The organism is Kribbella sp. CA-245084 (genome assembly GCF_050942355.1).
GTDB lineage: Bacteria > Actinomycetota > Actinomycetes > Propionibacteriales > Kribbellaceae > Kribbella.
The window spans coordinates 7568385-7790736 of the sequence record NZ_CP192053.1; the positions used below are offsets into that span (position 1 = coordinate 7568385).

Here is a 222352-nt window from a genome sequence, read left to right on the forward strand (position 1 = left end):
CGTAGTCGGCGGATGCCTTGTACCCCGGCCGGCCCGTGTACCGGTTACCGCCGTTGCTGGTGGCAATCGACTGCAGCTGGTCGAGATGGGCCTTGGTGTTGGTGACCGAAATGTCCGGAGACTCCGCCGCGGTAGCGACGTTGCCGTGGGCAATCAGCGCGCCGGCCGCCAGTGCGGTGCCCAGCGCGGCGACGAGGAGCTTGTTCATAGACCGATCTCCTTCGGCCAAAGGGATCCGGGGCACGGACCCGGGCGGTGGGCCCGCGCCCCGGACGTCGGGTCAGCTCGCGGTCAGCGAGGTGTCGTCGATGACGAAGCTCGTCTGCGCGGAGGAGTCCTCCTGGCCGACGAACTTCACCGTGACGGTCTTGCCCTTGTACGCCGAGAGGTTCAGCGTCTTCTGCACGTACGACGTGTTCTTGTTCAGGTTCGAGTACGTCGCCAGCGTGGTCGCGGTCGACCCGTCGACGACCTGAACCTTGGCGGTGTCGTACACCGTCGAGGTGGTGGTCTCGGCGGTGTCGATCCGGATCCAGAACGACAGGCTCGCGGTCGTCGCCGACGCCGGGATCGCGACCGACTGGCCGACGTTCTCGGTGGTGGCGCGGCCGTTGCCCTGCAGCCACAGCTTCCAGCTACCGGTGCGCGCCGGGCGGCCGGTGTTGTTGGTGACCGGGCCGGAGGAGCCGGTCCAGTTCACCGCGCCGGACTCGAAGCCCGGGTTCTGCAGCAGGTTGTCGCCGGTGGGCGGCGGCGTGGTGCCACCACCGCAGGCAGCGGAGCCGGCCGGGACCGCGATACCGCTGAACGCGGCCTCGATGCCCTTGCACTCCGCGGAGTCCGCGCCGTACAGCTCCTTGGCGGACGTGATCGCGCCTTCACGAGCGTCCTTGTAGGTGCTGCCCGAGCTGAGCTTGGTGCTCAGCGTGCGGTACCAGACCTTCGACGCGACGTCGCGGCCGACACCGGTGAAGGTCGCGCCGTTGCAGGCGGTGCTGTTGTAGGAGACACCGTTGATGACCTTGCTGCCGGTGCCCTCGGAGGCCAGGTAGAACCAGTGGTTCAGCGGGCCGGACGAGTAGTGCGGGTCGAGCCCACCGGTGCTGGTCGACCAGCAGTCCACGCTGGCACCGTCCTTCGACGGCTTGTCCATGTAGCGCAGCGGCGTACCGTCGCCGTTGATGTTGATCTTCTCGCCGATCAGGTAGTCACCCGGGTCGCTCGAGTTGTTCGCGTACCACTCGACCATGGTGCCGAAGATGTCGCTGGTCGCCTCGTTCAGGCCGCCCGCGTCACCGGAGTAGTTCAGGTTGGCGGTCGCCTCGGTGACACCGTGGCTCATCTCGTGGCCGGCCACGTCGATCGCGGTCAGCGGGTGGGTGTTGCTGATCCCGTCGCCGTACGTCATCTGGGTGCCGTCCCAGAACGCGTTCACGTACGCGCTGCCGTAGTGCACCCGCGAGCGGGCGCCCTGGCCGTTGTTGAAGATGCCGTTGCGACCGTGGACGTTCTTGTAGTAGTCCCAGGTCAGCTGGGCGCCGTAGTGCGCGTCCACGCCGGCGGTCTGGCGGTTCGACGCGGCGCCGGTCCCCCAGGTGTCGTCGGGGTCTGTGAACGTGGTGCCGTTGCCGGAGGTCGAACCGTTCAGGTCGGTGGTGTAGTTGCCACCGCGGTTCGGATCCGTCAGGGAGAAGCTGCCGGAGGATCCCGACGTACCGATGGTGACCGTGCCGGCGTACATCGAGTTGCCGGTTCCGGTCTTGACCTCGTCGTCCTGGTCGAGAACGGCACCGGTCTTGGCGTCGATGAACGAGTGCAGCACCGACGGGGTCTGGTCGGGCTTCACACCGGTGGTGACGACCTCGTAGGCGAGCACGGGCTTGGCCGGCGTCACGAAGACGACCAGCTGGCCCTTGTTGCCGGAGGCCTTGAACTTCGCGGCCTGCGCGCCCTTCGCGAGCGCCGCCGACTGGGACAGAGTCGGCTTGGTGGCGACCTCGACGGCCTTCGCGCCGCGGTTGTAGGTGACCTGACCGACCGACTCGCCCTTGCGCTTGACGATCAGGTCACCGCCGACGACCTTCAGGCCGTTGAACGTACGGTCGTAGCGGACATACTCGGTGCCGTCGGCATCTTTCACGACATCGCGGACCTTGAGCTGCTCGCCGCTGGCAAGGCCGAGGGCTGCGGCCGTCTTCGCGGCCAACCCCTGCTCGGCCTGGACAGCGGCGGGCTGGTTGAAGCCTGGCGCGGGATGCGGAGCCGCGGTTTGAGCAGCGATGGCGGATGGGCCGGTGACCACGACGGCAAGGCCCGCGGCCGCGACGGCGGCCACCGCCCCTGCTGATGTCAGTCGTCTCAAGACAACATCTCCTCACGGTGTGGTCGCTGTTTGGGCGCAGCGACCGAATTCAGTTGGGGACGCGCCGGATGCTGACCCAGCAGTGCCACTGCCTCATTTGTGACACTGTGTGTCGAATCATGCGATTTCTGTTACATCCGACTTGAGGACCGACTGTTGCGGTCCGGTCGCCGTGAGTCAAGGGATTTGACCGAAACGAAGGGGAAAACCTGCGTTCGGCGAGCTGTCAGTCCGTGGGGCGCAACTCGCGCCGAAGGTGTTCCGGCAACGCGACGGGCAGCCGGCAGGTGAATTTCTGACAGACGTACGCCGCGCGCCGGTCGCGACCCTCCATCAGTGGTACGGCGAGACCGGGCTCGCCGGCAACGATCGCCGTACCCCAGGGCGCGTCAGTGAACGCGGTCCTGATCAACTCTGGCTGCAGGCCGACGATGGCGATCTCAAGGGGGCCGCCGGCAATCGTCTCGGCGACCGCGAGCGTACGACCGGCGAACCTCGGCGCCCGCTCGGCGATCGCCGCTGACGCCTTCAATGCTTCAAGAGCGGCAGTCTCGTACCGGACCGATCCGGTCAGACTCGCCAGCGTGGTGAACGCCTCGGCGGCCAAGCTGACACCGGACGGCGTGGCGTTGTCCGTCGGATCCTGCGGCCGCCAGACCAACTCCTCCGCATCCGCCGCGGTGTCGAAATAGGAGCCATCAGCAACAAATTGCTCCAGAACCCTGTCCAGCAAGGACTCTGCGGTCTCGAACCACTCGACGTCACCCGTCGCACCCAGCAATGTCAAACAGGCTTGGGCAAACGCCGCATAGTCCTCGAGTACGCCGTCCGCACTCCCCCGCACACCATCGCGCGACGTCCGGTACAACCGCCCGTCGAGATGTACCTCCCGGATCAATCCAGCCGCCGCGACAGCAGCCTCGACGTACTGCGGTTTGTCGAGCACCACGCCCGCGCGGGTTAGGGCCGTGATCGCCAGACCGTTCCACGCGGCAACTACCTTGTCGTCGCGACCCGGGTAGGTGCGATTGCTCCGTGCCTGCTTCAGCACTTGCCGAATGCGCTGCCATCGCCCGGCGTCGTCGGGATCCTGCCGGAGCTGCAGAACCGACGTACCGTGCTCGAAGGTCCCGGTGACATCGCAGAGGTCGATGACCCAGTCGGCGTCTTCCGCGCTCAACACCTCGTGCAGTTGAGCCGGCGTCCAGGCGTAGTACTTGCCCTCTTCGCCGTCGGTGTCGGCGTCGAGCGCCGACGCGAACCCGCCCTCCGGCGTACGGAGCTCATCCAACAGGAAGTCCGCAGTCTCCAAGGCGATGCGCTTCGCGAGCGGATCCGCGGACTCGGTCCACCACTGCGTATAGACGTCGAGGAGGAGCGCGTTGTCGTACAGCATCTTCTCGAAGTGCGGCACGATCCACTGACGGTCGACGGAGTACCGCGCGAACCCGCCGGCCAGCTGGTCGTACATCCCGCCGCGCGCCATCCGGTCGCAGGTGTGCGCGACCATCGCGAGCGCGTCCTCGTCGCCGGTCCGCCGGTGGTGGCGGAGTAGGAAGTCGAGCACCATCGACGGCGGGAACTTCGGCACCTGCCCGAACCCGGCGTCGACCGGATCGAAGTCGGTCTTCAGCAGCTGCACCGCCCGGTCCAGGTCGAGCTCTCCCCCGGTCGGCTGCTGCTGCGCGCCGAGTTGCTCGACAACCCGCTTCCCGATCCCGTCGAGCTGCTCACGCCGGTTCGTCCATGCGTCGGTGATTGCCTCCAGCACTTGCCGGAACGACCCCATCCCACCGCGCGCATCCTTCGGGAAGTACGTCCCGCAGAAGAACGGCTCGCCCGCCGGCGTCAGGAACGCGGACATCGGCCAGCCGCCCTGCCCGGTCATCGCCACCGTCGCCGCCATGTAGATCGCGTCGACGTCCGGCCGCTCCTCCCGATCCACCTTCACACTCACGAAGTGCTCGCTCAGGTACGCCGCCGTCTCCGCGTCCTCGAACGACTCATGAGCCATCACATGACACCAGTGACAAGCGGAGTACCCGACCGACAGGAAGACCGGCACGTCCCGCTCCCGCGCCTCCGCGAACGCCCGGTCCGACCACTCCCGCCACTCGACGGGGTTCTCCGCGTGCTGCCGCAGGTACGGACTGGTCGATCGCCCGAGCTCGTTCGCCATGCCCCAACCGTACGGAATGGACCGCTCCGCGCAGCAGTTGGACTGGTGCATGCCCGTGCACCCGTTGCTCGCCAGCCGTTTCAGCCCGCTGTGGTTCGACTCCGACTGGACCGTCACCGACGACGACGTCGAACTGCTCCTCGACGCGGCCCGCTGGGCGCCGTCCGCGGGCAACTCCCAGCCCTGGGCGTACTTCGTGGCACGCCGCGGCGAGCGCGAGCACGATCGAGTCGTCAAGCACCTCGCCCGCAGCTCAGCCCGCTGGGCGCCGAGCGCGTCCCTGCTGATCGTGACGATCGCCCATCGGTACGTCGAAGACACCGACTGGGCCTACTCCGACTTCGCGGACTACGACCTCGGCCAATCGGTCGCCCACCTGACCCTGCAGGCCCACGCCATGGACCTCGCCTGCCGGCAGTTCCGAGCCTTCAACCTCGAGACCCTGACCGACGACCTGAAGCCAGGCGCCGGCTGGCACATCGTCTCGATGATCGCGATCGGCCGCGCTGCCGAGGACCGCCCGGCAGACCGCGAGCGCCGCAGTACCGAGGAACTCCGGACTGCGCCCTGGGACTAGATCGTCTGGGACAGGGCGATCGACAGGCCCAGGGCGAGGGCCATCACGAAGAGCTCGACGCCGACGATGCGCCAGAACGGCTGGCCGCCGTCGACGAGGTCGCCGTGGGCGCGGCTGCGGTGCAGGGCGGACAGGACGATGAGGAGCAGGAACGCGGCGATCTTGACGATCAGCAACGCGCCGTACGCGTCCCCGGTGAGCGGGTCGAGGATCGAGCCCCAGCCGCCGCCCTTCGCCGCCAGCCGTCCGGCGGCGCTGATCAGGCCGCTGAGCAGCACGGCGATCGACGAGATGTAGGCGACCTGCCCGTAGCGCTCCAGCACGATCGGCAGCCCGGTCCGGCTCGCCCGCCCGTACCGGACCAGCCCCGCGAGCCCGCCGACCCACGTGGTCGCCGCGATCACGTGGAGGACGAGCGCCGCGCCGGCCAGTACGACGTACGACTCGTTCCGTGGGTACGCCGTGACCGCGGTCGGGATCAACGCGGCGATCGCGACCAGTACGCCGAGCCCTGCCGCCGATGACGTCTGCACCCGGCGGATGCCGATGGCCAGCGCGAGCACCAGGATGCCCGTGATCAGCAGCGCCTTCACCTCGGGTACGCCGAGCGCGTCGTCGAACCGCATCCGCAGCAAACCGACCGGGGTGTCGAGCAGGATCGCCGCGGTGACGACCGCGTTGGCGAACGCGCAGACCGCCCAGATGATCGCCGAGTTGCTCGCGTCCCGGACCGCACGCCGGCCCTGTACGCCGAGAGGACCGCCCTCGATCCGGAGCAGCACGACCGCCGCGAGCAGCGCGCCGGCGCAGCCGACCGTTGCCAGCGTGGACATGAGCTTGAGCAGCGGCAGCAGCCAGGAGATGAAGAGGTCCGGACCGCCGACCCCGCCGAGGTCACGCGGCTGGCTGCCGGCCGCGAACAGCGCGACCACCAGAGCCACGGAGGCGATGACGACAGCACCGACCCCAGCCGCGACCAGACGTCCGGGCATGCGATGCCGGGCGGCGCGGGTAGCGCGAGTCGCGCTCACCGAGCGGACCGGGGAGGGGCACCATTCAGCACCCGGCTCACTATAGGGTCACGCAGAGGTGGGCTGCCCAGTCCGACACCATCTCGTGACCAGGGTGTATCCCAGCTCCCAGGAATCGGTTACCGCACTGTCATGGCGTCAGTGCTGAGAGTGTTCCTTCGACTCCTTCGAAGCCTCAGGCGCTGCGTCGGTCTCTGCATCAGTCGCCGGCGAGGTCTCCGTCGGAGTCTCCGTCGGTGTCAGGGCCGAAGTCGTAGGCGCTGCATCGCCATCCTGGGACGGCGAGCTGTCCGGACTCGCTGGGTCGCCGGACGGTGCTGGGTCGTCCGCACCAGCGCGGTCCACGTCGATGCGCTTCAGCTGTTTGCCCATGTTGCGCCACAGAAGCACCGTGGCGGCACCGAGAGCGAGCACGATCAACAGCGCGACCCAACCGGGTTTCACCGTATTCGGGTCGATCTCGGCCGTCAGAAGGGAGGTCGTCGCTGTCACGCCACCAGTCTCTCACTGTCCCAGCCGCCCGTCAGCGCAGCCCCGCGAACAGGTCATCTTCAGGCAGCTCCGATTCGACCAGACTCCGGGCAAGCTCGTAGTCCTCGGTCGGCCAGGCCGCCTGGTGAACTTCCAGCGGCACGGTGAACCAGCCGCCGTCCGGGTCGATCTGTGTGGCGTGGGCGAGCAGCGCCCGGTCCCGGACCGAGAAGTACTCCGCGCACTCGACCCGGGTGGTGATCCGGCGCTCGTTCTCCGGGTCCGGCTTCCAGTCCTTCAGGCGCTCGGCGTACGGCGACTCGAGGCCGCGCGCGACCATCGCGTCGTGCAGCGCCTTCATCCGCTCGTAGTGGAACGTGTGGTGGTAATACAGCTTCAGCGGCTGGAACGGCTCGCCGAGCTCCGGGTACGCGTCCTTGTCACCGGCCGCCTCGAAGGCCGCCACGGTGATCTGGTGGCACATGACGTGATCCGGGTGCGGATAGCCGCCGTTCTCGTCGTACGTCGTGACGACCTGCGGCCGGAACTCGCGGATCAGCTTCACCAGCGGCGCGGCGGCGTCCTCGACCTTCAGCGCGCCGAAGCAGCCCTCGGGCAGCGGCGGCAGCGGGTCACCCTCCGGGAAACCCGAGTCGACCCAGCCCAGCCACTCCTGCCGGATACCGAGGATCTCGCGGGCCGCGTCCATCTCCTTGCGGCGGATCTCGGTGATGTTCGCCAGCACCTCCGGGCGGTCCATCTTCGGATTCAGGATCGATCCGCGTTCGCCGCCGGTACAGGTGGCGACCATCACCTCGACGCCCTCGGCCACGTACCTGGCCGTCGACGCGGCTCCCTTGCTCGACTCGTCATCGGGGTGGGCGTGCACATGCAACAACCGAAGATCTCCACTCACAAGACACAATGGTCCTCCAACCTCCGTCAAAACCCACGACCGACCCCCTGGACTACCTGTGCCTGACCCATCTGCATCATCTGCCGCCACCCCGACGTCCGACCTGAACACGCGGTACGGCAGGCGCGGACGGTCCCGGCGGCCGCTCGTGATCGGCGGGCTGGGAGTCGTGATCCTGGCCGGTCTGGTGTGGCTGGTGTGGGCGGCCTGGGTGCAGTCGAATCCGCCGGTCACCTCGCAACTGAACGGTTTCGAGATCGTCTCGCCGACGAGCGCGAAGGCCACGATGCAGGTGGACCGGACCAAATCGGTGGAGGCCAGCTGCCGGCTGCAGGCGAAGGCGGCCGACTTCTCGATCGTCGGTGAGGTGACCGTGACGGTGAAGGCGGATTCACCCCGCCATCAGGTGCTCCCGGTCACGCTGACAACGCAACGCTCTGCAACCGCCGTCGTACTCGTCGGCTGTACGACGGCCGACCAGCACCGCCCGCACTGACCAGCGATCACGGCGGTCAACCTGACGCGGCAACCGATTACCGCGATTCTCGCCACAGGGCGGCGAAAACCTTCCGAGCAAACGTTTTCCAAGCGTTTGAGTCGCGCTGGAACCCCTGCGTGATCGGCGGTCTCTTGCTACGCTCGTTTGATTGGTCGCCGTCGACGACGGCGGCCAGCAGTATTTTCCTGCCCATTCCACCGACACAAGGAGCAGCCCGTGACGCAAAAGATCGCTGAGGACAGCGTTGTCTGGCTGACGCAGGACGGTTACGACCAGCTGAAGTCGGAGCTCGAGCACCTGAAGGGGCCGGCCCGCGCGGAGATCACGCAGCGGATCAGCGAGGCCAGGGACGAGGGCGACCTGAAGGAGAACGGCGGCTACCACGCCGCCAAGGACGAGCAGGGCAAGATCGAGGCCCGGATCCGGCAGCTCGAGGACATGCTCCGTCGCGCCCGGGTCGGCGAGACCCCGAAGGCCGGCGGCAAGATCGAGCCCGGCATGAAGGTGTCGATCACCTTCGCCGGTGACGACGACGTCGAGACGTTCCTGCTCGGCTCCCGCGAGTTGCTCGCGCTGGACGCGTCGGTCGACATCGACGTGTACTCGCCGCAGTCCCCCCTCGGAGCCGCGATCCTCGGCAAGAAGAAGGGTGACAAGGCCACCTACGAGGCGCCCAACGGCAAGCCCGTAACGGTCCAGATCGTCGCCGCGGAGCCGTTCACCGGCTGACCACCAAAGCTCGCAAGCGCCCCGGTGGACACCCCACCGGGGCGCTTGCTCTTTGCGGGTCAGTGGGCGGCCGGGGCGAAGAGTTCTAGCTGGATGTTGTCGTGGTCGCGGAAGACGAGGACCGAGGCGTAGGGCTCGTCGGCGATCGGGGACTGGGTCAGGGGCTTGTCGGCGACGTCGGCGCGGACGACGCCGTGGGCCTCGAGGTGGTCCTGCCAGGCTTCGAGGTCGACGCGGGTCGCAACCGTGAAGCCCGCGTGGTCGAGCCCGGTCACGGTCTCGGCGCAGAGGGCTCCGTTGTTGGTGTCGTGATGGTGCAGCGCGATCATCAGCTGCCGGTCCGCGTCGGCGAGGATGCGGCCGACACCGCCCTGGTGCGGTACGTCGAGGATCGGATGGACGTCGAACACGTCGCCGTACCACTGGACGCTCGCGTCGAGATCGGTCACGGTGAGAGCCAGGTGATGGAGCCTGGGCTGCGTGACTGTGGTCATGATTCCCCCTTGTGCTGCGTGGCGTCCCCGTACTGAGCGAGGAACATCCGGGTCACGTCCTCGATCAGGCCGGTCCACCGATCGCCGCCCGGGTCGTTGGAGATCTGCTGGCCGACCAGGCCGGTGGTGATCGCGGTCCAGATGTCGAGGTGCCGTGGATCGTGCACACCGTTGCGTGCGAGGAGGTCGCGGGCGAGCGCGAGTGCGCTGAGCGCGATCCCGTACGACTCGGGCGAGGGCGTGAAGCCGGGGACCGAGTGCTGGAACAACAATTGGTACCGCGGTACGTCGGACACGCAGAAGTCGCTGAACCGCCGAACCGCGGCGGCCATGTCCGCCACCGGATCGTCGCTCGCCGGCAACGAGCTCATGAACTCCACGAACGACTGCGCGGCCTGCGCGAACATCGCGTCCAGGATCGCGTTCTTGGACTCGAAGTACGCGTAGACCGTCGGCGTGGTGATCCCGGCGCGCTTGGCCAGCTCGCGCAACGACAGCGCGGCCAGCCCGTTCTCCCGCACCAGACCCCAGGCGGCGTCGAGCACCGCCGCCCGGGCATTCGCCCGACGGGCCGCACGCCAGTCTCCGTCCGAACTCTTTAACACAGTTCGGATTATTTGCACGGTGTCTAAATCTTGTCAATGCCCAGTGGCACCGACAATTTCACCCGGGAATTATATTGAGTCTCCTCGACTCAACTTTCTTGATACTTGAGTCGACAAGGCTCAACTCAGGCTCTACGGTCGCGGAATGGGCATCCTCCGTCACCCGTACTTCCGCCGGCTGTGGGCCGCCGACCTGCTCAGTCAGCTCGGTTCCCGCCTGAGCATGAGCGCGATCCCGCTGCTCGCCGTACTCACACTGAACGCATCGACGCTGCAGGTCTCGCTGCTGCGGACCTGCGAGACGGCGGCCTGGCTCGTCCTCGGCCTGTTCGCGGGCGCGTGGGCCGACCGGATCCGCTGCCGCCCGGTCCTCGTGTACGCCGACCTGCTCCGGGCGTTCCTCTATGCCTCGATCCCGATCGCCTGGTGGTTCGACGTACTCACACTGACGCAGGTGTACGCCGTACTCGTGCCGGCCGGGATCCTCACGGTGCTGTTCGACGTGGCGCACAACTCGTACCTGCCACGGCTGCTCGAGCGGGATCGCCTGCTGCCGGGCAATGCCAAACTGGCGGCCAACCACTCGATCGCCGCAGTGGTCGGCGCGGGTGCGAGCGGCATCCTCGTCCAGTGGCTCGGCGCGGCGCTAACGATCGGCCTCGACGCGCTCAGTTTCCTGTGGTCAGCGGTATGGCTGCGCTCGATCCGTACGCCGGAGCCCGAGCCGGTGAAGCCGGAACGGCCGGACCTGCGGCGCGAGATCGCGGAGGGCATGCGGCACGTGTTCCATCACCCGCTGCTGAGGCCGCTCGCGCTCAACACGATGGTGACGATGCTGTTCCAGGCGGCGGCCGGCGCGATCATGGTCGTCTACCTCGTCCGTGCGATTCATTTGCAGCCGGCAACTATCGGCGTCCTCAGCATGATCGGCCTCGGTGGCGCGATCGTCGCCTCCGTCGTCACCGAAAGACTCAGCACCCGGTACGGCGACGTACGCACGCTGCTGGTGTCGTCGACGGGGATCGGTGTCGCGTTCACCGTGCAGGCGATGACCGCGCCGGGCTGGCAGGTCAGCTGGTTCGTGGTCGGCACGCTGCTTGCCGGCTTCTGCATCATCGTCAGCTACATCCTGCAGGTCAGCGCACGGCAACGGCTGTGCCCACCCGAGCTGCAGGGCCGGGTGAGCGCCACCATGAGCTTCGTCAGCTGGGGCGCCGCACCCCTCGGCAGCCTGCTCGGCGGGGCACTGGGCACAGCGTTCGGCCTGCACACCACCCTCTGGATCGCAGGCCTAGGCACCCTCGCCGGAAACGCCGTCCTCTACTTCTCGCCCCTCCGCACACTCCGCGCGATCCCGGCGCCGGAGCGCCCCGCCCCTGCACGCTGACACAAGACGCGGTGGGTCTACGCAGGTCATTTCCTGTGTCGACCCACGGTTTCCTGTGTCAGGGTCGCTCAGTCGGAGGCGATCTGAGCGGTGCCGACGAGGACCTCTACGTCCAGGGCGGCGCGGCCACGGCCGATCTCGACGTCCTTGGACTGGCCGGAGACGGCGCCGGACCAGGTGACACGCCCGAGCTGGGCCTCGGTGTGGACATGTACGTCGGAGCCGCGGCGGAGCGCGACCTGCGCCGTACCCGACTCGACGCGGACCCGGGAGCGGCCCTTGGTGAGCTGGGCGTCCAGGTTGGCCGAGCCGGCCTGCACGAGTACGTCGATCGGGCCGTCGACGTCCGTGACCTTCGCCGTACCGGCGGTGACGCGGACGCGGGTCAGACCGGGCAGGCGCTCGGCGTTGACGCTGCCGCCGGTGACGTCGACCTCGACCTGCAGGCTCGGGTTGACGCGGATCGACAGCTCCTTGGCCAGACCGTTGACGTGCGCCTTCAGGTCGGTCGGGTTGCGCAGCATGCTGAACCCGTCGATGGAGACGCCCATGTCGCCTTCACTGCTGATCGCGAGCGTGTCGCCGTCACGCTTGATGATGTGCGGGCCGTCGACGGCGACGCCGTTCACGGCCGGCTCGCCGATCAACCGCACCCGGCGCCCGATCGCGCGCACCGTCACCCGCTGCACCCCCGCCGGAACCGGCACGTTGCTGTGCTCCTCTTCAACCGGCTCAGCCTCGTCTTCGGCATCCACGACATCCTGGACCGGCGACGGCTCGACGACCGGCTCAACAACTGGCTCAACCACTGGCTCGGCGACGGGCTCAGCCGTGGGTGAGTCGACTGCATCCGCCCAGACCGAAGTGGACGGCTCGTCGGCAACCGGAGCTTCTGCCGCCGGGGCTTCGGGCTCGGATGGGGCGGTCTTGATGGCGGCGATCAGGGTGGTGGCCTCCTCGGTGGAGAGGTGGCCCTTGGCGACCCGGTCGAGGATGTCCTTGACCTGCTGGTCGTAGCTCTGGTTGCTCATGTCCCCCAGTGCAGCACCCCGACGGGTCGAAACCAATCGGGGAATCCCCCGAAAAGCAGTGGTGCGGACCCCCAGAGAAGTCCGCACCACTCATCTATAACCTCACAGCCCCGCGCGGGAGCCGGTTGTTGTCACGCCGCCGGCGTCATCTCCTCCGACGCCAGCTCGTCCTGTACGGCGGTCAGCTCGGGCGCCTCCTCCTCTTCGACGGCCCGGCGAGCCTTCAGCCCGCGCAGACCGGTCAATGCGATCACCAGTCCGAGCGCCGCGATCCCCGTCACGACCGCCAGCCCGGCCTTGTACGCCGGCAGCACCCCGGCCGCCGTGGTGACACCGACCGACTGTCCGCTGATCACCGCGGTCACGATCGCGAGAACCACCGCGCCGCCGACCTGGTTCGAGGTGTTGAACAGCCCGGACGCGAGCCCCTGCTCGTGGTCCGGAACCCCGGACACCGCCTGGATGTTCAGCGACGGGAACCCGATCGCGAACCCGAGCCCGAGCAGCATGATCGTCGGGAACACGGTCGAGAAGTACGCCGACTCCGGGCCGATCCGCAGGCTCAGCGCGTACCCGGCGACGAACAGTCCCATCGCCAGGATGATCATCTTCTCGGTGCCGACCCGGTCCACGATCTTGCCGACGTTCGGCGAGAGCGTGGCGACCAGCAGGCCGGCCGGGAGGAAGCCCAGCGCGGTCTGGAAGGACGACCAGCCGAGCAGGTTCTGGAAGTACATGGTGCCGATCAGCTGGAAGGCGACGTACGAACCGAAGACGGTCAGGATGGCCAGGTTCGCCCGCCGCAGCGACGGGTTGCGCAGGATGCCGAGCCGGACCAGCGGGTGCTTGGTGCGCTGCTCGATCACGACGAAGCTCGTCAGCAGCACGATCGCGAGCGCGAACAGCCCGAAGGTCTGCACCGACACCCAGCCGGCGTGTTCGGCGCCGACGACGGCGTACACCAGGGAGAGCATTCCGCCGGTGACGGTGACCGCACCCGGTACGTCGTATCCGCCGGCGGCGTTGTCCCGCGGGCTGTTCGGGATCAGCTTGAGGCCGAACAGCAGCACGATCAGGGCGACCGGGCCGGGCATCAGGAAGGTCCAGCGCCAGCCGACCTCGGTCAGCGCGCCGCCGAGGATCAGGCCCATCGAGAAGCCGCTGGCGGCGCAGGTGGTGAAGATGCTGAGGGCGCGATTGCGATCCGGGCCCTCGTGGAAGGTCGTGGTGATGATCGAGAGCGCGGCCGGGGCGGTGAACGCCGCGGCAACACCCTTCACGAACCGCGCCGCGATGAGCAGTTCGGGGTTGCTCGCCAGTGAGCTCAGCATCGAGACGACGGCGAAGACGGCTAGCGCGATCAGGAAGACCCGACGCCGGCCGAGCAGATCGGCGGTCCGCCCGCCGAGGAGCAGCAGGCCGCCGTACCCGAGCACGTAGCCGGTCACGACCCACTGGAGAGACGAAAGGGAGACGCCCAGGTCGGCGCCGATGGACGGCAGTGACATGCCGACCATGGACACGTCCAGGCCGTCGAGGAAGATCACGCCGCAGACCACCAGAAGAGCGCCCCAGAGGCGCGCATCCCAGGTCATGCGGGCTGGTGATGTTGTGGTTTGCGTAGTCACGAGGAGAGACTATTCCATGCATGTGCATCTAATGTCTAGGCATTAAATGCGTTTGCATTGAATGCGCGTGCATGCTATGGTCACCGGCATGGCCGCTACGAAGGTCAGCGTTGGGACTGGTGAGACCAACGCCGATGCAAGTGCTGACGTCAGGGAATGGCGCGAGCTCCTGGCTCGCCACGCCGACCTGACCTGTGCCCTCGACCGGGCGCTGCAGGTGGGCCACTCGCTGGGCATGAGTGAATATGAGGTGCTCGAGCGGCTCGCGGAGCTGCCGGAGCGCTCTGCGAAGGTGGCGACGATCGCCAAGTCGGTGCATCTGAGCCAGAGCGCCCTGTCCCGGGTGATCGGCCGCCTCGAGGTCGCCGGCCTGGTCGAGCGCCACATGTGCCCGGAGGATCGCCGCGCGATCAACGTCCGGCTGACCGACGAAGGTCTGCAGCTTCAGGGCGAAGCGCAGCCGACGCAGCGTCGTGTTCTCGCCGAGCGCCTGCACGCACCTCTCGTGAAGAGCTGCGAGCCTCTACCCTCGACGGGTGACTGAGACCTTCGACGACGCCCGCGAGGTCATCGCGGACCTGCATCGCATCGTGACGCCGTCCGGCGTGCAGGAGAGCTACGAACTCACGGCCGGTGGCATCAGCCATTGGGTCTACGCCCGCGGCAACGATCGCTCGAACCCCGTCATCTTCTTCCTCCACGGCGGTCCCGCCTCGCCGCTCGCTCCGGCGGCCTGGCAGTTCCAGCGCCCGGTCGAGGAGTACTTCACCGTCGTCACCTACGACCAGCGCGCGGCAGGCCGGACGATGCGCCTGACCGACCCCGACACGATCGCCGACACGCTCACGGTCGCGCAGTACGCCACGGACGCGATCGAGCTCGCCGAGCAGATCAAGGAGCGGTACGGCGTCGAGAAGCTGATCCTCCTCGGCCACAGCTGGGGAAGCATCGTCGGGATGCAGGCCGCGCTGGACCGCCCCGACCTGTTCTACGCATACGTCGGGATCGGCCAGATCGTCGACGGCCACGCCAATGAGGGCCTGTGTTTCGAGTACGCGCTGCAGCAGGCCCGCGAGCACAATCACACCGAGGCGCTCGAGCAGCTCGCGTCGATCGCGCCGTACCCCGGTGACGAGCCGGTGACCCGCGAGCGGATCATCATCGCGCGGCAGTGGGCGCAGCACCGCGGCGGTCTGTCGGCGTACCGCGAGGATTCGCTGTACTACTTCCAGGCGCCGCTGCTATCGCCGGAGTACACGGTCGAGGAGGGCGAGACGATTGGCGAGGGCAACGAATTCACGTTGGGCCGCGTTCTCGACGAGATGCTCACGATCGACTACTCCGGGGTCAAGGAGTTCCCGATCCCGGTGCTGATGTTCTTCGGACGGCATGACTACACGACGCCGACGAAGCCGGTGGAGGACTGGCTCGAGGCCGTCGAAGCGCCTTATAAACAAGCGGTCTGGTTCGAACACTCGGCACATCTCGCGCCGTGGGAGGAGCCGGGCAAGTTCCTGATCAGCCTGGTCGACCACGTTCGTCAGTTGAGCGTGTAGCTGTAGCCGTTGGCACCGAGTCCGGCGAGGACGCGTTCGCGATGGTCCTCGCCGCGGAGCTCGAGCTGTAGTGCGACCTCGACCTCTTCCAGGCTCAGCGTCTCCGAGATCCGCTCGTGCAGGATCTCGATGATGTTCGCGTCCAGCGCGGCGAGCTGGTTCAGCAACGTGGCCAGTCCGCCGGGCGTGTCCGGGATCCGCACCCGCAGCGACAGGTACCGCCCGGCCGCCGCCATACCGTGCCGGATCACTCGCATCAACAGCAGCGGATCGATGTTGCCGCCGGACAGTACGACGACGACCGGCGGCTTGAACCGTTTCGGCTCATCGAGTACGGCGGCAACCCCGGCCGCGCCGGCCGGTTCGACCACGAGCTTCGCACGTTCGAGAACGAGTAAGAGGGCCTTGGACAACGAATCCTCGTCGACCGTCCGCACCTCGCCGACGTACGCCTGCACCGCCTCGAACGGCACCTTCCCCGGCAGTCCGACGGCGATCCCGTCCGCCATCGTCGCCATCTGCTCGAGCTGCACCGGCTCCCCCGCCTCGAGCGACGCCGGGTACGCCGCCGCGCCGGCCGCCTGTACGCCGACCACCTCGATCGGCATCCCGTCGCGCTGCATCGCGGCCGCGATCCCGGCCAGCAACCCGCCGCCACCGGTCGGTACGACGACGGTCCGCACCTGCGGGCACTGCTCGACGATCTCGAGCCCAGCGGTCGCCTGACCGGCGACGATGTCGGGGTGGTCGAACGGATGGATCAGCACCGCACCCGTCTCGGCCGCGAACGCGCGCGCCGCGATCAGGCAGTCGTCGATCGACGTACCGACGAAGCGGATCTCCGCGCCGTACGCCCGGGTCGCCTTCTCCTTCGGGATCGGCGCACCGTGTGGCATGAAGACGGTCGACTTGATGCCGAGCAGCTGCGCGGCGAGCGCGACGCCCTGCGCATGGTTGCCGGCGCTGGCCGCGACCACGCCCCGGCTGCGCTCGGCCTTGGACAGGCGGGCCATCCGCACGTACGCGCCGCGCAGCTTGAACGATCCGGTCCGCTGCAGGTTCTCGCACTTGAGGAATACGTCGCCGCCGACGAGTTCGCTCAACCACCGCGAGTACTCCAACGGCGTCGGCGCCACCACGTCGTGCAACAGATCGGCCGCCCGCGCAACATCCCTGGCATCGATCACAAAATCACTTTACGTTTCGCGGTGGGCACATACGCTGCAGCACATGAGAGTCACGGTCGTCGGCGTGTCAGACACCTCCGTCGAGATCCCGGACGGCACCTGGTTCCCCGATGTCGAGCCGACAATCCTCGCCTTGCGTGCCCAGGGCATAGAGACCGCCGTACTGACCTGCCTCTCCGAGGAGCCGCTCAGGTATGAGGTGCTCCCGGGCATCGGTAGCTCGGACCTACCCGCTTGGACGAAGCCGGAGTGGTACGACGAGGCGCTCCCGTGGATCGCTGAGCACGTAGAGCCAACGGGTCCGTGGACGCAGGTCCGCTCGTGGGGACTGTCGAACGTGCTGCGCATGCCAACCTCTGACGGCGACGTGTACTTCAAGGCAGTCGCCCACTCCACCACCATCGAGCCGACCCGCCCGGATGCGCTGCCATTCCTGTTCGCCCACGAGCCCCTCTTCCTGCTGAAGGCCTCGCAGGACCGACCGGGCGAGGTCCCCGCGCCTCTCGCGATCGACGAGAAGCGCGCCTGGATGCTGCTGCCGGACCTCGGGACTCCACTGGCCGACTCGCCCGACGTCGAGGTGTGGATCGACGCCGTACGTCGTCATGCCCGGCTGCAGCGTAGCTACGCGGATGCGCCTGAACGTCTCCTGGAGTACAGCTGCGTCGACCGCCGCCTCGCCGTACTCGACGCCGAACTCGACCGTCTGCTCGGACCCACGCCTGCATCCGACCGACTCGAACCGCACGAACGATCCGAACTCCCGAACCGCGCCAAACAGTTGCATGAGGCAATCACCGAGCTGGCGTCGATCGGCATCCCGGAGACGCTGCTGCACGGCGACCTGCACCCGCGGAACATGGCAGTGCGCGGCAGCCAGGTCCTGTCCTTCGACTGGACGGATGCGTCGTTGTCGCACCCGTTCCTGGACATGGTGACCTTCATCGAAGGGAACCGCTCACCGCTGTCGGCCGACCAGCGGGTGCTGGACGCGTATCTGGCCGAGTGGGAGGAGTACGCGTCACCGACGGACCTACGCCGCGCGCTGGACCTCGCCACAAAGCTCGGCGCTCTTCACCAGACGATGACCTACGCGCACCTTCCCGATCACCTGACCGGCCCCAGCAAGGAGTCGATGATCCGAGGCGGCACCTGGTGGCTCCGCCAACTCCTCACCAGCTCACCTACGGTGGAGGACAGCTAGTTGGTTGCGCATTCCTCGGCGTACGGGTGGGTCCAAGTGGCGGTCCCAGTCCGGGTGGCGTTCGCCGCGGAGTAGGGCGTAGTACGCAAGGGCCTCCGCGAGCGCGGCCTCGCGCAGGTACCCGCGCGCGACCGGCTGCTTGCCTCGCCCGTTCGGCCGGGGGCGACGTTCGTACGCCGCGTTCGCTGTGAAGATCCCGAGCCCGTAGAAGACGGTGATGAGGTCGGTGAGCGGCTCATGGTCGGGTCGGCGTGTGAGCGTGATCCGCTCGCCGCCGAGCAGCAGTTCGTGCCCGACCTCGTGCGCGTAGATCGCGATGAGCGCGACTGGATCGGCGGCCAGCGTGGGCGACAGTTCGATCTGGTTCTGGTCGGCACCCCGGCTCCAGCGGCCGTGCTGTTCCTTCACCACCGCGGTGGTCCCGCGGTTCGACGGGCGACGTACGCCATTCAGTTCGAAGCTGAGCCCACATTGACCAGGCCGCAGGTCCATCCGGCCGTCGACCCGACCGCACAGCTCAGTCGCCGCGGCCCGGCTCCCGTCGTACCCGTCGGGGATGACATCGGTCGGCAGCGCGATCGGCCGAAGCAGGACATCCCGGCCGAACTCCGCGACCAACCAGTCCATCGACGACCGGATCCAGCGGCGACTACCACCAGGCAACCGTTCCCGCGGCGCCTTCAGTTGGGACCGTACTTGCTGGCTTCGTCGCATCATCCCGATCGGATTCCTCACCCGCCGGATCATGCCTGCCCGGCGTCACGCCAAACCTTCCGGGGTCGTTCCGTCACCGTCGGTTGACATCAGACCAGCGGAGCACCCTCCTGGATCGACGCGATCTCGGCGTCCTTCACCATCGCCGCGAGCCGCGCGAACGTACGCATCCGCACCGACCGGTCGAGCTCCGTCGGCATCACCGGCAAGATCGACACCGGCCACAACTCATGTCGCCGCAAGCAGTACGCCGCCAGCGCCTCCGACGCCCCGCGCTCCCCCAGATAGCCGAGCGTCTGCAGCGCCGAACGCCGACCGGGCACCCGCTCGACCGCCTGGTTCGCGAGGAAGATCCCGAACCCGTGGAAGATCGCGAACAGATCGGTCACCGCCTCGGCATCGGGCCGCTGCCGGTCGATCAGGTGATAACCCCACAGCACCTCGTGCCCGAGCTCGTGAGCCGTCGCAGCCACCACCGCAGACGGATCCGCGCGTACGTCGGCCGACAGCATCACCGCAGTACCGTCGAGGTCGCCGCTGCGCAGGTCCAGCCAGCATGCGCGCGATCCGCTGCCCGGCGGCTTCGCCCAGACGGCCTCGGCGCGATCGCACAGTGCGGCCCGCCGATCGAGGTCGGTCTCCTGGACGATCGCCGTACTGCGGTTCAGCTCGGCCTGCAACTCCCGCTCGGCAAGCACCCCGATCTCCGGCGCAAAACCGGCGGCAGCGAGGGCGTCGACCTCGGCCGGCGTCATTGTTGCCCGCAGCCCCGATACCGCCACGATGTTCGCGCGCTGCTCCGCCCGAAGACGGTGAACGGCCGCGCTGCGGGCGGCGGCGCGGACCTCGTCCATCCGGAAGCTGAACCGGATCCGGTCGTCGGGCACCTCCATCCAGGCGCAGACCTTGAGGCAGAGGTCACGGGCCGCACGCTCCGAACCGTCGTACCCGCGGGGCACGAACTCGCTCGGCAGCACCGGCGGACGACGCAGCGGCTCGACCCCGAACCGTCCCGTCAACCAGTCCAACGTGTCTTCGATCCATTGTTCGGGTCCCCCAGGCAGCATGACCTTCGGCCCGTACAGCAGCCCCCGGTCCCGTTGCCGGCGCCGCCACGCACCGATCAGATTCATACCGAACTGACGCGACCCGACGGTTGCCCGTTCCATCGCGAATATTGCGGTTGGATCACCACCCGAGGACGGAGGGCGGACCTCCGATCAACTCGTCGAGCCGGGCCGTGAAGCGCGCCCGCGGCTCGGGATCGAGGGCCTGCTGCCAGGCCGGGACGAGTGGGCCGTCCCGCAGCAGCCGGTGCTGCCGGAAGCGATACGCCGCGAGCGCCTCCGCGACGGCCGTCTCGCCGAGGTATCCGAATGTCTCCACAGTCGGCGTCCCGAGCGTGGTCTCGTCGAGGGCTGCGTTGGCGTGTGCAATACCGAAGCCGTGCAGCACTGCGAACAGGTCAGTCAGCGGCTCCCGCAGTACGCCGGTCGCGCCTGGCACGTCAGACGGCATCAGAACCTGATGACCGAGCTCATGCGACGCAGCGGCCATCAGCACGGTCGGATCCGCGAGTACGTCGGAACCGAGCATCACCGCGGTGTATCCGGGCAGCAGCTCGACCCCGGGAAGGCAGTAGGTCAGATCGGTCCATCGGCCGGCCGACGACGATTCCAGTCCTGCTGCCTCGGGGTCCGGCCGATCCGGCCGCTGCAGTAGCTCGGCTCGTCGCACCGGGTCTGGCTCGGCCGCGATCTCCCGACAGCGAACCAGCTCGGTGAGGAAGTCAAGGAATGCAAACCGCTGGATCTCCGGCAGCAGCCCGACATCGACACCGTCAGGCTCCTGCGGCGCAGCGTCGCCGACACCGCACTCGAGCAGCAGCTCGCCGAGCCGGTCATTCGGCGCGGCGCCCAGGACGCGTGAGTACTTCCGGACGGCAGCGATGTCCACCGGGTCCGCACCGCGGAAGGCCGGCAGGCTCTGGGCGACGAAGGCGTCGGCGAGCGTTGCCCCCAGCAACTGACCTGCTTCGACCACCTTCTCCAACCGGAAGCTGAACCGGATCCGCCCCGACGGGATCCCCATCCGCTCAGCCACGGACAGGCACAACTCCCGAGCAGCCGCCTCCGAGCCGTCGAACCCAACCGGCCCGAACTCGCCCGGCACGACGGCGGGTAGACGCAGCGGGTCGGTCCCGAAGTGGTCGATCAGCAACCGCAACGAATCGTCGACCCACTGCCGCGCCCCACCCGGCAACTCGACCTTCGGCGCCCGCACGAGATCGCTGAAGGACATGTCCATGCCCTCTGCGACGTCGGCCAACAGCATTGCGGTTCCAGCTACTTGAGGAGGAGTTTGCCGAGGCGGCGGGATGCGACGTACATGCCGAGGGTCCCCATGACGGCCAGGTAGAGGGCGTGGACGACGAGGAACCAGCCGACGGTGCCGGTGGCGAAGGCACGCTCGAGCACGACGCCTTGGTAGAGCGGGGTGATCTCGACGAGCCAGCGGATCGCGTCCGGGTACGTCTCGACCGGATAGAACGTGGCCGAGAACAGGAACATCGGCATGATCGCGAGCTGCACGAACTCGAAGTCCTGCCAGCTGCGCATGAACGTGGTCAGCGCCATCCCCGCGCCGGCGAACGCGAACCCGATCAGCACCGAGGCCGGTAGCGCGAGCAGCGCCCACCACGACGAGATCAGACCCATGATCAGCATCACCAGGATGAACATCGCCGAGTAGATCGCGCCGCGCAGCAGCGCCCAGGTGATCTCGCCGGTCGCCACGTCCCACGGCCGCAACGGCGTCGCGAGCATCGAGTCGTACAGCTTGGCGTACTTCATCCGGAAGAAGATGTTGTACGTCGAGTCGAAGATCGCGCCGTTCATCGCCGAACTGGCCAGCATCGCCGGCGCGACGAAGGCGGCGTACGCGATCTTGGTGCCGTCGGACAGCGTGAAGTCGCCGACGAGGTGAGCGACGCCGATGCCGATCGAGAGCAGGTAGAACACCGGCTCGAAGAAGCCGGACAGGAACACGACCCACGATCGCCGGTAGAGCAGGAAGTTGCGCTCGACGATGTGCCGGCCGCCACCGAGCCGGACCGGAACCGGGACAACCCGGGCAGCGATAGTTGCCATCAGCGGATCAACTTTCGGGTGAAGCCGCGGACGGCGAGCCAGGTGCCGGCGATGAACCAGGCCAGCAGATAGACGACGTTGACGAGCGCCAGCCACGGGTTGACCGTGCCGAGGCTCAGGTTGCGGCACAGGTCGACCCCATGCCACAGCGGACTCACGTACGCGAGCCACTCGATCCAGTTCGGCAGCTGGGAGACCGGGAAGAACGCACCGGAGAACAGGAACGCCGGAACCACGCCGAAGCGGAAGACCATCGCGAAGCCCGCGTCGTTCTCCAAGGTCGTCGCGTACGCCGCGATCGGGCCGGCGACCGCCATCCCGACGAGCAGCGCGACCGGCAGACCGAGGATCCCGAGCGGCGACTTCAACCCGCCGAACAACGCGATGATCACCAGGAACACCGCACACGAGCTCAGCACCCGGAACGCGATGAACGCCAACTGCCCGTAGACCACATCCGCCGGCCGCAGCGGCGTCGCGATCATCGAGTGGAAGAACTTCTGCCACTTCAGGCCGGACATCACCGGGTACGTCGACTCGCCGACCGCGATCTGCAACGCCGTCGAGGCGAGCAACCCCGGCGCGATGAACTGCAGATAGCTGACCCCGCCGAGCGCGCCCGTCCCATTGCTGTCGACGAACGAGCCGAGCCCGATCCCCATCGCGGCCAGGTAGAGCATCGGCAGCAGGAAGCTGCTGATCATCGTGCCCTTCCAGGTCCGCTTGTAGACGGTCAGCCAGTAGTCGAACATCCGGCGACCGTTCTCGAGGGCGAGCGCCATCAGTCCACCAACGTCCGGCCGGTGAGGCGCAGGAACACGTCCTCCAGCGTCGAGCGGCGGACGAGAACAGCGGCCGGTTGCAGACCGCGCTCGTGCACCGCGGCGACCGCGCCCTCACCGTCGTCGGTGTAGAGCAACAGGCGATCAGGCAGCACTTCGATGCGTTGGGCAAGGTCCTCGACCTTGCCGGCCAGGGCGTCGTGGTCGGCCAGCATCACGTCCGGCCCGAACCGCAGCTCGGTCACCTCGCGCGTCGAATAGTCCCGGATCAGGTCGGACGGCGAACCCTCGGCCGCGATCAGACCGCCGTCCATCACCACGAGCCGGTCACACAACTGCTCGGCCTCGTCCATGTAGTGGGTGGTGATGATCAACGTGACGCCGGCCTGCTTGAGCCGGAACAGCTTGTCCCACAACAGGTGCCGCGCCTGCGGGTCGAGTCCGGTGGTCGGCTCGTCCAGGAGCAGCAGGTCGGGCTTGCTGACCAGGGAACGGGCGATCGTCAGCCGCCGCTTCATCCCGCCGGAGAGTTCGTCGACCTTGACCTTCGCCTTCTCGGTCAGGGCCACGAACTCGAGCAGCTCGTCGGCCCGCTCGCGGCACTCGGCCCGGCTGAGACCGAAGTACCGACCGTAGATCGTGAGGTTCTCCCGGACCGTCAGCTCGGTGTCGAGGGTGTCGTCCTGCGGGCAGACCCCCAGCCGCGCGCGGATCGCCGGGCCGTCGGTGGCCGGATCGAGGCCGAGGATGCGCAGGGTGCCGCCGCTGGTCGGGGAGACCGCGCCGATCATCCGCATCGTCGACGACTTGCCCGCGCCGTTCGGCCCGAGGAACCCGAAGGCCTCGCCGCGCCACACGTCCAGGTCGATCCCGCGAACCGCTTCGAAGTCGCCGTACGACTTCCGCAGCTCGCGGACATGGACCAAGGACTCCCGCTGCTCACTCACCTGCCCGACACTAGACGCACCTCCGGACAGTTTCTTCTCGTTTTGGGCAGGCGGGATGGCATTCACCGTTGACGATCTCCAGCGACTGAGCGATCTGACGGTCAACGCCTGGCAGGACGGTCTCGACCGGGACTGGTCGGCCCCGGCCGGCAGCCTGACCTGGACCTGTCTGCGGACGGCGGACCACACGGTCGACACTGTGCTCGCCCCAGCGATCTTCCTGGCATCGCGCAAGCTCGACGACTATCCGTCGTACGGAATCAGCACACCTGGTCCGGACGCCGCTCCCGCGGTGTTCGTCGAGGCGTTGCAGACCGCCACCAGGATCCTGATCGCGGTGGTCGGCGACGCCACCGCGGATGACCGAGCAGTGATCTGGCGGCGACCACGCGTCGAGACCCGGGGACCGGCCGACTTCCCACCGCGGGCCGGCCTGGAGCTGATCCTGCACGCGTACGACGTCTGCCAGGGCCTCGGCGTACCGTTCGCACCGCCCGCGGACCTCTGCGCCCGTCTACGGGACCACACCCGCGCCTGGCCGATGTGGACAACCCCCGGCTGGTCCCCACCGACGAACACCCCGGCCGCCTGGCCCGACCTCCTCCAAGCCTCCGGCCGCTAGGACCCCTCGAACCCGCCCGGCCTGATCAGCCGCGGCCGACGTACGGCATGCCGGCGGCCATCACGGTCAGGGTCGGTACGGCGACCGTGGTCGGGAGCTTTGCGATCTGTACGACGAAGTCCGCGACGATCTTCGGGTCGAACGTCGGCTCGACCGCGATCGAGCCGTCCGGCTGGAGCACGCCCTGCTCCATCCGTGCGGTCATCGCGGTCGAGGCGTTGCCGATGTCGATCTGGCAGGCGGTGATGCCGTGCGCGCGACCTTCCAGCTCGAGGCCTTTGGTCAGACCGCTGATGGCGTGCTTGCTCGCGGTGTACGCGATCCCCTGCGGCCGCGGTACATGCGCCGAGATCGACCCGTTGTTGATGATCCGCCCGCCTTTGGGATCCTGCCGCAACATCAGGTCGAACGCCGCCTGCGCACACAAGAACGACCCGGTCAGGTTGGTATCCACCACCCGCCGCCAGTCCTCCTCCCGCACATCCTGCACCCCAGCCGCCGGCGACCCGGTCCCCGCGTTGTTCACCAACACATCAACCCGCTCCAGCCCCCCGAAAAACCCCCGAACCGCACCCCCATCAGCCACATCCAGCACAGCCCCTTCCACCACACCCCACCCCGCGCCTCCGGCCACACCGTCGCGGCCTCCGGCGCTCCCCCCATTTCCCGCCGCCGCAGCCGCGTTAGCGGCTGCGGCGGCGGTTTCTTGGAGCTTCTCCTCAGTTCTGCCCGTCACCCACACGCGGTACCCAGCCGCCGCGAGTGCCAGCGCCATCTCCCGCCCCAGCCCGGATCCACCGCCGGTCACCACAGCCACCTGCGTCATCGCGCCACCCTTCTGCATGTTCTGACTGGCGTCCAGGATGGCAGCAACGCGGCAGCGACCGCCGTCATGACCAGCAACTCGACCCACACACCACCACCGAGCGGCGGCACCAGCTCCTCGGTCAGGTTCCACGCAGCATGCACGAGGATCGCCCCCGGCACCCCACCGCGCAGCTTCTCGCTCACGAACAACATGACGAACGTCAGCGGGAACAGCTCCAGGAAGAACGTCACCCCCGCCGCCGTGAACAGCCCGTCATCGTGCTGCCCCGTGCCGCTCAGGAAGTACAGCGGCACATGCCACAACCCCCACGCCGCCCCGAGCACCACAGTCGTCCCCAGCGGACCGAAGTACTCACGCAACCGAGGCTGCACGTACCCCCTCCACCCGAACTCCTCCGACACCGGCCCCGCCAAGAACGTGTACGCCGCCGCACCGAGCACCCCTCCGGCCCCCGCGACGACCGACGCGGCGTGGTCAGGCAGCTCAGGCAGCTGCCCGCCGATGATGCACGCCCCCAGCGGACCGATCGCTCCGAGTACGACGGCAACCACCGGCCACACCGGCGACCAGCGGACCACGCGCCGCCGCTCGCGGTACCGGAGCCACATCACCAACGCGGCCAACGACGGTCCCGAGGCGGCGAGCGAGAAGACGATCATGCCCGCGCCCTCGTCCAGATTCACCCCGAGTACGCCGAGCACCGCCCACGGCACCCACGTCAGAACAAGACAGATGACCCCGAACTCCACCAACCGCCGCTTGATCACCGACCCAGCCTCCCGGCGGGCGCAGCGCTCGAACCAGGGTGCTGGACCGACCTCCGAAGGGGATCCAGCACTACCTCGCGTCACAAAACACCCCCTTCCACCGTCGAAAGGGTGAAGGACCGACGTCCTTCGCTGCGGACAGTGACCATCCGGCGACCGAGAGCAAATAAGTGGCGACTCACTTGAACATCTTGGAAACTCATTTGCGTGTATCACGCAAGCATGTATATGCTTGCAGCATGCAAGTAAACGACGCGTACTCTCCGCAGACCCCCATCGAGGGCGTCATGCACGCGTTCACCCGGATCGGACGCCGGCTGAAAGCCAAGCAGCCCGGCGACACGATCGACCACAGCGCGCACGTCGTGCTGTTCGTACTGCGGTGCAACGGCGCACTGCGCCTGTCCGACCTCGCCGGGCGTCTCGAGCTCGACGCCTCGACCACCAGCCGGCACGTCCGGTCCCTGGAGCAGCTGGGCCTGGTCCGCCGCTCCCCCGACCCCGACGACGGCCGCGCCTTCCGGGTCGAGCTGACCGACGAGGGCATCGAGCAATGGGAAGCCAGCGCCCGTCACCGGATGGAGCTGCTGAGCGCCGCGATGGAGGGCTGGTCCGAGGAGGACGTGCAGACCTTCGAGCGGCTGATGACCCGCTTCGCGGACGGCGTCGCCGCCCGGACCGAAGTACCTGCCAGCGCCGCCTGGGCCGAGAAGGGGTGGGCCGCTGTGGCCCCGAGACCTTCGCCGCAGGCAGAGCGCAGTACAGACAAAGACTTCGCGGCCAGCGGCGACCCCGTAGACCGTGAGAACACCGACAAGAACCTGGAGAGCACCAAATGAGCACCACAGAGCCAGCCACCGCCGGCGGCGCTGCGCCTGATAGCGGTCCTAGCTACCTGTCCCACAAGCAGATCCTGGTGATTCTCGGCGGCCTGATGGCCGGGATGTTCCTGGCCGCGCTCGACCAGAGCATCGTGGGTACGGCGCTGCCGCGTATCGTCAGCGAGTTCAACAGCCTCGACAAGTTGTCCTGGGTGGTCACGGCGTACCTGCTGACCTCGACCGCCTCGACCCCCCTGTGGGGAAAGATCTCCGACCTCTACGGCCGCCGCCCGCTGTTCATCGCGGCGATCGTCACCTTCCTCGGCGGCTCGGTGCTGTCCGCGCTGTCGCAGAACATCGAGCAGCTGATCGGCTTCCGCGCCGTCCAGGGTCTGGGCGCCGGCGGTCTGATGTCCCTCGCGTTCGCCACCATCGGCGACGTGATCCCGCCGCGCGAGCGCGGTAAGTACATGGGGTACTTCGGTGCCGTCTTCGGCCTGTCCTCGGTGGCCGGCCCGCTGCTCGGCGGTCTGCTCACCGACGGTCCCGGCTGGCGCTGGATCTTCTGGATCAACGTGCCGATCGGTCTGGTTGCCCTGGGCATCGTTGCCGCCGTACTCCGGTTGCCGCACGTGAAGCGCTCGCACAAGATCGACTACCTGGGCGCCTCCACGATCGCCGCCGCGGTCACCTCGTTGCTGCTGGCAATCTCCTGGAGCGGTCCGACCAACGGCTGGGGCACCGCGACCACGCTGGCGCTGCTGATCGGCTCCGCCCTACTGGCCGTCGCCTTCGTCCTGATCGAGCTGCGGGTCGCCGAGCCGATCATCCCGATGGACCTGTTCAAGGGCCGGATCTTCTCCGGGTACGCCGGGTACGCGTTCCTGCTGGGCTTCGCGATGTTCGGTGCGCTGATCTTCCTGCCGCTGTACCTGCAGGCTGTCAAGGACCTGTCGCCGACCCGCTCCGGCCTGGCGTTGCTGCCGATGATCGTCGGTATCTTCTCCGCGTCGATCCCGAGCGGCCAGATGATGAGCAAGAGCGGGCGGTACAAGCACTTCCCGATCATCTCCGCGGTCCTGGTCAGCAGCGCGATGGTGCTGCTGTCCACGCTGAGCCTGACCACGCCGTACTGGCAGCTGGCGATCTACATGTTCGTGATGGGCGCCGGTCTGGGTCTGTCGATGCAGATCACCGTCACCGCCGCGCAGAACAGCGTGCCCCGGCTGCACATGGGCACGGCGACCTCGACGATGACCTTCTTCCGCTCGATGGGTGGCGCGATCGGTACGGCGGTCTACGGCGCCGTACTGACCACCCGACTGAAGACGCACCTGTCCGACATCGTTCCGAACGCCACGCAGTCGATGGTCGACGGACTGGCCAAGGCCGCCAACAGCGTCCAGGCACTGCACGGGCTGAAGGAGCCGCTGAAGGGCTTCGCACTGCACGGGCTCGTCGACGCGATGGACGACGTCTTCCTGGTCTCGCTGCCGTTCCTGGCGATCGCGCTGATCCTGGCGATCATCACCCCGGAGCAGCGGCTGGCCGGCCGTCACGACGGGCCGAAGGCAGAGGGCGAGACCGAGGACTCGCTGGAGTCCTCCGCAGCCGCCGCCATGCACTAACTCAGCACTGAGGTTTACCGCACTGAGACCAAACTCCGGTTGACCTACCCGACAGCCGTCCTGGGAAGCTTCCCAGGGCGGCTGTTCTTTGTGCTCTCGGTGAGAAGAACGGCCCGCCTGACCCCGCCGGGGTCTTAGTTTCGACAGCAGAGTGTGATGCACCGCGACGACAGGGACAGCCTCACGGATGAAGACTCTTGACCGGCCGTTGGACGACGACGACCGCGCGATGGCGGACCTCGCCGAGGTCCGCGACTGGCGACGCCTCGGCGGACCGCAGTCGGGCGGTACCGGGCCGGACCCGGTGCGCCGCCTGATCCGCAGGGTCAAGTCCGCGACGAACTGGAAGCCGTGGCCGATCACCCGCAGGACGGTGATCGACGACCAGCTGGACGGTTGGGGTTTCCTGACCCGCCGCAAGACCGAGCTCGCCGTGTACGACGACCAGGTGCTGCCGCACAGCCCGTTCAGCGGCTGGGTCGCGTTCGCGATCGAGCGCACCGACATCGACGCCGCGATCGCCGGGCTCGACGAACACTGGCCGGCGAAGTTCGACCTCGCCTGCCGACATTGGGGACAGCCGGCGTACGTCGGAATCGACAGCAAGACCGGATTCGTCGACGACTGGTCCCCGGGCGCCGGCGTCGACCGTCGCCACCTCGCCGTGTGGACGCCGCCCGGTGCAGAGATCCACCTGTACAGCAACAAGCCGACACCGCGCCCCTTGTCGGTATCGGTCGGAATCAACTACACGGTCTACCTCAACGAGGAGGGGACATGAGGACACCTGTTCACGCGACCCGGGAACGGCAACGCGACGACATGTTCGCGAACGTCGGGAACCCGCCGCCGACCGGAGCCGTCGACAGTAGCGTGTCGGAGACCTCGCTCACCGCTCTCGCGCAGGACCGCCTCGCGACCGCGGCCGGTCCGGCGGTCAGCCCGGCGGCGCTGGACCCGAGCCTGCGGGCCGGACTGCGGCCACCGGGCCAGACGCGCGCAGCCGGCAACGCGGGCGCGCGCCCCCAGACCGGCGGCCCGACGACCCGCGGCACCGACCGGAACGGCCCCGCCCGCTAGACCGGAACCCCTTTATTTCAGCACCTTCGATCACCTCTGACACCGCACCGACGGAAGGAACAAGTCCGGAATGAAAACGCTGGACAGACCACTCGACGAGGACGACCGGGCCTTCGCCGACTTCGCCGATATTCGCGACTGGTCGGCAATTGCCGGGCCGAACAACGACAAGAGCGGGCCGGAGGTCGTCCGAGCGATCGTGCAGCGGGTCACCTCCGCCACCGACTGGCAGCCCTGGCCGCTCGCCGCCGGTGAGGAGATCGACCCGGTGCTGGTCTCCTGGGGCTTCACCACCAAGCGCGGCAGCACGATCATCGTCTTCCCGGGCATGGCTTTCGCAGACGCCAAGAACAGCGGCTGGTGCGCTTACGGCATCGAGCCGGGCGACATCGCCGACGCCGAGGCCGGACTCGACGCCCACTGGCCGGACCACCTCGACCTGGCCCGCAAGTACTTCGGCGAGCCGGACTACATCGGCGACGACAGCCGTCCGGGCTTCCTCGACGAATGGGGTCCGGGCGCCGGATCCGACAAGCGTCACCTGGCCGCCTGGCTGCTGCCCGGCGCGCACCTCCGGCTGTTCAGCACCAAGCCGACCACCTCCCCGCTGACCACTGCGGTCGGCGTCAACTACGCGATCTACATCAACTAGGAGACGTAATGACCACCCCTTCCAACGAAGGTCCCGCGTGGCAGCAGGGCAACTGGATGGAATCCGGCGACTGGCTTCGCAATCTGAACGACAACGAGCAGCAGAACCTCCGGGCGTTCGTCGGCATGTCCCCGGAGCAGCGGTCGGCCACCCTCGAGTACGCGAACCTGGACTCGCGCCAGCAGGCGAACCTGATGCGGGCGGCGAACACCGACCCGCTGCGCGACCGGGTGAACGCCGCGGTCCGTGGCGTCGTCGCGCGGGTGCAGCTGACCTACGACAACACCCAGCACCGGCTGAGTGAGGCGGCCCAGACCCTGGCGACTCAGGCCCGCGAGTACCGCGACGCCGCAGTCGGCACCGCTACCCGCGCGTACGAGGGCACCCGGGACACGGTCGTCCAGGGTGCACGGGACGCCCAGGCCGCCGTCGTCCGCGGCGCGAACGCCGTCGGGGACCGGGCCGAGCAGGTCGGCCAGCAGGTCGCCGGCGCGTACAACCGCGGCGTGGACCGCGCGACCGCGGCGGGCCGGCAGGTCGCCGAGACCTACCAGGGTGCTCGCGACAGCGTCGTCACTGCGGCGCAGCGCGGACAGGTCGCCCTCGATCAGGCGTGGCAGAGCGGCGCCGATCGTCTGAGCGCGACCGGCCAGCAGATCGCCTCGGGCGCTCGGGATGCCCGCGACGCGGTGGTCGGTGGCGCCCGGGACGCCCGCGATGCGGTCGTCGGCGGCGCCCGGACTGCCCGGGACGCTGTCACTTCGGCGCCTGGCAAGGTGGGGCAGTGGTTCGAGGCCAAGTTCAACAGCACGATGCTGAAGGCCGAGAGCTCGCTGGCGACGTTCAACGCCGGGCGGAACAACCCGGAACTGCAGGCCGACATGTCGCAGGTCATGGACGACAAGAGCCGGCTCGCGCTGATCCAGCAGATGAGCCAGCAGCTGCGCGGTCCGATCTCGGTCGAGGCGAACGACGCCCTCCAGAACCTCGCCCAGCAGTCGCAGGCCCAGGTGGAAGCGCAGACCGCGGCCCGCGCCGGCCTCACCGGCGTAGCCCCGGCGGCCCAGGCTGTCGCCCAGGCGCAGCCCGAGCAGTCGGGTGAGACGGGTCAGCAGGGCAACCAGCCGGCCAACCTCACCAAGAACACCAACAAGGACGGCCTCAACCGCTGATCCCGATCACCCGAAGACGCCGCCGAGCCAGCCTCGGCGGCGTCTTCGCGTACGGCGGACCGGGCAGACTGACCATCGTGAACCCGCTGCAAACCAAGCTGGCCACCATCGGCCTGAAAGCCCTGACCGCCCACGGCTTCGTCCTCGCCGGCGGCTACGCCCTCCAGGCCCACGGCTACGGAACCCGCGAATCCGACGACATCGACCTGTTCACCAACGACCTTGACCCTGCTCACTTCGCCGAGTCCGTCGACCGGCTGGCCACCGCCTACCGAAGAGCCGGCCTGGAGGTCGAAGTCGCTCGCCAGGTGGCGACCTTCGCCCGGATCGTGGTCACCGATGCCGGCAACTCCGCCAAGGCGGACCTTGCTGTCGACCACCGGCTGTTGCCGCCGACGGCGAGCGCGGTCGGACCTGTGCTGTCGGAGGCCGACGCCATCGGCAGCAAGGTGGGCGCGCTGTACTCACGGCTCGAGCCACGTGACCTGATCGACGTACAGGCAGTGCTCGACAGCAATCGCTACGGCACCGAGGAGTTGCTCGCGCTCGCCGACCAGCGCGAGGTCACGCCGTTGGACCGGACGATGCTCGCCGGCCAACTGCGCGCCGGCAGCCGGCTGCCCGGCGCGGGATTCCAGGAATACGGTGCCACGCCCGAGCTGATCGCGCGGATCCGGGACACGGCGACGCAGTGGGCCGAGCGGTTGGACCGACCATCGGAGAAGATGGAGGAATGAACGAGCCGCGCCGGACCCAGCCCGGGGACTCCTACGCCTCCCGCATCCCCTACGTCGTACCGGACTCGCTGGACCAGCTGACCGGTCCACGGAGCGGGCTCGTAGAGCTCCCGGCATCTGTTGCCTGGGGCCCACAACGTGTCTACGACCTCGACAACCCCGTGGACCGTGAGTACTTGTACCAAAAGGTGCTCAGCGAAGCCTCGAACCTCGACCAGCTCACCCGGTTCGTGAACAAGGACCTGCTGATCGAGCTCTGGCCGCAGCTGCATCTGCCGCGGTACTGCGTCCGCCGCTGGCACACCGCGTTCCCGCAGCTCGCCGAGATCGGCGCGGGCGGTATCTGGCAGTGATGGACGCCGAACACGCTCAGGTCGCCCGCATCGGGTTGTCCGCGATCCGCGACGACGGCTACGCACTCGCCGGCGGCCAGGCCTACAAGGAGCACGGCATCGGCGTCCGGACGCCGGAGGACGTCGACCTGTTCACCGACCGGCAGGGTGACTTCGACCAGACGATGGGCCGGCTGCAGTCGGCGTACCGCGACGAGGGCTACCAGGTCGACGTACTCGAGCACTCCGGCGAGCACGCCAAGCTCAGCGTGAGCCGGGACGGCCGCAGTACCCAGGTCGATATCGGCCGCGACTTTCGCAGCCGGCCGCCGGTCGAGACCGAGGTCGGACCGATGCTCTCGGTCGAGGACTCGGTCGGTTCGAAGGTCGGAGCGGCCTACGACCGGGCGGAGGCGAAGCACTTCATCGATCTTGAGGCCGCGGTCCAGTCCGGCCGGTACTCTCGCGACGACCTGCTCGCGCTCGGGGACGAGCGCGAGTTGTCCGGCATCGACCGTGAAGGCTTCGCGTACCAGCTGGACCAGGCCGGGCGGATCCCGGACGCGAAGTACGCCGAACACGGGTTCAGCGCCGAACAGACCGCCGCCCTCAAGCATGATCTCGGCAACTGGGCCCAGCAGATCCGGACCCGCGCGTCGAACCCCGACGTGGACAACGCGATGCGCGTCACCGAGACCGGTCAGGCCAGGGCCGGATCAGGGGCTGCCAGTCAGACGCAGGGCGCGGCGGCACGGCGAGGGGCATCGCTGAACCAGGAGCGTACGAAGGGCGAGCGGGGTAGCTAGTCCTCGGCTGGGAGTGGGTGACGCCGGCCGGGGAGGGGGCGGCGTGGGGGGTCGGGGGGTGGGTCATTGCCGGCTAGGTGGTTGACGATGGCGTTGAGGACGGCGGCGGTGGGGACGGCTACCAGGGCGCCGACGATGCCGGCGATGATTACGCCGGTGGCGATCGAGAGGATGACGGCGAGCGGGTGGACGCTGACCGCGCGGCCGAGGAGGAACGGCTGCAGGACATGGGCCTCCAGCTGCTGTACGCCGATCACGACCGCGAGCATCACGATCGCGACAATGGGGCCCTTGGCAACCAACGCGACGAGGACGGCGACCACGCCGCTGACCAGCGCGCCGACGACCGGTACGAACGCGCCGACGAACACCAGGATGCCGATCGCACTCACCAGCGGCAGGCCGAGGATCGCGGCGCCGAGCGAGATGCCGATCGCGTCCACGGCGGCGACCACGATCGTCGCGCGGACGAACGCGGTCAGCGAGACCCAGGCCCTGCGCCCGGAGGAGTCCGCCTTGTCGCGGGCCCGGCGCGGGAACAGCCGGACCAGCCATGCCCAGATCTGATCGCCCTGGTACAGGAAGAAGAACAGGCAGAACAACGCGATGAACAGGCCGGCGACGACGTGCGTGGCCGTCGTACCGACCGCTGCTGCCTGCTGACCGATCGCGCCGCCCGAGGTGATCTGTTCGCGCAGGGTCTTGATCGCGTTGGTGACGTCCTGGTCAGTGAGGCCGAAGTTGATCCGGCCGAGCTCACGCAGCTTCTGCACACCTTCGCCGACCTGGGTCGACAGGCTGTCGAACTGACCTGCGATCTGCGTGCCGACCAACGTGAGGAGGCCGGCCACCACCACGACCGTCGCGATCACGGTGACCCCGGCCGCGGCGCCGCGCGGGAGGCGAAGCTTCTGCAGGCCGTTGGTGATGGGCACAAGCAAAGCAGTCAGGAGTACGCCGACAGTCACCGGTACGACGACCTCGGACAGGTACCGGATGCCATATCCGATCACGACCACGGCGGCCACGATCGCCAGGAACCGCCACGCCCAGGTGCTGGCGATGTACATCCCGCGCGTCACTCCGGCGTCATCCACCGGCGCCACATCATCGGCAAGCCTCTGCTCCTCCGACTCAGCGGTCTCCTCCAGGACCTCGTTGTCCGCCACCGGACTCTGATCCTCGGAGACCTCCGCGCCGTCCCGCCCCGCCTCGCTCATCACACCTCCGCAGCTCGTTGCTGCTGAGACTAGTGCCCGCGTACTCCGGTTCCATGAATGTGGGCGGCCAGCCCTTCCGCCGCCTTCGGCTCGTCATCTGCGAGCAGGCCGACGGCTGCGAGCACGTAGTCCGCGTCCACGCACACCTCCGCGCGCTCGGGGACGAGCCAGCCCTCCTCCCGCGCATTCGTCCCGATCGAGCCCAGGATCCGGGCGGCGACCTCCGGCGGGTTGTGCCGCAGCACTCCCCCGGAGCCGACGAGCAGATCCACCTCGCGCAGGTCCTTCCCGGATCGCTCGATCACCCGCCCGCCCGGACCGAACACGATCCGCTGCCGTCCGGCATGCCGCCTCAGCGCGACCGTCGCGGCAACGCTCGCCAGCGTCTCGTCGTACGACGCTTCCTGCTCGTCGTGCGGGAGGAATGACGGATCGTCATGCCGGCGTTCGGCAGCTGCTTGTACTTCGGCCACGTTCGCGATGAGCCCGGCCTCGGCGCCCGCGGCGACCACCGGTACGGCGCTCCAGCGCATCCCGAGATCGCCCTCGACCGTACGGGTGACCGGATGCGTGGCGACGACCTCGCGGCCGAGGTTCGCGTCCTCCGGGTCGAGCTCGATCACCGAGTGCACGTCGGTCGTCGCGCCGCCGATATCGACGACCGCCACATCGCCGTGCAGGCCGGCGAGCACCTCGACACCCCGCAGTACGACGTCCGGCGTCGCGGCGCGGATCATGCTCGCGAACGACGGATCGCGCGACAGGTTCTTCCCGCCGATCACATGCGCGAGGAACATCTCCCGGATCGCCGCCCGCGCGCTGTCCGGCGCGAACACGCCGATCTCCGGTACGACGTTGTCCGCGAGCACGTGCGGTACGGCGGCCTCGGTGAGGATGCCGCGGATCTCGGCCTGCGCGTCGATGTTGCCCGCGACAACGACCGGTTTCCGCCACTTGTACTTCGCGAGCGTCTCGGTCGCCTTCAGCAGCACCGCCGAGTTGCCGCCGTCGGTCCCGCCGAGCAACAGCACGACGTCCGGGCGATCCTTGCGGAGCTCCTTCTGACTGGTTGCCGTCAGCCCACCGTTGACGACGGCAACCACCCGGCCGCCGCTGGACAACGCGACCCGCTTCCCCGCCTCCGCGGTCACGAGCTCTTCGTTGCCCACGACACCGATCCGCAGCCCGCCGCCCGCACTCGAGCAGGCCAGCACCTCGGCCTTCTTCACGCCACGGTCGACGTCCTCGAGCGCGACCCGGCAGGCATGCCACCCGTCCATCACGTCGGTGTCGATCGTCGTACGGTGCTCGGCTCGGGCGACCAACTCGCCCGAGCCGATGTCCACGGCAACCGCCTTCGTGAACGTCGACCCGAAGTCGACGGCCACTACGAGGCTCATGCCATTGCGCGGTCGAGGTCGAGCAACAGGTCGTCGATGGTCTCGATGCCGACGCTCAGGCGGATCAGGTCGGCCGGCACCTCCAGCGGCGTACCGGCGACCGAGGCGTGCGTCATCTTGCCCGGGTGCTCGATCAGCGACTCGACGCCGCCGAGGGACTCGCCGAGCGTGAAGACCTCGGCCTTGTTGCAGATGTCCAGCGCATGCTTCTCGCCGCCGGTGACGCGGAAGCTCACGATCCCGCCGTACCGCTTCATCTGCTTTGCGGCAGTCTCGTGGCCCGGGTGGCCGTCGATGCCGGGGTAGAGCACCTGGCTGACGGAGTTGTGCCGCTGCAGGAACTCGACGACCTTCTCGGCGTTGTCGCTGTGCCGATCCATCCGGACGCCGAGCGTCTTGATGCCGCGCAGCACCAGCCACGAGTCGAACGGCCCGGCGACAGCGCCGATCGCGTTCTGGTGAAACGCGATCTTCTCGGCCAGCTCCGCGTCACGGACGATGAGCGCGCCGCCGACCACGTCGGAGTGGCCGCCCATGTACTTCGTGGTCGAGTGGACGACCACGTCCGCGCCGAGCTCCAGCGGCTGCTGCAGGTACGGCGAGGCGAACGTGTTGTCGACGACCAGCAGGGCGCCGGCATCGTGCGCGATCTGGGCGACGATGGCGATGTCCGCGACGTTCAGCAACGGGTTGGTGGGGGTCTCGAGCCAGACGACCTTGGTCTTCCCGGGCTGGATCGCGGCGCGGATCGCCTCCGGGTGGGTGACTGCGGCCGGCGTCATCTCGACGCCCCAGGTGCCGAGCACCTTGGAGAACAGCCGGAAGGTGCCGCCGTACGCGTCGTCGGGGAACACCACGTGGTCACCGGGCACGCACAGCGAGCGGATCAGGGTGTCCTCGGCCGCCAGCCCGCTGGCGAACGCGAACCCGCGGTTGCCCGCCTCGATCGCGGCCAGGCACTCCTCGAGCGCCGTCCGGGTCGGGTTCGCGGAGCGGGAGTACTCGTAGCCGTTGCGCAGCCCGCCGACACCGTCCTGCTTGTAGGTGCTGGTGGCGTAGATCGGCGGGACCACCGAGCCGGTGGTCGGATCAGGCTCGTTCCCGGCGTGGATGGCGAGCGTCTCGAAGCCGTAGCGGTGTTCCGTATTCACCGGACCAGCGTACGGCCTGGTCTGATCGGCGCATGCATGCCGTCTGTGGCTGAGACGATTGCCGGGAGCCAGGTTGTCCACAGGCGCGTCGTACTGGCTGGCGAATGACCCACTGCGCCGCCTACGGTTGCGGTCAGTGGTTACCGCCGGGGACCGAGAGGAAGGACGACGGGGCCGGATGAAGACGCAGGACAGGCCGCTCGACCAGGACGACCTGGCGATGGCGGATCTCGCCGAGATCCCGGACTGGGGCACGATCGCCGGTCCGGACGGCGACGAAGCCGGTCCGGAGGTTGTGCGCGCCCTGGTGAACCGGGTGATGGGTCAGACGACCTGGCAGCCGTGGCCGTTGGAGGCCGGCGAGGTCATCGGCGACGAGATGGTCTCCTGGGGTTTCACCACCCGGCGCGGGACGACGATGATCGTTTTCGACGGGCTCGCGTTCCCGGACTGCCCGGCCAGCGGCTGGTCGGCGTACGACATCGGTCCGGACGACATCGCCGCGGCCGAGGCCGGGCTGGACGCGCACTGGCCGGACCAACTCTCGCTCGCCACCAGGCACTGGGGGCAGCCCGACTACCTCGGTGATGAGAGCAGCGTCACGTTCGTCGACGAGTGGGAGCCAGGCGCCGGCACCGGCCGCCGGCACCTCGCCGTCTGGCTGCGCCCGGGCGCCCAGATCCACCTGTACAGCAACAAGCCCAGCAAGGACCCGCTGACGACGTCGGTCGGGGTCAACTACGCCGTGTACATCGACTAGGAGACCTGATGAGCGAGCCTTCTGCTGAGCCCCGTCAAGGGCGAATCTCCCGTTGGCGTGCGCGGTCACGCGGCACGAAGACGATGAAGGCCGGTTACGCACTGGCCGCGCGCGACGTGAAGAACTGGGACCGGGACGTCCTGGCCAGGATCGGCAGCTCCCGGATGACGCCTGCGCATCTGGCGCGGCTGGCCCAGGTAGGCGTCAACGGGCAGGTCCGGCCCGACCTGCATGCCGGCACCTCGCAGACGATGAGCCAGCGTGCGACCAACCGGATGCAGCGGACCCAACGGCAGCAGAACCCGACCAGGAACCCGTTCAGCCGGGTGGCGCAACGGTACTCCCGCTGGCAGGACGTCCGGCACGGAACCAAGATGGTCAAGGCCGCGATGGTCCTGGCCGGCAAAGAGGCGAAGAACGCCGATCCCAACGTCAGGCTGGCGATGGGCAACGACCCGACCATGACCAAGAGCCAGATCTCCAACATGGTCCAGGGCCAGATGGAGACAGCCTTCAAGCCCGAGGTCTATGCGCCACGTCCGGGCCAGGGTGCCGGCCAGCAGCAGGGTGTCGGTCAGCAGCAGGTTCAGGGCCAGGGGCAACAGGGTCAAGGTCAGCAGGTTCAAGGTCAGGGCCAGAGGCAACAGATCCAGGGCGGGCGGGTGCAGGCGCAACCACAGCGCGGAGCGGCGGTGATGCAGCAGCTCGTGGCTGCAGCCGGCAGCCAGGCGACTGGGGACACCGAGCAGGCGCTGGTCCAGGCCTTGGCCGAGTTCCAGCGGCTGCAGGGCGAGATCAAGCTGCTGATCGAGACCCGGATGGCCCAGATCCAGCAGGAGAACACCAACCTGACCGCCCTGCTGAACGAGGTCAACCGCCCGAGCCAGCAGGCCAACCAACAGGCCACCCAGCAGCCGGCCCAGCGCCCGGAGATCGATCCGAACCTCCACAACGTAGGCCAGCACCCGATCATCCAGACCGAAGATCCCGCCCAGCAGCCCGCCACCCAACAGCCCGAAGGCGAACAAACCACCGAAGGCCCGGAGGCCGGCGGCGAGGGCACCCAAGGCGCCAACGGCCAGCAAGTCGGCGACGGCGAGCAGATCGGCGACGGTCAGCAAGTGGCTGAGGGGCAACAGGTCGGCGACGGCCAGCAGATCGGCGATAGTCAGCAAGTTGCCGGAGGCCCGCAAGCGGCTGAGGGCCAGCAGGTTGAGGGTGGCGAGCAGGAGGCCGGTGAAGGGGCTCAGCAACCGGTCGCCGCGAGCGGCCAGCAGGTAGTCCAAGGCGGCCAGGAAGGCGCTCAGCAGCAGGCCGGCGACGGTCAGCAGGTCGGCGACGGTCAGCAAGTTGCCGGAGGCCCGCAAGCGGCTGAGGGCCAGCAGGTTGAGGGTGGCGAGCAGGAGGCCGGTGAGGGAGCTCAGCAGCCCGTCGCCGCCAGCAGTCAGCAGGTAGTCCAGGGCGGGCAGGAAGGCGCTCAGCAGCAGGCCGAGACCGCCGCACAGCCGGTCAGCAGGAGCGAAGACTGGACCAGGACGGCGGAGGCCCCCGAGGCCCACGCCGAACAGCCCGTCGGCCCTCCAACCCAGGGCCAGCCGCAGGTCCAGGGCCAACCGCAGGGACAGCCGCAGCTCCAGGGCCAACCCCAGGCACAGCCCCAGGTCCAGGGACAGCCGCAGGTCCAAGGGCAGCCGCAGGTTGCGGGGCAGTCGCAGGGCGAGAACTTCGCGCAGCTCCAGGGAGGGACCGACCCGAAGGAGATCAGGGCGAAGGAGGAAGCCGCACGGGCAGCCGCAGCGGCCGGAGATGTCGCGCCGGTGCGCAACTCGACCCAGGCGGCAGCCACCAAGACGGCGGAGTCCGCGAGACAAGACACCGGGACGCGAGCCGCCGGCCAGAACGCGAGCAGGAATCCGCAGCAGACCGGCCCCAGCAAGTGATCACCAACACGTGATCACCAGCACGCACTAACACCACGAACGCCGCCGGTCCCCGGCGGCGTTCGCCATACTCCGCCGGTCGGCGCTCGTGGCAACCCGCCGGCCCGGGAGTTCGTCGTACTTCGCCGGGTCGCGCGGCAGTGCTCGTCTCAACCCGCCCGCCGCGGGCGTTCGTCGTACTCCGTCTGTCGCGCGGCGACGCTCGTCGTACTCCGTCTGTCGCGCGGCGACGCTCGTGGTAACCCGCCGGCCCCGGGAGTTCGTCGTACTCCGCCAGTCGCGCGGCGGCGCTCGTCGTGATCCGCCGGCCCCGGGGGGGTCGTCGTACTCGGTTCTAGAAGTCGACGAGGTCTAGTTGTGCCTCGACCGGGGTGCCTTCGGTCAGGTGCTCGGCGAGCCGCACGGGCTTCTTCACCGGGAGTAGGTAGCTGCCGGACTTGCTTGGGAATAGCGATGTCTGCCAGGTGCTTGCGCCGACCGTCACGCTGACCCGCACCGAGCCGAACCCCCTGCGCCGGCCCGCGGTCAGATCCGCGATGTCGTCGCTGATCTCCTCCGGAACGGCGACGAAGTACCAACTGCCTTCGCCCGGGTACTGCCACAGCGGCGCCGAGAACCGATAAGTGCTCACACCTCAGGATTTCAGGCGGACGGTGAAGATCGGTAGCAGGAAGTGGACGAGCGGGCCGATCGCGAGCGCGTACACGACGGTTCCGACACCGATCGATCCGCCGAGGAGGACGCCGGTCGCGAGGACGGTGAGCTCGATCGACGTACGGACGAGCCGGACGCTCAGGCCGGTACGACGTACGAGCCCGGTCATCAGCCCGTCGCGCGGACCGGGGCCGAACTGCGCGCCGATGTAGAGCGCACCCGCGAGCGCGTTGACGACGACACCGGCCAGCATGAAGACGATCCGGAGCCAAAGCGCGTCCGGCCGGTCGACCGTGGCCAGGGTGAGGTCGGTGACCAGGCCGATCACGATGGCGTTGCTGATCGTGCCGAGACCGGGCCACTGCCGCAGCGGAATCCAGGCCACCAGTACGACGAAGCTGACCGCGATCACCACGGTGCCGAAGCTGAACGGGAAATGCTTCGTAATGCCGGAGTGGAAGACGTCCCACGGGTCCAGGCCGAGGTTGCCCTGGATCATGAGGCCCATCGAGGCGCCGTACAGCGTCAGCCCGACGTACAGCTGGACGAGGCGTCGCGGCAGGTGGCCCGCTTTCAGCTGCTGGATCGGGTTGATAGGCGCGAGCTGGCGCGGCGGGGCATCGGGAGTGGCGGTCACATCCTCCAGTGTCGGCAGTAAGTGGCCTGGTATTCGATAGCCAATTACGTCATAGTGGACTGCATGAAGGGGCAATATCTTCCGGCAAGCACCCTTGTCGGCCTGCTCGGCGGGTGGGCCGACGGCACCGGCCCGGCGTACTGGCTGCTGGCCGAGCGGCTGCGGTTGCTGATCGCGGACGGCCGGATCACGCCCGGTTCGCGGCTGCCGAGCGAGCGGGAGCTGACCGAGAGCCTCGGCGTGAGCAGGACGACGGTCGCGTCGGCGTACCGGGAGTTGCGCGACCGCGGGTACGTGATCAGCCGCCGCGGTTCGGGCAGTGTCACCGCTCTCCCGGGCCGGGTCCAGCCCTCCCTCAGCCGGCACCACGCGCCGACATTCGAGACCGACGGGCACTACGACTTCACCGCGGCCGCCCCCGCCGCCATCCCGGGGATCAGCGCGGCGGTCGCATCAGCCATGGACGACCTGCCGGCGCAGCTCGCCACCCCCGGCTATCACCCACAGGGCTTGCCGGAGCTGCGCGCGGAGGTCGCGGCCGTGTACGCCGAACGCGGGCTGCCGACTTCCCCCGACCAGATCATCATCACTGCCGGCGCCCTGGCCGCGACGTCGATCGCGATCCGTGCGATGACGCAGATCGGCGACCGGGTGCTGACCGAGAGCCCCACGCATCCCAACTCCGTCGACGCGATCCGGCACAGCGGATGCCGCATCGTCGCGACCCCGATGGGTCCGGACGGCTGGGACCTGCCGTTGCTGGAGGCAACCATCAGGCAGACCGCGCCGCGGGCCGCCTGGATGGTCGTGGATTTCCAGAACCCGACCGGGTGGTTGATGCCGGCGGCGGACCGCAAGCAGTTGGCGGCCGCGTTCGCGCGCAGCCGGACGACGGTCATCGTCGACGAGACGCTGTACGGGTTGTCGCTCGACGGACAGGATATGCCGCCGCCGTTCGCGTCGTACAACCCGGAAGGTGTGATCACGGTCGGCTCGGCGAGCAAGCTGTTCTGGGGCGGCCTGCGGATCGGCTGGATGCGGGTGCCAGAAGCGCTGGTCGCCCAGGTGCTCGACGCGCGCGCGTCGCTCGATCTTGGGGCACCTGTGCTTGAGCAACTAGTTACAGCGCAACTACTTCGGCAGCGGGAGTCGTTGTTGCCGGACCGCCGGCTGACGGTCGCCCGCCAGCGCGACGCCCTCGCCCAGGCCGTGTCCGAAGAGCTGCCGTCGTGGCGATTCCGGCTGCCGGGCGGCGGCCTGTCGTTGTGGTGCGAGCTGCCGGAGCCCGTCGGCTCGAGCCTGGTCGGACTGGCCGAGCGGAACGGCGTACTGCTGGTCGCCGGTGCGCGGTTCTCCCCGGACGGCGGCCTGGAGTCGTTCATCCGCTTGCCGTACACGCTCCCCGCGGACGCACTCCGTGACGGAGTACGCCGCCTTGCCGCGTCGTACGGCGCGCTCACCAGCGGTATGCCCCGCGCCCGGCGCTCGGCCGCGATGATCGCGTGACAGCGGATCCCCAGGCCATCACAATCGCGCCGCACACGCCGCCGCCCGCGGGGCCCCGGGGCGATCGCCAGATTGTGATGGCGTGGGGATCCGGCACGTCATCGCGCCGTAAGGGGTGCGGGGAAGGTTCGCCTTACAGCTGGCGTTAAGAGCGTATGAGAGTCACTCTGCGAGAGGCGTGAGAATGTCGTTCTTCACCCGCAACACCGCCATGGTCGAGCCGTCGGCCGCCCTGCCCGGGCGGGAGACCCCCGGGTTCGCCGTACCGGACGAGAACATCGTCCTGCACACGCCGCAGACCGCCGCCGCGCCCGAGGGGTTCGAGGAGGTCTGGTTCGGCACCGGATGCTTCTGGGGTACCGAGGAGATCTTCTGGCAGCAGCCCGGCGTGTACACGACGGCCGTCGGCTATGCGGGCGGTTACACCCCGAACCCGACGTACGAAGAGGTCTGCACCGGACGCACCGGCCAGACCGAGGCCATCCGTGTCGTCTACGACCCCACCAAGACCACCTTCACGGATCTGCTGAAGGTCTTCTGGGAGACCCACGACCCGACACAGGGCATGCGCCAGGGCAATGACCTCGGTTCGCAGTACCGCTCGGCCATCTACTACACCACCGACGCCCAGCGCGCCGAGGCCGAACGCACCCGCGACCTGTACGCCCCCGTCATCAAGCCCCTCGGCTACGGCGACATCACCACCGAAATCGCCCCCGCCACCACCTTCTACTACGCCGAGGGCTACCACCAGCAGTACCTGTTCAAGAACCCGAACGGCTACCGCTGCCACAGCAACACCGGGACCAAGTTCCCGGCTGAGGTCTGACAGATCGACCGTGATGCCCTTGGACTCTGCCGAGTTCAGGGGCATCAGGCGTATTTGCGCTCGACTTGTTCCTGAGCATCGGTCGGGCCGGGCGCAGTGTCCTGGGCGCGGCGGCGGGCGGCCACCAGGACGACGGCGCCGGGCAGTGTTGCGACCAGGGCGAGCATGCCGTAGACGACCGCGACGGTGACGCCCAGCGCGGCGCCTAGTCCGACCGAGCTGAACGCCCAGGCGGCTGCGCCCTCGCGTGGGCCCCAGCCGGCGATGTTCGTCGGCAGTGCCGAAGCTGTCAGCACGACCAGTGCCAGAGGCAACAGCCGAGCCGGCGACACGTCGGCTCCGGTCGCTCGGACTGCGATCAGGAACACGGACGCGTGGCCGAGCACGGCGACGGTGGAGGCGAGCAGGATGCCCGGCCAGGCTCGCGGCGCGAGAACGGCGTCGCGGAGATCGCTGGTGAAGGCGCGTCCGATCCGGGAGGAGAGTCGGCGTCCGTTCAGGTACAGGACTGCGGCGAGCAGCCCCAAACCTGCGAGGACCACAACCGCCACGGCGGCCGAGGGAACGGCGGCCGAGGGGGCGAAGGATGCGGCGGGCCAGGACAGCAGGAACAGCACGGCCGCCGTCAGGACGAGCTGCACCGCAAATCCTGACGCCCGCTCCCACGCGACGGCTCGCAGGCTACGGCCCAGGTCGCCGACCTCGCGCCCGTGGCGTACGGCGCGGTGTACGTCGCCCACCACCCCGCCGGGCAGCGTGGCGTTGAGGAACTGGGACCGGTAGTACGCCGCCACCGCCGTCCTCAGCGGCATCTCGACGCCAAGTCCGCCGGCGACGAGGCGCCACCGCCAGGCACAGCACAACGTGGTCAGCGAGGTGATTGCGAGCGCCGCGACGATCGGCCAACCGGTCGTCAGTCGGAGCCCGTCCACCAACGGGCCCGTGCCGACCCGCCACACGAGAACGGCGAGGATCGCGGCACCGCCCGTCACGCGGGCCCAGGTCCAGAGGCTTCGGCTGATGGCAGTTCCGATCTCTTAGTTGGGCTCGTACCAATAACACGGCTGTCACCCGCCGCTGGTTCAGCCAGCGCCCCCAGACAGTGCGGTCGACAGCACGGCCGACAGCTCGCGGGAAGTCTGCGCCCAGTCGGACAGTGTCAGTCGCCGCGATCTTGCCGCCACGCGCAGCCGGCCGCGCTCCACAGGGTCACCCAGCCATCGACGCAGCGCTTGCGCGAGAGCGTGTGGGTCGCCCGGCGCGACCAGCAGGCCCGGTCGGCTGCCGTCGGGGGCATGGCCGAGAGCCTCCGGTACGCCGCCGACCTCCGTAGCCACAACCGGCAGCCCGCGGGCGAGGGCCTCGGTGACGACCATGCCGTAGGTCTCGAACTGGGAGGCCAGCACTAAGGCGTCCGCCTCTGCGTAGGCACGCTCGAGTTCGGCGCCCGTGAGCGGGCCGGTGAAGGACACCCGGTCGGCGAGGCGCCGGTCCTTGGCCTGCCGGCGCATTCGGTCGACGTACTCTGTATCAACGTCCAATGAACCGACGAAGACGCATCGCCAGGCCGTATCGTCCACCGTGGTCAGCGCCTCGAGCAGGAGGTCGGGGCCTTTGGCCGGGGTGATCGCTCCGACACAGAGCAACCGCCCACCGGACACCGAGCCCGATGCCAGGTCGGCCTTGTCGACACCCGGCCGTACGACGTACATGCGATCCTCGGGCAGCGCGTAGTGGTCGAGCAGCCACCGCCGAGTCCAGTCGCTCGTGGCCACGATGGCGGATGCCGCCGACAGCGCGGCGGCCTCGCGCGCCTCGTCCCGCGGCATGTGCAGGAGTACGACGAGCCGCAGGCGGTCGGCCTCCGGCTCCAGCACCTCCGGGACCACGGACGCCAGCAAGCCATCGACCAGCACCAGTCCACCGTTCGGGACCCGGGCCAGCGCCGCGCCCGCGGCCGAGCGGGCCGCCGCGTCAGGGTGGACCCACTGGCCGGCCACGGCGTGCTCGTGGACCGACCAGCCGAGTGCCATGAGACCGTCACAGACCCGGCGGTCGTAGACATTGCCACCGCTCGGCCGCCGCGGGTCGTCGATCCCGTCCGGGATCAGGACGTGTACCCGCCTCACGACGACCGCTCGTAGCGCGCGCCGGGTTCGCCGATCCAGAACGCGCGTGCTTCGATCGGCACCGCAGCCTCCTCCCGCCCGGGTGAACCGGTGCGACGCTGTTCTCGTATGACTCTCGTACCCGTAGATACGGAGGCAGTGTGCGCCAGGTTCAGGGTCGAGTGCCCAGCCGCATCCTGACCGGCCCGCTCGTCGGCTTCGCTTGTCTGCTCGTGCTCCTCGGTGTGCTCGCAGCGGTCGTCGGCCTCGACGTCGCCGGCTGGGTGACCGGCGTCGCCTGCGGAGCCGGCCTTGCCGTGCTGCTCGCCCGCGCGATGGCGCATCACCGTCGTGACGGACTCGGACCCGCGGACAGAGTGACACTGACTCGCGGGGTCCTCGCCTGCGGGGTCGCGGCGCTCACCGCGGACTCGTTCGGCGGCCAGGCGCAGGTGGCGATCCTCGTGACGCTCTCGACGATCGGACTGATCCTCGACGGGGTCGACGGCAAGGTCGCTCGGCGTACCGGCACAGTTTCGGCGTTCGGCGCGCGTTTCGACATGGAGGTCGACGCGTTCCTGATCATGGTCCTGAGCGTGTACGTCGGCCGTACGGCGGGTTGGTGGGTGCTGGCGATCGGTGCGGCCCGCTATGCGTTCGTCGCCGCAAGCTGGGCGTTGCCGTGGCTGCGCGGTTCGCTCCCGCCTCGCTACTGGGCCAAGGTTGTCGCCGTGATCCAGGGCATCACCCTGACCGCCGCGGCGGCCGGTTTCCTGCCCGATGCCGTGACCACGGTGGTGCTGCTGATCGCCCTCGCGCTGCTGGCCGAGTCGTTCGGCCGTCAGATCTGGGGGCTGTGGCGCCAGGCCGGAAGCCCGGCCGGCACTCGGGCCGCCGTGACGTCGGCGCTCGCGGTGCTCCTGCTCTGGGCTGCGCTCCTCATGCCGGACCACACCGGCAACCTGTCGCCGGCCGCCTTCCTCCGGATCCCGCTCGAGGGCCTGGTGTTCGTCCTCCTCGTCTGCGTACTGCCGTCGAGACTCGCGCGGATCCTCGCACTGATCGGCGGTCTCGTCGTCGGGGTGCTGCTGATTGTGCGGCTGCTCGACAGAGGCTTCTACTTCGCCTTCGACCGCGCCTTCCACCCCGTGTACGACGCGGCGTACGTCGGCTCCGCGCTGGGCCTGCTGAGCGACTCGATCGGCCACGTCGGCGCCCTCGCAGTCTTCATCGGAGCCGGACTCCTCCTCGTGGCGCTGCTCGCCCTGCTGCCGCTGTCGGCAGTGCGGGTGACCCGGCTCGTGGCCAGACATCGGCGGCCGACGATCCAGGTCGTGGCCGTCCTGGCCGTGATCTCGATCGTGCCGGCGCTGACCGGCGCTTGGCCGGAGCCCGTACGACAGCCCGTCTCGACCGCCGCAGCCCGGCTCGCGATGCAGGTCCGTGACGACCTCCGCGACCAGCGGGAATTCGTGCAGGCGCTCAAGCAGGATCCCTTCCGCGACACCCCGGGCAACGAACTGCTGACCGGCCTGAAAGGCAAGGACGTGCTCCTGGTCTTCGTCGAGAGCTACGGACGCACGGCGCTCGACTCTCCGGTAGTCGGGTCGGCGCTCGAGGCCGGGGATCGGCGGCTGCAGCAGGCCGGCTTCTCCTCGCGCAGCGGCTTCCTCACCTCGCCGACCTTCGGCGGTATCAGCTGGCTGGCGCACTCCACGCTGCAGTCCGGGCTGTGGGTGAACAACCAGCAGCGGTACGACCACCTGGTCACGCTCGACCGGGTCACCCTCACCGACGCGTTCGGCCGGGCCGGCTGGCGGACGGTCGCCGACGTACCGTCCAACAACGAGGCCTGGTCGGTGGCGAAGACGTACTACCACTACGACATGGTCTACGACCGCCGGAACGTGGGGTACGCCGGTCCGTCCTTCAGCTATGCCTCGATGCCTGACCAGTACACCCTGGCCGCGCTCCAGCGGCTGGAGCTGGACAAGCCGAACCGCGCTCCCGTCATGGCTGAGGTCGACCTGGTCTCCAGCCACACGCCCTGGGCGCCGCTCCCCCGGATGGTCGACTGGAGCCAGGTGGGCGACGGCTCAGTCTTCGACCCGATGCCGGCCGAGGGCGACTCGCCGGAGGACGTATGGCGGCAGCCGGAACAGGTGAAGGCCGCATACGCACAGTCCATCGCCTACTCGCTCGACGCGCTGACCTCGTTCGTACAGGAGGTTCACGACCCCAACCTGGTGCTCGTCGTCCTCGGCGACCACCAGCCGGCCAGCATCGTGTCAGGCAACGGAGCGAGCCACGACGTACCGGTGAGCATCATCGCCGCTGACCCAGCCGTGACGGACCGTGCAGCGAACTGGGGCTGGCAGACCGGACTGCGACCGGCCGCCACCACACCGGCCTGGCCGATGGACACCTTCCGCGATCGCTTCCTCACCACCTACGCCCGCTAGTACCGGCCTTTCTGTTGCAGGTAGTGGCAATTGATGAGGGTTTCATCTGTCGGCGCCGCTATCGTCTGCGGTCGGGGATGACGATCTTGGAGGGGATGGACGAATGAGCGTACGACGTCTTGGGCTGGTGCTGGCGGGTGCTGGAGCGCTGGTGGCGGCTGCGTTGCCGGGACAGGCGAACGCGGGCGGCCGGGTGGCCACCGATGCGCTGACGTGCATCAACCGGTTCGTCTGGACCGACAGCGCGAACGCTGTGCAGGAGGCTGACGTCATGGCCGCGAAGCCGCCCCGACCCTTGACTGGCACCTACCAACTTGCGCAGTTCGTGCCGGTCCGGGCGATGACGACCTGGTACATGTCGATCACCCGTCAGGGCGAGCAGTACTCCTACGGTCTGCTGTTGCAGGGCGGAAACCTGTACCGCCACTCGACCATCACCCCTTCGGACAGCCGGGCCCGGGTGACCGCGACCAAGCTCGGGGGCGGATGGACGAGCTTCAAGTCGATCGCCACGTCGAACTACAACGACCCGGGGAGTGTCACGCACGCGTTCCTCTACGGACTCAACACCAACGGCAGCCTCTACCGGTATGCGGCGAGCGGCACCGGCTACCGAGCGTACGGCTCGTTCGCCGGGTTCAAGAGCTTCAAGGCGATGGCGATGATCAGCCAGCAGCCGACGTACGACACGCTGCTGATGACGACCACCGCGGGGGCGCTCTACACGATCCACATCCCGACCGCCGCCAAGACGAAGCCGGTCGTCAAGCTGATCCGCAAGTCCGGCTGGTCCTCGTTCGAGTCGCTGCTGATCGAGCACTGCGGCAACAACGACGGGTCCGTCGTGGTCGGCATCGACCACAACACCGACTCCGGCTACCAGTACGCGTTCAGCAAGGCGAAAGGCACGGCCACCGCGATCACGTCGTACGGCAAGATCCCCGTCACCTTCACCGGCACGGTCTACGCCTCCCGCACCAACGCCTGGCTGTACGGCGAGTAGCCGGGCGCTACTTGGAGGTGAGTTGCTGGGCCAGGTATTGCTGGAGGCCGATGCGTTCGATGGCGTCGAGCTGGCTTTCGAACCAGTCGACGTGGTTCTCTTCGTCGCGGACCATTTCCTCGAAGACTGCCGCGGAGCCGTGGTCGCCGAGGTCGTGGCACTCCTTCGCGGCGGCGTTGAACTGGGCGACTGCGGCGAGCTCGCCGTCGAGACCGAGGCGGAGCATCTCCTGGGCGTCCTCGCCGACGGCGATCGGTCCGAGCTTCTGGAGGTTGGGGTGGCCGTCGAACAACAGGATGCGGCTGATCAGCGCGTCGGCATCCTTCATCTCGTCGATGGACAGGTCGTAGAACGCCTTGCCCAGCCGGCCGAAGCCCCAGTTGTCGAGCATCCTGGCTTCCAGGAAGTACCCGTTGATGACCGTCAGTTCGAGCGTCAGCGCCTCGTTGAGCAGCACCACGACGCGTGGGTCAACCGGTTGCACTTGCCACCTCCGTGAGCAACGGTGCCGAGACAGACCTCCCATGCTGGCACAACAATCGCTTCACGGAGAAGACACAACTGCCGCAATTCCGCCCCGCCCCGGTCGCCCCGCACACCTGCGCAAGCGTCCGGGCGCCGTCGTCGATGCTCTGACGGACGTCCCGGTCACTGACGACCTCACAGTGGCAGACGATCACACAGGAAAGGCTACCCTAACCGCATAGGACTAAGCACGGTCGCGTCCGTCACATGTCAGCTAGCGGACACCGGTCCAGATCACTCGGTTGCTGAAGGTCCCGCGCTCACCGGCCTTGGTGGCGCGAGTTGTTTCGAGGGCTTCCTTGGAGGTTCCCAGGTCAGCCGCCAAGGCGTACACAACCTCAAGAACGTCCGCAAGCTCCTCGACGGCGGCCTCCCCGTCGGCAGCAAGAAACTCGTCAACCTCCTCCAGCAGCTTGTCCCGCAGCCGACTCCGGTACTCCGCACCCTCGGCCCGATAGCTGATCGGCTCAGCACCACTCGCCCGGATGATCTCCGGAATCCGATCCCTCACCAGCTTGCCGCCAGCATTCATCTGCTCCTCCATCACGCCCAGACCCTAGTTCAGTGCGGTCGGGAAGCCAGTCCAGCGGAGTTGCGCAGGCAGATGGCGCATGTCGTTGTAGATGAGGACGGAAGACGGGCGGCCGGGCGTGTATCGAAGTACGGTGAGCGCGGCGTTGCAGTGGTTCAGACTGAGCCACCGCCAACTCGGTGCGTCCATGGCATGTCGTACGAGCCAGCCGACCAAGAAGTTGTGAGTGACTACCAGCTGGTGCTGCTCGTTCTCGCCCCGCACTGGTCCGGTGAAGCGCTCAAGGGCCAGGCGGGCCAGCTCGGGTCCGCGCTCGAGCTCCTCGGTCGTGAACTGGTTGAGGAAGCTGAGCAGGTAGTCGGCCGACTCGGCTGGTAGCTCGTCCCTGACCGGCACGTGAGGGACGTAGTCGCCCGCGTCCTCCGACACCTCCAGCGGGACTTCCGTTCGGAGCTGCTTCTTGGTCAGGTACGCCGTTTGGGCTGCCCGGGGAAGCGGACCGTGGTGGACGCTCGAGAAGGGGACGTCGTGCAGCCGCCGGCCGAGCAGCACCGCCTGACGTTTGCCGCTCTCGGTCAACCCGCTCTCATCCGGCAACGCCTCGGCATGCCTGACGAGGTAGAGGTATCGGGTGGCGGTTCTCGTCATTCGGTACTCCGTCCCGCTGTCGACTCGCCCTGCCTTGTGGACGTCGGTGGCAGCACCCGAGTTCGCATCGGTCGTTTGCAGGAAGTGGCAATGAGGGTGGGGGCTGGGTTGTTGGGTGTGGGGGTTGTGCCTGGCGAGGCTGTGGCTGTGGGGAGGTCCGGGATCCCGTGTAGCAATCGGGTGGTGTGGACGGATTCTGCGAACGTTGCGACGGATGCCGAGGTAACGGCTCGGAAGCCGCCGGTGGTGACGGATCGGTCGTTTCTGGCGAACTTCGTTTCCGTTCGGGCGATGTCGACCTGGTACATGACGTTCAGCCGCAGCGGCGTGCAGTACTCCTATGGCCTGCTTCTGCAGGGTGGGAACCTGTACCGGCACTCGACCACCACTCCGGTCAGCGGCACGCACCGGGTGACGGCGACCAAGCTCGGGAGTGGGTGGACGAGCTTCAAGGCGATCGCCACGTCCAACTACGGTGCTCCCGCCAAGCCCACGCACGCGTTCCTGTACGGACTGAACAGCAACGGGAATCTCTACCGGTATGCGGCGAACGGCACCGGCTACAGGTCGTTCGGGTCGTTCGGCGGGTTCAAGAGCTTCAAGACAATGGCTGTGCTCAGCGAGACGCAGACGTACGACACGTTGCTGATGACGACCACCGCCGGCGCGCTGTACACGATCCACATTCCCGTCACGGCAACCGCGAAGCCCGTCGTGAAGATGATTCGGCCGAGCGGCTAGTCGTCGTTCGAGTTCCTGCTCGTCGAGCACTGCGGCACGAACGGCGCCTCAGTTCTGCTCGGGATCGATCACAACACCGACTCCGGGTACCAGTACGGCATGAGCAAGGCGAACGGTACGGCGACCGCGATCGTCTCGTACGGCAAGGCCCCGGTCCTCTTCAACGGCGGCGTCCACGCCTCGCGCACCAGCTCCAGCCCACTAAGTGGCGAATAGCTACGGGCGGACGGGTTCTGCTGCGAGGGCCAAGTAGAAGTAGTGGCGGTTGGTCGTCTTGGTGCCGGCCGTCTCGTCTAGGAGGGCGGCGGCCTGCAGGCGGTCGCCCTTGGCGTTCAATAAGCCGGCCAGGTTGGTGCGGGCGTGGGTGGCGAACCAGCCGGCGCCGGCTGAGTCGGCGGTCACTATGGCCTCGCGGAAGGCGCCCTCGGCGGTGGTGTGGTCGGTAGTGCGGCCCAGCTGGACCAGGGCGAAGGAGACGTAGTGGTTGAGTTGAGTACGTCGGGCCGCCACGACTGCGTGCTCAGCCTCTGCACGCGCGGTTGAGAGGTCGCCCCGGAGCTCAGCGACTCTGCTGCACAAGAGGTAGGCCCAGCAGCGGAAGGGCTCATAGCCGATCGCAGTAGACCGGCGGAGTACTTCGTGACTCGCCCTGTCGAGCTCGTCCACGTCGCCCGAGCGGAGTGCTCGGAGACAGGTGATGAGATCGTTCCCAGCGACGTACCAGTCCGAGCCGGCCGCAGCCAGCACAACCCTCGCCTCGGCGAGAAGCTCGGCGGCACGCTGGTGGTCTCCCGCAACTTCCAGCGCCAGTCCGAGCGCTTGCTTCGACCAAGCAGTCGTCCACGGGTCATCCGCCACGAGTACGACGGCCTGCTCGCCAGCAGCGACCGCAGCCTCCAGATCGAGCTGCTGGCCGGCCAGATAGCAAATGACGGTCAAGGCACGCCCACGCAGCAAGGGCCGCACCTGGCCACCCGACGCAAGCACAGCATCGACCCAGGAGCGGCCAACAGCATGGCGATCGCTGCTCGACCAGAACCACCACAACGCGCAGGCGATCCGCAGAGAGTCCTCGCTCGAGGTAGCGCCAAGCTGCGCCGCCCGGAGGTTGCCGTACTCCGACTCCACCCGCAGCTGCCACTGAAGGTAGTCCTTCGACCTCAGTCCGGACTCGGCGTCCTCGGCCAGCGCAACGAAGTACTGGCGATGCGCTCGTTCGGCCTCCCCAAGCAGACCACTCGCCTGCAGTCGCTCATGCCCGTACTCCCGAAGCGTTTCCAGCAGGTCATAGCGCCCGGCCGACACCGGAGTCACCAGTGACTTGTCGACGAGCAGGCTGAGCAGATCCAGTGCACTGCCCGGATCGATGCCGCCGACGCGGGCTAGCGCCATCGCGGCTTCGATCGAGCAGCCGCCCTCGAAGACCGAGAGCAGGTCGAACAAGGTCCGCTCCTGCTCGTCCAGCAGGTTGTAGCTCCAGTTGATCGTTGCGCGGAGCGACTGATGTCGCCCCGACGCTGCCCGGCCCGGTGTCACCAGCAGTGCGAAGCGGTCACTGAGCTGCGTGGCGATGTATTCCACCGGCAGCGCCTTCGTCCTGGCTGCCGCGAGCTCGATAGCGAGTGGGAGCCCGTCGAGGCGGCGGCACAGGTCAGCCACTGTGGTTGCGTTGTCGGCAGTGAGCTCGAAGCGACCCACACGCTGGGCCCGCTCCTCGAACAGCCGGACGGACTCCGTCGCGGCCAGCGTGGCAAGGTCGTCGACGTTCGCCTCCGGAACCGTCAGCGGTGGGACGAGCGAGTGGATCTCCCCCACGATGCCGAGCGGTTCGCGGCTGGTCGCCAACACCTGAAGCCGCGGGCACACGGACAACACCTGTTGGGCCCACTCGGTGATGCCCGGCAGTAGGTGCTCGCAGTTGTCCAGGACCAGCAGCAGTTGGCGGGGTCGCAGGTACTCAAGCAGACCGGCACCGGCCGAAGCGGGTCCGTCGTCCGCACTGGCCGACAGCCGCCCGGCGGCACCACCCGCCAACGCGGACGCAACGGCCTGCGGTACGGCGCTTGCCTCGGCGAGCGGCTCCAGCTCAACCATCCACACGCCGTCCGCGAAGTCGACCCGGAGCGCGGAGGCAGCCTCGATCGCGAGCCGCGTCTTGCCTGCACCAGCCGCACCGGTCAGTGTGACGAGGCGGTGCTCGCCGACGGCCCGCAGTACCTGCGTCAGCTCGGCCTCACGTCCCACGAAGCTCGTCAGCGGAGTCGGAAGACCACTGTGGTCGGTCAGAGCTGGCGAGCCACCGGGAGGCGACCACGTCAGCACCGGGTCATGCCGCAGTACCGCCGCCTCCAGGTCACGCAGCTCAGGCCCCGGCTCGATCCCCAGCTCTGCCGCCAGCAGCGATCTGGCCTGCTGGTACGCCGCCAGTGCATCCGCCTGCCGACCACACCGGTAGAGAGCCAGCACCAGGTGCCCCCACAGGGTCTCCCGGTACGGATGCTCGCGTACGGCGGACTCCAACTCGCCAACGACCTCCCGGTGCTGACCGAGCCGCAGATCGGCGTCGATCCGGTCCTCCAGCACGCCCAGCCGCAACTGGTCGAGCCGGACCGCGTCGGCGCGCGCCCAGTCCGCATCGAACTCCTCCAGAGCCGGACCACGCCAGAGCTGCTCGGCCCGGCGAAGCACGGTGACCGCGGCGTGGACGTCACCCGACCGCAGCTTGGCCCGGCCTTCGGCTGCGAGCCGCTCGAACCGGACGGCGTCCACGTCCTCCGGCGAGATGTCCAGCAGGTACGTCGGTCCCTGGCTGGTGATCTCCGTACGGCCGAGAGTCTTGCGGAGACGTGACACCTGGTGCTGGAGCGTGTTCGCGGTCGCGCCGGAACCCCAGACCGCTTCGACCAGCGTCTCGACCGGCACCGGGCGGGCCGCGTTCAGCGCCAGCATGACCAGTACCGCGCGCTGCTTGGCCCCGGCGACCGCAACGGCGTTCCCGTCAGCGTCCTCGACCTCGATCGGGCCGAGCAGCTTCACCCTCACGACATTTCACGCTGCTACGGACCCACTGCCGTCGTCAATGCCGGACATGGCAGCGCCATGGCAGCGCGGGACTCCAGGGCGCGAGTACGACGGCAGCGCGCCGGCGCACTCTGCCATCGGAATCGCTCAAACCCTGGAGGTACACAATGAGCACCACTACAACGCGTGAGACCAAGCTCGCGCACTTGTTCGGCCTCGAAGGCGACAATTGGATGCGCCACGCGAATCCGGCCAGCGTCTGGACCCGGTTCAGCGTCCTGCCGCTGCTGACGATCTCGATCTGGAGCCGGGACTGGATCGGCTGGTGGTCACTGATCCCGATCGCCCTGTCGCTGGTCTTCATGGTCGTCAACCCGGTCCTGTTCCCGACGCCGCGATCGACCCGGTACTGGGCGTCCAAGGCGGTCTTCGGCGAACGCATCTGGGCCGAACGGAACTCCGTGGAGATCCCCGAGCAGTTCCGGTCGCAGGTGCCCAACATCACCTACACGTTCCAGCTCGTCGGTATGGCGTTCTGGACGTACGGACTCGTCGTACTGGATCACGTCGGACTGGTCGCGGTCGTCGCAGGTCTGGTGATCGTGCAGTGTGCGAAGGCCTGGTGCCTGGACCGCATGGTGCTGCTCTTCGAGCAGCTGAAGAGCCAGTACGCCGGATGGGAGTACTGATCATGAACTTCCTCTTCGTCCACGGCGCATGGCACTCCTCGACACACTGGAACGACATCGTCGGGCGGTTGGTGGCGATGGGCCACCGCGCGTTCGCGATCGACCTTCCGGGCAGCGGGCGCAACGCCGAATACCCGCAGTCCTATCTCCGCAACGACTTCGCTGCGTTCGCGACCGAGCCATCGCCGATCGCGAGCATCGGCCTCGCGGACTACACGAACGCCGTCGTCGCTCAGGTGGAGAAGATGGCCGCGCACGGCAAGGTGACGCTGGTCGGTCACAGCATGGGTGGCCTCACGATCACCCGGGTCGCCGAGGCCGTTCCCGACCTGCTCGAGCGGCTGGTGTACCTGAGCGCATACGTGCCGGTCCGCCTCGCATCGGCCAACGACTACAGCCAACTCCCGGAGAACAAGCCGGGTATCTCGGGCGCACTCGTCGTCGCCGATCCGGTTGCCACCGGCGCGGTGCGGATCAATCCGCGCAACGGCGATCCGGAGTACGTCGAACACGGCCGGCTGGCGTTGTACAACGACGTGACCACCGAGGAGTACGTGAAGTACGCCGTCGCGTTCGACCCGGATCTCCCGGTCCGGGTCGGGGTCGAGGACGCGCGGGGCACCGTCGACCGCTGGGGCAAGGTTCCACGCGTCTACGTCCGGACGACCGAGGACCACACCGTCCCGCCGGCGTTGCAGGACCGGATGATCCTGGAGGCTGACGCGGCGACTCCGCACAACAAGTTCGTCGTACACACCCTGCCGTCCAGCCACTCGGCATTCGCCTCGATGCCCGACCGGCTCGTGAGCACCTTGCTCGAGGGCTGACCTGAGGGGTGCCTCCCGCGAGGCGCCCCTCACGCATCAGCCGGCGCGGTAGAGGGATCCGCCGCCGGAGATCGCGATGCTGGTGGCCTTACCGCCGACGTTGAGGTTGACGATGAACGTCGTACCGGACTGGCGGACGCTGTAAGTCACCGAGCCGGTGGAGCGGACCGGGACGACGAACGACAGGATCGACGCCGTCGTTCCAGAGCGGGCCATCATCAGCGTCGGAGCAGACTTGCGGACGAAGCTGCTCGGATACACCCAGCCTTGGATCGGGTTGGTCTGGGCCTGCTTGACCAGGATCGCGCCGGCCGGCAGCGCCTGCTTGAACGGGATCTGGAACAGGATCGTCTTCGTCGTGTCGCCGGGCGCAGCCGCGATCGCGGTGGTCCGCGAGTACACGGTCGCCCGCTGATCGGATGGCAGATGCCACAGCGTCTGGAATGCCTGAGCCGTCCTCGCCGACGCACGATCCCACGTCACCAGCAGATCCGGGTCCTTCAGCACCAGGACCGAACGCACGCGGCTGATCCCGCTCCCGGGTGCATCGCTGAACACATAGGCCTCGGCATTCGTCTTCACCGAGGACGCGGTCAGCCGAGTCGTCGGGTTCAGGTACGTCGACAGCGGTGTCGTCATGTCACTGTGCGCGCCAGGACTCACGACCCAGGTCCGATAAGCGCCGGCGTTGTACGCCGCATACCCGCCGTCGACGATGATGTCCCGCCCGCGCGCCGTGTACGTGATGCTCGTGTGGTCGAAGTGCCCGTGGAACGCCCGCGGCGGACCGAACCTGATGCTGTACGACGACTCACCCGTGAACCCGCGCGCCGCGTCGGTACCCCACCCGGTCCGCCCGAACACGTACCCGGCCGAGTAGATCCCGACCCGCCACGGCGGCACTGCACCCTTGGCGCCGAACGAGCCGGCGTACTCCAACGGCGTACCCACCCAGGGGTACGTCGACTGCACCTCGGTGTCGCCGAGCTGATGGAGTTTGCCGAGCGAATTCGTTGCCAAGGTCAAGAACTTCGCCAGCAACGCGCGCCGCGTCGAGATCGTCGTACCGGGATCGACGCCGCAGTTCTGCATCACCGCGATCGCGCGGCCCCAGAGCGAGTAGTTGAACGACGCATACCCCGTCGACTGTTCGTTGGTCGCACCCTGGGAATCGATCGAGGTCGTGATGCCGGCCGCGAACCGTTGCTGTGCAAGGTTCCGGTAGTCGGCGCGGCCCAGCGTGCAGCCGACGCCGAACAGTGCGATGCTCTCGTCCGTCCCGTGGTTCCACGCGCCGCTCCAGTAGTTCGTCAGGAACCTCGCGTGACTCAGCAGCGCCGTGTCCAGCCAGGCGTAGCGGGTCGGCAGTGTGGTGACCTTCAGCCCGGACAGGATCGCTTGGCGCAGGCAGATGAGCACGTTCGTCCGGTGCATGGTGGACTCCCACGCTCCGACGTTCGCCTTCCACGAGTACGGGTTGTCGCGGTACCAGTCGTAGGCGATCGTGTTGACCCGCGTCAGCGCGGTCAGGTCGCCCTGGCCGGCCGCGATGATGCCTTGCCCGAGCCAACGCAGTGAGTGGAACCACATGTACCAGCTGGCGTTCTTGTACGGGTTCGACGCCCAGTTGATGTTGCCGCCACCATTGCCCACCTTGTACGCCGCGTACGGTCCCCACTGGAACTTGTCGGCGTACAGGTTCGCCACCGGGTTGGTCTTCTCGATCCCGCTGAACCCCGAGCACGCGTAGAACGGCGCCGCGAGCGACTGGACCTTGTTGTTGTTGGCACCGATATCCGTCGCCGGCGGAGCAGTCGGCGGTACGACATTGGTTGCCCCCGGCACGAACTGCGCCTCGAGCGGATCCTCCGGCCCGGGCACGATCTGGATCCCCGGCGCAGCTCCCGGCGTACGTGTTTGCCCTGTTGCCGTTCCCGCTCCCAGCACGAGAACGACGATCCCCGCGGCCAATCCGGCCGCTCCCCTGAATCGCATGACGTTGCACCCCCACTGCTCGCACCACGGTCGGCACGCAGAATTAGCGGGGGCGGACAGCTCTCCGAGGTTCAGTTCTCCCTACCAACCTCGATGCAGCCGCAGCACCAAAGGTTGCGGCAGGGATGATGGTGCGGTGTCGATTGCCGCAAGCCATGAGTTGACTCCGCAGACCAACACCGGCCGCCCAGGGCGTTTGATCCTGCTGAACGGCACGTCGAGCTCCGGGAAGTCGAGCATCGCCGAGGAACTGCTGGCCACGTTGGACGGCGCGTGGTTCCATCTGGCGATCGACCGGTTCCATGGCGTTCGCGCCCGGCGCGACTGGACCGAGGAGACGTTCTTACCCGTCTTCCAGCGCACGGTCCTGGGCTTCCATCGGGCCGTCGCGGGGATGGCCGCCGCGGGCAACGACGTGGTCGTCGATCACATCCTCGGCGAACGCTGGCGGCTCGAGGACTGCCTGACGGTCTTCGACGGCCTGCCCGTCCTCTTCGTCGGCGTCCGTTGCTCCCTGCCCGAGTTGGAACGCCGCGAACGCGAGCGCGGGAACCGGACCATCGGCCGAGCCGCAGTCCAGTTCCCGCTCGTGCATCAGCATGACAAGTACGACGTGGAGGTCGACTCGGAACACAACACCCCCGCTGAGTGCGCCGCCCTCATCCGCGACCGTCTCGACCAAGGTCCCCCGGCGGCCTTCGACGAACTGCGCTCAGCCCATGGTTTTCTGGCCGTCGATTGATTCCCGGATGATGTCGGCGTGGCCGGCGTGCTGGGCGGTTTCGGCGGTGATGTGCAGGAAGACGCGGCGGACGGACCAGAAGACGCCCGGGGGCTGCCACGGAGCGGCGGGCAGTTCGTACGACGCGTCGAGGTCCAGCGTGCGCACCAAGTCGTCGGTGGCGGCGGCAATCTTCTCGTACTCCGCGAGTACGCCGGCCAGCGTCTCGCCCTCGACCAGCCGGAACTGGTTCTCCCAGGCCGCAATCACCTCAGGCGTGTACTCCGTCGGCGTCGCCGCGCTCTCCCCCTTGCCCTGAGCGAAGTCGGCCCAGTGCTGCTCGACCGACGCAACGTGCTTGATCAGCCCACCGACCGTCAGGGCGCTGACCGTACTGCGGGTGTTCGCCTGCTCGTCCGTCAGGCCCTGCGCGGTGCGCCGCAGGAAGTCCCGGTGCTTGGCCAGGAAGTCGAGGATGTCTTGCCGCTCACCGCTCTGGTTCGTCGTCATACCCCGACTCTAGGGACAGAAGCGGCCAGGTACTGACCTCTTCTCGACCAAAGAGGTCAGTACCTGCGGACGAGGTCAGGACCAGCTCTGGAACTTCCGGTTCGGGCTGGAGTTCGGGTAGCACGCGAGCGTGCGCAGGCCCTTGCCGCTGTCGTCGAGGCAGCGCTTGGTGGACTGGTTCTGCAGCCGGATCGTGCCATCGGAGTACGTCAGCTTGTACCAGCTCTGGAACTTCGAGTTCGGGTTCGAACTGGCCCAGCACGAGATGGTCCGCAAACCCAGGTGGCTGTCGTCGAGGCACTCACCGGTGCCGACGCTTCGGAGCTGACGCGTCTGGTCGCCCGGCCAGACGTGGATCTGCCACTTCTGTGTGATCTTGCCGTTGCATCCGAGCGTCCGCAGGCCCTTGCCGCTGTCGTCGAGACACCGGTTGGTCGCCTTGTTCTTCAGCGTCTGGACCGGATCGGCCGCGACGGCCATCTGGTTGCCGGTGATCAGTTCGCGGTCGACGGGCTTGGCGGAGGCCGAGCCGGCCGAGGTCCCGATCAGAGCAGCGCCGACAGCTAGGCCGAGCAGCGCGCCACGAAGGCTGTTCATTCTTCCTCCCGAGTTCGTTGTCGATTTCGGGATCCACCCTCGCAACGGACGCTGGCGGTGCGATGGCGCGACGATGGCGCGACTCAGCCGAGCTTGGCGCGAACCGCGGCAGCACTCGGGTGGTCGAGGTCCTCGAAGATTCCTGCGGCGCGACTCCAGTAGTCATGGGCGGTCGCGTGTTCACCGATCGCTTTGTGGATATCGCCGGTCGAGTCGTAGGCGTCGGCGAGCTGCAGACGCCGGCCGAGCTGCTCCTCCAGTTCGATCACGCGCCGGTAGCAGCGGAGCGCGTCGTCGTGTCGACCGAGCCGCGCATACGCGAAGGCGAGGCTGTCGAGGGTGTCGGCTTCGCCGTCGAGCTCGCCGATCTCGCGCAGCTCGGCGAGCGCCTGCCCGCAGCAGTGGATGGCACGCCCGTAGTCCCCCAGCGCGGCATGGTCCCAACCCTCGTTGTTCAGCGCCATCGCATGCCCTGGTAGGTGACCGACCTGGAGATACCGCCGCTGTGCCTCCGTCGACGCGACGATCGCTTCGGCCTTGCGACCATAGGCTGACAGCACCCGGCCGATGCCGATGTACGCATGTGCCTCGCCAGTCACGTCACCGAGCGACCGCGACAGGTCGAGCGCCTGCCGATGTTCGTCGAGCGCCTCGTCCAGCTGACGCAGCTTGAGGTGGATGCGGGCCAGATTACGATGCGCTCTGGCTTTCTCGGTCACATTACCGAGTCGGGTCACCGCGGCGAGTGCTCGCTCGTGGACGGCGATCAGCTCGTTCCAGTCGCCACGATGGTCCAGGAAGTCGTACAAGACCCACGCCAACCGCCAGACCTGCTCGTCGAAGCCGGCCAGGTACGTCAGACCGACCAGCGTGCGGCGTCTGGGAGCGAACCAGTCCATGGCGGCGGCACGTGTCGCCGGCGGGTCGACGTCCACCGCCGGGTCGGGAGGCAACAGACTCACCGGATCGCGGGTCGGACTCACGATCCGCGCCGCGGCATGACCGGTGCGCACCAGCAGGTCGAGCAACCGGCCGAGCGCGGCCCGGGCCTCGCCCGGCTCCGCGAGCTCGACCGCGTAGCTACGCAACAGGTCGTGCATCACGTACCACCCCGGGGCGGCCTCGGTGAGCTGGTGTGAGCCGCACAGCTCGTCCAGCAGCGGCTGCACTTGTCCAGCGGTCACACCGGCCAACGCCGCGGCTTCCGCGGTGTCGAACTCCGGACCGGGATGTACGCCGAGCAACCGGAACAGTCGCGCAGCGGACGGACTCAACGCTCGGTACGACCACGAGAACACCGCTCGCGCCTCCGTCGCCGGGTCACCGGCTGACAACGCGTCCAGGGCGTTGCGGCGAAGCTCGGCGGCGAGGCTCTCCAAGGACCAGTTCGGGTGCAGGTCGGCGAGCGCACCCACCAGCGCGAGCGCGAGCGGCAGCCCCGCACATCCGGACACCAGTTCGTCGAGAGCGGCCTGCTCCGTGGCGAACCGCTCCGGGCCAATCCTTGCCTCAAGCAACAGTTTGGCCGCGTTCGCACCGAACGGCCGCAGTGTCACGGCGGCCGCTTGCTCGACGACGACCAGGCCGGCCAGCCGATCGCGGCTCGTGATCAGGGTCAAGCAGCCAGGCCCGCCGGCCAGCAACGGCCGGACCTGCTCGGCGGACCGGGCGTTGTCCAGCACAAGGAGCACCTGCCTGTCCTCGAGCAGACTGCGTAGCGCGGCCGTGCGGGCCTCGATGTCCGCGGGCACCCGGTCCGGCGGCGTACCGAGGGCGGTGAGGAACAGGAACAACGCAGTACCCGGATCAGCCGTCCGGCCGGACAGGTCGAACCCGCGGAGATCGGCGTACAACTGACCGTCGGGGAACCGTTCGGCGATCTGCCGGGCCCAGTGAACGGCGAGGGTCGTCTTCCCGATGCCCGCCGGTCCGGTCACCACGCACAGGCCGGCTGCCGGGCGGTTCGCGATCCGGTCGACGTACTCGTCGAGCCGTTTGAGCGAGCGGCCGCGCCCGACGAACCCGGCCAGACCCGCCGGGAGCTGATGTGGCACCGACAACTGTTGGGCCTGGGAAGAGTCCGAGCTGAGGATCCGTGCCTGCAGTTCCTGGGCGGCGGCGGACGGCTGCACGCCGAGTTGCTCGTCCAGCACGCGCCACAGCCGCTGATAGGTGTCGAGCGCCTCCGCCCGACGGCCGGCACGAGATTGTGCCGTCATCAGCAGCTGCCATGGCAGTTCCCGCAGTGGATGCCGCGTGACCAGGGTCTGGAGCTCAGGTACGACGGCGCTGTGCCGTCCCAGCCCGACGTCAGCTTGCAGGCAGGTCTCGAGTACTTCGAGCCGAGCCTCCTCCAGCTCGCCGGCGCGCTCGCGGACCGCGGGCAGGTCGACGTCTGCGAGGAACTCCCCCGACCACAGCGCGAGCGCCTCGCGGAACCGCGCGACCGCATCCGGAGCCCGCTCCTCCGCCAGCGCGGTCCGGCCGGCCGCGACCAGCCGTTCGTACTCGGACAGGTCGGACTCCCCGGCCGGCACCTCCAGCACATAGCCGTCCGGTCGGCTCTCGATCCGCAGCGCCGAGCCCTCGAGCTGACGGCGGAGCCGGTACACGCAGGACTGCAACGTGGTGCGTGCGCTCGGCGGCGGCGTACCGCCCCAGAGCTGGTCGACCAGCCAGTCCCGCGGCGCCAGCGCGCCGGGACGCACGGCAAGCAGTGCCAGTACGCCGCGTTGGCGAGCCGCGTCGAGACCTGTCCGCTCGCCGTCGACCCACACCTCGAGCACGCCGAGCACCCTCAGCTGCATGCCGGTCAGCGTAACTCGCGACGGTGGCACGGGCGGGTCGTCGCGGGTATCGTGACCCGGGGCTGGCTGGGGGACAACCTTTGTACACAAGGGTTTTCGAGCTGAGGGGGTTCCGAACAGATGGGAACGATCACTACCAGCGACGGCACCGAGATCTTCTTCAAGGACTGGGGCGAGGGGCAGCCGATCGTCTTCAGTCACGGCTGGCCGTTGTCGGCCGACGACTGGGACAACCAGTTGCTGTTCTTTCTCTCGAAGGGCTACCGCGTCGTCGCACACGACCGCCGCGGGCACGGCCGGTCGACGCAGACCGGCGACGGGCACGACATGGACCACTACGCCGACGACCTGAAGGCTGTCGTCGACCACCTCGACCTGCGCGACTGCATCCACGTCGGTCACTCGACCGGCGGCGGCGAAGTCACCCACTACCTGGCCCGGCACGGCGAGGACCGGGCTTCCAAGGCAGCGCTGCTCTGCGCGGTCCCGCCGCTGATGGTGAAGACCGACGCGAACCCGGAGGGCCTGCCCAAGGAGGTCTTCGACGACCTGCAGAACCAGCTCGCCGCGAACCGTTCGCAGTTCTACCGCGCACTTCCCGAAGGGCCGTTCTACGGCTACAACCGGCCCGGCGCGGTACCGTCCGAGGCGGTCATCGCGAACTGGTGGCGGCAAGGAATGATGGGCGGCGCGAAGGCCCACTACGACGGCATCGTCGCGTTCTCCCAGACCGACTTCACCACCGACCTGCAGCAGATCACCATCCCGGTCCTCGTGGTCCACAGCGAGGACGACCAGATCGTCCCGTACGCCGACGCCGGTCCGAAGTCGGCCGCGCTGCTCAAGAACGGGGTCCTGAAGACGTACAAGGATCTCCCGCACGGTCTGCCCACGACGCACGCCGACGTGGTCAACGCCGACCTGCTCGAGTTCTTCCAGTCCTAGTCCTGCACTTCCGGGCACCACAGGCTTCGTCACGCTCCCGCGCGCCCTCCCGGCGACAGTCGCTTGACGAAAGGCTCATCCATGCATCTGCACCGCACGCGAGTGCTCGCCGTCCTGGGCGTAGTACTCGCCCTCGTGCTTGCCGCCGTGACACCGGCGGCGGCATCACATCCGAGCGGCCCCAAACCCACCATCGTCCTGGTCCACGGCGCGTGGGCCGACGGATCCAGTTGGCAGAAGGTCACCAACAAACTCCTCGACGACGGCTACACGGTCCGCGTCCCACCCAACCCACTCCGCAACCTCCAGACCGATGCCGAGACGATCCGGGACTTCCTGTCGACGCTGTCCGGTCCGATCGTGCTCGTCGGTCACTCGTACGGTGGCGCCGTCATCACGAACGCCGCGACCGGGAACGCGAACGTCAAGGCGCTCGTGTACGTCGACGCCTTTGCGCCCGCTGATGGCGACGTGATCTTCCCGCTGGCCGGGATGGACTCCGCGCTCGCCGTCCCCGACCCGTCGACGGTGTTCGACTTCGTCCCGTACCCCGGGGCGCCGACGGGTGACGTAGATCTGTACCTCAAGCACGACACGTTCGTGAAGTCGTTCGCTTCCGGCCTGTCCCGCAGCGCGGCCGAGAAGCTCTACCCGTCGCAGCGACCGCTCACCCTCAGCGCCGGCAACGGCACCTCCGGGCCGCCGGCCTGGGCCTCGATCAAGTCCTGGTACGTCCTCGGCACCAAGGACCTGATCATCACGCCGACCGCCCAGAACTTCATGGCCACCCGGGCGCACTCGATCATCACCCGGATCCCGGCCGGCCACCTCGGACTCATCTCCGACCCCGGCCCGATCACCAAGGTCATCGAAACCGCAGCCCGCGCAACCAGGTGACGAACCGCCGCGGGTCGTCCGCCGCCGACCGTCCCATACCGTTTGGTATGGCGATGCGGTAAGGCGGGATAATCCGGGCGACCCGCGGCTGTCCGCGGGGCTAGGCTGCGCGCTCATGGACGACGGGTTGGTGATTCGATCGTTGCAGCCGGACGATCCGCCGGTGATTGCGGCGGCGATGGCTGCGTTGGGGTGGGACAAGCCGGAGAGTCAGTACCAGCGGTACGTCGCCGAGCAGGCCGACGGGACGCGGGACGTGCTGGTCGCGACCGTCGACGGCGCGTACGTCGGCTATGTGACCGTTTACTGGATCTCGCCGTACTTCGGGACCGTTCCGGAGATCTCGGACTTCAACGTGCTGCCGTCGTACCGGCGGCGTGGGATCGGGTCGGCGCTGATGGACGCCGCCGAGGCCAAGGTGGCGGAGCGGTCCCCGGTGGTGGGGATCGGCGTCGGGCTGTACCCGGACTACGGACAGGCACAGCGGATGTACGTACGGCGCGGATACCTGCCGGACGGCCGCGGCCTGATCTACGACAACCGGCAGGTCGCGCCGATGGAGACGATCCGCAACGACGACAGCGCCTGCCTGATGTTCACCAAGCAACTGAGGTAGCGTCGGTGGCGTGCGTGCGATCGAGTACTCGCGAACCGGTGAACCTGACGTCCTGACGCTTGTGGATCGGGCCGTGACCGATCCTGGGCCGGGCGAAGTGCGCGTGCGGATCCACCGGTCGGGCGTCAACCCGACCGACTGGAAGTCGCGCCGCGGCAGCGAGGCCGGTACGCCGGTCGACCCGGCCCAGGTGCCGAACCAGGACGGCTCCGGCGAGGTCGACGCCGTCGGCCAGGGCGTCGACGCGGGGCTCGTCGGTCGCCGCGTCTGGATCTGGGAGGCCGCGTACCAGCGCCCGTCCGGAGGCACAGCCCAGGAGTACGCCGTGGTGCCGGTGCGTCACGTGGTGGAGCTGCCGGACGAGGCGTCGTACGACCTGGGCGCTTCTCTGGGTGTGCCGTTCATGACCGCGCATCGCTGCCTGACGGTGACAGAGGATGGTCCGGATCACCTGGGCCCGGGGAGGCTCGCCGGTCGGACTGTGCTGGTTGCCGGTGGCGCCGGCGCGGTCGGCAACGCGGCGATCCAGCTCGCGCGCTGGTCGGACGCGACCGTGATCACGACCGTGAGCAGCCCCGAGAAGGCCAACCTGGCCGCGCTCGCGGGCGCCGACCATGTCATCAACTACAAGCAGCAGGACGTGATCGAGGAGATCCGCGAGATCGTGCCGCACGGCGTGAACACGATCGTCGAGGTGTCCCCCGCGGCGAACGCGGCGATCGATGCCGCGATCATCGCGATGCACGGTTCGGTCGCGATCTACGCGACCGACGGCGGCAACACGTTCGAGTTGCCGGTGCGCCCGTCGATGGTGCCGAATGCTCGCTGGCAGTTCGTCCTGCTCTACAACGCGCCTGACTCGTGGCGCCCACGTGCGCTGGGCGATGTCGAGGCCGCGGTCCGGGCCGGCGCCGTCCGGGTAGGGCCCGAGGCCGGGCTCCCGTTGCATCACTATTCACTGGAGCAGGCCGCCGAGGCACACGCCGCCGTCGAGCAGAGCATCGTCGGCAAGGTCCTCATCGACGTACGCTGACCAGCTGCTGGAGGGCGGCTGCGCAGCGGCACTCTGGGTTGTCGGTGCAGAGCAGGGCGGTCGGGTCGGCCTGGATCAGTTGCTGGGCGGCCGCGAGTACGGCGTCCTTCGGGATCCGGCGTACGCGCGCCTGCCCGATGCGGAGCTCCTTCGTCGCGGGACGCAGTACCGGCTCTATGTCGTCGAAGTGGTGGCTCTCGCCGGGGATGTTCGGGAGCTCGATCCACAAGCCGTCGGCGTTCTTCGCGTAGCGGTAGAAGAGCGAGCGGCCGAGGTGCTGCTCGGCGAGGTGGATCGTGGTGTTGGAGGTGTGGGTGACGCCGAGCAGGAGTACGTCGCCGTCGAGCGCCTCGATCGGCCCGAGCGGCCAGTCGGGCCGCTGAGCCTCGAGCAGCCGCTCGGCCGCGGGGCCGGCAGCCTGGTAGGCGAACAGCGGATGCGAGGTCCGCACCGGCGAGCAGGTCTGCCGGAACACCTCCGGCACCCGCCCGAGCCAGCGATCCACCGGGAGGTCGTCGCTGAAACTGGTTGCCCCCGACAACTTCTCGTCGAACTCCGCCCAGTCGGCCGCATTCCAGTAAGCATTGTCAGGCCGCACCAGCCCCGGCGGCGCCGGGATCCCGGTCAGATCCCACGTCCCACCCGGCATCAACACAGTCCCACAAACCTCAGTCAACGCAGCACAAACCGCCTCCGCCCCACCGTCGACGTACCCGAACGAACTCAGCGACGAATGCACAATCACCTCAGATGAGCCGTCCAGCCCGAGCCGCCGCAGCCCGTCCACAATGTCCGCTCTGGTCACAACCATTCCCGCAAGCTATCGCGCTTGGAACAGCCCGGTCACCAGCAATGAGAGGGTAGGGGCCGTGGATTGGGTGAGGCGGCGTGCTGGATGGGTGCTCGGGCTGGGGCTGATCGGCGGGCTGGTGTGGACGGCAGTGGTCACCTTGTCGCAGCCGGGCTGGTACGACCCGACCCAGGACTGCTCGCGCAAGCTCGGCCCGGACTCGACCGGCGTCCACACCTCGTGGTTCCCGCCGACGGCAAGCTGCCTGTACGGCGACGAGTCCCGCGCCTACATGTCGACCCCGCGGACCGTCGTCCTCTCGATCATCGCCGTACCGCTGCTGCTCATCATCGTGACCGGCCTGATCCTGACCGTCCGGCGGCTCGGCGGCGAGCCCGGACCGATCCGGCCGGCCGGTGACCTCGACCTCCGCAAGCGGTGGATCAAGCACCTGACCTTCGGGGCAGCGGACCTGGCCATCGTGTTCGCGCCGCTGACCTTCCTCAACGCCGTCGCGATCGTCTTCGGCGCCATCCCCGGCGGCATCCTGTTCATCGTGACCTCGCTCGTCGGACTCAGCGCGATCTGCACCGCCCTCGACCGGCACCTGGGCCCGCTCCCGAGCAGCGCCCTGGACAGCCGCCGTCGCGGCACGATCGCCGGTGTCACGACGTACGCCGTGGTCTTCGCCGCCACCGCGATCACCGGCGGGCTCCCGTTCCTCCGGCTCTGGTCGGTTCCGCTCGGCGGCATCGCGTACGCCGTGATCGTCGCCGTGCAATGGCGTCGTGCTAACGCCAACCAGGTTCAATATTCTGGTTGAGGTGGAACACGTTCTCGGGGTCGTACTCACACTTCACCCGGGCCAGCCGGTCGTAGTTCCCCGCACCGAATCCGGCGATCACACGGTCCTGTCCTTCGTACCCGATGAAGTTCAGGTACACCTGCCCGGTCGACCACGGCTCCAGGTCCGCACACACGTCCCGCACCCACCGGATCGCCTGCGCGTCCGCACACGGATCCGCCCACGCCCCGAACGGGTGCGCCACCCACTCCGCGTCCCGGTACGCCTGCGGCCAGTCCCCGGCTGACCGTCGTACGGCGCCGCCCCACGGCAGGACGACCTGCTGCGACGGTGACGGCGTGATCATCTCCCGGGCGTGATCGCAGAACGCCAGTACGGCGGGATCCGGGAAGGCCCGCAGGTGCTCCGCGGAGCAGTAGTTCCGGAACCCGGCCGGACTGTCCAGCGCGGTCTGCAGGTCGACGTACGGCAGTCCCGCGATGAACTGCCCCTCCGGCGCCAACGCGTACATCGGCGCGAACACCTCGCGCGCCTCGTCCACCCCGCCGGCGTACGCCGCGACTGCGAGTACGGCGGGCTGCCCCCGCAGTCCCTCCGGCACATACGGAGCCCGAGGTGCGGTCAGGAACATCACCCCTCCGCCAAGCTCCTCCGGCGCACTGTCCAGCAGATCGCGGTACGCACGCAGCACCGAAGGCCCGGCCGCCATCGGCCAGATCAGCAGCGCGAGCGTCGTCGTCACCACCTGCGTGAGCCGGAACGTGAGTGAGGTCGCCACCCCGAAGTTCCCGCCGCCACCGTGCAGCGCCCAGAACAGCTCGGTGTTCTTGGTCTCGTCCGCGATCAGCAACCGCCCGTCCGCGGTCACGAGCTCGACCGAGATCAACGCATCCGACGACAACCCGAGCTTCCGTTCGAACCACCCCGAACCGCCGCCGAGCGTCACCCCGGCGACCCCGGCCGACGGCACCCGCGCACCGGTCGTCAGCAGGCAGTACCGCTGGCCCGCGCGATCCAGATCCCGCCAGGTCGCGCCGCCGCCGACCCGGGCGAGCCGCGAGAACGGATCGATCTGCACGCTGTTCATCCGCCGCAGATCCAGGACCAGACCGCTGTCCGAGACGCCGGCCCCCGTCACCGCATGACCGCCGGCGCGGACGGCCAGCTCGAGCTCGTTCTCGACGCCGTACCGGACGGCCGCCTGGACGTCCGCGGCCGACTCGCACTGCGCGATCATCGCCGGCTTCCGGTCGACCATCGCGTTGAACACCGTGCGGGCCGCGTCGTACTCCGTGTCCCCGGCCTGCAACAGAACGCCACCGAACCCCGTTGGTCTCATCCCCATTCCCCCACTCCCCCCGTGATCGTGCGCCGAGACCTTTGCCCCGGTCAACATCGGAGATGGGTAGGGTCGGAGGGTGACCAATGCGGCGGTGATCGGTGGTGCGGGCCAGGTCCTGACCGAGGACGAGGTGACGACGTTCGTCGGCGAGGCGCTGGCCGGAGCGGGGCTGGAGGGGCGCAGCGTCTGCGTGATCGTCCCGGACGCGACCCGCAGTTGCCCGCTGCCGCTGCTGCTCAGAGCGGTCACGGACGCCTTGAAGGGCAGCCAGGTCACGATCTTGGTTGCCCTTGGCACCCATGCGGAGATGAGCCCCGAGCAACTGCGCAAGCACCTCGGCGGTGACTACCCGAATGTGATCAACCACGAGTGGTGGAAGCCGGACACGTTCGTCGACCTCGGCTCGATCAGCTCCGAGCGGGTCGGCGAGATCTCCGACGAGATGCTCCGCGACGAGGTGCCGGTCCGGCTGAACCGCGCCGTCGTCGAGCACGACGTCGCACTGGTCGTCGGCCCGGTGTTCCCGCACGAGGTGGTCGGCTTCTCCGGCGGCAACAAGTACTTCTTCCCAGGCGTCGCCGGCCAGGAGGTGATCGACTTCTCACACTGGCTCGGCGCCCTGATCACCAGCGCGAACATCATCGGTACGCCGGGCATCACGCCCGTCCGCGCCCTGATCAACGAGGCCGCGGCGCTGATCCCGGCCGAGAAGCTCGCGCTGTCCGTGGTCGCACAATCGGGGACGGACGCCCTGCACGCCGTCGCGTTCGGCGACACCGAGTCGTCCTGGCAGGCGGCCGCCGAGATCTCCGCGCAGACCCACGTCCGCTACCTCGAGCATCCGGTCCAGCGGGTCGTGTCGGTGATGCCACCGAAGTACGCCGATATCTGGACCGCGGCCAAGGGGTTCTACAAGGTCGAGCCGATCGTCGCGGACGGCGGCGAGGTCATCCTCTATGCGCCGCACGTGACCAAGCTGGCGGCGATGCACCCGGAGATCGAGAAGATCGGGTACCACTGCCGCGACTACTTCGTCGGCCAGTGGGACCACTTCCGCGACCTGCACTGGGGCACCCTCGCGCACTCCACCCACCTCCGCGGCGCAGGCACCTGGGACCCGGCCAGCGGCGAGCACCTCCGGGTCCAGGTCACGCTCGCGACTGGCATCCCGGAGGACGTCGTACTCGCGGCCAACCTCGGCTACCTGGACCCTGCGGAGTTCGACCTCGCAGCGTACGAGGCCGACCCGGACACGTTCGTCGTACCGAATGCCGGAGAGACCCTCTACCGGCTTCAGTGACCCGCCGGTAACCTCAGGCGGTATGGCTGAGGTCGTCATCATTGGGTCCGGGTTCGCCGGGCTGTGCATGGGTATCAAGCTGAAGCAGGCCGGGTGTGAGGACTTCGTCATCCTCGAGAAGGCGGACGACCTCGGCGGCACCTGGCGGGACAACACGTATCCCGGCTGCGCCTGCGACATCCCGTCGTACCTGTACTCGTTCTCGTTCGAGCAGAACCCGCGCTGGACGCGGATGTTCGCGCCGTGGGACGAGATCCTCGCCTACCTGCGGCACTGCGCGGACAAGTACGGGATCGCCGACAGGATCCGGTACGGCGCGGAGGTCACCGAAGCCGCCTTCGACGAGGCGGCCGGCCGTTGGACCGTCACGGTGAACGGCGACGAGACCATCGAGACCCAGGCGCTCGTCACCGGCGTCGGCAGCCTGCACGAGCCGAAGCTGCCGGACCTCCCCGGCCTCGACTCCTTCGAGGGTACGACGTTCCACTCGGCCCAATGGGATCACTCGGCGGACCTGCGCGGGCGCAACGTCGCGGTGATCGGGACCGGCGCGTCGGCGATCCAGTTCGTACCGCAGCTCGCCGGCGAGGTCGCGCAACTCGACCTGTACCAGCGGACGCCGCCGTGGGTCACGCCGAAGCCGGACCGTGCCATCGGCAGCTGGGAACGCAAGCTGCACGAGCGCTTCCCGGCCGGGCAGCGGACGATCCGCAACCTCATCTACTGGGGTCTCGAAGGCCGCGGCGCCGGGTTCGCCGGCAACCCGAAGTTGATGAAAGGCCTTGAAATACAGGCGAAACGGCACCTGCGCAAGCAGATCACCGATCCCGAGCTACGCGCCAAGCTGACCCCGGACTACCAGATCGGCTGCAAGCGCGTGCTGATCTCGAACGACTACTACCCGGCCCTGACCCGGCCGAACGTCGACGTCGTCACCACCCCGATCGCCCGCGTCACCCCGACCGGCGTGGTCACCGCCGACGGGACCGAGCGAGCCTGCGACACGATCGTGCACGGCACCGGGTTCGCGGTCTCGGCCAACCTGACCCGGATGCCGATCCTCGGCAAGGACGGCGTCGACCTCGCCGACCACTGGAAGCGCAACGGCGTCGGCGCGCACCTCGGCATCACGGTCGCCGGCTACCCGAACCTGTTCCTGCTGGTCGGCCCGAACACGGTCCTCGGCCACTCCTCGATGGTGTTCATGATCGAGGCCCAGGTCCGCTACGTGATGCAGGCGCTCCACCTCCTCCGCCGGCGCAACGCGACGTACGTCGAGGTCCGCGAGGAGAGCCAGGAGCAGTTCGTCGACTCGATCCAGGGCGAACTCGGCGACACCGTCTGGGAGTCCGGCTGCACCAGCTGGTACATGGACGCGTCCGGGCGGAACTCGACGATCTGGCCGGAGTGGACGATGTCGTACTGGCGCCGCACCCGCCGGCTCGATCCGAGCGACTTCGCCGTCGTCCACTAGGGGATGACCCGGACTCCTCTAGTAGGAGACCGGGCGCCCACATCTACGACCTTGGGATGAAGGAAAGACCGATCCGGAGGCCGATGTTTCGCGGGCGTGGTTGAAGGACTCTTGAGACATGGAAATCCTTCAGATCGCAGGCGCGGCGGTGATCGTGATCGGCATCGTGATCACGGCACTGATTGCCATCGTCCCGTCAGTCGTAGACCGCTAACTCAATCGGCGGACAGATGGACCAGTAGGTCCTGCCGGGTCAGCACGCCCACCGGCTTGCCGTCGTCCAACACCATCAGGGCGTCCCGACCCTCGAGCAGCTCGACCGCCTTGGTCACCGGTTCGCCGGCGCCCAGGGAGGGCAGCGCCGGGTCCATGTGCAGCTCGACCATGTCGGCCAGGCGCGCCTTGCCGGAGTACAACGCGTCCATCAGCGTCCGCTCCGACACCGCGCCGGCCACCTCGGCCGCCATCACCGGCGGCTCGGCGCGGACGACGGGCATCTGCGAGACGCCGTACTCACGCAGGATGGCGACCGCCTCGGCGATCGTCTCGTGCGGGTGGGTGTGCACCAGCGGCGGCAGGCTGCCGTCCTTGCCGGCCAGCACGTCGCCGAGCGTCTTGCCCTGGCGGGCGTGCGCGAGGAAGCCGTACTGCGCCAGCCAGTCGTCGTTGAACACCTTGGTCAGGTAGCCGCGGCCGCCGTCGGGCAGCAGGACGACGATGACGGCTTCGGGGTCATCGAGCTCGTGTGCGAGCCGGATCGCGGCCGCGGCCGCCATCCCCGCGGAGCCGCCGACCAGCATGGCCTCTTCGCGAGCGAGCCGCCGGGTGAGCGCGAACGAATCCGCGTCAGACACCTCGATGACGCGGTCGCAGATGTCGCGGTCGTACGTCTCCGGCCAGAAGTCCTCGCCGACACCCTCGACCAGGTACGGCCGGCCGGTGCCGCCGGAGTACACCGAGCCCTCCGGGTCGGCGCCGATGATCTGGACGCGGCCGCCGGAGACCTCCTTGAGGTACTTGCCGGTGCCGGTGATCGTGCCACCGGTGCCGACGCCCGCGACGAAGTGGGTGATCTTGCCCTCGGTCTGCTCCCAGAGCTCGGGACCGGTGGTCTCGTAGTGCGAGCGCGGGTTGTTCTGGTTCGCGTACTGGTTCGGCTTCCAGGCGCCCTCGATCTCGCGGACGAGACGGTCGGAGACGTTGTAGTACGAATCGGGGTGCTCGGGCGCGACCGCGGTCGGGCAGACCACGACCTCGGCGCCATACGCCTTGAGCACGTTGCGCTTGTCCTCGCTGACCTTGTCCGGGCAGACGAAGACGCACTTGTAGCCCTTCTGCTGGGCAACCATCGCCAGCCCGACGCCGGTGTTGCCGGAGGTCGGCTCGACGATCGTGCCGCCGGGCTTCAGCTCGCCGGAGGCCTCCGCGGCCTCGATCATCCGGACCGCGATCCGGTCCTTCACCGAGCCGCCGGGGTTGAAGTACTCAACCTTGGCGAGCACGAGCGGCTTCGCGCCGTCTGTTGTCTTCGACAACCGCACCAGCGGAGTGTTGCCGACCAGGTCCAGGAGTGATTCTGCGTAGCGCACGATCTTTACTGTAGTGATACCAGCGCCTTTGCCCTATTTTCACTTGCGTCGTCGTAACGCCGTGTAATCCTTGTACTTATGAGTAGAGCCAGGGCAGCCAAGAAGCTGGCCCAGGCCGCAGCCTTCGGGGGCGGGGGACTCGGACTCATCGGTGCCACGTTCTACGGCGTACTGACCGCTGAGGCCGAGTATGCGAAGCGCGTGATCGGACCGACGAGGTACTACCCCACTCCGGGCGACGGTCTGTACGGCCGGTATCCAGGACATCCGATCACGTTCGCGATGATCGGCGACTCGAGTGCGGCCGGTTACGGCACCGAGTCGCCCGACGAGACTCCCGGGGTGCTACTCGCCTCCGGTCTGGCCGAGCTGGCCAAACGCCCGGTGCGGCTGGTCGACGTGTCGAAGACCGGCGCGAAGTCCAGCGATCTGGCCGGCCAGGTCGACGCCGCGCTGCAGGCCGGGCCGCATATCGCGGTCATCCTGATCGGCGTCAACGACGTGAAGGCCAAGATGCCGCCGTCGACCTCGGTCAGATTGCTCTCCACCGCTGTCCGCCGGCTGCGCGCCGCGGGCTGTGAGGTGGTGGTCGGCACCTGCCCAGACCTGGGTGTGGTCCGGACGATCATGCCGCCGCTGCGGCAGGTCGCCCGGTCCTGGAGCCATCGGCTGGCCGCCGCTCAGACCATCGCAGTGGTCGAAGCAGGCGGCCGGTCCGTGTCACTGGGCTCGCTGCTCGGTGAGGTGTTCCGGACCAACCCGTCGATGTGGGGCCGGGACAACTTCCACCCGTCCGCCACCGGGTACGCCGCCGCGTCGGCCGCGCTGCTGCCGTCGGTGGCGGCTGCGATGGGCGTCGGGCCGGAGTCGTTCGTGCACCCGGAGCCGTTCCGCGGCGAGGCGATCCTCCCGATCGCGGAGGCCGCCGTACAGGCTGCCCGGAAGGCGGGCACCGAGGTGGCTGCCACCGAGGTCGCCGGCCGGGAGCGCGGTCCGCGCGGTCGCTGGGCGGAGCTCCGGCATCGCCGCCGGCACCCGAAGGCCGACGTCGAGCGAGTGGACGAGGAAGCCGAAGAACAAGCCGAGACAGTGCCTGTCGGCCAATAGTTGTTGGGTTGTGCGTCCGCTGAGCGACACCTTTCATGTCGGGAGTCTTGCCTCCGGGCGGCCGAGTGGTGCACAGTCGATAACTACGCGGTACCCCGATGACGGGAGGCGAAGATGGGCTTGAACCACTCCGAGGAGACACACCAGCGTTTGGTGGAGGTCGTGCCCAGGTGCACCGGACGCCAGATGACCGAGTGGTTCCAGCTGATGAACGACGGACCGTCGTTCCTGCGCTTCGAGGACAGAGTGCGGTGGCTCTCCAGCGAGTATGAACTCGCGCACGGGCACGCAACCGCCATCGTTCACGAGTTCGACCTCGTCAAAGCGCACCGGCGAATGGGCTGAGCCGCAAAGGAGACAACGAAAAGACCTGCCCTTTCAGGTGGAGGGGCAGGTCTTTCACGTTCCCTGGCTTGTAGCAGCTTGTTCCAGCGGCTTGTTTCAGAGCAGAGGTGCGAGGGCCTTCGCGAGCGGTTCGAGCACGGCCGGGGTGTGCGGCGGCGGCAGGTACACGATCGCCAGGTCGAGCCCGACCTCGCCGAGAGCCGCCGCCTGCTCGGCGACCTTCGCGTAGTCGCCGTCAGGCCCCAGCCGGACGTGTGACGACAGCGTGATCTCGGTCGGAACGCGGCCGACGTCCTCGCAGTGGGCGTACAGCACGTCGCGCTTGTGGGCGAACTCCTCGGGCGTCCCGCCGACGAAATTCCAGTGCTGGGCGTACTTCGCCGCCGTGCGGAGCGTCCGCTTCTCGCCGCTGCCGCCGATACAGATCGGCGGATGCGGCTTCTGCAGGCCCTTCGGCTCGCAGCGCGCCTCCGTGAACTCGTAGTGCTCGCCCCGGAACGTCGTGGTCTCCTGCGTCAGCAGACCGACGAGCACCTCGCAGGCCTCCTCGAACCGGTCGCTGCGCTCCTTCAGCGAGCCGAGCCGCATGCCGTACGCACCCGACTCCTCCTCGTTCCAGCCGGCGCCGATACCGATCTCGAGCCGGCCGCCGGAGACGATGTCGAGGGTCGCGGCCATGTTCGCGAGCAACGCGGGGTGCCGGTAGTGGATCCCGCTGACGAGCGTGCCGACCCGGAGCCGCTTGGTCGCCTGCGCGAGCGCGGTCAGCGTCACCCACCCTTCCAGGCACGGGCCGCTCGAGTCGGAGAAGATCGGATAGAAGTGATCGAAGGTCCAGCCGGACTCGAACAGCTCGATGTCGTCCGCGGCCTGCCAGACGGCGAGCATGTCGGCCCATTCGGTGTTCTGGGGCGAGGTCTTGATCGCGAATCGCATGACCCTCATCGTATGTCGAGCTCGTTGCCCTCCGGGTCGCTGAGAAGGCACCGTTCTGAGGTCTGATCCAGCACCCGCCCACCGGCAGCCAACGCCGTCTCGATGCGAGCCTGCACCTGATCTTGCGGTACGACGAGCTGCAGGTGGATGCGATTGCGCTGCTTCGTCCGCTCGTCGTTCGGATCCAGCTGCTGGAAGAACAGGACCGGGTTCAGCCGGCGCGGATCGTAGATGTCGCCCACCTGCTCGCGCGGATCCGGCTGGTAGCCAAGGAGCGTCTGCCAGAACGTGCTGAGTACGTCGGCGTCGACCGCATCGATGCCGAACTGGACGAAGCGCAGCGGCGTCGGGTCCGCGGTCAGGCCCAGGTCGTGGGCGGCATCCTGGATGCGCCGGGCCAGCTCGACGAAGGCCGCGCCGCCGTTCGGCATGTCGTCCTCCCACTGGTCCTTGCTGCCGTCGATCGTCACGCCGGCAGGTCGCAGGTCGATCTGCAGGGGGATGCTCGCGTCGTCGGCCAGTTGCGCGACTGCGGAGGCCAGCTGGATCGCCTCCATGGGTGACGTCGTCGGGTAGAAGACCATCGCGGCGAAGTTGGCCCACCAGTCGGTGGCATCCGGTGAGAGCTCGTCTCCCGGGACCAGGTCGACCTCGTTACCCTCCGGGTCCGCGAGCGCGACGCCCCACGCGCCGAACGGCTCCTGACCGGTCGCGGTCCGGGCTGCGTCCACCGCGTAGGACGGCCGGACGACGTCGACGTGGATGCGGTTACGGAGCGGTCGGAGGTCTTTGAGCGGGTGTACTGCGAGGTCCGGGGCGCGCCGGAGCGGGTCGCGGTCGGCGTCGTAGCCGAGCGCCGTACGCCAGAAGTTCGTTACCGCGGCTGGGTCGGTCGCCTCGAAGGCGAGGTGGACCTCCTGCAGCACGCTCGGATCGGCGGTCAGGCCGAGGTCTTGCGCTGCTTTTGAGATCTCTCGGGCGGACTCTTCATCTCCGGCCCGCACTCGTAGACCGTTCGCGCGGAGGTCGACGTTGGTGCCGGCTGCTGCGAGACGCTCGACCAGCGCGGAACCGGCCGCGTGCGAGGGAGCGTCGTACCAGGTCGTCAAGGTGCCGTTGAGGAGCCGCCAGTCGCTGGTCATGGAGACCACGGTAGAGCCGGAACCGGACAGACTGCGTCCGGAAATGCCAGAAGGGCCGGTCCACCTGAACCGGCCCTTCCGAAGACATTACGGCTGTCGCGCCGCTGCGGTTCAGTCGCCGCCGCGGAGGATGGCGAGGATGCGCAGGATGTTCCAGTACAGCCAGACCAGGGTGACGGTCAGGCCGAACGCGGCGCGCCAGGCCTCGGTCTGCGGGGCGCCGTGGCGGACGCCCTGCTCGATCATGTCGAAGTCGAGGATCAGGTTGAACACCGCGAGCCCGGCGCCGAGCGCGGCGAAGATCAGGCCCATGGCGCCGAAGCCGCCGATCCCGGTCTGAACACCGAACAGGCTGAGCAGCAGGTTGATGACCACCACGCCGGCGAAGCCCATCGTCCCGATGATGACCATCCGGGTGAACTTCGGCGTCACCTTGATCGCGAAGTACTTGTACGTCGCCAGGGTCAGGCCGGCCGTCACCATCGTGGCCAGCACGGCCTGCACGATGATGCCGGGGTCACCGACCCAGTTGGCGATGAACTTGGAGCCGATCCCGAGGAACACGCCCTCGGCCGCGGCGTACACCATCAGCAGCACCGGGTTCACCTTGCGGGCGAACGACAGCACCAGGCCGATCGCGAGCGCCACCAGCATCCCGGCGAAGAACGCCGGGCCGACCACGGAGTCCGGGATCACCCTCCAGGCGATCACCGCGACCACGGTGACGACAGCCAGGGTGGCGGCGGTACGGACGATCACGTCGTCCATCGTCATGGGGCGGCTCGCGGCCGGAGCACCTTGGTACTGCGGCGGCATACCCGAGCCGCCGTAGCCCTGGAGTCCTGGCTGACCGTACGGAGCGGCCCCCGGATAGGCCTGGCCCTGGCCAGGCGCAAACGCACTCGACCGGTTCAGCACCGGGTTACTGCTCTGCATCATTTCCTCCTGATGACCCGCTTCCGGGGCCGTATCGAGATACTACGGCCCCATCCTGAACAACATCTGAGAATCAGGCTGCCGAAAACCCTGTATTTACAAGCGGTTGCGTAACTCAATCGGTTGTCGATGCACCTGCGGTTCAGACGTGGGGGTGGGTGGCTTCCTGGGTTGCCAGGGCGGCACCGACCTGGTCGGCGAGGGCCACCGCCACGATGCGTTGTTCGAGGTCGGGGCGGGCGATGCGGGTGGCGGCGGTGAGGAGGAAGCGGCCGCGGGTCTCGCCGGCGTGCTGGACGGGGAGCTCGATCTCGGCGTTCGTCGGCAGGCCGTCGCGTTCGACCTTCAGGACGTGGGATCCGCGGGTGACCGAACCGTCCGGGTTCAGCCGCGGCGCCGTTGTCTGCTTGCTACCGGCAACGAACTTCGCGCCGTCGATCCCCAGCAGGGCGGTCAGTTCGGCGCGGACCTGCTCGATCAGGTCGTCGGTGGAGCCGCCGGCGGCAACCGCTTGCGAAGTGGTAATCACGCCGTCCAGGTAACCCCGGCGCCGGGACGCGTTGGCTTGTTGCCTCCGGCCCCAGATCGCGATCTGGGTGACGGCGATCCCGATCACCAGCAGCAGCACGGCCTGTTCGACGTCGTTGCTGCTGTTGATCGTGAAGCTGTCGTACGGAACGGTCAGGAAGAAGTCGAACCAGACCGCGCTCGAGACAGCGGCGAGCACTCCTGCGAGCCGGATGCCGGACACCGCGACGGCGACGATGACGACGACCAGCAGCAGGGCGGCGTTCGCGTTGTCGAAATGCTCGCGGAAGGGGGTCAGCAACGCACAAACCGCCGGGGGCGCGAGCAGCGAAGCCGTCAGGACGGGTGTGCGGTAACTCTCCACCCCCCTATTCATGCGCACTTCACCTGTTCCGATCAACCCTTCTCGCGGAACTCTGTCGCGCCTACCGTTGGCGGATGCCCGAGATCACGCGTACCCGGCCGCCTGAGGACGCCGATGAACGCAGTACGTTCACCGGCCTGCTCGACTTCCTCCGCTCCACGGTCGAGCTCAAGCTGAGCGGCCTGACCGAGGAGCAAGCGTTCGCCCGGCCCGTCGACCCGTCCGCATTGACGCCCGCCGGCATCGTCAAGCACCTCACCGCGGTCGAGCGCTTCTGGTTCTCCATCGACTTCGCCGGCTTGGACCTCGAGTGGCCTTGGTCCGAGGACGATCCGCACGGCGGCTTCCCGATCGCACCCGATGACACGGTCGACGGAATCCTCACGGCGTACCGGGCCGAATGCGCCCGTTCCCGCGAGATCACCGCCGCCGCGCCGTTCGACGACGGAGCCCGCTCGGACGGCATGACGTTCAACCTCCGGTACGCCGTGGCGCACCTCATCGAGGAGACCGCGCGCCATCTCGGCCACCTGGACATCCTCCGCGAAGCAACCGACGGCGAGGTGGGCGAGTGACGACCGCGTCGTACCGCATCCGCCCGGCCGGGCCCGACGACGCCGCGTTCCTCGCCGACGTCACCCTCACCGCAACTCGCGCCCAGGGCCGGTTGCCCGCCGACTTCGACGAGGCCGACTGGCGCGGCGGCTTCGAGGAGTGGAGCCTCGAGTCGATCGACGACCCGGCAACCGACCTCAACGTCATCGAGCTCGACGGCCGACCCGTCGGCCGCCTCCGGATCAGCCGTACGCCGGGATCCGTCGAGCTGAACGGCATCCAGCTCCACCCCGACGCCCAGAACCGCGGCATCGGCACGGCGATCATCACCGAACTCCAGTCCGAGGCGGCGACGCGCGGCGTACCGCTCGAACTGCATGTCGAGCGCGACAACCCGAACGCCCGCCGCCTCTACGACCGCCTCGGCTTCACCAAGACCGGCGAGGACGGCGCAGAGGACGTCATGCAGTGGACGCAACTCTGGAACGCCGCGGTGGCCAAGCGGTACGACACTCCGGGGACGGGGATGTTCGCGCCCGAGGTTCTCGGGCCGACTGTGGATCGCCTGGCCGAGCTCGCGGACGGCGGACGAGCACTCGAGTTCGCAATCGGCACCGGGCGGGTCGCCGTACCCCTGTCGGAGCGTGGTGTGCCGGTCAGCGGGATCGAGCTGTCCAACGCGATGATCGCGGAACTCCGAACGAAGGTTGACGAGACGGCGATCCCGGTGGTCGTGGGTGACATGTCCATCGTCCGTGCGCCCGGCGAGTTCAGCCTCGTCTACCTGGTCTTCAACACGATCTCCAACCTGCTCACCCAGGAACAGCAGGTCGAGTGCTTCCGCAACGCCGCCCGGCACCTCTCGCCCGGCGGTCGCTTCGTCATCGAACTCTGGGTTCCCGAACTCCGTCGACTCCCACCCGGTACGCCGGCCACCGTCGGCGTCGCCGAACCCGGCTACATCCTGCTGGACACGTACGACGTACTGAACCAGCACGTCGTCTCGCACCACTTCCACTTCGGCGAAGGGACCCAGGCCGAGCTCGGCCGCACCCCGCACCGCTACATCTGGCCGGCCGAACTCGACCTGATGGCCCAACTCGCCGGCTTCACCCTGGAATCCCGCCACGCCGACTGGACCGGCTCACCGTTCACCGCCGACTCCCCCTCCCACATCTCCGTCTACCGCCTCTCCACGACGTAGAGGACGCTGGTATCCGTGGCTACCGATTCGCTGTTTACCCGTTTGGCTCCTGTTCTCAACGTGGCTGATCTTGCGGCTGAGCGTGCGTTCTACGAGAAGCTCGGGTTGCCGGTGATCTACGAGGGATCGGAGTACCCGGATTTCATCGCCTTCGGCACGGACACGATCCACTTCGGGATCCAGCAGGCGCCGGCGGAGAACGATCCGCCGAGCGTGCTCACCTGGCAGATCGCGGTCTCCGACGTGGACGCGGCGATCGCGCGCTGCAAGGAGGCCGGGCTCGACTTCGAACTCGAGCGGAACGAGCCTGCTCCGGGGTGGACCTACCGCCGCCTGCTGCTCCGCACTCCGAGTGGCTACCGGCTCGCTCTGGAGGGTGAGTCCGAGTAGCTGCTCGGTGGGTGAGATCACTCTCGGGAGGGTTTGTGAAATCTTTCACGAGCGCTTAGCGTTGAAGTTAACATGAAGTCGGAGAACCACTCAGGGAGAGTGAACCGCATGACAGCCCAGGTACCGCACATCCTCGTCGTCGGAGGCGGTTACGTCGGGATGTACACCGCGTTCGGCCTGCGCCGCGCCGCCCGCAAGGGCCGGATCCGCGTGACCGTGGTCGACCCGCGATCGGTGATGACCTACCAGCCGTTCCTGCCCGAGGCGGCGGCCGGCTCGGTGGAACCGCGGCATGTCGTCGTACCGCTGCGCAAAACCCTCAAGGGCTGCCGGGTGGTGACCGGCCGCGTGACCGGTATCGACCACGCGCACAAGGTCGCCAAGGTGATGCCCGAGGAGGGCCCGGAGTACGAGCTCGCCTACGACCAGATCGTGGTCGCGCTCGGCTCGATCGCCCGGACCCTGCCGATCCCCGGACTGGCCGACGAGGCCACCGGGTTCAAGAACGTCGAGGAAGCGATCGCGCTGCGCAACAAGGTCCTCGACCGCCTCGACGTCGCGTCCTCGCAGCCCGACCCGGTACTGCGGAAGTCCGCGCTCACGTTCGTCTTCATCGGCGGCGGGTACGCCGGTGTGGAGGCGTTCGCGGAGCTCGAGGACATGGCCCGCTACGCCACCCGCTACTACGACAACATCAAGCCCGAGGACATGCGCTGGGTCCTGGTCGAGGCCACCGGGCGGATCCTGCCCGAGGTCGGTGAGGATCTCGGCAAGTACACCGTGGACGAGCTCCGCAAGCGCAACATGGACATCAAGCTCGAGACCCGGCTGGAGTCGTGCGAGAAGGGCCACGTGATCCTCAGCGACGGCGAGGAATTCGACGCGGACACGATCGTCTGGACCGCCGGCGTGAAGGCGAACCCGGCGCTGGCCGCGACCGACTTCCCGCTGGACGAGAAGGGCCGGATCAAGACGCTGGCCAACCTGCGGATCGAGGGCGTCGACGACGCCTGGACCGCCGGCGACAACGCCGCCGTACCGGACCTGACCAGCGAGACCGGTGCGTTCTGCGCCCCGAACGCGCAGCACGCCGTCCGCCAGGCGCACCAGCTCGCCGCGAACATCCTCCGGGTGGTCGACGGCCAGCCGCCGCAGGACTACAAGCACAAGTACGTCGGCTCGGTCGCGAGCCTCGGCCTGCACAAGGGTGTCGCCCAGCTGTACGGCGTGAAGGTGAAGGGCTGGCTGGCCTGGTTCCTGCACCGGACGTACCACGTGTCCCGCGTCCCGACCTTCAACCGGAAGGCCCGCGTCATCCTCGACTGGACGCTGGCGCTGTTCTTCCGCCGCGAGGTCACCAGCCTCGGCAGCCTGCAGACCCCGAACGAGGAGTTCCGCAGGGCGACCCAGTCGTAACCACCTGATCGGCCGGCCCTCGACTCGCCGGGGGCCGGCCTTCTCTTGCTCAGGCTCAGTCGCGCAGCATGTCGGCGTCGTGGACCAGGAGGGCGATCTGGACGCGGTTGTTCAGGTCGAGCTTGGTGAGGATGCGGGACACGTGCGTCTTCACGGTCGGGACGCTGAGGTAGAGCGTCGCGCTGATCTCGGCGTTCGACTTCCCCTCCCCCACGGCGACGGCGATCTCGCGTTCGCGGTCGTTCAGGTCCTTCAATCTGGCGACGGCCTTGGCCTTGCGGCTGTCCGTCCCTGAGTCTGCGACGCGGGTGATGAGGCGTTTGGTGACGGCCGGGGACAGAACGGGCTGGCCGGCCGCGACCCGGCGTACCGACTCGACGATCTCGCCGGGCGGGGTGTCCTTCAGAACGAACCCGGCCGCGCCGGCGCGGAGCGCCCGGAGTACGTGCTCGTCGGCGTCGAAGGTGGTGAGGATGACGACCTCGGGTGCACCGGGACGTCGCCGTACCGTCTCGGTCGCGGTCAGGCCGTCGGTGCCGGGCATCCGGATGTCCATCAGGATCACGTCCGGCGCGAGGCGATCGATCAGCCCTTGTACGCCGGAGCCGTCGCCGGCCTCCCCGACCACGCGGATGTCCTGCGCACCGCCCAGCATCAACTTCAGCCCGGCCCGCAACAACGGATCGTCGTCGACGATCAGCACCCGAATGGTCATGCGGGCCACGGTAGCCAGGCATACAGGCGGAAGTCGCCTTCGGGGGTGCGGCCGTGTTCGATCCGGCCTTCGACCAGGGCGGCGCGTTCGCTGAGTCCCTTCAAACCTTGGCCGTCTCCGCGTCTGCGGTTCGGCGCGGGATTGCGCAGCTCGACCGCCAATCCGTTGCCGGGGGCACCGGTCACGCTGACCGTCACCGGTTCGCCGGGCGCGTGTTTGACCGCGTTCGTGAGACCTTCCTGCACGATCCGGTACGCCGTACGTCCGACGTGCTCGGGCATCGCGCCCGGCGCGTCGAGGGTCAGGTCGACGGGGATGCCCGCCTCGCGGGAGCCGTTGATGAGGGCCGGCAGATCGGAGAACGCCGGCTGCGGGAGCTCGCCGACGGGAGCCCGCAGTACGCCGATCACCTCGCGGAGATCCTGCAGCGCCTGGTGCGCGCTCGCCCGGATGATCTCGGCGGCGCCGGCGACCTCGTCCGCGGAAGCGTCCGGGCGGTATGCGAGCGCGCCGGCGTGCACGCTGAGCAAGGACAGCCGATGCCCGAGTACGTCGTGCATCTCGCGGGCGATCTCCTCGCGTGCGCGGAGCTGGCCCTGCTCGGCCTCGAGTTTCGCGACCGTCTCGGCGCGATCGGCGCGATCCCGAAGCGTCTGCAGGAGTTGGCGCCGGGATCGGACGTAGAGACCCCAGCCGGCCACCGCGAGGTACAAGGAGATCGCGGCGATCACGATGGCCGCGGGGTCGTCCGGCTTGTCCCGGATCCTGACGTAGACGGCGAGGCTGATCGCGTTCACTCCGAAGACCAGCACGGTCGTGCGCAGCGGCCGGTGGATCGCCACGGTGAGGACCAGGATCAGGGCGGCGATCCCGGCGGTGTCCGAGAACGTCGACACGGCGGCGCCGATGATCGCGAGCTGGAGCGGCCAGCGGCGGCGGAACCAGAGCGTGACGCACAGCGCCATCCCGACCCAGAAGTCGATCGCGAGCAGGCCCGGGCTGATCGGGTCCTTGCTGCCCTCGTCGTACAGCAGGAACCCCGCGAAGACCGCGACGACGAAGACAAGGCTGTCCACGATCCAGTCGCGAGTACTCCGGCGGAAGAGCTCCTTCATGGTTTGAATGTAGCGGTGCGTAAGCGTTCTCCGGGGCCGTTGGGGTTGTCCGGATACCGAAGTCGCTTTCTTGCGGTACTTAGGTCAACGGTAGGTTGCCGGGCATGAGTCAGCTCGCTGTCACCGTCATCGGCCCGGACCGCCCGGGCATCATCGCGGACGTCACCGGGGCCCTGGTCGGTACCGGGGTCAACCTCGAGGACACCACGATGACGCTGCTGCGCGGCCATTTCGCGATGATGATCGTCTGCGCCGGGCCGATCGACGAGGTGGAGTCGGCGCTGGAGCCGCTGCAGGGCGAGCTGGTCATCACGGTGCGGACGATGGGTCCCGAGCACGAGCACGCGCCGATCGGGGCGCCGTACATGCTGAGTGTGCACGGGGCCGACCGGCCCGGGATCGTCGCTGCGGTGACGCGGATGATCGCGGCCGCCGGCGGGACGATCACGGATCTCGCGACGCGGCTGAGCGGCGGGCTGTACGTGCTGACCGCAGAGGTCGAGCTGCCGCCGTCCGCGGAGCTGGACATGCTGGACCGGGCGCTCGAGATCACCGCCGAGGAGCTTGGGGTCGGCGTCACCCTGCGGCCGGCGGAGAGCGACGACCTGTGATCGCCTCTTGGTCCCCCAAGTTGCTGGACGTCGAGGGCAGTGTCCTGGACGTCGTACGGGCGCCGCATCCAGTGCTGGCGACGGAGGGCGCGTTGGTGGATCCACTCGACGCTTCGATGATCCAGCTCGCGGCCGACCTGGTCGCGACGATGCGGGTCTCCCCCGGGTGTGTCGGGCTGGCCGCGCCGCAGGTCGGGGTTGCGGCCCAGATGTTCTCGCTGGATGTGAGCGATCACCCGAAGACGCGTACTTGTCATGGGGTGTTCGTTCTCTGCAACGCCGTCGTACTCGAGGCGAGTCGTCAGGAGAAGGGCCGCGAGGGCTGCATGTCCGTCCCGGACTTCACCGGCGACGTCAAACGCGCGACCCGGTTGACCGTTCGCGGCGTACTGCCTGGCACCACTGACCCGCTCACCATCACCACCGACGCCTTCGAGGCCCGAGCCCTCCAGCACGAGATCGACCACTGCAACGGCAAACTCTTCCTGGACCGGGTCGCCGGCGCCCACGCCGTCTACCCCCGGAAGACCTACCAATAACGAGTACCCTCGTCCCGACGCCCGGGTGGCGGAACGGCAGACGCAGGGAGCTTAAACCTCCCAGCCGAAAGGCATACGGGTTCGAATCCCGTCCCGGGCACAAATCGTGTGCAGCCTGGGCCTCTTGTGTCCTATCGTCGAGTGTTTGTCTGACACGAGATGGGGCGACTTTCGTGAGACCGGTACGGATCGGTGTACAACTGGCGCCGCAGCGCGCCGATTATGTGGATATTCGGCGTGCGGCTGGTGAGGTCGAGGGGCTCGGGGCTGATGCGCTGTTCACCTGGGACCACTTCTTCCCGTTGGGGAAGAATGCTGAGGGCAAGCATTTCGAGGGATGGACGACGCTTGCCGCGCTGGCCGAGCAGACCTCGCGGGTGGAGCTCGGGGTACTGGTCAGCTGCAACAGTTACCGCAACCCGGACCTGCTGGCCGACATGGCCCGGACGGTCGACCACATCAGCGACGGGCGGGTGATTCTCGGTGTCGGAGCCGGGTTCAAGGAGCGCGAGTTCCTCGAGTACGGATACGAGTTCCCGTCGCCCGGGCGCCGCGTCGCCGAGCTGGCCGATGCACTGCCGAGGATCAAGAAGCGCCTGGCCGCGCTGAACCCGCCGCCGGTCGGCCGGATGCCGATCCTGATCGCCGGCGGTGGCGAGCAGAAGATGCTCCGGGTGGTCGCCGCGCACGCCGACATCTGGAACACCTTCGCCGAGGGCGACGACCTGATCCGCAAGCTGGGTCTGCTGCAGCAGTACTGCGCCGAGATCGGCCGCGACCCGTCGGAGATCGAGTACTCCGTCCACGTCGGCGGCGATCCCCGCCAGTCCGGACCGGCCTTGCGCGAGCTGGGCGTCAGCCTGTTCACGACGTCGACCAGCGGGCCGGACTACAACCTCGACACCGCCCGGCAGTGGATCGCCTGGCGCGACGAACAGAACGACTGACAGCGGCGGGCAGGACGGCGTCAGGTGTTGCTGGGTGAGATCTCCGGTTATCGGGCGATGTCGGCCTGGTAGCAGGTCAGCTGCCAGGCCGCCTGGCTCGCTTCGACGCCGCGCGGCCGGGTGCAGTGGCCGGAGGCGAAGGTGAGCGTGCGGTCGCCGGCTAGGTAGCACCAGGCTTCGTAGTCTTCGTCGGTGCCGTAGGCGTAGGAGAGGTAGTGCTTGACGGGTTGGCCTGCAAGGAACGGGGTTTGGAGGCGGTGTTGGGCTTCTAGGGGGAGGTTGCCTAGGAAGCCGCGCATTTCTTGGGTGAGGTTCAGTTGTGGGGGTGGGGCGGCGGCGGGCTGGGGAGTGCCGGCTCGGCCTGGGACGAGGTTGCGCAGGGCGCCTCGTGGTTTGGTGGGTTGTTGCTGTACGACGGCGTGCTTGAGGCTGGACGGGACGAACTGGTCCAGGCGCACGCTCTGGGTGCGCTGGCCTTGCTCATTTACGCGTGGAGTCGTCACGGCTAGACCGTTCGGGCCCAGGACGACGGCGTACGGGCGGTCGTGTTCGCGTTTGTGGCGGTCGGCCCACCAGTCGATTCTCGGGCCGACCTTGCGCTCGACGTACGCCTTGACGTCGTCGTGGAGCTCTTCCCAGAAGTGGAACCGGTCCGGGGAAGGGACGAAGTTGAAGTCCGTCGCGTCATGGGCGCCGGGCAGCTGCGGCGTGGCGGTCGAGCGCTCCACACCGCCCGCCTCGCGACGCGTGGCGGGGCGTCCGCGGGACTGCTCGGGCAGATTCCCACTCGTCATGTGAACACCCGCTTCGGAGGCATGCGGCGAGCTTCCAACACCTTCATCACTCGGGTCAACCTCACTTCTGCGGCTCTGTGGATGACCCGGCCAACGTCTTGGCTCTGGTGAGGACGGCGTCGAGCATGGGTTCGGTGAGCTTGCCGGTGAAAGTGTTCTGCTGGCTGGGGTGGAAGCAGCCGAGGACGGTGATATCGCCTTGTGGGGTTGGGATCTGGTGTTCCACGGCGTGGCCGAACTTGGGGCGCGGTCGTGGGATGGTTGCGCCTAAAGATGCGAGTCCGCTGAGCAGGGCGTCGTACCCGAACTTGCCCAAGCAGACGATTGCTCGGGTGGTGCGGAGCGACAGTTCGAGCTCGCGGCGGAACCACGGGGCGCAGTTGTCGCGTTCGTCGGGCGTGGGTTTGTTGGCGGGTGGCGCACAGCGGACGGCGGCGATCATGCGCGCGCCGCTCAGGTGCAGGCCGTCGCCAGCGTGTTCGCTGGTGGGCTGGTTGGCGAGACCGATGCGGTAGAGCGACGCGAACAGCCAGTCACCCGAGCGGTCGCCGGTGAAGACGCGGCCGGTGCGGTTGCCGCCGTTCGCCGCGGGGGCGAGTCCGGCGATAAGGATGCGCGGGGCCGGGTCTCCCCAGCCAGGGATCGGGCGGCCCCAGTAAGGCTGATCGGCGAAGGACTTTCGCTTGCCGACAGCAACATCTTCCCGCCATTCAACGAGCCGCGGACAGGCGCGACAGACGGAGACCCGCCCTTCCAGTTCGCGCAGGTCGTCGGTTGCCGCGAGCTTCACGACCTCGGCCGGGTCTTGTGCCACCGGTGTACGTCGTACTGCGGGATCCTCCGGCCATCCGGTCCCGGGCGGCACCGGGCTCTCGAACAACTGCCCCGTCAGCGGATGCGGAAGCTTCATCCCCTCAGACTAAAGACATGAGCATCATCGGAGTCGTCGCGTCCGCCACAGGCGGGGTCGAGCAACTACGGCAGGGGTTGGTTGTACCTCTCGTCGTCAGCGGCCACCAGGTCGCGATCACCCTCACACCCAGGGCAGCTGAGTGGCTCGCGCCGGCCGAGCGGTGGGAACTGGAGCGCATCACCGGTCTCCCCGTGCGCTCACACCCTCGGCGACCTGATGAGCCGCGGCCGCATCCGCCGATCGACGTTTTCGTTGCCGCGCCCGCCAGTGCGAACACCGTCGCCAAGCTGGCGCTCGGGATCGGGGACAACCAGGCGTTGTCCGTCCTGTCCGAGGGTCTCGGGAGTACGCCGATGGTGGTGTTCCCGCGCGTGAACGCGGCCCACGCGAGGCATCCCGCGTGGGCCGGTCATCTGGCGACGCTGCGCGCGGCAGGCGTCGTACTCATCGAATGGGAACTACGCGAGCCGCGAGAACCGGGCGGACGGGTGCTGCCGTGGGCCCGCATTCTCGCTGCCGTCGAGGGACTAGGCGGCTAGCTCCTCGACCGGCTGCGGTTCGGTTGCCTCGACGGGCCGCGTACGGCGAGGGCTCGGAATCGCCAGCGCCAGTACGACGGCTGCGGCAGCGAATGCGGCCAGCAGGAGGAACGTGTCGGTGAAGCCCGACTCGGCGGGAAGGCCGGATGGCTGGAGGTGGCCGGTGATGATCGAGCTGGCCAGCGCCGTACCGATGGAGCCGCCGATGGTGCGGATGTTGGTGTTCATGCCGGTGGCGGCACCGGTCTGCTCGCGCGGGACGTTCTGCACGATCAGGCTGGTCATGGACGCGTAGGCGAGCCCAAGCCCGATGCCGAACAGGGCCGTGGAGAGCGCCACCTGCCACTGCTGGTCGTGGAACTCCGCAAAGAGCAGCGCCGCGACCAGGCTGAGCGCGGAACCGGAGACGACCTGTGCCTTCACGTTGAACCGCGGTGCGAGCGGGCCGCTCATGGACCCGGTGACCGCCATCGTCACCAGCATCGGCAGCATCAGCAGGCCGGCCTGCGTCACGCTCGCCCCGAAGCCGAAACCAGCGGCCTTCGGGATCTGCAGGAACTGCGGCACGAACGCGTACACCGCGAACATCGCCGCGCCGAACAGCAGCGCCACGAGGTTCGTCGTCCACACCGCCGGGCGGCGCATCATCCGCATGTCGATCAGCGGGCTCCGCGAGCGGAGTTCGACGGTGATCCAGCCGACGAGCAGTACGACGGCCAGTGCGAACAGGCCGACCGTACGGACGGAGCCCCAGCCCCACGTGCGGCCGCTGCTCAGCGGGAGCAGCAGCGCGATCAGCCAGCCGGACAGGAAGGCTGCGGCGAGCCAGTCGATTCGGCCTGGCACGCGGTTCGGTGACTCCGGGACGTACCGGCGTACCAGCACGGCCGACACGCTGACGACCGCCATCGGGACCCAGAACAGCCAGCGCCAGCCGAGCCACTCCACGATCGGGCCGGCCAGTACGATTCCCAGCCCGCCGCCGGCGGCGATGATCGCGGAGACCACGCCGACCACGGACGGCACGCGCTCGGCCGGGAACTCGTCCCGGATGATCCCGAACGCCAGCGGGAAGACGGCGCCGCCGACGCCCTGGAAGACGCGGGCAGCGATCAGTACACCGATGTTCGGCGCGAGGGCCGCGATCAGACAGCCGACGGCGAGCGCGCCGAGGGCGATGAACAGCGTGCGCTCCTTGCCGACCATGTCGCCGATGCGGCCGAGGAGTGGTGTTGCGACCGAGACGGACAGCAGAAGCGCGGTGAAGACCCAGGTGACCGTGCTCGGGGTGGTGTGCAGGTCGTGCTGGATGACGGGCAGCGCCGGGCTCACCAGCGACTGCAGCATCGAGAACGATGCGACGACCGTGGCGAGGACCGCCAAGGTCAGTCGCGGGTTTCCAGACCTGATGACAGGCATGCAGAAGTCCTTCGAAAGGGTGTGATCACGCCGTAGGACGGCGTGGGAGTCCCCGGCCTGGTAAAGTCGAGGTGTGCCTCCACTATAGCGGAGGGATGCCTCCGGTAACAACTGGCTAAGGTGATCGAATGGACAGCGCGCAGAGCAGACCGGCTTTGCAGGTCGACGTACGGCGGCCGCAGCGGGCCGACGCGCGGCGGAATTTCGACGCGCTGCTCGCCGCTGCCCGGGACGCGTTCGCCTCCAAGGGCGTCGAGGCGTCGCTCGAGGACATCGCCCGCCAGGCCGGTGTCGGCATCGGCACGCTGTACCGCAACTTCCCGAACCGTCAGGACCTGCTCAACGCGGTGTACTTCGGCGAGATCGAGGAGCTGTGCATCGCGGCGGAGAAGGTCGCCGATCTACCGCCGTGGGACGCGCTGACGACGTGGCTGCACCGCTTCGTCGAGTACGCCGCGACCAAGCGCGCGATCTGGGAGTCCCTGAACCGCGAGACCGAGAACTTCAAGACGGCACGAGCGGCGATGTACGCGGCCGGCACACCGCTGTTCGAGCGAGCCCAAGAGGCCGGCGAGGCCCGCAAGGACGTCTCCTTCGACGACCTCCTCCGCATGGTCAGCGGCCTCACCGCCGCCGGCTTCGTAGACCAAGCCCAACGCGACCGAGTCCTCACCATCGCCCTGGACGGCGTCCGCATCAGGTGAACGAACGCCTCACCCGCGAGGACTGACGATCTCGAAGCCCGCGTCCCTGCCCGCCTCAGCCAGCCGGTCGTCGTATGTGGCCAAGCCGGTCAGATCCGCTCCGAGCACCCGGGCGGTCGCCAGATGAATCGCATCCAGAGACCGCAGCATACGATCCGGTTCGTTCATCGCGGCGTCCACGATGTCGTCGTCGATGCTGATGAAGTCGAAGGCAAGAAGTAGATCTCGCGCATCCGGGAGCACGGCAGGAAAGACCCGCGTCACCGCCCTCATGACCTCGATCCGCAGCAAGGCCGAACTCACCCATGCTGCGCCGACCGCCTGGTCGTAGAACTCTGCGAATGCCTTGGAGTGGCTCTCTTCCACCAGCAACTTGAGCGCTGCCGAGGTGTCGAGGTAGTACAGACTCACCAAGACTCCTCGTCGCGCAGTGCGGCGAGCGCATCACTCAGCCGATCGGTGCCGTCGCCGGCACGCATCCGCGGCCGGAACCCCGGCCGTACAGCTGCGCGCACCCTGCCTTGCTCCGTGAGCCGATCCAGCACCGGTGTCGCCGCCCGCTCGTCGACGGGCACGATCCGCGCGACCAGCCGACCATACTCGGTCACATCGATCGTCTCGCCATGCCGGACGCGGGCCAGCACCTCGCTGGTCCGGTGGCGCAGTTCCCGCAGCCCCACGGCATGTTCGTTCGGAGTAACCATGCCGCAAAGGTAGCACAATTTTGTGACACAATCTCGTGATCTAGGCGAGGGAGAGGGCGACGCCGTCGAGGATGTCGTGTTCGGAGATGAGCAGTTCGTTGAGGTCGAGGCGGTTGAAGAGGCGTTGGAGGATTACTGCGCCGGCGCCGATGACGTCTACTCGGCCGGGGTGGATGGAGGGGACGGCGGAGCGGGCGGTGCGGGTTGAGGTTGTGAGCCAGGTGGTTGCTTGGCGCAAGTGGTCCGCCGACAGGTGTGCGTGGTGGACGGCTGTGCGGTCGTACTGCGGGAGGCCCAGCGCGACGGCGGCGACGGTGGTGCAGGTGCCGGCTACGCCGATGAGGGCGCGGGCCTGAGCCAGCGCGACTGTGGTGCTGTCGAGGAGGGCGTCGACGTCGCGCGTGATGGCGGCCAGTTCGGCGGGGCTGGTTGGGTCGGTGGTTACGTGGCGCTCGGTGAGGCGCACTGAGCCGATGTCGAGGGACTGCGCTGCTATCAGGCCATCAGAGTTTCCCAGGACCAACTCGGTGGAGCCGCCGCCGATGTCGGCGACCAGGTACGGCGCGGGGAGGTCGAGCGAGGTGGTTGCGCCGCGGAAGCTCAGTTCGGCTTCTTCGCGGCCTGAGATGATCTCGGGCTGCACGCCGATGCGTTCTTGAACGCCGGTGAAGAAGGCGTCGCGGTTGCTGACGTCTCGGGCCGCGGAGGTCGCGACGAAGCGGATCCTGCTGACGGCCTTGGACTCTAGGACGGATGCGAAGTCCTCACAGGCCGCGAAGACGCGGGCGAGGGCTTCCGGGGCGAAGGTTCCGGTGGCGTCGACACCCTGACCGAGGCGGACGATCGTCATCCGCCGGTCGACCTCAACCAGCTGACCGTCGACAAGATCCGCAATCAGCAGCCGGATGGAGTTGGTTCCGCAGTCAACGGCAGCAACGCGCTCAGACACACGGCCCTCGGCGGCCCCAGTCGTCCAGGGCTTCAAGGGCCTCGTCTCCCAGCGGGTTCACGCCGGGACCGGCGGCCAACGAGTGGCCCACCAGCACGTGCAAACACTTCACGCGGGTCGGCATACCGCCGGCAGTGATACCGGCGATTTCCGGGACGTGTTCGATCGACTCGCGATGGGCGAGGTACGACTCGTGAGCGGCGCGGTAGCGGGCGGCCAGGTCCTCGTCTTCCGCCAGCCGGTCGGTCATTTCCTTCATCATGCCGGAGGCCTCGAGCGTCCCGATCGCCGACGCGAGCCGCGGGCACGTCACGTAGTACGTGGTGGGGAACGGCGTGCCGTCCGGCAGGCGCGGCTCGGTCTCGACCACGTCCGGGAGGCCGCAGGTGCAGCGGTGCGCGATCGAGCGGATGCCGCGCGCAGTACGGCCGAGCTGCTTGCTGACTGCTTCTTGGTCGGCGGGGCTGACGCTCACCTGGTTACCTTAGGTGACGGCGTGATGATCGGCTTCGGGGTGGGCTTGGCCGGCGTCGGCGTCGCGGCCACCGGCGGCTTGCCGGCGCCTTCGACGCTCCCCCACAGCTTCGTGTACCAGGTCGGCTTCTGCGTGTCCGTCGCACCGTCGGACGGCGTCGACGGCTCCGGCGGGGCGCCGACCGGCTTCCCGTCCGCGCCGATCACGCGGTACCCGACCTCGCCCGGCATCACCCAACCGAGCCGCTGCCGCGCCTGCGCCTTCACGTACGCGTCGTCGTTCCACCGGGCGATCTCGTCGTTCAGCTCGCCGACCCGCTTCTCCCGGTCGCGGATCTCCTGCTGCAGCGCGCTGACCTGCTGGTGCTGGTCGAACCACACTCGCAGACTCTGCGCGTACGACACGATCAACGCCCCGAGGACGAGCAGTACGACGGCCGCCCGCCCGGTCAGGTTGCGCGAACCCCTGGTCCGCGCCGGCTCCGGCTGGGTTCCCGCCGTACGGCGTTTGGGCTGGTCGCCCCGCCGGGCCGGTGGACGCGACTGGGTCCGGCTCGACGGACGCGAGCCTGGGCGTGCACCGGATTCCCGACGGGACGGCATACCTGGATCCTCCCTAAGAATTCAACGCAGCACGTCAGCCCTGGAAGCGCGGGAAGGCCGAGCGACCGGCGTACGTCGCCGCGTCGTCGAGCTCCTCCTCGATCCGGAGCAGCTGGTTGTACTTCGCGGTGCGGTCGGACCGGGCCGGAGCGCCGGACTTGATCTGGCCGCAGTTGGTCGCGACCGCGAGGTCGGCGATCGTGGTGTCCTCGGTCTCGCCGGAGCGGTGGCTCATCATGCAGGTGAAGCCGCTGCGGTGGGCCAGGTCGACGGCGTCCAGCGTCTCGCTCAGCGAGCCGATCTGGTTCACCTTGACCAGCAGGCTGTTCGCCGACTTCTCGGTGATACCGCGCTGCAGCCGCTCGACGTTGGTGACGAACAGGTCGTCGCCGACGATCTGGATCTTGTCGCCGAGCTGACCGGTCAGGCTCTTCCAGCCGTCCCAGTCCTCCTCGTTCAGCGGGTCCTCGATCGAGACGATCGGGTACGACGCGACCAGGTCGGCGTAGTAGGCGATCATCTCGTCCGCGGACTTCTTGCCGCCCTCGAACGCGTACACGCCGTCGGTGTGGAACTCGCTCGCCGCGACGTCCATCGCCAGCGCGATGTCCTTGCCGAGCTGCAGACCGGCCTTCTCGATCGCGACCGCGATCAGGTCGAGGGCCTCACGGTTGCTGGCCAGGTTCGGCGCGAAACCGCCCTCGTCGCCGAGGCCGGTGGACAGGCCGCGCTCCTTCAGTACTGCCTTCAGCGCGTGGTAGACGGTCGCGCCCTGCATCAGCGCCTCGCCGTACGTCGCGGCGCCGATCGGAGCGATCATGAACTCCTGGACGTCGACGTTGCTGTCCGCGTGCGCGCCGCCGTTCAGGATGTTCATCATCGGCACCGGCAGGACGTGCGCGTTCGGGCCGCCGACGTAGCGGAACAGCGGCAGGCCGGAGCTGTCCGCGGCCGCCTTGGCAACCGCGAGGCTGACGCCGAGGATGGCGTTGGCGCCGAGCTTGGCCTTGTTCGGGGTGCCGTCCAGGTCGAGGAGGGCCTGGTCGATCAGCCGCTGCTCGTGGACGTCGTACCCGACGATCTCCTTGTCGATGTCCTCCAGGATCGCGGTGATCGCCTTCTGGACACCCTTGCCGCCGTACCGCTCCTTGTCGCCGTCACGCAGCTCGACGGCCTCGAACTGGCCGGTGGACGCGCCCGACGGGACGGCCGCCCGGGCGACGGTGTCGTCGTCGAGTAGAACCTCGACCTCGACAGTGGGGTTGCCGCGCGAGTCGAGGATCTCGCGGGCGCCGACGGCCTCGATGGTGGCCACTATTGACTCCCAAGTTCTCGATGACGAATCGGTCCCGAGCCTAGCCTCCAGACCACCAGCCTCAGTGGACCGCGTCGGTCCTAACGATCGCATCCACAGGTACCTCCCGCGTCAGTAACACTCCGTTGGGCGCCCGAAAGACCGCAAGATCGCCGGAATCCACACCCAGCAAGACTTCTACGCGCGTGCGCCGCCCGACCTCGCTGTCCTTCGACGGCGCCAGATGCACGTGGGTACGCCGCCCCGGCCGCAAACCCTCCCGCTCGATCGCCGCCAGCGCGGTGCGATTCGTCCCGTGCCACAGCAGGTCTACGGGGTAGACCCGTTCCCAACTGTTCTCCAAGGCTTCACGCGTCACCGGCATCCCCGCCAGCGAGTGGCCCTGGCAGGCGCGGATCCGGTCGCCGTCGATCTGCAGCCGGCGTTTGTCGTTCTGCTCCACCGCCGCGTCGAGCGCCGCGCGATCGAGCCCGAGCAGGCGCAGTACGTCGGCGATCGCCACCCAGCCGTCCGCACTCATCGTGAGGCCGCGCTCACCTGCTGTATGCCGGAGCAGCTTGGAGATCGCGCGGCTGTCCTTGCTCACCCCAGCATCCCCCTCAGTTCGGACACCCGTTCGCTGCGGTCCGGGCGCGTGACGACGTAGTACCGCACCGGCGGCAGATCCTTGACCGGGATCTTGCGCACGGCTGCCGTCGTACGCACGGAGCCGTTGACGACGGCCGGTCCTATACCGAGACGGACGAAGTGGACCAGCAGTTCCCACCCTTCGGCCTCAACCGCGACGGACCACCGGATCCCCTGATCGAGCATGCTCCGCTCCAGCTGCTGCCGATGCGGCCGATCCTTCGGCGGTACGACGAGCGCCTCGTCCTGCAGATCCTTCAACCGCACGGTACGACGCTCCGCGAGCCGGTGGCCGGTCCGCGTGATCAGGGTCTGCGGGTATTGCGCCAGCAGCTCGCACTCGAGGTCGTCCGGCGGGACACCCAGCGCCGTGACGCCGATATCCGCCGTACCTTCACGCACGGCCGCGAGCGTCGCGCTGGCATCGCCGGTGCGAAGCTGTAGCTCTCGGCCCTTCGCGACAAACCGCCGGATGGGGTCTCCGAGCAGGTACAGATACGTGCCCGATCCCGCAATGAGAACCAGGGGCCGCGGCGGGAGTGCGTCCAGCGTGCCCAGGAACTCGGCCGCGCGATCCCGGCTGTCGTTCGCGAACGCCGCGAGCCGCTCGCCGGCGTCCGTCAGGTGCAGGAGCCGACCTTGCTTCACATACAGCGAGGTGTCGAGACGGTGCTCGAGCTTCCGGATGCGGGTATGCAGGGCCGGCTGACTGACGTGCAACTCCTCGGCGGCGCGCGTGAAGTTGCGGTGCCGCGCAAACACCGCGAACGCCTGCAGTACCAGGTGCTTTCGAGGCGATCGCGCGGTTGGTGCCGCTCTTCGACGAGACCTGGTTGGTGTCGAAGTGCGGACCGCGGATCCAGCAGCGGTCGCTGGAGTGGCTGGCACACCATCGCTTCTGGGAACTGACCGGGGTTGCTGAGGGCAACGTCCGGTTCTGTTTGCGGCGGCCGGAGAAGGCGGTTCACTGTGCCGAGCTCGGGATCACGCATTTCGTCGATGACAAACCGGACGTGATCAGGGCGATCACGCCGGTTGTCGCGAACCGGTACCTCTTCAAGGACTGGGCGAGCACCGAGGCGGCGGTTCGGCTAGCTCTCGAGTTGGCGGCGTACTAGGTCGCCCAGTTGTTGGAGGCCGTGGAGGAGGCGGTCGTCGGGGATGCCGGAGTAGCTGAGGCGGGCGTGGTTGGGCTCGTGGTGGACCGGGAAGAAGGTTGCTCCGGGGACGTAGGCGATCTTCGCCGGCAGGAGCGTCTCCTGCATGAACTTCGCGGCGTCGAAACCCTCAGGGAACGAAAGCCAGGTGAACAGCCCGCCGTCCGGCCGGGTGAACCGGACGGACGGCGGCAGCACCTCGTCGAGCGTCGCCAGCGCGAGATCGCGCTTGTGGCGGTAGACCGCGTTGCCGTCGGCGATGTGGCGGTCGATGTCGTAGCGGCCAAGGTACGCGGCTGCCGCAGCCATGTTGAGCGTGCTGCTCTGGGTGTCGGCGGCAAGCTTCAGCAGCCCGAGTTTCTCCAGCACATCGGGCGCTGCGACCGCCCATCCCAGCCGCACGCCGGGGGCAAGGATTTTCGAGAAGCTGCCGACATGGACCACCCGGCCCTCGGTGTCGAGACTCTTCAGCGTCGGCAGGTGGCTGCCCTCGTAGCGCAGATCGCGGTACGGCGTGTCCTCCAGGACCACGAGCTGATGCCGATTGGCCAGCTCGATCAGCCGCCGGCGACGCTCGAGGCTCAGCGTGACGCCGGTCGGGTTCTGGAAATCGGGCACGGTGTACAGCAGCTTGGCACCCGGGTTCCGCGCCAGGGTCTCCTCGAGATGGTCCACGTCCATCCCGTCGTCGTCGATGCGCACCGGCGCGTAGCGCGGTTCGTACGGCGCGAACGCGATCAGCGCGCCGAGGAACGTTGGGTTCTCGGTGATGACGACGTCGCCCGCGTCGAGCAGGAGCTTGGCGGTCAGATCGAGGCCCTGCTGACCGCCTTGGACGATCAGTACGTCGTCGGCGCCGCACACAGTCCCACCGCGCGTGAGCCGTTCCGCGATCAGCTTGCGCAGCTCCGGGAGCCCACGGGACTCGGTGTACTGCAGGGTGCCGGCGGTTGCCGTGGTGAGAAGCTCGTGGAAGATCTCGCTGAGCTCGCTCATCGGGAACAGCGCCGGGTCGGGGTAGCCGCCGCCGAACGAGATCAGCTCCGGGTCGTCGCCGAGCCGCAGAAGCTCGCGGATGGCGGACGGGCGGACCCCGTTGATCCGGCGCGCGTAGTGGATGGCCACGATCGTGCTCCTCTCAGTTCACAGCGAAGTTCACAGCCCGAAGTTCACAGCCCGAACGAACTGCGGGCGTGGGCGAGGCCGCGGGCGTTGTCCGCAGGGCCGGAGATGCCCGTGAGGACATTGTTCGCGATCCGCCAAGCGAAGTACCCCGCCTGGACCGCCCATCGGACGCGCAGGAACATGTCCAGGCCTCGGTCCACTTCGTCGGACAGCTCAGGGCGTTGGCGCAGGTACGCCGGTACGACCTGGTCACTGGTGTACATGACGGCAGACGCCACGTCGTACAGGATCGGACCCTCCATGGCGCTCCCCCAGTCGATCAGCGCAACCTCGCCGTCGGCCTGCCGCCGGAAAGCCTCGGCGGCCGGATCGCCGTGCAGCCAGGCCCACGAGAGCCGGCCTAGCGCGATCGCTTCGGTCACCGCGCCCTCGACCGCCGGCCGGATCCAGGGCTCGAGATCCAGACTCTCCTCGAACGGCAGCAGGAAACGCAGCCAGTCGGCTGTATCGCCGGGTTCCACCGCTGCGGCCGCATGCACCCGCCCGAGCAGGTCGCCGATCTCGGCCTGATCCGTCTCAACCAGCTCCGGCCCGTCGACGTACTCGAGAACCGCAACCTGCCGCCCGTCGACCCGCTCCACGAGCCGCCCGTGATTGCTGGGCGTTGGCCGGCCGGTGGTGAGCCCGGCATCATCCAGCCGCACTGCGAGCGCGAGGCCCGGCTCGAACGCGGTGTCATCCTCACCAACAGCCTTCAACACCAGCCGCCGGCCCTCATGCGAGACCAGGTACGCCGCGGAGTTCATCCCGCCCGTGAGCGGTTCGACGACGTCGGGCTTCAGGTTCCAGTGCTCCCGCAGTACCTCGGCGACGTCCATGCCTCCAGCTTGTCAGCCGACGGCCCGTCACGCCGGTGAATTAGCCGAGTCAGGCGCTCTCGGCGGCGCGGATCTGGTCGGCCAGTGAGGCGACTGCTGTCCGTAGTGCCTGCTCGGCGTCGACGCCGAGGCTGCGGGCTTCACGCACGATGGCGAGGAGCTCCGGGCCGATCTGGTCCGCGGACATCGCCCCAGAAGTGGCGTCCGATGGCAGGACCTTCGCCGAGCGACCCAGGACCTTGTCGGCCAGGGCTAGGGCCGGCAGGGCGAGGGGGATGCCTTCGAGGACCGAGGAGCGCTGCTTCTCGGCGGCCTTGATGGTTTCCCAGTTGGCCTCGACGGCGGCGGCGTCCGCGGCGTCGACGGTGCCGAAGACGTGGGGATGGCGGCGGATAAGTTTCTCGACGATGCCGGCCGAGACGTCGTCGATCGTGAAAGCCTCGTCGGGGTTGTCCTCGGCGATCCGCGAGTGGAACGCGACCTGCAGCAGCAGATCCCCCAGCTCCTCCTGCAGGTGCGAGAGGTCGCCGGTGTCGATTGCCTCGAGCGTCTCGTAGGTCTCTTCCAGGAGATAGCGAGCGAGGCTCTCGTGGGTCTGTTCCTGGTCCCACGGGCAGTTGCGGCGGAGGCGGTCCATCACGCGCACGAGGTCGATCAGCCGGGCGCCGGGTACGTCGTACGAGCCGTGAATGATCTCCACCTGGTACGACGGCTCGCGGACGAGCTCGTCGGACACGACCCGGAGGAGACCCGGCTCGCCGTCGTCCCCGGTGAGCCAGACGACCTGTCGGCCGGCGGCGGCCGCGGACGACAGCCAGCTCCAGGCGGCGGAGACGCCGGCCTCGACCTGGGTGACGACCAGTCCGGAGCCGATCACAGCCTGTACGTCGGGCCGGCCCGGACCGCCCGAGGCGCCGATCTCGTCGGCGGCCTCGAGGGCCTGCCAGGTCGCGCGGGTCAGCAGGCCCGGCGCGACCCGGGGACTGGTGAGTACGACCGTGATCGTCCCACCGCTACTCATGAACCGTCAGCCCTGGGGTTGGGCCTGCTGGGCCGCGTCGGCGGCGGCCTTGCGCTTGGCGGCCGTCTGGGGCGACTCGATAGAGAGGGAGCCGGAGACCGTCGTGTCGAGTTTGCCGTCGGTCCACTGGCCGAAGCGCGGCGCGACCGAGACGTTGATGTCCTTCGACGCGTCCTTCACCGCGAGCAGGCCTTGCTGCAGCTTGGCCTGGTCCTGCAGGTCCTTGCTGGTGCCGCCGCCGAGCTTGACGGTGACGACCGCGGACGTCGCGACGTCGTTGAGGAAGTCGCGCGCGACCGTGTCGCTCTGGAACTTCTCGTACGTCGCCTCGTCGTCGCCGACCGCGTTCTTGGCCGCTGCCGCGGTCTCCGCGGGCGTGACCGTGATCGACTTGTCCTGCTGGACCTGCCCGAGGATCGCGTTGTTCACCAGGTCGCTGAGCGCGGCGGCGGTGTTGTAGTTCTGCCCGAGTGCGGTGGTCACCGCCTGCGAGGTCTTGTCGACGTCGCCGATGCTGATCTCGGTCGTGCCGACAACGGCTGCCGCACCCGGGTGTGTGCCCGCCGCGCATCCACCGGTCAGCAGCACGATCGCCGCCACCGCACCGAGAGCCCGAAGCCGTGTACTCACCGAATCTCCTCGTATCCCACTCGTAAGTTTCACGCCGGCACCACAATAGGTTCGGCGATCACGTCGTCGATCAACCGGGTGCACCATTGCAGCAACTCCTGGTCGCGGAGCGGCTGACCGCCGACCGGCCTGGTGGCAGGTCTCGGCACCAGAATGGTATGCAGTTGCGGCTTCACCAGACTCTTCGGGTACAGCCTGTTGAGCCGGAGCACCTTCGAATCGGGTAGCTCGACCGGCCCGAACCGGATCATGTTCCCCTGCAGCGTGACGTCGTGCAGCCCCGCCCGGCGGGCGTGGTTGCGGAACTTCGCCACCTCGATCAGGTTCAGCACGGCCTGCGGAATGTCGCCGTACCGGTCGTGCAGTTCCTCGACCAGCTCGGCGATGCCGTCCTCGTCGCGGACCGCCGCCAGCCGCTGGTACATCTCGAGCCGCAGCCGCTGGGACGGGATGTAGTCGTGCGGCAGGTGCGCGTCGATCGGCACCTCGATCTTGACCTCGGGCTCCTCCGCCTGGGTGTCGCCGCGGTACTCCGCGACCGCCTCGCCGACCAGCCGGACGTACAGGTCGAACCCGACGTCCGCGATATGCCCGGACTGCTCGCCGCCGAGCAGGTTGCCCGCGCCGCGGATCTCGAGGTCCTTCATCGCGACCGCCATACCGCCGCCGAGATCGGCGTGCTGCGCGATCGTGGCCAGCCGGTCGTGCGCGGTCTCGGTGAGCGGCTTCTCCGGCGGGAAGAAGAAGTAGGCGTACGCGCGCTCGCGGCCACGGCCGACGCGACCGCGGAGCTGGTGCAGCTGCGACAGGCCGAGCAGGTCGGAGCGCTCGACGATCATCGTGTTCGCGTTCGAGATGTCGATCCCGGACTCGACGATCGTCGTACAGACGATCACGTCGGACTGCTTCTCCCAGAAGCCCTGGATCACGTTCTCGAGCGTGTGCTCGTTCATCTGGCCGTGCGCGACCGACACCCGCGCCTCGGGCACCAGCTGACGGATCCGGGCGGCGGCCTTCTCGATCGTGTTCACCCGGTTGTGGACGACGAAGACCTGACCCTCGCGCAGCAGCTCGCGCCGGATCGCCGCGGTCACCTGGTGCTCGTCGTACGCGCCGACGAAGGTCAGCACCGGGTGCCGCTCCTCGGGCGGGGTCGCGATCGTCGACATCTCGCGGATGCCGGTGATCGACATCTCCAGCGTCCGCGGGATCGGCGTCGCGGACATCGTCAGCACGTCGACGGCCGTGCGCAGCCGCTTCAGCTGCTCCTTGTGCTCGACGCCGAACCGCTGCTCCTCGTCGACGACGACCAGGCCGAGATCCTTGAACGCGACCTCACCGCTGAACAGCCGGTGCGTCCCGATCACCACGTCGACCGACCCGTCGGCGAGGCCGTCGATCGTTGCCTTCGCCTCCTTGTCGGTCTGGAACCGCGACAACGGCGCGACGTTCACCGGGAAGGCGGCGTACCGCTCGGCGAAGGTCGCGTAGTGCTGCTGCACGAGCAGGGTGGTCGGCACGAGTACGGCGACCTGCTTGCCGTCCTGCACTGCCTTGAACGCGGCCCGTACGGCGATCTCGGTCTTGCCGTAGCCGACGTCACCGCAGACGATCCGGTCCATCGGCATGACGCGTTCCATGTCGTGCTTGACGTCGTCGATCGTGGCGAGCTGGTCCGGCGTCTCCACGAACGGGAACGCGTCCTCGAGCTCGCGCTGCCACGGGGTGTCCTTGGCGAAGGCGTGCCCCTTGGTCGCCTGGCGTGCGGCGTACAGCTTGATCAGCTCGCCGGCGATCTGGCGGACGGCCTTGCGGGCGCGGCCCTTGCGCTTGGCCCAGTCGCCGCCGCCCATCTTGTCCAGCGTCGGCTGCTCGCCGCCGACGTACCGCGTGACCTGGTCGAGCTGGTCGGTCGGCACGTACAGCCGGTCGCCCGGTTGACCGCGCTTGCTCGGCGCGAACTCGATCACGACGTACTCGCGGGTGGCCTTCTGGGAGCCCGATCCGACCGTGCGCTGCATCATCTCGACGTACCGGCCGACGCCGTGCTGCTCGTGGACGACGTAGTCGCCGGGCTGCAGCTCCAGCGGGTCGATCGTCTTCTTCCGGCGCGACGGCATCCGTTGCTGGGAACGGCGTTCGGCCGCGGACCGCTGGCCGGCCAGGTCGTTCTCGGTGAGTACGGCGAACTTGATGCCCTCAGCAATGAACCCGTGGTCCAGCTGTCCCTGCGAGATCAGTACGACGCCGGGCTCCGGGATCTCCTCGATCCCTTCGACCACGCGCGCCGGCAGCTCGGCCTCGGAGAACACCTCGGCCAGGCGCTGCGCGGGACCGTGTCCTTCGGTGACGCAGACGACGCGCCAGCCGTCCCGCAGCCAGCCGCGGATGTCCTCGGCCGCGGCCGCCGTCTCACCGCGGTACGGATCGACTTCGTGGACCGCGAGGATCTTGCTCGTGACCGCCCCGGCCTCGGCATCGATGTCGAACGAGATCCGCTCGCCCATCGAGTCCCGAAGCTCAGGCAGGTCCGTCGGCGCCGCCGCGAACGGCGAGAGGCTCCACCAGGCCAGACCCTTGCCCAGGGCCTGCGACCGGACGTCACCGAGCGACATGTACGCCGCTGCGCCGAGGTCGATCGGGGCCTCGCCACCACCGGCGGCCGCGGCCCACGACGCCTCCAGGAACTCCTGGCTGGTCGCGACCAGATCGTGTGCCCGGGCTCGGACCCGCTCGGGGTCGCTGACGATGACGTGCGCACCGGCCGGCATCAGGTCGACCAGCAGCTCCATGTCGTCGACGAGGACCGGCGCCAGTGCCTCCATACCCTCGACGGCATGCCCCTCGGCGAGCTTCTCGAACAGCTCGGCCAGCTCGGGGTGTTCCTTCGCCAGTACGGCGGCGCGCGAGCGGACCTCGTCCGTCAGCAGCAGCTCACGGCAGGGTGGCGCCCAGAGCCCGTGCTCGGCGATGTCCAGCGAGCGCTGGTCGGCGACCGCGAAGTACCGGATCTCCTCGATGTCGTCGCCGAAGAAGTCGACCCGCAGCGGGTGTTCCTCGGTCGGCGGGAACACGTCGATGATGCCGCCGCGGACCGCGAACTCACCACGGCGCTCGACCAGATCGACCCGGTGGTACGCCGCTCCGGCGAGCCGCTCGACAACGTCCTCGAGCTCGACCGAGTCGCCGACGTGCAACTGCACCGGCTTCAGGTCGGCCAGGCCGGCCACCTGCGGCTGCAGCACCGACCGCACGGGCGCGACCAGGATCTTGATCGGTCCGGTGGTCTCGTCGGACGGATCCGGGTGCACGAGACGTCGCAGTACGGCGAGACGCCGGCCGACCGTGTCGGAACGCGGCGAGAGGCGCTCGTGCGGGAGGGTCTCCCACGCCGGGTAGTAGGCGACCGTGCTGGGCTCCTCGACGAGGCACTGCAGCTCCTCGGCGAGCTCCTCGGCCTCGCGGAAGGTGGCCGTGACCGCGAGGACCGGCCGGTCGGCGCCGTTCTGTGCTGCTGCGATCGCGGCGAGCAGGACCGGGCGCACCGGGCCGGGCGCGCTCAGGTCGAGGGTCGTGACACCGTCACTGCGGGCGTCACGGACGGCCTCGGACACCACCGGATCGGTGATCAGGGTGTCTACCAGGCCGGTCAGATTCACGAGTTGTCCATCGTCACGAGTTGTACCGCCCTTGGGTGGCGTCGAGGCCGTCGGTGAGCAGGGACTCGACGGCGTCCGCGGTCCGGTCGACGGCGAACGGAAGATCCTTGCGTTCGGTCGAGGAGAACTCGTTGAGGACGAAGTCGGCGGGCGCCTGCCGGCCCGGCGGACGACCCACACCGAACCGCACTCGATAGTACTCACCGGTGCCAAGCGATTTCCGCAGCGACTTGAGCCCGTTGTGGCCGTTGTCCCCGCCGCCGAACTTGCACCGCAGTACGCCGAAGTCGATGTCGAGCTCGTCGTGGACGACGAGCAGGTTGGCCGGGTCGAGCTTGAAGAACTTCAGCAGGCCGGAGATCGGGCCGCCGGACTCGTTCATGTACGCGCGGGGCTTGGCCAGCACCGTCCGCAGGCCGCTGATCCGGGTCTCGATCACCTCGGCCTTGACCTGCTTGCTCTGCTTCCACTTGCCGCCGGTCCGGGCCGCCAGCTCATCGGCCACCAGGTGACCGATGTTGTGCCGGGTGCGGGCATAGGAAGGGCCGGGATTCCCCAGTCCGACGACCAACCACACGTCGTCCGCCACGGATCCCGGCCCTCCTGAAGTTCGGCTGCTGATGCCGAGTGCAGACTACTCGGCTGCGGCGGCCACCGGCTCCGCGGCCGAGTCGGCGGCGGCGGCGGCCTCTTCGCCCTCGGTCTCGCCCTCGAGCTGCTCCGCGGTCGGCTGCGCGGTGATGTTCACGACCAGGGTGTCCGGCTCGATCGCCAGCGTCGTACCGGTCGGGAGCTTCAGGTCGGAGGCGTGGATCTGGGCGCCGACCTCCAGGCCCTCGATCGAGACGGTGACGCCGTCGGGGATGTGCGTCGCCTCGGCCTCGACCAGGATGCTCTGCGCCTCCAGGACGACCAGGGCGTCGCTGACGGCCTCGCCCTCGAGGTGGACGGCGATGTCGACCTGGACCTTCTCGCCACGGCGGACGATGACGAGGTCGACGTGCTCGATGAAGCCCTTGATCGGGTCGCGCTGGACCTGCTTCGGCAGCGCGAGGTGGGACTCTCCGCCCTCGACCTCGATCATCAGCAGGGCGTTGGCGGTCTTCAGGGCCAGCATGGTGTCGTGACCGGGCAGCGTGATGTGCACCGGGTCACTGCCGTGGCCGTAGAGGACAGCGGGAACCTTGTTGTCCCGGCGGATTCGGCGGGCAGCCCCCTTGCCGAACTCCGTACGCGATTCGGCTTGGATCTTGACCTCGGCCACGAGATGAACTCCTAAAAGCGTTGCGGTGATCAGTTGTCTGTATGGAACTCGGCTGCGGCCTCAGCGGGCGCCTGCTGACCCCGGAGAAGGCGTCAGGCAACGAACCACCGCGTCGATCACGGAGCCGCGCCCTGCACTTCTCGGGGGGCGTCCCTCGCCGAGGCAACCAAAACAGTCTACCCACCACTCCGCCCAGACGGGAAATCGTGCTTCCAAGGCACTTTGCTCCCCGCGCGGCGGCAGTTCCGGTGACCCGTTTCCGCCCGTACGTTGCCGCGGGTCAGGTGAGTTTGGTCCAGACCTCTCGGAGGGCGCGGGCGGCGTTGCCTTCGAGGCCGGCGTTGTCGAGGGTTTCGGCTAGTTCGTCGAACTCGGGGCCCCAGCGCCAGGCGACGCTGCGGAGCTGGTCGGGGAGCGTCGGGTCCTTGAGGGAACCGCCGTCGGCGCGGGTTTGCTGCGCGACGAGCGCCTCGGTCACGCCGTGCTTCTCGGCCAGCTGGAACGCCAGCACCGCCAGCGCTGCCTTGCCCTTGTTGTAGAGCGCGTACGACGACTTCGCCGCGCTCGCCGCACCCGGCTCCGTGCCGACCACCATCGGGGTGACCGCGGTCCCGTCCCACAGCGCAGCGACCTCGGCGGCCGCAATACCGGACAGCATCAGATGCGTCGGGCTCGGTCCACCGGTCGGCGGCGGCCCGACCACGCCGGCGTCGACGAAGGTCGCATCCGGTACGGCGGACTGGGCCTCGCGCAGCGACATCGGCGACAGCGGGTTCGCCTCGACGTACAGACCGTTGAAGCCCACGCTGCCGACCTGCTTGGCGATGTCCACGGCTCCCTGTGGAGCGCACGAGCACAAGACGACGTCAGCAAGCTCGACCGCCCGCGGGAACGGCGTACCGATCAGGCCGGCGTCTTCGGCGCGCTGCTGTGAAGCCTCGCTGCGTCCCTCGGGGACCCAATGCACCTCGTGACCGGCAGCGACCAGTTGCTTGGCGAGCTTCGAGCCCATGGCGCCGGGATGGAAGACGGCGATTCGCATGCCGCCAATCTAGTGCCCGCCGAGGTACGCGAGGACTGCCAGCACGCGGCGGTGCTGCTCGTCGTTGGTGAGCAGTCCGAGCTTCGCCAGGATGCTGCCGACGTGCGTCTCGACGGTCCGTTCGGTCAGGAACAGCCGCCGGCTGATGCCGACGTTCGTGCAGCCTTCGGCCATCAAGGCGAGTACCTCACGCTCGCGCGGCGTCAACGGCGCAAGGCGATCGTCGGCGCGCTGGCGCCCGATCAACCGTGCGACCACCTCGGGGTCGAGCGCGGACCCGCCGGCGGCGACACGGTCGAGCGCGTCGAGGAACTGGTCCACGGCGAGCACGCGATCCTTCAGCAGGTACCCGAACCGGCCGGTCGCGACGAGCTCGACCGAGTGCCGCGTCTCGACGTGCTGGGACAGCAGCACGATGCCGAGCTCTGGGTTCTGCATCCGCAGCCGGCGCGCCGCCCGGGCGCCGTCGTCGGTGTGGTCCGGCGGCATCCGGATGTCGATCAGCGCCAGATCCGGCGCCGTCTGGGCAACCGTCGTCATCAGGCTCGGAGTATCCACCGCCAGGCCCGCGATCTCGTGCCCTGCATCGGCCAGCAACCGCGCAAGCCCCTCCCGGAACAACGCCGAATCCTCCCCGATCACGATCCGCACGGCAGCACCACTTCCACCGTCGTACCGCGTCCGGCCGGGCTGCGGAGCTCCAGCGAACCGCCGACCGCCGCGACCCGGTCGAGCAACCCGCTCAGACCTGAGCCGGGCCGAGGCGATGCTCCCCCGCACCCGTCGTCCTCGATCCGCACCGTCACCTCGTCACCCGCCCGAGCAACTCGGACCGCGATCGCCGTCGCATTCGCGTACTTCGCCGCGTTGGTGACCGCCTCGGCCGCAACGAAGTACGCCGTGGTCGCCAGCTCCTCCGGCAGATCGGACGGAATCTGCAGCCGGACCGGAATCGGCAACGACTGCGTGATCGCACTCAGCGCAGCCTGCAATCCGTCGTCCAGGCTGGTCGGACGCAGCCCGTGCGCGATCTGGCGCAGTTCGGCGACCGCGGTGGCCAACTCCGCGACCCCCTGGTCCAGCAGCCCGTCGACGTCGACTGTCCCGTCGTCCAGGTGCCGCTGAGCCAACCGCATCGCCATCCCGAGCGACACCAGCCGCTGCTGAGCTCCGTCGTGCAGGTCCCGCTCCAGCCTCCGCCGTTCGGCATCACCCGCCTGGACGAGCCGCGTCCGGCTGGCCTCGACCTCACGCAGCGCACCAGCCAGCTCCGCGCGCAGCCGCGTCACCTCGACCAGACTGGCCGCCCCAGCCGCCACAGCCTTCAGTACTGCGGGATTCAGCCCGTCAGACGCCAGTACGCCGATCTGCGCACCGCCCAGCATCACCGGCACGAGCTGTGGCCGGCGGACCGGCGTACCAGCAGCGTCCACGAAGCCGGATGCTCCTGGGACGAGGAGCCCGACTCGTAGGCCGGGATCGCGCAACGCAGTACGCAGAGCGGCCTCCAACTCCTCCGGCTGCGCCTGCTCAGTGTGGATCCGCCGCTGCAGGTCCTCAATCGCCAGCAGGGCTGCACGCCGTGGCGGGTAGAGGCGCCTGTCGACCCAGCCCTGCAAGCGGGACCGCAGTGGAGACAGGAGCAGCGCACACACGGCCGTAGCTGCGGCAGCTACGACTGCTGAGTCACTGATGATCAGTCCGAGCGAGACGGCGGCAGCGGCGTACGTGCCGAGCAGGACGACTGTGACGATGCCGTAGGTGACGGTGTCGGCCAGCACGCGATCGACGTCGTACAACTCGTGGCGGAGCATCGCGATAGCGACCGACACGGGGAGGCTCACCAATGCGACCACGCCGAAGACAGTGGCGATGACGCCGGTGTGGCCGGTGATGATCAGCTCGGCCCCGCAGACGAACGGGTAGAGCACAGCGGCCAGACCGGCCAGCGAGAGCCATTTCACCTGCGCCCGCATCCTGCTGTCGGCTCGGCGGTACCGCAGGACCACTGAGACTGCGACCGCGATCAGCGCAACGAGCAGCGCACCGAAAGCGGCCCCGCTGAGGATCTTGAGCGGCAACGGCATCGGGGCATACGGCCTGGGCAGATCTTGTAGAGGCTCGAGGAACGGCGTCGAGTTGAAGGCGCCGAACACTTGCTGGGCAGCGCCGAGCAGCACCAGGACAGGTGGAAGCACGCGCCAGCGCGGACCGGGTAGCCGGCCGTTCGGGAAGTACAGCAGCAACAGACCGACCGCGACGAACAGCCACCAGCCGCTCTCGTCGAACCACGCGACCACCCGGCTGTCCAGCGGCAGTCTGCCCGGATCACTCACCACAGCGCTGAAGTAGACGTCACGCGAAGCCAGGAAGACCGCTGTCGCACCGACCCAGGTCAGAAGCGCCCCGACAGCGTTGCGCGGGACCCGCAGGCTGATCACGAGCCCCAGCACGGCGGTGGCCGTCGCGACACCGCCCAGGCCGATGTAGTTCCGCAGCGTGTGCGGACCGGTGCGGTAGGCGATCAGGAGCCAGCTACTCCCCACGACCATCGCCAGGACGAGCAGGGAGAGACCGAGCGCGACCCACCGTGGCCACCGCATGTCGTCAGGGTAAGGCCGCGATTCGCCTCCACGGCTCCGAGCCAGCACGGAGATCTGTCTCCGTGGCCGCTCCGATGTGTCACCCCGGTGCTGACCGGTTCCCTGAACTGTCAGAACTCATCAAGGGGGCCCACACCATGTCCACGGAAACCACCAGGCAGCCAGCCGTACCGACTGCCGATCCCATCACCCGCCGGCGCATCGGGATCGCCGGCCTGATCCTCGCGACCAGCGCCGTCCTCGCCCTGCCCGGTGGAGTCCTCTGGCCGGAGCCTTCCGGCGGCGGCGACACCTACGCGTACGGCGACATCCAGCCGCTCCGCGACCGCTGGTGGGGACTGCTCGTCTTCCTCAGCGCCAACCTGGTGCTCAACGTCCTGGCCCAGGCACTGCTCACCGTCTACCTCGTCCGCCGCCGCGGTGCAGCCTGGGCGACGGTCGGCGGCCTGATCATGTGGATCGGTACGGCGCTGTACGCCGTCGGCGTGGGCGGCTGGGCAGCGGCGTACTACTTCGCTACCGCTCCCGGCGTCGATCCGTCGGCGATGGACCGCATCGGCGACGACACCCTGCATCTGCTGGGCCCGCTGATGATCGGATCGCTGCTGGTCGCACTCGGCACGCTCGTCCAGGCGGTCGGGCTGTTCCGGTCGCACGCCGTACCGCGCTGGATCCCGGTGCTGTGGCTGACGATCGTGCTGACCTTCGTCATCCCCGGCAACGGCTGGGTCGGCCTGCTCACCGCCGTACCGATGTGCGCGGCGTCCATCGGTACGGCGTACTACGCCTGGCGTCGTAGCAGTGCTGTTTAGGCGCGGCCCTCGAACAGGCTGGTCACCGAGCCGTCCTCGAAGACCTCGCGGATGGCTCGGCTGATCAGCGGCGCGATCGACAGCTCGGTGAGCTTGTCGAAGCGGCGGTCCTCCGCGATCGGGAGCGTGTTGGTGACGATGACCTCGCTGGCCTGGCAGTTCTTCAGCCGGTCCACCGCCGGACCGGACAGGATCGCGTGGGTCGCGGCGATCACCACCCCGGCGGCGCCCTCGGCGTACAGGGCGTCGGCGGCCTTGGTGATCGTGCCGGCGGTGTCGATCATGTCGTCGACCAGGATGCAGACCCGGCCCTTGACCTCACCGACGACCCGGTTCGCGACCGTCTCGTTCGGGCGGTCGATGTCACGGGTCTTGTGGATGAATGCCAGCGGCGCACCGCCGAGGCGGGCCGACCACTGCTCGGCCACCTTGATCCGGCCGGCGTCCGGCGAGACCACGGCCAGCTGCTGGTCGCCGTACTTCTGCCCGACGTAGTCACTGAGGATCGGCAGCGCCATCAGGTGGTCCACCGGGCCGTCGAAGAAGCCCTGGATCTGCGAGGTGTGCAGGTCGACGCAGATCAGCCGGTTCGCGCCCGCGGTCTTGAACAGGTCGGCCATCAGCCGGGCCGAGATCGGTTCGCGGCCGCGGTGCTTCTTGTCCTGTCGCGCGTACCCGTAGAACGGGAGCACCACGGTGATCCGCTTGGCCGACGCCCGCTTCAGCGCGTCGACCATGATCAGCTGCTCCATGATCCACTCGTTGATCGGCGAGGTGTGGCTCTGGATCACGAACGCGTCGCTGCCCCGGACCGACTCCTCGAACCGGACGTAGATCTCGCCGTTGGCGAAGTCGTACGCCTGCGTCGGAACCAGGCCGCTGCCGAGCTCCTCGGAGACCTGCGCGGCCAACGCGGGATGCGCCCGGCCGGAGAAGACCATCAGGTTCTTCTCGGTGGTTCGTTTCATCCCGCTCATCGCCGCGCCTCCCGTTGTTCTGCTGGTCAGGACTGCTCGTCGCCGGCCTGTTCGGCCAACGCCGCTTCGGCCGCCTGAGCGGTCTTGGTGCCGGCCCGCTTACGCGCGACCCAGCCCTTGATGTTGCGCTGCCGCCCGCGTGCGACCGCGATCTCGCCCGGGCCGACGTCCTCGGTCAGCGCCGTACCGGCCGCCAGGTAGGCGCCGTCCGCGATCGTCCGCGGGGCGACGATGACCGAGTTGCTGCCGATGAACGAGTGCTTGCCGACGTGGGTCGGGTGCTTCGCGACGCCGTCGTAGTTCGCGAAGATCGTGCCGGCGCCGATGTTCGCGCCGTCGCCGATCGTCGCGTCCCCGGCGTACGTCAGGTGCGGGACCTTGGCGCCGTCGCCGATGGTGGAGTTCTTGGTCTCGACGAACGTGCCGATCTTGCCCTTCACGCCCAGCCTGGTGTTCGGGCGCAGGTACGCGAACGGGCCGACGGACGCGCCGTCGCCGATCACCGACAGCGAGCCGTGGGTGCGGATGATCGTGGCGTTCGCGCCGATCTCCATGTCCGTCAGCGTGGTGTCCGGGCCGATCGTCGTACCGCTGCCGACCGTGGTGGCGCCGTGCAGCTGGATGTTCGGCAGCAGGGTGACGTCGCGGGCCAGCTCGACGGTGGAGTCGATCCAGGTGGTGTTCGGGTCGACGATCGTGACGCCCTCGAGCATGTGCTTGAGGAGCGTACGGCGGTTCAGCTCCGCACCCAGCGTGGCGAGCTGGACACGGTTGTTGACGCCCTCGGTCTGCATCGCGTCGTCGGTGACATGCGCGCCGACGCGCTTGCCGTCGTTCCGGGCGATCGAGATGACGTCGGTCAGGTACAGCTCACCCTGGGCGTTGTCCGTGGTGAGGCGGCTGAGACCGTCACGCAGAGTGATCGCGTCGAAGACGTAGATACCGGCGTTGATCTCGTCGACCAGACGCTGCTCGGGAGAGGCGTCCTTGTGCTCGACGATCGCCTCGAAGGCACCGTCCGGGCCGGTGATGATCCGGCCGTAGCCGGTCGGGTCCGGAACGTGCGCGGTCAGCACGGTAACCGCGTTGCCCTGCTTGTCGTGGTCGGCGACCAGCCCGTGCAGGGTCTCCGCCTCCAGCAGCGGTACGTCGCCGGAGGTGACGATCACCGAGCCGTCGAAGTCCTGCGGTACAGCGCTCAGCCCGGCCCGCACGGCGTCCCCGGTACCCAACTGCTGCTCCTGGACGGCCGTCTTCACATCCGGGTCCAGCGCCTTGAGGTGGGCCTCGACCAGGTCGCGGCCGCTGCCGACCACGACAACGAGGTGCTCGGGCTCGAGCGCCCGGGAGGCGACCAGCACGTGCCCGACGAGACTGCGCCCGCCGATCTCGTGCAACATCTTCGGGATCGCCGATTTCATTCGGGTACCCATACCGGCGGCCATGATCACGACCGCCGCGGGGCGATGGGAAGTCACGCGGTCTTCTCCTCGAGTTCCCTGCGAGTTTCTTTCAACAAGTATCAGCATGGGCACCCGATGCAGTGCCCGCGCAAGCCTACTTGCTCAAGATCCGAACCCCACCCCGCCCTCCACGAGACCGATCTCACCCTCCGTCGCGCCCGGGACGCTCAGTGACCGATCAGGGGGTGTAGGCGGCCAAGGCGGCGAATGGGGACGCGGCGGAGGTTGCCGTCATGCCAACTGTCCAGATTCGGTCACTTGCGGCTGTGACACCGGTCAGGGTGCCGGTTGGGGCCTTCGGGGCGGGGGCTTGGGTGAACTTGGAGCCGGTGAGTTCGAGGACGTAGGGCTTGGCGGTTGAGTTGTCGGCTTCGAAGCGTTCGCCGACGGCGATGGGGTGGTTGTTGCGGAGTACGACGTCGTACAGCTGGGCCATGCCCGCGGGGACCGGGACCTGGGTCCAGTTCGTGCCGTTGTAGTGGAGGGCGAGCGGGGCGATCCCGGCGGCGTACTGGACGCCGACAAGCCAGATGTTCTTCGGGCCGGCGGCTGCGATGCCGGTCGGGATCTGGGAGCCGTCGACCGGTACGTCCTTCACCAGGGTCCAGCGCTTGCCGTCGAAGTGCGCGAGGCCCGCGTTCAGGCCGAGCCACGCGTCGTTCGCGGACAGTACGGCGAGGACGTTGGCGTTGATCGAGTTCTCGAGGCCGGTGTAGAGCGGGTGCCACTTCCCGCCGGCGTACCGGTAGACGACGGCTCGCTCGGTGCCGCCGACGTTCGCCCACCCGGCGACCCAGACCGACTCGTCCGGCGCGATCACGACATCGTCGAAGGATCCGGTCGGTACGGCGGGCGGCTTCACGACCTGCCATTTCGTACCGTTCCAGTGCATCGCGAGCGGTTTGGTCGCCTCGGGATCCGTCCGGTCCTCACCGACCGCCCAGACGTTGGCCGCAGTACCGACCGCGACGCTCTCCAGCGTCGCGTTCGTCGTCACCGGCTGCGCGGTCGCCTTCCAGGTCTTCCCGTCCCACCGCATCGCCAACGGGCGCTGGTCGGCGAAGTCGTCGACCTGATCGCCGCCGACGGCCCAGGTGCCGCCCGCTCCGCTCGCCACGTCGTTGAACGTCGCCGGCTGCCGATGCGTCGGAGTCGTTGCCCACTGCAACGGCCCTGCGGCGGCGGCTTGCGTTGCCAGTGCGGTCGCGATGATTCCGGTGATCGCGGTGACGATGCTTTTCTTCAGTCTCACAACGGTTCCCTCCGAGTCAGCGTCACGTACACCCCTTCCGACGCTGTCACCCGACCGCTGCGTTACACCCCAAACTCTGCGAGTCTGGGAACCATGGCCCTCACCCTCGGAGCAATCATCCTGAACGTCCCGAAAACCGGCCCTGCCGCCGAGTTCTGGAGTCAGGCTCTCGGTTTCACCACCGACGGCAACCCCGACTTCCTCATCCCGCCGCCGACCGCCCGGCCCACCCGCCTCCACCTCGACGAGACCGACCGCACCCATCTGGACCTGTGGTTCGATCACGAATCCTCAACCCTGGAAGCCGAAGTGGACCGCCTCATCTCCCTCGGCGCCGAACGGGTCGAAGACTGGCCCTACCCGCCGAACGCCGACTTCGTCGTCCTCAAGTCCCCCGACGGCACGGTCTTCTGCATCATCGATTGAACAAGCTTGCAGTCAGCGGCAGGTGGCTGGCCCGGTTGTACGGGTCGTTCTCATGCAGGTTGCTGATGGCGAGGGAATGGATACGGCGGTAGAGCAGGAGTTGCTCAGCGTCGTACCCGAGCTGCTCGACGAACGCCTGGTCGAACGCCGCCTCGACCTCGCGAACCCTGGGCGACCAGATCTCGTACAAGCCGGCAGCCGCGGCCGCATCGAAGACCGGGTCGCCGGGCATCGTCAGCAGGCCGAGATCGAGCAGCGCCACAGGCCAGAGGTCCTGGTCGACGAGGATGTTGCCCGCGGTCACGTCGCCGTGCACGAGCCGGGTCTCCGGCTCCTTCAGCTCGGCCAGCTGGTTCAGCAGCAGCTCGACCTTGGCGTCGAAGTCGTCGATGACGGCGCGGAGCTGATCGTCGAAGCGCTGTAGGCGTCGACGTACGAGCCCTGTCAACGCCTCGATCCACGACACTCCCTCGGGCCTGAACGGGTCGGCCTCGTCGAGCACCGTCATCCGACGCAGCACCTCAGGCGCCTCGATCTCCGCAAGCGCCGCGAGTACGTCGACAACGCAGTTCCGCGCCCGCTCCCACCCCGCCTCCCCGAACGCCGGGGCGACGGTATGCAGCGGTACGCCGGGTAGCTCGGCCTCGATCGTCACGCAGTACGGGCCCGGTCGAAGCAGCTCGAGCATCCGCGGCGTACGAAATGGCAACCGCCCTTCGATCGCACCGTACAACTCGCCCAGCCTCCGCAGCTCCTCCTCGCCGGCATCGAACCAGATCTTCGCGACCTTCTCCCCACCAAGCCGATAGACCGCCCCCTGCATCCCGATGTCGATCTGCTCCGCGTCGCCGTACCCACACAACTGCTCCCGCAGAAAACCGTCTGACAGCGGCATACACACCTCAGCTGAAGGATTGTTCGGCGAAGCTCAGTCCGCCGCGTTCGGTTTGGGTCAGGTACTGCGCTTTGGCGCTGTGGATCGGGGGTTTGCGGAGGTACTGCGTGTACGCCGACGCGCGCAGCCGGAGGTCGAAGTTCTGGCCGTCGACGTGCCATACCGGGTCCGGGTTGTGGTCGGGTGAGGCGAGACGGTAGAGGCCGGCGATCTCCAGTAGGTCATTCATCGGGTCGAGTTGGCCGGTGATGTCCCATACCTCGTCGAACACGAGCGTCGCCGGGGCGATCCAGAAGCTGAAGTGCCTTTCGCCGGGCGCCGGATCGACCCATTTCACGATGTAGTCGAGGTCGAGGAGCACCCGATTCCACGGGAAGTTGCCCTCCCGCACGCCGATGCTCACGGCATGCACACGGCAGTCGTGCCAGCCCATCACGTCGAAGTCGGCATCGGTCCACGTCGCCTTCTCCAGCTCCTCCTGCATCGGCCAAGTATGTCGGAGGGGCCTGGCATCCTCGCTGCATGCGTGATTCGTTGGTGGATGTCGGCGACGTGACACTGTTCGTGCGCGAGCTCGGGCAGCGGACCGACAAGCCTTCGCTGGTGGTGATCCACGGCGGCCCGGACGTCGGCCACGGGTATCTCCTGCCCGGATTCGAGCCGCTGGCCCGCGATCACCACGTCGTACTGTTCGACTTCCGCGGGTGCGGGCGGAGCAGCCGCGGCCTGCCCGACGACGAGCTCCAACCGGAGTACGTCGTACGCGATGCGCATCGCCTGATCGATCGACTCGATCTCGGGCAGGTCGACCTGCTCGGGTTCTCGACGGGCGGCCGCGCCGCGATGGGCTTCGTCGACAAACATCCCGAGCAGGTACGCCGGTTGGTGCTCGCCTCCACATCGGCGTACACGTCCGCAGACAACGCCGTCTACTTGGCCGACTGGCCCGAGTACCACCGCCGCCAACGCATCGAGGACGAAGCCGATGGGGCCCTGCGCAACTCGACGATCTTCGTCTGGGACCTCGACCTCGCACCGGCGTACCTCGACCTCCTCAACTCCCTAGGCACCGACCTAGGCGACTGGTCCGAAGAACGCGCAATCAAAGGCCTCATGCACCCGTGGTTCGAAGGCGACGCCGAACAAATCCTCCGCACCTTCAACAAACCAACCCTCATCCTCACGGCGAATACGACATGGGCTTCCCCGTCCAGCTAGCCCACCGCCTCCACACCGCCGTCCCCAGCAAGCTGATCGTCATCCCCAACACAGCCCACATGTGCCACTTCGAAAAACCCGACACCTGGGCAGGCCACATCCGCGACTTCCTTGCTAGCCGATGACCGCCCCAAGGCCGAACCCCCTGCTGCCGCAAGACCGTAGGGTCGAGCCGCGGAGCGACAGCGTGGTGAGGCTGGCGGTCAAGCTGATCCTGCTCGACCCCGACGATCGCGTACTCCTCATCCACGCCAAGGACCCGAAGTCACACGCCGAGTGCTGGTACCCGGTCGGCGGCGGCGTCGAGCCCGGCGAATCTCTGCAACTGGCGGCCGCACGCGAGACCTACGAAGAGACTGGTTTGGTTGATCTTCCGGCCGGTACGCCGGTCTGGCGCCGCGATCACCGCTACGAGTTCAACGGCCAGGCATTCGACGTACACGAAGAATGGCTCCTGCACCGCGTCGAACACTTCACCCCCGCACCGGCAAACCTGAGCCCCCACGAAGCCCGCACCATCCTCGGCTTCCGCTGGTGGCACGCCCAGGACCTCCTCACCACAACAGAAACCATCTTCCCCCCACAACTCGGCCAGTTGCTGACGAGGCTGTCGGTTGAGGTGCGGCATGAAGGGTGAGTTGTTGAAGGCGCTGCAAGGGAGTCGGGCTGTGATGGTGGCGAAGTTGGACGGGCTGTCGGAGTACGACCGGCGGCGTCCGCTGACTCCGAGCGGTACGAATCTGCTCGGGCTGTTGAAGCATCTGGCCGGCTTGGAGTACGGGTACCTCGGGGAGTCGCTCGGCCGCCCGCCGATCGAGCGCCCGTCGTGGTTCCGCGACGACCCGTCGACCGAGATCGACATGTGGGCCACGCCGGATGAGTCGAGCGAGTACGTCGTACGCACGTACCAGCAGGCTTGCGCTCACTCAGACACCACCGTCAACGAGCTCAACCTGAACAGCCCAGCCCACGTGGCGCATTGGGCCGAGGGCGGCCGGCACACGACCCTAGGCGTCCTGCTGATCCGAATGGTCAACGAAACAGCCCAGCACGCCGGCCACGCCGACATCATCCGCGAACTGATCGACGAACCATCCTGGTCCAGCGATCACTGCCCCCGCTGAAGTCCCTCAATCAAATCAGCCAACTCCCCCACCGGCTTCCGCCCATCCAACTCGACCGTCGCGCCGCTCCGGAGCAACGGCTCCACAGTCTCGACGTACGCCGCAATCTCGGCCTGCTGCTCCGCCGTCCTGCCATAAGGATTGTTGGTCCGCGTACTGACCCGCTCGATCAGCACCTCGACCGGCGCACGGATCAACACCACCTGCTCGAACCGATCGTAAAACCGCCCCTGATTCTCAACAGTCCCCGAAACAACCAGATCTGGCTCATCGGCCAGTAGCTGATCCATCCGGCGCTCATCCCAACGACCGTCCGCCCCGACCCACCCGTCGTAGTCGGTGTCGATCGCCAACCACCCCCGCCGGCGCAGCTCGTCAAGCACCGTCGTCTTCCCAGCCCCCGACATACCAGTCACCAAGACCCGCGCCATGCGACGGCACTCCTCTCAACGACGGCTGCCCCACTCGCGATGCCAGTACGGGGCGTCCTGGCTGCCAACCCTCAGGATCGCATCAGGTTCAGCCGGGGCGGGCCACAACTGCACGAGGTACGCGTCGACCAATCCGTCGGCGAACTCCCCGTCCCGCCCCTCGTCCCGACCACGCTCACTCACCCGAACCCGATAGCTGCCCGCCGCGATCCCGTCCAGCTCACCACCGGTCTCGCCTGCCCACGACGACCACCAGATCCTGGTCGCCGGTACGTCGACGGACACCTCGACAACGTCCTCCCACGACGCATCGGGATCGTCCGGAGCCGCGTCCATCACCACGATCCGCACCGGCGATCCGCCCGACCGCCGACCGAAATGCAGATAGACACCACCGCCATGCGCGGCCCCCACAAGCCCGTTCACCTGGCCGCCAAAGAACCGATCCGCCTCGCCGTCGAACCCAATGCCCTCCCAGCCAATGTCGAACTGCCCGTAATCGGTCCGAACCACCTCATCCATCAACACTCGCTCCACCCGCAGAACACTAGAACCAGACCGGGCTGACAGCCGACCGCGTAAAAGGGGGCGCGGCCAGTCGCGTTGCGGATGATGATGGTGCGATGCCTGAAAAGCACTCACGCGCCGTACCTGGTGGCCGAGCTTTCTACCTGACCGAACGCCTGTGGGAGTTGTCGGCCGGCCTTCCCGTCGAGTCGGTGCCGATCGACGCCATCGGCGAGTTCGACCAGAACTGCTGGTTCGGTGACGGCCCCGTCACCTGCAGGATGGTCGCCCGCCACGCCGGCCTCATCCAGAAAGCCGACCTCAACTACCCGGTGATCCTGTCGTCCGACGGACGCCTCATGGACGGCGGCCACAGAATCTCCAAAGCCTGGCTCAGCGGCGCCACCACCATCAACGCCGTCCGCTTCAAAGTCGACCCCGAACCGGACTACTACGAGTGGACCCCCACCGACTGACCCGCCCGGACCTCGCGAGTATCCCGTCCGCTGAGCCCCGCGAGCGCGACACCGTCATATCCCGCCACGAGCCAGTCAGCGGCCCACATCGGAACGGACTCGGCCCGAAGATCATCCAGAGCCAGCCACGCCGCCACCAACGTGGGTGACGGCGTCGCCCCATCAAGCATGAACTCTTGCGACACGCGCCCATCCAACCTCAGCGGGGCTGGAAGTACTTCCAGGTTTTGCCGCGGTTGGTGCTGGTGATGGCCTGGTTGCCGTTGTACTGCATGCCATAGACGAAGTTGCCCACCGCTGTCAGGTTGCCCAGGTCGCCCGGCGGCGTGAGCGACGTACCGGCGCCCGGCCGGAGGAGTTCGCGCTTCTTGCCCTGGTAGAGCGCGAGCCCCGTCCCGTTGTCGAAGGCAACGGGGGACTGCAGGTACGGCGCGTCCCGGGTGGCCACAGTCGTCCAGTGTTCGCCGCGGTCGGTGGACAACCGCAGCGGTACCAGTTCATCGTGATCCGGCCGGCCGGCCTTGACGCCCGGGATCGTCATGAGCGTCCGGCCGTCCGGGCTGACCCCTAGACTGCCGCCCATCCAGCCTGGGCTGATGACGGAGTGGCCCCAGGTCTTGCCGTGGTCGTCGGTCCAGTAGATGTTGCCGACGCCGCTGTTCCTGCCGGCGACCACCCACCACCGCCCGGTGCTGTCGCGCTTCGGCTGGGTGGCGTTGTCGATCCCGGGAATCTTCACCTCCCGCAGAACGCCGGTCTCCGGATTCAGCGCCCGGAGGGTGCCGTACGCCAGCAGCACGTCGCCGTCCCCGAACTCGGTGGTCGGCGGAGCCCAGCGGACCTTCTTCTCGATCCGGCCCTGATCCGTCAGGCGGACCATCACGGCCTGGGCCCAGGTCGGATCGCTGCCCTTCATGCTCGTCGGCATCGCCAGGGCCAGCACCTCGTCCCGGTCCTGCACCATGACGTAGTCGTTCTTGCGCACCGGCGCGGTCGCCCGCACCCCGTCGCGGCTCAGCACCGCGGCCGACTTCCAGGTAGATCCGGGCTGCACTATCGACCACACCGCGCCCCACCGCTTCGGTGTGGCGAACGCGACGCCGAACATGGCCGCCTTCTTGTCGTGGATCACCTGCTCGGCAGCCTGGTCGACCGGGATCGCTGCCTGCTTGGCGGCGGTCGACTTCTCGGTGCCGGTCAGGTTCCCGAGCGGCAGGAGAGCGGCCAGTACTGCGATCGTCACCGCCGCGACGACTCCGGCCCCGGCCATCGCCTGCCGACGGTGCCGGCGGCGTACGCCACGACGCTCCAGAGCCTCGAACGGCAACAGCTGCACGGTCTCCTGGACGTCCCAGGCCAGTTCCTTCAGCTCAGACATGGTTGACCTCCTCGGCGTCATCGGCGAACTCGTGGACCAGCGGGGCCAGGCGGGATCTACCACGGGCGAGGCGAGCCTTGACCGTCCCTTCGGGAACGCGCAGCTGTACGGCGATCTCACGCACCGGCAGGTCGACGATGTGGTGCAGCACGATCGCCTCGCGCTGCTCGAAGGGGAGTTGCCGCAGGGCCTCGACCAACGCGACCCGGTCCGCGGACATCCCGGTCACCGTGGTCTCGGGCACACCTGCACGCGAGAGCAACCCGTGGAACCGGGTCGCACGCCGGTACCTCCGGCGTACGGCGTTCAACGCGACCGCTCGCAGCCAGGCCTCCGGATTCTCGAGCTGCGCGAACCGCCGCGGTTTCTCGACCGCCCGGACGAACGCCTCCTGTACGGCGTCCTCGGCCTCACCCAGGTTCCCGCAGATCGCAAACAGCTGCCCGACCAGGCGCCGATAGCACCCCTCATACAGCTCGCGCACCATGTCGCCGTCAGCCATCACCACTCCCCAGATCGACCCCTTTGCCTCCATGAGTCCTGACAGAAGGATCCGGTTGCACGACGAGAGCACTATGCCCGAAGTTCTTCACCCGATTCCCGCCCACCACGGCCGCCCGGGGCAGAATGTGCGAGTCTGCGACCGCTGGAGGCGATCGAATGTTCAACCACGAGCCTGCGGGATACGACTGCCCGTTCTGCCTGGTGCTCGCGGGTGGCGAAGACAACTTAACCAGTCAGCAAGACGTCGTCCTGCGGACCGACCGGGCGATGGCATTCGTTGCCTCACGCTGGTGGCCGAACAACCTCGGACATGTCCTGGTCGTGCCGACGGGCCACCACGAGAACCTCTACGATCTGCCCTCTGTGGACGGGCACGCCGTACAAGATGCGGTGCGCGCAGTCGCGATAGCCATCCGACACACCTACGGCTGCGATGGGATCTCCACACGTCAACACAACGAGCCTGCCGGCTACCAGGACGCATGGCACTACCACGTGCACGTCTTCCCCCGCTACAAGGACGACAACCTCTACAACACGACACATCTCGCCCAGCCCGCAACGCGCGAAGAACGCGAACCCTACGCCCAGAGGCTCCGCTCGTACTTCGCAGATCGAGCCGTCATCCCGGAGTCATGAGGCCTCTCCGAAGTGCCAGACAATGAAGAGGCCGAGTAGGACCCTGTTAAGCGCCTAGAGCCAGGGTGGGTCGTAGCGGCGTACATAGGCGCGTGCGCGTTCTGTGGGATCTGCCCAGTACTGGTGCGGTTGTCGGTGCACGTGCTCTTCGCAGAACTCTCGAAGGTCACTGCTGATCGTCTCCACCTCACGTACGGGGAGACCCTCGAAGTCGCTGTTGACCTGCAGAAGTTCGGACTCGGGGTTCCAACCCGACGCATCGAACGCCCACGTGCCCCACCTCGCATACACGTGAAGCGGATGCTCGAAGTCACCCAAGTACAGAGCCGCCAAGGCGATCTCTTGATCGGGATAGAAATCCCTGCACGTCCAGGCCAGCACATGACATGCCCCACTCGAGAAGAAGTGGACCTGGCCCGTTTTGACGGACATCCGAGATCGGGAGCGGTTGCTCCGGAAGGATGTTCATTATGGAGTCCATGGGCAAGAAGAAGCCAAGGCCTCGTCGATCGTTCACACCCGAGTTCAAGGCCGAGATCGTGGAGTTGTGCCAGCGTGGTGAACGGACGGTTGGCCAGATCGCGAAGGACTTCGATCTGACCGAGACCGCGGTCCGGGCCTGGGTGAAGCAGGCCGAACTCGACGCGGGCACCCGCGATGACGGTATGACCACGACCGAGCGCGAGGAGCTCGCACAGTTACGCCGCGAGAACCGCCGATTGCGCGAGGATGTCGAGATCCTCAAGCGGGCCACGGTTTTCTTCGCGAAGGAGACCCGGTGAACGTCTATCCGTTCATCGAGGCGGAGAAAGCCGGCAACCGCAACGTCAAGAGGGCGTGCGAGTTGCTGAAGGTCTCTCGTTCCGCCTACTACACCGACCGGGCCGGCCGCCCGTCACACCGTCAGCAGCGTGACGCCGAGCTGACCGCGAAGATCGTCGAGATCCATGACGACTCCAGGCTGACCTACGGCTCCCCGCGGGTCCATCACGAACTGCATGCCCAAGGCGAGAAGTGTTCCCGGAAACGGGTCGTTCGGCTGATGCGAGCCGCCGACCGGTACGGGCGGATGCCGCGACGATGGAAGACGACCACCATCGCTGACCCGGCCGCCGCTCAGCGCCCGGACCTGATCAGCCGCGACTTCACCATCGACCCAGACCAGCCCGCGCCACTGGATACCCGCTGGTGCGGCGACATCACCTACATTCACACCTGGCAAGGCTGGCTCTACCTGGCCACCGTCATCGACCTGGCCTCACGTCGTGTCGTCGGCTGGGCCGTTGCCGACCACCTGCGCACCGACCTGATCGCCCAGGCCCTCGCCAACGCCGTGAACCGGCGCCGACCAGCACCCGGAGTGATCTTTCACTCCGACCGCGGCTGCCAGTACACATCGGCCCAGTACGCCAACCTGGCCAAGGATCTCGGCGTCATCTTGTCGGTCGGGCGACGTGGTCAATGCTGGGACAACGCCGTCGCGGAATCGTTCTTCGCGACCCTCAAAACCGAACTGATCCACCGCCACCCGTGGCCGACCCGCAAAGCCGCGACCAGCGCAATCTTCGACTACATCGAGACATCTCACCAACTCAACTTGTCAAGCCGCAGTTGATTGATCTTCGGTTGGCATCCGTGGTGGAAACGCAGTGGAGGCGTCGTAGACCTGACCGGTAGCCAGGCAATGGTGCAGCTTGCCGAGCATGAGGTTGAACAGGTTGCGCAGCGCGGCGGCGTGCCGGTCACCTGCGGCCCGGCGGGCCCGGTAGCGGGCCTCCCAGTCGGGGTCATGCCGGATGGCCGCGAGAGCCCAGACGTATCCGGTCGCGGCGATCCGGTCGTTCTTGGCTCGCCGAGCGTGTACGAAGCTGGACTTGCCCGACGCCCGCGTGACCGGCGCGGCGCCAGCGAATGCCTTCAGCCCCCGCGCATCAGCAAACCGAGTGCGGTCATCGCCGATCTCGGCCAGAAGCCGAGCACCGAGCGCGGTCCCCAGACCAGGAAAGCTGGCCACAACCTTGGCATCGGGATGCGCGCCGAACGCGAGATCGATCTGTTCCTCCAATTCGGCCAGGACCTGACAGACCGCGTCCAACTGCCGCACCAGACCCCGTAGTTGCATGCCCATGGCCTGTTCGACATTCTCCGGCTGACGAATCTGTTCGCTGCGCAACAACTCGCGGAGCAGCAGGGCCTCGGCGTCGATGCCGCGTTGCCGACCGGCACGCCTGAGCAGCGCCGCCAGCTGCCCTGTCGACAGTGCCCGGGCGGCCTGCGGTGTGCACGCCGCAGCCAGGATCACGCGGCAGGGAGCCGAATCCAGACGATGCCTACCACCACGCTCGAACGCTGCGATCGCGGCCGGGAAGAATGTCTTGAGCAGAGATCGGATCCGGTTGGTTAACGTGATCTTGTCCCAGATCACGTCCTGCTGCGCGCGGGTCAGTACCTGAAGTGCCTGCGCTCCAACGCTGTCGGTTGGCAAGGGCCGGTGCGCGTCGCGGTCGGTGCGCATGATGTTGGCCAACACCATGGCGTCGAAGGCATCCGATTTCCCTCGCGACGACCGGTAACGATCCCTATAGCGCGACACCGCCAAAGGGTTGATCGCAAATACCCGGCGGCCGGCCGCACGTAGCCCTGCGACGAGCAGACCTTTGCTGGTCTCGATCGCTACGGCCAGTGCGCCTTCGATCGGGTCGTGTTCGGTCAGAATCTCCAGCAACCGCGCCAATCCCGCAGCGTCATTGTTGATCCGCTCAGCCACGATGACCGCACCGTGTTGGTCCACGATCGCCACATCGTGGTGGGCTTCTGCCCAGTCGATCCCACATCCTGCTGCCGGCACCCGAATCTCCTCGTCGTTGGATCCCTAGCGGGGCACCGGCGCCCTAATGGACAGTGCTCTGGGCACGACATCTCACCAGCCGTCTCGCCCCGCAACCAGCAGCGCCCGAACTCGTTCGAGACTCGAGGTCTAATGAAGATGATGGCTGGTCCCTGCTGGTGTCAAGGATGCGATCATCCTCGCGGCAGGGGTGCTGCCACCGGCATCTTGCCCTGGTGATGCACGACGTCCGGGCTCAGCCCTGGTCACCGGGTTCCACGCCGGCAACAGCACTCCGTCCGCAAAGGCGCCGCTCTCGATGCCCTGACTCGGTGGCCACTGGCTGGTATAGGCGTCCCCGCGGTTGCCATTAAGGCTGGTACAACACCCGCCGCCGACACTCCACGCTCGGCTACCTCAGCCCCACCGCCTACGAAACCACCACCACCGAACAAGTAGCGTGAACCAGCCCCACATCAAACCTGTCCGTCAAAACGGGTCACAGCCAGAAGGCCTGATCCGTACGCTCCCACGAGACCCGTTGATCTGACCGCTCAATCGCGGTCCGCCGAAACACCCCAGAAGCCATCGCTGCCACGGACCGACTCTAGCGAAGCAGTCCCATGCACTGTGCGAGGCTCCAGGCAACCCGCGCCAGGTCAGCAGCCTTCGACGATCATGACCATCACGCGGTGGTCACCGTCGCGAAACTCTCCGATTTCGAATGAGGCCATGGGATCTGCATGGCCGTCCCAGTACCGCTCGACCTCGGCAGCCAAGCCGCTGCGATCTGCGCCCACGTGCTCATGGACGGCACCGTCGTACACATGCATCACCTTGACGGCTGCTCTGGCTAGCAGTCCGCTGGCCTGAGCCGGCGGCAGGGTGCCATGACCACGTCTCCGCCATACGACACCGTCGTCATCAGTCCACGTTCGATATCGAAGCGGTTGAGGTACGTCGAACACCTCGCCACTGGGTAGCTCGGGGACGGCACTCTCGCAGCACTCCCGATGCGAGCGACCAGACATTTCCGGAAGTATGCCGTCCCCTCCAGACGGTCGCAATGTCGTCGACACGGCTGCACCACGCACAAGGTCGGCGGACATGCATCGAAGGCAGTTGCCATGCCTAGGCGACACATGCTCATCGTTTGCTAGCAAATCCATCGCATCTGCGAAGACGGTGGGCATGGCTGCGCTCGGTGTGTTCGCCGGAGCCATGCAGGGTTGGCTTAGGTGGCCGACCAGTTTGGCGGCTCTCGCCTCACTCGTCTTTTGCAACTTCAGGTGGTCCGACGCTGCGGAATACCTAGCGAAGGCGAAGGGCATCTACGACCCGACGTACGGCGTCCTCGGGCCGCTCGGCCTTGTCCTGGTCGTGTTCACCAGGTCGACGTAAACGAGTTGATCGGGCGAGATCCACGGGATTGAGCCAAGGGTGATGTGCTCGCTGACCTCGGCATGGGACGCGCGTATCTTGTCGCCTCGCGGAGGCGAGCTGATACTCGGCCTATGACGGGCGCCGCAACGAATCGCCAGACCTGGGACGTCTTACGAGCATGAGGTCCATTCGGCGCAGTGCAGGGTGTCGTGCGTACGTGTGGCCGGCCGTCGTTCTCATCGCCTGTGCACTTGCGGCTTGTGGGAACGAGGCAGCGCCACCTTCTGGGGCAGGCAGTGCAAACCAGCCGACGTCGATCCCGTCAGCTTCTGTGCCTCAGGTGTTTCTCGACCGGGCGCAGGCTGTCGCGCGCGCCGTCCGGGCTGCGGGGATCCCGAAGACTCCGGCGGGGATCTTCCTGTATTCGTCGCGGACCCAGGACCTGGGCTTCGACACGACCGAGCAGAAGGTCGCGTGGGGAGCCGGGCACGTCACCTTCGCGCCGGGCGTCAAGCTCGGATCAGGTGGCACGACCCGGATCCACTTCGGGAACGGATCGAGCATCTCGGCGAGCGTCCTCGATCCCCGGCCTGCCCTGACTGAAGCAATCGGAACCACGTATGACAACTGCGGACACGTACACGTCCCGCCATCGAAGTGCAGACTCACGATCACCGGCGCTTCCTTGACAACCGCCAAGGTGGACACGAGCAGCGGACCCGCGACCGTTCCCGCCTGGTCCTTCACCGCGAAGGGTAAATCGCGACCGATGGTCGTCCTCGCAATCTCGGAGGATGTGCTCAAGCCTGTCGTACAGCCCGTCCCACCGCCCGGGCTCGCCAAGCCGGCTCCTGGCCTCGTCGGGAGCGAGCGGCTCACCCGGATCAAGGGCAGCACCCTCACTTTCAGCCTTTCCCACGGAGCCTGTGACACCGACCTGCGAGCCCATGTCGTCGAGTTCGAAGACATGGTGGTCATCGGCGGGACCCGCGGGCCGGCACCGACCGGCGTTGCCTGTCCCCTCATCCTCCTCAGCAAAACAATGACCGTCACCCTGTCTGCACCACTCAAAGACCGAGCAGTCATCAGCGCCGCCACAGGCGCCAGGCTCATACCTTGGTAATTCCAAACGCCAAGCCCAAGCCTCTATCGCCGCAGCCCAACTCGGTCAGGGGATCCGCGCCTGTGCTTCCCGAGCGGCGAGTCGAAGCGTCTCCGCGGCCGAGTGACCTAGCACTGTGAACTCGTTGTCCCGAATGTCGCCCTCGAATCGGACGTACCACCGTTCAGCCCCCTCCGCGACACCCGCCCAGTACCCCAGCTCGAACTCCGGCTTGAACTGGCCCGGAATGCCGTCCGCGATCTCCACCAACTCCCGCAGCGCAGCCGCCGTCTCGTCATCCACGCGGTCAAGATAGCCCGGACCGCGGTACGTCGACCGGCCTGTCCTGTCCCCTGGCAAAGGAGCGCCATGTACCCGCGGAGCCTGTGAATGGCATGCGCACCTCCGTCGACTGATGCGCGACACTCGTCCGCCAGGTGAGCTGCGACAGTGCGAAGGCACGGACCGGCAGATGGGTGCGCACTAGAACGGTGGCGGTCCAACGATCTCGATGCCGCCGTTCTCCTGGGCGCTCTGCGCGATTCGGGCAAAGTCCACGACGCATGCGGATCCCTCGAGGATCTCGCTGGCGCCGCGGTAGAAGGGTTCGCACTCGCACGTTGGCTGGATGCCGATCACCTTGGCCGTCGCGCTCTTGACGATGAAGGCGTGAGGCACGCCCGCGGGCACCATGACGAAGTCGCCGGCACCAAGCTCGTGTTCGTCGTCGTCGACGCGGTACTGAATCTGTCCGTCGAGCACCCACATCGACTCCGAGACCGGGTGGGTGTGGATCGGGGTCCACTTGCCCTCGACCATGTCGACCTCCCACAGGTGGATGTCCTCGTTGGCGCTGCTGAGCTTCCAGGTGAAGACTCCGCCGCCGAAGAACCATCGCTTTTCGCCCTCGCCCGCCCGTCGGATCACTGGCGCGAGCGTCGTCTTTTCAGTCATTTGACACTCCGATCATTCATAAGACTGAAGTCTTGTAATGAGATTGACGTATCATGAAGACCATGTCAAGCGACTACCTTGAGTCGGGTCGAGCGCGGCAAAAGCAACGTACTCGCGACCGACTGATCGCTGCGGCGCGCGAACTGATCACGGCGGGCGACACCCCACGTATCGAGGAGGTCGCCGAGGCGGCCGGGATCTCTCGCCCCACTGCCTACCGCTACTTCGCGTCACAGGCCGAACTGCTTGCCGCGGCATACCCGGAGACAGGAGCCACATCGGTCCTTCCCGAGCCGCCGCCGGCAGCCGTGGACGAACGCGTGGCCACTGTTGCGCGGTTCGTGATCGGCCGTGTCCAGGAGGCCGAGCGGCAGCAGCGCGCGATGCTGCGCCTCTCGCTGGGCGAGGTCCCGCACGAGCTGCCACTGCGCCAGGGCCGCGCCATTCCGTGGTTCGTCGAGGCGCTCGCACCCATGGCCGACTCGATCGGTGACGAGAACGTGCATCGGCTTGCGTTGGCACTCCGCGCCGCCTGCGGCATCGAGACCCGCGTCTGGCTGAGCGACGTCGCCGGCCTCGCGCCCGCACAAGTCAGTGCCCTCCAGCAATGGATGGTCGACGCCCTCGTCAAGCACGCGCTCGCGACACCGCCACCGACGTGACAGCCCCCGGCACCGATCTCGACACATCCGTGTTGGCCAGCTCCCTCAGCTGGTCGCCAGACGCCTAGCCTGTCGCACATCAACTGACGCAAATGTGTCGCGGATCTACTGGCGGATCACACCCGTCCGGGCGGACTGTTCTCCGTCGGCTCATGTGCGACGTTGGTCCGCCAGATGAGCGGTGACCGTCGGAAGCGCGGATCGCGGCGTGTGCGGATGTTGCGCTTCGGCCACGGTACGACCTGAGTCAGTCCGCATATGCGATGTTTTGGCAAGTGATCTCTTGTGGCGCGGAACGGCCATGCCGACGTCTCTGGCGGGTGAGCTTCGTATGCGCGTTTCTCGCCTTGGGCTCGGTGATGTCGCTTACGGGGTGCGAGACCGTCGACGGTGCCGGGTCAACCGGTATGAGTGTCGATGGGCAAGGACGCCCGGTTATCGTCTTTGCGCTCTGCAACGACCACATCGATGGGGCAACGATCTATCGTGATCGAACGGCGGCCGACCCAGCGGGCGACGACTCCACGGTTTCAGTTGCGGACTGGGATGCGGTTTCGCCGATCACGCCTGACAGCGCGATCAACGCAAGCTTGAACACCGTTGAGCCGTCTGGGTTGTGGGACCGGACTGGCCCGCCAGTGGAATTGAAGCCCGCTGTTCTTTACGTCGCGTACGGCTGGACCCGCGACAACACCTGGTACACGGGTCACGTTGAGTTCACGCTCGAGCGTCTGTCGAACCTGAAGCCCGGTCAGGTCCTCAGCCAGACCTACGTTGAAGCCAATGGCCGATTCGAGGACAGGGTGCAGCCGTATTCACAGTTCGCGGCAGAGAAGTGCGCCTAGGGGCCGGGAGACAGCCCAGAGGCAGCCACGCCGACGAAGTCGTCAAGCCCTTCACAACGTCCGCATATCAGCTGCGCAGTTTGTCAATGACGAGGAGGGACCGCTCTCGATGTGGGAGCCGGCGCCCATGCCCGCCCCCACGACCGCTTTCGCTCTCCGCGGCAGATGCGGACGTCACGCGGCGGGCTCAGCTTGGAGACGCAGGCTCGCGAGTGGTTCCCACAGCACTGGCACCCTTCGCATGATCAGGGCGTCGTCGAGTTCGGCGGTTCCGGCCGGGAAGATCCCGGCGTCGTCGAAGAACGACGAACGCGCATGAGTTACCGACGTGGGTTCAACCTTCCACGCGGAGGTCTTCAATCCCAGCCCGTCGAACCGGTTTGGCCGGCGTGAGGCGGAGTATCCGACCGAGCCCGTCTCGAAGAAGGCTGAGGCCTCCTCAAGGCCGGCAAAGAGGCTACTGTCGCCGAGCTCGTCGGTGATGTGCACCGAGACATCGACCCAGGCGGAGCCGTCCAGAGACGTGTAAGCCACCCGAACATCTTCGTCGGTCTCGTCCACTCGGAACCGCGCCCGGTGGTGCTCGCCGGGATAGACGCGGCCGCCGAGCATGACGTTGACCCACGAGTCGCTGTCGCGCCTAGGGATGTAGACGCCTGCCTGCGGGCCGTTCGGCGTGTCCCACTCGACCGCCACGCGGTGGGCAGCGTTCTCGCTGCGCAGCCCGACCCATCGCGGCGTGTGCCTCGGACGCATCTGGCCCAAGCGAATGAGGCAGATGCCGGCAACCGCGGCGCCACCGACCAGCCGCGGTCGGAACGGATGGGGAAGCACTCGAGCAATCACCTCGGCGTCTACCCGATAGTTCACCAGTAGCCGACGCTCGATTTGACCGCGGATCCTTGGAAGCACGTGTCTCCTCCGATCGCTGGCCTGCATTGCCCCCTCGGAACACCGACCGCCTGAGGCGGGAACCGGTCTGAAAGAGATTCTCGCACTAGCGCGGACAGCGGCAGTTGCGGACGTTCGCCACGCGTCACCGGGGCTGTGCGAGGTGAACGGCGCTGTACTCCCGCGCCTTCGAGTTGGTTGCGCATGTCGCGGCGTACCGCTCCGCGTCGTCAAGGGTTGCGTATCGATGGGCCTGTGACTGCCTGCCCCAGCCCTGGCCGCGACGCTCAGCCTCCTCCCCACACCAGAACAGCACCGTGCCATCGTTGAGCCGGACCGTCACTGCCCACGCGTTGGCACGGTCGGCACGCCGAGACTGGCGCTCTTTGGTCACGGAACCAGCATGGCATCTGGATGTTCCTCTGACGCCTGCAATAAGAAGCGCTGTACTTCGCTTCCGAGGCGTCGACAGACTTCGAGGCTGCAGGAGATCAGTTGGCGGACAGGTGTCGCGGATCTGTTGGCGGATCACAGCCGACCCGGCTGGCGCGGATGGCCTCAGCCGGTTCGGACCAAATCCACCTCACACACGGCGAACCGGTGCCACCACGATGCGGTAATGCGCGATAAGCGCCACGTTGGCGCGCTGAGCGCTGGGCGGGTGGGAGCGGCGCGCAGCACGGCGAGGAACGAGCCGCGCGTAGCACCGCGTGGGGCGAAACCCATCCACCTCACACACAGCGAACTGGCGCGACCACGATGCGGTCACGCGCGATAAGCGCTCACAGGGCGCGCTAAGCGCCGGGCGGGTGGGAGCGGCGCGCAGCACGGCGACGAACGAGCCGCGCGTAGCACCGCGTGGGGGCGTACTCACCACCCCAACCGCAGTACGTATAGAGCTCCCCCGCCAGGTTTCGATCCTGGTCTTCGAGATTCAAAGTCTCGCGGGCTGCCGATTACCCCACGGGGGATCGTGGTTGCCGGGACAGTTTGCCATGAGTGGGGTGGATCGCACGCTGAGGGGTTCCTTACCTACGGTGCCGTAGGTTACGGTGGCGTAGGTAAGGACCCCCGACCCGAGGGATGAAACAGCTATGACCCCACCCGTTGCCACGCCGGACGCGCCCACCCGTACCGCGCCCGTCGTCGAGGACGTGAACACCGGGACGCTCGGCGGCGAGCAGAAGAAGGCCTGGGAGCAGGTCGCGCTGGCGTTGTTCATCGGCATCCCGTTCCTGGCGGTGCTGGCGGCGGTGCCGATCGCGTGGGGCGGTTTCCTCGGCTGGCGGGACGTCGTCCTGGCGGTCGTGTTCTATACGGTCGCGGGGCACGGGATCTCGATCGGTTTCCACCGGCTGTTCACGCACAAGTCGTTCAAGCCGGGTCGGCCGATGAAGTACGCGCTGGCCATCGCCGGCTCGCTGGCGATCGAGGGGCCGGTGATCCGCTGGGTGGCCGATCACCGCAAGCACCACAAGTTCTCCGACCGCGACGGCGACCCGCACAGCCCGTGGAAGTACGGGAACAGCATCGGGGCCCTGACGAAGGGCTTCTTCCACGCCCACGTCGGCTGGCTGTTCGACACCGAGCAGACCCCGCAGCGCCAGTACGCACCGGACCTGCTGAAGGACAAGGACATCGTGAGGGTGTCCCGGATGTTCCCGCTGCTCGTGGCGGTGTCCCTCCTCGCGCCGGCGGTCATCGGCGGCCTTTGGTCCTGGTCGATCAGCGGCGCGCTGACCGCGTTCTTCTGGGCCAGCCTGGTCCGGATCGCGCTGCTGCACCACGTGACCTGGTCGATCAACTCGATCTGCCACACGATCGGCGACCGGCCGTTCAAGAGCCGGGACAAGTCCGGCAACGTGTGGTGGCTGGCGATCCTGAGCCAGGGCGAGTCGTGGCACAACCTGCACCACTCCGACCCGACCTGCGCGCGGCACGGCGTACTCAAGGGTCAGCTGGACACGTCGGCCCGCTGCATCTGGTTCTTCGAGAAGCGCGGCTGGGTCAGCGATGTCCGCTGGCCGGTCAAGGAACGGCTGGAGGCCCGCCGTGTGGACTCTTCGACCCGTACGCTCAAGGCAGCCTGAGAAACGCTCGAGGCGGCCAGAAACTCCCACCCGCAATACCCGAAGTGCGGCATGATGCTGACGTGATCACGACGTGACGGAACCCAAACCGCGGCGGTCCGGCCGGATCCGGATGACCAGTGCCGAACGTCGCGAACAGCTCATCACGATTGCCCGCGGCCTGTTCGCGCAGAAGGGGTACGAGGCGACCTCGGTCGAGGAGATCGCGCATCGCGCCGAGGTCTCCAAGCCGGTCGTCTACGAACACTTCGGCGGCAAGGAAGGCCTGTACGCCGTTGTCGTCGACCGCGAGGTCCGTTCGCTGCTCGACGGCGTCACCGGCGCGCTGACGGCCGGCCGCGCGCACGAGCTGGTCGAGCAGGCCGCGCTCGCGCTGCTCGACTACATCGAGAAGAACGCCGACGGTTTCCGGATCCTGGTCCGCGACTCGCCGGTCGGATCGTCGACCGGTTCGTTCATCTCGATCCTGAGCGATGTCGCGACCCGGGTCGAGCACATCCTCGCGGAGGAGTTCAAGCGCCGCGGCCTGGACCCGAAGAACGCGCCGATGTACGCCCAGATGCTGGTCGGCATGGTCGCGCTCACCGGTCAGTGGTGGCTGGACGCCCGCAAACCGAAGAAGCCCGACGTCGCCGCCCACCTCGTCAACCTCGCCTGGAACGGCCTCTCCGGCCTCGAGGCCAAGCCCACGCTCTCGACGAGACCGCACAAGTAACCGACCCCGGTCGTACGCCGACATCCGCCCGCAGGCTGACCCGTGCGAACACCCAGGCCCGTACCCTGGCGAACATGACGGGGATACTGACCGCGCGGCCGCTGCCTGCCCGGAGCAGGGCGTTCGATCTGCTCCTGGCCGGTGCCCTGTGCGTGACGGCCGGGTTCCTGTCGCTCGCGCAGGCGCACTTCGGCGGCATCCTCGCCTTCGGCATGCTGGTCCCGCTGATCTGGCGGCGTACCCATCCCGAGCTGGTCTTCTTCGCCGTCTGCTCCGTCGCAGCCCTGCAATGGCTGATCGGCGTCGACCTGCAGCCCGGCAACATCGGCCTGCTCGTGGCCCTCTACGCCATCTCCGTGTACGGCGACACGCGGCTGAGCCGGATCGCGCTCGGCATCGGCGGCCTCGGCGTGCTGATGGCGGTCTCGCGCTACTGGTCGAACTCGGACTGGAAGCAGCAGGTCACGATGATGGTCGCGCTCGGCGCGCTCGTCTTCGGCGTCTGGGCGTTCGGCGAGCGCCGTCGTACCCGCGGTCTGTACGTCAACCAGCTCGAGGAGCGCGCCGCCCAGCTCGAACGGGACCGCGACCGCGAGTCGAAGCTGGCCGTGAGCAACGAACGGACCCGGATCGCTCGCGAGATCCACGACGTGGTCGCGCACGGCCTGTCGATCATGATCGTCCAGGCCGACGGCGGGCTGTACGCCGCAGACCAGTCGCCCGAGGCCGCGAAGAAGGCGCTGGCGACCATCGGCGACACCGGCCGCGCGAGCCTGACCGAGATGCGCAAGATGCTCGGCCTGCTCAAACAGGACGAGCAGAACGAGCTCGACCCGAACCAGCCGCGCCCGCAGCCGGGCGTCTCCAGCCTGCCGGAGCTGATCGACAACGTCCGCGAGGCCGGGCTGAACGTCGCGTACGACGTGACCGGCGAGCCCCGCGATCTCCCCGCGCTGCTCGGGCTCACGGCGTACCGGATCGTGCAGGAGGGCCTGACCAACACGCTGAAACACGCCGGGCCGGGAGCGCGTACCTCCGTCTCGTTGGACTTCGGGCGCGAGATGCTGACCGTGGTGGTCACCGACGACGGTCGCGGTGCCGGCGTCGCGCCGAGCTCCGACCCGGGTCACGGCCTGGTCGGGATGCGGCAACGCGCGTCGGTCTCGGGCGGTACGGTGAGCGCCGGACCGAAGGCGGGCGGCGGTTACGAGGTGATCGCCAAACTGCCCTACAACTTGCCGAGCGGAGAGTAATGGACGACGACGTGATCCGGGTGTTCCTGGTGGATGATCAGGAGCTCGTCCGGGCCGGATTCACGATGCTCGTGGACTCCCAGGCCGACATGCGCGTGGTCGGGCAGGCCGGCGATGGCGGTGAGGCGGTCGAGAAGATTCAGGTCACCGCCTGCGACGTCGTACTGATGGACGTCCGGATGCCCCGCCTGGACGGCGTGGAGGCCACGAGAAGGCTCCAGTCGTTGCCGGAGGCACCGAAGGTGATCGTGCTGACCACGTTCGATCTGGACGAGTACGCGTTCGCCGCGATCAAGGCCGGCGCGGCCGGCTTCCTGCTCAAGAACACCCCGCCGGCCGACCTGCTGTCCGCGATCCGCCAGGTCCACTCCGGCGACGCCGTGGTCTCCCCCAGTACGACGAAGCGCCTGCTCGAGCACTTCGCCGGCGCACTACCCGACACCGAGACCGAGCGCCCCGACCTGGCCGAGCTGACCGCCCGCGAGCGAGAGGTCCTGGTCGAGGTGGCCCGCGGTCTCTCGAACACCGAGATCGCGAAGCTCTTCACGTTGTCCGAGGCAACGGTCAAGACGCATATCGGCCGCATCCTGGCCAAGACCGGCCTCCGTGACCGGGTCGCCCTCGTCGTCCTGGGGTACGAAACGGGTCTGGTCAGACCTACCAAGTAATACCCAGGTAGGACCCGCACTCCCCACTCTGGTCCGACGTAACCGAGCTCGGCGATCACTAACTTCTTGGTGAAACCTCAAGACCAAGGAGTGACATGAGCTTGCAGACCGGAGAGCTTGCGGCCGGGCGGTTGCCGCAGGACGGGGAACCGCGGACCGCGATCCGGGCGCACGAGCTGCGCAAGGTGTACGGACAAGGAGACACCGCGGTCGCCGCGCTCGACGGCGTCTCGGTCGACTTCGGCGTCGGCCAGTTCACCGCGATCATGGGCCCGTCCGGGTCCGGCAAGTCGACGCTGATGCACTGCCTGGCCGGCCTCGACACGCCGACCGGCGGTCAGGTCCTGCTCGGCGAGACCGAGCTGACCCAGCTGCCCGACGCCGAGCTGACCAAGATCCGGCGGGACCGGGTCGGCTTCGTGTTCCAGTCGTTCAACCTGCTCCCGATGCTGACGGCGAAGGACAACATCCTGCTGCCGCTCGAGCTCGGCAACCGCAAGCCCGATCAGCAGTGGCTCGACACGCTGATCGACGTACTCGGTCTCGAGGACCGGCTCACGCACCGGCCGTCGGAGCTGTCCGGCGGCCAGCAGCAGCGGGTCGCGGTCGCGCGGGCCCTCGTCGGGCGGCCCGAGGTCGTGTTCGCCGACGAGCCGACCGGCAACCTGGACTCGCGGTCCGGCGCCGAGGTGCTCGGCTTCCTGCGCCGCTCGGTCCGCGAGTTCGGCCAGACCGTCGTGATGGTCACGCACGACCCGCTGGCCGCGTCGTACGCCGACCGCGTCGTGATGCTTGCCGACGGCAAGCTTGCGGGCGAGCTGCGGCAGCCGACCCCGGAGAGCGTCCTCGACGCCCTGCGCCAGCTGGGAGCCTGACGTGCGACGTTCCATCCTCTCCTCGCTGCGCGCCCACGTGGGCCGCCTGGTCGCCGCCTGTCTGGCGATCGTTCTCGGGGTCGGTTTCGGTTCGCTGGCGATGATCGTGCACTCGTCCGCGTCGCACGGTGTCGACGAGACGATCGGCTCGCAGTACAAGGGTGTCGACGCCGTCGTCTACCCGGACCAGGCGACGATCTCCCCCGCCGACATCGCCAACGTGCAGAAGCTGCCGCAGGCGGCATCGGTCGTCACGCTGACGACGGCGTACATGGAGGTGTCGTACCCGGACCTGGTCCGGCCGACCACGCTCCCGATCGACGCGCTCTACGACACCACTCACATCGCCGGCCCCAGCACCTCCTCGGGACGGTTGCCGACCGCAACGAACGAGATTGCGCTGCCGGCCCGCGCCGCGGCCAAGCACAAGGTCACCGTCGGCCAGAGTTTGCGGATCAGCTCGTACGACGACAAGTCGTGGAACGCCACCGTCGTCGGTCTGCTCGACGACTCGAAGTCCGTCGGTATGTCGTCCGCGGTCGCGACCCCGGCCGCGGTGAAGATCTTCGAACCGGGCGCCTTCGTCCGCGGGATCGCGATCGCCGCCAAGCCCGGCGTCACGCAGCAGCAGCTGGCCGACGCTGCGGGACCCGTTGTTTCCAAGGGTTTGGAGACCTTCACCGGGGCGGGATTCATCGAACACGAGGTGAAGAGCTATACCAACGGCATCGACGTACTCGGCGGTGTGTTCGGGATGTTCGCCGTCATCGCCCTGTTCGTCGCGTGTCTCGTGATCAGCAACACCTTCACGATCGTGATCGCGCAGCGCACCCGCGAGATGGCGCTGCTGCGGTGCGTGGGCGCGTCCCGGCGGCAAGTGTTCTCCTCGGTGATCGCCGAGGCGAGCGTCGTCGGCGTGATCGCGTCCGCGGTCGGTGTGGTCTTCGGCGTCGCCCTCTCCGCCCTGGGGCTGGCGCTGTCCCGTGAATTCGACTGGGGCATCCCGCCGCTGCCGCTGCACCTGGACCCGTCGTCGGTGTTCCTGCCGCTGCTGCTCGGCACCGTGGCGACCCTGGTCGCTGCCGTCGTACCGGCTCGCCGGGCGACCAAGGTGGCGCCGCTCGCGGCGCTGCGTCCCGAGGCTGCTCCGGCGGCCGCGTCCAAGGCCGGCGTACTGCGTTTGATCCTTGGCTTCCTGCTCCTCCTCGGAGGTGGCCTACTGCTGGCGGCCGGCGCGGTATCGCACCAGGTCCTGGTCGGTGTCGCGGGCGGTGCGATCTCGTTCCTCGGCATCCTCGCGGTCGGCTCGCTGCTGGTGCCCGCGCTCATCCGGGTCATCGGCGCACTGCCCGCTCGCAGTGGCGGCGTACCTGCACGGATCGCGGTCGCGAACGCGGTCCGGAACCCGAAGCGTACGGCGGCCACGACGTCCGCGCTGCTCATCGGCGTCACGCTGATCAGCCTCACCTGCGTCGGGATCGCCTCGGTGCGGAAGACGTTCGACGTGTCGATGGACGGCCAGTACCCGGTCGACCTGATGGTGACGACGTACAAGGAGAAGATGCCGGCCAACGCCGAGCAGCAACTCCGCGACATCAAGGGCATCACGCAGGTCGTCCCGATCAGCCAGGTGCTGGTGAAGTCCGGCGGCCAAGAGGTTCAGGTGACGGGCATCGACCCGGCGAAGGCCGGTTCCGTCATCCACAACCCGGAGGCGGCCGCCAAGCTCAAGCCGGGTACGGCGTTGTTGGACCGGTCAACGATGATCATGCTGAAGCTCGAGAACGGATCGCCGCTGACGATCGTGTCCGGGCAGCACAAGCTGAGCGTCACGGCCCAGCAGGCGACCGGGCTCGATCCGATCACCGTGAGCTCGTCCGATCTCGCCAAGCTGGCGCCGACCGCGCCGGTGACCGGGTTCTGGCTGGCATCCGACCCGAAGGCCGACGGCTCGGACGTGATCGACGCCGTGGACCAGTCGATCCCGACCGTGAAGGACCTCTCCGTCACAGGCGGCCTGGCCGAGCGGACCAGCTACACGAAGGTCTTCGACGTACTGCTGATCGTCGGCGTCGGCCTGCTCGGGGTCTCGGTGCTGATCGCACTGGTCGGCGTGGGCAACACACTCAGCCTGTCGGTACTCGAGCGGACGCGGGAGAACGCACTGCTCCGCGCGATGGGCCTGTCCCGCCGCCAACTGCGCCGGATGCTCGCGGTCGAATCGTTGCTGATGGCATTGGTCGCGGCCGGCCTCGGCATCGTGCTCGGCCTCGTCTACGGCTGGACCGGGACGAGCGCGCTGATGGGCGGCCAGACCGTCGACGGCGGCGTCGAGTACGCCGTACCCGGGACGCTGCTGATCATCATCGCGGCCGTGGCTGCGGTCGCTGGTCTGCTCGCCTCGGTCCTGCCCGCCCGCCGGGCCGCGAAGGTCGCTCCGGCCGGCGCTCTGGCGACCGAATGAGCCAGCGGCTCGCCCGGCTTGAGGGGGCCGGGCGAGCCGCTCGTCAGACAATCTCGACGCGATTCCCGTGTCCGTCGGCGGTGTGGAACCGCCGGCGGCCCGGGATCGTGTCGTTGTCCCAAGTGACCGGATAGCCGAGGTTCGCGAGCTTCGCCGCCAATCCGTCCAGATCGTCAACTGCCAACGCCGGATGCGCCTTCTTCGCCGGAGTGAACCCCGCCTCCACCCCGACATGGATCTCCGCATCGCCGGCCTTGAACCAGCAACCGCCACGCGATTTGAGCAGCTCCGGCTTCTCCAGCTCGGTCATCCCGAGTGCCTCGCCGTAGAACGCCCGCGCCAGGTCCTCACCACCGGGCGGGCACGACACCTGCACATGATCGAGTCGCATACTCATCCCTTCTTCTGGGCAACAGCGAAGATGCGGCGGAACGGCAACAAAGTGCCGTACGGCTTCTGCGGATAAGCCTCCGCCAACCGTGCGCCGTACTCCGCCTCGAACTGCTTGCGCAGATCATCCGGCAACGACTGCAGCACCGGCCGCGCCCCGGTCCCCTTCACCCATTCCAGTACGGCGTTGTCGCCCGCCAGCACATGGACGTACGTCGTCTCCCACGCATCCACGACGCAACCCTCCGCGCTGAGCACGTCGACGTACTCCGCCGGCCCGGGCACGTCCGGCCGGAGCGACGCGTCCTTCGCGTACTCGGCGTACGGCCCTGACTCGGCGAGCTCACGCAGGATCGCGTGCGACGGCGCATTCCCGTTGCCCGGGATCTGGATCGCCAGCCACCCGCCCGGACGCAACGCCCGCACGAACCCGGGCAGCAGGTCGACCTGCTCCGGGATCCACTGCAGCGTGGCGTTCGTGACGATCACGTCGAGCGATTCCGGCTCGGCAGCCCATTCGCGAACGTCGCCCACCTCGAAGCTCAGGTGGTCGTCCGCGTACTCCGCCGCCGCCTCGAGCATCTGCGGCGAGCTGTCGATACCCCGGATCACGGCCTCCGGCCAGACGTCGCGCAGCGTCGCGGTCAGCGCGCCCGGACCACAGCCGAGATCGACGACAGTCCGTACGTCGGTCGCCTGCACCCGCTCGACCAGATCCCGGAACGGGCGGGCCCGCTCGTCGGCGTACGTGCCGTACTGCACGGGACTCCACACCGGTGACGTCCGCATCGGTCTGCACCTCTCTCCAGGATTTATCTTGACATCGAGATACTCTAGTCCTGTCACTTGTCTTGATGTCAAGAGTCTTGATGGGTAGTCTCGAACCATGGAGGACGAGGTCGATCGGCTGATCGAGGCCTGGCGCCGTGAGCGCCCCGACCTCGACGTGGCGCCGATGGAGGTGCTGTCCCGGGTCAGCCGGCTCGCGCGGCACCTGGATCGCGCCCGCAGTCAAGCGTTCGACACCCATGGCCTGGAGTCGTGGGAGTTCGACGTACTCGCGGCCTTGCGCCGGGCGGGCGCGCCGTACCAGCTCTCCCCCGGCAAGCTGCTCAAGGAAACCCTGGTCACCTCGGGCACGATGACGAACCGGGTCGACCGGCTCGCCGCGCGCGGCCTGGTCGAGCGCCTGCCGGATCCCTCGGATCGCCGCGGCGTGCTCGTCCAGCTGACCACCGCCGGACGCGACGCGGTCGATGCGGCGATGGCCGACCTGCTCACCCACGAGCGCGCGCTGCTCGGATCGCTCAGTGAGCGCGACCAGCAGAAGATCGCCCGCGTACTGCGCGAGCTGGTTCGTCCGTTCGATCTCGAAAAGCACTGACAATTGGCGCACAAACGCGCAGCGGAATTGTGCCGGAATAATCCGAAAAGACGACCCGTCACTTCTGCCCGGCCCCGGTCGTTGCTAGTTGCAACGAGATCGAGAGATTGCTGTAGCCGACGACTATCGACACTGAGTGAGCGCCCGCACTAGGGTCATCACCGTCGGTGGCTGACCGACTACAAAATGTCAGAACACGGTGACTTCGGCGGCAAGAGGTGGTCCGCCGAAAGTGGCCGCGCGGTGTCCGGGGCTCGGGGCCCGAACAACGCCGGCCGGCACGGGGGCCGCTCACCCAAGCTCGGCGCCCCCTCCGAATCACAGGGGATCGGAGGGGCGCCGCGGCTCAAACCGCATCTGCTCGGGTCTACTCCGCGAGTTCGGCCGCTTCGAACCAGGCCGTTTCCAGCTCGGCGCGTTCGTCGGCGAGCTTGCGTAGCTCGGTGTCCAGCTCGGCCAGCCGCTCGTAGTCGCTGGCACTCGCGGCCAGCTGGTCGTGCAGCTTGGCCTCGGTCTCGGTGAGTTTGGCGAGCTGCCGCTCGATCCGGTTCAGCTCTTTCTTCGCCGCTCGCGCCGCTGCCGGGTCACCAGACAAATTGCTGGACATCTCCGGCGTCGCTGTCAACGCATTTGACGGCGCCCGCCGCGGAATTCCGGCCTCGAGTTCGTCGAGATACTGATCGACCCCGCGCGGCAGATGCCGCACCTGGCCGTCACCCATGATCGCGTAAACCATGTCGCTCACGCGTTCGAGGAAGTACCGGTCGTGGGTGACCGTGACGACGACGCCCGGCCAGCTGTCGAGGAAATCCTCCAGCACGGTGAGCGTCTCGACGTCCAGGTCGTTGGTTGGCTCGTCGAGGATCAGCACGTTCGGCTCGTCGAGCAGGATGCGCAGCAGTTGCAGCCGGCGCAGCTCGCCGCCGGACAGGTCCGAGATCCGCGTCGTCAGCTTGTCCCCGGTGAACCCGAAGCGCTCGAGCAGCTGCGAGGACGTCAGCTCGCCGCCTCTCCCCGCAAGCGCCGCCGTACGACGGATTGCGGTGATGTGCTCGAGCACTGTCGACGCACCGTCGACCTCGTCGAGGGTCTGGGACAGGTTCGCGACGCGGACCGTCTTGCCCTGCTTGACTACGCCGCGGTCGGGGGCGAGCTGACCGGTGAGGACCTTGAGGAACGTCGTCTTGCCGGCGCCGTTCGGGCCGAGCAGCCCGATCCGGTCGGCCGGGCCGAGGCGGAACGTGACGTGGTTGAGCATCACCCGATCGCCGAAGCTCAGGCTGACGTCCTCGACATCGAACACGTCCTTGCCGAGCCGGGCGGTCGCCAGCTGCGACAGCGCGAGCTTGTCGCGTGGCGGCGGCTCGTTCTCGATCAGGGCGTTCGCGGCATCGATCCGGAACTTCGGCTTGGTCGATCGCGCCGGCGCACCGCGGCGCAGCCAGGCGAGCTCCTTCTTCAGGAGGTTCTGCCGCTTGGTCTCGGTGACCTGCGCAGAACGGGACCGCTCGGCCTTCGCCAGCACGTAGGCGGCGTACCCACCGTCGTACGACGAGACCTGGCCGCCCTGCACCTCCCACGTGACCGTGCAGACCGCATCCAGGAACCAGCGGTCGTGGGTGACGACGATGAGGGCGCCCGCGCGGTCGACCACGTGTTCGGCGAGCCAGCTGACGGCCTCGATATCGAGGTGGTTGGTGGGCTCGTCGAGGACGAGCAGATCGACCTCGGTCAGCAACAGCCTCGCGAGCGACGCCCGTCGGCGCTCGCCACCGCTCAGGCTGCCGACGAGCGCCTGATGGTCGACCTCGCCGAGCAAGTGCTCCATCACCGAGCGTGCGCGCGGATCGGCAGCCCAGGTGTAGGTCTCGACATCGCCGAGCACCGCGTGCAGCACGGTCTGCCTGGGGTCGAGGTCGTCGGTCTGTCCGAGGTACCCGAGCCGCAGGTCGCGGTTGTGCGTGATCCGGCCGCTGTCGGGCTCCTCACGCCTCGCCAGGACCTGTAGAAGCGTCGATTTGCCGTCGCCGTTCCGCCCGACCACGCCGGCCCGTTCTCCGCGCCCGATCCCGAGGGTGACCGAGTCGAGCAACGTCCGGGTGCCGAAGCCTTTGGAAACAGCTTCCATATTGACCAAGTTAGGTGCCGCCATAACGGGCCCAAGGGTATCCGACCGGGACAGCCGTGCCAGGATCGTCCAGGTGCTGACTCCCGCCTGGCTCGAGGGCCTGTCCCTGGGCGACCCGATCGCGGCCGATCCGCTGGAGGGCGGATACGCCAGCAAGACCTACCGCGTGCGTACGTCGCTGGGCCGGACGGTGGTCGTGAAGACCCAGGACGACCTGCCGTCCGACCTCTACCCGCTAGAAGCTGATGGCCTCGACGCACTGCGGCTTCCGGGCGGGTTCGCCGTACCGGAGGTGCTGCGGGTCACGTCGTCGTTCATCGTCCTGGCCGACCTCGGTACGGCGGCAGCGTCGCCGACGTACTGGGAGGACGCGGGGCGGGCGCTGGCGCTGCAGCATCAGCAGACGGCGGACAAGTTCGGGTATCACCAGGACAACTACCTGGGCACGCTTCCGCAGCGGAACCCGTGGACGACCGACGGGCATGCGTTCTTCGCCGAGCAGCGCCTACTCCGGTACCTCGAGGAGCCCAACTGCTCTGGACAGCTCCCGCCGGCGGACCGCCGTCGCCTCGAACGCATCGCCGACAGGCTGGTCGAGCTCGTGCCCGACCAACCGCCGTCACTCCTGCACGGCGACCTCTGGCACGGCAACCTTCTCCCCGGCCCTGACGGCAATCCCGGCATGATCGATCCCGCCGTCAACTGCGGCTGGCCCGAAGCCGACCTGGCCACCCTGCTCATCTACGGCCACCTGTCCGATCGGTTCTTCGATGCCTACGAGGAGCTGCATCCACTGGCTGAGGGGTGGCGTGCGCGCATGCCGCTTCTCCACCTGCGGGAACTCCTCTGCATCACCGCCCACTGGCCCGACCGCCCGCAAACCGTCGCCGAGATCCACACCATCCTCAAGAGCTTCGACTGAACGCGGACCTGTGCCACTGACCAACCTCCGCCGCTCGGCGGCCCTGGGGTGGGGCTGAGCGTAAGCGGCGAGGGTTGTGAGCGGTTGGTCAGTGTCGCGCGTCCGCCTACCGGTTGAGGTGCAAGAGGTACTGCTTCTCGTTGAGGGGGTTTCCGTCGGTGCGCAGGCGGGTGGGTGCGGGGCCGGGGACCGGTTGGTAGGTGTGGAAGGTGGTTGCCAGCAGGCCCTCGCCGTGTGTCAGGGACGGGAGCAAGCTCTCGAAAGGGTGTGTGGTGGCTGCGGGGATCGTGCCTTCGAGATGAGCCTGCGTTTCGGTGAGCGTGGTTCGGGAGACGACTCCGCGGTGTTCGGCGATGTGGGCGAGGACGCGGGAGACAGTATCGGCCGGGGCATCCAGCTCGAAGTGGTTGACCGGCTCCATGACCGTCGTGCCGGCTTCGGCGATCGCCTGCATGAGGACCAGTGGGACGAGACGGCGAAAGTCCGCGGCGACCGTGCCCACGCTGTCGTACGCCGTGTGGGTGAGGTCGACGCGGATGTTCGGGATCTCCCAACCGGACAGGCCTTGGTGAAGCGTCAGCCGGACTGTCTCCTCGATGGCGGTGTGGAACGCACGTGGCAGTCCGCCGAGCTCGACCACCAGGTTGTACTCGATGCCCTCGGCAACCGGTGAGACTCGGAAACCGACACCGGCCGCCCACAGATTCTCCGGCGCGCTGATCTCGCGGACCGCCGCGCCCACTCCGTCAAGGCGTTCGACATGGATCGGCGTGGTCTCGCTGAACGCGACGTCGACGCCGTACTCCGTTGCCAGCAAGGACGCGATCACCTCCTTCTGCACCTCCCCGTACAGGCTGACGGTGATGTCGTCGGCCTTGCGGACCCGGATCAGCGGGTCCTGTTCGGCGAGCTGCGTCAACGCCTGGAACAGCTTGACCCGGTCCCGCGCACTGACCACGGTCTCCAGCGTCGGCGGCGCGAACAACCGCCCGACCTGCTTGGTACGCACACCGAGCTGATCGCCGATCCGGATGCTCTTCAACCCGCGCAACGCCACGATCTGGCCGGCCTCGGCCCTGTCAACGGTATGACCCGCCACCTCGATCGCGCTCGGACGAGCCTGGTACTCCGCTCCGTCCACCGGCTGTACCTCGACGTACGAGCGTGCCGTCAAAGCGCCCGCGAACATCCGGGCCAACGCGATCTTCTGCCCCGCCGCACCGCGATCGACCTTGAAAACCCTTGCCTGCAAAGGATCTTCAGCCGATCCAGTGGCCCGAGGCAACCATGACCGGATACCCTCGATCACCTCGGGTACGCCGACGCCGGTCATAGCGGACCCGAAGTACACCGGATGCACCCACGCCGTCGCGACCTGCCGCCGGAGCTCGCCGGACACGTCCAGCGCGCCGCCGGACAGGTACCGCTCAAGGAAGTCGTCGTTGCGCTCAGCAAGCATCTCCGCGAGCGGCTCGTCGTCGACGGCAACCAGGTCGGCCGACCGCGTCCCGAGGTCCGTGACTCCGACCATCGGCACAGCGGCTGACGTCAGCAAGCGCTTGATATCGGCCAGCAGTTCGTCGTACCGCGCGCCGACGCGGTCGATCTTGTTCACGAACAGCAGCGTCGGGATGCGCAGCCGCGACAGCGTACGCATCAGCAACCGCGTCTGCGGCTGCACGCCCTCGACCGCGGAGATCACCAGCACCGCGCCGTCGAGGACCGACAGCGCCCGCTCGACCTCGGCGATGAAGTCGGAGTGTCCCGGCGTGTCGATCAGGTTGACCGGCAGGTCGCCGAGCGCGAACGACACCACCGCCGAGCGGATCGTGATGCCGCGTTTCCGCTCGAGGTCCATCGAGTCGGTCTGGGTGTTCCCGTCGTCGACCCGGCCGACCCGGTCGATGACCCCGGCGGCGTACAGCAGCCGCTCGGTCAGGCTGGTCTTACCGGCGTCGACATGCGCCACAATGCCCATCGTCAGAGAGTTCAAGAGTCCTCGCGAATGCGTCGAAACGATCAGAACCAATGAGGTCGATCGATCCGCGGCGCATCCCGGTCTCCTGTCTCTCCAATAAGGGGCAGTCGGACCGTAACACCACACCCAGGGTGTGGACGAGCGATTTTCTAGCGGCTGACGATGGCCGGGAGGATTCGGGCGCCGGGGACCGGGCCTTCGGCCTGGCGGACCATGCGGCAGAGGCCGGACTCGGCGAGTTCTACGGCGAGGTCGACTGCGCTGCGGCTGTCGGCGGCCAGGAACAGGCAGGTGGGGCCTGAGCCGGAGATCTGCGCGGCGAGCGCGCCCTGGTCGAGGCCGAACTGGAGCGTGTCGCCCAGCTCGGGCCGCAACGACAGCGCGGCCGCCTGCAGGTCGTTGCTGAGAGCAACAGCGAGGGCGCCGGGCTGGCCGGACAGCAGCGCGGACAGCAGTTCGGGGCGGACCTGGGGCGCCTCGACGCGGCGCAGCGGCCGCAGGCGGTCCAGTTCGCCGTACACCTTGGGGGTCGACAGGCCGCCGTCGGCGATCGCGAACACCCAGTGGAACGTCCCGCGGGACATCACCTCGGTGACCTGCTCGCCGCGGCCCTGACCGAGCGCCGTGTGCCCGACCAGGCAGAACGGCACGTCACTGCCGAGCTCCGCCGCGTGATGCTGCAGCTCGGTCTGCGTGAGCTGCAAGCCCCACAGCCGGTTGCACGCCACCAGGGTCGCTGCGGCGTCAGTCGATCCACCGGCCATCCCGCCGGCCACCGGGATCGTCTTGCGGATCGTCAGGTCGACACCCTCGTCGACGTCGTACTCCGCCTGCAGCAGCCGGGCCGCCTTCACCGCGAGGTTCGTCTCGTCGGCCGGTACGTCGTCCGCGAAGTCCCCCACGATCTCGACCGAGACCTCGCCGTCGTCGTCACGGACCTGCGCCGTGATGTCGTCGTACAGGGCAACGGCCTGGTACACCGTGGCGACGGGGTGGAACCCGTCCGGGCGCGGCGGACCGACCGACAGACCGAGGTTGATCTTGGCCGGTGCCCGCACCGTGACCTCAACAGAAGGTGGCACGTCGCACAGGCTAGTGCCTCAGCGAGTCTGACCTGCACCTGCGAGAGCCGCGAACTCTGTGATCCCGAGCATCTCGCCGCGTAGTTGCGGGTCGATACCCGTTGCCGCGAACACCTCGTCGAGCCGCGCCCGGTCCGGCATCCAGCGGGCCAGCGCGGAGCGGATCGTCTTACGCCGCTGCGAGAACGCGGCCTCGATCACCGCGAACACCTCCTCGCGGCTGGCCGGCGTCTCCGGCGGATCCCGTCGTTCGAACGCGACCAGCCCGGAGTCCACGTTCGGCGCCGGCCAGAAGACATTCCGTCCGATCGGCCCGGCGCGCCGCACGTCGGCGTACCAGGCGGCCTTGGCGGACGGTACGCCGTACGTGCGCGAACCGGGCGGAGCGGCCAGGCGGTCCGCGACCTCGGACTGCACCATCACGAGACCGTGGCGTAGCGAGTCGGACACTTTGAGCAGGTGGAGCAGCACGGGCACTGCGACGTTGTACGGGAGATTCGCCACGCAGGCGGTCGGCGCACCGATCTCCGCCGGGGTCACGTCCATCGCGTCGGCCTCGACCACGGTCAACTCCGACGCCTGCTCGGGCGCGTACGTCGCGATCGTGGACGGGAGCGCCTGCGCGAGCAGCGGGTCGATCTCGACCGCCGTGACCGGGTGCCCTGCGGCGAGCAGCGCCAGGGTCAGTGAGCCAAGCCCGGGGCCGACCTCCAGCACGGTCTCACCGGCAGACAGGTCGGCGGCGCGCACGATCCGGCGGACCGTGTTCGGGTCGATGACGAAGTTCTGGCCGCGCTGCTTGGTCGGACGAACGCCGAGGGATGCGGCCAGTGAACGCACATCCGCCGGACCGAGAAGCCTCGGTCCGGCGGATGTGGATGAATCAGACGAGCTCACGCCGTCAGTGTCTCAGCTTTACGCCTTCTTGCCGCACACCGGCCAGGCGCCGTACCCACCGCGGTCGGCCTTGACCTTCTCCGCGATCGAGATCTGCTGCGCCTTCGAGGCACCGTTGGCGTTGCTGGCATACGCCGTACCGCCGTAGGCCGCCCAGGTGCCGTGGTCGAACTGGAGACCGCCGTAGTACCCGTTGCCGGTGTTCGCGGCCCAGTTGCCCCCGGACTCACACGCGGCGATCCGGTCCCACGCTCCACCACTGCTGGTGGGGACCGACGGCTTCTCGTCCGTCGTCGTGGTCGTCGGCTCTGTCGGCTTCGGCTTGGTGCCGACCAGCACCTTCTCGTCGACCGGCGCCGTGACGACCTTCGACGTGACCACCTTCGTGGTAGCCAGCTTGCCGTCCAGGTAGGTGTACAGGTACGTGACGGAGGTCGAGCCGTCGGTGCCCTTGGCCGTGGTCTTCTTGGTGCCCTCGACCAGCGTTGCCGACTTGGTCTCGTCGGTGCCGTGCGCAACCGCCAGGGTCTTGGTGACCCGCTTCTGCAGGACCTGCACGTAACCGATCTTGTTGACGCCGAGCTTCAGCGGGGTCGCGGCGGCCGGGGTGATCCGGTCGTCGGCGTCCCAGCGGATCTTCGCCTCGGTCAGGGCCTCGCCGACCGTGCCGGCCAGCGACTTGATCGTCGCGATCTTGCCCAGGTGGACGATCTGCACGGTCTTCGGGGTCTTCACGACCAACTCCAGCCCCTGGCGCCCGAGCGGCGCGCTACGGCTGGTGGAGAGCTGGGCCCCGTCGTACCGCAGACCGAGGTCGGCGAGCGCTTCGTTCACGCTGTCGGCGGTGGTCCAGTAGGCCTTCTTGGTGCCGTCGGCGTTGACGGTCAGCTCGCGACCGTACTGGACCGCGATCTCCTGGCCGTCCTTGAGCTTGGAGTCCGGACCCGGCGCGACCACGTCGTGGGCACCGATCTGAACTTTCTCGGCCTTCAGGGCGTCTGCCACGGTGGAACCGAAGGTGTGAACCTTCCGCACCTGGCCGTCGACGGAGAGACTGACCGTCTTGCTCTTCGCGGCATACGCCACGGAGCCGCCCGCAACGGCGAACGCAGCCGTCGCACCGACGGCCACGATGATGGACTTACGCACTAACGCTCCCAGGTAGGGCTACCCGGGCACGGGGTGAGGCAGCACAGGCACCGACCGCCGACGCCGGACTGGCTGCCCGGAGCTTCTTGTCCCGCCGAGGGGTTGTACTGCCCGGAATCTTCCCCGATCCCGGCCAACATCACGGGACCATAACGAAGATATGCCGGAAGTGCCAATCCCCTGGTCGGCGAGTCGTAAAAGGGTGTAACGGGGCCGACATGTCTCGTTACACCAGGTGATTGCCCCACTGGCCCCGATGCACCACTTCTGCGGTCGTCCTGCGACCCCGTTTCAGCGACGGCGAGCGCTTGTCCGGGGCCCGGTACCCGACCGACAGAACCCCGACCAGATCGAACCCCTCGGGTACGCCGAACTCCTTCAGCAGCCGGCCCGCTTTGTCCGCAGGAGGCCCGAAAAAGCAGGCTCCCAGGCCTTCGTCGACGACCGTCTGCAGCATCAGCAGCACCGCCATCCCGGTGTCGACGTACCAGTACGGCGCCGTCCAGTGAGCCTCGTCGCGATCGGTCCAGCCCTTGTCCGGTTCGGTGTACCGATCGAGGTACGCGTCCTTGTGCGCGAACGCGAGAACGAGCAGCGGAGCGCGCCGCAGGCCTGTGATCCACTCCACATACTTCTCATCCGGATCCTCGGCCGCGATCCGCCAGTACCGCTCCCGCTCGTCACCCTCGAGCGTCAGGAACGCCCACCCCTGGCTGAACCCGCCTGAGGGCGCCCGGAGACCGTTCTCCAGGATCCGCTCCCGCACCTCGTCCGGAACCGCCCGACCCGGGTCGTAGTTCCGCACCATCCGCCGCCGCCGAACAACCTCACTGAACTCCATGAGGTGTGTCTACCAGGCGGGCTCATCCGACGTCGTCGCCGACCTCCAGGTGGCGCCAGAACTCGATCGACGGCTGCGTGGTCACGCCGGCCGACGCCATCATCTGCTGGATCTGCGGTCCGGAGTTCTCGAAGAACGCCTGGAACGACGCCTCGTCCGGCCACTCGTCGACGACGAGTACCTCGTTCTCGCTGCCGTAGAAGTGATGTGAGATCAGCCCGCGACTCGACGCGTCCGCAATCACACCTTCGAAGAGCGCGCCGTTATCGGCGCCCAGCTTCTCGATCGCCGTGGGGTCCCCAGTCACCCGCAGGGTCATCAGAACACTCATTGCCCCTCCCCCTTGCAGGCCGGCCCCGAACCGGGCCGACGCCCTCAGACTGCGCCCGCCAAACACGCCGCGCAACGGTCCGCCGGAACGTTGACGGTCGGCGTACAGGCGGTCACCCGATCAAGCGCGCCAGCAGGTACGCCTCGGTCCCGGCCAGCCCGACCGAGCAGAACAGCACGGTCCCACCCGTCACGTTGCCGCTCAATGCCGCGCCCAGGCCGATCAGGCGATCGTGTTGCGGGGTGCCGTCGAGGATGAACGGCGGGTCGTACGCCCGAGTCTGCGCGATCGAATCCGTCACCACAAGATCGGCGCGATCGATCAGCTCCGGCCCGAACTCGGCGCGACCCTGCTGCTTCGGTCCGAGCGTAGTAACGAAGGCGCCATCTTTGACCCATCGTGGGTCGATCACGGGCGTCGGACTGTTGGTCGCGAGCACGACAATATCCGCGCCCTCGACCGCTCCTTGCGCTGACTCGACCGCAGTCGCAGGCAGCCCAAGCTCCTCAGAAACCCTTCTAGCAAAGGCGATTCGGCGTCCCTGGTCCCGGCTGAACACTCGCACGCCCGATAACCGCCGTACCGCCGAAATCGCCCAGAGCTGAGTAAACGCCTGCGTGCCCGTCCCGATCAACGCGAGGGTCTCGGCGTTCGGCTTCGCCAACGCATCGACAGCCACACCACCGATCGCCCCCACCCGCCGCGGCCCCAACTCGTTGCCCACGGCAATCCCCGCACCACCCCAGTCCCCCAGTCGTGCAGCACGACAACCTGCTCCCCCGGATCCCCCGCGAACGAGTCATACGACCGATACCCGAACCACTCCCCCTCCAACGCCCCGGTCGTAAACACCAACCGCCCGTCCCCCATATCCGTACTAACCCGAGGCGGCGTCCGCAACCGCCCCTCATAAGCAGCAACAACCGCCTCCCGCATCCACCCAACAGCCTGCCCGGGCCGCAGCCGAGCCCGGATATCTGCGTCAGTGAGGACAGTTACCACGGCCCGATCTCCTTCAGTCGCGATGGGGGGAGTGCGGTTGCCTGGGACCACCGGGTTGCGACCGCGTCGTCTGTTGTCCGCGAGGCGCTTCACCCTGCTCCGACGGCGCATGGTCGGCGGCACCGACCGGTCGCTTGGTCGCGCCCCCAGCAGGCGCTTGTGGCGCAGTCAGAGCTCGCAGCCGTTTGAGATCCGGCGGGAGGTTGCCCCGGGCTTGGCGAGCAGCCTGGTTCAGCCGGGATCCCGGCCGCTGGGCTTCCTGCTGAGCACGCTGCGCTTTGTCGATCCGGTACTTGCGTTCGATCCGATTGAGTGCTTGGTCCAGACCGGCGATGGCGTTCTGAGCGGCCTGCCTGCCCTTCTCGGCCTTCTGGTCGCTCCCCAGCGAGTCGTCGGCTTCGACAGCAGCCAGCCCGTGGAGGGATTCGCGCAGTGGAACGACCAGTTGTCTGCGGACGTCGGCGCGGTGCGCCTCAGGCATGAGGCCGGTCTCGACAAGTCGCTCGTCGATCATCAGGTCGACCGCGACATTCCAGCGTTGGCTGTCGTCGGCACCCATCAGCTTCTGGGTGACCTCATCGCTGGTCAGACCGCTACGATCTGCCACCGCCTTGTCGAGATCCCGGACAGCAGGCGTGAAGGCGGCGTACGCGTCCACACCCGGCTGTGCCAGCACCGCGGCCTCGACCTTCTCCAGGCCCGCATCGGCGAAGACGTCGATGATGATCTTGTCGAGGTTTCGCTTCGTCCAGTGCTCGGTGCGGCCTTCATCGTAGGCACCTGCTGCAGCGTCGTACGGGTAAGCCTCCGGTGCCGACATGTCGCGGAGACGAGCCATCAGGTGAGCGGCTTCGTGCGTCAGCGTGTCCATCGCGTCGCGCAGCAGCCAGGCCTCGTCGTCGGTCAATGGGCGATCGAGATCCCGTGCCTCGCGCAACCGATCGAGGACCTGTTCGACGGAGACGGAGATGCTGCCGTCGCCGTGTGCGCTGCCAACATTCTCCGGATCGATTTCCTTGAGAACCCGCCCGTTCCACCGGGTTCGAGGACCACCTCCACCGCCACGGACCCGCTGCTCGACGGCGTACACCACGGCGGCGACCAGCCGGTACTCCCACGAGTGGGGTGAGATCTCGGCCGCGGCGTCGGTCACGATCCGCTGTCCAGGCCGTCGTCCCGAAGGCGCTCGATGAACCTCACCAGGCTGGAGTTCATCCGCAGGATCGTCATGGACTCGCGCCGTGGAGCCTGCCGGGACAACTCCGCGATCTCGGTTTTCGCACGTTCGGCGTGAGCGATCCGCTCGGCCGGCGAGCTCTCGTCGACAAGCACCTGCGCCACCAAGGCCGAGGCGCGCTGGTACTGCGGGCTGGTGCCTGGTCGGGGGCCGGTGATCAGTTCGGGGAGTTTTGCGGCTCTGATCAGGGCGTGGCCGCGGGAGCGTTCGTCGGTGATCTGTTCGGCGAGCGCTTTCATCCGCGCTACTTCCGCAGCCACCGTGGACTCGTCCGCGCCTTGTAGGGAGTCGGCGAGCTCGAGTAGCTGGGCGTCGAAGGCGTCGTAGTCCACGGAATCAGCGTAGTGGCCGGACAGTTACCACGAGCCACCGAAGGCGTTGTTGGCGTTGGTGTTGAGGGTGGAGCAGAGTTCGGGGACGGAGATGTTGAGGACGTCGGCCATTTTGCGGACGGTGTGGGGGATCAGGTAGGACGCGTTGGGCTTGCCTCGGTAGGGCGAGGGGGTGAGGTAGGGGGCGTCTGTCTCGACGAGGATGCGGTCGAGGGGGGTGACGGCCAGGGCGTCGCGGAGGGACTGGGCGTTCTTGAAGGTCACGACGCCGGCGAAGCTCAGGAACGCGCCGCGGTTCACGCACTCGCGGGCGAACTCGGTGTCGCCGGAGAAGCAGTGCATCACGACGCGGTCGGGGACGCCCTCGCGGTCGAGGATGCGCAGGATGTCCTCGTGGGCGTCCCGGTCGTGGATCATCAGCGTCTTGCCGAGTCGCTTCGCCAGTTCGATGTGCGCGGCAAACGACTCGTGCTGCGCCGTACGCCCGTTCTCGCCGGTGCGGAAGTAGTCGAGCCCGGTCTCGCCGATCACGCGGACCTTGTCCGAGCTCGACGCCAGCCGCTCGATCTCCGCGAGCGCGTTGTCCAGCTCGCCGGCTTCCTTCAGCTTCGGCGCCTCGTTCGGGTGCAGGGCGACGCCCGCGATCAGGTTCGGGTACTGCGTGGCCGCCTCGACCGCCCACACCGCGCCGGGCAGATCGCACCCGACCTGCACGATCCGTGTCACGCCGACCGACGACGCCAGCTTGATCGCCTCGGCCGGGCTCAACCACGCACCGTCCTCGCCGTCGGCGATATCGAGATGACAATGCGCGTCAACCACACTCATCGGCAACGGATCAGGCACCGCGGGCCGACTCCGATCCCGCGACCGCCCATCCTCACCGATAGCAGCCCGCTCCCGAGTCGGCCGCCCAACCTCCACACCATCAGACATGCGTCCTAGATTACTGACCGTCTCCGGGCCGCTGACGAGCTGTTTCGCCGCTGGCGGCATACAACCCGTCAGCGGCGACACAAACGGTGATCGACCGCCGTCCACAGGCCCGAAGGTCGGGTGTGGTGGACGGGCGGGTTCGCGGCATGTTGTGGGGTATGGGCGTGAGACTTGAGGTGGTGGCTGCGCGGCGGGGTGGGTGGTTCTCGCGACGGGATGCGATCGCAGCTGGGTACCCCGATGCCGACCTGCGGCGGGAGGTGGCATCGGGGCGGTGGGTGCATCTGACCAGAGGGGCGTACGCCGAGCCCGGACCTGCGGCTCTTCGGTGACGCTCGGTCCGAGTCGGTCGGCGAGTCGCGGCTGCGGGTGCTGCTGGCGGATCTCGGCCTGCCTTCGCCGTTGCCTCAGGCCGAGATCCGCGACAGCGGCGGCTCACTGGTCGCGCGAGTCGACTTCCTGTTCGCGCAGTACGGCGTGATCGCCCGCTCGCAGTCCGGCTCGATAGCGGGTTGTTTCACCGCTGGCGCGGAATAACATGACAGCCACCAAACAACCTGCCCTCAGGACTCAGCGGCTTCCTTCACCCTCGCGACGAGCATCTCCCACATGCCTTGGGAGTGCTTGGCCTCTTCTTCGCTGGCGTTGTTGTCCTGGGAGAGCTTCAGGTGCGTCTCGCCGGTCAGCTCGTATGTGAGGGTGTGGTAGTTCTCGGGTACGTCGGGTTGGCCTGTGAGCGGGCTGAAGTGGGTCAGCTTCAGGAGCCGGCCGGGCTCGATCGCGAGGATCTCGCCCTTGTCCTGGTACGGCTTGCCCTCCCATTCGCCGGTCCAGGTGATCGGGCTGCCGACCTGCCAGTCGGTCTCGACCTCGGCGCCGAACCACAGCTCCTTCAGCTTGTCCGGGCTGGTCAGCACCTCCCACACCCGCGCCGCCGGCGCATCGATGTCGATCTCGGCCACTGCCTCATATCCAGTCATCGTCAATCTCCTCTCTCCCCTGACCGTACGGTTCCCGGTCCCCATGCGCTTGTAGAAAAGCGTCAGCCGGATCGTGCAGGAAGTCAGCACCCACGGCCATGTTCCCGGCACTCGCAGCCCAGTAGTTTGCGTCTCGGTTCCGCCCGACCGACAGGAGCAGCCGATGCCCCGGATCAGCGCAGTTCTCGCCGCACTCAGCCTCGTCGTGGGAGCGCTACACACCGACACCGCCCCACCGATCCCCGTGCAGATTCTCAGCCTGACCGATCTGCACGGCTACCTCTCGGAGACCGAGAACCTGACCATCGCCGGGCCGTCCGGCACCCAGCAGGTCGGCGGCGCCGGCTACCTCAAAGCCCACCTCGACGAGCTGAGGAAGCCGAACAGCTTCCTGATCGGCTCGGGCGACCAGTTCAGCGGCTGGCCGGACTACACCCAGGCGTTCGCGAACGAGCCGACCATCGAGGTCCTGAACGCGTTCGGCATGGACTTCGACGTTGCCGGGAACCACGAGTTCGACCGCGAGTTCCCGTTCCTGCGCCGGATGCAGACCGGCGCCTGCTACGGCAAGCCCGGGTTCGACAGTTGCTTCAAGGACTCCACCGGCCGGAACTTCCACAGCACCGATTACGCGTACGACGCGGCGAATATCGTCGACCCGCGGACCAAGCGGCCGGTGCTTCCGCCGTACTGGATCGCGAAGGCGGGCTCGCAGCGGATCGGGTTCATCGGGCTGGGTTTCCCCGGTACGCCGACCGAGACGCTGTCGATCGAGGGATCCGGGTTCGAGTTCCAAGGCCTGGTCGACGCGGCGAACCGGGCCGCGGCCGAGCTCAAGGCCCAGGGCGTGAACGCGATCGTGGTCAGCATGCACGAGGGCGGTCAACAGGGCGGCTTGTACGACGAGTGCAAGAATCCGACCGGTCCGATCTTCGACGCGGCGCGGGCGATGTCGCCGGACATCGACGTGATCCTCGGCGGCCACTGGCACACCGCGTTCAACTGCATGATCCCGGACCCGAACGGCGTACCGCGTCCGGTGCTGGAGGCAAGCAACCACGGCCGGGTGCTCGGCGAGGTGAATCTGTCGCTCGATCCCGCGACCGGTGAGGTGATCCGGTCCGCGACGACCGCGACCAACCACGCGGTCACCAAGGACGTCACGCCCGATCCGAAGATCCAGAAGATCGTGAAGTGCTGGATGGACAAGTGGACGGCCCGCCAGGCGCAGCCGCTCGCGAAGCTCGACAGCGATCTCGACTTCGCCGCCACGACGGAGAGCCGGACCGGCAACCTGGTCGCCGACCTCTACAAAGCCGAAGCGGACGGTGACTTCGCGCTGGTGCCGGCGGACCTCGGCGTCGACGTGATCGCGGCCGGTCTCAAGGCCGGCACGGTGACGTACGGCGAAGCGTGGCCGGTCGCCGGGATCTCGCCGATCACCACGCTCTCGATGAAGGGCTCGACCGTCGAGGCGGTTCTCGAGCAGCAGTGGATCCCGCCCGCGTACGGCTGCAGCCGACTGTCCGCGCTCGCGACGTCGGCGAACTTCCGGTACAGCTACGACCTGGGCAGACCCGTCGGCGACCGGGTCGATCCGGCGAAGGTCCTGATCAACGGGAAGCCGCTGCAGCTCGACAAGACGTACCGCGTGACGACGAGCGCGGCAATGCCGTTGCACGGAGCGCAGTACGGCTATCCGGGCTTCCAGCAGTACACCAAGCTGACGCGGGCGCCGAAGATGGGACAGGAGGTCTTCCTCAACTTTCTGCGGACCCATCCGTTGCTTAAGGCACCCAGTCTGGGACGCGTCACCGCAATCCCCGGTACGCCGCCGCCCGTCGACGGCCCGTTCGGTCCGCTGAAGCTGCTGCCGCAAAGCGAGATGACTGCGACAGCCACCAGTCAGGGCTCGCCCGCCTACACCGCAGCATCAGCGATCGACGGCAACTGCACCACGATGTGGCACTCGAACTGGAGCCCGCACGCGCCGCTCCCGCAGTACATCACCCTCGACCTGAAGACACCGCGTGCGATCGAAGCGCTCGTCTACACCCCACGCCAGGACGCCGACGTGCCGAACGGCCGGATCTCGTCGTACGACGTCCAGACGAGCCTCGACGGCGTGACCTTCACGTCGTCGACGCAAGGGTCGTGGGACGGAACTGTCGACGCCAAGATCGCGCGATTCCCAGCCGCAACGACGGCCCGCTACGTGCGACTGATCGGACTGGCCGGCGGGGCGGACTATGCGGCAGCGACCGAGCTCAATATAGCTCTAGCTCCGGGTTCCTGACCTTGGCGCGATGGGCGGTCGGCGAGATCCCGAAGCGGCGGCCGAACTGGCGGCTGAGGTAGTGCGGTGAGTCGAAGCCGACCGCTGCGGCGATCTGCGCGACGGACATGTCGGTCGCGCCGAGAAGCTCGGCGGCGCGCTGCAGACGGAGCGCTAGTACGACGTTCATGATCGAATCGCCGACCTGCTCCTTGAACAGATGCGCGAGCCGGGAGACCGACACCTGGGCGAGGCCGGCGAGTGACGTCAGCGTGTGCGGCCGCGCCGGGTCCGCGGTGATTGCCTCAAGCACCAGATGCACGCGGGCGTCCAGGTGCTGCGTCTCCCGGCGCAGGCTCGCGACCGCGGTCAGCAGCACCTCCTCGATGCCGTTCATCGTCAGCTCGGTCGCGACGCTCTTCTCCAGCAGGTGCAGCTCGGTGTCGCCGGTCGGCGACAGCCCGGCCCGCTGCGCATCCCGGTGCAGCCGGTCGAACGCCGACACCACGCGGTCGGTCTCCGACGACCTGGTCAGCCGCACGTACGACAGCCCGGGCATTGCCTGTGGCAACGACAACCACGCATGCCACTCACGCCGCGGCTGGAAGTGCGCCCACCACGACTCCCAGTACGTGCCGACGGTCCCGTAGTCGTGCGGCGTACCCGGGCTGACGAGTACGACGTCCCCGTGGCGCAGGGTCAGCCTGTTCTCGCTGATGAGGTACCGGCCTGTCCCGGAGGCGGTGTACAGCAGGTACCAACTGCCCACGCCGTCCGGCCGGACGACGCGATAGTCGCCGCCGCTGTGGAAGTGGCCGGTCACCAGTTTGCTCGGCGGCGGGATCTCGCTGTACAGCTCGATCAGCACCTGAGTAGCAAGATCGTGCTCGAAGTCAGCAGGCTCCGTCATGGTGGATCCCCTCGTAAGGGCTCCAAGATTAGCAAGATCCTGCACCCCGACGAATCGAGTCATCCGTGCCTTTCGCCCCCGTCGCCGAGCTCGAGTACGACGCCTCCACGCTGGTCTTCGAGCATGGCTGGCAGTCCTGGAGCCCGAGCGGCTGGTACCGCCTCGACGCGTCGCCACCACGGCCGACCGCGCCGAACCATCACGTGATGGCGTACCGCCCGGGCGTCGAGGCCGGCCGGTTCCAGGGCGAAGGTCTGCTCGCGGTCGCGACCGGCAACCAGGTTGTCGTGGCAGCCGCGACCACGCCCGATACGGTCCCGTCGATCCGCGCCGAGGTCCAGGGCAACCGACTGGTGATCTCCGCCGACGGCGACGTACACCTCACGACCAGCACCCAAGCGAACCCCAACCAGGCCCTGGCCGACTGGGCCGACACCTTTGCCGCCGGCGCACCGCCCGTCCGGGTGTTCGGCCCGTCGTGGTGCAGCTGGTACGCGTACTGGGGCAAGGTCACCGAGCGCGACGTGATGGCCGAGGTCCGCCAGTTCGACCAGCACGACCTCAGCGTCGACATGGTCCTGCTCGACGAGGGGTACCAGGCAGCGATCGGAGATTGGCTGACGCCGCGTGACGATTTCGGATCGACCGTCCGGCTCGCCGCCGACATCCGCTCGAGCGGTCGCCGCGCCGGCATCTGGGTGGCGCCGTTCCTGGTCGGCAGCGGCAGCGAGACGGCCCGCAAACATCCGGAGTGGCTGGTCCCCGGCATCAGCGCCGGTACCAACTGGGGCCAGGAGCAACTGGTCCTCGACGTCACCCATCCCTGCGCGGCACAGCACATCCAGGACGTGTTCACCGAGCTGTGCCGGCAGGGGTACGACCACTTCAAGCTCGACTTCGTGTACGCCGGTGCGATCGACGGAGAACGCCACGAGCAGCTCGACGGCATCGCGGCGTACCGGCATGGGATGCGGCTGCTGCGCGAAGCCGTCGGACCCAACCGGATCCTGCACGGTTGCGGCGCTCCGATCCTGCCGAGCCTCGGGCTGGTCGACTGCATGCGGATCTCGCCCGACACCGATCCGTTGGTCGACCCACCATCCGGCGACATCAGCCAGCCGGGTCAGCGCGGCGCCCGGTCCACGTCGGTGGCGCGTGAGTTCCTGCACGGCCGGTGGTGGGCCAACGACTCCGACTGCTTGATCGTGCGGCCCGACATCCAGGAGCGGGAGATCTGGGCGGAGCACATCTCAGATGGTCCTGGCCTGCGGATGTCGAGCGATCCGATCTGCGAGCTCGATCGCTGGGGGCTCGATCGGACCCGCGAGCTGCTCGTTCCGAGTTCGCCGCGGCCGCATCCGCTGAAGGATCCCGATGCTTAGGCCCGCGCCCCGCCCTACACATCAGATCGGCCGGGGCAGGCAGACGGCCGCGGCGTACGCGCTGCTCGCGCCGAGCCTCGTCGGCGTACTCGGCTTCCTGCTCGCGCCGGTGGTGATCGTCCTCGTCCTCAGCCTCTTTGACTGGAAGTTGCTGTCGACACCCGAATTCATTGGACTCGCCAACTACCGCAAGCTGTTCACCGATTCCGACGTCTGGCACTCGCTCCTGGTGACGTTGTACTACGTCATCATCTGCGTGCCCGGTACGACGATCCTCTCGCTGCTCCTGGCGCTCCTGGTCGACCGCAAGCTCCGCGGGATGAAGTACTTCCGCGCGCTGCTGGTGATCCCGTGGATGGCGACACCCGTTGCCCTCGGCCTCGTCTGGACCTGGATCTTCGACCCGGGCCGCGGTGCGCTGAACCAATTCCTCGGACTGTTCGGCGTCGACGGTCCGGCGTGGTTGTCATCGCCGCTGCTGGCAATGCCGAGCGTCGCAGCGGTGCATATCTGGCAGTTCGCCGGGTACAACATGCTGTTCTTCCTGGCCGGCCTGCAGAACATCCCGCCGTCGTTGCGCGAAGCATCGTCCCTGGACGGCGCATCGCCGGTCGCACACTTCTTCTCGATCACGCTTCCACTGCTGCGGCCGACGATGCTGTTCGTGCTGATCACCAACGTGATCGGCTCGTTCCAGGCCTTCGACACGATCTTCGTGATGACCGAGGGCGGACCCGGTGACAGCACCGAGGTGACGACGTACCTGATCTACGACGAGGCGTTCAAGAAGTTCGACTTCGGCTACGCGTCGACGGTCTCGGTGCTGCTCTTCGCGGTGGTGCTGATCGCGACGATCTCCCAGTTCGTGTACTTCGAACGCCGTACGACCTACGAGGTGTCCGGATGAAACTGCGCATCTTCGTATACGCCGTCCTGGTGGCCGGCTGCGTCCTCGCGATCTTCCCGTACTTCCTGACCGTGCTCACCGCGTTCAAGGGCCCGGGGCAACTGTCGGAGACGATGCCGTGGGAGCCCGGCGTACCGCCCAGCACGGCCGCGTTCCACCGGTTGTTCGCATCCGGCTTCGGCGGCTACCTGGTGAACACGACCCTCGTCACGGCCGGGATCACCCTCGGCCAGGTCGTGTTCGCGGTGCTGGCGGCGTACGCCTTCGCGCGCCTGTCGTTCCCCGGCCGGGACGCGTTGTTCTGGGTCTATCTGTCGACATTGATGGTGCCGCCGGTGGTCACGATGATCCCGCTGTACCTGATGATGCAGAAGCTCGGCCTGGTCGACACCTGGGCGGGCCTGATGCTGCCGACGATGCTCGGTACGCCGTACGCGATCTTCCTGCTCCGCCAATTCTTCCGCGGCATTCCCGCGGATCTCGAGGACGCCGCCCGGATCGACGGCGCCGGGCGGCTCCGGACGCTGGTGTCGATCGTGCTGCCGTTGTCGAAACCGATCCTGGTCACCGTCACCACCCTCGCCGTGGTGGCCAACTGGAACAGCTTCCTCTGGCCGCTGATCATCACCAGCAGCGAGGACAAGCGGTTGCTGTCGGTCGGGATCGCCTTGTTCAAGGGGGAGATCGGCGTCGACTACAACGCCGTGATGGCCGGCAGCCTGATCGCGCTGGCGCCGCTGCTGGTCCTGTTCATCGTCTTCCAGCGCTTCATCGTCCGCTCGGTCGCAGTTACCGGGCTCAAGTAGTTCGGAGGCTCTCATGTCTTTGTCCAGGAGGACTTTTCTGATCGGCGCCGGAAGCGTGCTCGCTCTGGCGGGCTGCGGCTCGTCGAACGACAAAGCGAGCAGCGGTGGCGGCAAGGTCGAGCTCGTCTACCGCCTGTGGGACGAGCAGCAGGAGGTCGGCTACAAGGCGGTCTTCGCGGAGTTCACGAAGGAGAACCCGGACATCACGGTCCGGATGGAGGTGCTGCCCTGGGACCAGTACTGGACCAAGCTGACCACCGAGCTGGCCAGCGGCAAGGCGCCGGACGTGTTCTGGTTGACCGTCGACTACTTCCCCGACTTCGCCGGCAAGGGCGTACTCGCGCCGCTCGACGACCTGATCTCGAAGGCTGGGCTCAAGCTCGACGCGTACAACCCGAACGTCGTGCAGTCGTACAAGTTCGAGGACAAGCAACTGGGGATGCCGAAGGACATGGGCATCGTCGGACTGCTGTACAACAAGGACCTGTTCAAGAAGGCCGGCGTGACGATGCCGGCCGAGCTGACCTGGGCGCCGGACGGTTCGGGCAGCTTCCTCGAGGTCGCCCGCAAGCTGACCGTCGGCACCAAGCAGTGGGGCTTCTGCTCGTGGAACCACAACCAGACGCAGTGGCTGAACTGGATCGCGTCGAACGGCGGCCACGCGATGGACAAGCCGTACGGCACCTTCGATTTCGCCGGCCAGAAGTCGGTCGAGGCGCTGCAGTTCGCCCGTGACCTGATCTTCAAGTGGAAGGTGTCCCCGGACGGCACCCGGACCAACCCGCCGACCGGGCAGGCGACCGAGATGTTCTACCGGGGCGAGGTCGCGATGTTCCCGGCGAACAACGCACTGCTTCCGTTCGCGCTGCCCGAGGTGAAGTTCCCGATCGGGGTCGCCGCGATGCCGGCCGGACCGGCCGGACGCACGGTGGTGATCAACGGTCTCGCCGAGACGATGTTCGCGAAGACCAAGCACCCGGACGAGGCCGGCAAGCTGGTCGCCTTCCTCGGCACGGAGAAAGCACAGCGCCTGATGGGAGACGCGGGCTACATCATCCCCGCCCTCACCGACGCCGGCGCCGGCTACCAGGCCTTCTGGCAGAAGAAGGACATCGACGTCCAGCCCTTCCTCGACTCGGCCGCCGGCAGCACGGTCAACCTCCCGATCGCCGACGGCTGGACCTCGAAGTCCACCGAAATCAACAAGGCCGCCAACGACCTCTTCCTCGACAAGACCCCCGTCCAGGACATCGCCGCCGCCATGGACAAGATCGGAAACGACAGATGAAGGAACTGACCGACTCGTACGACGATCGGGCGGATGACGTCGTGCTGCGGAAGCGGCTCGGGAGCGATGGGTATTTGTTCTTTCGGGGGTTGTTACCGGTTGATGTGGTGACCGATGTGCATGCGCAGCTGGCGCGGATCTTGTATGACAGTGACTGGTTGGCTCAGGATGCTGATCCGCGAGAGTTGGTCGCGTCGGGGCGGGCGGTGGAGGAAGGATCGGCTGGATTCTTCGGGGCTTATACGGCGATTCAAAGCACGCAGGCGTTTCATGAGCTCGCCGTCCGGCCGGAGATGATCGGGCTGGCTTCGCAGTTGCTGGATGAGGAGGCGTTCGCGCATCCGGCGCATATCTGCCGGGTCGCGCCGCCGTCGCCGGGGGCGAATCCGACGCCGATCCACCAGGACTACCGGTTCATCCAGGGCAGCGTCGACACGCTGACCACCTGGCTCCCGTTGAGCGCGGCGCCGCCGGAGATCGGTGGGCTGCGGGTGTACGCCGGGTCGCCGCGCCTCGGCGTACTGCCGGTCAGGGCGTCGGACGGCCCGGGGATGATGCGGGCCGAGGCCGACGAGAACCACCCGGAATGGCGTACGACGTCGTACCAGCCGGGCGACGTACTGCTGTTCGGGAGCCTGACCGTGCACGGCGCAATGCCGAACCGGACCAAGCGGCTCCGGCTGTCGGCCGACTTCCGGTACCAGGCACGCAGCGCAGCGATGGCCCGCGACCAACTCGGCACCGGCAAGCCCCACTATCACCCGGACGTACCAGACTTCCCAACCCTCACCCGCGGCTGGACCTCAACAAACTCCGTCGAGGTCCCTACCGACGTGAACTTCGTCGACCGCTGGGACCCACGCGTCGACGACGTACCGACGCCGCACTCCCGGTTCGCCTATGTCTGACGGCCGGACCTGCACCACTGATCAACCGGCCCCCTGCCGCACGGCGCACGCTTGGCGTCCGGTGCCGAACCCTCGCGGGCGCAGGTTGGTCAGTGCTGCGAGTCCGCCTACGGGCGGATCACGATCTTGCCGTGGGCGTGGCCGGACTCGCTGAGGGCCTGGGCTTTGCTGGCGTCGGGCAAGGTGAAGCTGTCGGCGATTCGGATCGTTAGTTTGCCGTCGGCGGCTGCCTGGAGTTGGGTGTCGAGGGCGGCGCGGACCTGCTCGGGGGTGCCGGTGCCGCCTCCGGAGGTCTGGATGCCGAGCTTGCCTGCGGCGAAGTCGGCGATGGTGATGATCCGGTCGGTGCCGCCGCGGAGTTCGATCGACTCCTCGAGACCGCCCTTGCCGGCAGTGTCGAACACCGCGTCGACGCCCTGCGGCGCGGCCTCGCGCACCCGCTCGAGCAGGCCGTCACCGTAGAGCACCGGGACGGCGCCGATCGAGCGCAGATAGTCGTGGTTCACCGCGGACGCCGTGCCAATCACCGTCAGACCGGCCGCTACAGCGAGCTGTACGGCGACCGAGCCCACCGCACCAGCGGCGCCGTGGATCAAGATCGTCTCGCCCGACTTCACGCCGAGCAGGTCGAGGACCCGCTGCGAAGTCTCGCCGGCCACCGGTACGCCGACGGCCTGCTCCCAGCCGAGGTCCGCGGGCTTGCGCGTCACGTTGCCGCCGATCGCGTACTCGGCGTACGAACCGCCGACCGACCAGCCGACCACCTCGTCGCCGACCGCGAAGGCAGCTCCGTCACCGGCCTCGTCCACCACTCCGGCGACCTCGAGGCCCGGAATCGCGGGGAATTTCGCCGGCGCGAAGTCCTTCGTGAAGCCGCGGCGGATCTTCGTGTCGTACGGGTTCACGCCGGCCGCGTGCACCTTGATCCGCACCTGCCCGGGTCCGGCGTGCGGCTCCGGCACGTCCTGCACCTTGAGTACCTCAGGATCGCCGTACTCCTCGAACACCACAGCCCGCATGCCACAGCCTCCTCGAATTGGTTGTTGCTACAAGAAAAGGCTGCGCCGCCGCCGGGCATTCCCGGACGGCGGCGTCAGTTTGTTGCAATCAGGCCTCTTCGAGGCGCGGGAAGAGCGGGTCACCCTTGGTCAGTGTGGAGCCGGCCGGCAGTTGGCCCCAGGTGCCGGCGTCCTGCACGCGCTGGTCCTTCAGCGCGCCCAGCTTCTCCTCGGCGCCGAGCAGCTCCCACAGCTTCGCGGACGACTTCGGCATCGTCGGGTTGTGCAGTACGGCGACCGCGCGCAGCGTCTCGGCCGCGGAGTACAGGATCGTGGCGAGCCGGTCCTGCTTCGACTCGTCCTTCGCGACCTTCCACGGCTCCTGCTCGGTGACATACCCGTTGACCGCGCCGACGAGCTCGTTGATCGCGGCCAGCGCGTCCTGGAACGCCAGCGTGTCCAGAGCCTTGTCCGCGGTGGCCACGGTCTGCGCGAGCTTGTCCGCCAGCGCCTGCTCGGCCGGTCCGTGGTCGGTCGGCTCCGGCAGCACACCGTCGAAGTACTTGCCGACCATCGCCGCGATCCGGCTGGCCAGGTTGCCCAGGCCGTTCGCGAGCTCGGAGGTGTAGACCGCGCTCAGGTGCTCCCAGGAGAACGAACCGTCCGAACCGAACTGGATCGTGCGCAGGAAGTAGTACCGGAACGCGTCCGAGCCGAAGTGGTCGGTGATCTCGTGCGGCGCGATCGCGGTCAGCTTCGACTTGCTCATCTTCTCGCCGCCGACCAGCAGCCAGCCGTGCGCGAACACCTGGCGAGGCACGGCGACGCCGGCAGCCATCAGCATGGCCGGCCAGATCACCGCGTGGAACCGGAGGATGTCCTTACCGACCAGGTGTACGTCGACCGGCCACAGCTCCTCGAACCGCTTCGGGTCGGTGCCGTAGCCCGCGGCCGTCACGTAGTTGAGCAGCGCGTCGATCCAGACATACAGAACGTGGTCCTCGTCCCACGGCACCGGGATGCCCCAGTCGAAGGTCGAGCGGGTGATCGACAGGTCCTGCAGGCCCTGCTTGACGAACGCGATCACCTCGTTGCGGGCGCTCCCCGGCGCCACGAAGTCCGGCTGCTCGTCGTACAGCTCCAGCAGCTTGTCGGCGTACGCCGAGAGCCGGAAGAAGTAGTTGGTCTCCGAGACCAGCTCCAGCTCGGTGCCGTGGATCATGCACAGCTGGGTGCCGTCCTCGCCGGTGCGGATGTCCGCGGGGAGCTTGAACTCCTCGCAGCCCACGCAGTACAGGCCCTCGTACTCGCCCTTGTAGACGTCGCCCTTGTCGTACAGCGTCTGCCAGAACTCGCGGACCCGCTCGGTGTGGCGCTGCTCGGTGGTCCGGATGAAGTCGTCGTACGCGATGTCGACGTCCACCCAGGCCGGCTTCCAGGCCTCTTCGACCAGCTTGTCCGTCCACGCCTGCGGCGTCATGCCCTGCGCCTCGGCGCTGCGCATCACCTTCTCGCCGTGCTCGTCGGTACCCGTCAGGTACCACTTGCGCTCGCCGCGCTGCGCGTGCCAGCGCGTCAGGACGTCCCCGGCCACCGTCGTGTAGGCGCTGCCGATGTGCGGCGGAGCCGTGACGTAGTAGATCGGGGTGGTGACGTAATAGGCCTTCTCGGACATGTTCCAAGCGTAGTGGGACGCGCGAACGCTATTTACCAGGGTCTCTCGCGGCCAGTACTGCGTCGTACACGGTGCGTTTCGGGACGTTGAAGCGTTTCGCGACGTCAGCGATCGCTTGTTTGCGGTGCGTACCCGCTTCCTCGTCCTTCGCGACCTCTCGCGCCAGGTCCTCACCGGTCACGATCTTGTCCGGGTCGGCGCCGGCCACGACGATCGTGATCTCCCCGCGGACGCCGTCCTTCGACCAGGTCACGAGCTCGTCGAGCGGGCCGCGCTTCACCTCTTCGTACGTCTTGGTCAGCTCCCGGCACACCGCCGTACGCCGATCCGCGCCGAACGCCTCGGCCATCGCCTCCAGGGATGCGGTGATCCGGTGCGGCGCCTCGAAGAACACCATCGTCCGCGGCTCGTCCTTGAGATCGTCGAGCCGTCGCCCGCGCTCACCCGGCTTGCGCGGCAGGAACCCCTCGAACGTGAACCGATCCACCGGCAACCCGCTCAACGCCAACGCCGTCAGCACCGCCGAAGGCCCCGGCACGGCCGTCACGTCAACCTCGGCCTCGATCGCCGCCGCCACCAGCCGGTAGCCCGGATCCGACACGCTGGGCATCCCCGCGTCGGTCACCACGACCACGGTCAGCCCGTCGACCAACGCCTGCAGCAACTCCGGCGTCCGCTCCCGCTCGTTCCCCTCGAAGTAGCTGACCACCCGGCCACCGACCGCGATCCCCAGCTCCGAAGTCAACCGCCGCAATCGCCGCGTATCCTCCGCAGCCACCACATCCGCCCCCGCCAACACCCGCCCCAACCGCGCCGAAGCATCAGAAACATCCCCAATAGGAGTCCCCGCCAGCACCAATCGCCCGGTCATCGGGCCATCATCCCAGCCTGCCGGGCAGACTCCGGGAGGCGGTGGTACCGGGGCGTCCGTACGATGGCGGGCGTGGCTGCTGTGATCGAGGATGGGACTGCGCGGCGTAGCGACGTCGGCGAAGGGCTGGAGACGCTCGGGCGGGACGTGCTCGGGAGACGGCTGCCGCCGCTCAAGGAGCGCCTGTACCCGGCCATGCCGCGGGACTTCGACGGCGGGTGGATCGCCACGCTGGCGATCACGCTGATGGCGGGCATCCTGCGGTTCTGGCACCTCAGTACGCCGGTGAAGTTCGTCTTCGACGAGACGTACTACGCCAAGGACGCGTTCAGCCTGCTCAAGTTCGGGTACGCGCGCCAGTTCATCGACCAGCCCGAGGGCGCCGCCGACAAGGCGATCCTGAGCGGCAACCTGGACGTCTTCAAGCCGACCCCGAGCCTGACCGTGCACCCCGAGGTCGGCAAGTGGATGATCGCGGCCGGTGAGCAGCTGTTCGGCATGAACACGTTCGGCTGGCGCTTCATGCCGGCCCTGTTCGGCACCCTGACCGTGCTGCTGGTGATCCGGACGGTGCGCCGGATGACGCGCTCGACGCTGATCGGCTCGATCGCCGGCCTGCTGCTCGCGGTCGACGGCCTGCACTTCGTGATGTCCCGGGTCGCGCTGCTCGACATCTTCCTCGCGTTCTGGCTGGTGGCAGCGGTCTCCTGCCTGGTCGCTGACCGTGACTGGACACGCCGCCGGCACGCGGACACCCTCGACAAGCCGACCGCCGACGGCGAGCGTCGTACGATCGGCCGCTGGCTGCTCGTCCGCCCGTGGCGCATCGCCGCCGGCATCTGCTTCGGCCTCGCGCTCGGCACGAAATGGTCCGCCGTCTGGACGCTCGCTGCCTTCGGCGTACTCGCGTTCGCCTGGGACTTCGGCGCGCGACGGGCTCTCGGTGTACGGTTCGCGTTCGTGAAGTCGGCGCTGGTCGACGGCATACCGGCGTTCGTCAGCCTGGTGCTCGTAGCGGGCATCACCTACCTCGCGACCTGGACCGGTTGGCTGCTGCACGACAACGCCTACGACCACAACTGGGCTGCGACCAATCCGGCACACGGCGTGATGAAGGTCGTACCCGACGACTTCCGGTCACTGCTCGAGTACCACAAGGAAGTGCTCGCCTTCCACACCGGCGACTACATCAAGCACGCCACCCACCCGTACCAGTCGAACCCGGCCGGCTGGCCGATCATCGCCCGCCCGATCGGGTTCGACGCGGTCAACGACATCAAACCCGGTACGCCGGGCTGCAACGCCCCGGCCGGGACCAACTGCCTGCAGGTGATCTCTGCCCTCGGTACGCCGCTGCTGTGGTGGGGCGGCGCGCTCGCGCTGATCGCGGCGCTGGTCTTCTGGATCGGCTCACGCGACTGGCGGTACGGCGTACCGATCGTGGGCTTCGTGACGTGCTGGGTGCCGTGGTTCGCGTTCGACGACAGACCGATCTTCTTCTTCTACGCGGTCACGATGATCCCGTTCACCGTGATGGCGGTGGCGCTGATCCTCGGCAAGATCCTCGGACCGGCCCGCGCGGCCATCGGTTCGGCGGCGAATACGGCGGGTGCGGCGATGAGTACGGCGTCACCGCGCCGGCTGATCGGCAGCGCGGTGGTCGGCGCGTTCGTCGTCCTCGTCGTGCTGAACTTCGCCTACATCTGGCCGATCCTGACCGACAAGGTCCTCCCGCACCCGGACTGGCTCAACCGGATGTGGTTCAAGTCGTGGATCTGACCGCGTAGTCGACGTTCTCGAACGGCCAGTCCGCGGCGAGCCAGCCGCTGACGGCTTCGTACAACGGAACGTCCAACTCGGCCCGGTCCGCACTCACCCAGGAACGGACGTCGGTGACACCCGGGTTCTTGCGCGACGGATAGATGTAGACGCAGCCGATCACGTCGCCGTCGATCACGGTGAAGGTGAAACCGCGGCGCTGTACGAAGTCCTCCGCGTGCCGCTCGAGATCTCCGAGATTCGATTCCAGCGTCATCCCGTCGACCGGCGGCCAACTGCCGCCGAAGCCCGGCGTCGCGCGGATGTGCTCGATGCTGCTCGTCCACGCGGCATGATCCGGGACGTTGTGCTCCGGGCCGAGCGGTTCGAGCCGGAAGCGCGGCGTGATCAGTTCCCGGGGCACGTCGAAATCAGCTGGGACGAAGTCGCTCATGACGGCAGGCTATGAGGCCGCGCGCCCGACCGCACGCGCATTAGTGCAGCTCGTGGTGGCCTTTGCCCTTGTTCTTCTTGCCGTGTCGCTTGGCCGACGACTGACCGCCGACGCCGCCGAACAGCGCGAGGCCCTTCACCACGACGGTCGGTGCGTTCGGGTCCGGGTCGTCGCTGCCGCGGGCGCCGAAGCCCCCGAAGATGCCGACACCCTCGTTGCGCACCGTCACGCCCTCGGGCACGGTGATGTCGATCCCGCCGAACACCGCGAACGCGTAGATCGTCACCTCGCGGCCCTCGAAGACCGCGTTGGTCATGTCCAGATCGTGCCCGCCGAAGACCGCGAACGCGTTCGTACGCCGCTTCACCCGCCAGCGCCCGGTCCGCTCGCCGCCGCCGAAGATCGCCACCATCGTGTCGAAGCTCTGGCTCGGGTCGGCCGGCTCCTCGATCGGCACCGGGCTGTTGGAGACCGATGGCTGCGTCACGGGCAGCGGCACCGGCTGGGCCTGACCCGGTACGACGAGGTCGCGGGTGATCGGCTCGAGCTCGCCGAGCGTCCTGGCCTGCAACGCCTGCTCGAGGCGTTCGGCATGCTCGTCCTGCGACAACCGGCCCGACATCAGGGCATCCCGGAGTACGTCGACGACCTGGTCACGATCGGTGTCGGACGCCCGCAGGTGCGCGTGCGGGTGCGGGCGGTCGGGCAGATTCTCCATAAGACGGAACGATATATCGAGAAGGGCTCGGTGCGGACTCCGGAAAACCCCCGATCCTGACCCCTAGTCCCGGCGTTGGATTCCGAGGGTGCAGAGCATCGCGGCGCCGGTGAGCCCAGCGAAGGCGAGCGCCGTGCCGGCGTACCCGCCGAGGCCGAGGCCCAGGCCGCCGATCGCGGCGCCGAGGAACGTGCCGAGGCTCATACCCGCGGCGTTGACGCTCAGCGCCGAGCCGCGGAGGTCACCGCTCCGGCGGACCAGAAGCGTGGTGACGCAGGCCGCGACGGTTGCGTGGCTGGCGCCCATGAGCGCGGTGAGCAGGAGCGTGAGCGGCAGGGTCGGCGAGAAGTAGAACGCCGCGACTGCGACCAGGGCGACGGTGATACCGCCGAGCAGCAGCTTCTCGGGGCTGATCCAGGCGCGATCGGTGGCGAGATAACGTCCGGCGAAGAGATTGCCGAGGAAGAACGACGCGCCGCTCAGCGACCATACGAGCGCGAACCAGCCGGGAGCCAGGTCGAACTTGTCGTCGTAGAACGCGGCCAGATACGCGAGGTACCCCATGAACGCCGCGGTCCGGAGCATGGCGACGGCGAGCAGCGGGAGCGCACCGGGGACGCGGGCCAGCTCGCGGTACGTCGCGAGGTAGCTCACCCGCTCGTTCTTGCTGCGAGGTGACTTGCGCCCGCGGCCGCGCCAGAAGAAGGCCGCGGACAGCGCCAGTGAGATCACCGAGGCGGCGAGCAGGTTGCCGCGCCAACCCCAGACCAGTCCTGGTACGGCGAGCACCGGCGCGGCGAGCATCGCCATCGCCGAGGTCGTCGCGGACACGAGAGTCGCCGCCCGTCCCGCGGCCGCCGGCGAGCGGAACCGGTCAGCCGCTGCAGCCCCGATCGACGGAGCCAGGATCGACGTCGACGCACCGATCAACAGGCAGAACGCCGCCAAGGCGAACACGTTGCCCACAGCCCCTAAAGCTGCCGATATCCCGAGCAACGCGAGCCCACCCGCGGCGACCAACTCCCGCGCCACCCGATCCATCAACGGCGCCAGCGACACCCCGACCGCCAGAGCCGCCAGTCCGCCGAGACCGCGCAGTCCGCCGATCTCCGCGACGCTTCCACCCGCGGTCTGCGCAATCGGCACGAGATACATCCCGAACACCGTGAACGGAATCAGGCTCACCGTCGAGGCCAGCAGGAACGGCCACAACCGCCTGGCCATCCGGAGATCGCCAGGCACCTCGGTCGAGGGTGTGACTGTGGTCATCTGTCCGTCCTGTAGCGGTAGAGGCTGCTCGGGCGGGAGCTGAACTGGGAGAAGGGAAATGGTTCGGCCGACAACGCGGTGACGCCCTCGCCGAGGAACGCGCGCACTACTGCGCTGCCTGTCTGTGCGTAGACGGCGAGCGGCTTCGATTGCTCGCGGCAACGAGTGAGGAGTACGTCGAAGCTGCCGTTGGACAGCGTCATACCCGTGGCAACCACCGCGTCGGCAGCATCCACGACCTCGATCATGTCCCGCGAGACGGGCAGGCCGGAGGCGGTCTCGCGGAGGTTGAAGTCGCACGGGAGACAGATGCCGCCGCGCTCGGTGATCGCCTCGACGAGCGGGTTGACGACGCCGATCAACGCGACTTTGGTGCCATCAGCAACATCCAGCAGACCGGCAACGGCCGCATCACGCGCCCGCGCCCGGACGTCCGGCGTACCGGCCGGGAGGACGATCTCCTCGGCGTGCTCCGCCGTGTGATGAGGCTCGACCGCGGCCAGGTAGGCATCGAGCGCCGCGATCCGCACGGGGAGCGGATCGTCGGACGTGAGTACGTCGGCCAGCGTCCGCCCGGACGTATCCGCGCAGCACGACGGCTCCAACTCCCCCGACTCGAACGAACACGCCCCGAAGACCTCTCCCACCCGCAGCAGCACGTAGTAGTTCCGATAGGTGACGTCCGCCCCTGGCAACCGGGTCGTGTGATGCAACCAGAAAGCGCTGGTGACGTTGAAGTCCGCCGGCGAAGGAGAGCCAGCGAGCACAGCGGCGGTGAGATCAGCAACGGTCATGGCAACTCAGCCGGCCTTTCGGGGTTGTGATGCAGAGCGGACAACTCCGGGCGACCCAGTCACAGGCAACACACTAATGCGACGGGGTCGCAGATGGAAGTTTCTCGCGGTGGGCGAGTGCTGACTCGCGGCGGTCCCAGGACATGGCGGACCACGGGATCGAGAGGTCGTCGAGGGAGTCGATCTCGAGGGGGCGCATCGACGCCATCGGGCGGGCCTCGGCGTGGCGGGCGAAGGCGGATTCGACATACCGGGTCCCGGTGTCGGCGGCCAGGAAGACGTGCTTACGGCCGCGATCGCAGCTGTGTTCCCACAATGCCGACAGGTACGCCGCCCCGGCCGACAGCCCCGCGAATACCCCGGACGTCCGGAGCAGATCGACCGCCGCCGACATCGCGTAGTCGAACGAAACCCAGTGCAGCCGGTCGTACAACTCGTGCCGCACGTTGCGGAACTCGATCGAGCTCCCGATCCCCGCGATGATCATGTCCGGATCCTGCGTGTGGCCGGCCCCGAACGTGACGCTGCCGAACGGCTGCACGCCAACCAGGTTCACATCCCGTCCACGCTCCCGCAGGTACGCCGCGATCGCGCCGGTCGACGCGCCCGTACCCACTCCGCCGACCAGACAGAGCGGCCCGTCCGGCACCACCTCCGCGACGAGATCCGCGACCGCGCGATACCCGAGGTAGTGGATGTCGTCGTGGTACTGCTGCATCCAGTGGTACGTCGGGTTGTCGCGCAGGATCTCCCCGATCCGGCGGACCCGGAGGTTCTGGTCGAGCTGCAGGTTGCTCGACGACGGCACCTGCTCGACAGTCGCGCCGAGGATCTCGAGCTGGATCTTCAGCGTCCGGTCGACCGTGGTCGAGCCGACAATGTGGCAGTTCATCCCGTACCGGTGGCAGGCGAGCGCGAGCGCATGCGCGTAGATCCCGCTCGAGGAGTCGATCAGCGTGTCACCACGCCGTACCCGCCCGGTCTCGAGCAGGTGGCGGACGGCGCCGAGCGCGGAGTACACCTTCATGGTCTCGAACCGCAGGCAGATCAGATCATCCCCGACCCGGATCGGATCGGGATCTTTGATGGCCTCCGCCAGGTGGTCGTGCAGTCGCGTCATCGGCGCGGTTCGCTCCTTGGGTCAGATCCGGTGTCGAGGGTCAGCACGGGCGGAGCGTGCGGGTTGCCGATCCGGGCGGCTGCGACCAGCCGGCGGGTCAGTTCGTGGTGTGGTTCGGTGGTGAGGGTCGCCGGCGGGCCTTGCTCGACCACGCGGCCGGCGTCGAGGACCAGGACCTGATCCGCGACGGCTGCGACCAGGCCGAGGTCGTGGCCGATCCAGATCAGCGCCGTACCGCGGGTCTTCAGCTCGGTCAGCAGGTCGAGCACGAGCGCCGTACCGCGATCGTCGAGGGCCGTGGTGATCTCGTCGCAGATCAGTACGTCGGGGTTCGCGAGGACGGCTCGGGCGAGGGCGGCGCGTTGGAGCTCGCCGCCGGACAGCCGACTCGGCGGGCGGGCCGCGGTGATCGCTGCGACGCCGAGTCTCGCGAGCGTGGCCTGTGCTTCTTCTCGGGCCTGTTGCGCTGGGAGGCCGCGGAGGCGTTGCGCCGTACGGGCAACCTGCTGGTCGACGGGACGGCGTTCGTCGAAGGAGCCGCGGACCTCCTGCCAGACGTACTGGACGCGGCGGGTCTGCTCGCGGGTGCGATTGCGAAGGACCGGCAGCGGCTCACCGTCGAGGAGGATGCGGCCGGTGTGGCGCTCGTGCAGACCGGCGACGCAGCGGGCGAGGGTGGTCTTGCCGCTGCCGGAACGGCCGACGACACCGAGACAGGCGCCGGCGCGGACCTCGAGGGCGACATCACGCAGTACGACGTCGCGACCGCGCGGCCGCAGCGAAGCAGACAGGCTCATTGCCTCTAGCAACGGCTGCCCGCCGGTGGAGGTTCCCGTCAGCGGCAGGTCGGGCGACGCCGGCAGTACGTCGGCGACCACTCGGCCCGCGTCCAGCACCACGACCCGGGTTGCGAGCGCCCGTACGAGGTCAAGATCGTGACTGAGCAACAAGATCCCCAGCCCGGTCCCGGTCAGTTCACGCAGCTCCTGGACCAACTGCAGGCGGGTGATCGAGTCGAGTCCGGTACTTGGTTCGTCGAGGACCAGCACCCGCGGTCTGCACGTCAAGGCCTGTGCCAGCGCGACCCGCGGCCGCTCCCCGCCGGAAAACTGATGCGGAAACCTCTTCAGGGTCGCGCGGTCGCCCGGCAACTGCGCTACGCGGACAGCCTCCTCGACATCGCCGCCGTGAAGCTTCGCCAGCTCCCGCAACGTCGTACCGATCCTCCGGGCCGGGTTGAGTGCGCTGCCCGGATGTTGCGGCATATACGCAACGACCCGCCCACGTACGTCGGCCCGGGTCGGCCCGTTGCTGTCGACAACCACCTCGCCGCCGACCTCGACCCGTCCGTCGAGCCGGACGCCGTCACCGTGCTCGCCGAGCAACGCCAGCGCGGACGTCGTCTTGCCGGACCCGGACGCGCCGACCAGCGCAGTCACCTCACCCGCGACAACCTCGAACGACACTCCATCCACGAGAATCGCCGACCCCGCCGTAGCCCTCAGGTTGTCGACTCGCGCCACCGTCATACGGCCGCCAGCTGACGCGACCTGTACACGAGGCGGTCGGCCAGCAGGTTGAAGCCCAGCGTGAAGGAGACGAGGAGAAGCGCCGGCGCAAGCACCGACCACGGCTGGAGCAGCAGGCCTTCGCGGTTGCGGGACACGCTGACCGCCCAGTCCGGCGCGGTCGGGCTCAACCCCAGTCCGAGGAAGTTGACCGAGGCAACCAGGAAGACCGCGAGCGTGATCCGCGTACCGAGATCCGCAGCGACCGGCCCGAGCACCGAGCGCCCGACGTACCCGATCTGAATCGCGAACCACGACTCACGCTGCATCCGCAACGCCTCGACCACCGGCCCACTCGCCGCGTCCAACGCCGCCGCCCGAACGAGCCGCGCCGCCGTCGGCACGTTGACCATGGCCACCGCCAGCATGATCGCAAGCGCCGACGCCCGCCATCCGACGGCGACGACACTGATCACCAACAACGAAGGCAACGGCAAGAGCACATCCAGCGGCCGCATCAACCCCTCGTCCAACCACCGATGCCTCGTCGACGCAGCCACCAGCCCGATCGCCCCACCCAGGACATACGCCAGAACCACCGCGCCGACAGCCATCCCCAACGCAGTCCGCCCACCCACCAACAGCAGCCCGAACACGTCCCGCCCCAACCCGTCCGTCCCCAACAAACCCTCGGACGAGTAAGGCAGGCCCTTGCCCACGTCGTACGACACGAGAGGCCCGAGGACTGCAATGCCCAGGGGCACGGCAACCAACCCGACCGCGATCCAGCCACGCCGGTTCATCGGAGCAGGGCCGTTCGCGGGACCAGGCGGTTGCAGGCGAGGTCTGCCGCCAGGTTGATGAGCAGCGCGGCGACCGCCAGCACCAGCGTCAGACCTTGCACGGTGGGGATGTCTCGCGTTTCGACGCCGTCGACCAAGGCAGTCGCGAAGCCGGGGATGGCGAAGATGGCTTCGACTACGAGGACTCCGCCGAGGAGGGTGTCGCCGGTGCGGGCCAGTTCTTGGACGCCTGGTACGGCGGCGTTCGGGAGGACGTGACGGAGCAGGAGCTGCCGGCGGGGTACGCCGAGCCGCCGCGCCTGTACGACGTACTCGGCGTGAAGAGCGTTGATCGTGCCGGCCCGGACCTGGCGTGACAGCAGGCAGACGGTGCGTCCGAACAGGACCGCGACGGGCAGGACCAACAGCGCGGGTGATGCGAGCAGATCCCCGCCGACCCATGTCGCCGGCAGCCAACCAAGTCGCAGCGAGAAGACCGCAACCAGCACGACCGCGATGACGAAGTCCGGGATCGCCGACAGCGCCAGCGTCACCGACGTGATCGCCCGATCGATCCGCCCGTTCTCGTGCGTTCCCATCACGATGCCCAGGGCAACAGCCAGCGGTACGACGATCGCGAGCGTCGCCACTGTCAGCACGAGCGTCGCGCCGATCGAGGACCGCACGATGTCGATCACAGGTCCCCCGCTGATCAGCGACGCACCCAGGTCACCAGTCAGCACGTTGCCCAACCAGTGCACGAAGCGCTCCGGCGCCGGCTGGTCCAGCCCGAGCTCAGCCCGCAACCGAGCGACCTGCTCCGGCGTCAACGTCTCGGTGAACCGCAGCTCCGCCGCATCCCCCGGCAGCAACGACGTCAGCACGAACACAAGCACCGAGAGCACGGCCAGCTGCACAACCGCGAGCAGCGCCCGCTGAGCGGCGTACGACCGCATTCAGGCCAGCCACACCTTGTCGAACCGCCCCTGGTCCAGCGTGTTCGGCGGCACCGCCTGCACACCCTGCACCTTGGCCGACACGGCGATGAGATAGTCCGGCAGGCCCCATGCCAGGATCCCGCCCTCATCGCGCAACGTCTTCTGCAGCACCCCGTACTTCTCCGAACGCTCGCTGTCAGACGTGATCGCCCGCGCCGCAGCGAACCCGGCATCGAACTCCGGCCGCCGCCAATGCGTCACATTGAACGGCGAATGCGACAACAACCGATCGGTGAAGTACTGCGGGATCGGCATCGCCCCGGACCGATGGTTGCCGATAGCACCCTTCGTGAGCAGGTCCTTGGCGTACGTCTGCGGGCTCCCGGTCGTCACCTTCAACCGCACGCCCGCCTCCGCGACCTGCTCCGCGAACAACGTCGCCGCCTCGACGAATCCGGCCGACGCATCCGCGGTGAAGATCTCCACTTCCTTCCCCACCAGCCCGGCCTTCGTCAGCAACGCCTTCGCCCGATCCACATCACGCTCGCGGCCCGGCAGATCGCCGGGGTAGTACTGATATCCCTTACCGAAAAGGTCATTCCCGACCTCGCCGCGCCCCGCGAGGACGACGTCCACCAGCCGCTGCCGATCCGCGAGCAGCTTGAACGCGAGCCGAACGTCGGGGTTGTCGAACGGCGGCTGATCGACCTTCATCACGAAGGCCTGCATGGTGCTGGCCTTCGCGGCGACGACCCGCACCGCCTTGCCGGCCGTCCGCGCGAACGTCGCCGTGATGTCGTTCGCGTACTCCGCCTGGCCGCCCTGTACTGCGTTCGCCCGCGCCTCGGAGTCCGCGGACAGGATGTGCAGTTCCTCGATCCGTGCGGGGCCGTCCCAATACTCGTCGTACCGCGAAGCGACCATCGATCGCCCGGGCTCGAAGGAGGCGAAACGGAACGCACCGGTGCCGAGAGGCTTGGTCGGATCCTTGAACCCGTTGCGCACGATCTGTGTGCCGATGCCGGCAAGCAGCGCCGGGAACTCCGCATTCGGAGCGGTCAGCACCAGCTCGACCGTCGACGGCCCCAGAACCCTGCTGCGCTTGAGATCCAGCGTCGCGAGCGACGACTGCGCGACCCGCTCCGGCACGGCGGGGTCGGCGATCCGCGCGAGACTGAACAACACGTCCTCGGCGACCAGCTTCGCGCCGTCGTGGAAGCTCGCGTCCCGCAGGCTGAACCGCCAGGTCGTCGCCGTCCCGTCGTGCTCCCACGTCGACGCCAGCCGCGGCACCGGCTTCAGATCCGGCCCGAGCTCGACCAGCTTCTCGTAGATCGCCTTGTGCCGCGCGATGTCCACGAACAGGCTCTGCACGTGCGGGTCGAGCACCTCCTTCGCCCCACCACCGGCGTACACAGCGCGCAACCGCCCGCCCTGCTTGGGCTGCGCCGCCGCTTCACCGTCCGCCCCACATCCGGCCACCGCAGCCAGCCCGACGGCGCCGGCCACCCCCAGGAACCCACGCCTGCTCAACGCCTCGGACACGCGCCACATCCTCACGTTAGTGAAAACGATTGTCAAATCCAGCGCGCATCTGAACGAGACGCCCTCATTCTCCCGAGGCCCACCACCGATCGCTCTCCGTGACGGCGTGTCCAGGGTGGGAGACCCGCCTAGTCGTCGCAGTCCGGGGTGGGGCAGGTGTCCGGGAGGTCGGCGGCGATGCGGTCGAGGAGGGTGGTGAGCTGGGCCTGCTCGTCGGCGCTGAGGCGGTTGAAGAAGTAGACGCGGACGGCGGCGACGTGGTCGGGGGCGGCGGCGTCGATGGCTTTGCGGCCGAGTTCGGTGAGGCGGACCATCGAGCCGCGGGCGTCGGCGGCGCATTCCTCGCGGCAGACCAGGCCGCGTCTCTCCATCCGGCTGACCTGGTGGGACAAGCGGCTGCGCTCCCACCCGACGGACCGGCCGAGATCGCGAGTCCGGAGTACGCCGTCTTCCGCCTCCGACAGCGGATGGAGCAGGGCGTAGTCGGCGCCGGACAGGCCCGAATTGCCGATCATTCGCGCCTCGAGCGCGCGCATCAGCTCGCGGTGCGTGTCCCGGTACGACTGCCAGAGCCGCGCCTCACGCTGATCGAGCCACTGCGGTTCACCCATGAAGACAGTGTACGGATATCTGTTGACATGTCATCGAGTCCGCTACGGCGTGCGCGACAAGGCAACCGCGAGGCCGATCGTGCCGGCCATCACCAGCAGTTCGAGTACGGCGAGCCGCCGGAACGCGACCGGATCGCCCGCTTCCAACTGCGGCAATGTGCTCTGCCGGTGCAGCTGCCCGATGATGACCAGCGTCACGAACGCCAGGGTCTTGCCCAGCACCAAGGCGCCGTACCCGCTCGTCACCCACTGCGTGATCAGCCCCCAGCCGTCCTGCCGGCCACCGAGGTGGATCTCGGCTGTCAGCAGGCCCGTGATCCCGATCGTCACCGCGCACACCAAGGCGAGCGTGCTGAACACCTCGACAGCCTGGCGCGAACGCGAATACCGCAGTACAGCGGCCAATCCGCCGACCCACGCGGTGGCGGCGACAACGTGCACGACCAGCGAGGTCGTCGCCAGAACGGACCAGGCGCTCGTCCGATCGAGAGCACCGTGACCCGTCAGCAGCGGTCCGATCAGCGCGGCAACCGTGAGTACGGCGGCAAGCAGCGCACCGCGCATCGTCTTCACGCCACTCAACACAACAGCCAACACAGCGGTCAGTACGACGGCAGCCGCGAGGGCGCGCACCTGCGTGAGCTGACCAGCCGGCTCGGCATGCTCCGCAAGATGCGACAGCGGTATGCCGAGAATCACTGTCGCTGTGGCGATCAACCCGCCGATGCTTGCCACCGCCCAGATCCCCGCCGCCAACGCCGCGTCCTGGCAGGCCCGAATCGCCTTGCTGCCAAGCTTTCCGCCGTCCGCGGGCAGGAACAGCAGCACCGCCAGCACCGCCCCACCGGTGGCGACCGCGGCCGCGTCGGCGACGATCCGCAGTACCGGAACGGCCCAGGACACACCGAGCCCGGCGCCGAGCAACCCGTCCACCGCCCGCTGCGGCGCCCCACCTGCCGCAGACAACGCCGCCACCATGACAAAGAGGCCAACAGCAACCATCCCGAGGACGACCCAGATCAGCCGCCCGGCCGGGCGAGACGCCAGGTGTGTGGCCGGCGGGACCGGAACGGGGTCTTCCGCCTTGGGCGGCGGCACGGCCGGTTCGGGTTGGTGCGCCGGCTCGCTGGGTGGATGGTCGCTCATCAGCCTGCCGGGCGTCTGCGGACGATGACGATCGCGAGCGCCACGACCACCAGCATCACCAGGCACATCGCGACGATCGTGACCATGTTGCCGTTGCCGTCGGAGGCCGCCGGCGTGCCGGCCGGCTGCGTCGCGGGATGACCGGCGTGCGTGACGCTGAAGGACCCGGAGATCGTGATCGGGTGCCCGTCGGCCGATACGACCCGCGCCTCGACGGTGTACTTCCCGGCCTCGATCATCGCGCCGACCGGCTGGGTGACCGTGTTGTCGACCACCTCGGCGTCGCCGTTCGCCACGTTCGTGCCGCTGGGCGAATTGACCTCGACCTGCGTCCCGTTCGACCCGACCGGTTCGTTGAAGGTCAGGATCACCTTCGACGGCGGCGCGGCCATCGACGAACCGTCCGTCGGCGTCATCGACTCGAGCTTGGCGTGCGCCGCCGCCACGCCGGTGGAAACCACCAGCGTGAACAGCGACGCAACCAGGATTGCGATCAGTCGACGCACGGCTACTGCTTCTCCACAGGGGTCGGAGCCGAAGCCGGAGCCGTGGCGGTACGACGCGGCCTCAGCCCGAAGGCCAGGCCGAGCAGTCCGACAAGCAGACCGGCGCCGCCCAGCCAGCGCGCCAACGTGTCCGACGTACCCTCGGACGTCGTCGCCGCGACCGGCGTGATCGCGGCCGCCAGCTTCAGCGTCGGCGCCGGGTGTTCGGGCTCGTCCGCACCGTCCTTGGCGACGTCGGACCACTTCACCACCTCACCGTCGCTGTACGTCTGCACGGCGGGGAAGCTCAGCGAGTCGACCCCCTCCGGCAGCCTGCCGACCGACAACGCGAACTCGTCGAAGTCGTTCGCCGGGATGCCGCCCGCGGTCGCGGTCCAGGTGACCGTGGTGATCGCCTTGGTCAGCGTCACATCGCCGACCTTGACCTCGGCCGGCAGCTTCTCTTCCTTCTTCTCCACCTTCCAGCCGTCCTTCACCTGCGCACCGACGGACGCGAACGGATGGTCCTTGGGCAGGCTGACGACGAGCTTGGTGGTGCTGGTGTTGTCGGACTCCGTCGGCACGCGGAAGACCAGCTTCGCGTACCCGCCGGGCTTGGCGTCCGGCGAGGACACCGTGACGTGCGCGGACGCCGATCCCGCGGCGCCGATCACGACCAGCGCGGACGCCGCGACGATCGCGCCGGCGCGCAGGACGAATCTCTTGGGCATGAGAGAACCTTTCAAGGCATACGAGTAATCCGGCCCGTGAGCCGGTTCAGACAGCAGCGATCACTCGTACGCCGGGAGGTCCGCGGCGGGAAACGTTCGAGTCGAGCCACGACGCGGCGAGCCGCACCGGCGAGGACACCACCACGAACCTGCGGGTGCGTGCAGGCAGCGGATGCAGAACCGGAAGCCGGGGAAGGAACCGCGCGAAGATGCGTACGACGCGCATCACCCAACGGTGGGCCTGGCTGACCGCGAGCACGCCGGCCAACAGGACCGAGAGGTGCGTGGCGGTCATCATCAAGCTGCTGCCGACACCTGGCGACATACCGGACATCGCCATCCCGTCGTGCATGCTCGCCGAGTCCAGCGTGACGTGCACGAACAGCTGCACCGCGGCCAGGACGAGTGCCGTCAGCAACCGTTCCCCGGCGAGGTACTCCCCCAGCAGCCAACACGCCCCGGCCAGTGCAGCCAGCGGAGGTACGACGCCGAGCGGCACCCCGCCGCCGCCCACGAGCACGTGACCAACCACCGCCACCGCGACGCTCAGCGCCGCGACCACGGAAGTCGTCCTGCTCTCGGTCGGCATGTCGTTCCCCTCGCTCCAGTCACTCTACGGACAAGAGCGGGTCCGGGTTCCCCCGGTGCTGACCCGCGGACCGCCGACCATGGAAAGAATCTTGCCGGATCGGTGCAACCTGGGGACGGGCCCACCACGTTTGACCCGGCATGACTGGGGAGGGCTGCGGGTGAGGGCGGAGACCGAGCAGGACTACGTCGAGTTCGTCACGCATCAAGCTAACGCTCTGTGCCGGACCGCTTACCTATTGTGCGGTGATTGGCGCCGAGCCGAGGACGCGACCCAGGAGGCTCTCATCCGGCTGTATCGCGTCTGGGGCCGGATCCAGCGCAAAGGCGCTGTCGGTGCGTACGCGCGGAAGGTCGTGGTCTCGACCACCCTCGACGCGCTGCGCCGCAAATCCAGCCAGGAGGTCGTCGGCGGTGATGGCTACTTCGCCAACGAGACCGAGCACGCCGACCCGTTCGGCGTACTCGAGGACCGCCTCGTGATCACCAAGGCCCTGGCCGAACTCCCTCCCCGACAGCGCGCCTGCGTCGTACTGCGGTATTTCGATGAACTGTCCGTGGAGGAAACCGCCGCCGCCCTCGATTGCCGCCCCGGGACGGTGAAGAGCCAGACGTTGCGCGCCTTGGAGAAGCTGCGCACGCACCCGGCCCTCGCCGAGCTTTCCGACCTGGCTGTGAGGGGTTGAGATGACCAGCGAACTCAAGGACCTGCTGGACCAGGCCGCCGACCGTCCCGCGACGTTCACTCCCGATGTGGCTGACCTGGTCGCCGCCGGACGCCACCGCACCCGTGCCCGGCGCATCATGATCTCGGCCGCGACGGCTGCCACCGCGGCGACCGCCGTCATCGCCGTTCTGCTGGTGGGCCATCTCGGCAACGCGCGGACGGCGCCCCAGCCGGCGACCACAGCCCAGCCGAAGATGGTCACCGATCTGTGCGCCAAGTCCGACGACTTCTTCCGGACCGCGAACGACGACGCCTGGCGTCGGCAGGTCGTCGCCAACTGGACCGACAAGGTGGTCGAGGTGACCGACCCCGACGGCGCGATGACGGTACGACGCTCGCCGGACGGATCGCAGTACGCGTACTGCGTGGCCGGCGTACCGATCCTCGGCAAGCCACTGGGTGGCTTCGGGGCGACTCTTCTCAACTTCGGGATTGTCACGCGCCCGTACCAGATCCAGCGCTATTGGAGCATGGGGTGTGGCGATGATCCGGTCGATCGGGACAACCGGACGACGTGGTGCATGGGCGTGCGGTACAGCTACGCGGGCCGGGTGCCGGAGGGAGTCACCCGGATCGCGTTCTCTGGCCTCGGTCAGCATGCGGACGCCACGATCAAGGACGGCTACTGGGTCCACCGCGTGTACACCGACGACATCAGGAACGGGAACGGCGACCCGATCTACATCACCATGTACGACGGCTCCGGGAAGCAGGTGTTCAAGGAGCGGTACTGACTCTTTGCGATGATGTCCGGATGGACGTAGCGGTGCTGGAGATCGGGGGAAGTCACGTCACGGCGGCCGTGGTGCGGCCGGCGACGTGGGACGTGACCGAGGTGGACCGGGCCAAGCTCGAGTCCCAGGCGGCCGCGGAGGTGGTGGTCGGGCAGCTCGCGGAAGCGGCCCGGAAGTTGCCGCTGGCAAACGGTCTGGCGATCGCGCTGCCCGGTCCGTTCGACTTCGGTACGGGCGTGGCGTGGTATCGCGGGCAGGGCAAGTTCGACCAGCTGTACGGGTTCAACCTCGGCGCCGCGCTGAGCGCCGAGCTGGGGATCGACCGGCTCCTGTTCATGAACGACGCGGAGGCGTTCACGGTCGGTGAGTGGACGGCGGGCGAGGTCCGCGGCGTCGAGCGCTGCCTCGGCGTCACGATCGGCACCGGCATCGGTACGGCGTTCCTCGCCGACGGCCGGGTGGTCCGCGAGGGCGACACGGTCCCGCCCGGCGGCGAGCTCTATAAGACGACGTACGCCGGGAAGCCGCTCGAGGACTCGATCTCCGCTCGCGCGATCCTGCGCGCGTACCCGAAGCAGGTCCCGGGCGTGAAGGAGATCGCCGACCTGGCCCGCGCCGGCGACACGACAGCACAGGAAGTCCTCGTCACCGCCTTCACCCACCTGTCCGCCGCCCTGACCCCCTGGCTAGAACGCTTCGGGGTGACTCACACAGTCCTGGGCGGCTCGATCTCAGGAGCTTTCGATCTGGTCGCTCCGGCGCTCGACTTCCCGGTCTCGGCGACGGCTGACACCGAGCATTCAGCGCTCATCGGAGCAGCAGCCCACTACCTGCGGTCCGAGTAGCGGATCCCCAGGCCATCACAATCGACCCGACCGGGGCGATTCCCCGCTCATTGCCGTGGCCAAGCCGCAATTGTGATGGCCTGGCGATCCGCCACTTGTCGGTGCCGCCCGCTACGGTCGGTCCCGTGAAGATCGCCACGCCCCGCCTCCGCGCGCAACTCGAGTCCGCCGTCCCGACGGATGTCGGGGACGAGGAGCGGCTGCTCGATCTCGAGCTCGCGGACGTGGACCTGAGCGACCTGACGGCCGAGCACGTCGAGATCAGCGGCTGCCGGCTGACCAGGTGCAAGCTGGCCGGATCCGAGCTGGAGAAGCTGATCCTGGTCGACGCCGAGCTGGCCCAGTGCGACATCGCGAACGCCCGCTGGTCCGACGCCGCGCTGACCCGGGTCGCGATCACGGCGTCCCGCATGATCGGGTTCGCGGGCCCCGGCGCCAGCCTGCAGCACGTCACGATCCGCGATAGCGTGCTCGACTTCGCGTCGTTCCGGTTCTCGAGGTTCCAGAAGGTCGAGCTGACCGACTGCCGGCTGCAGAACGCCGACTTCGTCTCCGCGGACCTGACCGGGGCGGTGTTCCGTGGCTGCGACCTGTCCGGCGTGGAGTTCTCCCAGGTCAAGGCAGCCAAGGCGGTTTTCGTGGACTGCACCTGGGAGGGCGCGAAGGGCCTGGCCTCGCTGGCCGGTGCGATTGTCGCGGCGGCATCCCCGATCGACACGTTGGCGTTCACCAGCGCGGTGACCGCGGCGAGCGGTATCACACTTGCTCACCCCGACGAGCTCGACTGACTGATCTCCGCAGACGAGCGCTGCACGGGGCGTGAGCCTGCCCACGCCGGGGGCGGTCCGGCCGGAGGGCCCATTAGGGTGGGGCTGTGACTGACTCGACGATCATCTACACCCACACCGACGAGGCTCCGGCGCTCGCCACGTACTCGTTCCTCCCTGTCGTCCAGGCGTACGCCGGCCAGGCCGGTGTCGGAGTTGAGACCCGGGACATCTCACTGGCAGGCCGCATCCTGGCCGTCTTCCCGGAGTACCTGAAGGATGACCAGCGGATCGCGGACGCGCTGACCGAGCTCGGTGAGCTGGCCAAGACGCCCGAGGCGAACATCATCAAGCTGCCGAACGTCTCGGCCTCGATCCCGCAGCTGAAGGCCGCCGTCGCCGAGCTGCAGTCCCAGGGCTATGCCCTGCCGGAGTACCCGGACGAGCCGAAGACCGACGAGGAGCGGGAGATCCAGGCCCGCTACGACAAGATCAAGGGCTCCGCGGTGAACCCGGTGCTCCGCGAGGGCAACTCGGACCGCCGCGCGCCGGCCTCGGTGAAGAACTACGCCAAGACCCACCCGCACCGGATGGGCGCCTGGAGCGCCGACTCCAAGACCAACGTCGCGACCATGGACACCGACGACTTCCGGGCGACCGAGAAGTCGGCCGTCCTCGAGGCCGACGACGTACTGCGGATCGAGCTCGTCGGCGACGACGGGACGACCACCGTGCTGCGTGAGTCGATCCCGGTGCTGGCCGGTGAGGTCGTCGACGCATCCGTCCTGCATGTTGCCGCGCTGCGCGCGTTCCTGACCGCGCAGGTCGCCCAGGCGAAGGCCGACGACGTCCTGTTCTCGGTCCACCTGAAGGCAACGATGATGAAGGTCTCCGACCCGATCATCTTCGGCCACGTCGTCCGGGCCTTCTTCCCGGAGACGTTCGCGCAGTACGGCGACGTACTCGCGAAGGCCGGCCTGACGCCGAACGACGGCCTCGGCGGCATCCTGCACGGTATCGCGACGCTGCCCGAGGGCGCCGAGATCAAGGCGTCCTTCGACGCCGAGCTCGCCGACGGCCCCAAGCTCGCGATGGTCGACTCGGACAAGGGCATCACCAACCTGCACGTCCCGTCGGACGTCATCGTCGACGCGTCGATGCCGGCCATGATCCGTACGTCGGGGCACATGTGGGGCCCGGACGGTGCGGAGCACGACACCCTCGCCGTACTGCCGGACCACAGCTACTCCGGCATCTACCAGGCGGTCCTCGACGACTGCCGCGCGAACGGCGCGTTCGACCCGGCCACGATGGGCTCGGTGCCGAACGTCGGCCTGATGGCGCAGAAGGCCGAGGAGTACGGCTCGCACGACAAGACCTTCGAGATCCAGACCACCGGTTCGGTGCGGCTGGTGAACACCGCCGGTGACGTCGTCCTGGAGCAGGCCGTCTCGGCCGGCGACATCTTCCGCGCCTGCCAGACCAAGGACGCGCCGATCCAGGACTGGGTCAAGCTGGCCGTCAACCGGGCCCGCGCGACCGGCGACCCGGCGGTGTTCTGGCTGGACGAGACCCGGGCGCACGACGCCCAGATCATCGCGAAGGTGCAGACGTACCTGTTCGAGCACGACACCGAGGGCCTGGACATCCGCATTCTGGCGCCGGTCGACGCGATCAAGTTCTCGCTGGAGCGGATCCGCCGCGGCGAGGACACGATCTCGGTGACGGGCAACGTACTGCGTGACTACCTGACCGACCTGTTCCCGATCCTCGAGCTCGGTACGTCGGCGAAGATGCTGTCGATCGTGCCGCTGATGGCCGGCGGCGGGCTCTTCGAGACCGGTGCCGGCGGTTCGGCGCCGAAGCACGTACAGCAGCTGGTCAAGGAGAACTACCTGCGCTGGGACAGCCTCGGCGAGTTCTTCGCCCTGGCCGCCAGCTTCGAACACCTGGCCCAGGCAACCGGCAACGCCCGCGCCCAAATCCTCGCCGACACCCTAGACCGCGCCACGGCGACCTTCCTCAACGAGGACAAGTCCCCCACCCGCCGGGTCGGCGGAATCGACAACCGAGGCAGCCACTTCTACCTGTCCCTCTACTGGGCCCAAGAACTAGCCAAGCAGACCGACGACGCAGCCCTGGCCAAGTCCTTCACCCCCCTCGCCGAAACCCTCGCCGCCAACGAACAGACCATCATCACCGAACTCCTAGCAGTCCAGGGCAACCCGGTCGACCTAGGCGGCTACTACCAGCCCGACCCGGCAAAGGCTGCCGCAGTAATGCGCCCCTCCAAAACCTGGAACGAGACCCTCGCCTCGCTCTAACCCGTCGGACGCGCTCGGTGCACCCCACCAGGCGCGCCCCCTCGTCTCATCCAGCTCCCGGCGCCCGCTAGGGCGCCGGGAGCTGTTCTTTAGACCTGGGAAATGCGTGGCCGCAACGGATTTCTGGTTCTTAGACTGGCGGGCATGACTACGACCCGTTCCGTGCTTGCTTCGCAGGCGGCGGATTACCCCCGATGGTTCCAGGATGTGATTGCCAAAGCCGAGCTCGCCGACAACGGGCCCGTGCGGGGGACCATGGTCGTACGACCGTATGGCTACGGGATCTGGGAACTGTTGCAGGAGGCAATGAACCGCCGCATCAAAGCAACCGGCGCCGAAAACGCCTACTTCCCCCTCCTGATCCCCGAGAGCTACCTCCAACGCGAGGCCGAGCACGTAGAAGGCTTCAGCCCCGAGCTCGCCGTAGTAACGCATGCGGGCGGCAAACAACTCGAGGAACCCGCCGTCATCCGCCCCACCTCGGAAACCGTCATCGGCGAGTACATGGCGAAGTGGATCCAGAGCTACCGCGACCTCCCCCTCCTCCTCAACCAATGGGCCAACGCGGTCCGCTGGGAGTTGCGCCCACGCCTGTTCCTGCGCACCACCGAGTTCCTCTGGCAGGAAGGCCACACCGCCCACGCCACCTTCGAGGACGCCCGCGCGTACGCGACCAAGATCCTGTATGACGTCTATCGCGACGTCATGGTCAACGTCCTCGCGATCCCGGTCACCCCCGGCCGCAAGACCCGCCGCGAACGCTTCGCCGGCGCCATCAACACGATGACCCTCGAAGCGATGACCGGCGACGGCAAAGCCCTGCAGATGTGCACGGCCCACGAGCTCGGCCAGAACTTCGCCCGCGCCTTCGACATCGACTACCTGTCGAGCGACGGCCAACGCGAACTCGCCTGGACAACCTCCTGGGGCAGCACCACCCGCATGGTCGGCGGCCTCATCATGGTGCACGGCGACGACGCCGGCCTCCGCATCCCGCCAGCGGTCGCCCCGATCCAGGTCGTCGTGCTCGCGGTAAGAGACGAAACGATCGAGGCTGCCCAGCGCATCGCCGAAGACCTCGAGGCCGCCGGCCTGCGCGTGCTGGTCGACGATCGCACCGACCAGCCGTTCGGCCGCCGCGCGGTCAACTGGGAGCTCAAGGGCGTCCCGATCCGGATCGAGCTCGGCCCACGCGATCTGGCCGCCGAGGTGGCAACCGTCGTACGCCGTCTCCGCGACTCCACCAAGACCCCAGTCAACCTGTCCGAGCTCACGTCAACCGTCGTCAACGCAATCGACACCGACCAGGCACACCTCCTGGAGGAAGCGACTGCTCGCCACACCGCACGCACCACCGCCGTGTCGACAGTCGACGAGGCAGTGGAAGCAGCCGCGGCCGGCTGGGCCAGCCTGCCGTACGGCGTCATCGGCGAAGAGGGCGAGGACCGCCTGGCCGAGTCCGGCATGACGGTCCGCTGCCTCCAACGCCCAGACGGCACCCTGCCCCTGGACGAGACCGAACCCGACCTGATCGCGTACGTCGCCCGCTCCTACTAGCTGTTGTAGGGCTCGGCCTCCAGCCTCAAGCCGGAGGCCGAGCTCGGCGTGGTCACCGTAATCGTGCGCGTCTCACCCGGCAGCAGCCAGAAGTAGTTGTCGGAGTACGTCGCCGGCAGCACCCGCTCCCCCGCCCGATCCCGCAACGACACCCGCACCATCGCCGCGACCACCTTCCCGGTATTGCGAACCGTCGCGTGTTCGCCGCTCGAGCGCACCTCTAAACGGGCCTTGGGCAACTCATTGAGTTCCTGCATATCCGCAGGCTTCCGGTAGCGCCAATAGGTGTTCTCGGACAGCAAACCGTCGGCACCCGTGAGCTTCAACCGGAGTACGTGAAGGTCGGGCAACTCAGCTCCGAACGCCACCGCGAAGGCCTCGCGTTTGTTGCTTCCTTCAACCGTTACAGCCTGGTTGCTAGCAGCAAGCAAGTTGCCCGCGAGATCGTAGAGGTCGGCCTGGATAGTTGCCTCGACGGCCAGACGGGTGTGGTTGACGACGACCGTGGTCCAGTCGGTCTGGTTGGCCTGGACGTGGATCGCCTCGCATCCCTTGCGAGCACCGTAGTAGCTGCCGTTCACGTCCAGGTCGTAGTCGTAGGTCTGCCAAACAGTCGAATGCCAGGCCGGATGCGACATCCACAGCAGCAGCGCCGACGCGTCCGTCCACAGATGCGCGTTCCAGGCCTCGAACATCGCGCGCATGTTCTCGTAGTTCACGAACTGCGCCTTGCGGGTGAATTCCTCCAGCCCGCTGGACGATCCGAGCCGTTCGTCGATCGCGCCGAGGTACGTGTCCGGCCGCTGGTTGCCATGCGTCGACCAGTCGTGGTGGTACCACGGCGTACCGATCGGCCACCCCGGATCGCCGTCGCCGACCAGGTGGCGCATGCTCTCGACGACCGGGATCGTCGGCATGCCGATCTCGGTGTGGAAGCCGAAGTTGAACGTGTCGTAGGTGTTCGGGTCGAAATACTTGACCGGGTCAACCCAGTAGTACGGCCCGTGCCCGGACACGAACCCGGCCGCCGAATTCGGCAGGTAGAGGATCTCGTCGTCCTCTTCCCGGACCGCGGCGGTGATCGCGGCGTCGATCGCGGCCGGCGGGTTCTCCTCGTTCGCCCCGCACCAGATCACGATGCAGGGATGCGTCCGGTACCGGACGATCGTGTCGCGCGCGATCTCGGCGTACCCGGGCAGGTCGTCGGTGAACGGGCCGGCCTCCCAGAAGTCGTTCCAGACCAGGATCCCGTTCTCGTCACAGGCCTGGTAGAACTCCTCGCGCGTACTCGAGCCGATCCAGTTGCGGATCATCGTGAAGTTCATGTCCCGATGCATGCCGATTACGGCCCGCATCTTCTCCTCCGGCATCCGCCGCAGCAGCTCGTCCCAGCCCCAGTTCCCGCCCCGGCAGAACACGCGTACGCCGTTCACGCTGATCTTCAACGGCACCGGCGCGTTGCTGACGTCCTCCACGTCGGTCCACGTGGTGCCGTCCTGCGACACCTGAATCGTGAACAGCGACGCGTACGCCGTCTCCCACAACAGCTCGACCCGGTCGAACGACTTCGGAGCGCCGAGATCCACCTGGATCCATTCGTCATCGTCGTACTGCGAGGACCACCGCGTCCGGTCGTTCCCGTCGATGGCCTGCGCCGCCGGGCTCCCGTCGTCGGACGACGCAGTCGGCGTACCTTTCCGCGCCAGATCCACCGACGGATCGGACGAGTCGCGAATCGCCAACGTCCACAGCGAATAACCCCATCCGGTCGCCCGCCGACGCCCCTGGATCCGCAGGTACTGCGCCGTCTGCTTCGGGAAGGTGACGGTCTGCGCAGCGCTGTTCGTTGCCGGGTCGATCACGATCGGCAGGTCGTAGTCGTAGGCGAACTCACGGATGCCGAACGTCGTGGTCCGGCTGTCGCTCACCACCCCGCTGACGCTCGCGGTCACGGTCAACTCGTGCAAGGTGGGTTCGCCGTACCCGTTCGGCCACCACAGGTCAGGGTCGTCGAAGGTTTCTGTAGCGAAAGCCACGTCCGTGCTGGCCCCCGCCTGCATCGTGACGGTCTTACTCGCAGCACGGCCAGAGAACTGGGCCTTCACCGTGACTGTGCGAGGCGCATCGGCCGCGTTGCGGACGGGCACCGTGACTGCAACCGTCGCCCGATCGACGCTCGGCACCTTGGTCACCACACGCGGATCGCCCACGACGACATCGCCGGTCAAGCGCATCCGCACGTGGTTCCAGATACCCGCGGCTCGGTCGCGGACTGCCGGCATCCAGTCCCACCCCGATGCGGCCAGCAACGTCGGCGAGTCCAAGTACAACGTGGCGGACTGGACGAACGACTGCCCCGAATCACCTTTGTCACCAGCGGTTCCGGGATGCGGCATCGGCGTGATCTTCACCGCGAGCGCGTTTTTCGCCTTCAGCACCGCGGTGACATCAAAGGCCGCGCGCGCGAACGGATGCTTGACCGTCCCTACCTGCGTCCCATTCAGCCAGACGTCGCCTTGGTGGTTGATGCCGTCAAACTCGAGCCACACCCGCGACCCGTTCCCAGCCGGCGGGTCGAACTTCCGTTGGTACCACCAAGCGTGCCTGCTAAGCGCCTCCGGGACCTCGAGGTTGTTCATCCCCTCGACCGGATCCGGCAGGTGCCCCTGCTCCACCAGCGATCCGAGCACGGTGCCGGGCACCGTCGCAGGCAGCCAGGTCGACGTGTCCCTACCCGGTTGCGCGAGTACGGCGCCATCCGTCGTACCAGCGAAGTCGTCCATCGTCAGCGTCCAGCCGGACTCGATCGGGAACGTCCCATCATCGGCCTTCCGCAGCGCCGGCGGCTTGTCGGTGTGCCGCCCCCAATCGGTCCAGCCCCTGGCCGGCGGACGGGATGCCGTCGTGGTGCCATAGACCTGGAAACCGTTCAAACCAAGGGCATTCGCGTTCGCCTGCCGCGTCCCGGTCAGACGCACGTACTGCGCGGTGACCGGACTGTCCAGCGCGATGTCGACCGTACCGCCCGGACTGTTGGTCGCCTGATGAACCGTGTGCCAGGAGACGCCGTCCGTCGAGGTGTCCACGCGGAAGTCGAGCGGCGAACTCGACAGCAACTCCTGACCGGTCGTGTTCCCGTACGGATTCCCGCCGGAGAAGTCGAACGCCGGGTCCTGTGCCGTCGCCTCGAACGTCAACCGCACCGCATCCACCCGGCATCGCCCCTGCAGATCCACCACGATCCACTGCGGATCACCCCCGGCCGCCCGCCACCCGGAGCCGCGCACGCCCGGCACCGCCAGCCCGTCGACGACGAACTCGGGCGGCGTCGCGGCGTACGCACTCGACGATGCGCGCACCGGCCGATAGCGGGCGAGATCCGTGGCTGAGGCAGCCGGTGCGGCCGCATGCGACGGAAGCGACGGCAGGGTCAGGCTGGCGAGGAGCCCGCCGCTCGTGGCCAGGAAGGCACGGCGGGACACAGGATCGAGCGACACGAGGGCCTCCCAGGGCGGTGGGATAATTCGGAATTAACAGCCCTCCGGAAGTTACTTCATGTCTTCAAGTATGTCGAGGGTCAGCGCGCCAAGTACTTGCGGACGTCATCGCTCACCTGCCCACGACTACGGAATCCGTACTTGCGAAGGATCGCACTCAGGTGCGTCTTGACCGTGTTGAGGCTGATGCCGAGCTCGACGGCCAGCTGGTCGTTGTCGAGACCGTCGGCGAGGAGTACGGCAACCGTCTGCTGCGTCTTGGTCAGGCTGATGAACCGACGCTCAGGCCCCTCGTCGGTCTCCATCAGCATCTCGATCAGCTCGGACTGGATGTGCTCGGTCGCGTCGACGATCCGCTCGAGATGCGTCCGTACGGCGGCACTCAGATCGGGCTCGTTCTCCGCTTCCGCTGCGATCTCGCGGATCGATGCGACGCGGTGGGTCAGGTACTCCATCACGTGGTCGGACGTCAGCAGGTTCGGCCCGACGTCACCCGCGGGCAGTCGCCGCAAGGCATCCCGGTCCTCGCCTTCACGCGTCAGCACCCGCTCCACCACAGAGCACAGCCACTCAAACGCTCGTACTGCGTTGTCGTCGTACGACTTGGGCTCGTAGCTCTGCATCGACAACATCCCGAACAACTGATCGGGCCCGTCCTTCGACGGCCGGAAGATCGGCACCGTCACGACATCCTCGGACCGCCGCCCCGCATCCCCCACCGGTACGCCGGCGTGCAGCGCGAACCCGTTGTCATAGGCGAACCGGTACGTCTGGCGGTTCTTGACCACCCACGCCGTTTGTCCGTTCGGTCCGAAGTTGTGGCTGTCCGGGCTGACGTAATGCCCGATGTCGTAGCCGTACGGGTACCGCACCCGGCTGCTGCCCTGCAGGAATCCGACGAAGAACGCGTCGACGCGCGCGAGCTTCCCGGCTACGACCCGGACGTAGTCGTACAGGCCGTAGTGATCGGAGCGGAACAGCGCTTCGATCTTGTGGTAGGCCTCGCGCAGGATGATCGCGGTCTCTGCGTCAACCCGCAGCGGGACGCCCTTGTCTGACTCCACAACGTCGGCTCCCCACACAGCACGGCTGTGCCGATCCCTTGACTATGCCGCTGTACCAGCGACTTGCCAAGCGATGCCAGGTGATTGTGGACAGCTGTTGTGGAGGGACGGCGGTCGCGGGCGGTGAGTGTGAGCTCCCGAGTCGCCCTCCCAAGCCTCGGCCGAACTCTCCTGCACCACCCGCGACCACGAGTGGGACACCTATAACTGTTGAGCCCCCGCGTCGATCGATCCCACGCCCCCTGCGAGATCGGCGACCCCCCGACGGTCGTTTCGGTGTCCCTTCCTCCCCCCGCTGATTACACGGTGCCACCGAACGCCGACGGTGACTATCGCCCTCCGCATGATCTTGTTGTGCCCTCGATCTCACCCCGGGGGTGAGATCGGATGTATACGATTACACCTACCAGCTCGTGTCGAGCGGCTTGCCCTCGGCGTACCCGGCGGCAGTCTGCAGCCCGACCACAGCCCGCTCGTGGAACTCGGCGAGGGTCGCGGCACCGACGTACGTGCAGGAACTGCGGATGCCGGAGACGATCGAATCCAGCACGTCCTCCACGCTCGGGCGCTCCGGGTCGAGGTACATCCGCGCGGTCGAGATGCCCTCCTCGAAGATGCTCTTCCGGGCCCGCTGGAACGGCGTGTCGTCGGCCGTCCGGGACCGTACCGCCCGCGCGGACGCCATCCCGAAGCTCTCCTTGTAGATCCGGCCCTGGCTGTCGCGGTGCGGGTCGCCGGGCGACTCGTACGTACCGGCGAACCACGATCCGATCATCACGCTCGACGCCCCGGCCGCCAGGGCGAGCGCGACATCGCGCGGATACCGTACGCCGCCGTCCGCCCACACATGCTTGCCGAGCTCACGGGCCCGCGTCGCGCATTCGAGCACCGCGGAGAACTGCGGACGACCGACGGCTGTCTGCATCCGCGTCGTACACATCGCGCCCGGCCCGACGCCGACCTTCACGATGTCGGCGCCCGCGTTGACGAGATCCGTGACGCCCTCGGCGGTGACCACGTTGCCGGCCACGATCGGCACCGTCGGACCCAGTGCACGAACCCGCTCGACGACCTCGAGCATCCGCTCCTGATGCCCGTGCGCGGTGTCGATCACGAGGACGTCGATGCCGACGTCGAGCAACGCCTTCGCCTTCTGCTCGGCATCCCCGTTGATCCCGATCGCGGCGGCGATCCGCAGCTTGCCGTTCGCATCCAGCGCCGGTTCGTACAAGGTGGCGCGCAGCGCACGCTGCCGCGTCAGAATGCCGACGATCTGCTCATTCGCATCCACCACCGGCGCAAGCCGATGCCGCCCGTCGTGCAGTTGGTTGAACGCCGACTCCGGATCGATCCCCTGCGGCAACGTCAGCAACTCCCGGGACATGATCCCTTCGAGCTGCGTGAAGCGATCCACACCCGCACAGTCCGCCTCGGTCACCACCCCGACCGGCCGCCCGTGATCGACAACCACGACCGCGCCGTGATTCCGCTTCGGCAACAGGTTCAACGCCTCACCCACGGTCCCCGTCGGCGGCAACGTCAACGCGGTGTCATGCACCGGATCCCGCTGCTTGACCCAAGCAACCACCTCGGCCACCACATCCACGGGAATGTCCTGCGGAATAACCGCCAGTCCCCCACCCCGAGCCATAGCCTCCGCCATCCGCCGCCCCGACACAGCAGTCATGTTCGCGGCAACCACCGGAATCGAAGCCCCACTCCCGTCCCCCGTCGAAAGATCAACATCCAACCGCGACGCAACCCGAGACCGATTAGGCACCAGAAACACATCACTGAAGGTGAGATCGCCCGCAGCCCCCCGCCCATCCTGAAACCGCATGGCACGACCCCTTCCGCCCAGTGAACAAACCCAACCACCCTGACACGTCAACCATCCCCGGACAAGGCAGTCACAGCTGGTGTGCCCTGGCTCTCGTCATCGATCGAGGCTGCGGTCCTGGCGTGGTGGGGAGTCCGCGCCTCGGCGGCCGAACTGGGAGGACGCCAGCGGTCGCGATGTCGCCAACGGCACCTGTCCGGGAAACGCGTGGGCGATGGCGCGGTTGGCGTCGAGCTCCGCACGGCGCTGCGCCTGGTTCTGCTTGAGACTGGGCATCCGATCACCGAACGCATTCAGCCCAGGTTGACGATCGTGGAGATTCCGATTGAGCCGAGCACACGTGTGCTCGTAGATGTTGCCGACACCCTGCCGCGGCTTAACAGCCAGCAACTCCCGCCGCGGCAGCCCGCCAGGCCCCGCAGGCGGCATCTCCCGAAACACCAACCGATAGTCCGCCCTCTGCTGCGGATCCGACTGCAGATAAGCAGTAACGCAATCCCGCAGATCCCCTTTCCCAGACTCGTATCCGAGCGCATGACGGCCATCCGTGGTCCCGTCGGCCAGCTGCTTCATCTGAGCAAGCACCTGCTGTCGAAGAAAGACCCTGCTCGGATCGGCACGTGCTTCGGCCGCCAGCCGCCTCAGATCTTCAGCGAACTTGTCGCTGACAATGACCTCGTACTGCGGCGAGCCGCTCACGGAATCTCATCGTCGGCACGGCGGAGATTCTCAAGGTCCTTCACCGCCTCCGGGCCCATCAGCTCCGCGAGCTCGTCGAGGGTCATCGCGCGGCTGGTCGGGAGCGGCTCCGTGGCGTAGACACGACGGGTCGGATCGTCGATCGTCCCGGGCTGCGGTTCATCGTCGCCGCGCAACTGGCGGTACTGCGAGGTCGACAAGATGACGGCCTCCGGCTCCTCACCGTCGCCCCACACCACCGGCGCGAACTCCCCGGCCCGGATCGCCGCGACCATCTCCACGAGCTCCGCCCCGACGGCCTCCGCCGCTACCACCCCAGGACGACGCTCGAACTTCGACTCCCCACCAAGATCCTTGAACTGGTCATACGTGAGCAGCACCGCCTCCGGCACCCCGCCGTCCCCAAAACTGAACGCCATCGTCCGCCCACGCCGAAACCGGTCCAGCACCCCCACGACATCACGCCGCACATCCTCAACCGACCGAACCCCAGAACCATCAGTAGCCACCCCCCGACCTTACGACGCAACAACCGCCCGAGGCGCCGCCTATCCACAGTCATCGGATCCAATTGCAGGAAGCTGCAGCCCTGTGGATAACCCCACCGACGAACACCCTCCGTATGCAACCCTTACACCACCAGTACCAAAGAACGGAGCCCCAATGCCGCGCCCGGCCCTCGGCCCCACTGCCGCAGCCCTCAGCACCCTCCTCCTGCTGACCGCCTGCCAAGGCTCCCCAGAAGCCGGCCGCCCCGACACGACCCCCACGTCACCGCCGTCGTCGGCTACTCCGACACCGACCCCGACACCGACCCCGACACCGTCGCCTGAGACTCAGGCAGTCGCGGCGGCATCCGCGGCGTACCGGGGTTTCATCGCGGCGACAGATGTCTCGTACAGCAGCGGCGGCGTCGACGTCACGGCGCTGAACAAGTACGCGAGCGGCGTCATGCTGGCAGCCGAACTCAACCAGGCGAAGACCTTCCGCGGCCGGAAATGGCACTCCGTCGGCCAGCAACAGATCATCTGGATCAAGCCGATGACCATCGGCAAGCCAGACGCCGGCGGTCAGATCAACGACCTGATCCTCAGCGCATGCGTCGACTCCTCCACGGCCACTGCTGTCGATGCCCACGGCAAGAGCGTCAAGCTCCCCGGAACACCTACCCAGACCGTCGACGAGATGCGCATGCGGCGAATCCAGGGCCTGTGGAAAGCAGACTTCCCACAGAGTAGGAAGGCGGCGAAGTGCTGATCCCCAAGCTCGTCGGCGTAGCGGTTGTCCTGGTCGTTGTCGGCGCATCGGCGGCTAGCGCCGATCCCACACCCAACACACCTTCTTGCGTCATCAACCGGCTCACCGGGCAGTGTGATGTGTCGGTCGGCGACGACGGGCACCCGCCGACCGAGTCCGTGACGTCGAAACCCGGACTGAAGAAGCCCGGTCGATCTGCCTGCGTGTTCGAAGGGCAGGTGGTGCCTTGTCGGACTGCAGACGGGTTTTTCGACGCAGCGTCAGGTTGCTATCTCACCCCGATCGATGTGCCGAGGTCGCTGGTCAATCCAGCTGACGCGAGCCAGTACCCGCCTGGCACCAAGTTCTACGACTGTTGGGTGATTCTCAGCGTCGTAGACGGCAAGCCGGAAGGTATCGAGAAGTTCGAGTCGGTGATCCGGCGGCCGGGGCAGACGCGGACTATTGATCCGAGGGAGGCGGCGCGGCGGGTTGTGAGGACTATGAACTTCATTGCGCCTCAGCTTGGGGTGTCGCCGTATGTGCAGAGTGCTGGTCAGGTCGGGATCGTGAATGTGCCGATCTGGATGTGGGTGACCGATCCTGGCGCGACGACGACCGGGCCGCAGACCAAGCGGGCGGCGATCGAGGGCGTTGGGATCGAGGCGACCGGCACTGTCGAGCGGATCGAGTGGGCGATGGGTGCGGGCACGACCGTTACCTGCAAGGGCGCTGGGACCGCGTTCACGACGGCGATGGCGGACGGCAAGTCGCTCAAGGATATGCCGTCCTCGCCGACGTGCGGCTACAAGTACGCCAAGACCTCCCGCTGTGAGAAGGGCGGCACCTTCACCGTCACGGCGACGGCGTACTGGAATGTGCACTGGACCGGCGGTGGCATGGAGGGCGACATCCCACTCGACTTCAGTCGCTCGATACCGCTCCAGGTCACCGACCTGCGCCCGGTCCTCGTCGACCCGGATGGCGGCTCGAGCACCCCGTCGGTCGCGCCGCAATCCTGCAGCAACTGAAGAACCGGCTCCCCCTGGGCAGGAAGAGCCGGTTTTCAGTTGCTTATGCGTTACCGCAGGTCGAAGCGGTCCAGTTCCATGACCTTGTGCCAGGCGGCGACGAAGTCCGTGACGAACTTCTGCTTGGCGTCGTCGGAGGCGTAGACCTCGGCGACGGCGCGGAGTTCGGAGTTTGAGCCGAAGACCAGGTCGGCGCGGGTGCCGGTCCACTTGACCTTGCCGTCGACGGTGGCTTCGAACGTCTCCTGGCTGTCGTCGGCGGCGTGCCATTCGGTGCCGAGGTCGAGCAGGTTCGCGAAGAAGTCGTTCGTGAGCGTGCCCGGGTTGTCGGTCAGTACGCCGGACTTCGAGCCGTCGTAGTTCGCGCCGAGGACACGCAGGCCGCCGACCAGGACGGTCAGCTCCGGCGCGCTCAGCGTGAGCAGGTTCGCCCGGTCGAGCAGCAGGTACTCCGCCGGGAGCCGGTTGCCCTTGCCGTAGTAGTTGCGGAAGCCGTCCGCAACCGGCTCGAGCGCGGCGAACGAGTCAGCGTCCGTCTGCTCAGCCGACGCGTCGGTCCGGCCCGGCGTGAACGGTACGACGACGTCGTACCCGGCGTTCTTCGCAGCGACCTCCACACCGACACCGCCGGCGAGGACGATCACGTCGGCCAGTGATACCGGCTTGCCGAACGACTGCTGGATGCCCTCGAGCGTCCGCAGTACCTGCGCCAGCTCGTCCGGGTTGTTGACCTCCCAGCCGGCCTGCGGCTGCAGGCGGATGCGGGCACCGTTGGCGCCACCGCGCTTGTCGCTGCCACGGAACGTCGACGCCGACGCCCATGCGACCGAGACGAGCTGCGAGACCGACAGCCCGGAGGCCGCGATCGCAGCCTTCAGCGCGGTCACATCGGCCTCACCCACGAGCTCGTGGTCAACGGCCGGCAGCGGGTCCTGCCAGATCAGTACCTCGCTCGGAACCTCCGGGCCGAGGTACCGGACGACCGGACCCATGTCGCGGTGGGTCAGCTTGAACCAGGCCCGCGCGAACGCGTCCGCGAACTCGTCCGGGTTGTCCTTGAACCGGCGCGAGATCGGCTCGTAGATCGGGTCGAAACGCAGCGCCAGGTCCGTCGTCAGCATGGTCGGCTTCTGCTTCTTGGCCGGGTCGAACGCGTTCGGGATGATCTCCTCGGCGTCCTTGGCCACCCACTGGTTCGCACCGGCCGGGCTCTTCGTCAGCTCCCACTCGTAGCCGAACAGGAGGTTGAAGAAGTCGTTGCCCCACTTGGCCGGCGTGGTGGTCCAGGTGACCTCCAGACCGCTGGTGATCGCGTCCGGGCCGTGGCCGGTGTTGTACGTGTTGCGCCAGCCGAGACCCTGGTGGTCCATCGGCGCGCCCTCCGGCTCGGCGCCGACGTACTGCTCCGGGTCGGCCGCACCGTGCGTCTTGCCGAAGGTGTGGCCGCCGGCGATCAGCGCGACGGTCTCCTCGTCGTTCATCGCCATCCGGCCGAAGGTCTCGCGGATGTCGCGGGCCGAGGCGATCGGGTCCGGGTTGCCGTTCGGGCCTTCCGGGTTCACGTAGATGAGGCCCATCTGGACCGCACCCAGCGGCTTCTCCAGCTCACGGTCGCCGGTGTAGCGCTCGTCGCCCAGCCACGTGGTCTCCGGGCCCCAGTAGACGTCGTCCTCCGGCTCCCACACGTCCGTGCGGCCACCGGCGTACCCGAAGGTCTTGAAGCCCATCGTCTCGAGCGCGACGTTGCCGGTCAGGATCAGCAGATCGGCCCAGGAGAGCTTCTGGCCGTACTTCTTCTTCACCGGCCAGAGCAGGCGGCGCGCCTTGTCCAGGTTGGCGTTGTCAGGCCAGCTGTTCAGCGGGGCGAACCGCTGCTGACCCGCACCGGCGCCGCCGCGGCCGTCGCTGATCCGGTACGTGCCAGCGCTGTGCCAGGCCATCCGGATCATCAGCGGGCCGTAGTTCCCGAAGTCGGCCGGCCACCAGTCCTGCGAGGTGGTCAGCACCTCGGCGATGTCCGCCTTCACCGCGGCCAGGTCGAGGCTCTGGAACGCGGCCGCGTAGTCGAACTCCTCGCCGAGCGGGTTCGCCACCGCGGGGTTCTTGGCCAGGATCTTCAGGTTCAGCTGGTTCGGCCACCAGCCGCGGTTCGCGTTCCCGCTGGTCGGGTGCACACCCTGACCGTGGGCGACGGGGCAACCGCCGGACGCCTGCGCATCCTCTTCGCCGCGGCTCTCCTCGCTGCCTTCACCGGGCAGTGGCTCATGGATCTCGGACATCAGATTCCTTCCAGGACTGGACTTTTCGGATGGAAAGATCAGGTACGGCGTGAGCAGTCGGCGCACAGCCCCCAATAGATGACCTCGGCCTCGTCGATGACGAACCCGTGGTCCTCGGACGCGGTCAGACAGGGTGCATGCCCGACCGCACAGTCGACGTCGGCGATGGCACCGCACGACCGGCAGACGGCGTGGTGATGGTTGTCGCCCACGCGCGACTCGTACCGCGCCACCGACCCCAGCGGCTGGATCCGCCGCACCAGACCCGCCGCCGTCAACGTGTGCAGCGAGTCGTACACCGCCTGGTGCGACGCCTGGGGCAATTCGTTGCGCACGGCACCGATAATCGAGTCCGTGTCCGAATGCGGAAACTCGTACACCGCGGCCAGCACCGCCACCCGCGGCCGAGTCACCCGCAACGAAGCCCCACGCAACAACCCCTGGAGCTCATCCACCGTCGGCACGCCCCAGAGTCTTCCCCCTTTTCTGGAACGAGTCAAGATTAGCTGACGCGATTCTCAACCTGAGACAACTCAGACCCGAAGATTCTCCAAGTCCGCCAACGCCTCGCTCGGTGAGAAGGTGCCTGAGACGGATCCTTGCCTCAGGCACCTACCCCCCTCGATGTATCAGCCGGCTGCAGCCGGGACCGGAGCTTGCCTGGGCCGTGCGACGACCGCAGTACGGCGGGAACTGCGGAGGACGCTGATGCTCACGGCGAGCGTCCACAGGCTCCAGAGTGCGCCCATGCTGGCCGTCGTACCCCAGCCCTGAGCGCTGTAGAAGTTCGCCGGGTCGTCGCCGAAGTACAGCGCTGGGACGAAGGCGAGGTTGATCGCCGCGAGTACGAACGCGGACCAGCCGACCCACTTCGGCAGCAGCCGCAACCGGTAGACGACGATGCCGAGTGCGATCAGGAACAACCCCATCAGCAGGCGTGAAATCAGACCCTGCATCAGGTACTGCGCTCCCGCGAACGGACCCTCCTTCGTGGTGTCGATGTCGTGGTCGGTGACGATCGCGGCGCCGGCCTCCATCGACTGCGGCACGAACACCATCGCCACCCAGAGCAGCCCGGCCGTCTGGATCACGCCCGCGATCCAGTCCGACGCGACGTCGACCTGGTGGATCAACTGACGCAGGCCGGTGAAGAACAGGATGTAGAACACGCAGCCCACGATCCCGATCAGGCTGCGCGTCAGGATGTTCCAGTCCGGCGGGGCACCGGAGTACAGGAAGTACAGCGGCACCTGGACCACGATCAGTGCGCTCGCGATGACCCCGAACAGCCCCGCATACCTGCGAATCACGACTTCGGACACGGCGGTTCCCCTCTCGAAGTTGACGAGACGTCTCGTCTCATGACGAGACGCTAAGTCTCGCCTCGGGTCACTGTCAAGACACAACGTCTCGTCTCGTGTAAGCTCCGGACATGGCGACACCCTCGACCCCCGCGCCCCGTTCGGCGCCGAACCCCGACCGCCGCAGCGAGCGCGCCCGCCAGGCAATCCTGGACGCGGCCCTCGAACTCTGCGGCGAGCAGCTCTACGCCGGCCTCACCATGGAGGGCATCGCCAAACGAGCCGGCGTAGGCAAGCAGACCATCTACCGCTGGTGGCCGTCGAAGGCGGCCATCCTCCTGGAAGCAATCGAGGAACGCGGCCGCAGCACCCTAGACTTTCCCGACACCGGCAACCTCGAAGCCGACCTGAGAACCCAAATGACCCAGGTAGCCCAAGCCTTCGCCAGCCCCATGTTCGCCGCCTACAGCAAGGGCCTGATAGCCGCCGCCCAAAGCGACCCCGACATCGCCAACGCGGTAGTCGAATCCATCATCAAACCCCGAGTTGACCTCTGCATAGAACGCCTATCCAAGGCCCAATCAGCAGGCGAACTCCGCCAAGACGTAGACCTGGCGGACCTAGTAGAGCTCCTCTACGCCCCCCTCTACTACCGCCTACTCCTACACACCCGCCCCGTCACCAACAACCAGGTAGACACAATCCTGAACCTAGCCCTAAACGGCGCAGCACAAGACAAGAAGTAAACCCACCCCCAGCCATCAGCAGACCGCCCAACCCAACCCAAGCTGGCGAGCCAACCGCCCACCCCAACCCAAGCTGGTGACCTAACCGCCCAGCCCAACCCCAGCCGCCGAGCGAAGCGAAGGCACAGGGGGTGCGGGTGGCGGAGCCCCCGCCGGCGGCGAGCGAAGCGAAGCCGCACAAATAACGAGGGCGAGGCGGTCAACGCAGGAACTGCGTGACACACCTCGCCCATCGCCCTCGTGGAGCTGAGGGGATTCGAACCCCTGGCCTCTTCGTTGCGAACGAAGCGCGCTACCAACTGCGCCACAGCCCCGAGCTGGTCGCCTTGGTTTCCCTGGCGACCGCGAAACTCTAACACGTAGAGGCCCGGACTCTAAAACCGGATATCAGTCGCCGACGGCGCGTTTCACCTCGGGTTCTTCGGGCGCAACGGGCTCGGCAACGACGGGCTTCTCGGCGGGGTCCGTCGTACGTGCGCTGGAGAAGACTTCGTCGTCGGTGAGGGAGATCGTGCGCACCGTCCGGTCGGGCGCCTTCTCCTTCAGGACGTACGTCGGAAGCGTCACCGGCACCGGGTCCCAGAGGCCTTCGGCAGCAGGCTTCTCGGCGGGCTTGGCCGGCGCAGGAACGTCGGGGAGCTTGACCTCGATGGTCATCTCCTCGTCAGGTGTCGGCGCCGGCTTGCCGGCGGGTCCGCGGTCGTGCTGGGCCTGGATGCGCGTACGCCGTTGGTCCGCGATCCGCGCACGCGTCCGCGCCTGCCGCCGCAGCTGCACCCGGGTGAGTACGACGAACCCGAGGATCGCTGCGCCGGGGATCGCGACCGACCACCACGGCACCATCGCGAGTCCGGCGAGCGCGACGACCGACAGCAGCGAAAGGGTCAGGATCGACAGCACCCGCCGACGGCGCATTGCGGCCACCCGGCGGGCTCGGTTAGGGACGTACCGCTTCGGCGGCGAAGGGTCGTCGGCGGCGGTCGGGCCGGGCGGGCGGACGACGTACCGCGGTCGCGACGGGTCGCGGGAGAGCACCCGCGCTTCGGCGGATGACGGCACGACTGGTTGCCGCCGCGCCTCGTCGCCTCGCTTCAGCCACATCGGGACGAGGTAGGCAGCCCAGGCGGCGACGATCGCCACATAGATCAGCCCTGTCGTCCCCATGCGACGACGCTAAGGTGCGGCGGGGGCCAGATGGGGTACGTGAGACGGTGTGTCGCAAGAAGACTCGTGTGACTGATGTGAATAGCACGCACGGTAGTCATTGCAATCGCGCTACGAGACCGGGCCCGACCTCTTCGACGTTGAGCGCGAAGATGCGGTGGTCGCGCCAGTCGCCGTCGATGTGCAGGAACCGCGGCCGCTCGCCTTCGTACCGGAAGCCGAGCTTGTCCACGACGCGCAGACTTGCCTTGTTCTCCGGGCGGATCGCGACTTCGATCCGGTGCAGGCCGAGGGTGAACCAGCAGTGGTCGGCGGCCATGGCGACAGCGGTCGGCACGATCCCGCGACCGGCGTACTGTTCGTCGACCCAGTAGCCGAGGTTGGCCCAGCGCGCCGATCCGTACGTGATGCCGGACACCGTGAGCTGTCCGACCAGGGGCCACTTCGACCGCGCGCCGACGCCGGCCGCACCGCCGTACGTGATGACGAACGGGAGCATGCGTCCGTACCGCGCCTGCCGGTTCCAGTCACGTGCCATGGCGCGGAAGGTGCGCGCACCGTCCTCCGCACCGGGTGGCTGGGTCGCGTCCCAGGGCCGTAGCCAGCTGACGTTCCGCTGGCGTGCAGCGGCCCACTCTCCGCCGTCGCCTGCCCGTAAAGGCCGCAGCCCGACCTGTCCGTGCTGCAGCTCGACAGGCCAGTGCACGATCGCCATCAGTCGGTGTCCGTCCGCACATGGTCCCCGCCGTGTACCTGCTCGACCGCATGTCGCAGCAGCGGTTCCAGTACGGCGAGACCGTCCTTCACCCCGCCACGTGATCCGGGCAGGTTGACGATGACCGTAGTACCTGCGACTCCGGCCAGTCCACGCGACAGTGCGGCTGTCGGTATTCCGTTGGCGACGCCGTACGCCCGGATCGCTTCAGCAATCCCGGGCACGACCTTGGACAGCACAGCGGCCGTCTGCTCGGGCGTCTCGTCGGTTGGCGAGATCCCAGTGCCACCTGTCGTCAGCACGACGTCGTACGACGCCTCGACAGCGGCGCGCAACGCATCGCCGACCGGTGGGCCATCGGGAACGACAGACGGCCCGGACACCTCGAAGCCCCATTCGGTGAGCCGTGACGCGATGAGCGGACCTGTGGTGTCGGTGTAGATCCCAGCGGCCGCACGGTTGGACACGCTGACGACAAGAGCCCTCACGGCCGCTCCCAGTGCCCGGTCTTGCCGCCCTCTTTCAACTCCACCCGTACGTCGGTCAGCACAGCCGCCGGATCCAGCGCCTTCACCATGTCGATGACAGCAAGCCCAGCGACCGCAACAGCAGTCAGGGCTTCCATCTCGACACCGGTGCGGTCGGTCGTCTTCACCTGCGCCCGGATCAGTACGGCGTCGTCCGCCACCTCGAGGTCGACCTTGGCGCCGGTGATCGCGATCGGATGGCACAGCGGTACCAGGTCGGGCGTCCGCTTCGCGCCCATGATCCCGGCGATCCGGGCGACGCCGAGCGCATCACCCTTCGGTACGCCGTCCCCGCGCAGCGCGGCCACCACCTCGGCCGAGACCAGAACCTTGCCGCTGGCAACAGCTCGCCGGCTGCCGACGTCCTTGGCCGACACGTCGACCATCCGCGCGGCCCCGGTCTCGTCGACATGGGTCAGCCCGGCAGGCGGCTCGGTCATCCGGTCTCCTCGTCCAGCAGCATGAGCTCTACCTGGTCGCCGGCCCGGACTGCTGTTACGTCCTCGGGCACGATGATCAGTGCGTTCGCGCGGCTCAACCCGCCGAGCAGGTGCGAGCCGTGCCCGCCGACTGTACTGGCCATCCAGCCCTGGTCGCCGGAGGTGGCCGTTGCGCGGACGAACTGCCGCCGTCCAGCGGGTGAGCTGAACCCGTCCAGCGTCACGCCCGGGACCAGTGCGCGCCGGTACGGCATCTGGCCCATCATCTTGCGCAGTGCGGGCCGTACGAACACCTCGAACGACACGTACGCCGACACCGGGTTGCCCGGCAGCGTGAAGATCGGCACCTCGTCCTCACCGATCACACCGAACCCCTGCGGCTTCCCCGGCTGCATGGCGACCTGCGGGAAGTCCACAGTGCCCAGCTTGGACAGCTCCTCCTTCACCACGTCGTACGCGCCCATGCTGACGCCACCTGTGGTGATGACGAGGTCAGCACGAACCAGCTGGTCGGACAGGGTGTCCATGATCCGCTTGGGGTCGTCGTCGACGATGCCGACGCGGTAGACCACCGCTCCGGCGTCCCGCGCACAAGCGGCCATGGTGTAGCTGTTCGAGTCGTAGATCTGCCCGTCACCCAGCCGGCTCCCCGGCTCGCGCAGCTCGGCACCGGTCGAGATCACTACGACCCGCGGTCGCGGGCGAGCCTTCACCCGCGCCCTGCCGACAGCAGCCAGTACGGCGATCTGCCGCGGCCCCAGGGTCGTGTCGCGGTCCAGCACCTGTACTCCGGCCGTCACGTCCTCGCCTGCATGCCGCACCGAACCACCGACCGGCGGCTGCTGGGTGATGCGGACGTTGACCGTCCCACCGTCGGTCCACTCGACCGGTACGACGCTGTCGGCGCCGCGCGGCATCGGTGCGCCGGTCATGATCCGCACGCAGGTGCCGGGGGTCACCACGATCGGCTCGCTCCGACCGGCCCGGAACTCCCCTACTACCGGCAGGGCGATCGGGTTCTCGTCGGAGGCGCCGGCCAGGTCACCGGCCTGGACGGCGTACCCGTCCATGGCCGAGTTGTCGAACCCGGGGAGGCTCACCCCCGAGACGATGTCCTCACACAGCACCAAACCGACCGCGTCCATCAGCGGCTGGTCGAACGCGGGCAGGGCCGTCACTCGCCCGAGCACAGCCTCCAGATGCTCATCCACACTCCGTCTCACGAGCCTGACCCTAATCCACACCCTCCGGGTGGTTGCCCCAGGTCATGCGGACGTCGGGTGCGCGTTCCTCGTTGGCAGTGCCATCGGTACGGCGTACCTCGACGAAGCCATGGGCTTTGTAGAAGGACTGGGCGCGGGTGTTGGTCTGGAACGTCCAGAGCGCCAGACCGCCGGGGCGGAGGTCCTTGGCTAGGTCCACGAGGGTGGATCCGACGCCCAGGCCAGCCGCCTCCGGTACGACGTACAGCTGGTCGAGGTCGTCGCCGTCGAGGGTCAGCACCGCGACGATCCGGTCGTCGTCGAGCGCCAGCCAGGTCTGCGCGTCGGGCAGCAGCACGTCCGCGAACCACGTCGCCACCTCGGCGGCGGTGTGGATCGCCGGCGGCAGCTGCGAGCCGTCGGCGTGCCGCGAGCGCCACCACACCGCGGCGGCCTCGTCCGTGTCGGACGGCTCCAACGGCCTGATCAGCAGGTCGTCCATCGCACTCCCCCCGAAGCGTTCAGCTGCTCAGTTCGGTCCCGTCGGGGATGACCCGGCGCTCGCCGGCCGGCGCCTCCACCTCGACGTCCCCGACCACGACCACATCCTTGCCAAAGGCAACATCACCGCGAACCTCGAGCCGGTCGGCGCGGACCAGCGACGGCGGCCCGGCCGCGAACCGGGTGTCGAAGTCGGCGAGGATCTTGAAGTACTCCGGGTCCAGGTCGACGTACGGCTCGTCGCCCTCGTGCGTCGTGGTCAGGTCGCCGGCATCGTCCAGCTCGTAGACGTCGGAGCGCAGTACGAGCAGGTCGTTCGTGGTCTTCACCGGCTTGAACCGGGTGCGGTCCACGATCACCGCCTGCGAGCCCTCGAACGTCTCGATCGCGGTGCCCATCGCGGTCTCGAGCTGGATCACCTTCGGCGAGGATGAGTCGGCCGGGTCGACGGTCTTGCGGTTCACGATGATCGGCAGGCCGAGGATCCCGTCGTGCCCGTCCATCAGCTCGGCGAGCCGGTCCAGGTCGATCCACAGGTTGTTGGTGTTGAACGTCTTGTGCCGGGTGACGTCCTGGAAGTACTGCGTGTCCTCGTCGGCGACCTGGGCGCTGTCGCGCAGGATGAGCCGGCCGTCGGACTTGCGGACCGCGACGTGGCCGCCCTTGCGGTCGGAGCGGGTGCGCCGGCAGACCTCCATACCAAACGGTACGGTATGTTCCGCCATCCACGCGGCGATCCGGGGATCCGGGGTCGCTCCGAGGTTGTCCGCGTTCGAGATGAACGCGTGCCGGAAGCCGTGCTCGCGCAGCGCGTCAAGGGTGCCGGAGGCAACCAACGCGGTGAACAGGTCGCCGTGTCCGGGCGGGCACCAGGCCAGCTCCGGGTCCGGCTCCCACTCGGCCGGCGTCAGGTCGTCGGCGAGCAGCTTCGGCTCCATGTTCTGCATGAAGTCGAGCGGCAGCCCGTCGATCGCGAGGCCGTCGTACTCACTGAGGATCTGCAGCGACTCGGTCTTGGTGCGGAACGAGTTCATCAGCACCAGCGGCAGCGGTACGTCGTACTTGCGCCGGGTGCTCAGGATCTGGCGGGCGATGATGTCGAGGAAGCTCAGCCCGTCCTTGACCTGCAGCGCGGACTTCGGTCCGGTGACGCCCATCGACGTACCGAGACCGCCGTTGAGCTTGATGACGACCGTCTCGGCGAGCGCGGCGCGCATGGCGTCCGGATCGGTGTCGAGGTGATCGAGGTGCGGCAGATCGCCGACCGGTTCGATGTCGGCCTCGTGGATCTTCCCCTGCTGCCCCGATTCGAGCAGCCGGTAGTAGTGCGTGAAGACGCGTATTGCAACGTCGGCAGCACCGGCTGCACGCATCTTCTCCTGCGCTTGTCTGAGACCCACCTCACCCATGCACCAACCCTAGGGGACAGCCACCAATCCGAGTGTTGCCCGCGTCACCCTCATACGATCAGACGGTGTTTGAGTCGAAGGCCATGGCGCGGCAGCATTTCCTCGGTACCCGGGAGCGGCGCGCCCATGCGGAAGGGTTGCTGACCTGCGCCAAGCAGGTGCTGCCCGACGTCCACCGGGTCGCTCTGTACGTGTCGATGGGCCCGGAGCCGCAGACCGGTGCGCTGATCGACTGGCTGCTCGCCACCGATCACGAGGTGCTGCTGCCGATCCTGTACGCCGACAACGACCTCGGCTGGGGCATTGCGCCCGGTGCGGCCGACCTGGTGCCCGGTCGGCTCGGTCTGTCCGAGCCGCCGATCGATCTGGGCTCGGACGCCATCGCCACCGCCGATCTGGTCATCTGCCCCGCGGTGGCCGTCGCCCGCGACGGCGTACGCCTGGGCCGCGGCGGTGGCTCGTACGACCGAGCACTCGCCCGCCTCCGCCCTGGTACGCCGGTCTGGGCTGCCGTGTACGACGCCGAGATCGTGGATGCCCTCCCGTCAGACACGCACGACCACCCGGTGGATGCGGCGCTCACACCAACTCGCTTGATCCCCTTGCGAAGATCAGGAGATGACTGAGACCGCGGTCGAAGCCGCAGCCACAGCCGCACGCTCCCTTGGCCTGACGGTCACCGACCCGCTGGTGCTCTACACCGCCTTCTCCACGGTCGTTCACCTGCAGCCGTCGCCAGTGGCCGCACGGGTCCCGATGAACCTCCCCAACGGCATGAAGGAGCCAGAGCCCGCCGTACGCCGGCAGCAGCGCGAGCTGGACGTCGTCGTCTGGCTGGCTGCGCAGGGCGTACCTGTGGTGCAGCCGACTCCCCTGGTGCCACTGAAGCCAGCGGAGCAGGACGGGCTGTCCATGACCTTCTGGACGTACGTGGAAGTGGATCAGACCGCCGAGCCGGACTACTTCGCCGCCACCGCTCGCGTGACCGAGCTGCACGCCCAGCTCGCGGAGTATCCCGGTGAACTGACCTGGATGAGCCCGCTGCGGCTGATCGGTTCAGGTCTGGAGGTGGCCGAGGCAGTGCCCGGTCTCCTTGAGCAGGACGACCTTGACCGGGCACGGGCCGAGTGGAAGGTACTAGAGCCCGTCCTGACCAGCCGGGCCGGGTTCGAGGCCGTCTTCCCGTCAGCGAGCGTGCAGCCGATCCACGGCGACGCCCCGTCGTGGAATCTGATCACCACGGTCGACGGGCCGCTGTGGGCCGACTTCGAGGACGCAACGCTCGGACCGATCGAGTGGGACGTCGCCGGCTTCGGCCCCGACCTGTGTCGGGCGTACGACGACGCGGCGCGGACTCGCGGCCTCCCGACACTCGACCCCAAGATCCATCAGGTGATGGACCTGGCCCGCGCCCTGCAGGTCCTCGTCTGCGCCCCGCTGGTCCCGCAGATGCCGGCTCTGGCCGACGGCATCCGGATGTTCGCAACGCAGTGGCGCACGATGCCGTTCGCTGGTGGACTGAGCTGATGTTTCAGACGTACGTCGACAGCGGCGTGGTTCCCGGACTCATCAGCCTCACCAGCCGCGGTGACGAAACACGGGTCGAGGTGCTCGGCAAGACGGCGTACGACGGGCCGGAACTGCAGCGGGACAGCCTGTTCCGGGTCTCGTCGTTCACCAAGTCGATCGTCGCCGCCGCGACCATGATCCTGGTCGACGAGCTCCGGCTGTCCATGGACACACCGGTTGCCGATGTGCTGCCGGAGCTGGCGCATCCCGTCGTACTGCGGCAGCCGGATGGAGCTCTGGACGACACCGTGCCGGCGGAGCGGCCGATCACGACGCGGGACCTGCTGACGTTCCGGCTCGGACTGGGTGAGTCGGACAACCCGGTGCTGCGACAGCGCGAGGAGGAGCTGGACCTCCACACGTTCGGACCGCCCGTACCGCGGACTGCTCTGCAGCCGGACGAGTGGATGCGACGGCTCGCCACGCTGCCGCTGCAGTACCAGCCCGGTGAGCAGTGGCTGTACTCGACCGGCTCGCACGTGCTCGGCGTACTGATCGCACGTGTTGCCGGTCAGCCGCTGGAGGAGTTCCTCCGCGAGCGGATCTTCGAACCACTCGGGATGCGCGACACCGGGTTCACCGCAGTAGATCCCGCTCGGCTGACCACGGCGTACGTGGGGGACGACGTACTGGATCCGGCTGCAGGCAGCCAGTGGCTGACGCCGCCGTCGTTCCCGGACGCGAGTGGTGGGCTGGTGTCGACAGTCGACGACTTCCACGCCTTCACGCGGGCTCTACTGCACGGGGGCCTGCTGTCTCCGGCTGCGGTCGCGGAGATGACGACCGACCAGCTCACGCCAGCGCAGCGAGAGGCGGCCAGCGGCTTCCTCGGTCCGGGCACCGGCTGGGGGTACGGCATGTCCGTCGGCGGCGGACGCTACGGCTGGGCGGGCGGACTGGGCTCGCTGTGGTCGACCACTCCTGCAGACGGCACCATCTCGATCCTGCTGACCCAGCGGGCGCTCTGGACCTGGCCGGAGGAACTGTTCGCCGAGGCCAGCGCGCCCGCTTGGTGACAGTTAGCTATCTGGCTTGGTGAAGGTCAGTGAGTGCTTGCGGGTTGCCTCGACGGCGCCCTTCGTAAAGGCCCACTGCAGTGTCTGGCCCTTGACCCACAGCTTGGTCTGATCGATGTAGTTGGACGAGAACGCGTGTCCGGAAACGCCCGTCAGGTTGATCCAGCGGGACTGGTCGAAGTCCGACAGGTCGACGACCATCCGCATCGACGGGGTCGCGGTCACGTCGTACCCCTCGGCGGCGTCCCAGGCCGTCGCGTCGACGATCGAAGTACCGCCGCCGAGCTCGTAGGGGCCGCGGTTGAAGATCTTCTCGACCAGTCCGATCCCGGACTTGCCCAGCGTCTGGTTGGTCAGCGTGAGCTTGTGCAGCTTGCCCCACTGCCAGTTGACGGGCTCACGCGCCATCTTCTGCGTGATCTCGGTCCGCGCGTTGACCAGGGCCTCGCGCAGGATGTCGTCCCGGCTCTCCTTCTGCGGCGTGCGGATGTCGTCCCACCAGCCGCTGTTCGGCTGGCCGAGCAGCGTGTGGATCACCTCGAACCAGCGCGAGCCGCCGTCCGGCCAGGTGCCCTCGGGGAGCTGGTCGTGGAAGGTCAGCGAGAGCAGATTGCGCCAGACCACGTTGAAGTACGCGGCCGCGGCGGAGTCCGGCGGCTGGGTGAAGTCCCAGTTCCGCAAGGTGTCCTGCCCCTGCTTGTCGAACGAGTCGTCGATGCTGATCCGGAGCAGGTACGGCACCAGCATCTCGGCGACCTTGCTCTTGGTGTCCAGCTGGATCGACGCCATCGCGTTCGCGTCGAGCTTGCCGGCCGCCTTGATCCGGTCGTTGATCTGCTGACTTCGGTAGCCGTAGTCCCAGGTGTTCGTCAGGTAGTAGGTGTACGTGTTCGGCACCACTGCCTGGTTGGCGGTGACGATGATCCCGCTCGGTGGATCGAACTCGGTCGGCAACGCATCGAAGGGTATGTAGCCCTTCCAGTAGTACTTCGGGTCCCAGCCGGGCACGGGCCAGTCACCGCGACCCGTGGCGCGGATCGGGATCAGTCCGGGTGACTGGTAGCCGATGTGGCCGTCGGTGTCGGCGTACACCAGGTTCTGCGAGGGGACCTGGAACTGCTGCGCGGCGGCGCGAAACTCGGTCCAGTTCTGCGCGGTGTTGATCGCGAACAGCGCGTCGGCGGTCTTGCCTGGGTTGAGCGCGGTCCACTGCAGCGCAACGCCGTACGCCGTCGGGTACTTCGCCTGCGACGCGGCCTGCTCGCCGACCTTGCGCTCGTCCTCGCCGACGTCCGAGATGAGCGGACCGTGCCTGGTCTCACGGACGGTGATCTTCACCGGCTTGTCCTCGCCTGCGACCTTGAACGTCTCCTCGCGTGTGGCCATAGCGCGCCACTTGTTGTTGTAGAGGACGTTGTTGCCGTCGATCCGCTCGAGGTACAGGTCCTGGACGTCCGGGTCGAGGTTCGTGAAGCCCCAGGAGATCGCGTTGTTGTGGCCGATCACCACACCGGGCAGACCGGAGAAGCTGAAACCGGAGACGTCGAACGGACAGGCCTTGCCGACGCTGTTGCAGTGCAGACCGACCTGCGTCCAGATGCCTGGCATGGTCGCGCCCAGGTGCGGGTCGTTGGCCAACAGCGGCTTGCCGGTGGTGGTGTGGTCACCGGAGACGACCCACGAGTTCGAACCGACGCCGTCACCCTGGCCGAGCAGCTCAGGCAGGCCCTTCGCGACGCTCTGCACAGAGTCGAGTGACTTGAGCAGGTCCTGGGTCAGCATGCCGCGCCGCAGCTCGGGGCTGACCGCCGCAGTGGTGAACTTGCCGTCCGTGCCGATCGAGCCGCTCGACATGATCGGCTCGTTCCGGTCGTACGGGTACGGCGGGTAGAGGCTCTCGATGTTGCGGGCCGGGAACGCCGCCAGCAGCTTGGTCCGGGTGATCTCCTCGTCCAGGTTGCCGCCGAGGTCCCACGCCATCGCCTTGAGCCAGGACAGCGAGTCCGCCGCGGTCCACGGCTCCGGGGTGTAGTTCTTCGGGCCACCGGGCTGCAGGGACAGGACGCCGTACTCCAGGCTGAGGCCGGAGCCGTTGTGCTTCGACAGGTACGAGTTGACTCCGCGGGCGTAGTCGCCGAGGTACTCGCGGGTGCTCGGGCTGAGCAGCGGCAGCTCCTGCTCGGCGACGCGCCGCCAGCCGAGGGTGCGGACGAACTTGTCGGTCTCGAGCGCGTCCTTGCCGAACAGCTCGCTCAGCCGGCCGGCGGTGACGTGCCGACGGAAGTCCATCTCGAAGAACCGGTCCTGGGCAGCCACGTACCCCTGCGCGGCGAACAGGTCGGCCGGGGTGTCGGCGTAGATCTGCGGGATCCCGTTCGCGTCCCGGACCACGTTGACGTCGCCGTCGAGCCCGTTCAGTTCGATCGATCCGTCGTACGTCGGGAACGAGTGGCGGACGACGAAGATCACGGTCCCGGCGATCACCACGAGCACCGTGGCGAGGGCGATTCCGCTGATGACGACGAGTCGAAGCAGGCGAGGCACGGACCAACCGTAGAGAATCACCCCGCACACCCCAAATGGGGTCCCTCACAACTTTGCGTTGCTCTGCGTTCCCTCGACATGAACGCAGAGTTGAGGTATGAGGGCGTCCCCGGTTCCGAGCTGGACCGCATTCGCTGCAACAGCTACGACGATTTCGGAAACGCCGTCGTTTCGCGGACGTCGGGAGGCGGTGAGCCGCTCCGCTGCTGCCTGACACTCGCGGGCGGCGGTGAGCGGATCGCGCTGGTCGCACACCGGCCCATGGAAGCCGGCGGCCCGTACGCCGAGGTCGGGCCGGTCTTCGTACACGTGACGGACTGCCCGGGGCCGGACGAGGGCTTCCCGATCGACTTCCGGGATCGGCGGGCGGTGCTGCGGCCGTACGACGTCGCGGGTCAGATGCTGGACGGTGTTGTCGCAGAGCCTGGGACGAGCGAAACCGAGCTCAAACGACTGTTCGAGGACCCGGCCGTGGACACCGTTCAGGTACGGAACCTGGTGGCGGGTTGCTGGAACTTCACGGTGCGCCGACAGGCCTGAGTTGGAATACTTCGGGCCGCTGGCGCATTATTAGCAGTCGGGTAGTAGGAGTGCCAGCGGCTTGAAGGGATCCGACCGTGCCGACGTACCAGTACCAGTGCACCGACTGTGGTGAAGCGCTCGAGGTGCGCCAGAGCTTCACGGACGATGCTTTGACCGTGTGCCCGAACTGCCAGGGCAACCTGCGCAAGGTGTTCAACGCCGTGGGCGTCGTGTTCAAGGGCTCCGGTTTCTACCGGAACGACAGCCGCTCGTCCGGTAAGGGCTCGGTGCCGGCGAAGTCCGAGTCGTCGTCCTCGTCGAGCTCCGGCAGTTCGTCGTCCTCATCGTCTTCGTCGTCGGAGTCTTCCAAGTCCTCGTCGACCTCGAAGGACTCGTCGTCGGGAAGCTCGTCGTCCTCGAGCACCAGCGCCGCCTGATCTTTCTCTGTGGATAACCGGTAGGGACGCCGGAGAAGTTCGTATCTTCTCCGGCATGAAAATCTCTTCCCTGTTTCGTGATCTGCTCCGTGCCGCCCGTTGGCACCGCCGGCTCCTGGCCGGCGTTGCCGCGGCGACCGCTGTGTACTTCGGCCTTCTCGCCCTCTCTCCTTCTCCACCGCCGACCGTCGCGGTGCTGGCCGCCGCGCGCGACCTGACCGGCGGAGCTGTGCCTTCGCAGGACGACCTGCGTACCGTCGACCTGCCGCCGGGCTCAGTGCCTTCCGGTGCCCTCAGACCCGGCGCCGATCTGACCGAACGGCTGCTGAGCGGCCCGGTCAGAGCCGGCGAGCCACTCACCGACGCCAGATTCCTGGCGCCACCAGCCGTGCCGTCCGGCTTGCTCGCCTATCCGTTCCGCGTCGACGACGCCGACATCAGCGCCCTCTTGCGGGTCGGCGACCACGTCAATCTGTACGCCGCATCGAGCACGACCGCCGACGCCGCGAGCCTGCTTGCTCGAAGCGTTCCGGTAGTCGCTCTGCCGGCGCCGCAGTCGGCGACTGCCGGCGCGCTGGTCGTGGTCTCGACAACGCCGGAGATCGCCGGCCGACTGGCCCAGGCCAGTACGAACTCACGCATCACCGTGGCGCTGACACCCGACACGAGCTGATCACCCAGCGAACATGTGGTTGCACGATGCGTTGCCGTGCGGCGCGGTACCTCGCTCTCGGAAGCCCGCGGCCCTACGTTTCTCGGGTACAAACCACCCGCTTCGTGGAGGCAACCCACATGCTCAAGGGCTTCAAGGAATTCGTCATGCGCGGGAACGTCGTCGACCTCGCGGTCGCCGTCGTCATCGGCGCCGCGTTCACCAAGATCATCGGCGCCGTCGTGACCGGCTTCATCAACCCGCTGATCGCAGCGATCTTCGGCAAGGCCGACCTCACCGGCGTCTGGAACTTCGAGATCAACGGGGCGCACTTCTCGATCGGGCTCATCCTGGACGCGGCGCTGAACTTCCTGTTCGTCGCCGCGGCCGTGTACTTCCTGATCGTGATGCCGCTGAACAAGCTCGCCGAGCGCCGCGCCCGCGGCCAGGAGCCGGAGCCCGACCCGCTCACCACCGACCAGGAGCTGCTCACCGAGATCCGCGACCTGCTCCGCGCCCGCCAGCTGTAGGACCGGCCATCAGGCAGGTGGGCGCGAAAACCTCAGCCCCTGAGCTCGCCGGCGCTCACCTGCTCACCGGCGTACCGCATCCAGCGGTACGGGACCGGCTGGCCGTCGTTCCACTCCTCCATCAAGGCGGCGGGGACGTCGACGAAGCCGCTGCCGTGGTAGGCGCGGATCGCCGCCGCGTTCTCCGGACGGACCCTGATGAACACCTCCGAGTACCCGGCGTCCAGCGCGGGCCCGAGCAGCGCCCGGACGAGTTCGCCGCCGACCCCGCGACCGCGGAGCGTCGGGTCGACGATGATCCGGGCCAGTTCGACCTCGTCCTCCTCGTCGTCCAGCCAGATCTCGCCGTAGCCCACCGGCTGATCGCCGTCGAACAACAGATAGGAGTGGATGTCCTCCTCGACCGTCCGCCAGCTCGCCAGCAGATCCTCCGGGAAGGGGTACTCCACCCGCCCGGACAGCAACGCCACTTCCTTCGCATCGAGTGCCCAGCTCGCGACCTGGACGCCGTGCTCGTCGGAAAACCCCCGAAGTTCCACGCTCTCCCCCTCAGTTGACGAACTCCACGATCGTTCGCACCAGCTGATCCAGGTACTGCGCGCTGTTCCGGAAGGCGGGCGTCGGCGGTTCGGGACACCCAGCCAGCTCACGACTCCCCCGGATCGACTGCAACAACGCGTCGACCGTCTTCCGCTGATGCGACGGATTCTCCGGTACCGACGGCAGTACCGCCACCCGAATACGTGTCAGCGCCGCAACTTCCTGGTCCGTCACACCACGCAGAATGCCGCCGGTGAGCAGCCTTTCCGCGGCATCGGCCGGGCAGCCGCGGTTCACCAATCCGGCCCGGGCACGTTCGTTCGCAGCAGCGTCGTCGCCGGTCGCGGGCCAGGCCAGCAGGAGGCGATCGACCACCTCAGGAAACTTCAGCGCAAGCAAGACGGCGACGGTACACCCATTGGAGGCGCCAACGATTCTTACCGGCCCGGCACGTTTCGCCAGCTGTTCACCGAGGGCCTCGACCTCGATGTCCCACCCAGTCGCACGCTGCGGCCGGTCCGGCGCGAGCACCTCCACGCCGTACGACGTGAGTCCCTCGTGGATGCCCGTCGTACCCCAGAACGCGTCTGCGTCCATGGCTTCCCAGAGGCCGCCGTGGACGAGTAGCGCGGTCGCGGTCATCCGTGGTGCGGGGGGACCTCGTTGAGGATGCGCTCGTCGTCGTCACTGCTGAAGTCGTTGTCACCCCAGGTCCGCGGGTCGTCGTCGCGGGTCTGTTCGGGCAGCAGCGGCTCGTCGTCTTCGTACGGGCTCGTCATGTCTCCAGATTACCGAGTCGCCGGGGCGCTCCGGGAGTGAGATCTCGCGGGAGTGATACTGGCGACCAGCGCGTGGACGTTACAGGTCTGCCTCGGTTGCGGAACGATCAGGCGGCGTGACCGGAACGACGCGCCGCCGTGATGTTCTGGCACGCATGACGTGACGCCCTTCCAGCATCATGGGTGACCTTGCCCAACCCGGAAGGACCGAGTCGTGAGTGCATTACGGACACGGGGCCTGATCGGTGCGACGCTCGTCGTGGCTGTTCTCGGTGTTACCGCCGCCTGCGGTAACGAGAACGCCACCTCTCCGCCCGCCGCCCAGCCCACGGACACGCCGACCACCCCCGGCACCCCTACGCCGTCACCCACCCCCAGCGGCACACCCAGCACCGACTGCCCCGAGACCATCGCGGCCGTCCGCGCCGCCGCCGACAAGGCGGTCTGGGGACAGGGTGCGGCCACCTCAGCGTTCCACCCGGTCAGCGTGACGATCTGCCAGTACGACGCCGCGGCGTCCGGGCAGGACTACGCGACCGTCACCACCAAACGCAACGGCACGCAGGCGACCGACCTGTTCGCCCTGGTCAACGCGGCGAAACCCGTCGCCAAGAAGCCGAACATCTGCACCAAGGAACTCGGCCCGACCTACGTCCTGCGGTTCACCGACAACGACCGCGGCGTGCTGTCGATCACGGCTGAAGCGTTCGGCTGCCGCCGCCTGGTGGCGACCTCGCTGGAAGGCCAGGGCAAGCCGGGCGCCCTGCCGGCGCCGCGCCAGGTATCCGCCGAGCTGATCAAGTCACTCGGCCTCCGCTGACCCCCCGCGCCGGACGCGCACCCCGAAGCCGTCCGAAGCGGGGTCAACCCGCGCCTGCCTTGCGGGTCCCTCCAGAGGTCGACCCGCGAGGCAGGTTGCGGCGGCCGGCGCGTTGCCGCACGCTGATGCATGCGAACGATCCGGCTGCTGTGCGCGCTGGTCCTCGCCTGCAGTGCCTGCTCGGCGCCATCAGACAACAAGCCCTGTACAGCAGGGTTTACGTGTACGACGTTGCACGTGCCACTCGACCGTCAACGGCCTGACGGCCCGTCGCTCGATCTCGCAGTCATCGCCGCTGACAACGTCGATGCACCACGCGGCGTACTCCTGCTCCTCACCGGTGGCCCCGGGCAGCCCGGCGTACCACTGCTCGCCAGCCTCAAGCGCAACGTGCATCCTGACGTGCTGCGCGAGTACCGCCTCGTCATGCTCGACCAACGCGGCACAGGTCCGAGCGGTATCAATTGCCCTTCATTACAAGAGACTGTGGGCGGATCGGACTTCCTGACACCGCCTCCAGCCGCTGTCGACGAGTGCGCTCAGCGGATCGGCACAGGTCTCGGGTACTACGGCACGCCCGACACCGTCGACGACATCGAGCAGTTGCGCCAGTCCCTCAAGGTCGACAGCCTGACGCTCGACGGTACGTCGTACGGGAGCTTCACGGCGGCGCAGTACGGCTTGAAGTATCCGGACCATGTGCAATCGCTCGTGCTGGATTCCGTCGTACCGCACGAGGGTTTCGACCCGATGGGTGTCGACCTGATGGCCGCAACCGGTCCGGTACTCAAGGCCGCGTGCCGTCAGGATCCAACCTGTACGACGGATCCGGTGGCGGACCTGGCCTGGCTGGTGCAGCACGGCGTCAACGGGACCGACCTGATGGAGACGCTGTCCATCGCGAGCCTCAACTCGGTAAACCCAACGCTCAAAGGGATCCCGGCCACCCTGCACGCCGCACGCACCGGCGACGACGCCGGCCTGAAGGAGCTCTTCCAACAAACCACCAGCAAAGGCCTCGCGTACGGCACCCTCTCCGCAGGCCTGCACATGGCCACCCTCTGCTCGGACCTCCGCTTCCCATGGTCCGGCAAGCCCGATCGCGAAACCGCTCTCAACGACGCCGTACGACGGTTGGACCCGAAGCGGCTGTACCCGTACGACGTGGCGACCGCGCGCAGCCAGCTGATGATCCAGGGCTGCCTGCGCTGGCCGGCCGCCCGCGTGTCGACGTACCCCGCCGCACAGCAACTGTTGCCGCGCACGCTGATCCTGCACGGGAGCAACGACCTGTTCTGCCCACTGGACTGGTCCAGATGGGAGCAGGCGCACTCCCGGGACGCGAAGCTGGTCGTCATCCCCGGCAGCGGACACAGCGTCCAGCGGGATCCCCGCGGACAGGAAGCGGTCCGAGGGTTCCTGCTCGACTAGAGATCGAACTGTGTGGGAATGGTTGCAGCACGTGGGCGACTGGATGCGTCTAATAGGTGTGAGGAGTTGTACGCCCAGCCAGGGAGTGGCGCGTGGAGTTCGAGGAGTACGTATCCGCCCGTGGACAGGAACTGGTGCGGCTCGGGTTCACGGTCTCCGGCGACTACCAGCGAGCGGAGGACCTTGCGCAGATCGCGTTGATGCAGGCGTTCCGCTCGTGGCGGAAGGTGCGCAACGCGGACGATCCACACCACTACGTCCGGCGCATCCTGGTGAACGAGTTCCTCTCGATGACCCGGCGGCGTTCGTACAGCGAGGCGCCGACGGCCGAGCTCGACCCGCAGGGCGCAGTACCGGACCACGCCACGGACATCGCGAACTCCGATCACCTCTGGCGATCGCTTGCCAGCTTGTCCGCCCGGGAACGGGTCGTGCTGGTCCTGCGGTACTACCAGGACCTGGACGACCAGACGATCGCCGACGTGCTCGGCATCAAACCGTCCTCCGTGCGTGCGACCGCGAGCCGAGCGCTCGCCTCGCTACGGGAATCCAAGAAGGCCAATCGCATTGATGAGAGGTTGTCGTGAGCAACACCGATCTCGAGGATGACCTGCGGGGTACTTTCGAACGCGCCGCCGCCTCGGTGCCAGAGTCCACCGGCCTGACCGAGCGCGCCACCACCGGCGCGCAGCGGGCGCAACGGCGTACGTGGATCATCTCCGGCGCGGCCGCCGTCGCGGTCGCAGCGATCGCCATCGCCGGCTTCGGGTTGGCCGGCTCGAACAACAAGCCCAGCCAGCCGCCGGTCGCGGGTGGGCAGGCGCCGGTCTCGGCGACCCCGACGCCGCAGCCGCCGACGGCTCAGACGGTGTCGGGTACCTGGCGGCCGCTCCAGATGGCCGGGTTCAAGGCACTGAAGGCCGCGCGGCCGAGTGATCCGGTGCTGGTGTTCCGCGCCGACGGGACGTGGACGGGTTCGGACGGATGCAACGGACTGCAGGGCACGTACAGCATCGGCCAGCGCGGCGCGTTCACCGCGACGTCCGGCCCGCAGCACCTGATGGGCTGCAACAACGTGCCGCATACCGGCGTACTGAAGGCCGCCAAGCGGATCGCGATCGACGGCGACACACTGCAGTTCTTCGACGCCGACGGGCTTCAACTTGCGAGTTACGCTCGCGCACGGTAGTCGCAATTGCTCGCGGACGGTGATCGGGCCTTGACGGAAAGGAGTCTCTGACCGGACCATCTAGTGGCCGGTCCACCGATCTTGGGAGCTTTGTGCGACTCTCTGTTACCGTCCCTCTGCTCACTCTCGGCTCAGCTTCACTCTTCGCAGTCGCCCTCACCGTGCCCTCCTCGGGTGCAGTCGCGGGTACTGCGGTGTGTTCTCACGCACAACCGAGTGCGAGCTCGACCGAGGCGACGCGGTTGTCGCAGCCGACCTCCGCGTCCGACGCGCGACCGCTCGGCGAGTCACTAGGCGACGGCATCTCCGCCGCCGTCAGTTCGCTCGAGCCGCTCGACGCGACCGGCCGTCCGACGTCGGGCCTGCCGTACGGGCTGAGCCAGGGCGTCATCGGCGTGGTCGGCTCAGCCACGACCGGGTACAAGGTCGTCGTCGACTCCGCGCGGCTGGACGCCAAGAAATACCAGTCCGCGATGGCCCGCAACCTGCCCGCGGCCGGCAAGCAGCTGGTCCGGGTCGAGCGCAGCTGCCGTTCGGCCCAGTCGATCGCCGATGCCTGGAACGCCGTCGGCGCCCGCAACTGGTCGTCCGACGCGGGCGGTACGACGTACGCCGCGGACCTCGACCCGATCACTGAGAACGTCGTCGTCGAGTACGACCAGGCGACCACCTCCCCCGCGTCCCAGGCCGGCCTCCGCACGCTGGCCGGCGTACAGATCATTGCCAGCTCGCTCGCGCGGACGACCCGGTTGAGCGACACCCCGAAGGGCGGCCACTGGGGCGGTGCGCGAATCACATCTGCGTCGAAGAGCTGCACCGCCGGCTTCTCCGTCGTACGGCGCTCCAATGGCCAACGCGGAACGGTCACCGCAGGCCACTGCGGTGCTGCCGGCACGGTGTGGAAGTCGGGCACTAACTATTACGGCACCACGACGCTGCGGACGAACTACCCGGACTACGACCAGTCGCTGGTCACCGGCAGCGCATACGGCGCGAAGATCTGGACCGACGGCCCCGGGGACACCGCCGACACCCGCACCGTCACCGGCGGCGGCGACCCCGGCGTCGGCACAGTGGTCTGCCAGTCCGGCAGCTTCAGTACGTCGCTGTGCGGCCTGACGGTCCGTTCGAACTCGGCGAAGTACTGCGACTCTGACGGCTGCACGACGTACGTCATGCGCGCCACCCGCGGCGGACTGGTCGCCATCATCGGCGGCGACTCCGGCGGCCCCGTCTACACCCGCCGCGGCACCAGCTCCGCCACCGTCCGCGGCATAGCCTTCGCCGGCGCCGGCTGCGCAGCCTCCCGCTGCACCACCCTGTACGCCGAACGCTACAAATCCATCACCGGCCACCTAGGCGTCACAGCCCTGACCGGCTGACCGCTAAGCTGTCCCCGCACGTGCGCCCCCGTAGCTCAGGGGATAGAGCGTCGGTTTCCTAAACCGTGCGTCGCAGGTTCGAATCCTGCCGGGGGCACAACTAGCGGGGGTACAAGGGCGCCGTTGTCGGGGCCTTGGGTGACGTGCGGAGTCCGCGGTGGAACCCGGTTCGCACGTACGCTGATGGGCATGTCCGTGTCGCCGTACTCTGATTTGCCTTCGGTTGCTGACGTCGCTGGTGACATTGCCGGTGTGGTCGAGCGATTCACGCACGGGGCGACCCACGCGTTTGCATTCGGCGATGGTGGCCTTCCCGAAGCGGTTCTCGCGAGCTATGACCAGTACGACGATCTCGGCGGCGAGGACACGCTCGGTAGGTACGGGGTCGTGGTCGCGCCCGAGGTGCTCGGCCGGCAATTGCCGGAGATGGTCGAGGCCATCCGCCGCGGGACATTCGGCCCTCCGGTACTGGTGGGCACAGATGCCGAGCCCGTGCTCGTGGTGATGTCGACACAGCAGTACCGCGCCATGCGCGGTGACGACGAGCCGCCGCCGGGCGTGATCGACGACCCGACCGTTCGCAGCTACGACTCGGCGCCGACACCGGGCAGCACGCCGTTCAGCGTGGACGAGTGGGCCAAGGACGACCCGTTCACGCAGCAGATGCTCGAGGAGATCCGGCAGGAACGTGGCCCAGCCGATGGCTGAGAACCAGCCGGAACGGCCGTTCCAGGTCCTGCTCGGCGAGGGCGCCGTCCAGGACCTCACGCGCATGCGGGCCGCGGCGCCGCTTGGGGTTTAGCGGCGTGAGGTGCAGGTTCGGTACCAACCGTAGGCTAGTAGGGCGCAGATGGTGCCGTTGAGGACGCCTGCGCCGACGTCGGTGAGGTGGTGCATGCCTCGGTAGAGGCGCGAGAAGGCCACCATGGACGGCATCAAGAGGCAGAGGATTACCGTCGTCCAGCGCAACCATGGGCGTTCGATGCCTAGCGCGAGTAGGGCCAACGCGACGTACAGGCCGGTCGATGCGCCGGTGTGGCCGCTGGGATAGCTGGCGGTTGGTGGGGACGGGTCGAGCCTTTCTACCTGCGGGCGGTCGCGGTCGACGACCTTGGCCGTGATCAGGAAGATCAGGCCCTGCATGGCGATCGCGATCGGTGCGACGAGCGCGAGGCGCAGGTCGCGGGTCCGCCACAGCAGCAGGGACGACACGACGATGCACACCGCGATGACGCCCGCGGTGTTGCCGATCTGCGACCACACTGCGGTGATCGTGTTCCAGGTTCCGGTCCGGTCGGCGGCGAGGTCCCTGTTGACCGCCTCTTCGGAGTGGGAGATCCCGTCGAGTGGTCCCTTCAGCGCCAGCCCGATGCCGATGATGAGACCACCGAGGGCTACGCCGGGTGCGACGGTCCTGGTGAGGAGGTCGACGCCGTCTTGCCGATGAACCCGATCCATGAAGCGAACATAATGCCTAGACCGAGGATGTGCCCGGCGAGAATGTCGGACGGGAAGTGCGCGCCGATGAAAAGCCTGTCCATACCGACGATCACCGGCACCACGATCGCGAGTGCGACGGCGATGCGGCGTTGGACCGCGGACAGCAGCGGCCAGAGCAGGAAGACCATGACGCCGGCCGCCAAGGTGATGTTCAGGGTATGGCCAGAGGGAAACGAATAACCCTGGGCATGCGGCACCGGACCGTCGACGACCGGCCGGGCGCGCTGCGTGATCGGCTTGGAGATGCCGCCGATCCCCCAGCCGACCATCATCGTGACGAACGCCCACAGCGCCCGCCCCTTGAGCTTCTTCAACCTCCACACCCAGACAACCACCACGGTCGCCACGAGGTACACAAAGATCGGCTGGGTCACGGCCTGGATCACGGTCAGCGCCGGCACCAACCCATGGCGAACGCTGAACCCGGTGGCCGCCCGGCTGGCCGCGTCATCGGCTCTGATCAACGGATCGAACTGCTGTCGCACCGCCAACCCCAGGAGCACCACAGGCAGGGCGAACACCAGCATCGCCAGGACACCACGGAACAACCGCCAGCTCCGTGTCCGGACGACCGCCGTCACACCTGCCCACCGCGTCGTCATAACCAACCTGTACCCCATTGAGCACAAGATCAGGGCGAACTCGGTGATCGGTACTGTGAGCAGCGTCCGGACGGAAGGGAATCGCGTGCAGGTCGTCGTCGGTGCAGGTGCGGTCGGAAGTGCGGTAGCGCGGCTACTGGTCGAGCAGGGAGAGCGGGTCCGGGTGATCACCCGGACCGGCAGCGGGCCCGACGGGGCGGAGCGGGTCGCGGCAGATGCCGCCACGGAGCTGGCGGAGTACGTCGCGGGCGCGACAGCGATCTACTCGTGCGCGGGACCGGCGTACAACAAATGGACCACGCAGTGGCCTCCGCTGGGCGCAGCGTTGATCGCGGCGGCCGAAGCGTCGGGCGCAACCCTCGTGACGACCGGCAACCTCTATGGGTACGGCGCGGTGGACCGGCCGATGACCGACGACCTGCCGCTGCTGCCCAACACCGTCAAGGGGCAGGTGCGCGCCAAGCTGTGGAACGACGCGCTGACGGCGCATAAGGCCGGGCGGATTCGTACTGCGGAGGTGCGTGGGTCGGACTACCTCGGTGCGGGCGCGGTGTCGCCGTTCAGTGTGACTGTGTTGCCGAAGGTGATCGTCGGCAAGCGCGGGATGATGCCGGGCGACCTGGACGCGCCGCACAGCTGGACGTACGTCGGTGACGTCGCGCGGACGCTGATCGCGGTCGCCGGCGACGAGAGCGCCTGGGGCCGCGCCTGGCACGTGCCGACCCCGGAGCCGATCTCCGTCCGCAAACTCGCCGGCCGCGCGGCCGCACTGGCCGGCGCGCCGGAGGCCAAGGTGACCAAAATGCCGGCAGCGATATTGAAGCTGGCCGGGTTGGTCGACCCTGCCGCGCGGGAGATGGTGGAGATGCAGTACCAATGGCAGCGTCCGTTCGTGCTGGACTCCACTGCCGCAACAGTTGCCTTTGGCATCAAACCGACAGCGACCGACGATGCACTCCGGGAAATGATCGAGAAGGGTAAGCAATGAGCTCCAAGAGGCCAGGCCGCGGGTTCCGCCGCCTCATCGTGACGCTGGTCGTGCTGGCGGTGCTGGCGGTCGTAGTGGACCGGATCGCCGCGGTGGTCGCGCAGAACCAGCTCGCCTCGAT

Annotated in this window: 233 protein-coding genes, 4 tRNA genes and 1 pseudogene (2 of these 238 only partly in view); 103 read left to right on the forward strand and 135 right to left on the reverse strand. The window is 67.9% G+C overall.

Features of this window, described 5'->3' with window-relative positions; genetic code table 11:
• From ACQPYH_RS36020 to ACQPYH_RS36030, 3 genes are all read right to left on the reverse strand, one after another.
• On the reverse strand, positions 1 to 208 hold the 5' portion of the coding sequence (locus ACQPYH_RS36020) for a M28 family metallopeptidase (protein WP_432880809.1). Its footprint begins 1208 nt before the window's first position; only the first 208 of its 1416 coding nucleotides appear in the window; its start codon is at positions 206 to 208; its stop codon lies beyond the left edge, outside the window.
• Between the two features lie 72 nt (positions 209 to 280).
• Positions 281 to 2362, reverse strand: a complete 2082-nt coding sequence (locus tag ACQPYH_RS36025) for a M4 family metallopeptidase (protein WP_432880812.1) — start codon at positions 2360 to 2362, stop codon at positions 281 to 283.
• Between the two features lie 226 nt (positions 2363 to 2588).
• A complete protein-coding gene (locus tag ACQPYH_RS36030) occupies positions 2589 to 4541 on the reverse strand; it encodes a thioredoxin domain-containing protein (protein WP_432880814.1) in 1953 nt (650 codons plus the stop codon).
• Here ACQPYH_RS36030 and ACQPYH_RS36035 point away from each other — a divergent pair.
• Positions 4540 to 5118 (forward strand): nitroreductase family protein, encoded by a 579-nt coding sequence (locus ACQPYH_RS36035; RefSeq protein ID WP_432880817.1) that lies wholly within the window; start codon positions 4540 to 4542, stop codon positions 5116 to 5118. The two genes, ACQPYH_RS36030 and ACQPYH_RS36035, sit on opposite strands and share 2 nt — an antisense overlap.
• Here ACQPYH_RS36035 and ACQPYH_RS36040 read toward each other — a convergent pair.
• The 3 genes from ACQPYH_RS36040 to mca form a co-directional block, all read right to left on the reverse strand.
• Positions 5115 to 6149: a copper resistance D family protein gene (locus ACQPYH_RS36040; RefSeq protein WP_432880820.1), complete on the reverse strand. Its 1035-nt coding sequence runs from the start codon at positions 6147 to 6149 to the stop codon at positions 5115 to 5117. The genes ACQPYH_RS36035 and ACQPYH_RS36040 overlap by 4 nt on opposite strands.
• Positions 6150 to 6287: 138 nt before the next feature.
• Complete coding sequence (locus ACQPYH_RS36045) at positions 6288 to 6641, reverse strand: hypothetical protein (protein WP_432880822.1); 354 nt, start codon at positions 6639 to 6641, stop codon at positions 6288 to 6290.
• Positions 6642 to 6672: 31 nt separating this feature from the next.
• Positions 6673 to 7536, reverse strand: a complete 864-nt coding sequence (gene mca, locus ACQPYH_RS36050) for a mycothiol conjugate amidase Mca (protein ID WP_432880824.1) — start codon at positions 7534 to 7536, stop codon at positions 6673 to 6675.
• Between the two features lie 58 nt (positions 7537 to 7594).
• Between mca and ACQPYH_RS36055 the strand changes: the two genes are divergently transcribed.
• On the forward strand, positions 7595 to 8032 hold the full coding sequence (locus ACQPYH_RS36055) for a DUF4307 domain-containing protein (protein ID WP_432880826.1): 438 nt from the start codon (positions 7595 to 7597) through the stop codon (positions 8030 to 8032).
• Between the two features lie 219 nt (positions 8033 to 8251).
• Positions 8252 to 8764, forward strand: a complete 513-nt coding sequence (gene greA / locus ACQPYH_RS36060) for a transcription elongation factor GreA (protein ID WP_130440348.1) — start codon at positions 8252 to 8254, stop codon at positions 8762 to 8764.
• Between the two features lie 59 nt (positions 8765 to 8823).
• On the opposite strand, the gene ACQPYH_RS36065 is transcribed toward greA, so the two are convergent.
• Both ACQPYH_RS36065 and ACQPYH_RS36070 read right to left on the reverse strand, forming a co-directional pair.
• The gene (locus tag ACQPYH_RS36065) at positions 8824 to 9258 is read right to left on the reverse strand and encodes a VOC family protein (RefSeq protein ID WP_432880828.1); all 435 of its coding nucleotides are present in this window, start codon (positions 9256 to 9258) and stop codon (positions 8824 to 8826) included.
• A complete protein-coding gene (locus ACQPYH_RS36070) occupies positions 9255 to 9863 on the reverse strand; it encodes a TetR/AcrR family transcriptional regulator (protein ID WP_242000225.1) in 609 nt (202 codons plus the stop codon). The genes ACQPYH_RS36065 and ACQPYH_RS36070 overlap by 4 nt, the downstream gene beginning before the upstream one ends.
• A gap of 145 nt (positions 9864 to 10008) precedes the next feature.
• Between ACQPYH_RS36070 and ACQPYH_RS36075 the strand changes: the two genes are divergently transcribed.
• A complete protein-coding gene (locus ACQPYH_RS36075; RefSeq protein ID WP_432880830.1) occupies positions 10009 to 11250 on the forward strand; it encodes an MFS transporter in 1242 nt (413 codons plus the stop codon).
• A gap of 68 nt (positions 11251 to 11318) precedes the next feature.
• Here the strand turns inward: ACQPYH_RS36075 and ACQPYH_RS36080 are convergent, their stop codons facing one another.
• Both ACQPYH_RS36080 and ACQPYH_RS36085 read right to left on the reverse strand, forming a co-directional pair.
• The gene (locus tag ACQPYH_RS36080; protein ID WP_432880833.1) at positions 11319 to 12281 is read right to left on the reverse strand and encodes a hypothetical protein; all 963 of its coding nucleotides are present in this window, start codon (positions 12279 to 12281) and stop codon (positions 11319 to 11321) included.
• 131 nt (positions 12282 to 12412) lie between these two features.
• Positions 12413 to 13909: an MFS transporter gene (locus tag ACQPYH_RS36085; protein ID WP_432880836.1), complete on the reverse strand. Its 1497-nt coding sequence runs from the start codon at positions 13907 to 13909 to the stop codon at positions 12413 to 12415.
• Between the two features lie 88 nt (positions 13910 to 13997).
• Between ACQPYH_RS36085 and ACQPYH_RS36090 the strand changes: the two genes are divergently transcribed.
• On the forward strand, positions 13998 to 14453 hold the full coding sequence (locus ACQPYH_RS36090) for a MarR family winged helix-turn-helix transcriptional regulator (RefSeq protein ID WP_432880839.1): 456 nt from the start codon (positions 13998 to 14000) through the stop codon (positions 14451 to 14453).
• On the forward strand, positions 14446 to 15465 hold the full coding sequence (locus tag ACQPYH_RS36095) for an alpha/beta fold hydrolase (RefSeq protein WP_432880842.1): 1020 nt from the start codon (positions 14446 to 14448) through the stop codon (positions 15463 to 15465). Before ACQPYH_RS36090 ends, ACQPYH_RS36095 begins: the two co-directional genes overlap by 8 nt.
• On the opposite strand, the gene ilvA is transcribed toward ACQPYH_RS36095, so the two are convergent.
• Positions 15450 to 16652, reverse strand: coding sequence for a threonine ammonia-lyase (gene ilvA / locus ACQPYH_RS36100; RefSeq protein WP_432880845.1), 1203 nt, complete (start codon positions 16650 to 16652; stop codon positions 15450 to 15452). The genes ACQPYH_RS36095 and ilvA overlap by 16 nt on opposite strands.
• Before the next feature lie 43 nt (positions 16653 to 16695).
• Between ilvA and ACQPYH_RS36105 the strand changes: the two genes are divergently transcribed.
• Positions 16696 to 17856 carry a phosphotransferase family protein gene (locus ACQPYH_RS36105; RefSeq protein ID WP_432880847.1) on the forward strand — a complete coding sequence of 387 codons (1161 nt, stop codon included), beginning with the start codon at positions 16696 to 16698 and terminating at the stop codon, positions 17854 to 17856.
• Here ACQPYH_RS36105 and ACQPYH_RS36110 read toward each other — a convergent pair.
• The 6 genes from ACQPYH_RS36110 to ACQPYH_RS36135 all read right to left on the reverse strand — a co-directional run bounded on the left by ACQPYH_RS36110 (position 17833) and on the right by ACQPYH_RS36135 (position 23448).
• Positions 17833 to 18591, reverse strand: coding sequence for a hypothetical protein (locus ACQPYH_RS36110; RefSeq protein WP_432880850.1), 759 nt, complete (start codon positions 18589 to 18591; stop codon positions 17833 to 17835). The two genes, ACQPYH_RS36105 and ACQPYH_RS36110, sit on opposite strands and share 24 nt — an antisense overlap.
• Before the next feature lie 68 nt (positions 18592 to 18659).
• Complete coding sequence (locus ACQPYH_RS36115; RefSeq protein ID WP_432880851.1) at positions 18660 to 19739, reverse strand: hypothetical protein; 1080 nt, start codon at positions 19737 to 19739, stop codon at positions 18660 to 18662.
• Between the two features lie 19 nt (positions 19740 to 19758).
• Entirely contained in the window at positions 19759 to 20904 is a 1146-nt protein-coding gene (locus tag ACQPYH_RS36120; RefSeq protein WP_432880853.1) for a hypothetical protein, read from the reverse strand.
• Positions 20905 to 20915: 11 nt separating this feature from the next.
• Complete coding sequence (locus ACQPYH_RS36125; protein WP_432880856.1) at positions 20916 to 21719, reverse strand: ABC transporter permease; 804 nt, start codon at positions 21717 to 21719, stop codon at positions 20916 to 20918.
• A complete protein-coding gene (locus ACQPYH_RS36130) occupies positions 21719 to 22501 on the reverse strand; it encodes an ABC transporter permease (protein WP_432880858.1) in 783 nt (260 codons plus the stop codon). Before ACQPYH_RS36130 ends, ACQPYH_RS36125 begins: the two co-directional genes overlap by 1 nt.
• Positions 22501 to 23448, reverse strand: a complete 948-nt coding sequence (locus ACQPYH_RS36135; RefSeq protein WP_432880861.1) for an ABC transporter ATP-binding protein — start codon at positions 23446 to 23448, stop codon at positions 22501 to 22503. The genes ACQPYH_RS36130 and ACQPYH_RS36135 overlap by 1 nt, the downstream gene beginning before the upstream one ends.
• A gap of 55 nt (positions 23449 to 23503) precedes the next feature.
• On the opposite strand from ACQPYH_RS36135, the gene ACQPYH_RS36140 reads away from it, so the two are divergent.
• On the forward strand, positions 23504 to 24070 hold the full coding sequence (locus tag ACQPYH_RS36140; RefSeq protein ID WP_432880864.1) for a hypothetical protein: 567 nt from the start codon (positions 23504 to 23506) through the stop codon (positions 24068 to 24070).
• A 25-nt stretch (positions 24071 to 24095) separates the two neighbouring features.
• Here ACQPYH_RS36140 and ACQPYH_RS36145 read toward each other — a convergent pair whose 3' ends face one another.
• The gene (locus ACQPYH_RS36145; protein ID WP_432880866.1) at positions 24096 to 24896 is read right to left on the reverse strand and encodes an SDR family oxidoreductase; all 801 of its coding nucleotides are present in this window, start codon (positions 24894 to 24896) and stop codon (positions 24096 to 24098) included.
• Positions 24893 to 25666, reverse strand: coding sequence for a CPBP family glutamic-type intramembrane protease (locus ACQPYH_RS36150; RefSeq protein ID WP_432880869.1), 774 nt, complete (start codon positions 25664 to 25666; stop codon positions 24893 to 24895). Before ACQPYH_RS36150 ends, ACQPYH_RS36145 begins: the two co-directional genes overlap by 4 nt.
• Positions 25667 to 25905: 239 nt before the next feature.
• Here ACQPYH_RS36150 and ACQPYH_RS36155 point away from each other — a divergent pair, with 239 nt between their 5' ends.
• The 9 genes from ACQPYH_RS36155 (at position 25906) to ACQPYH_RS36195 (ending at position 32894) form a co-directional block, all read left to right on the forward strand.
• Positions 25906 to 26505, forward strand: a complete 600-nt coding sequence (locus ACQPYH_RS36155) for a MarR family winged helix-turn-helix transcriptional regulator (protein ID WP_432880872.1) — start codon at positions 25906 to 25908, stop codon at positions 26503 to 26505.
• Positions 26502 to 28115 carry an MDR family MFS transporter gene (locus ACQPYH_RS36160; RefSeq protein ID WP_432880875.1) on the forward strand — a complete coding sequence of 538 codons (1614 nt, stop codon included), beginning with the start codon at positions 26502 to 26504 and terminating at the stop codon, positions 28113 to 28115. Before ACQPYH_RS36155 ends, ACQPYH_RS36160 begins: the two co-directional genes overlap by 4 nt.
• Before the next feature lie 187 nt (positions 28116 to 28302).
• Positions 28303 to 28896: a hypothetical protein gene (locus tag ACQPYH_RS36165; protein ID WP_432880878.1), complete on the forward strand. Its 594-nt coding sequence runs from the start codon at positions 28303 to 28305 to the stop codon at positions 28894 to 28896.
• On the forward strand, positions 28893 to 29195 hold the full coding sequence (locus tag ACQPYH_RS36170; protein ID WP_432880880.1) for a hypothetical protein: 303 nt from the start codon (positions 28893 to 28895) through the stop codon (positions 29193 to 29195). The genes ACQPYH_RS36165 and ACQPYH_RS36170 overlap by 4 nt, the downstream gene beginning before the upstream one ends.
• Positions 29196 to 29265: 70 nt before the next feature.
• On the forward strand, positions 29266 to 29847 hold the full coding sequence (locus ACQPYH_RS36175) for a hypothetical protein (RefSeq protein ID WP_432880883.1): 582 nt from the start codon (positions 29266 to 29268) through the stop codon (positions 29845 to 29847).
• A gap of 8 nt (positions 29848 to 29855) precedes the next feature.
• Positions 29856 to 31019 (forward strand): hypothetical protein, encoded by a 1164-nt coding sequence (locus ACQPYH_RS36180; RefSeq protein WP_432880886.1) that lies wholly within the window; start codon positions 29856 to 29858, stop codon positions 31017 to 31019.
• A gap of 77 nt (positions 31020 to 31096) precedes the next feature.
• A complete protein-coding gene (locus ACQPYH_RS36185) occupies positions 31097 to 31756 on the forward strand; it encodes a nucleotidyl transferase AbiEii/AbiGii toxin family protein (RefSeq protein WP_432880888.1) in 660 nt (219 codons plus the stop codon).
• Positions 31753 to 32109 (forward strand): transcriptional regulator, encoded by a 357-nt coding sequence (locus ACQPYH_RS36190; protein ID WP_432880890.1) that lies wholly within the window; start codon positions 31753 to 31755, stop codon positions 32107 to 32109. Before ACQPYH_RS36185 ends, ACQPYH_RS36190 begins: the two co-directional genes overlap by 4 nt.
• A complete protein-coding gene (locus tag ACQPYH_RS36195; protein WP_432880893.1) occupies positions 32109 to 32894 on the forward strand; it encodes a nucleotidyl transferase AbiEii/AbiGii toxin family protein in 786 nt (261 codons plus the stop codon). Before ACQPYH_RS36190 ends, ACQPYH_RS36195 begins: the two co-directional genes overlap by 1 nt.
• Here the strand turns inward: ACQPYH_RS36195 and ACQPYH_RS36200 are convergent.
• The 3 genes from ACQPYH_RS36200 to ACQPYH_RS36210 are packed head-to-tail and all read right to left on the reverse strand — an operon-like array spanning position 32891 to position 36665.
• Positions 32891 to 34114: an AI-2E family transporter gene (locus tag ACQPYH_RS36200; RefSeq protein ID WP_432880896.1), complete on the reverse strand. Its 1224-nt coding sequence runs from the start codon at positions 34112 to 34114 to the stop codon at positions 32891 to 32893. The genes ACQPYH_RS36195 and ACQPYH_RS36200 overlap by 4 nt on opposite strands.
• A 29-nt stretch (positions 34115 to 34143) precedes the next feature.
• Positions 34144 to 35514 carry a glutamate mutase L gene (locus ACQPYH_RS36205; RefSeq protein ID WP_432880899.1) on the reverse strand — a complete coding sequence of 457 codons (1371 nt, stop codon included), beginning with the start codon at positions 35512 to 35514 and terminating at the stop codon, positions 34144 to 34146.
• Complete coding sequence (locus tag ACQPYH_RS36210; protein WP_432880901.1) at positions 35511 to 36665, reverse strand: cystathionine gamma-synthase; 1155 nt, start codon at positions 36663 to 36665, stop codon at positions 35511 to 35513. The genes ACQPYH_RS36205 and ACQPYH_RS36210 overlap by 4 nt, the downstream gene beginning before the upstream one ends.
• A gap of 178 nt (positions 36666 to 36843) precedes the next feature.
• Between ACQPYH_RS36210 and ACQPYH_RS36215 the strand changes: the two genes are divergently transcribed.
• Together ACQPYH_RS36215 and ACQPYH_RS36220 are read left to right on the forward strand one after the other, a co-directional pair.
• Complete coding sequence (locus ACQPYH_RS36215; RefSeq protein ID WP_432880904.1) at positions 36844 to 37425, forward strand: hypothetical protein; 582 nt, start codon at positions 36844 to 36846, stop codon at positions 37423 to 37425.
• 8 nt (positions 37426 to 37433) lie between these two features.
• On the forward strand, positions 37434 to 39365 hold the full coding sequence (locus ACQPYH_RS36220) for a hypothetical protein (RefSeq protein ID WP_432880906.1): 1932 nt from the start codon (positions 37434 to 37436) through the stop codon (positions 39363 to 39365).
• Positions 39366 to 39699: 334 nt separating this feature from the next.
• Here ACQPYH_RS36220 and ACQPYH_RS36225 read toward each other — a convergent pair whose 3' ends face one another.
• On the reverse strand, positions 39700 to 39996 hold the full coding sequence (locus ACQPYH_RS36225; RefSeq protein ID WP_432880908.1) for a DUF1905 domain-containing protein: 297 nt from the start codon (positions 39994 to 39996) through the stop codon (positions 39700 to 39702).
• A gap of 3 nt (positions 39997 to 39999) precedes the next feature.
• The gene (locus tag ACQPYH_RS36230) at positions 40000 to 40656 is read right to left on the reverse strand and encodes a YczE/YyaS/YitT family protein (protein ID WP_432880910.1); all 657 of its coding nucleotides are present in this window, start codon (positions 40654 to 40656) and stop codon (positions 40000 to 40002) included.
• A gap of 63 nt (positions 40657 to 40719) precedes the next feature.
• On the opposite strand from ACQPYH_RS36230, the gene ACQPYH_RS36235 reads away from it, so the two are divergent.
• Together ACQPYH_RS36235 and msrA are read left to right on the forward strand one after the other, a co-directional pair.
• Positions 40720 to 42162 carry a PLP-dependent aminotransferase family protein gene (locus ACQPYH_RS36235; RefSeq protein WP_432880913.1) on the forward strand — a complete coding sequence of 481 codons (1443 nt, stop codon included), beginning with the start codon at positions 40720 to 40722 and terminating at the stop codon, positions 42160 to 42162.
• 184 nt (positions 42163 to 42346) lie between these two features.
• Positions 42347 to 42991, forward strand: coding sequence for a peptide-methionine (S)-S-oxide reductase MsrA (gene msrA, locus ACQPYH_RS36240; RefSeq protein ID WP_432880915.1), 645 nt, complete (start codon positions 42347 to 42349; stop codon positions 42989 to 42991).
• A 44-nt stretch (positions 42992 to 43035) separates the two neighbouring features.
• On the opposite strand, the gene ACQPYH_RS36245 is transcribed toward msrA, so the two are convergent.
• Together ACQPYH_RS36245 and ACQPYH_RS36250 are read right to left on the reverse strand one after the other, a co-directional pair.
• Complete coding sequence (locus tag ACQPYH_RS36245) at positions 43036 to 43983, reverse strand: lysylphosphatidylglycerol synthase transmembrane domain-containing protein (protein WP_432880918.1); 948 nt, start codon at positions 43981 to 43983, stop codon at positions 43036 to 43038.
• Between the two features lie 90 nt (positions 43984 to 44073).
• Complete coding sequence (locus tag ACQPYH_RS36250) at positions 44074 to 45120, reverse strand: glycosyltransferase family 4 protein (RefSeq protein WP_432880921.1); 1047 nt, start codon at positions 45118 to 45120, stop codon at positions 44074 to 44076.
• Positions 45121 to 45281: 161 nt separating this feature from the next.
• Here ACQPYH_RS36250 and ACQPYH_RS36255 point away from each other — a divergent pair, with 161 nt between their 5' ends.
• Together ACQPYH_RS36255 and ACQPYH_RS36260 are read left to right on the forward strand one after the other, a co-directional pair.
• Positions 45282 to 47561, forward strand: a complete 2280-nt coding sequence (locus tag ACQPYH_RS36255) for a CDP-alcohol phosphatidyltransferase family protein (protein WP_432880924.1) — start codon at positions 45282 to 45284, stop codon at positions 47559 to 47561.
• A 103-nt stretch (positions 47562 to 47664) separates the two neighbouring features.
• Entirely contained in the window at positions 47665 to 48564 is a 900-nt protein-coding gene (locus tag ACQPYH_RS36260; protein ID WP_432880927.1) for a hypothetical protein, read from the forward strand.
• A gap of 7 nt (positions 48565 to 48571) precedes the next feature.
• Here the strand turns inward: ACQPYH_RS36260 and bfr are convergent, their stop codons facing one another.
• The 4 genes from bfr to ACQPYH_RS36280 are packed head-to-tail and all read right to left on the reverse strand — an operon-like array spanning position 48572 to position 50269.
• Positions 48572 to 49048: a bacterioferritin gene (gene bfr, locus ACQPYH_RS36265; protein ID WP_432880929.1), complete on the reverse strand. Its 477-nt coding sequence runs from the start codon at positions 49046 to 49048 to the stop codon at positions 48572 to 48574.
• Entirely contained in the window at positions 49035 to 49244 is a 210-nt protein-coding gene (locus tag ACQPYH_RS36270; protein WP_432880931.1) for a (2Fe-2S)-binding protein, read from the reverse strand. The genes bfr and ACQPYH_RS36270 overlap by 14 nt, the downstream gene beginning before the upstream one ends.
• A gap of 59 nt (positions 49245 to 49303) precedes the next feature.
• A complete protein-coding gene (locus tag ACQPYH_RS36275) occupies positions 49304 to 49633 on the reverse strand; it encodes a nucleoside triphosphate pyrophosphohydrolase (protein WP_432894567.1) in 330 nt (109 codons plus the stop codon).
• A 12-nt stretch (positions 49634 to 49645) separates the two neighbouring features.
• Positions 49646 to 50269, reverse strand: a complete 624-nt coding sequence (locus ACQPYH_RS36280; RefSeq protein ID WP_432880934.1) for a histidine phosphatase family protein — start codon at positions 50267 to 50269, stop codon at positions 49646 to 49648.
• A gap of 291 nt (positions 50270 to 50560) precedes the next feature.
• Here ACQPYH_RS36280 and ACQPYH_RS36285 point away from each other — a divergent pair, with 291 nt between their 5' ends.
• Positions 50561 to 51010: a hypothetical protein gene (locus tag ACQPYH_RS36285; protein WP_432880937.1), complete on the forward strand. Its 450-nt coding sequence runs from the start codon at positions 50561 to 50563 to the stop codon at positions 51008 to 51010.
• A 216-nt stretch (positions 51011 to 51226) separates the two neighbouring features.
• Here the strand turns inward: ACQPYH_RS36285 and ACQPYH_RS36290 are convergent, their stop codons facing one another.
• Positions 51227 to 54052, reverse strand: a complete 2826-nt coding sequence (locus ACQPYH_RS36290) for a BTAD domain-containing putative transcriptional regulator (RefSeq protein ID WP_432880940.1) — start codon at positions 54050 to 54052, stop codon at positions 51227 to 51229.
• Positions 54053 to 54198: 146 nt separating this feature from the next.
• Here ACQPYH_RS36290 and ACQPYH_RS36295 point away from each other — a divergent pair, with 146 nt between their 5' ends.
• Together ACQPYH_RS36295 and ACQPYH_RS36300 are read left to right on the forward strand one after the other, a co-directional pair.
• Positions 54199 to 54720, forward strand: coding sequence for a DUF6653 family protein (locus tag ACQPYH_RS36295; protein ID WP_432880942.1), 522 nt, complete (start codon positions 54199 to 54201; stop codon positions 54718 to 54720).
• 2 nt (positions 54721 to 54722) lie between these two features.
• On the forward strand, positions 54723 to 55547 hold the full coding sequence (locus ACQPYH_RS36300) for an alpha/beta fold hydrolase (RefSeq protein WP_432880944.1): 825 nt from the start codon (positions 54723 to 54725) through the stop codon (positions 55545 to 55547).
• 36 nt (positions 55548 to 55583) lie between these two features.
• On the opposite strand, the gene ACQPYH_RS36305 is transcribed toward ACQPYH_RS36300, so the two are convergent.
• Positions 55584 to 57542, reverse strand: coding sequence for a heparinase II/III domain-containing protein (locus tag ACQPYH_RS36305; RefSeq protein WP_432880947.1), 1959 nt, complete (start codon positions 57540 to 57542; stop codon positions 55584 to 55586).
• A 136-nt stretch (positions 57543 to 57678) separates the two neighbouring features.
• Between ACQPYH_RS36305 and ACQPYH_RS36310 the strand changes: the two genes are divergently transcribed.
• Entirely contained in the window at positions 57679 to 58284 is a 606-nt protein-coding gene (locus ACQPYH_RS36310; protein WP_432880950.1) for a chloramphenicol phosphotransferase CPT family protein, read from the forward strand.
• Here ACQPYH_RS36310 and ACQPYH_RS36315 read toward each other — a convergent pair.
• The 3 genes from ACQPYH_RS36315 to ACQPYH_RS36325 form a co-directional block, all read right to left on the reverse strand.
• Positions 58255 to 58773: a DinB family protein gene (locus ACQPYH_RS36315; RefSeq protein ID WP_432880952.1), complete on the reverse strand. Its 519-nt coding sequence runs from the start codon at positions 58771 to 58773 to the stop codon at positions 58255 to 58257. The genes ACQPYH_RS36310 and ACQPYH_RS36315 overlap by 30 nt on opposite strands.
• A 75-nt stretch (positions 58774 to 58848) precedes the next feature.
• Complete coding sequence (locus ACQPYH_RS36320; RefSeq protein ID WP_432880955.1) at positions 58849 to 59370, reverse strand: RICIN domain-containing protein; 522 nt, start codon at positions 59368 to 59370, stop codon at positions 58849 to 58851.
• An 83-nt stretch (positions 59371 to 59453) separates the two neighbouring features.
• Entirely contained in the window at positions 59454 to 62177 is a 2724-nt protein-coding gene (locus ACQPYH_RS36325; RefSeq protein ID WP_432880958.1) for a BTAD domain-containing putative transcriptional regulator, read from the reverse strand.
• A 120-nt stretch (positions 62178 to 62297) separates the two neighbouring features.
• Between ACQPYH_RS36325 and ACQPYH_RS36330 the strand changes: the two genes are divergently transcribed.
• From ACQPYH_RS36330 to ACQPYH_RS36345, 4 genes are all read left to right on the forward strand, one after another.
• Positions 62298 to 63122, forward strand: a complete 825-nt coding sequence (locus ACQPYH_RS36330) for an alpha/beta fold hydrolase (protein ID WP_432880961.1) — start codon at positions 62298 to 62300, stop codon at positions 63120 to 63122.
• A gap of 81 nt (positions 63123 to 63203) precedes the next feature.
• Positions 63204 to 64019: an alpha/beta fold hydrolase gene (locus ACQPYH_RS36335; RefSeq protein WP_432880963.1), complete on the forward strand. Its 816-nt coding sequence runs from the start codon at positions 63204 to 63206 to the stop codon at positions 64017 to 64019.
• 115 nt (positions 64020 to 64134) lie between these two features.
• The gene (locus ACQPYH_RS36340; RefSeq protein WP_432880965.1) at positions 64135 to 64635 is read left to right on the forward strand and encodes a GNAT family N-acetyltransferase; all 501 of its coding nucleotides are present in this window, start codon (positions 64135 to 64137) and stop codon (positions 64633 to 64635) included.
• Between the two features lie 10 nt (positions 64636 to 64645).
• Entirely contained in the window at positions 64646 to 65668 is a 1023-nt protein-coding gene (locus ACQPYH_RS36345) for an NADPH:quinone reductase (protein WP_432880968.1), read from the forward strand.
• On the opposite strand, the gene ACQPYH_RS36350 is transcribed toward ACQPYH_RS36345, so the two are convergent.
• A complete protein-coding gene (locus tag ACQPYH_RS36350; protein ID WP_432880971.1) occupies positions 65652 to 66479 on the reverse strand; it encodes an AAC(3) family N-acetyltransferase in 828 nt (275 codons plus the stop codon). The genes ACQPYH_RS36345 and ACQPYH_RS36350 overlap by 17 nt on opposite strands.
• Before the next feature lie 58 nt (positions 66480 to 66537).
• Here ACQPYH_RS36350 and ACQPYH_RS36355 point away from each other — a divergent pair, with 58 nt between their 5' ends.
• A complete protein-coding gene (locus tag ACQPYH_RS36355; RefSeq protein ID WP_432880974.1) occupies positions 66538 to 67281 on the forward strand; it encodes a hypothetical protein in 744 nt (247 codons plus the stop codon).
• Here the strand turns inward: ACQPYH_RS36355 and ACQPYH_RS36360 are convergent.
• Positions 67250 to 68602 (reverse strand): FAD-binding oxidoreductase, encoded by a 1353-nt coding sequence (locus tag ACQPYH_RS36360; protein WP_432880977.1) that lies wholly within the window; start codon positions 68600 to 68602, stop codon positions 67250 to 67252. The two genes, ACQPYH_RS36355 and ACQPYH_RS36360, sit on opposite strands and share 32 nt — an antisense overlap.
• Positions 68603 to 68681: 79 nt before the next feature.
• On the opposite strand from ACQPYH_RS36360, the gene ACQPYH_RS36365 reads away from it, so the two are divergent.
• Together ACQPYH_RS36365 and ACQPYH_RS36370 are read left to right on the forward strand one after the other, a co-directional pair.
• The gene (locus ACQPYH_RS36365; protein WP_432880979.1) at positions 68682 to 69905 is read left to right on the forward strand and encodes a lactate racemase domain-containing protein; all 1224 of its coding nucleotides are present in this window, start codon (positions 68682 to 68684) and stop codon (positions 69903 to 69905) included.
• A 22-nt stretch (positions 69906 to 69927) separates the two neighbouring features.
• Positions 69928 to 71379: a flavin-containing monooxygenase gene (locus tag ACQPYH_RS36370; protein ID WP_432880981.1), complete on the forward strand. Its 1452-nt coding sequence runs from the start codon at positions 69928 to 69930 to the stop codon at positions 71377 to 71379.
• 215 nt (positions 71380 to 71594) lie between these two features.
• On the opposite strand, the gene ACQPYH_RS36375 is transcribed toward ACQPYH_RS36370, so the two are convergent.
• On the reverse strand, positions 71595 to 72968 hold the full coding sequence (locus ACQPYH_RS36375; RefSeq protein ID WP_130440458.1) for a cystathionine beta-synthase: 1374 nt from the start codon (positions 72966 to 72968) through the stop codon (positions 71595 to 71597).
• 78 nt (positions 72969 to 73046) lie between these two features.
• Between ACQPYH_RS36375 and ACQPYH_RS36380 the strand changes: the two genes are divergently transcribed.
• Together ACQPYH_RS36380 and ACQPYH_RS36385 are read left to right on the forward strand one after the other, a co-directional pair.
• Positions 73047 to 74075 carry an SGNH/GDSL hydrolase family protein gene (locus ACQPYH_RS36380; protein WP_432880984.1) on the forward strand — a complete coding sequence of 343 codons (1029 nt, stop codon included), beginning with the start codon at positions 73047 to 73049 and terminating at the stop codon, positions 74073 to 74075.
• Positions 74076 to 74261: 186 nt separating this feature from the next.
• Positions 74262 to 74420 (forward strand): DUF4287 domain-containing protein, encoded by a 159-nt coding sequence (locus ACQPYH_RS36385; RefSeq protein ID WP_432880987.1) that lies wholly within the window; start codon positions 74262 to 74264, stop codon positions 74418 to 74420.
• A gap of 96 nt (positions 74421 to 74516) precedes the next feature.
• Here the strand turns inward: ACQPYH_RS36385 and ACQPYH_RS36390 are convergent, their stop codons facing one another.
• From ACQPYH_RS36390 to ACQPYH_RS36405, 4 genes are all read right to left on the reverse strand, one after another.
• Complete coding sequence (locus ACQPYH_RS36390; RefSeq protein ID WP_432880990.1) at positions 74517 to 75356, reverse strand: LLM class F420-dependent oxidoreductase; 840 nt, start codon at positions 75354 to 75356, stop codon at positions 74517 to 74519.
• Between the two features lie 5 nt (positions 75357 to 75361).
• Positions 75362 to 76498, reverse strand: coding sequence for a VOC family protein (locus ACQPYH_RS36395; RefSeq protein ID WP_432880993.1), 1137 nt, complete (start codon positions 76496 to 76498; stop codon positions 75362 to 75364).
• Between the two features lie 111 nt (positions 76499 to 76609).
• Positions 76610 to 77434, reverse strand: a complete 825-nt coding sequence (locus ACQPYH_RS36400) for a Bax inhibitor-1/YccA family protein (protein ID WP_432880996.1) — start codon at positions 77432 to 77434, stop codon at positions 76610 to 76612.
• Between the two features lie 142 nt (positions 77435 to 77576).
• Complete coding sequence (locus ACQPYH_RS36405) at positions 77577 to 78338, reverse strand: DUF4118 domain-containing protein (protein ID WP_432880998.1); 762 nt, start codon at positions 78336 to 78338, stop codon at positions 77577 to 77579.
• A 62-nt stretch (positions 78339 to 78400) separates the two neighbouring features.
• On the opposite strand from ACQPYH_RS36405, the gene ACQPYH_RS36410 reads away from it, so the two are divergent.
• From ACQPYH_RS36410 to ACQPYH_RS36425, 4 genes are all read left to right on the forward strand, one after another.
• Positions 78401 to 78901: a DinB family protein gene (locus ACQPYH_RS36410; protein ID WP_432881000.1), complete on the forward strand. Its 501-nt coding sequence runs from the start codon at positions 78401 to 78403 to the stop codon at positions 78899 to 78901.
• Entirely contained in the window at positions 78898 to 80085 is a 1188-nt protein-coding gene (locus ACQPYH_RS36415) for a GNAT family N-acetyltransferase (protein WP_432881003.1), read from the forward strand. Before ACQPYH_RS36410 ends, ACQPYH_RS36415 begins: the two co-directional genes overlap by 4 nt.
• Before the next feature lie 60 nt (positions 80086 to 80145).
• Entirely contained in the window at positions 80146 to 80475 is a 330-nt protein-coding gene (locus tag ACQPYH_RS36420) for a VOC family protein (protein WP_432881005.1), read from the forward strand.
• A gap of 108 nt (positions 80476 to 80583) precedes the next feature.
• On the forward strand, positions 80584 to 81891 hold the full coding sequence (locus tag ACQPYH_RS36425; protein ID WP_432881007.1) for an NAD(P)/FAD-dependent oxidoreductase: 1308 nt from the start codon (positions 80584 to 80586) through the stop codon (positions 81889 to 81891).
• 55 nt (positions 81892 to 81946) lie between these two features.
• Here the strand turns inward: ACQPYH_RS36425 and ACQPYH_RS36430 are convergent, their stop codons facing one another.
• Positions 81947 to 82606 (reverse strand): response regulator transcription factor, encoded by a 660-nt coding sequence (locus ACQPYH_RS36430; RefSeq protein WP_432881010.1) that lies wholly within the window; start codon positions 82604 to 82606, stop codon positions 81947 to 81949.
• On the reverse strand, positions 82603 to 83721 hold the full coding sequence (locus ACQPYH_RS36435) for a sensor histidine kinase (protein WP_432881013.1): 1119 nt from the start codon (positions 83719 to 83721) through the stop codon (positions 82603 to 82605). Before ACQPYH_RS36435 ends, ACQPYH_RS36430 begins: the two co-directional genes overlap by 4 nt.
• 104 nt (positions 83722 to 83825) lie before the next feature.
• Between ACQPYH_RS36435 and ACQPYH_RS36440 the strand changes: the two genes are divergently transcribed.
• From ACQPYH_RS36440 to ACQPYH_RS36455, 4 genes are all read left to right on the forward strand, one after another.
• On the forward strand, positions 83826 to 84332 hold the full coding sequence (locus ACQPYH_RS36440) for a glycine cleavage system protein R (protein WP_432881015.1): 507 nt from the start codon (positions 83826 to 83828) through the stop codon (positions 84330 to 84332).
• On the forward strand, positions 84329 to 84871 hold the full coding sequence (gene def / locus ACQPYH_RS36445) for a peptide deformylase (protein ID WP_432881017.1): 543 nt from the start codon (positions 84329 to 84331) through the stop codon (positions 84869 to 84871). Before ACQPYH_RS36440 ends, def begins: the two co-directional genes overlap by 4 nt.
• A 19-nt stretch (positions 84872 to 84890) precedes the next feature.
• A tRNA-Leu gene (locus ACQPYH_RS36450) sits at positions 84891 to 84971 on the forward strand.
• Positions 84972 to 85044: 73 nt separating this feature from the next.
• Positions 85045 to 85818 carry an LLM class F420-dependent oxidoreductase gene (locus tag ACQPYH_RS36455; protein ID WP_432881019.1) on the forward strand — a complete coding sequence of 258 codons (774 nt, stop codon included), beginning with the start codon at positions 85045 to 85047 and terminating at the stop codon, positions 85816 to 85818.
• A 47-nt stretch (positions 85819 to 85865) separates the two neighbouring features.
• Here ACQPYH_RS36455 and ACQPYH_RS36460 read toward each other — a convergent pair whose 3' ends face one another.
• On the reverse strand, positions 85866 to 86612 hold the full coding sequence (locus ACQPYH_RS36460; protein ID WP_432881021.1) for a hypothetical protein: 747 nt from the start codon (positions 86610 to 86612) through the stop codon (positions 85866 to 85868).
• A 61-nt stretch (positions 86613 to 86673) separates the two neighbouring features.
• Complete coding sequence (locus ACQPYH_RS36465) at positions 86674 to 87522, reverse strand: uracil-DNA glycosylase (RefSeq protein ID WP_432881023.1); 849 nt, start codon at positions 87520 to 87522, stop codon at positions 86674 to 86676.
• Between the two features lie 17 nt (positions 87523 to 87539).
• Between ACQPYH_RS36465 and ACQPYH_RS36470 the strand changes: the two genes are divergently transcribed.
• Positions 87540 to 88064, forward strand: a complete 525-nt coding sequence (locus ACQPYH_RS36470; RefSeq protein ID WP_432881025.1) for a flavoprotein — start codon at positions 87540 to 87542, stop codon at positions 88062 to 88064.
• Here the strand turns inward: ACQPYH_RS36470 and ACQPYH_RS36475 are convergent.
• Positions 88053 to 89483: an MFS transporter gene (locus ACQPYH_RS36475; RefSeq protein WP_432881027.1), complete on the reverse strand. Its 1431-nt coding sequence runs from the start codon at positions 89481 to 89483 to the stop codon at positions 88053 to 88055. The two genes, ACQPYH_RS36470 and ACQPYH_RS36475, sit on opposite strands and share 12 nt — an antisense overlap.
• 128 nt (positions 89484 to 89611) lie before the next feature.
• Here ACQPYH_RS36475 and ACQPYH_RS36480 point away from each other — a divergent pair, with 128 nt between their 5' ends.
• Positions 89612 to 90187: a TetR/AcrR family transcriptional regulator gene (locus ACQPYH_RS36480; protein WP_432881031.1), complete on the forward strand. Its 576-nt coding sequence runs from the start codon at positions 89612 to 89614 to the stop codon at positions 90185 to 90187.
• A gap of 9 nt (positions 90188 to 90196) precedes the next feature.
• On the opposite strand, the gene ACQPYH_RS36485 is transcribed toward ACQPYH_RS36480, so the two are convergent.
• From ACQPYH_RS36485 to ACQPYH_RS36520, 8 genes are all read right to left on the reverse strand, one after another.
• Positions 90197 to 90598 carry a type II toxin-antitoxin system VapC family toxin gene (locus ACQPYH_RS36485; RefSeq protein ID WP_432881034.1) on the reverse strand — a complete coding sequence of 134 codons (402 nt, stop codon included), beginning with the start codon at positions 90596 to 90598 and terminating at the stop codon, positions 90197 to 90199.
• Positions 90595 to 90891 carry a type II toxin-antitoxin system Phd/YefM family antitoxin gene (locus ACQPYH_RS36490; protein ID WP_432881036.1) on the reverse strand — a complete coding sequence of 99 codons (297 nt, stop codon included), beginning with the start codon at positions 90889 to 90891 and terminating at the stop codon, positions 90595 to 90597. The genes ACQPYH_RS36485 and ACQPYH_RS36490 overlap by 4 nt, the downstream gene beginning before the upstream one ends.
• 40 nt (positions 90892 to 90931) lie before the next feature.
• A complete protein-coding gene (locus tag ACQPYH_RS36495) occupies positions 90932 to 91840 on the reverse strand; it encodes an exopolyphosphatase (RefSeq protein WP_432881038.1) in 909 nt (302 codons plus the stop codon).
• Positions 91833 to 92315: a DUF501 domain-containing protein gene (locus ACQPYH_RS36500; RefSeq protein ID WP_432881040.1), complete on the reverse strand. Its 483-nt coding sequence runs from the start codon at positions 92313 to 92315 to the stop codon at positions 91833 to 91835. Before ACQPYH_RS36500 ends, ACQPYH_RS36495 begins: the two co-directional genes overlap by 8 nt.
• Positions 92312 to 92917 carry an FtsB family cell division protein gene (locus tag ACQPYH_RS36505; RefSeq protein WP_432881042.1) on the reverse strand — a complete coding sequence of 202 codons (606 nt, stop codon included), beginning with the start codon at positions 92915 to 92917 and terminating at the stop codon, positions 92312 to 92314. The genes ACQPYH_RS36500 and ACQPYH_RS36505 overlap by 4 nt, the downstream gene beginning before the upstream one ends.
• 34 nt (positions 92918 to 92951) lie before the next feature.
• Positions 92952 to 94232, reverse strand: a complete 1281-nt coding sequence (gene eno / locus ACQPYH_RS36510) for a phosphopyruvate hydratase (RefSeq protein ID WP_130440502.1) — start codon at positions 94230 to 94232, stop codon at positions 92952 to 92954.
• A gap of 61 nt (positions 94233 to 94293) precedes the next feature.
• Positions 94294 to 94818: an RNA 2'-phosphotransferase gene (locus ACQPYH_RS36515; RefSeq protein ID WP_432881044.1), complete on the reverse strand. Its 525-nt coding sequence runs from the start codon at positions 94816 to 94818 to the stop codon at positions 94294 to 94296.
• Positions 94815 to 95621, reverse strand: a complete 807-nt coding sequence (locus tag ACQPYH_RS36520; protein ID WP_432881046.1) for a LysR family transcriptional regulator — start codon at positions 95619 to 95621, stop codon at positions 94815 to 94817. Before ACQPYH_RS36520 ends, ACQPYH_RS36515 begins: the two co-directional genes overlap by 4 nt.
• A 47-nt stretch (positions 95622 to 95668) precedes the next feature.
• Between ACQPYH_RS36520 and ACQPYH_RS36525 the strand changes: the two genes are divergently transcribed.
• On the forward strand, positions 95669 to 95977 hold the full coding sequence (locus ACQPYH_RS36525; RefSeq protein ID WP_432881048.1) for a hypothetical protein: 309 nt from the start codon (positions 95669 to 95671) through the stop codon (positions 95975 to 95977).
• On the opposite strand, the gene ACQPYH_RS36530 is transcribed toward ACQPYH_RS36525, so the two are convergent.
• The 10 genes from ACQPYH_RS36530 to ACQPYH_RS36575 all read right to left on the reverse strand — a co-directional run bounded on the left by ACQPYH_RS36530 (position 95951) and on the right by ACQPYH_RS36575 (position 108238).
• Positions 95951 to 97141: a PLP-dependent aminotransferase family protein gene (locus ACQPYH_RS36530; protein ID WP_432881050.1), complete on the reverse strand. Its 1191-nt coding sequence runs from the start codon at positions 97139 to 97141 to the stop codon at positions 95951 to 95953. The genes ACQPYH_RS36525 and ACQPYH_RS36530 overlap by 27 nt on opposite strands.
• Before the next feature lie 44 nt (positions 97142 to 97185).
• A complete protein-coding gene (locus ACQPYH_RS36535) occupies positions 97186 to 98019 on the reverse strand; it encodes a phosphotransferase enzyme family protein (RefSeq protein ID WP_432881052.1) in 834 nt (277 codons plus the stop codon).
• Positions 98020 to 98068: 49 nt separating this feature from the next.
• Complete coding sequence (locus tag ACQPYH_RS36540) at positions 98069 to 99040, reverse strand: MazG family protein (protein ID WP_432881054.1); 972 nt, start codon at positions 99038 to 99040, stop codon at positions 98069 to 98071.
• Positions 99041 to 99046: 6 nt separating this feature from the next.
• The gene (locus tag ACQPYH_RS36545; protein ID WP_432881056.1) at positions 99047 to 99670 is read right to left on the reverse strand and encodes a hypothetical protein; all 624 of its coding nucleotides are present in this window, start codon (positions 99668 to 99670) and stop codon (positions 99047 to 99049) included.
• A gap of 29 nt (positions 99671 to 99699) precedes the next feature.
• Positions 99700 to 103329, reverse strand: a complete 3630-nt coding sequence (gene mfd, locus ACQPYH_RS36550) for a transcription-repair coupling factor (protein ID WP_432881059.1) — start codon at positions 103327 to 103329, stop codon at positions 99700 to 99702.
• Between the two features lie 13 nt (positions 103330 to 103342).
• Positions 103343 to 103918, reverse strand: coding sequence for an aminoacyl-tRNA hydrolase (pth, locus tag ACQPYH_RS36555; RefSeq protein ID WP_432881061.1), 576 nt, complete (start codon positions 103916 to 103918; stop codon positions 103343 to 103345).
• A 45-nt stretch (positions 103919 to 103963) separates the two neighbouring features.
• Positions 103964 to 104593 carry a 50S ribosomal protein L25/general stress protein Ctc gene (locus ACQPYH_RS36560; RefSeq protein WP_432881063.1) on the reverse strand — a complete coding sequence of 210 codons (630 nt, stop codon included), beginning with the start codon at positions 104591 to 104593 and terminating at the stop codon, positions 103964 to 103966.
• A 280-nt stretch (positions 104594 to 104873) separates the two neighbouring features.
• Complete coding sequence (locus ACQPYH_RS36565; RefSeq protein WP_432881065.1) at positions 104874 to 105635, reverse strand: NAD(P)-binding domain-containing protein; 762 nt, start codon at positions 105633 to 105635, stop codon at positions 104874 to 104876.
• Between the two features lie 9 nt (positions 105636 to 105644).
• Entirely contained in the window at positions 105645 to 106286 is a 642-nt protein-coding gene (locus tag ACQPYH_RS36570) for a response regulator transcription factor (protein WP_432881068.1), read from the reverse strand.
• Positions 106274 to 108238: a sensor histidine kinase gene (locus ACQPYH_RS36575; RefSeq protein ID WP_432881071.1), complete on the reverse strand. Its 1965-nt coding sequence runs from the start codon at positions 108236 to 108238 to the stop codon at positions 106274 to 106276. Before ACQPYH_RS36575 ends, ACQPYH_RS36570 begins: the two co-directional genes overlap by 13 nt.
• 137 nt (positions 108239 to 108375) lie before the next feature.
• On the opposite strand from ACQPYH_RS36575, the gene ACQPYH_RS36580 reads away from it, so the two are divergent.
• A complete protein-coding gene (locus tag ACQPYH_RS36580; RefSeq protein ID WP_432881073.1) occupies positions 108376 to 109050 on the forward strand; it encodes a hypothetical protein in 675 nt (224 codons plus the stop codon).
• On the opposite strand, the gene ACQPYH_RS36585 is transcribed toward ACQPYH_RS36580, so the two are convergent.
• The 3 genes from ACQPYH_RS36585 to ACQPYH_RS36595 form a co-directional block, all read right to left on the reverse strand.
• The gene (locus ACQPYH_RS36585) at positions 109047 to 110027 is read right to left on the reverse strand and encodes a ribose-phosphate diphosphokinase (protein WP_432881076.1); all 981 of its coding nucleotides are present in this window, start codon (positions 110025 to 110027) and stop codon (positions 109047 to 109049) included. The two genes, ACQPYH_RS36580 and ACQPYH_RS36585, sit on opposite strands and share 4 nt — an antisense overlap.
• Positions 110028 to 110053: 26 nt before the next feature.
• Positions 110054 to 111505: a bifunctional UDP-N-acetylglucosamine diphosphorylase/glucosamine-1-phosphate N-acetyltransferase GlmU gene (gene glmU, locus ACQPYH_RS36590; protein WP_432881078.1), complete on the reverse strand. Its 1452-nt coding sequence runs from the start codon at positions 111503 to 111505 to the stop codon at positions 110054 to 110056.
• A 163-nt stretch (positions 111506 to 111668) separates the two neighbouring features.
• Positions 111669 to 112742: a hypothetical protein gene (locus ACQPYH_RS36595; RefSeq protein ID WP_432881080.1), complete on the reverse strand. Its 1074-nt coding sequence runs from the start codon at positions 112740 to 112742 to the stop codon at positions 111669 to 111671.
• 93 nt (positions 112743 to 112835) lie between these two features.
• On the opposite strand from ACQPYH_RS36595, the gene ACQPYH_RS36600 reads away from it, so the two are divergent.
• Positions 112836 to 113168: a VOC family protein gene (locus ACQPYH_RS36600; protein ID WP_432881082.1), complete on the forward strand. Its 333-nt coding sequence runs from the start codon at positions 112836 to 112838 to the stop codon at positions 113166 to 113168.
• On the opposite strand, the gene ACQPYH_RS36605 is transcribed toward ACQPYH_RS36600, so the two are convergent.
• Together ACQPYH_RS36605 and ACQPYH_RS36610 are read right to left on the reverse strand one after the other, a co-directional pair.
• Positions 113158 to 114063 carry a phosphotransferase family protein gene (locus ACQPYH_RS36605; protein WP_432881083.1) on the reverse strand — a complete coding sequence of 302 codons (906 nt, stop codon included), beginning with the start codon at positions 114061 to 114063 and terminating at the stop codon, positions 113158 to 113160. The two genes, ACQPYH_RS36600 and ACQPYH_RS36605, sit on opposite strands and share 11 nt — an antisense overlap.
• Positions 114064 to 114070: 7 nt before the next feature.
• Positions 114071 to 114547 (reverse strand): hypothetical protein, encoded by a 477-nt coding sequence (locus ACQPYH_RS36610; RefSeq protein ID WP_432881085.1) that lies wholly within the window; start codon positions 114545 to 114547, stop codon positions 114071 to 114073.
• Positions 114548 to 114585: 38 nt separating this feature from the next.
• On the opposite strand from ACQPYH_RS36610, the gene ACQPYH_RS36615 reads away from it, so the two are divergent.
• The 3 genes from ACQPYH_RS36615 to ACQPYH_RS36625 all read left to right on the forward strand — a co-directional run bounded on the left by ACQPYH_RS36615 (position 114586) and on the right by ACQPYH_RS36625 (position 116405).
• Positions 114586 to 115281, forward strand: coding sequence for an alpha/beta fold hydrolase (locus ACQPYH_RS36615; protein ID WP_432881088.1), 696 nt, complete (start codon positions 114586 to 114588; stop codon positions 115279 to 115281).
• 187 nt (positions 115282 to 115468) lie between these two features.
• Positions 115469 to 115918: an NUDIX hydrolase gene (locus ACQPYH_RS36620; protein WP_432881090.1), complete on the forward strand. Its 450-nt coding sequence runs from the start codon at positions 115469 to 115471 to the stop codon at positions 115916 to 115918.
• The gene (locus tag ACQPYH_RS36625) at positions 115908 to 116405 is read left to right on the forward strand and encodes a DinB family protein (RefSeq protein WP_432881093.1); all 498 of its coding nucleotides are present in this window, start codon (positions 115908 to 115910) and stop codon (positions 116403 to 116405) included. Before ACQPYH_RS36620 ends, ACQPYH_RS36625 begins: the two co-directional genes overlap by 11 nt.
• On the opposite strand, the gene ACQPYH_RS36630 is transcribed toward ACQPYH_RS36625, so the two are convergent.
• Together ACQPYH_RS36630 and ACQPYH_RS36635 are read right to left on the reverse strand one after the other, a co-directional pair.
• Positions 116390 to 116836 carry an AAA family ATPase gene (locus tag ACQPYH_RS36630; protein WP_432881095.1) on the reverse strand — a complete coding sequence of 149 codons (447 nt, stop codon included), beginning with the start codon at positions 116834 to 116836 and terminating at the stop codon, positions 116390 to 116392. The two genes, ACQPYH_RS36625 and ACQPYH_RS36630, sit on opposite strands and share 16 nt — an antisense overlap.
• 15 nt (positions 116837 to 116851) lie before the next feature.
• Positions 116852 to 117358, reverse strand: a complete 507-nt coding sequence (locus tag ACQPYH_RS36635; RefSeq protein WP_432881098.1) for a hypothetical protein — start codon at positions 117356 to 117358, stop codon at positions 116852 to 116854.
• Between the two features lie 101 nt (positions 117359 to 117459).
• On the opposite strand from ACQPYH_RS36635, the gene ACQPYH_RS36640 reads away from it, so the two are divergent.
• Complete coding sequence (locus ACQPYH_RS36640) at positions 117460 to 117819, forward strand: hypothetical protein (RefSeq protein ID WP_432881101.1); 360 nt, start codon at positions 117460 to 117462, stop codon at positions 117817 to 117819.
• Positions 117820 to 118018: 199 nt separating this feature from the next.
• Here ACQPYH_RS36640 and ACQPYH_RS36645 read toward each other — a convergent pair whose 3' ends face one another.
• Together ACQPYH_RS36645 and ACQPYH_RS36650 are read right to left on the reverse strand one after the other, a co-directional pair.
• Positions 118019 to 119197 carry a hypothetical protein gene (locus ACQPYH_RS36645; RefSeq protein ID WP_432881103.1) on the reverse strand — a complete coding sequence of 393 codons (1179 nt, stop codon included), beginning with the start codon at positions 119195 to 119197 and terminating at the stop codon, positions 118019 to 118021.
• Positions 119190 to 119732: an RNA polymerase sigma factor gene (locus ACQPYH_RS36650; RefSeq protein ID WP_432881105.1), complete on the reverse strand. Its 543-nt coding sequence runs from the start codon at positions 119730 to 119732 to the stop codon at positions 119190 to 119192. The genes ACQPYH_RS36645 and ACQPYH_RS36650 overlap by 8 nt, the downstream gene beginning before the upstream one ends.
• A 125-nt stretch (positions 119733 to 119857) precedes the next feature.
• Between ACQPYH_RS36650 and ACQPYH_RS36655 the strand changes: the two genes are divergently transcribed.
• From ACQPYH_RS36655 to ACQPYH_RS36665, 3 genes are all read left to right on the forward strand, one after another.
• On the forward strand, positions 119858 to 120340 hold the full coding sequence (locus tag ACQPYH_RS36655) for an HIT family protein (RefSeq protein ID WP_432881108.1): 483 nt from the start codon (positions 119858 to 119860) through the stop codon (positions 120338 to 120340).
• 479 nt (positions 120341 to 120819) lie between these two features.
• On the forward strand, positions 120820 to 121122 hold the full coding sequence (locus ACQPYH_RS36660; protein ID WP_432875101.1) for a transposase: 303 nt from the start codon (positions 120820 to 120822) through the stop codon (positions 121120 to 121122).
• A complete protein-coding gene (locus ACQPYH_RS36665; protein WP_432875103.1) occupies positions 121119 to 121955 on the forward strand; it encodes an IS3 family transposase in 837 nt (278 codons plus the stop codon). Before ACQPYH_RS36660 ends, ACQPYH_RS36665 begins: the two co-directional genes overlap by 4 nt.
• Here ACQPYH_RS36665 and ACQPYH_RS36670 read toward each other — a convergent pair.
• A complete protein-coding gene (locus tag ACQPYH_RS36670) occupies positions 121941 to 123188 on the reverse strand; it encodes an IS110 family transposase (RefSeq protein ID WP_432875104.1) in 1248 nt (415 codons plus the stop codon). The genes ACQPYH_RS36665 and ACQPYH_RS36670 overlap by 15 nt on opposite strands.
• Before the next feature lie 386 nt (positions 123189 to 123574).
• Between ACQPYH_RS36670 and ACQPYH_RS36675 the strand changes: the two are divergent.
• Positions 123575 to 123631: pseudogene (locus ACQPYH_RS36675) on the forward strand (hypothetical protein); the annotation flags it as partial.
• A gap of 195 nt (positions 123632 to 123826) precedes the next feature.
• On the opposite strand, the gene ACQPYH_RS36680 reads toward ACQPYH_RS36675, so the two are convergent.
• Complete coding sequence (locus tag ACQPYH_RS36680; protein ID WP_432881110.1) at positions 123827 to 123994, reverse strand: hypothetical protein; 168 nt, start codon at positions 123992 to 123994, stop codon at positions 123827 to 123829.
• Positions 123995 to 124358: 364 nt separating this feature from the next.
• On the opposite strand from ACQPYH_RS36680, the gene ACQPYH_RS36685 reads away from it, so the two are divergent.
• Positions 124359 to 124568 carry a hypothetical protein gene (locus tag ACQPYH_RS36685; RefSeq protein ID WP_432881111.1) on the forward strand — a complete coding sequence of 70 codons (210 nt, stop codon included), beginning with the start codon at positions 124359 to 124361 and terminating at the stop codon, positions 124566 to 124568.
• Positions 124569 to 124890: 322 nt separating this feature from the next.
• Complete coding sequence (locus ACQPYH_RS36690) at positions 124891 to 125673, forward strand: hypothetical protein (protein ID WP_432881114.1); 783 nt, start codon at positions 124891 to 124893, stop codon at positions 125671 to 125673.
• A 45-nt stretch (positions 125674 to 125718) separates the two neighbouring features.
• Here the strand turns inward: ACQPYH_RS36690 and ACQPYH_RS36695 are convergent, their stop codons facing one another.
• Both ACQPYH_RS36695 and ACQPYH_RS36700 read right to left on the reverse strand, forming a co-directional pair.
• Positions 125719 to 125955, reverse strand: coding sequence for a hypothetical protein (locus ACQPYH_RS36695; RefSeq protein WP_432881117.1), 237 nt, complete (start codon positions 125953 to 125955; stop codon positions 125719 to 125721).
• Between the two features lie 180 nt (positions 125956 to 126135).
• Entirely contained in the window at positions 126136 to 126606 is a 471-nt protein-coding gene (locus tag ACQPYH_RS36700; RefSeq protein ID WP_432881119.1) for a cupin domain-containing protein, read from the reverse strand.
• Between the two features lie 62 nt (positions 126607 to 126668).
• Here ACQPYH_RS36700 and ACQPYH_RS36705 point away from each other — a divergent pair, with 62 nt between their 5' ends.
• The gene (locus tag ACQPYH_RS36705; RefSeq protein WP_432881121.1) at positions 126669 to 127268 is read left to right on the forward strand and encodes a TetR/AcrR family transcriptional regulator; all 600 of its coding nucleotides are present in this window, start codon (positions 126669 to 126671) and stop codon (positions 127266 to 127268) included.
• A 407-nt stretch (positions 127269 to 127675) separates the two neighbouring features.
• Entirely contained in the window at positions 127676 to 128113 is a 438-nt protein-coding gene (locus ACQPYH_RS36710; protein WP_432881123.1) for a hypothetical protein, read from the forward strand.
• A 174-nt stretch (positions 128114 to 128287) separates the two neighbouring features.
• Here ACQPYH_RS36710 and ACQPYH_RS36715 read toward each other — a convergent pair whose 3' ends face one another.
• The 3 genes from ACQPYH_RS36715 to ACQPYH_RS36725 all read right to left on the reverse strand — a co-directional run bounded on the left by ACQPYH_RS36715 (position 128288) and on the right by ACQPYH_RS36725 (position 129975).
• Positions 128288 to 129052 carry a DUF2071 domain-containing protein gene (locus tag ACQPYH_RS36715; protein WP_432881126.1) on the reverse strand — a complete coding sequence of 255 codons (765 nt, stop codon included), beginning with the start codon at positions 129050 to 129052 and terminating at the stop codon, positions 128288 to 128290.
• A gap of 97 nt (positions 129053 to 129149) precedes the next feature.
• Entirely contained in the window at positions 129150 to 129398 is a 249-nt protein-coding gene (locus tag ACQPYH_RS36720; protein WP_432881128.1) for a hypothetical protein, read from the reverse strand.
• 505 nt (positions 129399 to 129903) lie between these two features.
• Positions 129904 to 129975, reverse strand: a tRNA-Gln gene (locus ACQPYH_RS36725).
• A gap of 123 nt (positions 129976 to 130098) precedes the next feature.
• On the opposite strand from ACQPYH_RS36725, the gene ACQPYH_RS36730 reads away from it, so the two are divergent.
• The 6 genes from ACQPYH_RS36730 (at position 130099) to ACQPYH_RS36755 (ending at position 137069) form a co-directional block, all read left to right on the forward strand.
• On the forward strand, positions 130099 to 131094 hold the full coding sequence (locus ACQPYH_RS36730) for an acyl-CoA desaturase (protein WP_432881130.1): 996 nt from the start codon (positions 130099 to 130101) through the stop codon (positions 131092 to 131094).
• A gap of 73 nt (positions 131095 to 131167) precedes the next feature.
• On the forward strand, positions 131168 to 131809 hold the full coding sequence (locus ACQPYH_RS36735; protein ID WP_134108052.1) for a TetR/AcrR family transcriptional regulator: 642 nt from the start codon (positions 131168 to 131170) through the stop codon (positions 131807 to 131809).
• A gap of 74 nt (positions 131810 to 131883) precedes the next feature.
• Complete coding sequence (locus ACQPYH_RS36740; RefSeq protein WP_432881134.1) at positions 131884 to 133062, forward strand: sensor histidine kinase; 1179 nt, start codon at positions 131884 to 131886, stop codon at positions 133060 to 133062.
• Positions 133062 to 133730 carry a response regulator transcription factor gene (locus tag ACQPYH_RS36745; RefSeq protein ID WP_432881137.1) on the forward strand — a complete coding sequence of 223 codons (669 nt, stop codon included), beginning with the start codon at positions 133062 to 133064 and terminating at the stop codon, positions 133728 to 133730. Before ACQPYH_RS36740 ends, ACQPYH_RS36745 begins: the two co-directional genes overlap by 1 nt.
• A gap of 95 nt (positions 133731 to 133825) precedes the next feature.
• On the forward strand, positions 133826 to 134605 hold the full coding sequence (locus tag ACQPYH_RS36750; RefSeq protein ID WP_432881139.1) for an ABC transporter ATP-binding protein: 780 nt from the start codon (positions 133826 to 133828) through the stop codon (positions 134603 to 134605).
• 1 nt (position 134606) lies between these two features.
• Complete coding sequence (locus ACQPYH_RS36755; RefSeq protein WP_432881142.1) at positions 134607 to 137069, forward strand: ABC transporter permease; 2463 nt, start codon at positions 134607 to 134609, stop codon at positions 137067 to 137069.
• A gap of 43 nt (positions 137070 to 137112) precedes the next feature.
• Here ACQPYH_RS36755 and ACQPYH_RS36760 read toward each other — a convergent pair whose 3' ends face one another.
• Positions 137113 to 137466 (reverse strand): VOC family protein, encoded by a 354-nt coding sequence (locus tag ACQPYH_RS36760; protein ID WP_432881145.1) that lies wholly within the window; start codon positions 137464 to 137466, stop codon positions 137113 to 137115.
• On the reverse strand, positions 137463 to 138248 hold the full coding sequence (locus ACQPYH_RS36765; protein WP_432881148.1) for a methyltransferase domain-containing protein: 786 nt from the start codon (positions 138246 to 138248) through the stop codon (positions 137463 to 137465). Before ACQPYH_RS36765 ends, ACQPYH_RS36760 begins: the two co-directional genes overlap by 4 nt.
• Before the next feature lie 97 nt (positions 138249 to 138345).
• On the opposite strand from ACQPYH_RS36765, the gene ACQPYH_RS36770 reads away from it, so the two are divergent.
• A complete protein-coding gene (locus ACQPYH_RS36770) occupies positions 138346 to 138843 on the forward strand; it encodes a MarR family winged helix-turn-helix transcriptional regulator (protein WP_130440594.1) in 498 nt (165 codons plus the stop codon).
• A gap of 367 nt (positions 138844 to 139210) precedes the next feature.
• On the opposite strand, the gene ACQPYH_RS36775 is transcribed toward ACQPYH_RS36770, so the two are convergent.
• Positions 139211 to 140971 (reverse strand): ABC-F family ATP-binding cassette domain-containing protein, encoded by a 1761-nt coding sequence (locus ACQPYH_RS36775; RefSeq protein ID WP_432881151.1) that lies wholly within the window; start codon positions 140969 to 140971, stop codon positions 139211 to 139213.
• 73 nt (positions 140972 to 141044) lie between these two features.
• On the opposite strand from ACQPYH_RS36775, the gene ACQPYH_RS36780 reads away from it, so the two are divergent.
• On the forward strand, positions 141045 to 141893 hold the full coding sequence (locus ACQPYH_RS36780) for a fructosamine kinase family protein (protein ID WP_432881154.1): 849 nt from the start codon (positions 141045 to 141047) through the stop codon (positions 141891 to 141893).
• 106 nt (positions 141894 to 141999) lie between these two features.
• Here ACQPYH_RS36780 and ACQPYH_RS36785 read toward each other — a convergent pair whose 3' ends face one another.
• The 10 genes from ACQPYH_RS36785 to ACQPYH_RS36830 form a co-directional block, all read right to left on the reverse strand.
• The gene (locus ACQPYH_RS36785; protein WP_432881157.1) at positions 142000 to 143871 is read right to left on the reverse strand and encodes a GTP-binding protein; all 1872 of its coding nucleotides are present in this window, start codon (positions 143869 to 143871) and stop codon (positions 142000 to 142002) included.
• Positions 143872 to 144020: 149 nt separating this feature from the next.
• Complete coding sequence (locus tag ACQPYH_RS36790) at positions 144021 to 144953, reverse strand: 4-(cytidine 5'-diphospho)-2-C-methyl-D-erythritol kinase (protein WP_432881160.1); 933 nt, start codon at positions 144951 to 144953, stop codon at positions 144021 to 144023.
• An 18-nt stretch (positions 144954 to 144971) separates the two neighbouring features.
• Entirely contained in the window at positions 144972 to 145850 is an 879-nt protein-coding gene (rsmA, locus tag ACQPYH_RS36795) for a 16S rRNA (adenine(1518)-N(6)/adenine(1519)-N(6))-dimethyltransferase RsmA (RefSeq protein WP_432881162.1), read from the reverse strand.
• Positions 145851 to 145868: 18 nt separating this feature from the next.
• A complete protein-coding gene (locus ACQPYH_RS36800; protein ID WP_432881165.1) occupies positions 145869 to 146999 on the reverse strand; it encodes a ubiquitin-like domain-containing protein in 1131 nt (376 codons plus the stop codon).
• A gap of 226 nt (positions 147000 to 147225) precedes the next feature.
• Entirely contained in the window at positions 147226 to 147840 is a 615-nt protein-coding gene (locus ACQPYH_RS36805) for a nitroreductase family protein (RefSeq protein ID WP_432881167.1), read from the reverse strand.
• Positions 147841 to 147862: 22 nt separating this feature from the next.
• The gene (locus ACQPYH_RS36810) at positions 147863 to 148171 is read right to left on the reverse strand and encodes a hypothetical protein (RefSeq protein WP_432881169.1); all 309 of its coding nucleotides are present in this window, start codon (positions 148169 to 148171) and stop codon (positions 147863 to 147865) included.
• A 112-nt stretch (positions 148172 to 148283) separates the two neighbouring features.
• Positions 148284 to 148895 carry a hypothetical protein gene (locus tag ACQPYH_RS36815; RefSeq protein ID WP_432881172.1) on the reverse strand — a complete coding sequence of 204 codons (612 nt, stop codon included), beginning with the start codon at positions 148893 to 148895 and terminating at the stop codon, positions 148284 to 148286.
• A gap of 291 nt (positions 148896 to 149186) precedes the next feature.
• Positions 149187 to 150326: a hypothetical protein gene (locus tag ACQPYH_RS36820; RefSeq protein ID WP_432881175.1), complete on the reverse strand. Its 1140-nt coding sequence runs from the start codon at positions 150324 to 150326 to the stop codon at positions 149187 to 149189.
• Entirely contained in the window at positions 150323 to 150742 is a 420-nt protein-coding gene (locus ACQPYH_RS36825) for a hypothetical protein (protein ID WP_432881177.1), read from the reverse strand. The genes ACQPYH_RS36820 and ACQPYH_RS36825 overlap by 4 nt, the downstream gene beginning before the upstream one ends.
• 24 nt (positions 150743 to 150766) lie before the next feature.
• Positions 150767 to 151678, reverse strand: a complete 912-nt coding sequence (locus tag ACQPYH_RS36830) for a TatD family hydrolase (RefSeq protein ID WP_432881179.1) — start codon at positions 151676 to 151678, stop codon at positions 150767 to 150769.
• Positions 151679 to 151836: 158 nt separating this feature from the next.
• On the opposite strand from ACQPYH_RS36830, the gene ACQPYH_RS36835 reads away from it, so the two are divergent.
• Together ACQPYH_RS36835 and ACQPYH_RS36840 are read left to right on the forward strand one after the other, a co-directional pair.
• Positions 151837 to 152010, forward strand: a complete 174-nt coding sequence (locus ACQPYH_RS36835; RefSeq protein ID WP_432881181.1) for a type IV toxin-antitoxin system AbiEi family antitoxin domain-containing protein — start codon at positions 151837 to 151839, stop codon at positions 152008 to 152010.
• A gap of 37 nt (positions 152011 to 152047) precedes the next feature.
• Positions 152048 to 152215 (forward strand): hypothetical protein, encoded by a 168-nt coding sequence (locus ACQPYH_RS36840; protein ID WP_432881184.1) that lies wholly within the window; start codon positions 152048 to 152050, stop codon positions 152213 to 152215.
• Positions 152216 to 152241: 26 nt separating this feature from the next.
• Here ACQPYH_RS36840 and ACQPYH_RS36845 read toward each other — a convergent pair whose 3' ends face one another.
• Entirely contained in the window at positions 152242 to 152658 is a 417-nt protein-coding gene (locus tag ACQPYH_RS36845) for an SRPBCC family protein (protein ID WP_432881186.1), read from the reverse strand.
• Between the two features lie 163 nt (positions 152659 to 152821).
• Between ACQPYH_RS36845 and ACQPYH_RS36850 the strand changes: the two genes are divergently transcribed.
• Positions 152822 to 154954, forward strand: coding sequence for a discoidin domain-containing protein (locus tag ACQPYH_RS36850; protein WP_432881189.1), 2133 nt, complete (start codon positions 152822 to 152824; stop codon positions 154952 to 154954).
• Here ACQPYH_RS36850 and ACQPYH_RS36855 read toward each other — a convergent pair.
• A complete protein-coding gene (locus ACQPYH_RS36855; protein WP_432881192.1) occupies positions 154926 to 155843 on the reverse strand; it encodes a helix-turn-helix domain-containing protein in 918 nt (305 codons plus the stop codon). The genes ACQPYH_RS36850 and ACQPYH_RS36855 overlap by 29 nt on opposite strands.
• Positions 155844 to 155908: 65 nt before the next feature.
• Between ACQPYH_RS36855 and ACQPYH_RS36860 the strand changes: the two genes are divergently transcribed.
• From ACQPYH_RS36860 to ACQPYH_RS36880, 5 genes are read left to right on the forward strand one after another with little or no spacing between them, the layout of a single operon-like run.
• The gene (locus ACQPYH_RS36860) at positions 155909 to 157225 is read left to right on the forward strand and encodes a glycoside hydrolase family 36 protein (protein ID WP_432881195.1); all 1317 of its coding nucleotides are present in this window, start codon (positions 155909 to 155911) and stop codon (positions 157223 to 157225) included.
• Entirely contained in the window at positions 157218 to 158132 is a 915-nt protein-coding gene (locus ACQPYH_RS36865; RefSeq protein ID WP_432881198.1) for a carbohydrate ABC transporter permease, read from the forward strand. Before ACQPYH_RS36860 ends, ACQPYH_RS36865 begins: the two co-directional genes overlap by 8 nt.
• Positions 158129 to 158938 (forward strand): carbohydrate ABC transporter permease, encoded by an 810-nt coding sequence (locus ACQPYH_RS36870; protein ID WP_432881201.1) that lies wholly within the window; start codon positions 158129 to 158131, stop codon positions 158936 to 158938. Before ACQPYH_RS36865 ends, ACQPYH_RS36870 begins: the two co-directional genes overlap by 4 nt.
• Positions 158939 to 158951: 13 nt before the next feature.
• A complete protein-coding gene (locus ACQPYH_RS36875; protein WP_432881204.1) occupies positions 158952 to 160226 on the forward strand; it encodes an ABC transporter substrate-binding protein in 1275 nt (424 codons plus the stop codon).
• On the forward strand, positions 160223 to 161134 hold the full coding sequence (locus ACQPYH_RS36880; protein ID WP_432881206.1) for a phytanoyl-CoA dioxygenase family protein: 912 nt from the start codon (positions 160223 to 160225) through the stop codon (positions 161132 to 161134). Before ACQPYH_RS36875 ends, ACQPYH_RS36880 begins: the two co-directional genes overlap by 4 nt.
• A 107-nt stretch (positions 161135 to 161241) precedes the next feature.
• On the opposite strand, the gene ACQPYH_RS36885 is transcribed toward ACQPYH_RS36880, so the two are convergent.
• The 3 genes from ACQPYH_RS36885 to rsmI form a co-directional block, all read right to left on the reverse strand.
• Positions 161242 to 162153: an NADP-dependent oxidoreductase gene (locus ACQPYH_RS36885; protein WP_432881208.1), complete on the reverse strand. Its 912-nt coding sequence runs from the start codon at positions 162151 to 162153 to the stop codon at positions 161242 to 161244.
• 88 nt (positions 162154 to 162241) lie between these two features.
• Complete coding sequence (gene metG, locus ACQPYH_RS36890) at positions 162242 to 163807, reverse strand: methionine--tRNA ligase (RefSeq protein WP_432881210.1); 1566 nt, start codon at positions 163805 to 163807, stop codon at positions 162242 to 162244.
• Between the two features lie 28 nt (positions 163808 to 163835).
• On the reverse strand, positions 163836 to 164678 hold the full coding sequence (gene rsmI, locus ACQPYH_RS36895; RefSeq protein ID WP_432881212.1) for a 16S rRNA (cytidine(1402)-2'-O)-methyltransferase: 843 nt from the start codon (positions 164676 to 164678) through the stop codon (positions 163836 to 163838).
• Positions 164679 to 164873: 195 nt separating this feature from the next.
• On the opposite strand from rsmI, the gene ACQPYH_RS36900 reads away from it, so the two are divergent.
• Positions 164874 to 166457 carry a dolichyl-phosphate-mannose--protein mannosyltransferase gene (locus ACQPYH_RS36900; protein WP_432894570.1) on the forward strand — a complete coding sequence of 528 codons (1584 nt, stop codon included), beginning with the start codon at positions 164874 to 164876 and terminating at the stop codon, positions 166455 to 166457.
• On the opposite strand, the gene ACQPYH_RS36905 is transcribed toward ACQPYH_RS36900, so the two are convergent.
• The 14 genes from ACQPYH_RS36905 to ACQPYH_RS36970 all read right to left on the reverse strand — a co-directional run bounded on the left by ACQPYH_RS36905 (position 166441) and on the right by ACQPYH_RS36970 (position 179126).
• Complete coding sequence (locus ACQPYH_RS36905; RefSeq protein ID WP_432881214.1) at positions 166441 to 166890, reverse strand: GNAT family N-acetyltransferase; 450 nt, start codon at positions 166888 to 166890, stop codon at positions 166441 to 166443. The genes ACQPYH_RS36900 and ACQPYH_RS36905 overlap by 17 nt on opposite strands.
• A 40-nt stretch (positions 166891 to 166930) precedes the next feature.
• Entirely contained in the window at positions 166931 to 167608 is a 678-nt protein-coding gene (locus ACQPYH_RS36910) for a DUF1707 SHOCT-like domain-containing protein (RefSeq protein ID WP_432881217.1), read from the reverse strand.
• Between the two features lie 63 nt (positions 167609 to 167671).
• Positions 167672 to 168877 carry an MFS transporter gene (locus tag ACQPYH_RS36915; RefSeq protein ID WP_432881219.1) on the reverse strand — a complete coding sequence of 402 codons (1206 nt, stop codon included), beginning with the start codon at positions 168875 to 168877 and terminating at the stop codon, positions 167672 to 167674.
• Positions 168874 to 169671 (reverse strand): Rossmann-like domain-containing protein, encoded by a 798-nt coding sequence (locus ACQPYH_RS36920; protein ID WP_432881221.1) that lies wholly within the window; start codon positions 169669 to 169671, stop codon positions 168874 to 168876. The genes ACQPYH_RS36915 and ACQPYH_RS36920 overlap by 4 nt, the downstream gene beginning before the upstream one ends.
• 73 nt (positions 169672 to 169744) lie before the next feature.
• A complete protein-coding gene (locus ACQPYH_RS36925; RefSeq protein WP_432881224.1) occupies positions 169745 to 170791 on the reverse strand; it encodes a pyridoxal-phosphate dependent enzyme in 1047 nt (348 codons plus the stop codon).
• Positions 170788 to 172320 carry an ABC transporter ATP-binding protein gene (locus ACQPYH_RS36930; protein ID WP_432881227.1) on the reverse strand — a complete coding sequence of 511 codons (1533 nt, stop codon included), beginning with the start codon at positions 172318 to 172320 and terminating at the stop codon, positions 170788 to 170790. The genes ACQPYH_RS36925 and ACQPYH_RS36930 overlap by 4 nt, the downstream gene beginning before the upstream one ends.
• Positions 172317 to 173102, reverse strand: coding sequence for an ABC transporter permease (locus tag ACQPYH_RS36935; RefSeq protein ID WP_432881230.1), 786 nt, complete (start codon positions 173100 to 173102; stop codon positions 172317 to 172319). The genes ACQPYH_RS36930 and ACQPYH_RS36935 overlap by 4 nt, the downstream gene beginning before the upstream one ends.
• Positions 173099 to 174037 carry an ABC transporter permease gene (locus ACQPYH_RS36940; protein ID WP_432881233.1) on the reverse strand — a complete coding sequence of 313 codons (939 nt, stop codon included), beginning with the start codon at positions 174035 to 174037 and terminating at the stop codon, positions 173099 to 173101. Before ACQPYH_RS36940 ends, ACQPYH_RS36935 begins: the two co-directional genes overlap by 4 nt.
• The gene (locus ACQPYH_RS36945) at positions 174038 to 175564 is read right to left on the reverse strand and encodes an ABC transporter substrate-binding protein (RefSeq protein ID WP_432881236.1); all 1527 of its coding nucleotides are present in this window, start codon (positions 175562 to 175564) and stop codon (positions 174038 to 174040) included. It lies immediately after the preceding gene.
• A 128-nt stretch (positions 175565 to 175692) separates the two neighbouring features.
• The gene (locus tag ACQPYH_RS36950) at positions 175693 to 176175 is read right to left on the reverse strand and encodes a MarR family winged helix-turn-helix transcriptional regulator (protein ID WP_432881238.1); all 483 of its coding nucleotides are present in this window, start codon (positions 176173 to 176175) and stop codon (positions 175693 to 175695) included.
• A 42-nt stretch (positions 176176 to 176217) separates the two neighbouring features.
• Positions 176218 to 177321 carry a CopD family protein gene (locus ACQPYH_RS36955; RefSeq protein ID WP_432881241.1) on the reverse strand — a complete coding sequence of 368 codons (1104 nt, stop codon included), beginning with the start codon at positions 177319 to 177321 and terminating at the stop codon, positions 176218 to 176220.
• A complete protein-coding gene (locus ACQPYH_RS36960) occupies positions 177321 to 177827 on the reverse strand; it encodes a copper resistance CopC family protein (protein ID WP_432881244.1) in 507 nt (168 codons plus the stop codon). The genes ACQPYH_RS36955 and ACQPYH_RS36960 overlap by 1 nt, the downstream gene beginning before the upstream one ends.
• Before the next feature lie 2 nt (positions 177828 to 177829).
• The gene (locus ACQPYH_RS36965) at positions 177830 to 178537 is read right to left on the reverse strand and encodes a YcnI family copper-binding membrane protein (protein ID WP_432881247.1); all 708 of its coding nucleotides are present in this window, start codon (positions 178535 to 178537) and stop codon (positions 177830 to 177832) included.
• Positions 178538 to 178583: 46 nt separating this feature from the next.
• Positions 178584 to 179126, reverse strand: coding sequence for a hypothetical protein (locus tag ACQPYH_RS36970; RefSeq protein WP_432881249.1), 543 nt, complete (start codon positions 179124 to 179126; stop codon positions 178584 to 178586).
• 160 nt (positions 179127 to 179286) lie between these two features.
• On the opposite strand from ACQPYH_RS36970, the gene ACQPYH_RS36975 reads away from it, so the two are divergent.
• The 6 genes from ACQPYH_RS36975 (at position 179287) to proS (ending at position 186079) form a co-directional block, all read left to right on the forward strand.
• On the forward strand, positions 179287 to 179811 hold the full coding sequence (locus ACQPYH_RS36975) for a SigE family RNA polymerase sigma factor (protein ID WP_432881251.1): 525 nt from the start codon (positions 179287 to 179289) through the stop codon (positions 179809 to 179811).
• Position 179812: 1 nt separating this feature from the next.
• A complete protein-coding gene (locus ACQPYH_RS36980) occupies positions 179813 to 180586 on the forward strand; it encodes a hypothetical protein (RefSeq protein ID WP_432881253.1) in 774 nt (257 codons plus the stop codon).
• Between the two features lie 20 nt (positions 180587 to 180606).
• Positions 180607 to 181431: an ROK family protein gene (locus ACQPYH_RS36985; protein WP_432881255.1), complete on the forward strand. Its 825-nt coding sequence runs from the start codon at positions 180607 to 180609 to the stop codon at positions 181429 to 181431.
• A 125-nt stretch (positions 181432 to 181556) separates the two neighbouring features.
• The gene (locus ACQPYH_RS36990; protein WP_432881258.1) at positions 181557 to 182219 is read left to right on the forward strand and encodes a pentapeptide repeat-containing protein; all 663 of its coding nucleotides are present in this window, start codon (positions 181557 to 181559) and stop codon (positions 182217 to 182219) included.
• 86 nt (positions 182220 to 182305) lie between these two features.
• On the forward strand, positions 182306 to 184522 hold the full coding sequence (locus ACQPYH_RS36995; RefSeq protein ID WP_432881260.1) for an NADP-dependent isocitrate dehydrogenase: 2217 nt from the start codon (positions 182306 to 182308) through the stop codon (positions 184520 to 184522).
• 144 nt (positions 184523 to 184666) lie between these two features.
• Complete coding sequence (proS, locus tag ACQPYH_RS37000; protein WP_432881262.1) at positions 184667 to 186079, forward strand: proline--tRNA ligase; 1413 nt, start codon at positions 184667 to 184669, stop codon at positions 186077 to 186079.
• Here proS and ACQPYH_RS37005 read toward each other — a convergent pair.
• The 5 genes from ACQPYH_RS37005 to ACQPYH_RS37025 form a co-directional block, all read right to left on the reverse strand.
• Positions 186076 to 189576: a discoidin domain-containing protein gene (locus ACQPYH_RS37005; RefSeq protein ID WP_432881265.1), complete on the reverse strand. Its 3501-nt coding sequence runs from the start codon at positions 189574 to 189576 to the stop codon at positions 186076 to 186078. The two genes, proS and ACQPYH_RS37005, sit on opposite strands and share 4 nt — an antisense overlap.
• An 80-nt stretch (positions 189577 to 189656) precedes the next feature.
• Complete coding sequence (locus ACQPYH_RS37010; RefSeq protein WP_432881267.1) at positions 189657 to 190640, reverse strand: helix-turn-helix transcriptional regulator; 984 nt, start codon at positions 190638 to 190640, stop codon at positions 189657 to 189659.
• A 403-nt stretch (positions 190641 to 191043) separates the two neighbouring features.
• Positions 191044 to 192480 (reverse strand): GuaB1 family IMP dehydrogenase-related protein, encoded by a 1437-nt coding sequence (locus tag ACQPYH_RS37015; protein WP_432881269.1) that lies wholly within the window; start codon positions 192478 to 192480, stop codon positions 191044 to 191046.
• Between the two features lie 96 nt (positions 192481 to 192576).
• Positions 192577 to 193179, reverse strand: a complete 603-nt coding sequence (locus tag ACQPYH_RS37020; RefSeq protein WP_432881271.1) for a hypothetical protein — start codon at positions 193177 to 193179, stop codon at positions 192577 to 192579.
• On the reverse strand, positions 193176 to 193598 hold the full coding sequence (locus ACQPYH_RS37025) for a hypothetical protein (protein WP_432881274.1): 423 nt from the start codon (positions 193596 to 193598) through the stop codon (positions 193176 to 193178). The genes ACQPYH_RS37020 and ACQPYH_RS37025 overlap by 4 nt, the downstream gene beginning before the upstream one ends.
• 244 nt (positions 193599 to 193842) lie before the next feature.
• Here ACQPYH_RS37025 and ACQPYH_RS37030 point away from each other — a divergent pair, with 244 nt between their 5' ends.
• The gene (locus ACQPYH_RS37030; RefSeq protein WP_432881277.1) at positions 193843 to 194436 is read left to right on the forward strand and encodes a hypothetical protein; all 594 of its coding nucleotides are present in this window, start codon (positions 193843 to 193845) and stop codon (positions 194434 to 194436) included.
• Positions 194430 to 195446, forward strand: coding sequence for a hypothetical protein (locus ACQPYH_RS37035; protein ID WP_432881279.1), 1017 nt, complete (start codon positions 194430 to 194432; stop codon positions 195444 to 195446). Before ACQPYH_RS37030 ends, ACQPYH_RS37035 begins: the two co-directional genes overlap by 7 nt.
• A 50-nt stretch (positions 195447 to 195496) precedes the next feature.
• On the opposite strand, the gene katG is transcribed toward ACQPYH_RS37035, so the two are convergent.
• From katG to ACQPYH_RS37050, 3 genes are all read right to left on the reverse strand, one after another.
• The gene (gene katG, locus ACQPYH_RS37040) at positions 195497 to 197725 is read right to left on the reverse strand and encodes a catalase/peroxidase HPI (RefSeq protein WP_432881282.1); all 2229 of its coding nucleotides are present in this window, start codon (positions 197723 to 197725) and stop codon (positions 195497 to 195499) included.
• 38 nt (positions 197726 to 197763) lie between these two features.
• On the reverse strand, positions 197764 to 198189 hold the full coding sequence (locus ACQPYH_RS37045) for a Fur family transcriptional regulator (protein ID WP_130440692.1): 426 nt from the start codon (positions 198187 to 198189) through the stop codon (positions 197764 to 197766).
• A 165-nt stretch (positions 198190 to 198354) separates the two neighbouring features.
• Positions 198355 to 199047 carry a hypothetical protein gene (locus tag ACQPYH_RS37050; protein WP_130440698.1) on the reverse strand — a complete coding sequence of 231 codons (693 nt, stop codon included), beginning with the start codon at positions 199045 to 199047 and terminating at the stop codon, positions 198355 to 198357.
• A gap of 110 nt (positions 199048 to 199157) precedes the next feature.
• On the opposite strand from ACQPYH_RS37050, the gene ACQPYH_RS37055 reads away from it, so the two are divergent.
• Entirely contained in the window at positions 199158 to 199772 is a 615-nt protein-coding gene (locus ACQPYH_RS37055) for a TetR/AcrR family transcriptional regulator (protein WP_432881285.1), read from the forward strand.
• A 241-nt stretch (positions 199773 to 200013) separates the two neighbouring features.
• Here ACQPYH_RS37055 and ACQPYH_RS37060 read toward each other — a convergent pair.
• From ACQPYH_RS37060 to ACQPYH_RS37095, 8 genes are all read right to left on the reverse strand, one after another.
• Positions 200014 to 200086, reverse strand: a tRNA-Ala gene (locus ACQPYH_RS37060).
• Positions 200087 to 200159: 73 nt separating this feature from the next.
• Entirely contained in the window at positions 200160 to 200936 is a 777-nt protein-coding gene (gene sepX, locus ACQPYH_RS37065; protein WP_432881288.1) for a divisome protein SepX/GlpR, read from the reverse strand.
• Positions 200937 to 201033: 97 nt separating this feature from the next.
• Positions 201034 to 201651, reverse strand: coding sequence for a GNAT family N-acetyltransferase (locus ACQPYH_RS37070; RefSeq protein WP_432881290.1), 618 nt, complete (start codon positions 201649 to 201651; stop codon positions 201034 to 201036).
• Entirely contained in the window at positions 201651 to 202139 is a 489-nt protein-coding gene (locus ACQPYH_RS37075; RefSeq protein ID WP_432881292.1) for a MogA/MoaB family molybdenum cofactor biosynthesis protein, read from the reverse strand. Before ACQPYH_RS37075 ends, ACQPYH_RS37070 begins: the two co-directional genes overlap by 1 nt.
• Positions 202136 to 202618 (reverse strand): cyclic pyranopterin monophosphate synthase MoaC, encoded by a 483-nt coding sequence (gene moaC, locus ACQPYH_RS37080; protein WP_432881295.1) that lies wholly within the window; start codon positions 202616 to 202618, stop codon positions 202136 to 202138. The genes ACQPYH_RS37075 and moaC overlap by 4 nt, the downstream gene beginning before the upstream one ends.
• Positions 202615 to 203841, reverse strand: a complete 1227-nt coding sequence (glp, locus tag ACQPYH_RS37085; protein ID WP_432881297.1) for a molybdotransferase-like divisome protein Glp — start codon at positions 203839 to 203841, stop codon at positions 202615 to 202617. Before glp ends, moaC begins: the two co-directional genes overlap by 4 nt.
• 10 nt (positions 203842 to 203851) lie before the next feature.
• The gene (locus ACQPYH_RS37090; protein WP_432881300.1) at positions 203852 to 204322 is read right to left on the reverse strand and encodes an N-acetyltransferase family protein; all 471 of its coding nucleotides are present in this window, start codon (positions 204320 to 204322) and stop codon (positions 203852 to 203854) included.
• Positions 204323 to 204341: 19 nt separating this feature from the next.
• A complete protein-coding gene (locus ACQPYH_RS37095) occupies positions 204342 to 205730 on the reverse strand; it encodes a UTP--glucose-1-phosphate uridylyltransferase (protein WP_432881302.1) in 1389 nt (462 codons plus the stop codon).
• Between the two features lie 65 nt (positions 205731 to 205795).
• On the opposite strand from ACQPYH_RS37095, the gene ACQPYH_RS37100 reads away from it, so the two are divergent.
• From ACQPYH_RS37100 to ACQPYH_RS37110, 3 genes are read left to right on the forward strand one after another with little or no spacing between them, the layout of a single operon-like run.
• On the forward strand, positions 205796 to 206356 hold the full coding sequence (locus tag ACQPYH_RS37100; RefSeq protein WP_432881305.1) for a 5-formyltetrahydrofolate cyclo-ligase: 561 nt from the start codon (positions 205796 to 205798) through the stop codon (positions 206354 to 206356).
• A complete protein-coding gene (locus tag ACQPYH_RS37105; RefSeq protein WP_432881308.1) occupies positions 206349 to 207257 on the forward strand; it encodes an aminoglycoside phosphotransferase family protein in 909 nt (302 codons plus the stop codon). The genes ACQPYH_RS37100 and ACQPYH_RS37105 overlap by 8 nt, the downstream gene beginning before the upstream one ends.
• On the forward strand, positions 207257 to 208315 hold the full coding sequence (locus ACQPYH_RS37110) for a serine hydrolase domain-containing protein (RefSeq protein WP_432881311.1): 1059 nt from the start codon (positions 207257 to 207259) through the stop codon (positions 208313 to 208315). Before ACQPYH_RS37105 ends, ACQPYH_RS37110 begins: the two co-directional genes overlap by 1 nt.
• Before the next feature lie 3 nt (positions 208316 to 208318).
• Here ACQPYH_RS37110 and ACQPYH_RS37115 read toward each other — a convergent pair whose 3' ends face one another.
• Positions 208319 to 210859 (reverse strand): penicillin acylase family protein, encoded by a 2541-nt coding sequence (locus ACQPYH_RS37115; protein ID WP_432881313.1) that lies wholly within the window; start codon positions 210857 to 210859, stop codon positions 208319 to 208321.
• 78 nt (positions 210860 to 210937) lie between these two features.
• Here ACQPYH_RS37115 and ACQPYH_RS37120 point away from each other — a divergent pair, with 78 nt between their 5' ends.
• The 4 genes from ACQPYH_RS37120 (at position 210938) to mscL (ending at position 213000) form a co-directional block, all read left to right on the forward strand.
• Positions 210938 to 211399, forward strand: a complete 462-nt coding sequence (locus tag ACQPYH_RS37120; protein WP_432881315.1) for a DUF1203 domain-containing protein — start codon at positions 210938 to 210940, stop codon at positions 211397 to 211399.
• Positions 211400 to 211476: 77 nt separating this feature from the next.
• The gene (locus ACQPYH_RS37125) at positions 211477 to 211818 is read left to right on the forward strand and encodes an FmdB family zinc ribbon protein (RefSeq protein ID WP_432881318.1); all 342 of its coding nucleotides are present in this window, start codon (positions 211477 to 211479) and stop codon (positions 211816 to 211818) included.
• Between the two features lie 55 nt (positions 211819 to 211873).
• Positions 211874 to 212491 (forward strand): Flp pilus assembly protein CpaB, encoded by a 618-nt coding sequence (gene cpaB / locus ACQPYH_RS37130; RefSeq protein ID WP_432881320.1) that lies wholly within the window; start codon positions 211874 to 211876, stop codon positions 212489 to 212491.
• A 104-nt stretch (positions 212492 to 212595) separates the two neighbouring features.
• Positions 212596 to 213000 carry a large conductance mechanosensitive channel protein MscL gene (mscL, locus tag ACQPYH_RS37135; RefSeq protein ID WP_432881323.1) on the forward strand — a complete coding sequence of 135 codons (405 nt, stop codon included), beginning with the start codon at positions 212596 to 212598 and terminating at the stop codon, positions 212998 to 213000.
• 32 nt (positions 213001 to 213032) lie between these two features.
• On the opposite strand, the gene ACQPYH_RS37140 is transcribed toward mscL, so the two are convergent.
• Genes ACQPYH_RS37140 through ACQPYH_RS37150 form a run of 3 tightly spaced genes read right to left on the reverse strand, consistent with a single transcriptional unit; the run spans position 213033 to position 214319 of the window.
• Positions 213033 to 213539 (reverse strand): GNAT family N-acetyltransferase, encoded by a 507-nt coding sequence (locus ACQPYH_RS37140; RefSeq protein WP_432881326.1) that lies wholly within the window; start codon positions 213537 to 213539, stop codon positions 213033 to 213035.
• A gap of 10 nt (positions 213540 to 213549) precedes the next feature.
• Positions 213550 to 214182 (reverse strand): alpha/beta fold hydrolase, encoded by a 633-nt coding sequence (locus ACQPYH_RS37145; protein WP_432881329.1) that lies wholly within the window; start codon positions 214180 to 214182, stop codon positions 213550 to 213552.
• Complete coding sequence (locus tag ACQPYH_RS37150; protein WP_166658505.1) at positions 214179 to 214319, reverse strand: hypothetical protein; 141 nt, start codon at positions 214317 to 214319, stop codon at positions 214179 to 214181. The genes ACQPYH_RS37145 and ACQPYH_RS37150 overlap by 4 nt, the downstream gene beginning before the upstream one ends.
• Before the next feature lie 214 nt (positions 214320 to 214533).
• Between ACQPYH_RS37150 and ACQPYH_RS37155 the strand changes: the two genes are divergently transcribed.
• The 7 genes from ACQPYH_RS37155 (at position 214534) to ACQPYH_RS37185 (ending at position 219849) form a co-directional block, all read left to right on the forward strand.
• Entirely contained in the window at positions 214534 to 215139 is a 606-nt protein-coding gene (locus ACQPYH_RS37155; protein ID WP_432881334.1) for a hypothetical protein, read from the forward strand.
• A gap of 237 nt (positions 215140 to 215376) precedes the next feature.
• Complete coding sequence (locus ACQPYH_RS37160) at positions 215377 to 216570, forward strand: alpha/beta hydrolase (protein ID WP_432881336.1); 1194 nt, start codon at positions 215377 to 215379, stop codon at positions 216568 to 216570.
• A 92-nt stretch (positions 216571 to 216662) separates the two neighbouring features.
• Positions 216663 to 217157 carry a SigE family RNA polymerase sigma factor gene (locus tag ACQPYH_RS37165; RefSeq protein ID WP_432881339.1) on the forward strand — a complete coding sequence of 165 codons (495 nt, stop codon included), beginning with the start codon at positions 216663 to 216665 and terminating at the stop codon, positions 217155 to 217157.
• Entirely contained in the window at positions 217154 to 217759 is a 606-nt protein-coding gene (locus tag ACQPYH_RS37170; protein WP_432881341.1) for an META domain-containing protein, read from the forward strand. Before ACQPYH_RS37165 ends, ACQPYH_RS37170 begins: the two co-directional genes overlap by 4 nt.
• A gap of 242 nt (positions 217760 to 218001) precedes the next feature.
• Entirely contained in the window at positions 218002 to 219141 is a 1140-nt protein-coding gene (locus ACQPYH_RS37175) for a hypothetical protein (protein ID WP_432881343.1), read from the forward strand.
• Between the two features lie 24 nt (positions 219142 to 219165).
• Positions 219166 to 219238 (forward strand) — tRNA-Arg (locus ACQPYH_RS37180).
• A gap of 155 nt (positions 219239 to 219393) precedes the next feature.
• Positions 219394 to 219849, forward strand: coding sequence for a hypothetical protein (locus ACQPYH_RS37185; RefSeq protein ID WP_432881345.1), 456 nt, complete (start codon positions 219394 to 219396; stop codon positions 219847 to 219849).
• A gap of 90 nt (positions 219850 to 219939) precedes the next feature.
• Here ACQPYH_RS37185 and ACQPYH_RS37190 read toward each other — a convergent pair whose 3' ends face one another.
• Both ACQPYH_RS37190 and ACQPYH_RS37195 read right to left on the reverse strand, forming a co-directional pair.
• Positions 219940 to 220599, reverse strand: a complete 660-nt coding sequence (locus tag ACQPYH_RS37190) for a phosphatase PAP2 family protein (RefSeq protein ID WP_432881348.1) — start codon at positions 220597 to 220599, stop codon at positions 219940 to 219942.
• Positions 220536 to 221243, reverse strand: coding sequence for a phosphatase PAP2 family protein (locus ACQPYH_RS37195; RefSeq protein WP_432881351.1), 708 nt, complete (start codon positions 221241 to 221243; stop codon positions 220536 to 220538). Before ACQPYH_RS37195 ends, ACQPYH_RS37190 begins: the two co-directional genes overlap by 64 nt.
• 43 nt (positions 221244 to 221286) lie before the next feature.
• On the opposite strand from ACQPYH_RS37195, the gene ACQPYH_RS37200 reads away from it, so the two are divergent.
• Positions 221287 to 222231 (forward strand): NAD-dependent epimerase/dehydratase family protein, encoded by a 945-nt coding sequence (locus tag ACQPYH_RS37200; RefSeq protein ID WP_432881353.1) that lies wholly within the window; start codon positions 221287 to 221289, stop codon positions 222229 to 222231.
• A protein-coding gene (locus ACQPYH_RS37205; protein WP_432881356.1) for an LmeA family phospholipid-binding protein crosses the window boundary here: on the forward strand, positions 222228 to 222352 show its start. Its footprint extends 595 nt past the window's final position; the window shows 125 of its 720 coding nt (coding positions 1–125); it begins with the start codon at positions 222228 to 222230; its stop codon lies beyond the right edge, outside the window. The genes ACQPYH_RS37200 and ACQPYH_RS37205 overlap by 4 nt, the downstream gene beginning before the upstream one ends.

Excerpts from the sequence above, each read along its gene's own strand:
- ACQPYH_RS36035 (WP_432880817.1), top strand. The coding sequence starts at position 4,540 with ATGCCCCAACCGTACGGAATGGACCGCTCCGCGCAGCAGTTGGACTGG.
- ACQPYH_RS36030 (WP_432880814.1), bottom strand. The coding sequence starts at position 4,541 with ATGGCGAACGAGCTCGGGCGATCGACCAGTCCGTACCTGCGGCAGCAC.
- ACQPYH_RS36065 (WP_432880828.1), bottom strand. The coding sequence starts at position 9,258 with ATGACCACAGTCACGCAGCCCAGGCTCCATCACCTGGCTCTCACCGTG.
- ACQPYH_RS36075 (WP_432880830.1), top strand. The coding sequence starts at position 10,009 with ATGGGCATCCTCCGTCACCCGTACTTCCGCCGGCTGTGGGCCGCCGAC.
- ACQPYH_RS36080 (WP_432880833.1), bottom strand. The coding sequence starts at position 12,281 with ATGAGCAACCAGAGCTACGACCAGCAGGTCAAGGACATCCTCGACCGG.
- ACQPYH_RS36090 (WP_432880839.1), top strand. The coding sequence starts at position 13,998 with ATGGCCGCTACGAAGGTCAGCGTTGGGACTGGTGAGACCAACGCCGAT.
- ACQPYH_RS36105 (WP_432880847.1), top strand. The coding sequence starts at position 16,696 with ATGAGAGTCACGGTCGTCGGCGTGTCAGACACCTCCGTCGAGATCCCG.
- ACQPYH_RS36115 (WP_432880851.1), bottom strand. The coding sequence starts at position 19,739 with ATGGAACGGGCAACCGTCGGGTCGCGTCAGTTCGGTATGAATCTGATC.
- ACQPYH_RS36120 (WP_432880853.1), bottom strand. The coding sequence starts at position 20,904 with ATGCTGTTGGCCGACGTCGCAGAGGGCATGGACATGTCCTTCAGCGAT.
- ACQPYH_RS36125 (WP_432880856.1), bottom strand. The coding sequence starts at position 21,719 with ATGGCAACTATCGCTGCCCGGGTTGTCCCGGTTCCGGTCCGGCTCGGT.
- ACQPYH_RS36130 (WP_432880858.1), bottom strand. The coding sequence starts at position 22,501 with ATGGCGCTCGCCCTCGAGAACGGTCGCCGGATGTTCGACTACTGGCTG.
- ACQPYH_RS36140 (WP_432880864.1), top strand. The coding sequence starts at position 23,504 with ATGGCATTCACCGTTGACGATCTCCAGCGACTGAGCGATCTGACGGTC.
- ACQPYH_RS36145 (WP_432880866.1), bottom strand. The coding sequence starts at position 24,896 with ATGACGCAGGTGGCTGTGGTGACCGGCGGTGGATCCGGGCTGGGGCGG.
- ACQPYH_RS36155 (WP_432880872.1), top strand. The coding sequence starts at position 25,906 with ATGCAAGTAAACGACGCGTACTCTCCGCAGACCCCCATCGAGGGCGTC.
- ACQPYH_RS36160 (WP_432880875.1), top strand. The coding sequence starts at position 26,502 with ATGAGCACCACAGAGCCAGCCACCGCCGGCGGCGCTGCGCCTGATAGC.
- ACQPYH_RS36165 (WP_432880878.1), top strand. The coding sequence starts at position 28,303 with ATGAAGACTCTTGACCGGCCGTTGGACGACGACGACCGCGCGATGGCG.
- ACQPYH_RS36170 (WP_432880880.1), top strand. The coding sequence starts at position 28,893 with ATGAGGACACCTGTTCACGCGACCCGGGAACGGCAACGCGACGACATG.
- ACQPYH_RS36175 (WP_432880883.1), top strand. The coding sequence starts at position 29,266 with ATGAAAACGCTGGACAGACCACTCGACGAGGACGACCGGGCCTTCGCC.
- ACQPYH_RS36180 (WP_432880886.1), top strand. The coding sequence starts at position 29,856 with ATGACCACCCCTTCCAACGAAGGTCCCGCGTGGCAGCAGGGCAACTGG.
- ACQPYH_RS36190 (WP_432880890.1), top strand. The coding sequence starts at position 31,753 with ATGAACGAGCCGCGCCGGACCCAGCCCGGGGACTCCTACGCCTCCCGC.
- ACQPYH_RS36195 (WP_432880893.1), top strand. The coding sequence starts at position 32,109 with ATGGACGCCGAACACGCTCAGGTCGCCCGCATCGGGTTGTCCGCGATC.
- ACQPYH_RS36200 (WP_432880896.1), bottom strand. The coding sequence starts at position 34,114 with ATGAGCGAGGCGGGGCGGGACGGCGCGGAGGTCTCCGAGGATCAGAGT.
- ACQPYH_RS36205 (WP_432880899.1), bottom strand. The coding sequence starts at position 35,514 with ATGAGCCTCGTAGTGGCCGTCGACTTCGGGTCGACGTTCACGAAGGCG.
- ACQPYH_RS36215 (WP_432880904.1), top strand. The coding sequence starts at position 36,844 with ATGAAGACGCAGGACAGGCCGCTCGACCAGGACGACCTGGCGATGGCG.
- ACQPYH_RS36220 (WP_432880906.1), top strand. The coding sequence starts at position 37,434 with ATGAGCGAGCCTTCTGCTGAGCCCCGTCAAGGGCGAATCTCCCGTTGG.
- ACQPYH_RS36235 (WP_432880913.1), top strand. The coding sequence starts at position 40,720 with ATGAAGGGGCAATATCTTCCGGCAAGCACCCTTGTCGGCCTGCTCGGC.
- msrA (WP_432880915.1), top strand. The coding sequence starts at position 42,347 with ATGTCGTTCTTCACCCGCAACACCGCCATGGTCGAGCCGTCGGCCGCC.
- ACQPYH_RS36260 (WP_432880927.1), top strand. The coding sequence starts at position 47,665 with ATGAGCGTACGACGTCTTGGGCTGGTGCTGGCGGGTGCTGGAGCGCTG.
- ACQPYH_RS36275 (WP_432894567.1), bottom strand. The coding sequence starts at position 49,633 with ATGGAGGAGCAGATGAATGCTGGCGGCAAGCTGGTGAGGGATCGGATT.
- ACQPYH_RS36280 (WP_432880934.1), bottom strand. The coding sequence starts at position 50,269 with ATGACGAGAACCGCCACCCGATACCTCTACCTCGTCAGGCATGCCGAG.
- ACQPYH_RS36285 (WP_432880937.1), top strand. The coding sequence starts at position 50,561 with ATGTCGACCTGGTACATGACGTTCAGCCGCAGCGGCGTGCAGTACTCC.
- ACQPYH_RS36295 (WP_432880942.1), top strand. The coding sequence starts at position 54,199 with ATGAGCACCACTACAACGCGTGAGACCAAGCTCGCGCACTTGTTCGGC.
- ACQPYH_RS36300 (WP_432880944.1), top strand. The coding sequence starts at position 54,723 with ATGAACTTCCTCTTCGTCCACGGCGCATGGCACTCCTCGACACACTGG.
- ACQPYH_RS36305 (WP_432880947.1), bottom strand. The coding sequence starts at position 57,542 with ATGCGATTCAGGGGAGCGGCCGGATTGGCCGCGGGGATCGTCGTTCTC.
- ACQPYH_RS36315 (WP_432880952.1), bottom strand. The coding sequence starts at position 58,773 with ATGACGACGAACCAGAGCGGTGAGCGGCAAGACATCCTCGACTTCCTG.
- ACQPYH_RS36320 (WP_432880955.1), bottom strand. The coding sequence starts at position 59,370 with ATGAACAGCCTTCGTGGCGCGCTGCTCGGCCTAGCTGTCGGCGCTGCT.
- ACQPYH_RS36325 (WP_432880958.1), bottom strand. The coding sequence starts at position 62,177 with ATGCAGCTGAGGGTGCTCGGCGTGCTCGAGGTGTGGGTCGACGGCGAG.
- ACQPYH_RS36330 (WP_432880961.1), top strand. The coding sequence starts at position 62,298 with ATGGGAACGATCACTACCAGCGACGGCACCGAGATCTTCTTCAAGGAC.
- ACQPYH_RS36335 (WP_432880963.1), top strand. The coding sequence starts at position 63,204 with ATGCATCTGCACCGCACGCGAGTGCTCGCCGTCCTGGGCGTAGTACTC.
- ACQPYH_RS36340 (WP_432880965.1), top strand. The coding sequence starts at position 64,135 with ATGGACGACGGGTTGGTGATTCGATCGTTGCAGCCGGACGATCCGCCG.
- ACQPYH_RS36350 (WP_432880971.1), bottom strand. The coding sequence starts at position 66,479 with ATGGTTGTGACCAGAGCGGACATTGTGGACGGGCTGCGGCGGCTCGGG.
- ACQPYH_RS36360 (WP_432880977.1), bottom strand. The coding sequence starts at position 68,602 with ATGAGACCAACGGGGTTCGGTGGCGTTCTGTTGCAGGCCGGGGACACG.
- ACQPYH_RS36370 (WP_432880981.1), top strand. The coding sequence starts at position 69,928 with ATGGCTGAGGTCGTCATCATTGGGTCCGGGTTCGCCGGGCTGTGCATG.
- ACQPYH_RS36380 (WP_432880984.1), top strand. The coding sequence starts at position 73,047 with ATGAGTAGAGCCAGGGCAGCCAAGAAGCTGGCCCAGGCCGCAGCCTTC.
- ACQPYH_RS36385 (WP_432880987.1), top strand. The coding sequence starts at position 74,262 with ATGACCGAGTGGTTCCAGCTGATGAACGACGGACCGTCGTTCCTGCGC.
- ACQPYH_RS36390 (WP_432880990.1), bottom strand. The coding sequence starts at position 75,356 with ATGCGATTCGCGATCAAGACCTCGCCCCAGAACACCGAATGGGCCGAC.
- ACQPYH_RS36395 (WP_432880993.1), bottom strand. The coding sequence starts at position 76,498 with ATGACCAGCGACTGGCGGCTCCTCAACGGCACCTTGACGACCTGGTAC.
- ACQPYH_RS36400 (WP_432880996.1), bottom strand. The coding sequence starts at position 77,434 with ATGCAGAGCAGTAACCCGGTGCTGAACCGGTCGAGTGCGTTTGCGCCT.
- ACQPYH_RS36405 (WP_432880998.1), bottom strand. The coding sequence starts at position 78,338 with ATGAATAGGGGGGTGGAGAGTTACCGCACACCCGTCCTGACGGCTTCG.
- ACQPYH_RS36410 (WP_432881000.1), top strand. The coding sequence starts at position 78,401 with ATGCCCGAGATCACGCGTACCCGGCCGCCTGAGGACGCCGATGAACGC.
- ACQPYH_RS36425 (WP_432881007.1), top strand. The coding sequence starts at position 80,584 with ATGACAGCCCAGGTACCGCACATCCTCGTCGTCGGAGGCGGTTACGTC.
- ACQPYH_RS36430 (WP_432881010.1), bottom strand. The coding sequence starts at position 82,606 with ATGACCATTCGGGTGCTGATCGTCGACGACGATCCGTTGTTGCGGGCC.
- ACQPYH_RS36435 (WP_432881013.1), bottom strand. The coding sequence starts at position 83,721 with ATGAAGGAGCTCTTCCGCCGGAGTACTCGCGACTGGATCGTGGACAGC.
- ACQPYH_RS36440 (WP_432881015.1), top strand. The coding sequence starts at position 83,826 with ATGAGTCAGCTCGCTGTCACCGTCATCGGCCCGGACCGCCCGGGCATC.
- ACQPYH_RS36460 (WP_432881021.1), bottom strand. The coding sequence starts at position 86,612 with ATGACGAGTGGGAATCTGCCCGAGCAGTCCCGCGGACGCCCCGCCACG.
- ACQPYH_RS36465 (WP_432881023.1), bottom strand. The coding sequence starts at position 87,522 with ATGAAGCTTCCGCATCCGCTGACGGGGCAGTTGTTCGAGAGCCCGGTG.
- ACQPYH_RS36470 (WP_432881025.1), top strand. The coding sequence starts at position 87,540 with ATGAGCATCATCGGAGTCGTCGCGTCCGCCACAGGCGGGGTCGAGCAA.
- ACQPYH_RS36475 (WP_432881027.1), bottom strand. The coding sequence starts at position 89,483 with ATGCCTGTCATCAGGTCTGGAAACCCGCGACTGACCTTGGCGGTCCTC.
- ACQPYH_RS36480 (WP_432881031.1), top strand. The coding sequence starts at position 89,612 with ATGGACAGCGCGCAGAGCAGACCGGCTTTGCAGGTCGACGTACGGCGG.
- ACQPYH_RS36490 (WP_432881036.1), bottom strand. The coding sequence starts at position 90,891 with ATGGTTACTCCGAACGAACATGCCGTGGGGCTGCGGGAACTGCGCCAC.
- ACQPYH_RS36505 (WP_432881042.1), bottom strand. The coding sequence starts at position 92,917 with ATGCCGTCCCGTCGGGAATCCGGTGCACGCCCAGGCTCGCGTCCGTCG.
- ACQPYH_RS36535 (WP_432881052.1), bottom strand. The coding sequence starts at position 98,019 with ATGGACGTCGCCGAGGTACTGCGGGAGCACTGGAACCTGAAGCCCGAC.
- ACQPYH_RS36540 (WP_432881054.1), bottom strand. The coding sequence starts at position 99,040 with ATGAGTAGCGGTGGGACGATCACGGTCGTACTCACCAGTCCCCGGGTC.
- ACQPYH_RS36565 (WP_432881065.1), bottom strand. The coding sequence starts at position 105,635 with ATGCGAATCGCCGTCTTCCATCCCGGCGCCATGGGCTCGAAGCTCGCC.
- ACQPYH_RS36575 (WP_432881071.1), bottom strand. The coding sequence starts at position 108,238 with ATGCGGTGGCCACGGTGGGTCGCGCTCGGTCTCTCCCTGCTCGTCCTG.
- ACQPYH_RS36580 (WP_432881073.1), top strand. The coding sequence starts at position 108,376 with ATGTCCACGGAAACCACCAGGCAGCCAGCCGTACCGACTGCCGATCCC.
- ACQPYH_RS36585 (WP_432881076.1), bottom strand. The coding sequence starts at position 110,027 with ATGAGCGGGATGAAACGAACCACCGAGAAGAACCTGATGGTCTTCTCC.
- ACQPYH_RS36600 (WP_432881082.1), top strand. The coding sequence starts at position 112,836 with ATGGCCCTCACCCTCGGAGCAATCATCCTGAACGTCCCGAAAACCGGC.
- ACQPYH_RS36605 (WP_432881083.1), bottom strand. The coding sequence starts at position 114,063 with ATGCCGCTGTCAGACGGTTTTCTGCGGGAGCAGTTGTGTGGGTACGGC.
- ACQPYH_RS36610 (WP_432881085.1), bottom strand. The coding sequence starts at position 114,547 with ATGCAGGAGGAGCTGGAGAAGGCGACGTGGACCGATGCCGACTTCGAC.
- ACQPYH_RS36615 (WP_432881088.1), top strand. The coding sequence starts at position 114,586 with ATGCGTGATTCGTTGGTGGATGTCGGCGACGTGACACTGTTCGTGCGC.
- ACQPYH_RS36625 (WP_432881093.1), top strand. The coding sequence starts at position 115,908 with ATGAAGGGTGAGTTGTTGAAGGCGCTGCAAGGGAGTCGGGCTGTGATG.
- ACQPYH_RS36630 (WP_432881095.1), bottom strand. The coding sequence starts at position 116,836 with ATGGCGCGGGTCTTGGTGACTGGTATGTCGGGGGCTGGGAAGACGACG.
- ACQPYH_RS36635 (WP_432881098.1), bottom strand. The coding sequence starts at position 117,358 with ATGGATGAGGTGGTTCGGACCGATTACGGGCAGTTCGACATTGGCTGG.
- ACQPYH_RS36640 (WP_432881101.1), top strand. The coding sequence starts at position 117,460 with ATGCCTGAAAAGCACTCACGCGCCGTACCTGGTGGCCGAGCTTTCTAC.
- ACQPYH_RS36645 (WP_432881103.1), bottom strand. The coding sequence starts at position 119,197 with ATGTCTGAGCTGAAGGAACTGGCCTGGGACGTCCAGGAGACCGTGCAG.
- ACQPYH_RS36650 (WP_432881105.1), bottom strand. The coding sequence starts at position 119,732 with ATGGAGGCAAAGGGGTCGATCTGGGGAGTGGTGATGGCTGACGGCGAC.
- ACQPYH_RS36655 (WP_432881108.1), top strand. The coding sequence starts at position 119,858 with ATGTTCAACCACGAGCCTGCGGGATACGACTGCCCGTTCTGCCTGGTG.
- ACQPYH_RS36660 (WP_432875101.1), top strand. The coding sequence starts at position 120,820 with ATGGGCAAGAAGAAGCCAAGGCCTCGTCGATCGTTCACACCCGAGTTC.
- ACQPYH_RS36685 (WP_432881111.1), top strand. The coding sequence starts at position 124,359 with ATGGCTGCGCTCGGTGTGTTCGCCGGAGCCATGCAGGGTTGGCTTAGG.
- ACQPYH_RS36700 (WP_432881119.1), bottom strand. The coding sequence starts at position 126,606 with ATGACTGAAAAGACGACGCTCGCGCCAGTGATCCGACGGGCGGGCGAG.
- ACQPYH_RS36705 (WP_432881121.1), top strand. The coding sequence starts at position 126,669 with ATGTCAAGCGACTACCTTGAGTCGGGTCGAGCGCGGCAAAAGCAACGT.
- ACQPYH_RS36710 (WP_432881123.1), top strand. The coding sequence starts at position 127,676 with ATGAGTGTCGATGGGCAAGGACGCCCGGTTATCGTCTTTGCGCTCTGC.
- ACQPYH_RS36715 (WP_432881126.1), bottom strand. The coding sequence starts at position 129,052 with ATGCAGGCCAGCGATCGGAGGAGACACGTGCTTCCAAGGATCCGCGGT.
- ACQPYH_RS36730 (WP_432881130.1), top strand. The coding sequence starts at position 130,099 with ATGACCCCACCCGTTGCCACGCCGGACGCGCCCACCCGTACCGCGCCC.
- ACQPYH_RS36740 (WP_432881134.1), top strand. The coding sequence starts at position 131,884 with ATGACGGGGATACTGACCGCGCGGCCGCTGCCTGCCCGGAGCAGGGCG.
- ACQPYH_RS36745 (WP_432881137.1), top strand. The coding sequence starts at position 133,062 with ATGGACGACGACGTGATCCGGGTGTTCCTGGTGGATGATCAGGAGCTC.
- ACQPYH_RS36750 (WP_432881139.1), top strand. The coding sequence starts at position 133,826 with ATGAGCTTGCAGACCGGAGAGCTTGCGGCCGGGCGGTTGCCGCAGGAC.
- ACQPYH_RS36760 (WP_432881145.1), bottom strand. The coding sequence starts at position 137,466 with ATGAGTATGCGACTCGATCATGTGCAGGTGTCGTGCCCGCCCGGTGGT.
- ACQPYH_RS36765 (WP_432881148.1), bottom strand. The coding sequence starts at position 138,248 with ATGCGGACGTCACCGGTGTGGAGTCCCGTGCAGTACGGCACGTACGCC.
- ACQPYH_RS36770 (WP_130440594.1), top strand. The coding sequence starts at position 138,346 with ATGGAGGACGAGGTCGATCGGCTGATCGAGGCCTGGCGCCGTGAGCGC.
- ACQPYH_RS36775 (WP_432881151.1), bottom strand. The coding sequence starts at position 140,971 with ATGGAAGCTGTTTCCAAAGGCTTCGGCACCCGGACGTTGCTCGACTCG.
- ACQPYH_RS36785 (WP_432881157.1), bottom strand. The coding sequence starts at position 143,871 with ATGGGCATTGTGGCGCATGTCGACGCCGGTAAGACCAGCCTGACCGAG.
- ACQPYH_RS36805 (WP_432881167.1), bottom strand. The coding sequence starts at position 147,840 with ATGGAGTTCAGTGAGGTTGTTCGGCGGCGGCGGATGGTGCGGAACTAC.
- ACQPYH_RS36810 (WP_432881169.1), bottom strand. The coding sequence starts at position 148,171 with ATGAGTGTTCTGATGACCCTGCGGGTGACTGGGGACCCCACGGCGATC.
- ACQPYH_RS36830 (WP_432881179.1), bottom strand. The coding sequence starts at position 151,678 with ATGTCTGATGGTGTGGAGGTTGGGCGGCCGACTCGGGAGCGGGCTGCT.
- ACQPYH_RS36835 (WP_432881181.1), top strand. The coding sequence starts at position 151,837 with ATGGGCGTGAGACTTGAGGTGGTGGCTGCGCGGCGGGGTGGGTGGTTC.
- ACQPYH_RS36845 (WP_432881186.1), bottom strand. The coding sequence starts at position 152,658 with ATGACTGGATATGAGGCAGTGGCCGAGATCGACATCGATGCGCCGGCG.
- ACQPYH_RS36850 (WP_432881189.1), top strand. The coding sequence starts at position 152,822 with ATGCCCCGGATCAGCGCAGTTCTCGCCGCACTCAGCCTCGTCGTGGGA.
- ACQPYH_RS36855 (WP_432881192.1), bottom strand. The coding sequence starts at position 155,843 with ATGACGGAGCCTGCTGACTTCGAGCACGATCTTGCTACTCAGGTGCTG.
- ACQPYH_RS36865 (WP_432881198.1), top strand. The coding sequence starts at position 157,218 with ATGCTTAGGCCCGCGCCCCGCCCTACACATCAGATCGGCCGGGGCAGG.
- ACQPYH_RS36870 (WP_432881201.1), top strand. The coding sequence starts at position 158,129 with ATGAAACTGCGCATCTTCGTATACGCCGTCCTGGTGGCCGGCTGCGTC.
- ACQPYH_RS36875 (WP_432881204.1), top strand. The coding sequence starts at position 158,952 with ATGTCTTTGTCCAGGAGGACTTTTCTGATCGGCGCCGGAAGCGTGCTC.
- ACQPYH_RS36880 (WP_432881206.1), top strand. The coding sequence starts at position 160,223 with ATGAAGGAACTGACCGACTCGTACGACGATCGGGCGGATGACGTCGTG.
- ACQPYH_RS36885 (WP_432881208.1), bottom strand. The coding sequence starts at position 162,153 with ATGCGGGCTGTGGTGTTCGAGGAGTACGGCGATCCTGAGGTACTCAAG.
- metG (WP_432881210.1), bottom strand. The coding sequence starts at position 163,807 with ATGTCCGAGAAGGCCTATTACGTCACCACCCCGATCTACTACGTCACG.
- rsmI (WP_432881212.1), bottom strand. The coding sequence starts at position 164,678 with ATGACCGGGCGATTGGTGCTGGCGGGGACTCCTATTGGGGATGTTTCT.
- ACQPYH_RS36900 (WP_432894570.1), top strand. The coding sequence starts at position 164,874 with ATGCCGCGGGACTTCGACGGCGGGTGGATCGCCACGCTGGCGATCACG.
- ACQPYH_RS36905 (WP_432881214.1), bottom strand. The coding sequence starts at position 166,890 with ATGAGCGACTTCGTCCCAGCTGATTTCGACGTGCCCCGGGAACTGATC.
- ACQPYH_RS36910 (WP_432881217.1), bottom strand. The coding sequence starts at position 167,608 with ATGGAGAATCTGCCCGACCGCCCGCACCCGCACGCGCACCTGCGGGCG.
- ACQPYH_RS36915 (WP_432881219.1), bottom strand. The coding sequence starts at position 168,877 with ATGACCACAGTCACACCCTCGACCGAGGTGCCTGGCGATCTCCGGATG.
- ACQPYH_RS36920 (WP_432881221.1), bottom strand. The coding sequence starts at position 169,671 with ATGACCGTTGCTGATCTCACCGCCGCTGTGCTCGCTGGCTCTCCTTCG.
- ACQPYH_RS36925 (WP_432881224.1), bottom strand. The coding sequence starts at position 170,791 with ATGACGCGACTGCACGACCACCTGGCGGAGGCCATCAAAGATCCCGAT.
- ACQPYH_RS36930 (WP_432881227.1), bottom strand. The coding sequence starts at position 172,320 with ATGACGGTGGCGCGAGTCGACAACCTGAGGGCTACGGCGGGGTCGGCG.
- ACQPYH_RS36935 (WP_432881230.1), bottom strand. The coding sequence starts at position 173,102 with ATGAACCGGCGTGGCTGGATCGCGGTCGGGTTGGTTGCCGTGCCCCTG.
- ACQPYH_RS36940 (WP_432881233.1), bottom strand. The coding sequence starts at position 174,037 with ATGCGGTCGTACGCCGCTCAGCGGGCGCTGCTCGCGGTTGTGCAGCTG.
- ACQPYH_RS36950 (WP_432881238.1), bottom strand. The coding sequence starts at position 176,175 with ATGGGTGAACCGCAGTGGCTCGATCAGCGTGAGGCGCGGCTCTGGCAG.
- ACQPYH_RS36955 (WP_432881241.1), bottom strand. The coding sequence starts at position 177,321 with ATGAGCGACCATCCACCCAGCGAGCCGGCGCACCAACCCGAACCGGCC.
- ACQPYH_RS36965 (WP_432881247.1), bottom strand. The coding sequence starts at position 178,537 with ATGCCCAAGAGATTCGTCCTGCGCGCCGGCGCGATCGTCGCGGCGTCC.
- ACQPYH_RS36970 (WP_432881249.1), bottom strand. The coding sequence starts at position 179,126 with ATGCCGACCGAGAGCAGGACGACTTCCGTGGTCGCGGCGCTGAGCGTC.
- ACQPYH_RS36980 (WP_432881253.1), top strand. The coding sequence starts at position 179,813 with ATGACCAGCGAACTCAAGGACCTGCTGGACCAGGCCGCCGACCGTCCC.
- ACQPYH_RS36985 (WP_432881255.1), top strand. The coding sequence starts at position 180,607 with ATGGACGTAGCGGTGCTGGAGATCGGGGGAAGTCACGTCACGGCGGCC.
- proS (WP_432881262.1), top strand. The coding sequence starts at position 184,667 with ATGACTACGACCCGTTCCGTGCTTGCTTCGCAGGCGGCGGATTACCCC.
- ACQPYH_RS37015 (WP_432881269.1), bottom strand. The coding sequence starts at position 192,480 with ATGCGGTTTCAGGATGGGCGGGGGGCTGCGGGCGATCTCACCTTCAGT.
- ACQPYH_RS37025 (WP_432881274.1), bottom strand. The coding sequence starts at position 193,598 with ATGGCGTTCAGTTTTGGGGACGGCGGGGTGCCGGAGGCGGTGCTGCTC.
- ACQPYH_RS37030 (WP_432881277.1), top strand. The coding sequence starts at position 193,843 with ATGCCGCGCCCGGCCCTCGGCCCCACTGCCGCAGCCCTCAGCACCCTC.
- katG (WP_432881282.1), bottom strand. The coding sequence starts at position 197,725 with ATGTCCGAGATCCATGAGCCACTGCCCGGTGAAGGCAGCGAGGAGAGC.
- ACQPYH_RS37055 (WP_432881285.1), top strand. The coding sequence starts at position 199,158 with ATGGCGACACCCTCGACCCCCGCGCCCCGTTCGGCGCCGAACCCCGAC.
- sepX (WP_432881288.1), bottom strand. The coding sequence starts at position 200,936 with ATGGGGACGACAGGGCTGATCTATGTGGCGATCGTCGCCGCCTGGGCT.
- ACQPYH_RS37070 (WP_432881290.1), bottom strand. The coding sequence starts at position 201,651 with ATGGCGATCGTGCACTGGCCTGTCGAGCTGCAGCACGGACAGGTCGGG.
- moaC (WP_432881295.1), bottom strand. The coding sequence starts at position 202,618 with ATGACCGAGCCGCCTGCCGGGCTGACCCATGTCGACGAGACCGGGGCC.
- ACQPYH_RS37090 (WP_432881300.1), bottom strand. The coding sequence starts at position 204,322 with ATGGACGACCTGCTGATCAGGCCGTTGGAGCCGTCCGACACGGACGAG.
- ACQPYH_RS37095 (WP_432881302.1), bottom strand. The coding sequence starts at position 205,730 with ATGGGTGAGGTGGGTCTCAGACAAGCGCAGGAGAAGATGCGTGCAGCC.
- ACQPYH_RS37105 (WP_432881308.1), top strand. The coding sequence starts at position 206,349 with ATGACTGAGACCGCGGTCGAAGCCGCAGCCACAGCCGCACGCTCCCTT.
- ACQPYH_RS37110 (WP_432881311.1), top strand. The coding sequence starts at position 207,257 with ATGTTTCAGACGTACGTCGACAGCGGCGTGGTTCCCGGACTCATCAGC.
- ACQPYH_RS37120 (WP_432881315.1), top strand. The coding sequence starts at position 210,938 with ATGAACGCAGAGTTGAGGTATGAGGGCGTCCCCGGTTCCGAGCTGGAC.
- cpaB (WP_432881320.1), top strand. The coding sequence starts at position 211,874 with ATGAAAATCTCTTCCCTGTTTCGTGATCTGCTCCGTGCCGCCCGTTGG.
- ACQPYH_RS37145 (WP_432881329.1), bottom strand. The coding sequence starts at position 214,182 with ATGACCGCGACCGCGCTACTCGTCCACGGCGGCCTCTGGGAAGCCATG.
- ACQPYH_RS37150 (WP_166658505.1), bottom strand. The coding sequence starts at position 214,319 with ATGACGAGCCCGTACGAAGACGACGAGCCGCTGCTGCCCGAACAGACC.
- ACQPYH_RS37190 (WP_432881348.1), bottom strand. The coding sequence starts at position 220,599 with ATGGATCGGGTTCATCGGCAAGACGGCGTCGACCTCCTCACCAGGACC.
- ACQPYH_RS37195 (WP_432881351.1), bottom strand. The coding sequence starts at position 221,243 with ATGACGACGCGGTGGGCAGGTGTGACGGCGGTCGTCCGGACACGGAGC.